Origin of the sequence: Lysobacter sp. 5GHs7-4 (assembly GCF_021284765.1) — a bacterium.
Lineage (GTDB): Bacteria > Pseudomonadota > Gammaproteobacteria > Xanthomonadales > Xanthomonadaceae > Lysobacter.
This window is the reverse complement of record NZ_CP089924.1, coordinates 3,188,284-3,410,335: the sequence shown is the minus strand read 5'-3', so window position 1 is coordinate 3,410,335 and position 222,052 is coordinate 3,188,284. Positions and strand designations below refer to the sequence as shown.

Genomic DNA, 222,052 nt, shown 5'->3' with positions numbered 1-222,052 from the left:
CTCAGCCAGGACGGCCGGGTCTGGCGCCGCCTGACCGAGGATTACGCGCAGATCGAGCAGGAGTTCGTGGTGGAAGTCGCCGGCGAACTCGGGCCTTACGGCCTCAAGCGCCTCGCGCACGGCTTGGAGTACCGCGGCCGGCCGCTGGCGCCGTGCAAGGTCAGCTGGCAGAACGAAACCCGGCTGCGCTTCGCGATCAAGAACGTGATGGGCGGGCAGCTGCGGCACATGTGCGCGCAGGTCGGGTTGGAACTCGTGTCCAGCCGGCGCCTGCGCATCGGCCGCATCCCGCTGAGCAAGATGCCGGTGGGCGAGTGGCGCTACCTGCCGGTCGGCGAACGCTTCTGACGGCGCACACGTTGGCGATGGCCCGCGCGCGTTCGCGGCCGTCGCAGCGCCGCGCATCGGGTTATTCGGCATCCACCGCGCGCGTCGCCGCGTAGCCGTCGCGGCCGTTTTCCTTGGCGCGGTAAAGCGCCGCGTCGGCGGCATCGAACAAGGTGCGCTCGCGCGTATGAATGCCGGGGACGCAGGTGTGCACGCCGATGCTGATGCTGACCTTGGCGCCGCCCAGGGCCTCGCCGTGGCGCAGGTTGAGCGCGCGCATGTCGGCGAGCAGGGCCTCGGCCACCAGCGCCGCGCCGTCGGCGGAGGTGTCGGGCAGGACGATGGCGAATTCGTCGCCGCCGAAGCGCGCGGCCAGATCGCGCGGACGGCGCGCGTGCGCGGCGATCAGGTGGGCGACCTGGCGCAGCACCTTGTCGCCGGCGCGGTGGCCCTCGCCGTCGTTGTAGGCCTTGAAGTGATCGACGTCGACCAGGGCCAGGGTGAGCGGCGCGCGCGTGCGGCGCGCACTGGCGAGCTCGCGTTCCAGCACAACGTCGAAGCGGCGGCGGTTGGCCAGCCGGGTCAGCGTGTCCAGGTGCGCCTGACGACGCCAGTGACGCAGATGGACGACGGTCCAGGCCAGGTACGACAGCGCGATCGCGACCACCGCGGTGGCCGGCGCGAACCACACGTTGCCCAGGCGCAGCAGGGCGATGCTGGCGGCGAGCGTGGCGATCGCGGCGGCCGAGGTCAGCAACAGCGGGCGCGGAAACCCGGGGATCAACACGCACAGCGTCACCGCCAGCACCATCACGCCGGTCAGCGCGGCCTGCCAGCGCGGCGCCAAGGGCACGATCGCGCGGCCGTGCAGCAGCATCTCCAGCACGTTGGCCTGGTACTCGGCGCCGGGCATGCGCAGTTCGTCGGACATCGGCGTCAGGAACGGCGGCGCCAGTCCGGCCGCTGTGACGCCGACCACCACCCAGCGCCCGCGCAGCAGTTCGGCCGGCACGCGGCCGGAGATCACGTCGGCGTAGGAGACCTGGGCGAAGCTGCCGGGCGGGCCGGCGTAACGGATGCGCACGTAGTGATCGCGCGTCCATTGGTAGGGCGAGCCGCCCAAGCCGGTGGGACGGCGCAGGCCCGGCAGCGGCAGGCGCGCGTACGCCGGGTCCAGTGCGATCGTGGCCAGGGCCAGCGCGGACCAGCGCGCTTCGCCCAGACCGGCGCGCAAGTACATGCCGCGCGCGGCGCCTTCGGCGTCGAGTTCGATATCGGTGTGTCCCAGCGTGGTCGCGGCCGAGGCCAGCACCGGCGTCGGCAGCACTTCCACCGGCGGTCCGTTCTGGCTGGGCGCGGCGGCGATCACCGGCAGGGCGACGCGGCCGTTGCGGCGCAGGGCCTCGGCGAGCCGCCGATCGTGCGATTCGCCGCTGCGGTCGGGTTCGGCGAACACCAGGTCCAGCGCCACGCCGCGCACGCCGGCTTGGCCCAAACGGTCGAGCAGCTGCGCATGCAGATCGCGCGGCCAGGGCCACTGGCCGAGTTCGGCCAGGCTCTGGTCGTCGACGGCGACCACGATGACGTCGTCGTCGGGCGGGTAGGTCCACGTCGCCAGATGCTGGTCGTAGAACGCGTCGTCCAGCCACCAGGACGCGCCGCTGACGCTGATCAGCGCCGCCAGGCCGGCGGCGGCCAGGGCCACCATCAGGCGCAGCGGCCACGACGGCGCGCGCAGGTTCATAAGGCCAGCAGCAGCAACGCCGCCGCCGCGCCACCGGCATAGCACAGCCGGCAAGGCAGACGGATTTCCTGGGTGGGGCCGAACGGCGCGGCGTAGCCGTCGTCGTCGATGGTCTGCACGCGCACGTACCAGCGGCCGCCGCGCGGACGGTCCAGGCTGAGCTGCGGTTGCTCGACTTCGCGGTCGATCAGCGGTTTGGCGAAATCGGCGCGGCGCGCGAGCTGCACGCGGAAGCGCTGCCCGGGCGCGGCGTCCTTCCAGCGCAGGGTCAGTTGCCCTTGCGCGGTCTGCGGCGCTTGCAGGCCCGGATCCACCGGCGCGTCGCTGACCTCGAACGGCAGCGCATCGCCGTAGGGGCCGCTGCGGCCGTCGCCGTCGCGCGACGCCACGCGCCAGTAGTAGCGGCCCGGGGGCAGGGCGTCGGCCACGCGGTAGCGCTGGCCGTCGATCTGGGCCTGCACGCGCGGGCGTTCGAAGCCGGGATCGTCGGCGAGTTCGAAGCGGGTGCCGGCGGCGTCCTGCGTGCGCGCCCATTCGAAGCGCGGACGCGGCGTGTGCACGGTCTGGCCGTCGCGCGGTTGCAGGGTCAGCGGCGGCAGCGGGTGTTCGCTGACCTCGAAGATGCGCTCGGCATCCTCGCCGCCCAGGCCGCTGTCCGCGACCGCGCGCAGTTGCAGCCGGTGACGGCCGGGCGGCAGATCGGCGATGCGCACGCGGGTATCGGCGGTGACGGTTTCGTACAGCAGCACGTCGGGCGCGTCGTCGCGCACCACCTCGACGCGGTAGGCGACCGCTTCGGGCTGGGCGCTCCAGCTCAGGCCGATCGGCAGCGAAAGCAACTGGCTGTGGGCGTCGTCCAGCGTGGGCGCCGGCAGCAGACGGGTCGGCGCGGACGTCGCCGCGCCGGCGGCGGCGACGGAGCCGTAGCCCGGGCGCACCAGCACGTCGGCACCTTGCGCGCCGCCGACCTGGACCTTGCCTTCCAGCACTTCGGTGGCACCGGGCGCCTGCGCATCGCCGGCGCTGACGCGGAAGCGGGTGCCACGCACGCTGGAGGTCGCCGACGGCGTTTCGATGATGTAGCGCGAGGCCGGGCCGCGCGCGGGAATCACGCGGTTGGTGGCGCGCCCGCGCTGCAGGCGCATGCGCGTGTCGACCATGCCGGTCTGGCCGTAGGCGCTGAGGCGGTCGAACACGATGCGGCTGTTGTCGGTCAGCATCAGGCGCGAACCGTCGGCGAATTCGAGCGTGGCGCTGGCGCCCGGCCCGGTCTCCAGCCAGCCGCCGATGCCCAGGCGCAGGCCCTCGCTGGCGGCCAGCACGCTCGCGCGCGAGGACACCTGCGCGCGCACGGCGCCGCGCAGCGCGACCAGGCGCGCCTTGGCCGGCTCGATGCGCAGCCACGACACCGGGAAGCGCAGCAGGGTGCCGGGCGGGAGACGGTGCGGATCGGCGACCTGGTTGAGCCGCTGCAAGCGCCGCCAGTCGACGTCGGCGCGCAGATGGCGCGCACTGAGTTCCCACAGGTTGTCGCCCGGCCGCACGCGATACGTCCATTCCTGGGCCGAGGCCGTGGCGGACAGTGCGAGCGCGATCAGGAGGGTGGCGAAGCGTTGGCCCAGCCGGCGCCAGCGCCTGGCATGGTGGGGCTGCACTGCAATGGCGAACATCCGTCTTCCGTGGCTGGCGATGGCTGGCTGGGGCCGGGGCTAAGCCCAAAATGTGACGGGCAACGCACTATTATGAGGCTTGCCGGTGCCGTGTGGCGATTTTTTCGCCGTTTTGGGGTGGGCGGGTGGCACGCCTGCTCGGCCCGACGGCTCCGAAGGGCCTCTCCAGACTAGGGGGCGGGGCGGCGCCGGCCGAGACCGGACAGGTGACGTGGCGGCGGCTGACGCCGAAGCGCGGCCGGGCGGCCGCAGGGGCTGCGCGCCTGAGCGGTGCGCCGGTCCGCTATCGATACGGGGCCCAGCGGACGCGTAGCGACCACGGAACGCGGTCGCACCGCCGCGTCCGGCGCGCGGTAGGGACGAATCGATCCGGGCCGGATATCGCCGCACCCGCTCGACCGAGCCACGGTCCGGACCGATCCCGCGCGCCCAGCCAAAGAAAAAGCCGGGCAAGCCCGGCTTTTTCTACGTCGCCCTGCGCGGCGATCAGCCCTTCTTGCTGGCGATCCAGCGGTCGATCTTCTGCTCCAGCACGTCCAGCGCCACCGAGCCGTCCTTCAGCACTTCGGCGTGGAACTCGCGCACGTCGAACTTCGTGCCCAGTTCCTTTTCGGCCTTGCGGCGCAGTTCCTGGATCTTCAGCTCGCCGATCTTGTACGCCAGCGCCTGACCCGGCCAGGCGATGTAGCGCTCGGCCTCGGCGGTGGACTGGGTTTCGCTTTCGGCGGAGTTGTCGAGCATGTACTTGATCACCTGCTCGCGGGTCCAGCCCTTGCTGTGCAGGCCGGTGTCGGTGACCAGACGGATCGCGCGCCACAGCTCGTTCTGCAGGTAGCCGAAGTAGTTGTAGGGATCGGTGTACACGCCCAGATCCTTACCCAGCGATTCGGCATACAGGCCCCAGCCTTCGATGAAGGCGGTTTCGCCACCGAAGCGGCGGAACGCCGGAATACCGGTCAGCTCCTGCTGCAACGCGAGCTGGAAGTGGTGGCCCGGAATCGCCTCGTGCAGGTACAGGTCCTCGGCGTCCCAGGTCTTGCGCGTGGGCAGGTCGTAGGTGTTGACGTAGAACACGCCCGGACGGCTGCCGTCCTCGCTGGGGCTGCGGTATTCGCCGCCGGCCGCGGACTGGGCGCGGAAAGGCTCGACCGCGCGGATCTCGAACGGCGCCTTGGGCACCAGCGAGAACTGCTGCGGGATCTTCTGGTTGATCTTGGCTTCCAGCGCGCGGTAGTGCGCCAGCAGCGCGTCCTCGCTCTTGAAGCCGAAGCGCGGATCGTTCTGCATGAACTTGAAGAAGTCCTGCAGCGAACCCTTGAAGCCGACCTGCGTCATCACCTTGCGGATTTCGCCGTGGATGCGCGCGACTTCGTCCAGGCCGATCTGATGGATCTGCGCCGGGCTGAGGTCGGTGGTGGTGCGCTGGCGCGCGTTGAACGCATACCAGGCCTGACCGTTGGGTAGCTTGTCGATGCCGACGCTGTCGCGGGTGGCGGGCAGGTACTCGTCGTTGATGAAGGTGCGCAGCTTCTTGTAGGCCGGCATCAGGCGCACGGCGATCATCTCGCGGTAGGCCGCGGTCAGGCGCTGCTTGTCGGCGTCGGAGAACTCCTTGGGCAGGCTGGTGATCGGACCCCAGAACAGCGTCTCTTCCGGCTTATCCTTGATCAGCGCGTCCAACTGCGGGATGACCTTGATCATCAGCGCCTTGGGCTGCACCACGCCGGCCTTCATGCCCTGGCGCATGTTGTCGATGGCGGTGTCGAACAGCACCGGCAGCTTGTTGCCGCGCGCCAGCCAGTTGTCGTAGTCCTGGACGGTCTTGAACGGCTGCGGGCCGGTGCCCGAGCCCATCTGCACGGCGAAGCTGGCCATGGAGCCCATCTGGTTGATCGGCATCATCCAGTCGGGGAACTGCTCGGAATCCAGCGAGCTCTTGGAGTCGCGCACGAAGGTTTCGTAGCTCAGCAGATCCTGGCCCTGCAGGCCGGCCGGGCCGATGTCCTGCACGGTCTTGAGCCAGCGCACGGTGAAGTCGTGCGATTCCTTGCGGTATTGCGCGGTGCCGAAGTCGGGCAGCTGGTCGTTGTAGCGGTTGTCGCCCTGGAACGTGGCCTGGACCGGGTTGAGCTTGAGCACTTCTTCCCAGTACTGCGCGTACAGGGCGGTGAGCTTGGCGGCCTTGGCGGTGTCGGCGACGGCGGCCTTGGGCGCTTCGGCGGCGTAGCCGGGGGCGGCGGTCGCGGCGGCGACCGTCAGGGCGAGTGCGAGAGCGAGCGGACGCAAGGTCATTACGGGTTCCCCGAAGCGATGAGTCCCCCAGCATGGCCGAGCGCCCGGGCGGCCGCCCCGGTCGGAAGTCACGGATGGTGGGGCTTGCGCTACAGATCGAGAGCATTCGCGCTGCGCGCTCATCCCCTCACGCCAACGCCTCTCCCGCAAGCGGGGGTGAGCGGCTAACAGCTGGCGTCATCACCGCCGACTTCAACCGGCGCCCCGGCCCGACCGCATAGCGGTCGGGCGTTCGGTGCAGCGCGAGCCAGTGGCTCGCAAGCGCTGCCCCTCACCCCGCCGCTTCATCCCGCAACTGCTGCGCGCGCGCCGCGCCCAGATAGCGCACGATCGCCGCGCGCACCAGGTAGATCAGCGGAATCATCGCGATCGCGGCCAGCATCTTGTAGGCGTAGTTGACCGTGCTGACCGCCAGGAACAGCGAGGTCGGCCACTGCTGCGGCCCCAGCACGAAGGCGATGTACAGCACCACGAAGCTGTCCACCAGCTGCGACACCGCGGTGGAGCCGGTCGCGCGCAGCCAGATGTGCTTCTCGCCGGTGGCGTTGCGGATGCGGTGGAACACCGCCACGTCGATCAGCTGGCCCAGCATGAAGGCCACCAGCGAACCGGCGATGGTCCACAGGCCCTGGCCGAACACCGCTGCGAACGCCGCCTGGTAATCGGCCACGCCCTGCGATTCGGCGGCCTTCACCCACCAGCCCGCCGGCGCCAGCGAGATCGCCGCGAACGCGAACACGAAGCCGTACACGATCAGCAGCGCGGCCAGCCAGGAGATGGTGCGCACGCCGCGGCGACCGAAGAACTCGTTGATGACGTCGGTCATCAGGAACACCACCGGCCACAGCAAGGTGCCGGCGGTGAAGCTCAGCGAGCCGCTCTGGCCGAACAGGTTCCACTGCAGCGGCGCGATGCCGAGCGTGTCCTCCAGCGCGAAGATCTTGACCCCGATGAACTCGGCCAGCACGGCGTTCACGCAGAAGAACGCCGACAAGACGATGAACAAGCGCAGCGCGCGATCTTCCAGCGTCTTGGTGATGATGCCGGCCGGAGCGGTGGTCATCGTTTCGGTCTCACGTAGTAGATGACGCCGTACTTGTCGTCGGTGAACAGGAACGCGTCGCGGCCCATGCGCAGCACGCCGCAGGGCCGTCCGTTGACCTTGCCGCCGTCGAGGAAACCGGTGATCAGGTCGCCGCCGTTGCTGCCGTCGGCGTTGACGCGCACCAGCTTGTAGCCGTGGCCGATCTTGGCGTTGGTCGAACCGTGCAGGGCGACCACGTATTGGCCGGACAGGATGGCGTCGCCGGCCGGGAACCAGTCCACGCCCAAGGCCGAGGCATGCGCGGGGAACCAGCCGAACGGGCGCGGCACCTTGGCGCAGCCGGCCGGACGCGGGAACTTCGGATCGGCGTAGACCTTGCCGCGGCTGTGGTAGCAGTGCGGCCAGCCGTAGTCGGCGCCGTCGGTGAGTTTGAAGAAGGTCTCGTCGGGCTTGTCCAGGCCCAGGTGATCGGAACCCTGGTTGGTCGCGATCAATCGGTCGTCATGGGCGATCAGGCCGACCGCGTTGCGCAGGCCGCGCGCGTACACGCGCGCGCCGCTGCCATCGGGGTTGTATTCCATCACCGTCGCGCGCACCGGCTCCTTCTCGATGCAGGCGTTGCAGCTGCTGCCGACGGACACGTACATCTTGCCGTTGTTGGCGAACGCGACCGTGCGGGTCAGGTGCCAGCCGCCGTACTTGTAGCTCAGGCCGTAGTCCGGGTAGGTCGCCAGCGTCTGCGGCGGCGAGCTGGGCGCGAGGTCGCCGGCGCGGTAGCGGTAGCGCACCAGCTTGTCGGTCAGCGCCAGGTACAGCCACTGCTGGCCCTGCTTGTCGGTGTAGAAGGCGAGGTTGTTGGGATTGCGCTGGTCGGTCAGGTAGGGCGTGATGCGCGCGAATTTGGCCTTCTTCTCGTCCCAGCCGTCCAGGATCAGCACACGGCCTTTGCGATTGTCGCTGAGATCGCGCATGTCGGTGAGGAAGATGCGGCCGTCGGGGCTGCGTGCGAAGAAGCGGATGCGCTTGTAGCCCTGCGCCACCGGCACGACTTCGAGATTGGCCGGCAGGGTGAGCTTGAAGCTGCGGCCGTCGTCGAGCTTGATCGTCTGCGGCAGCAGCGCGACCGATTCGGTCGCGGCGGCGGGCAGGGTCAAAGCCGCGGCGAACAGCGCCAGGGCGATGCGGCGAAACAGCGAAGCGGGCGTGCGTCCGTGCAGGGTCATGAGGTCAGTTCGCGGGCTGGGTGTCGTTGACGACGGGAACGGAGAAGGGAATCGTCTCGGGCGATACCGCGCCGCCGGAGATGATGAAGCTCATCGCCTGATCGACGCTCCAGTCGGTGGGCGTGATCTTCTCCACCGGCACGATTTCCAGATAGCCCGAGGTCGGGTTGGGCGTGGTCGGCACGTACACCGCCGCCAGTTCGCGGCCCGTGCCCTGTTCCTTGAGCACGCGGGTGACGAAGCCGATCGACTTCATCTCGGTGTGCGGGAAGTCGATCAGGACCACGCGCTGGGTGCCGTCGGGCTTGGTCTGCAGGATGTCGAGCAACTGCCGCGCGCTGGAGTAGATGGTGCTGGCCAGCGGGATGCGCTTGATCAGCGATTCGAAGCCGCGCAGCAAGGTCTGGCCGAACACGCGCCGCGCCATCACGCCCGACAACAGGATCACGCCCAGCGTCGCGGCCAGCGCCAGCGCGGTGGCGAACCAGCGCTCGGTCAGCCAGCCCAGCGCCTGCGGATTGGTCGCGGCCAGGTTGGCCAGCAGCGGGTCGATCAGCGGCCGGCTGGTGTCGGACAGCAGCACGAAGACGAACTTGACCACGACCCAGGTCAGCCAGATCGGCAGCAGGGTCAGCAGACCGGTGAGGAACAGGCGTTGCAGGTTGGACATGCGCATGGCGCCAGATTGTAGGCGAGCGCGGGGCCGGGCGGCGGAGGGACGATGGCGGCGGTCAGGCGGCGTGCGGTGACGCAGGCGGCCACGGGGTGCGGCGATGCGGTTCGGCTTCGGCTCACCGCATCCTACGGGAGGGTTGTAGGGTGCGGTGGAAACCGCACCTTCGTCATCCGTCGGGGCCGCGCGGCGATGCGCTTCGCCTTTGGCTCACCGCATCCTGCGGGCAGGTCGTAGTGTGCGGTGGCAGCCGTACCTAGTTTCGTTCGCGCGTCAGCGCTCGCGCACCAGGCGGAAGCCGACGTCGTCGTAGCCGCGGGCGGCGGACAGCGGGCGCTGGGTCTGGCTGCTGCGCCAGGAGGCGCCATTGGCCTTGCGCTGCTGGCAGTCGCGGCCGCAGTCGCGCAGCCACATCGACAGGGCGCGGCCGGGGGTGTCGTTGAGGTTCTCGGCTTCGGCGGCGCTGGGCAGGCGGTAGTGGCGGCCGGTCTGCTGGCTGTACCACTGCGCGTAGGCCTCGGCGTCGGCTTGCGATACGCAGACCACCGGTTCGCCGTCGGCCTGGGTGAAGCCCGGCGATTGCCAGTTGCGCGGCGACAGCACGCGCAGCAGCGAGGCGCGTTCGCGGCACAGGGCCGGGCTGCGGTTGCTGGCGCTGGCGAAGCGCGCGTACTCGGCGCGGCTGACCGGGCGCGGGCTCAGCGCCACGGTGACGCGGCTGTTGTCCTGGGTGACGCTGCCGACGGCGACGGTTTCGCCGGGGCGCAGGCCGCCGATCGCGCGGGCCTGGGCGATCAGGCGCGCGCTGGTGGCCTTGGGCAGGCCGAGTTCGGCCGCCAGCGCGGCCGAGCGCTGCGCGTCCTCGCGGTCGTTGCGCTTGGCGTCCAGTTCGATGCGCGCCTGCAGCGCGGTCGCGGCCTGCTCGCGCAACGCGCCCATCGCGGCCGAGTCGGCGCTGCCGGTCTGCTGCGCCAGGGTGGTCGCGTTGAGCAACTGTTCGCGCACGCGCTGATCGTTGCGCTCGCGCACTGCGGCGGCGATCTGGTCGCCGAGCGCGTGGGTGAGTTCGGTCACGCCCGCGCGCACGTCGGGGCTGGTGCTGTCGGCGTGCCAGGCGGTCAGCAGGCTGTTGTAGGCGTTGCCGTCGGCCGGCGCGGTCAGCTTGCCCTGGCGGATGTAGCGCCGCGCTTCTTCCAGCGAGCGTTGCAGCGGCGCTTCCGGCAGCGGCGCCAGCATGGCGTCGGTGGGGTCGTCGACCGCGGCGGCGGGCGCGGCGGTGGATGCCGCGGCGGCGCGTTCGACGCGGAAGAATTCGTCGTCCTGGGCGTTGCTGAGGCCGAAGCCGATCGCGACCACGGCCACCGCGGCCACGGCCAGGCCGGCCCACAGCGGCATCGCCCACTGGCGCAGGCGGCTCGCGCGCGGCACCAGCCGCTTGAGTTTGTGCACCATGCCATTGCGCTGCAGGTCGGCCAGCGCCTCGGTCATTTCGGCCGCGTCCTGGAAACGCTGGCCGGGTTGTTTGGCCAGCGCGCGGTTCATGAAGCGCTGCCAATGACGCAGGTGCTGCGGCAGTTTCGGAATCGGATCCTGCGCGTGCATCACCGCCATCGACAGCGCGTCGGCCGCTTCGAAGGGCAGGCGGCCGGTCAGCATTTCCCAGCCCAGCACGCCCAGGCTGTAGAGATCGGCGCGGCCGTCCACGTCTTCGCCGCGCGCCTGTTCCGGCGCCATATAGGCGGTGCTGCCCACGGCCAGTCCGGCCGCGGTCACGCGCGGGCCGAAGCCGCGGCGCAGGGCGATGCCGAAGTCGGCCAGCAGCGGGCGTTCGGCATCGTCGAACAGCACGTTCTCGGCCTTGACGTCGCGATGCACGACGCCGCGCGCGTGCGCGTAGTCCAGCGCCGACAACAGCGTTTCCATGATCGAGATCGCGCGCGGCTCGTCCTTGCTCAGATCGCGCTGGCCGAGGTGGCCGCGCGCCAGGTACGGCATGGCGTAGTAGGGCAGGCCTTCGCGGGTGCGGCCGACTTCGTGGATGACCACGACGTTGGGGTGTTCCAGGCGCGCGATGGTGCGCACTTCGTTTTCGAAACGGCGGCGGCTGACTTCGTCCGACAGCGCCAGCGGCAGCATGACCTTGATCGCGACTTCGCGCGCCAGCGCGATCTGCTCGCCCAGGTACACGGTCGACATGCCGCCGTGGTTGATCACGCGGCGCAGGCGATAGCCGGCGATCTCCGGCAGAGGCGCTGTGTTCTCGTGCGGATTTTGTGTAGTCCTGGACATCGCGGCCCCCTGTCGCGAGTGCCCAGCATACGCCGATGCGTGCCGGGACTTGCCACACTTACATCACGCAAACTGCGTGAAGACGCGCCATCCATTGTCGCGCACGCCTATTGTGCCTCGTTGCAGGCGCAAGGCGACAGGCGCGATCGGGTCGTGTGCCTGCACCGTGTCGAAAGTGTGTCGTAATTGGCCGCGTTGCGTCATAAACCGACCGTTGCCGGTCTTCACATCGACGTGATCGCCGCCGCGCGCGATGTGAAGACGTCAGTCGCGGCCGGGCTTGCGGCGCACATACAGCTGCTTGCGCACGCGTGCGACCACATCGCCGGCGGCATCGGTCACGTCGGTGTCGAACCAGTGCAGGGTCTTGTCGCCGCCGGCGGTGGCCGCGCGCAATTGCGCCAGCACCTGCTCGTCCAGCGCGAAGCGCGCGTGCACCGTGCCGCGTCCGGGCTTGACGAACTCGATCGTGCCGGCCTTGTCCCAGACGATGTAATCGCGCCCCAACGCGTTGAGCGTGAGCAGCATCCAGAACGGATCGGTCATCGAGAACAGGCTGCCGCCGAAGTGGGTGCCGACGTAGTTGCGGTTCCACGGGCGCATGCGCAGCTCGACCCGGGCATGGCGGTAGTCGGGCGCGATCTCGCGCACCCGGATGCCGCTGAACAGGAACGGCGGCCACAGGTTGAGGCCGAGTTGGAGGGTGCTGGCTTTCATGCGCGATCGCGGCGGGCGGGGTGCTCAGCCTGCCATACGCATGCGTATAGTCAAGGGCGGCGAGCGCGTGCATGCCCGCCGCCGTGCCTTGCGATGGGCTTAGAACAGCAGCGACGACATCTTGCGGCGGTAACGGCCGACCAGGTCCTCGTCCTCGACCACGCGGAAGGCGTCGATCAGGGTCTTGCGCGGCAGGCCGTCCTGGTAAGCGCGGTCGCGGCGTAGCATTTCGATGAACTGCTCCAGTGCGGCCTCCGAATCGCCGGCGACCAGGCGGTGCGCGCCCAGCAGGTGGCGTGCGCGCAGATCGCCCTCGTCGGCGGCGATCGCCGCGCTCAGCACTTCCGGTGCGGGCGCGTCCTTGAGCAGGGCGGCGAAGCCCAGGCGCGCGCGGGCGCGCAGGGTGCGGTCGTCGGTGGCCAGGTTGGCGGGCAGCGCGTCCAGCAGTTGTTCGGCTTCGTGCGCGGCGCCGGTGCGAAGCAGGGCCAGCGCGAGTTCCAGCTTGCGCTCGTCCTGTTCGGGCTCGGCGGCGACTTCGGCGCGCAGGCGCAGCACTTCGGCGTGCGGGTCCAGCGCGGGCGCGGCCTCTTCGGTCGCGGGCTCTTCCGCGGCGGCGGCCGGTTGGATGCCGTGGTGGCTGAGGAATTCGCGCAACTGGCCTTCCGGCAGCGCACCCGGGAAGCCGTCCACGATCTGCCCGTCCTTGACCAGGTAGACGGTGGGGATCGAACGGATCTGGAACATGCCGGCCAGTTGCTGCTCGGCCTCCACGTCGACCTTGGCCAGCACGAAGGCGCCGTTGTACTCGGCGGCCAGCTTTTCCAGTACTGGGCCCAGGGTCTTGCAGGGCTCGCACCACTCGGCCCAGAAGTCGATCAGCATCGGCGTCTGCAGCGAGCGCTGCAGCACCTCGGTCTCGAAACGGTCGGTGGTGGCGTCGAAGACGTGCGGCTGCGGGGCGGAAGCGGGCATGGGCGGTCCTGCGTAAACGATCAGCCGGACATGGTACCGGCGGGTGGGGAATCCAAGTCATGTAAAAAATACTTGACATGCCCGAATCGCAATGTAACGTGCAGCGTACATATTGTCTGGCGGGGAAGACACCATGATGACGCGAGGTTGGGGCTTGGCCGGTTTGCTGGCGGTGGCGGGACTGTCGTTGTGGCTGCTGATCGCCAGCCCGTCGGCGCTGCTGGGGTTCGACGGCGGCAAGGTCGGTGTGGCCCTGCTGGTCACCACCGCCTGGGTGTCGCTGTGGACGCTGCAGCGGGTGCCGCGTTCCGAGTTCGAGGGCCGCGCCGCGCTGGGCGAGTGGCGGGCCTGGATCGGGCTGGGCTTCATGGCGGTCGCGGTGGCGTATTACCTGGCCAAGGTGCAGGTGTTCCAGGGCGCCGAGGTCTGGCGCAATCCCGAGGCCGGCGCGGTCGGGCGCAAGCTGGTGCTGCTGCTGATCGCCTGGGCGGTGCTGTCGCAGCTGTTGCGTTCGCGCTGGAAGGGCGCGGTGGAAGAGGACGAGCGCGACCGCGAGATCGCGCGCCACGCCGCCGACTGGGGCCATGGCGCGCTGATGTTCGGCACGATCGGCCTGGCGGTGACGCTGGGTTTCAGCCCGGCCTCGCGCCTGGACTGGGCGACGCCGGCGATGATCTCCAGCCTGCTGGTGGCCGCGCTGATGGCGTGCTGGCTGTGCGAGTACGCGGCCAGTGCGGTCTACTACTGGCGCGACCGGCACTGAGCGCGCGCATGGTCGCCACCCCGATCCAGAACCGCATCCGCCGCCTGCGTTTCGAGCGCGACGAGATGACCCAGCAGGCGTTGGCCGATGCCTGCGGCGTGACCCGCCAGACCATCATCGCGTTGGAGGCCGGACGCTACGCGCCGTCGCTGGAACTGGCGTTCCGGATCGCGCGCGCGTTCGGCGTCGGCGTGGAGGACGTATTCGTATGGGAGTCGCTGTGAAGTCCTGGAAATTCATCGCCGCGGCCGCGGCCCTGCTGTCGTTCGTGCTGGCCGTGGCCTGTTACGGCGCCGCGCTCGACGGCTACACGCACACGCGCCATCCGGTGGCGTGGCTGGGCGGCGCAGGCGCGCCGCATGCGCTGTGGTTCAACCTGTTCGCCTTCGTGCTGCCGGGCCTGCTCGCCGCCGCGGTGGCGCTGGGCTTGCGCGAAGCGCTGGCCGGCACGCGCTGGAGCGTGCGCGTGGGCGCGCAGCTGGTGCTGCTGTCGGCGCTGGCGTTCGCCGCGCAGGGACTGCTGCCGTTGGACACGCAGGACTTCGATGCCGCGGCCAGCCGCCTGCATGCGACCGTATGGCTGCTGTGGTGGCTGGCCTTCGCCGCCGGCGCGCTGGCGATCTCGGTGGGCAGCCGCAACCGCGCGCGACCGGAGCTGCGCACGCTCAGTCAGGCCAGCCTGATCGCGGCGGTGGCGGTGCTGCTGCTGGCGCTGGTGCTGCCGTCGCTGATGCCGGCAGGCCTGGCGCAGCGTGCGGCGTTCGTGGCGTGGCTGGGCTGGTGGCTAATCGCGGCGCGCGCGCGGGCGGCGGTGCGCTGATCGGAGCGTGCCGACCGAGGCGTGCGCGCCTCAGCCGTGCTTGATCTTCAGCACCAGGATGGTCGCCGCCAACGCGAAGGTGATGGTGTTGGACACGATCATCGGCCACGAGCGCAAGGCCAGGCCGTAGCCGAACCAGAAGCCCACGCCGATGGTGAACACCACGTACATGCCCAGCGAAATGCCGCGGGTGTCGCGGCTGCGGATGGTCTTCACCGCCTGCGGCACGAACGACAGCGTGGTCAGGGTCGCGGCCACGTAGCCCATCCATTCCAGATCCATCGCGGCGCTCCTGCATGGCCGGCTGCTGCGGACGCGGCATCGGCGATGCCGCGGCGGATTCGCGCCGCGCCGGCGGCGCGCATGCCGCCACCGGCGTCATCGGGCGCAAGGCTCAGTTCGTGGCGCCCGGCTGGCGGTAGACCTTGCCGTCCTTCATCACGAAGTCGACCTTCATCACCGCATTGATGTCGGCGATCGGGTCGCCCGGCACGGCGACGATGTCGGCGCGCTTGCCGGCTTCGATCACGCCCTGGTCGTCCACGCCCAGCACCTCGGCGGCGCGGATGGTCGCGGCCTGCAGCGCGGTCGCGGCCGGGATGCCGGCTTCGACCATGTAGAGGAACTCGCGCGCGTTGTCGCCGTGCGGGCCCACGCCCATGTCGGTGCCGAACGCGATCTTGACCCCGCCGCGGTAGGCGCGGCCGGCGGTGTCCTGGATCTGCGCGCCGATGCGCGCGGCCTTGGGGCGCACCACTTCGGGGAAGTAGCCGTCGATCTTGGCCTTGTCGGCGACGAAGCGGCCGGCGTAAATGGTCGGTACGTACCAGGTGCCCTTCTGCTTCATCAGCGACATCACTTCCGGGCTCATGTAGGTGCCGTGTTCGATGCTGGTGACGCCGCCCAGCACCGCGCGCTTCATGCCTTCCTCGCCGTGCGCGTGCGCGGCCACGCGATAGCCGTAGTCCTTGGCGGTGTCGACGATGGCCTTCACTTCCTCGACGGTGAACTGCGGTGCGTCGCCGGACTTGGCGTAGGACAGCACGCCGCCGGTGGCGGTGATCTTGATCACGTCGCTGCCTTCCTTGTAGCGCTGGCGCACGGCCTGGCGCGCGTCCTCGATCGAATTGATCACGCCCTCGGTGGGGCCGGGCGGGCCGATCAGGTGCGACAGCGCGTCGTTGTAGCCATTGGTGGGATCGGCGTGGCCGCCGGTGGTCGCGATCGACTTGCCCGCGGCCCAGATCCGTGGTCCGTCGACCAGACCCTGGTTGATCGCATCGCGCAGGTGCGGACTGACTTCGCCGCCGAGGTCGCGCACGCTGGTGAAGCCGGCCAGCAGGGTCTTCTTGGCGAAACCGACCGAGCGGAACGCGAAATCGACGTCGTCGAGGCGGAAGCCTTCGGAATAGCTCTGCGGGCTGGACTGCGAAGCCAGATGCACGTGCAGGTCGGTCCAGCCCGGCGTGCAGGTGTGGCCGCTGAGATCGATCGCCTGCGCGCCGGCCACGTCGGCGCGGCCCGGCAGCACCTCGGCCACCTTGCCTTCTCGCACCACCACCGTACGGGCATCGAGCAACTGGCCGCTGCGCGCATCGAACAGCTTGCCGCAGTGCAGCGCGGTCGGCGCTTCGGCGGCCAGGGCGGGCGGAGCGAGCAGGGCGGCGAGGACGAACGATACGGCGGCGGACGGACGAGTCATGATGGATTCCGGCTGTGCACGTGAAGTAATCGGTGCGCCATACGCTGGCGCACCGGCAAAAAATGCGACTGACTTCGCACATGTCGGTCCGAATGCGGCGACAATCGCCCGCGCGGTCCGGGAATGGGCCGCCGCAGCATGCAAGCGAACCTTTGCGGAAATCAACAGGAGTTCGTCCATGAAACTGACGTTCTGTCTGCTCCTCGCCTTCATCGCCCTGTCGTCGGTGCCGACCCCGGTCGACGCAGCCACCCAGCCGTTGCTGCTGTGCCCGATCGGGCAGAAGGCGACGCCGGTGCGCGACGCCGAGGGCAAGGTGGTCGGTTGGGTATGCACCAAGCGCTGAGCCCTTAAGTCGGCTTGAACGCGCGCCGCGGCCGTCACGGCCGGTCGCGGCGCGCGCAGCGTTGCCACGCGCGCGAGGCCCGTGCACCGCGCCCCGAACGGGGGCGCGGACGGGCCTGGCGCCGCTGCCGAGCACCCAGGCTTGCCCCTGGGAAGGCCGCGCGACGGCGTCGAACGCCCGTAAACAGCGGCTTCCGGCGCGTATTCACCGTAACGGGGCCGCCGCCATGGCGGCCTTTTGTGCACTGCGGTAGGCTTTCCGGTCTTCCTTAGCCCTGCCAGCCGCCTGTGTCCAGCGACGCCGCCCAAGCCCCCATCGACAGCAACGCCTTCGACCCCAAGTCCGTGGAGGTCGCCGCCCAGCGCTTTTGGGACGGCACCCGCGCCTTCGAGGTCGGCGAGCATTCCGACAAGCCCAAGTACTACTGCCTGTCGATGCTGCCGTATCCCTCCGGCGCGCTGCACATGGGCCACGTGCGCAACTACACCATCGGCGACGTGATCAGCCGCTACAAGCGCATGACCGGCTACAACGTGTTGCAGCCGATGGGCTGGGACGCGTTCGGCCTGCCGGCCGAGAACGCCGCGATCAAGAACAAGACCGCGCCGGCCAAGTGGACCTACGCCAACATCGAACACATGAAGGCGCAGCTCAAGACCATGGGCTACGCGATCGACTGGTCGCGCGAGTTCGCGACCTGCCGTCCGGACTACTACGTGCACGAGCAGCGCATGTTCGTGCGCCTGATGAAGCAGGGCCTGGCCTACCGCAAGAACTCGGTGGTCAACTGGGACCCGGTCGATCAGACCGTGCTGGCCAACGAGCAGGTGATCGACGGCCGCGGCTGGCGCACCGGCGCGCTGGTGGAAAAGCGCGAGATCCCGCAGTGGTTCCTCAAGATCACCGCCTACGCGCAGGAACTGCTGGACGGCCTGGACGCGCTGCCGGGCTGGCCGGAAGCGGTCAAGACCATGCAGCGCAACTGGATCGGCCGCAGCGAAGGCCTGGAAATCCGCTTCGACGTGCGCGACGAGGCCGGGCATGCGGTCGAGCCGCTGACCGTGTTCACCACCCGTCCCGACACCCTGATGGGCGTGACCTTCGTGTCGATCGCCGGCGAGCATCCGCTGGCGCTGCAGGCCGCCGAAACCGATCCCGACCTGGCCGCGTTCCTGGCCGACCTCAAGCGCGGCGGCGTCACCGAGGCCGAGCTGGAGACGCAGGAAAAGCGCGGCATGGACACCGGCCTGCGCGCGCTGCATCCGGTCACCGGCGAGGAACTGCCGGTGTACGTGGCCAACTTCGTGCTGATGAACTACGGCACCGGCGCGGTGATGGCGGTGCCCGGCCACGATCAGCGCGATCACGAGTTCGCCCTGCGCTACCAGCTGCCGATCAAGATGGTGATCGTGCCCGACGAAGTGCGCGACGCGCTGGACGAGATCGGCCGCCACGTCGCCCGCCACGACGACCCGATGCGCAGCGCGCTGGGCGAGGCCGGCGCGGTCGACGTCTACGACACCGGCGCCGCGGTGCAGGTGGTGGAGGAATTCCAGCGCCGCATCTTCGAGGAGGCCGCCTACAACGAGCGCGGCTGGCTGGTGAATTCGGGCGAGTTCGACGGCCTGGATTTCCAGCAGGCGCTGGACGCGATTGCGGCCCAGTACGGTGCCGACGGCCGGGTGGTGCGCCGGGTCAATTACCGCTTGCGCGATTGGGGCGTGAGCCGCCAGCGCTATTGGGGCTGCCCGATTCCGGTGATCCTGTGCCCCAGTTGCGGCGACGTGCCGGTGCCGGAGGACCAACTGCCGGTGGTGCTGCCCGAGGACGTCGCGTTCAGCGGCGTGCAGTCGCCGATCAAGGCCGATCCCGAGTGGCGCAAGACCGTGTGCCCGAGCTGCGGCGGCGCGGCCGAGCGCGAGACCGACACCTTCGACACCTTCATGGAGTCGAGCTGGTACTACGCGCGCTACACCTCGCCGGGCGCCGCCCAGCAGGTCGACGAGCGCGCCAAGTACTGGACCCCGGTGGACCAGTACATCGGCGGTATCGAGCACGCGATCCTGCACCTGATGTACTTCCGCTTCTATCACAAGCTCATGCGCGATCAGGGCCTGGTGACCAGCGACGAGCCGGCGACCAACCTGATGACTCAGGGCATGGTGATCGCCGAGACCTTCTATCGCGACCTGGAAGATGGCGGCAAGGACTGGATCAATCCCGCCGACGTCGAAGTCGCACGCGACGAGCGCGGCCGCATCGTCGGCGCGACGCTGAAATCGGACGGCGCGCCGGTGCATATCGGCGGCACCGAGAAGATGTCGAAGTCGAAGAACAACGGCGTCGATCCGCAGCTGATGGTGGGCAAGTTCGGCGCCGACACCGTGCGCCTGTTCTCGATGTTCGCCGCGCCGCCGGAACAGTCGCTGGAATGGAACGAGGCCGGCGTCGAAGGCATGGCGCGCTTCCTGCGCCGCCTGTGGGCGATGGTGCACAAGCACGCCGCCGACGGCCCTGCGCCGGCGCTGGACCTGGCCACGCTGGACGCCGCGCAGAAGACCCTGCGCCGGCAGCTGCACGAGACCATCCAGAAGGTCGGCGACGACTACGGCCGCCGCCACAGCTTCAACACCGCGATCGCCGCGGTGATGGAACTGCTGAACCATCTGTCCAAGTTCGACGACGCCAGCGGCAACGGCCGCGCCCTGCGCCAGGAAGCGCTGGAAGCGGCGGTGCTGCTGCTCAATCCGATCACCCCGCACGCCAGCCACGCCCTGTGGCAGGCGCTGGGCCACGCCGAAACCCTGCTGGAAGACTTGAGCTTCCCGCAGGCCGACGGCTCGGCCCTGCAGCGCGACGCGGTGACGCTGGCGGTGCAGGTCAACGGCAAGCTGCGCGGCACCATCGAGGTCGCGGTCAACGTCGCCAAGGAAGAAGCCGAACGCCTGGCCCTGGCCGAACCGAACGTGCTCAAGTACCTGGAAGGCCTGAGCGTGCGCAAGGTGATCGTGGTGCCGGGCAAGATCGTCAACATCGTCGCGGCCTGAGGCCGCGACAAATCCCCCTCGATCCCCCTTTTCCAAAGGGGGAAGACCCGCGGGTTCGACGCGCCTCCTCCTACTCGAAAAAGAGGAGAGCAGCGGATGCGACGCGCGCGGCCACTTCAGCGCCATGCGCCTCCCCCTTTGGAAAAGGGGGATTGAGGGGGATTCGCTTTTCGCTGCCACCGCCGTTCAGCCCCAGCTATTGCTGCCCGCCGCCGCCTCGTCCAGACTTCGCGCATGACCCGTCGTCCGTTCATCGCCGCCGCTGCGGCTGCCCTCGTGCTGGCCTTGTCGGCTTGCGGTTTCCAATTGCGCAGCGCGCTGACGCTGCCGCCGGACCTCGGCCCGGTGCGCGTGGTGTCGGTGGACCGCTACAGTCCGCTGGCCGAATCGCTGGCCATGGCCTTGAGCCGCGCGGGTGCGGTACCGGCCACGCCGGAAACCGAATCGGCGGCAGTGCTGGACCTGCTGTCCGAGCGCTGGGGCGACACCCCGGTCGCGCTGGACGAACTCGGCCGCACCCAGGAATACAGCCTGCGCTACGCGGTGATCTTCGAGCTGCGTCGCGCCGACGGCACCGCCATGGTGCCGCGCCAGACCGTCGAGCTCGCGCGCGATTACGTCTCCAACCCGGTCAACTCGCTGGGTACCGAAGGCGAGCGCGAAGTGCTGCAGCGCGAAATGCGCCGTGAGATGACCGCCTCGGTGCTGCGACGCATCGACGCGGTGGTGAAGAAGATCGACGGCGGCACCGCCGCGGCATCCACCGAGCGCGCGATCGCGCCGGATGCCGCGCAGGCGGCGATGGAGGCGGCCGAATCGGTCGCGCCGGCCAAGGCCGAACCGGCGCCGCCCACGCCGCGCTGACGATGGAACTCAAGCCGGAACAGCTGGCGGCCCAGGCCGCATCCGAGCCGCTGCGTCCCGCTTACCTGATCGCCGGCCCCGAGCCGCTGCGCGTGCTCGAAGCCGCCGATGCCGTGCGCGCCGCCGCGCGCCAGCAGGGCATCGCCGAACGCGAAGTGTTCGAAGCCGAAGGCAATCAGCGCGAACCGGACTGGAACGCGCTGGAAGCCAGTTTCCGCGCGCCCAGCCTGTTCGCCAGCCGGCGCCTGGTCGAGCTGCGCCTGCCCACGGGCAAGCCCGGCAAGGACGGCGCCGAGGTGATCTCCGGCTTCTGCGCCGATCCGCCGCAGGACGTGACCCTGCTGGTGACCTGCGGCGAGTGGAGCAAGCAGCACGGCGGCAAATGGAGCGAGGCCATCGGCCGCATCGGCCGCGTCGCCATCGCCTGGCAGATCAAGCCGCACGAACTGCCCGAATGGATCGAACGGCGCTTGCGCGCGCGCAATCTGCGCGCCGACCGCGACGCCGTGCAAAGCCTGGCCGACCGCGTCGAGGGCAACCTGCTGGCGGCCGCGCAGGAAGTCGACAAGCTCGCGCTGTTGTCCGACGGCGAGGCCATCGATCTGGCGCGCATGGAATCGCTGGTCGCCGACGCCGCGCGTTACGACGTGTTCCGCGTGGTCGATGCGGCCATGAACGGGCAGGGCGCGCAGGTGTCGCGCATGCTCGCCGGCCTGCGCGCCGAAGGCGAAGCGGTGCCGGCGCTGCTGGGCATGGTGGTGATCGAGCTGCAACGCGGCGCCGCGCTGGCGCGGGTCAACGCGCGCGGCGGCAATCTGTCGGCGGAGTTCAAGGCGCAGCGCGTGTGGGATTCCAAGCAGCCGATGTACCGGCGCGCGCTGCAGCGTCACGACGCGCGGCGCTGGGACGCCTTCGTCGCCCAGGCCGGCCGCGTCGACCGCATGGCCAAGGGCCGCGAAGCCGGCGATGCCTGGGTCGCGCTGGAGCGCCTGTTGCTGGCGGTGGCCGAGCCGCGCGCGGCGCGCCTGCTGGCGTCGGGCGGCGCGTGAACGCCTGCGCTCTACGCGATCGCCGCGGCTTCCTGCAAACGCCGCCGCGATGAGTTTGCTGGTTTTCTACGGCGGCACCTTCGATCCGGTCCACGACGGCCATCTGGCGATCGCGCGCGCCGCGCGCGACGCGCTGGACGAGACCGTGCGCCTGATGCCCGCGGCCGATCCGCCGCATCGTGCGCCGCCGGGCGCCAACGCCGCGCAGCGCGCGCGCATGCTCGATCTGGCCGTGGCCGGCGAGCCGCGCCTGGTCGTGGACACGCGCGAGCTCGCGCGCGCCGGCCGCTCCTACACCGTCGAAACCTTGCGCGAGCTGCGCGCGCAGATCGGCGCCGACGCGCCGGTCGCGCTGCTGGTCGGCGCCGACAGTTTCCTGGGCCTGCCGCAGTGGCACGAATGGGAAGCCCTGTTCGATCTGGCGCATTTCGTGGTCGCGCAACGGCCCGGCAGCCCGCTGGAGCAGGGCCTGCCCGCGGAGCTGAACGTCCGCATCGCCGGCCGCGAAACCGACGACGCGGCCGCGCTGCGGACCGCGCCGGCGGGCCGGGTGCTGCGCCTGAACCAGCCCCTGCAGGCCGAATCGGCCAGTCAGGTCCGCCAGCGCATCGCGACCGGCCAGCCCTGGCAGGACCTGGTTCCGGCGCCGGTGGCGGCCTATATCGAGCGCCATGGCCTGTACGCGGGCCGGGCCGGGGCCGGCGCTCCGCTATAATCTCCGGGCAAACCCCGCGAGCCGCCCCAGAGTCCCCTCCTTGACCAGCCAAGCCCACGTCATCAAGACCCGCATGCCGACCCCGCCGCCGTCGACCGACGCTCTGTTGAGCACGGTGCGCGCCGCGGTCGAGGAACTCAAAGCCAAGGACGTCGTCGAGATCGATGTGCGCGGCAAGAGCAGCGTCACCGACTACATGGTGGTCGCCTCGGGCACGTCCACCCGCCACGTCAAGTCGATCGCCGACGAAGTGGTCAAGTTCGCCAAGAACCTCGACGTCATGCCGTTGGGCGTGGAAGGCGAGCGCGAGGCCGAATGGGTGCTGGTCGACCTGGGCGACGTGGTCGTGCACGTGATGCTGCCGCGCGTGCGCGAGTTCTACGCGCTGGAGCGCCTGTGGACGGTCGGCGACCAGCCGCCCAGCTACGACGACGAGTTGGAGACGGATGGGGAGGATCGGCTGTAAGGCCGCTCTTCATTCGCAAGGAAACGGCGCCGATGGGCGCCGTTTTTTTTGCGCTACCGCAAAGCAAATCCCCCTCAATCCCCCTTTTCCAAAGGGGGAAGACCAGCGGCCGCGACGGCTGCCGCATGGCGGTTCCCCTCTTTGGAAAAGGGGGGGGATTTGCTTTCGATCGCGGCGGAACTACAGCGGCCCACACTCCCGCAAGGAAACGGCGCCGATGGGCGCCGTTTTTTTTTGCGCTACCGCAAAGCAAATCCCCCTCAATCCCCCTTTTCCAAAGGGGGAAGACCAGCGGCCGCGACGGCTGCCGCATGCGGTTCCCCCTTTGGAAAAGGGGGGTAGGGGGGATTTGCTTTTGATCGCGGCGGAACTACAACGGCCCACGCTCCCACGGCCCCGTGATCGCCACCGTGATCCCCGGCGTCTGCATGTTCACGAACAGGGTGCGCGCGAACGGATCCCAGCAGGCGCCGCAGAACTCGGTGTCGCGGTAATCGCCCTCGGGCACCGACTTGCCGGCGTCGGCGATCTGCTGCGAGGTCAGGGCGACGTTGTTCTTGGCGAAGTAGAACGATTCGCCGGCGCGGGTCAGGCCGATCAGGCGCGCGCCGGGGCCGTATTCGTCCGGGCTTTCGCCGCCGTCCTCGCACAGGATCACGCCGCCGCGCGCGCTCACGCTGATGTTGTCGGGATTGTGCGCGGCCAGTTGGTTGCCGCTGACGAACAACGCGCGCAGGCGCTGGCTGCCCAGGTCCAGTACCCACACCGCGCCGTTGCCGCGGCCCTTGCGGCCCTGGCTGTCGACGCCGGTGCTGGTGTCGACGATGAACATCTTGCCGTAGCTGTACCAGATGCCTTCGCCGCGGCTCATGCGCAGCGCGCCGTCGGCCCAGGCCTGGGCGAAGGTGCCGCTGAGCGTTTCGCCGGCCGAGATGTCGGGGAAACCGGCCGGCGCCGCGATCGAGTCCAGATCCGGATCGGGCACGTCCACCCATTCCAGCGCGTACTCGGTACCGATGCTGGCCACGGTCAGATCGGCGTTGCGGCGTCCGCGCACGCGCGCGGCCTGCAGGCGCCCGCCGTGCTCCAGCGAGCCGTTGCGGCCGGCGCGGTCGTTGGGAATGAAGCGGTACAGGCCGGCCTTGTTGCGGTCGTCCTCGGTGAGATAAACGATGCCGGTGCGCGGATCGATCGCCACCGCCTCGTGACTGAAACGGCCCAGGCCGATCAGCGGACGGCCGCTGGTGCGTTCGCTGCGCGGATCGACCTCGAACACGTAGCCGTGCTTGCGGCCGGTGCTGGAGACCGCGTCGCTTTTGATCTCCTCGCAACTCAGCCAGGTGCCCCACGGCGTCGGACCGCCGGCGCAGTTGACCAGGGTGCCGCCCAGGCTGGGTTCCAAACTGCACCATTCGCCGTTGCGGTAGCTCAGCGTGGTGGTGCCGCCGCCGGCGCGCGCGCCGCCGCCGAGGTCGCCGGTGTCGTACATGCCCGAGGCCTGGATCGGCGCGGCGGCGCCGCGTTCGTGATTGCGGATCAGCACGTATTCGGGCCCGTGCGGACGCCAGCGGCCGGCGCCGATCTCGTGCGGACGGCGCCCGCCCGGACGCACGCCGACCACGGCCATGCCGTCGTGGCGGTCGGGGCAGGGCTGGCCGTCGTCCATGCGGTCGCCGCTCCAACCGAAGGAGCGGTAACTGAAACCGCGCGGCAGCTGCAGCAAGGGCAGGCCGGTGCTGCGGTCGGCCACCGGGGCGAGCGGGCCGTAGCGGCTGGGGACGGGGGCAAGCCGGGTCGGGTCGTGGGCGGCGAGCGCCTGGCGCGAGTACAACGCGCCTAGCGTGCCCATGGCGCCGACCGCCATCGCGGCGGCGCTGCCCTTGAGGACCTGGCGGCGGGAGGGATCGAAAGCATCCACGGTGCGGCTCCTGCTGGCTGGGGGAACCTGCACGCTAGGTCGGCGCGATAACCGTTCGATGACATCCGCGCGTCATCGTCCGTGAATGCGACGCAGGCGCGGTTTGCGCCGTGCATGCGTCGCGTACCGCTACCATGTCGGCATGAAAGCGAAACTGATCGCCGTCGGCGAACGCGCGCCGCGCTGGGTCGCCGAAGGCTTCGGCGAATACCAGAAGCGGCTCTCGCACTGGCTGCCGCTGGAGCTGAACGAGATCGAGCCCGGCCTGCGCGGCAAGGGCCGCGACGCCGCGCGCGCGACCCAGGACGAAGGCGCGCGCGTGATCGCGGCGCTGCCCAAGAACGCCTGCGTGGTCGCGCTGGAAGGGCGCGGACGGCTGTGGACATCGGAACAACTGGCGCAGCGGCTGGAGCATTGGCGCGGGCAGGGCCGCGACCTGGCGTTCTTGATCGGCGGGCCGGAAGGCCACGCGCCCGACGTGCTCGCGCGCGCCGACGAGCAGTGGTCGCTGGGGCCGCTGACGTTGCCGCACATGCTGGTGCGCCTGGTCGCGGCCGAACAGCTGTATCGCGCGGCGGCGTTGCTGGCCAATCATCCGTATCACCGGGCTTGAGGGAACGCAAAAGCAAATCCCCCTGCCCCCCCTTTTTCAAAGGGGGGAACACATACGGTGCTTCCGACGCAGCTGCGCTCTTGCCTGGCTCCCCTCTTTGAGAAAGAGGGGTTGGGGGAGATTCGCTTTTAAGCTCTTTCAGCGAAAAAAAACGGCCCGGCCGTACCGGCCCGGGCCGCCCCTCGCCAAGGGACTCAACGTTCCAGAGTGAATTCGATCGGCACCCGGCCGCGCGCCTGCACCGCCTGACCGGCCTGCATCGCCGGCTCGAAGGTCCAGCGCTGCATCACCACGCGCTTGGCGGCCTGGTCGAGCACGCGGTGGCCGCTGCTTTTGACCACCGTCACCTCGATCGGCTTGCCGTCGATGCCGACCAGGATCTCTAGCATCACCGTGCCGGTGAGCTGGTTGCGCACCGCTTCGCCGGGGTAGGTGGGGGCCGGGTTGTTGATCACCTGCAGGCTCATGCCGGCGATCATTTCGCCGCGGCCCAGATCGGCGCGGGCGAAGGTCTCGGGCTGCGGCGGCGTGTCGGGCACGACGATGCTGTCGGTGGCGATCGGATCGACGATCGGCGGCGTCGGCGGAATTTCGATCGGTATCGGCTGCGGTGTGGACGTGCGCGGCCGGATCTGTTCGATCTTGACGGGCGGCGGCGGAGGAGGCGGATCGACCGGCTTGGGCTTGTCGAAAATCGGAATGACGGTCGTGATCGTTTCTTCGATCGTCTCCTGCGGCACCGACATCGGCACCATCAGCAGCATCAGCAAGGCGACGTTGACCGCGATCGCGCCGGCCGTGCCGACGATGCGGTTGCCGTCCAGTTGACGTTCGGGGTGTGGGATCGCGTGCGCCATGGAAGCTCTCCTGGAGTGGTCTGCACGAATCGAAACGGGCCGGGATCGCGGCCGGGGTTAAGCCCCGCGAAATTTTTTTTAGAGGGTGTTTTCTGGGCGCCGGTGCGACCCTATCGGCGGGCGAACCGGGTGCGCGCATCCGCGCGGGCGGGCCCGTGGCCGGCGGCGACCCTGGCCGGTAGAGCCCCGACACGGCCGCCGACGGACCAAACAGAAGGCCCGCTCGCGCGGGCCTTCTTCAGTGCAACGGATGCGACGCGTCAGTCTTCGTCGGCGGGGTCGGGGTCGGTGCGCGGTTCGCGCTCCAGACCGCCCTCGTCCGGATTCGGCGGCCGCTGGGGGTGCGGCTGGCGCGCGTCGTCCGGGTTGCGCGGCTGCGGCTCGGGGTAACCGGGCGCCGGCTTGCGCGGGTCGGGGGCGGTCATGGCGCTTACTTGCCCAGCTCGAACACCACGTCCAGGTTCACCGACAGCGCGCTTTCGCCGGGCGAAATCGAGGTGTCGGCGGCGGCGCCGGCCTTTTCCATGCGCGCCATCGCCATCATCGGCACCGGCGGGTTGAAGCGGCCGCCTTCGCTGATGCTGACGATGCGGCGCACCTTCATGCCCAGGGTCTTGGCGTACATCTCCGCGCGCGCCTGCGCCTTCTCGACCGCGCCGCGGCGCGCTTCGTCGTAGGCCACGGCCTTGACCTTGTCGTCGATGTCGAAGGTCGGGCCGTTGATCTGGTTGGCGCCGGTGGCGACCAGGGCGTCGAGGATCTTGCCGAGCTTGGCGATGTCGCGCACGGTCAGGTTGACCGTGTTGCTGGCCTGATAGCCGGTGATCACCGGCGGCTGGTTCTCGGCGTAACGGTATTGCGGGTTGAGGTTGACGCCGCTGGTCTGGATGTCGCGGTCGGCGATGCCGGCGGCCTTGATCGCGGCCACGACCTTGGCCATCTGGTCCGCATTGGCGCGCATGGCGCCGTTGGCGTCGGCGGCCTGGGTGACCACGCCGGTGGAGATCACGGCGATGTCGGGGACGCGCTTGACCTCCGACTCGGCCGACACCGAAAGCAGGGTGCCGTCGGTGGCCACGTAGGCCGGGGCGGTCTGGGCGTTGGCGGACATGGCGGTGACGGCTCCGAGAGCGAGGGTGGCGGCCAGCACCAGGGGGCGCAGGGCGAAGCGGGAGGTACGGGACAGCTGCCGGCTTGGCGAGGACGACATGTTCAACTCCTGTTGAGTATGGGAACTAGGGTGTTGCCGATCCAGTGAACGAATCGTGATCCAGGACGGGGTTGTGCGAACCCGTGTGGGGCGGCGCTCAGTCAGCGCGGGTTATGCTTCGCAGGATGCTCTATCTCGCCTCCAAATCGCCACGCCGCCACGAATTGCTAAGCCGCCTGGGCTTGCCGTTCGGGGTGCTGGACCTGGATATCCCCGAACACCGCCAGCCCGGCGAACCGGCCGAGGACTACGTGCGCCGGGTCGCGCGCGAGAAGGCCGGCGCCGGCCTGCTGAGCGTGGTCGGCAACCCCAGCGCGCTGGTGCTGGGCGCCGACACCGAGGTGGTGCTGGACGACGAAGTGTTCGGCAAGCCGCGCGACGGCGAGGACGCGGCGGCCATGCTGCGCCGCCTGTCCGGTCGCGGCCATCGGGTGATTTCGGCGGTGTCGCTGGTCTCGCCGGCGCGCGAATCGCAGGCGGTGTCGGTGTCGCAGGTCGAGTTCGAAGTACTGGACGAGGCGCGCATCGCCGCCTACGTCGCCAGCGGCGAGTGGCAGGGCAAGGCCGGCGCGTACGCGATCCAGGGCCGCGCCGAGGCCTTCGTGACCCGCCTGAGCGGCAGCTATTCCGGCGTGATGGGCCTGCCCCTGCACGACACCGTGCGCCTGCTGCGCGAGGCCGGCCTGGATGCGTGACCCGCGCGTCTCGGCCACCGCGCGGCCTTCCCCCACCGTTGACGAACCGCAGAGCGCCTCCACGCCATGACCGAAGAAATACTCGTCAACGTCACCCCGCGCGAAACCCGTGTCGCGGTGGTCGAAAACGGCATGCTGCAGGAGCTGCACATCGAGCGCGGCTGGCGCCGCGGCGTGGTCGGCAACATCTACAAGGGCAAGGTCCAGCGGGTGATGCCGGGCATGCAGGCGGCGTTCGTCGAGATCGGCCTGGAGCGCGCGGCGTTCCTGCACGCGGCCGACATCGTCAAGCCGGCGCAGGTCAGCGAGGGCGAGGGCGACGAAGCGCCGCTGCCGCCGACGCCGACCCGGCCGATCGCCGAGCTGCTGCGCGAGGGCCAGGAGATCATCGTGCAGGTGGTCAAGGACCCGATCGGCAGCAAGGGCGCGCGCCTGACCACCCAGCTCAGCATTCCCTCGCGCTACCTGGTGCTGCTGCCGCGCACGCGCGTGGTCGGCGTGTCGGCGCGCATCGAGGACGAGACCGAGCGCCAGCGCCTGAAGGCGCACGTGACCGCGCTGGCGCCGGCCGGCGAGAACCACGGTTACATCGTGCGCACCAACGCCGAAAGCCAGCCCGCCGAGGCCCTGGCCGAGGACGTGGCCTACCTGAGCCGCGCCTGGGCGCTGATCGCCGAGAAATCGCGCAGCTCGCGCGTGGGCGAGCGCGTGTACGAGGATCTGAGCCTGCCGCTGCGCGCGGTGCGCGACCTGATGCGGCGCGACGTGGAGAAGGTCAAGGTCGACTCGCGCGAGACCTGCGAGCGTTTGCGCGTGTTCGCCGCGCAGTACATGCCGGGCCTGGACGAAAAGATCGAGCACTACACCGGCGCGCGCCCGATCTTCGACCTGTACGGGGTCGAGGACGAAATCCAGCGCGCGCTGGACAAGCAGGTGCCGCTGAAGTCCGGCGGCTATCTGGTGATCGACCAGACCGAGGCCATGACCACGGTCGACATCAACACCGGCTCGTTCCTGGGGCAGCGCAACCTAGAGGAGACGGTCTACCGCACCAACCTGGAAGCGGCGCAGTCGGTGGCGCGCCAGCTGCGCCTGCGCAACCTGGGCGGCATCATCATCATCGACTTCATCGACATGACCGATGCCGAGCACAAGCGCCAGGTGCTGCGCCAGCTGGAGAAGTCGCTGGCGCGCGACCATGCCAAGACCACGGTGTACGAGTTCTCGCCGCTGGGCCTGGTGGAGATGACGCGCAAGCGCACCACCGAAAGCCTGGAGCGCCAGCTCAGCGAGCCCTGCCACGAATGCGGCGGCCGCGGCACGCTGAAAACGCCGGAAACGGTGACCTACGAAATCTTCCGCGACATCGTGCGCCAGGTGCGCCAGTTCGACGCGCCGCGGCTGCTGGTGATCGCATCGCCCAAGGTGGTCGCGCGCATCACCGACGAGGAATCGGCGGCGGTGGCCGAGCTGGAGGAGTTCCTGGGCAAGTCGATCCGGTTCCAGCCGGACGATCAGTACGCGCAGGAGCAGTTCGATGTCGTGCTGCTTTAAAAATATGCTTCTTGCAGCGCCCCTTCTCCCGCGAGCGGGAGAAGGTGGCCCGCCGGGCCGGATGAGGGCGCGCGCAACCGCACTGTCGCCGCACCGCTCCATTGCCTCGCACGCCCGCACGCGGGAGATGGGGATCTAATGCCCACCCCGTTGCGCCGCCGTTTGCGTTTCGCCCGCCGTAGCGTCGCCTACACGGGTGCGGTGCTGCTGGTGTTGCTGGCGGTGCTGCTGGGCGTGGCCAGCCAGATCCTGCCGATGGCCGAGCGCAATCCCGAGCGCATCGCGGCCTGGCTGAGTCAGCGCGCGGGCCGGCCGGTCGCCTTTGATCGGGTCGAGACCCAATGGACGCGGCGCGGTCCGCTGCTGCGCCTGGACGGTTTGCGCGTGGGCGAGGGCGCGCAGGCGTTCGTGGTCGGCGACACCGAGATGCTGGTGTCGATCTACGCCGGCCTGCTGCCCGGGCATTCGTTCTCCGAGCTGCGCTTGCGCGGACTGGACCTGACCCTGGAGCGCGCCGACGACGGCCGCTGGAAAGTGCGCGGCCTGCCCGGGCAGGAGCAGCCGAGCAAGGATCCGCTGGCGGCGCTGGAAGGCTTGGGCGAGCTGCAGGTGATCGACGGCAAGCTCGCCGTGATCGCGCCCAAGTTGGGCGTGAATGCGCGCATTCCCAAGATCAACCTGCGCCTGCGCGTGGACGGCGACCGCGTGCGCGCGGGCCTGCGCGCCTGGCCCAGTGTCGGCGTCGCCGGCGCGCCGGCGTCGCCGCTGGACGCCGCGCTGGAGTTCGATCGCAAGCGCGGCGATGGCCGCGCCTATGCCGGCGCGCGCCGCGCCGATCTCAGTGCCTGGACGGCCTTGCTGCAGGTCGCCGGCATCGGCGCGGAGAGCGGCCAGGGCCGCGCCGAGGCCTGGGCCGAGCTGCGCGGCCATCGCGTCGCCATGGTCACCGTCGATGCGGCGCTGGAACGCGTCGTGCTGCGCGGCGCGCCGCTGGGCGCAGGCGACGAAGCCGTGCCGCGCGTGCGCTTCGACAGCGTCGAGGCGCGTGCGCGCTGGCGCCTGGACCAGGGCGGCTGGCGCTTCGATGCGCCGCGCCTGCGGATCGGCGCGGCCCCCAAACAACAAGTGCTCGACGGTCTCGCGTTCGCCGGCGGCGAGCGTTACGCGCTGCTCGCCGACCGCATCGATGCCGGTCCGCTGCTGCAGGCCGCCGCGCTCAGCGATCGCGTGCCCGCGGGCCTGCGCCGCTGGTTGCACAACACGCGTCCGCAGGCGTCGTTGCAGCGCATCGCCGTGAGCGGCCGCCGCGACGGCCCGCTGCGCGCCAGCGCGCGCATCGATGGGTTGGGCTTCGCCACGGTCGGCACCGCGCCGGGCCTGAGCGGTTTGTCGGGCGACTTCGAAGGCGATGCCGACGGCTTCAGCCTGCGCCTGGACGCGAAGTCGCCGATGCGCTTCGACTGGCCGTCGGGCTTCGGCGTGGTCCACACCGTGAGCCTGGACGGCACCGTCGCCGGCTGGCGCGAGGGCGCGGGCTGGCGCATCGGCACGCATGCGCTGACGGTCAAGGGCGACGGGTTCGGCGCGCGCGCGCGCGGCGGCATGTGGTGGCAGGGCGACGGCACGCGGCCGTGGATCGACATCGCCGCCGACCTGGACGAAGCCGCGGTGCCGGTGGCCAAGGGCTTCTGGATCCGTCACAGCATGTCGCCGGCGCTGGTGCGCTGGCTGGACTCGGCGCTGGTCGGCGGCAGCGTGCGCAACGGCCGTGCGATCGTCTCCGGCGATCTCGACGACTGGCCGTTTCGCGACCGCAACGGGCGCTTCGAGGCGACGGCGAAGCTGCACCAGGCCGTGGTCAAGTTCCAGCCCGAATGGCCGGCGGCCGAGGGCCTGGATGCGGACGTGGCCTTCATCGCCGACGGCTTCAGCGTCGACGGCAGCGCCAAGCTCGCCGGCGTCGGCGTGCAGCACATCCAGGCCGGTATCGATCACTACAAGGACGGCGCGCTGACGGTAAACGCGCAGACCGCGTCCGACGCCGCGCAGCTGCTGAGCATGCTGCGGCTAAGCCCCTTGCAGAAGCAGCACGCCGATACCTTCGCCAACCTCACCGCCAGCGGACCGGCCCAGGTCGGTTTCGAGATGAAGCTGCCGCTGAAGCCAGGCAGCGTCACCGCGATTTCCGGCGCGGTCGAGCTGCAGGGCGCCAAGCTCGCCGACGCGCGCTGGAAACTCGCCTTCGACGAGGTGCGCGGGCGCGCGGAGTACGCGCGCGGCGGTTTCGGCGCCAACGATCTGACGGTGCGTCACGAGGGCCAGCCCGGCAAGCTGTCGCTGCGCGCGGGCGACTACGTGCGCGATCGCGGCAACGTGTTCGAGGCCGGACTGGACGCCAGCGTCGGCGCCGCGTCGCTGATCGAGCGCGCGCCGGAGGTGGCTTGGCTCAAGCCCTATCTGGACGGGCGTTCCAACTGGACCATCGGCATCGCGATTCCGAAGGCGCTGGACGGCGCCACGCCGCCGACCTTGCTGCAACTGCATTCGAATCTGGTCGGCACCGCGCTGGAACTGCCGGCGCCGTTGCGCAAGCCGGCCGCCAGTAGCCTGGCGACGACGGTGGAAACGCCGTTGCCCGTGGGCAGCGGCGATATCCGCGTGGGTTTCGGCAACGTGATGGCGCTGCGCGCGCGCACCGTCAACGGCCGCACCGGCGTGCGCGTCGCGCTGGGCGCCAACCGCGTCGACGAAGCGCCGCCCGCGCACGGTCTGATCGCGAGCGGCCGCACCGGCACGCTGGATGCGATCGAATGGATGGCGTTCGCCTACGGCGGCGGCAAGGGCGAAGGCGAGGGGCTGCCGCTGCAACGCGTCGACGTGACCGCGCAAAAACTGCAGCTGCTGGGCGGCGTGTTCGCCGACACCCGGCTGGTGGTGGCGCCGGCGCCGCGCGGGGCCACCGCGGTGCGCGTGGAAGGCCCCGCGCTGGAAGGCGCGGTGCTGGCCCAGGCCGACGGCGCCGCGCCCTTGGCGGGCAAGTTCGAGCGCGTGTACTGGCGCGCGCCGGCCGCAACCGCGAGCGCGGGCGCTGGCGCCGCGGTCGTCGCACCGGCAGCCACGACGACCGCACCGGCGGCCAACCCGATCGACGCCAGCTTCGACCCGGCCAAGGTGCCGCCGCTGACCATCGACATCGCCGACCTGCGCCTGGGCGATGCGCGCATGGGCAGCGCGCGTGTGCGCACGCGCCCGACGGCGACCGGCATGCGCCTGGAGCAGATCCAGACCCGCGGCGACAAGCAGGCCATCGACATCAGCGGCGATTGGAGCGGTCGCGGCGCGGCGGCGCGCACGCGCCTGAGCATGAACATCGACAGCGGCGACACCGGCGCCTTGCTGGGCAGCTTCGGATTCGGCGGTCTGGTCGCCGGCGGCAAGGCCAAGATCCGCTTCGACGCCGGCTGGCCCGGCAGTCCGGCCGCGTTCGCGTTGGGCTCGCTGGACGGCGGCCTGACCCTGGACGTGCGCGACGGCCGCCTGCTCGAGGTCGAGCCCGGCACCGGTCGCGTGATCGGCCTGCTCAGCATCGCCCAGCTGCCGCGGCGCCTGGGACTGGACTTCCGCGACCTGTTCTCCAAGGGCTTCGCCTTCAACCGCGTCGGTGGCCACATCGCCATCGGCGGCGGCAGCGCGCGCAGCGACGACCTGGTCATGGACGGGCCGGCTGCGACCGTGAACATCCGCGGCGCGACCAATCTGCGCGCGCAAAGCTACGACCAGACCATCGAAGTCCGGCCCAAGACCGGCAACCTGCTGACCGCGGTGGGCGCGATCGCGGCCGGCCCGGTCGGCGCCGCCATCGGTGCGGCCGCCGGTACCGTGCTGCAGAAGCCGCTGAGCGGCATCGGCGCCAAGACGTACCGGGTGACCGGGCCGTGGAAGGAGCCCAAGGTCGAGGTGATGACGCGCGAGCAGAGCCGCGCGGCCGATGCGGCCTCGGGCGGGACGGCGGGGCGCTCGGCGCTGTAGGGCGCTTCGGAAAGCGCGGTGGCCTCGAGTCGTGGGAGGGGCTTCAATCCGATTCAGCGATAGTCTGATTCAGCGACCTCTCCACGCTCCCCAAAAGCTCAACAACCGTCATTCAGGCGAAAGCCGGAACCCATTTTGGTCGGCTCTTTCGGCGGCAATCGCGGACTTATTGGAGCCAAAGTCAAAATGGGTTCCGGCTTTCGCCGGAATGACGGGGTGGGAGGCGCGCTGTTGGCCAGCACGGCTGGGCCGCGGCCGACTTCGCATTGCACGGAGAGGCGTAAAAGCGGCCTTGCAGCCCGGCGCCGGCTTGAATCGCAGTCGCGCCGGTGCCATCTAGTGGAATACCCCTCACCGCCGCCCCAGAACGCCGCCGGCCGGCGCCGGTTAGCATGTTCCTGAGCCCTTACCCGGACGCCCCATGACGCTGCCCCTGCAACTCGCCGAAACCCGCCTGCTGCTGCCCTCCGGCCTGGACGCCAGCGGCCTGGAACGCACCTTCGGCACCCTGCTGGGGCCGGGCGTGGATTTCGGCGACCTGTATTTCCAGCACGGGCGGCGCGAGAGCTGGACGGTCGAGGACGGCATCGTCAAGGACGGCTCGCACTCGATCGAGCAGGGCGTGGGCGTGCGCGCGATCAGCGGCGAGAAAACCGGCTTCGCCTATTCCGACGAGATCAACAGCGAGGCGCTGCTGGCCGCGTCCAAATCGGCACGGGCGATCGCACGCGACGGCGCGGCGCACAGCGCGCGCGCGCTGGTGCGCGGCGGCGGCCGTGCGCTGTATCCGGCGCAGGATCCGATCGACGGCATCGGCAACGAGGACAAGGTCGAACAGCTGCGCAAGCTCGACCAATGGGTGCGCGCGGCCGACCCGCGCGTGCAGCAGGTCACCGTCAGCCTGTCCGGCGGCGTCGACACCATCCTGGTCGCGCGCAGCGACGGCGTTCTCGCCGCCGACGTGCGTCCGCTGGTGCGGCTCAACGTGCAGGTGATCGTCGAACACAACGGCCGTCGCGAGAGCGGCTACGCCGGCGGCGGCGGACGCTACGGTTACGCCGAGCTGTTCGCCGGCGGCAAGCCCGAGTCGCTGGCGCGCGAAGCGCTGCGTCAGGCGCTGGTCAACCTGGAGGCGATCGACGCGCCGGCCGGGGTGATGCCGGTGGTGCTGGGCAGCGGCTGGCCGGGCGTGTTGCTGCATGAAGCGGTGGGCCACGGCCTGGAAGGCGATTTCAACCGCAAGGGCACCTCGACCTATGCCGGCCGCATGGGCCAGCGCGTGGCCTCGCCCGGCGTGACCATCGTCGACGACGGCACTCTGCCGGGCCGGCGCGGATCGCTCAACATCGACGACGAAGGCACGCCGACCAACTGCACGACCCTGATCGAGGACGGCGTCCTGGTCGGTTACATGCAGGACACCCTCAACGCGCGCCTGATGGGTATGGCGCCGACCGGCAACGGCCGCCGCGAGTCGTTCGCGCATCTGCCGATGCCGCGCATGACCAACACCTACATGCTCGCCGGCCAGCACGATCCGGAAGAGATGATCCGCTCGGTCAAGAAGGGCCTGTACGCGGTCAATTTCGGCGGCGGTCAGGTCGACATCACCAGCGGCAAATACGTGTTCTCGGCCACCGAGGCCTATCTGATCGAGGACGGCAAGATCACCGCGCCGGTCAAGGGCGCGACTCTGATCGGCAACGGTCCGGAGACCATGCAGAAGGTGCGCATGATCGGCCACGATCTGGCGCTGGACGAAGGCGTGGGCGTGTGCGGCAAGGACGGGCAGAGCGTACCGGTGGGCGTGGGCCAGCCGTCGCTGCTGATCGATGGGCTGACGGTGGGTGGCACCAGCGCGTGATATCCGCATCGGCATGCTCCAAAACGGAGCAGGCATTCGCGAGCCGTCCGTTCTCCCGCGTGCGGGAGAAGGTGATGAGGGGCGCGGGCGAGGTTGGAGTGGCGCGCTCGCGTCGCGCCCTCAGCCCAACCCCGCTCGCGGGAGAGGGGCTTAAGAGCGTTGGCTCAGGTTTCGTCGTCGCTGGCGAGTTCGTCGGCTTCGTTGGCGCCCAGCACCAGGCTGCGCAGCTCGCGGTACAGCTCGCGGAACGAGTGCGGCGGTTTGTTGCGCTTGCGCTCCTCCAGCGTGTTGCGCACCAGTTGGCGCAGACGCTGGCGGTCGGCTCCGGGGTACTCGTCCAGCAGCGTCGCCAGCGCGGTATCGCCGCCTTCGAGCAGGCGCTCGCGCCAGGCCTCGACCCGGTGCATGGCCGCGACTTCGCGCCGGCCGGCCTCGCCGTTGACGTCCAGCGCGTCGCGGATCGCTTCCAGGGTGGCGTCGTCCTCGCGCCGCATCTGCTTGGCCAGGTAGGCCAGCTGGCGCTTGTGGGCGATGTGCGCGGTGATGCGCCGGCATTCGCGGATATGCGGCAGCAGGCCCTCGGGGATCGGCAGCCGCCCCAGCTGGGCATCGGTCAGCTTGGACAGCTGTTCGCCCAGGGCCAGCACCTCCAGCGCCTCGCGCCGGTTCTGGCTGCGGCTGGGGCTGAAAAATTCACCGGTTTCCTCGTCTCTGCCGCGCATCGCACTCCACCTCGCTTACCGTCAAACTGAATCGAATTCCCGCGGCGCACGGCGCCGCGGCAGACAAGGATAAGACATTGAACGCAGTCGCCCTCCGCCCGTCCGCTCCGGCCCACGTCATCGCCGACCCCGAAGCGCGCCTGGACGCCCTGTCCGAGCTGTCCCAGCGCCTGCTCGCCTCGGCGCGCGCGCGCGGCGCCAGCCAGGCCGAAGTCTCCTGTTCGGAGGAGACCGGCCTGAACGTCAACGTGCGCATGGGCGAGGTCGAGACGGTCGAGGCCACCCGCGACCGCGGCATCGCCATCACCGTCTACTTCGGCCGCCGCAAGGGCAGCGCCAGCACCGCCGACCTGCGCGACGACAGCCTGGAGGCCACCGTCGAGCAGGCCTGCGCGATCGCGCGCTACACCGAGGACGATCCGGCCGCGGGCCTGGCCGACGCCGAACTGATGGCCCCGGCCCAGGCCGAGGGCGGCTGGCGCGCGTTCGACAGCTGGCACCCCTGGATGATCGAGGCCGACCGCGCGGTCGACCTGGCCCTGGCCTGCGAGAGCGCCGGCCGCGAATTCGACGCACGCGTGGAGAACTCCGACGGCGCCTCGCTCGGCACCGGCGCCAGCCTGGGCGTGTACGCCAATTCCCACGGTTTCATCGGCCGCGAAGGCAGCACCCAGCACAGCCTGAGCTGCGCGCTGATCGCCGGCCGCGGCGAGGCCATGCAGCGCGACGGCTGGTACAGCATCGCCTTGGCCGAGGGCGACCTGGAGGCGACCGCGGCGATCGGCCGCCAGGCCGCGCAGCGCGCGGTCTCGCGGCTGGCGCCGCGGCAGATCGCGACCGGCGAGTACCCGGTGTTGTACGCGGCCGAATCGGCGCGCTCGCTGATCGGCCACCTGCTGGGCGCGGTGTCCGGCGGCGCGCTGTACCGGCGCGCGAGCTTCCTGCTGGACTCCGCCGGCACGCGCTTGTTCCCCGAGTGGTTCTCGATCCAGGAGCGCCCGTTCCTGCAGCGCGGCTTCCGCTCCAGCGCGTTCGACGCCGAGGGCGTGGCCACGCGCGAGTCGGAGCTGGTCCGCGACGGCGTCCTGCAGCGCTACATTCTGGGCAGCTACTCGGCACGCAAGCTCGGCCTGGCCACCACCGCCAACGCCGGCGGCGTGCACAACCTGCAGGTCGCGGCCAACGCCGGCGACTTCCAGGCCATGCTGCGCGGCATGGGGCGCGGCCTGCTGGTCACCGAGCTGATGGGGCAGGGCGTGAACACCGTTACCGGCGACTATTCGCGCGGCGCGGCCGGTTACTGGGTCGAGCACGGCGAAATCCAGCACCCGGTCGACGGCATCACCATCGCCGGCAATCTCAGGCGCATGTTTGAGGCCGTCGAGGCGGTCGGCAGCGACGTCGACCCGCGCTCGCACCTGCACACCGGCTCGATCCTGATCGGGCGCATGACCGTGGCTGGCGACACCGGCGAGGACTGAGGCGCGGGCCGACGCCGGCTTGTCATCCGGACCGGTCATGCTGCGCGGCCGCACCGGCCTTGGCCGTCGCCGGGCCGGGACCGCGTTGCTTCGAGGGACGCGCCGCGCGGACTGTGCGTCGCCGTCCTTGACAGCGATGGCGACGCGGCTGAGAGTGGGCCGGCTGGGGCGGCCGCAATGGTCGCTGCCAAGGCCATCCAAACTGGAACTGGAAAGGGGAAACAAGGAATGAGCGACATCAACGAATCGTCGGTCGACGGCAACTCCGAAGACCGGACCCTGGCGCTGATCACCCATCTGTCGGGGATCGTGCTGGGCTTCATCGTTCCGCTGATCATCTGGCTGATCAACAAGGACAAGCCGGAGAAGGGCTTCCTGATCGATCAGTCGAAGGAAGCGCTGAACTTCACGATCACTCTGCTGATCGTCTATGTGATCCTCACGGTGCTCGCGCCCTTCACCTTCGGCCTCACCGGCCTGGTGTCGATGCTGGTGTGGGTGGTGTCGGTGATCTTCTTCATCCTCGCTGGCCTCGCGGCCAACAAGGGCACGCGTTACCGTTATCCGTTCGCGCTGCGCCTGATCAAGTAATCGGACGCGCGTTTCGGTTTGCCCGACGGGCCCGGCATTGCCGGGCCCGTTGCGTTTTTGAGTGGCATTTCGTGGGTGGGCGAGCGAGGGTGTTGCCGCTGCGCCATTCTTTCGCGCGGCTCCTGTAGGAGCGGCGTGAGCCGCGACCGCGAACTCCAGCGATCGCGCCTGTCCTATTCTGATTGCCCTTCAGAAACCGATGCTGTGCTCTTGGCTCCCTCCTTTGACAAAGGAGGGTTGGGGAGGATTTGCTTTTGTTCTTGCTCTGCTTCTTCTGACCGAAGGTCAACGGCTTCCGCCTGCTGCGCATGCGGGTCACTTTCTCTTGCATGCACTCTCTGTAGGAGCGGCGTGAGCCGCGACCGCGAACTCCGGCTATTGCGCCTACCCGGCTCCGATGGCCGCCAAACTCCGGCGTCGCGCTCTTAGCTCCCTCCTTTGGAAAAGGAGGGTTGGGGAGGATTTGCTGTTGCTGTTGTCTTCGCTTCTTCTGACAGAAGGTCAAAGGCTTCCGCCTGCTGCGCATGCGGGTCACTTTCTCTTGCTAGCCCAAGAGAAAGTAACCAAAGAGAAGGGCTTGAGCCAGAAGCTCCCGTGTGGCTTCGGAACTTGCGCCGGGATTTTTCGATAAGACATCCCTGTCTTATCGAAAAACGGCGCGCGTCCTGCGCGCCGCCCTCCGGGTCTGGGGATGGTCGTGTGGCTTCGTATCAATGGACTTCAATGCCGGAGCAAACTCAACGGCAACGGCAACGGCAACGGCAACGGCAACGGCAACGGCCTCCGCAGCCGCCGCAGCAGGGCCTGTCGTGATGGCGGCTACCGCCTTCTGTGGGAGCGGCGTAAGCCGCGATTTCGCCATTGCGCGCGGCCGCGTTGCGATCCGTAGGCGGTGCCGATCAAGCCCGCCGTAGGATGCGGTGAGCCTTAGGCGAACCGCATCGTCGGGGGATCGGATTCGCTGCGCGTGTTGCGCAGCCGCGGCTTCAGTGATTTCGCTGTGCCGCGAACTCGCCCAGCTCGGTCAGGGCCGTGGCCTTGTCGCCGAACGGCGCCAGCGCTTCGTGCATGGTGCGCACCAGCGTTTGCAGTCGCGCGCGCGAGCCGTCCAGGCCGATCAGGGCCGGGAAGGTGGCCTTGTCCTGGGCCGCGTCCTTGCCGGCGGTCTTGCCCAGGGTGGCGCTGCTGCCTTCGACGTCGAGGATGTCGTCGCGCACCTGGAAGGCCAGGCCCAGCGCTTGCGCGTAGCGGTCCAGCGCGTCCAGGGACGCCGCATCGGCGCCGCCGCAGAGCGCGCCCATGCGCACCGCGGCGCGGATCAGGGCGCCGGTCTTGAGCGCGTGCAGGCGCTCCAGTGCGGCCAGGTCCAGCGCGGCGCCGTTGCCGGTGGCGGCGATGTCCAAGGCCTGGCCGCCGCACATGCCGGCCGCACCCGCGGCTTCGGCCAGGGTGCGCAGCAGCGCCACGCGCACGCCGTCGCCGGTGGGGGTGTCGGCCAGCACGCTGAAGGCCAGCGACTGCAGCGCGTCGCCGGCCAGGATCGCGGTGGCTTCGTCGAAGGCGACGTGCACGGTCGGCTGGCCGCGGCGCAGGGCGTCGTCGTCCATCGCCGGCAGGTCGTCGTGGACCAGCGAGTAGGCGTGGATCAGTTCGACCGCGCTGGCGGGCGCGTCCAGGGCGGACTCGTCGGCGTCGAACAATGCGCCGGCGGCGTAGACCAGCAAGGGGCGCAAGCGCTTGCCGCCCAGCAGCACGGCATGGCGCATGGCCGCGTGCAGCGCCTGCGGCGCGGCGTTCGGATCGGGCAGGGCGCGCGCTAGCGCGGCGTCGGCGCGATCGCGCCAGACGGCCAGGCGCGGATCACGCATCGGAGGCGTTGGACGGGCCGGAATAGGGTTCGGCGCTGGCCGGGTCCTGCGGGTCGCTGAGCAGGCGCACGCGCAGTTCGGCCTGCTCCAGCGCGCTCTGGCAACGGCGGTACAGGCCCACGCCGCGCTCGTAGGCGGCGAGCGAGTCTTCCAGGCTCATCTCGCCGTGTTCCATTTTTTCGACCAGTTGTTCGAGCGCGTCCAGCGACTGCTCGAAATCGGTCACCGGCGAGGCTTCGTTGGCGGCTTTGCGTGGCATGCGACAAGTGTGGGCCGCGGGCTGCGCGGGGTCAACGCGTGTGCCGTCGTGGCTGCGCTCAGGGGCGCCAGACGAGGCGCGCGCCGCGTTCGCGCAGCCAGGGCTCGAAATCGGCGGAGTAGGCCAGGTCGGCCACCGCCAGCAGCACGCCGTCGCACGACAGCAGCGGCAGGCGCCGGCGCTCCCAGGGCGGCACGCCCAGCGTTTGCAGGGTGTGCTTGAGGCTGTGGCGATGCGCGCGGCCCGGCAGCGCGATGCGCTCGCCGCCGGCGCGCGCGTGCACGACGCAGGCGCCGTCCAGCGCGTTTGCGCCTTCCAGCCGGAGTTCGCCGCCGCCCGGCAGCGCCAGCGGCGCGCGGCCGTCCCAGGGGCTGTGCCAGTGCGACGGCAGCGCCGGCGACTGCGCCTGCGCATGCAGCAGGTCGCGCCAGGCGCGCACGACCGCGCCGCTCCAGGCGAATTCGGCTTCGGCGTCGTCGCGCGCGTCCAGCAGTTCGGCGTCGATGCGGGCCACGCCCTGGGCCGGCAGCGGCGGCAGACCGAGTTCGGCGATCCAGTGACGCAGCACGCGTGCGCGCCGCGCGGGCGCGAGCGCGCGCAGGTCCGCGCGTGACAGCGCCTGCGGATCGGCGCTGCGCACGGACGCCAGCGCCAGCGCATCGTCTTGTTGCAGCAGCGTGGCGGCTTGCGCGTTCAACGCGGCGGAGGCGGCCAGCGCGGCATCGGCCTGCGGCCAGCGTTCGCGCAGCAGCGGCAGCACCCGCGTGCGCAGGAAATTGCGGTCGTAGGCGTCGTCGGCATTGCTGGGGTCTTCGATCCACTGCAACGCGTGCTCGCGTGCGTACGCCTCCAGCGCGGCGCGCGGCAGATCCAGCAGGGGGCGCCACAGACGGCCATGGCCGCAGTCGCGCCAGCGCCGCATCGCCGCCAGACCGTCCGGGCCGGACGCGCGCAGCGCGCGCAGCAGGAAGGTCTCGGCCTGGTCGTCGCGGTGATGCGCCAGGGCCAGGGTTTCGTCCGCGGCCAATCCGGCCTCGAACGCCGCGTGGCGCGCGCGCCGTGCCGCGGCTTCGGGACCGTCGCCGCTACCGAGTGCGACCTGTACCTGCGACACCGTCAGCGGAACGCTGAGTGCCGCGCAGGTCCGGGCGCAGTGCGCGGCCCAGTCGTCGGCCCGCGGATGCAGGCCGTGGTGCACGTGCCAGGCGCGCAGGCCGCGCTCGCGCACCTGCGGCGACGCCGCCAGCAGATGCAGCAGCGCGCTGGAATCCAGGCCGCCGCTGTAGCCCACGCACAGCGGCCCCTGCGGCAGGTCGCGCAGGGCGTCGGCGAGCAGAGCGGGGCGTTGCGGCGGCATCCGTGGATGGTGCCACGGCGGTGGGACGGAGCAACCCATCGATGGCGCTGTATCCGCCGCGGGGCGGGCTTACTGTCTGCTCATCCCCTATCGAGACGCTGCATTGGCCCGCCTGTTCGACCCGTACACGCAACGCTCCGTGACCCTGCGCAACCGCATCGCGGTATCGCCGATGTGCCAGTACTCGGCGATCGACGGCATGCCCGAGAACTGGCACCTGGTGCATCTGGGCAGCCGCGCGGTCGGCGGCGCGGGCGTGGTGCTGACCGAGGCCACCGCAGTCTCGCCGGAGGGCCGGATTTCGCCCAGCGACACGGGCCTTTGGAACGACCGTCAGGGCGAGGCCTGGTCGGAAATCGCCTGCTTCATCCGCGCCAACGGCGCGGTGCCGGGCATGCAGCTTGCGCACGCCGGCCGCAAGGCCAGCGTCGAGCCGCCGTGGCTGGGCGGCCGTGCGGTGCTGCCGGGTTACGGCGGCTGGACGCCGGTGGCGCCGTCGGCATTGGCGTTCAGCGACGCGCACGCAGTGCCGCGCGCGCTCGACGGTTGCGGCTTGAAGAATGTGGTCGACGATTTCGCCGCGGCCGCGCACCGCGCGCTCGCGGCCGGTTTCCAACTGATCGAGCTGCATGCGGCGCACGGCTATCTGCTGCACGAGTTCCTGTCGCCGTTGAGCAACCGCCGCGACGACGGTTACGGCGGCGATTTCGACAGTCGCACGCGCCTGCTGCGCGAGGTGCTGACGGCGGTGCGCGAGGTCTGGCCCGAGCGCCTGCCGCTATGGCTGCGCGTGTCGGCCACCGACTGGGTCGAGGGTGGTTGGGACATCGAGCAGAGCATCGAACTGGCGCGCATGGTCAAAGGCCTGGGCGTCGATCTGATCGACGTGTCCAGCGGCGGATTGATGCCCGGCGTGCGCATCCCGGACGGTCCCGGCTATCAGGTGCCGTTCGCCGCGCGCATCCGTCGCGAGGCCGGCATCGCCACCGGCGCCGTCGGCCAGATCACCGACGCGGCGCAGGCCGAGGGCATCGTCGAGCACGGCGAGGCCGACGTGGTGCTGCTGGCGCGCGAGCTGCTGCGCGACCCGTATTTCCCGCGCCGCGCGGCGGCGGAGCTGGGCGCGCAGCTGCATGGCCCGGATCAGTATTTGCGGGCTTGGTGACGACGCTGTAGGACGCGTTCGAGTCCTTATCCGACCCGTGGCCGATTCGAGTTCGAGTACTTGAGCACCCAGTCTTCTTGCTCCTGGGTATCGGGTATCGGAACCCGTCGCGCTGCGCTGAGAATGGCGAAGGCTTCGGCATGGCCCAATCCGAGCTCGCTTAGCACGCAAGCTGCGACCAGGCCGGTGCGCCCGATGCCTGCTCGGCAATGCAGCGCGACGCCAGTTGCGGAGCGAAGGCGCTCGACGAGGTCTGTGACTAGCTTACGAGTCGCATCCACCGACGCGGGGGTGTGGCGGTCCGCGATCGGAAACGACAGGTAGTCGATATCGCAAGCCTTGCAGGCGCTCGCTTCGCCGGCAAGGCCCAGTTCGCGCGCCTCGTGAGGTTCGAGCAGGGAGACGATCGTATCGATGCCGGCGCTTTTCCAGCCGGCAAGTTCGTCCTGCAGCCAGTCGCCAGCACGCGGTCGTGCAGCCAGGGCCAGGCGCAAGGGTGCGATATCGCGTACCCAATAGAGGTCGGGAGTCATCGAGTAGGTTTTTGGTTGTTGAGTCGTGGATGCGACCTGCGACGCATTCAGCCGCGATTTCAGCGCGTGGCCGTGTCGAAAGCCGGACGAGCAGCGCGGCTAGCGTCCGGCCGCCGGAGGTTTGAGCCGCGCGAGATCGCGATGCGGGTCGATATGCGCCGGGTCGATTCCCAGTTCGCGTGCGAGATATGCGTAGCGTTCGTCGAATCGCTCGCGGTTGCGGGTCGGGTCGTAGTACGACGGCCCTTTCATCAGCGCCACTAGCGCGATCGTTTCGGCGCGGGTCAGCCGATCCGCCGACACGCCGAAGTAGGCCGGGGCGGCGGCACGCAAGCCGTGAGCCTCACGACCGAACCAGGCGCGATCCAGGCTGTAGTCGGCGATCTGCTCCGGCGACCATTCGTTGCTGAGCCGGATCATCGCCGCGATTTCCGCGGCCAACCGATTCGCAGAACGCGCCGGCTTATCCGATTCGAACGCGATCATGCGTGCCGCGCTGCTCAACATGGTGGATGAGCCTCTGGGACGGCCTATGCTGTCGTCGCGGCTGGCCTCCTGATAGAACGCCCAACACCATTTAAGCGGATCCAGCCGCTCGACGCGCATGGGGCCGCGCGCTCCCAGCGACACCCAGTAGACCGCGTGCACGTCTTCCGGATAGTGGTGTTCGATGCGCGGCAGGTCGCGCGGCAGTTCGCTCGCGCCTTGCCAATAGACGCCATAGATCAGCGACACGAACATCGCGATCAGCAGCAATCCCGCGCCGACGATCCGTTTCGGCCAGTCGCTCATGTCGTGGGCCGCGCGCTTACGCGGCCTCGTACGCCCCGTACCCGCGCAAACGCTCGTAACGGCGCTGCAGCAGTTCCGGAGTCGGAATCTTTTCCAGCGCGTCGAGCTCGTTCAGCAGCACGGCCTTGAGCCGGGTCGCCATCTGCTTGGGGTTGCGGTGGGCGCCGCCGATGGGCTCGCGCACGATCTTGTCGATCAGGCCCAGCTCGAACAGGCGCTTGGCGGTCAGGCCCAGTTGCTCGGCGGCGTCCTTGGCCTTCTCCGCGGTCTTCCACAGGATCGAGGCGCAGCCTTCGGGCGTGATCACCGAGTAGGTGCTGTATTCCAGCATCAGGGTGCGGTCGCCGACGCCGATCGCCAACGCGCCGCCGGAGCCGCCTTCGCCGATCACGGTGCAGATCACCGGAATCTTGAGTTCGGCCATTTCCAGCAGGTTGCGCGCGATCGCCTCGGACTGGCCGCGCTCCTCGGCGTCGATGCCGGGCCAGGCGCCGGCGGTGTCGATGAAGGTCAGCAGCGGCAGCTTGAAGCGTTCGGCCATCTTCATCAGGCGCAGGGCCTTGCGGTAGCCCTCCGGACGCGGCATGCCGAAGTTGCGCTTGATCTTGCTCTTGGTGTCGCGGCCCTTCTGGTGGCCGATGATGACCACCGAGCGGCCGTCGATGCGGCCCAGGCCGCCGACGATGGCGGCGTCGTCGGCGAAGGCGCGGTCGCCGGCCAGCTCCTGGAACTCGTCGCAGAACACGCGGATGTAATCCAGCGTGTAGGGCCGCGCCGGATGGCGCGCCAGCTGCGAGATCTGCCAGGGGCTGAGGTCGCGGAAAATCTGCGCGGTGCGCAAACGCAGCTTGTCCTGCAGGGCGTGGATCTCGGAATCGATGTCCACCGCCGGGCCGCTGTTGGCGTGGCGCAGTTCCTGGATCTTGGCTTCCAGGTCGGCGATGGGCTGCTCGAAGTCGAGGTAGTTCGGATTCATGCTCGGGCCGGGGCCGGAAAGGGGCACAGTCTAGCCCAGGGGCCCGGACCGTACCGAGAGGTTGGGTAGCGTATCGCGATGGCGCGATAAGCCCGTTCGGGTTTCTGTTGCGGAAAAAACGCGGCGATCAGTTCGCCCAGGGCTTGGTCAGGGTCAGCTTGACCGCGCGCACGCCCGGTTGGGCGCGCAGCGTGCCGACCAGGTCGGCATCCACGCGCACCGACTGGTTGCCGTTGAGGTCGAGCATGCCGGCCGCGCCCGCGCGCAGCAGGTCCAGGCGGATCGGGGTCTGGCCGGGACGGTTCTTGGCCAGCAGCGCATCCACGCGCTGCCAGGTGCCGGGCACGCGCAGATCCAGGCGCATCGACAAGCGCTGCGCGTGCTTGGCGCAGACCTGCGAATAATCCCAGCAGCGTTGCGCGCGCAGCGCGAAGCCGCCGCTGAAGGCGTCCTCGCGCAGGCCGCCCTGCACGACCAGCAGGCGGTCGCGCGCGAGCAGGGAGGCGAACTCGGCGTAGGTCTCGGCGAAGAAGGCGCATTCGAGGCGGCCGCGGCCGTCCTCGATCTGCACGAACATCTGGCTGTCGCCCTTCTTGCGCAGGCCCACGACCTGGCCGGCGACCACCACTTCCAGTTCCGGACGCCAGCCGCCGCGCGCGCTTTCGGGGCGGTTTTCCCAGATGCGGTCGAGTTCGCCCAGGTCGTTGCCGACCAGGCCGCGCAGCTCGTCGCGGTAGGGATCGAAGGGATGGCCGCTGAGGTAGTGGCCCAGGGTTTCGCGCTCGCCGGCCAGCAGCTGCGCCAGCGGCCACTCGTCGGCCTCGGACAGGTCCAGGTGCAACGCCGGCGCGGCGGCCTCGAAGCCGCCGAACAGCGACACCTGGCCGGCGTCGCGCTCGCGCGCGAGCTGATCGGTGGCCTTGAGCACCTCCGGCAGCTGCAGCATCAGGCTTGCGCGGTTCTTGCCCAGCCGGTCCAGCGCGCCGGCCTGGGTCAGCGCTTCCAGCGCGCGCCGGTTGAGCTTGCCGCTGTCGACGCGTTTGCAGAAATCCAGCAGATCGTCGAAGGGTCCGGCGCGGCGCGCGTCGACGATCGCCTCGCAGGCGCCGCGGCCGACGCCCTTCACCGCGCCCAGGCCGTAGCGGATGGTGCGCGCGTCCTTGGCCTCGAACATGTACGCCGACGCGTCCACGTCCGGCGGCAGCACGTCCAGGCCCATCACGCGCGCTTCGTCGAGGAAGCCGACGATCTTGTCGGTGTTGTCCATGTCCGAGGACAGCACCGCGGCCATGAATTCGGACGGGTAGTGCACCTTCAGCCAGGCGGTTTGATAGGCGACCAGCGCGTAGGCGGCCGAGTGCGACTTGTTGAAGCCGTACTCGGCGAACTTCTCCATCAGGTCGAAGATCGGGCTGGCCAGCTTGGCCGGAATGCCGCGTTCGGCGCAGCCGGTCTCGAACTTGGCGCGTTCCTTCGCCATCTCTTCGGGCTTTTTCTTGCCCATCGCGCGGCGCAGCATGTCGGCGCCGCCGAGCGTGTAGCCCGCCAGCACCTGCGCGATCTGCATCACCTGTTCCTGGTACACGATGACGCCGTAGGTCGGCGACAGCACCGGTTCCAGCGAATCGTGCGGGTAGGTGACTTCGGTATTGCCGTGCTTGCGGTCGACCCATTCGCGATCCATTCCCGAGCCCAGCGGGCCGGGGCGGAACAGCGCGGCGAGCGCGATGATGTCTTCGAAGGTGTCGGGCTTGGCGCGCTTGAGCAGCTCGCGCATGCCGCGCGATTCGAACTGGAACACCGCCACCGTGTCGCCGCGCGCGAACAGCTCGTAGCTGAGCTTGTCGTCCAGCTCCAGCGCGGTGATGTCCAACGGCGCTTCGCCGGCGGCGGCGCGGCGCTCGTTGATCGCCTTGACCGCCCAGTCGATGATGGTGAGCGTGCGCAGGCCGAGGAAGTCGAACTTGACCAGGCCGACCGCTTCGACGTCGTCCTTGTCGAACTGGGTGACGGGATTGCGGCCGCGGCCCTCGCCGTCGTGTTCGGCGAACAGCGGGCAGAAATCGCTGAGCGGCGACGGCGCGATCACCACGCCGCCGGCGTGCTTGCCGGCGTTGCGGGTCAGATCCTCCAGGCTCAGCGCCAGGTCCAGCAGGTCGCGCACTTCGTCTTCGGTGCGGTAGCGCTGGATCAGGTCGGCCGAGGCCAGCATCGGGTTCTGCTTGGCTTCGTCGCTGTTGCCCAGCGCGTCGTCCAGGCTGATGCCCAGCGTGTTCGGAATCAGCTTGGCGATGCCGTCGACGAAACCGTAGGGATGGCCCAGCACGCGTCCGGAGTCGCGCACCACCGCCTTGGCCGCCATGGTGCCGTAGGTGATGATCTGGCTGACGCGGTCGCGGCCGTACTTGGCGGCGACGTAGTCGATGACTTCGTCGCGACGGTCCATGCAGAAGTCGATGTCGAAGTCGGGCATCGACACGCGTTCGGGATTCAGGAATCGCTCGAACAGCAGGTCGTAGGGCAGCGGATCCAGGTCGGTGATGCCCAGCGCCCAGGCCACCAGCGAGCCGGCGCCGGAACCGCGGCCCGGACCGACCGGGATGCCGTGGTCCTTGGCCCAGTTGATGAAGTCCGCGACGATCAGGAAGTAGCCCGGGAACCCCATCTTGATGATGACGTCGAGCTCGACTTCGAGGCGGTCGTCGTAATCCTGGCGGCTCTTGCCCTCGGCCAGCGGCGCCTTTTCCAGGCGTTTTTCCAGGCCCTCGCGCGAGGAATTGCGCAGCCAGCTTTCGATGGTGTGTTCGCTGGGCACCGGGAACGCCGGCAAGGCGTACTCGCCCAGCTTGAGTTCGACGTTGCAGCGCGTCGCCAGCGCCAGCGCGTTGTCGATCGCGTCGGGCACGTCGGCGAACAGCTCGGCCATTTCCTCGCTGGACTTGAGGTACTGCTCGGCGCTGTAGTCGCGCGGCCGCTTGGGGTCGTCGAGCACGCGGCCGGAGGCGATGCACACGCGCGCTTCGTGCGCTTCGTAGCCGTCGCGGTCGAGGAAGCGCGCATCGTTGCTGGCGACCACGGCCAGGCCGCGCTTGCCGGAGGCGTGCAGCGCGAACGCGTTGAACGCGTCCTCGCCGTCGCGGCGGCTGCGGGTGAGTTCCAGGTGCAGGCGGTCGTCTAGCACGCTCTGCCAGTCGGCGATCCAGGCCTCGGCCAGTTCGTGGCGGCCGCCGGTCGCCAATCTGCCGCCCAGGCTGTGGCGCCCGGCCAGGGCGAACAGGCCGCCGTTGTCCTCGCGCAGCCACTCCGGGCGCAGCACCACGCCGTCGACGCGATGGCCTTCCAGCCAGGCGCGGCTGAGCAGGCGCGACAAGGTCAGATAGCCGCCGCGGTCGCGGCACAGCAGGGTCATGCGCGACGGCGTTTCGTTGCCGTCGGCCAGGCCGACGTCGGCGCCGATGATGGGCTTGATGCCGGCGCCTTCGGCGGCCTTGTAGAACTTGACCGCCGCGAACAGGTTGTCGAGATCGGTCAGGGCGACCGCGGGCTGACCCAGGGCCGCGCAGCGTTTGACCAGCTCGCCGATGCGGATCGTCGAGTCGGCCAGCGAGTACTCGCTGTGCAGGTGGAGATGAACGAAGCGTGCGGACATGCGACAACCGGCGTGACAGCGGGCAGGGTATCAGCCCGGCCGCCGGGTACAAGGCTTGACATCGCCGCGCGCGCGCCTGGGCCGCGCAGGCGGCCGAGGATCGGCGCCGTTGCGCGCCGATCGGCATGATTTGACGCGCGTTGGCGGATCCGTCGCCGGCGCAGGCGCGCCGTCTCAGGTGACCCGGAACGGCGATTCCGCGGCATGGAAGACGGGCGCGTAGTGATGCTCGTGGATGCGCACGCGCTGCTGCAGCAGGGCGATTTCGTCCAGGCGCTCGCGCACCCAGGCCGCACGCAGTTCGGCGCCGTTGCCGGCCGGCGCGCGGACCTCGCGATAGGCGCAGAAGTCGCGGTAGTCCTCGGCCTCCTCGGCGAAGGCCGGCCAGGCCAGTTCGATCAGCAGCACGTCGTCGAGCAGGCCCAGCAGCGGGATCCGGTCCGGGATCAGATCCTCGCCCTGGTCGACGTAGGCCAGCAGCTTGTCCAGGCGCGCGCGCACGGGCGGGTCGCAGTCCCAGTCGGGGTCGGCCAGCATCGCGCGCAGTTCCTGCAGGCGTTGCAGACGTTGGTCGACCACGGTGCGCGCCTGTTCGCGGGGCATGGCGCTGAGCCACGCGGCCAGGCGCTGCAGGCGGGTCGCGTCCACGCGCGCGGCATCGGGGTGCAGTTCGTGCACCAGCGCGTCGAAGGCGGCGATCGCCGCGGGTGTCATCGCCATCGCCGGCTCCAGCGGCAGGTCCGGCGGCGGCACGGGCGCGCGGTCGGATTCGAACGGCAGGGGCTGCGAAGTCGGGGTCGGATGGGGCATGCGCATGGAGCACCTCCGGAACCGGCCATGGGGGCGGGGCGTCGGGCACGGCCGGTGTGCGTCGACCCTCATCCTTAGGGATGCCGCGGCAGCATGCGTGGTTGCCTAGCCTGAGCGCGCCTGCGGGAAGTCGCTGTGACGTAGGGCACGTCGGGGCTGTTCAGCCGATGGGCGGTCGCCTTGGATGCGAACCGCAGCGGCGCGGCCTGGACGTAGGGTGTGGTGAGCGTAAGCGAACCGCACCGTCGCGCGACTCGGGTGGAGGGCGATGGTGCGGTTGTCACCGCACCCTACGGCGTGGGTTCAGCCGATCGCGACCGCTTCGGCGACCGGCGCCTGGCCCAGCGCCGCGCGCACCGGTGCGAAGCTGCGGCGGTGTTGCGGGCAGGGGCCGTGCGCGGCCAGCGCGGCCAGGTGCGCGGGCGTGCCGTAGCCCTTGTGTTCGTCGAAACCGTAGTGCGGCCACTGCGCGTGCAGCTCGCGCATATGGCGGTCGCGCGAGACCTTGGCCAGGATCGAGGCGGCCATGATCGCGCGGTCGCGGCCGTCGCCGCCGATCAGCGCCTCGGCCGGGCAGGGCAGGCCGCGCGGCAAGGCATTGCCGTCGATGCGCGCCAGCTCGGTCGCGTGCGCCACGGCTTCGACCGCGCGCCGCATGCCGGCCATGGTGGCCTGGAAGATGTTGATGCGGTCGATCTCCTCCACTTCGACGTAGACCACGCTCCAGGCCAGCGCGCGCTCGACGATGCGCGCGTACAGCGCCTCGCGGCGCTCGGCGCCGAGTTGCTTGGAGTCGTCCAGGCCGTTGACCGGCGTGCGTCCGGGGCCCAGTACCACCGCGGCCACCACCACCGGGCCGGCGAGCGGGCCGCGGCCGGCCTCGTCCACGCCGGCGATGCGCTGCGCGCCGCGCGCCACGCTCAGGTCCAGTGCGAGTTGGCCGATCGCCTTAGCCATGCCCGGTCGGCAGCAGGTCGGCGATGGCGTCGGCGGCCTGCGCGGACGCGTCGCGGCGCAGGCTGAGGTGGATGCGCTCGAAGCGCGCCGGCAGCGCCGCCGCGCGCGCGCTGTCGCGCAGCAGCGCCAGCGTGGTGTCGGCGAGCTTCTCGGGCGTGCAGTCGGCCTGCATCAGCTCGGGCACCACGCGCTCGCCGGCGAGCACGTTGGGCAGCGAGTAGGTGTCGGTCTTGAGCAGGCCGAAGGTCTTGACCAGGGTGTAGGTCAGCGGGGCGATCTTGTAGGCCACCACCATCGGCCGCTTGGCCAACATCGCCTCCAGGGTGGCGGTGCCCGAGGCCAGCAGGACCACATCGCTGGCGATCATCACGGTGCGCGCGCCGCCGTCGGTCACGTGCAGGGCCGGTCGCACGGTGGCGGCGTCCGGATGCGCGGCCAGCACGCGCTCGAACGCGGCACGCGCCTGCGCATTGGCCATGGGCGCGACGATGCTCAGGCGCGGCTCGGCCTTGCGCAGGCGCGCGGCGGCGGCGATGAAGTCGCCGCTCAGGCGCTCGACCTCGCCGACCCGCGACCCGGGCAGCAGCGCCAGCACCGGCGCCTCGTCGTCCAGGCCCAGGCACATGCGCGCGTCGTCGCGGTCGGGATGCAGCGGCATTTCGTCGGCCAGCGGATGGCCGACGAAGCGCGCATCGACGCCGTGGCGTTCGTAGATCGCCGGCTCCATCGGGAACAGGCACAGCACGCGGTCGGCCGACTGGCCGATCTTCTCCGCGCGTTTCTCGCGCCAGGCCCAGACCGAGGGGCTGACGTAATGCACGGTCTTGACCCCGCGCTGCTTGAGCCAGCGCTCCATGCCCAGGTTGAAGTCGGGCGCGTCGATGCCGATGAACAGGTCCGGCTTCCAGTCCAGTACGCGCTTGCGCAGTTCGCCGCGCAGGCGCAGCAGGCGCGGCAGGTGCTTGAGCACCTCGACCAGGCCCATCACCGCCAGTTCGGAGGCGTCGTACCACGCGTCCAGGCCGGCTTCCTGCATCTGTTCGCCGCCGATGCCTACGAACAGCGCGCCCGGGTGGCGGCGCTTGAGTTCGGCGATCAGGCCGGCGCCAAGCAGGTCGCCAGAGGCCTCGCCCGCGACCAGGGCGATGCGCAGCGGCGGCGGAGGCGGGGCGGGAAAGATGTCGTCGATGGCGTCGGCGGGGGCGGCGGTGGCATTCATCGGGTGGAAGGGCGCTCCAGTTCGGGTCCGTGGCGTGCGCGGTCGAAAGCGACGCGCGCCACGGGCGTCAGCTCGGGGGCTGAGCTGTCGCCGGCATTGTGCCCTGCCCAGGGGCGAACGTCGTCCATTCGGGTCACATGCTGCCAAAGCATGTGATGGGCGTCCGGTTCCATGGGGCTGAGTGCGCACGTGGCGTGCGGTGAGCGCCTGCGAACCGCGCCGTCGCGCAGTTCGGGGGATGGCGATGGTGCGGTTGTCACCGCACCCTACGGCGCTGGTCGTTGCGGTGTGCGTGGAGTGCCGACCGCCATCGCCACTCGTCATTCCGGCTTTCGCCGGAATGACGGGATCGGAATGACGGAATTAGGGCGGGCGGATCGGGCCGAGCCCGATCGCGGACGGCCGTCAGCGCAGCAGCGGCCTTTCGCCAGCGTCGATGAAGGCCAGCAGCGCGCGCACGTCGTCGCTGTCGCCGGCCAGTTCGGCCAGCTTGACGCGCGCCTCTTCCAGCGAGGTGCCCGACACGTACAAGGCGCGGTAGGCGCGCTTGATCGCGGCGATGCGCTCGGCGTCGAAACCGCGGCGCTTGAGGCCTTCGCTGTTGATGCCGCGCGGGCGGCCGTAGCCGTCCTGGGCCACCATCAGGAACGGCGGCACGTCGCCGTTGACGAACGCGCCCATGCCGATGAACGCATGCGCGCCGATGCGGCAGAACTGGTGGATGCCGGCGAAGCCGCTGAGGATCACGTGGTCGCCGACCTCGACATGGCCGGCCAGGGTCGCGTTGTTGGAGAACACGCACTGGTTGCCGACCACGCAGTCGTGGGCGACGTGGACGTAGGCCAGCAGCCAGTTGTCGTCGCCGATGCGGGTCACGCCGCCGCCGTTGCCGGTGCCGCGGTTGACGGTGACGAATTCGCGGAAGGTGTTGCGGTCGCCGATGACCAGCTCGGTGCGCTCGCCGGCGAACTTCTTGTCCTGCGGCTCGCCGCCGATCGCGCACTGGCCGATGAAACGATTGTCGCGGCCGATCCGGGTCGGCCCGCGGATCACGCAATGCGGGCCGATCGTGGTGCCTTCGCCGATCTCGACGTCGTCGCCGATGTAGCTGAAGGCGCCCACGCGCACGTTGGCGCCGAGCTTGGCGCCCGGCTCGATCACCGCGCTGGAATGGATCAGGTCGCTCATGCGGTCGCTCAGGCCTTGGCCTCGGCGCAGACGATCTCGGCGCAGGCCACCTGCTCGCCGTCGACGCGGGCGATGCCGGTGTAGATGGCGACGTTGCGGATCACGCGCTTGACCGTCACGTCCAGCTCCAGGCGGTCGCCGGGCACCACCATCTTGACGAACTTGGCGCCGTCGATCTTGACCAGGTAGAACAGGCGGCCGTCGGCGCTGGACTGGGTCGACAGCTGGGTCAGGATGCCGCCGGCCTGGGCCAGGGCCTCGACCACCAGCACGCCCGGCATCACCGGGTGGCCGGGGAAGTGGCCGTTGAAGAAGGGCTCGTTCGCGGTCACGTTCTTGTAGGCGAGCACGCGCTTGAAGGGCTCGAACTCGACCACGCGGTCGACCAGCAGGAACGGGTAACGGTGCGGCAGCAGGTTCTGGATCGCGGGCACGTCGATCGGGAGTTGCACGGTAGGGCTCATTTCGGTTCCTTGTCGGCAGCCGCCACCCGCCTTGCGAGCGCGTCGAGCTGCTTGAAGCGGGCGGCGTTCTTGCGCCAGGAGCGATTGTCCATCAACGGGGTGCCCGAGGAATACTCGCCGGGCTCGCGGATCGAGCTGGTCACCAGGCTCATGGCGGTGACTGTGACCCGGTCGCAGATCTCCAGGTGGCCCAGCACGCCGGCGGCGCCGCCGATCATGCAGTAGCGGCCGATGCGGGCGCTGCCGGCCACCGCCGAGCAGCCGGCCATGGCGCTGTGGGCGCCGATATGGACGTTGTGGCCGATCTGGATCTGGTTGTCGAGGCGGACGTCGTCCTCGAGCACGGTGTCCTCGATCGCGCCGCGGTCGACGGTGGTGTTGGCGCCGATCTCGCAATCGTCGCCGACCTGCACGCCGCCCAGCTGCGGCACCTTGATCCAGTGCGGCTCGGCGTCGGGCAGGCGCTCGAAGGCCAGGCCGAAGCCGTCCGCGCCCAGCACCGCGCCGGGGTGAATCAGCACGCGCCGGCCCAGGCGCACGCGCGTGACCAGGGTGACGCGCGCGACCAGTTCGCTGCCCGCGCCGACCACGCAGTCGTCGCCGATCACGCAGCCCGGACCGATGCTGGCGCCGGATTCGATGCGGCTGCGCGCGCCGATGCTGACGAAGGCACCGATGTGGGCGTCGTCGGCGATCTGGGCGCTGGGGTCGATCGCGGCCGAGGGATGGATGCCGGCCTCGCGCAGCGGGCGCGGCTCGAACAGGGCGGCCAGGTGGGCGAAGGCGACGTAGGGATCGCGCGCGATCAGGGCGGTGCCGGCGTAGCCGTCGGCGTCGTCCTCGCGCATCACCACCACGCCGGCGCCGCTGGCGGCCAGCTGGCCGCGGTACTTGGGATTGGCCAGGAACGCGAGCTGGTCGCCGCCGGCGCGCGCGAGCGTGCCGACGCCGCGCACCCGCGCCTCGCCGTCCCCGCGCAGGCCGAGCGCGAAACGCTCGGCCAGCTCGCGGGCGGTGTAGTCAGGCGTCAACACGGGGCGCCCGGCGCGACCGCCGCCGTCAGAACGTGCCGCCGAAGGTGAACTGCAGGCGCTCGAGCTCGTCGCCTTCCTGGATCTTGACGCCGGACGCGTTGTACACGGCGTCCTGCTTCTTGATCGGGAACGCGTAGCTGATCGAGATCGGGCCCATCGGCGAACGCCACATCAGCGAGATGCCGGTGGACGCGCGCAGCTCGCCGGCGTCGAAGGCGTCGTAGTCCTTGTAGACGTTGCCGACGTCGATGAACGCCGACACGCGCGCCTGCGGCGTGTCCAGCAGGGTCGGGAAGTACATTTCCAGCGAGCCCACGGTCTTGAACGAACCGCCGATCGGCTGGGTGAAGGTGCTGCCCGGCGCCACGCCCTGGCGCGGGCCGAGGGTGTTGTCGGTGAAGCCGCGCACCGAGCGCACGCCGCCGGCGTAGAAGTTCTCGAAGAACGGCAGGCCGTCGGCGGTGACGGTGCGGCCGGTCAGCGGGCCGGCGCCGTCCGGGTCGGGGATCACGCGCGTGACCGCGTCGCCGTAGCTGTCGCCGTAGCCGAGTTCGGCGCGGGTGTTGAGCACGAAGTGGCGCGAGATCGGCCAGAACTTGGAGATGTTGTAGTTGAGCTTGTAGTACTCGACGGTCGAGCCGGGCAGGGTCATTTCCAGCCACACACGCTGCTGCAGGCCGCGGGTCGGGGTCAGCAGGTTGTCCAGCGAGTTGCGCGACCAGCCGAACTCGGCGCGCCAGGCGTGGAAGGTGCGCGTGTCCAGGGCGTCGATGTAGTCGACCAGGCTGTAGGCGGTGAGGCCGCGCGTGGTCAGGATCTCGTTGCTGTCGATGCCGAACATCGCCGAGACGGTGTCGGTCTCGGTGATCGGCAGGCCCAGCACGACCTGCGCCGCGCCGCTGGTGGTCGAGTACTGGGCGGTGTTGTAGTCGGAGTTGTCGAACTCGCGCCACCACAGGTTGTAGCCCAGCGACATGCCGTCGTCGGTGAAGTAGGGGTTGGTGTAGGAGAAGTCGTAACGCTGCAGGTAGTCGTTGCGGCTGGCCTGCACGGACACGCGGTTGCCGCTGCCCAGGAAGTTGCTCTGCGACAGCTGGATCTGCGTGGTCAGGCCGGTCAGCTGCGAGAAGCCCAGGCCGAACACGAAGCTGCCCGAGGTGGTTTCCTTGACGTTGTAGACCACGTCGACTTCGTCGTTGGTGCCCGGCACCGGTTGGGTCTCGACGTCGACGGTCTCGAAGTAGCCCAGGCCCTGCAGACGGATCTTGGAGCGGTCGATCGCGGCCTGCGAGTACCAGCTGCCTTCGAACTGGCGCATCTCGCGGCGCATGACCTCGTCGCCGGTGCGGGTGTTGCCCTTGAACACCACGCGGCGCACGTTGACGCGCGGGCCCGGCACAACCTGCATGTTGATGGCCACGGTCTTGCCTTCGCGGTCCACGTCCGGAATCGGATTGACCTGCGCGAACGCATAACCGACGTTGCCCAGGGTGGCCACGATCGCGTCGGAGCTGATTTCCAGCAGGCGGCGCGAGAAGATCTGGTCGGGCTTGACGATCACCAGCCGCTCGATCTGGTCCTTCGGCAGCACGGTGTCGCCGGTGACCTCGACCTTGCTGACCTTGTACTGGTCGCCCTCGTTGACGCCGGCGGTGATGAACATGTCCTGGCGGTCGGGGCTGATCGCGACCTGGGTCGATTCGATGTTGAAATCGACGTAGCCACGGTCGAGGTAGTAGTTGTTGAGCTTTTCCAGGTCGCCCGACAGCTTCTCGCGCGAGTACTGGTCGTCGCGGCGGTACCAGCTGAGCCAGTTGTGTTCGCGCGATTCCCAACCGCCGACGATGTCCTCTTGCAGGAACTTCTCGTTGCCGATCAGGTTGATGTGGCGGATCTTGGCGGCCTTGCCTTCCTTGACCGTGATGGTCAGGTCGACGCGGTTGCGGTCCAGGCGCGCCACCGTCGGGGTGATCTCGACGTTGTACTTGCCGCGGTTGTTGTACTGCTTGGTGAGCTCCTGGGTGACCTTGTCCAGGGCCAGGCGGTCGAAGGTGTCGCCTTCGGCCAGGCCGGCTTCCTTGAGGCCGCGCAGCAGGTCTTCGCTCTTGATGTCCTTGTTGCCGGTCAGGGTCAGCTTGTTGATCGCCGGACGCTCGGTCACGGTGACCACGACGATGCTGCCCTGACGGCCGATCTGCACGTCCTCGAAGAAGCCGGTCTTGTACAGCGCGCGGATCGCGTCGCCGGCCTTGGCGCCGTCCATGGTGTCGCCGCGCTCGATCGGCAGGTAGGTGAACACCGTACCGGCGGAGATGCGCTGCAGGCCGTCGACGCGGATGTCGCTGACGGTGAACGAACCCGGTGCCGGGGCCGGCGCGCCGGGCAGCGCGAACGGGTCGGCCGACTGCGCCAACGCAGGAGCTGCCGCGGCCGAGGTCAGCGCCGTGGCGAGGGCGAGGGCGAGCATGCGGCGAGGAGGGGTTCGCGTCATCATTACGTCCGGTTGGGGTTCGTTGACGCCCGCAACGGGGCGCCGGTTCGAGGCTTCGGGGGCGTGCGGTCGGGAACCGAACAGTTCACGAACGCGCGATCGAGGCATCGGGTCGTCAGGCAGGGCCGGCATCAGCGCACCAGGTTGTTCACGATGTCGTTGTAGAACGCCAGACCCATGAGGCTGACGATCAGCGCCAGGCCGACATACTGGCCGGCGGCCATAACGCGCTCGCTGACCGGGCTGCCCTTGACCAGCTCGATAAGGTAATACAGCAGGTGACCGCCGTCCAAGATCGGGATCGGGAGCAGGTTCAGGATTCCCAGGCTCAGCGACAACAGCGCCAGCATCTGCAGATACCACGCCGGGCCGTGCTGGGCGTGGTCGTTGGCGGCCCGGGCGATGGTGATCGGGCCGGCGACGGTGTTCTCGACAGATAGCCGGCCGCTGAACGCGCGTCCGATCATCGCCACCATGTCGCGGGTCTGCTGGCCCATTTCGCGGAACGCGGCGGGGATGGCGTCGATCGGGCCGTAGCGCAGCACGGCGTCGGGTTGCGGCTTGCTGCGGGCCGGCTCCAGGCCCAGCACCCACTGGTACTTGCCGGTCTCTTCGATCTTGATCCGTTGTGGCGTCATCGGCAGCGCCAGGCGGTCGCCGCCGCGCTGCACTTCCACCATGGCTTCGCCGCCGCGCTGTCCCAGCGCGTCGACCAGGGGCGCGATGTCGTTCCAAGAGGCCACCGGCTCGCCGTCGATCGCGGTCACGCGATCGCCTTCGGCCAGCACCGCCCAGGCCGGCCGGCCGGGCAGCACGCGGCCGACGATCGCCGGCATCAGCTGCTGCCGCCAGATCAAGCCGGTGTTGTTCAACAGTTCGCGGTCGTCGATGCCGGCCGGCAGCTTCGACAGGCGCAGGGTGCGGGTGGCTTCGCGGCCGTCTTCGCCGCGCACGCGCAGCGCCACGTCGCTGCGGTCCAGCGCCGCCGACAGCAGGGCCAGGCCGGCCTCGCTGGTGGTGGGGGTGGCGCGCTCGCCCACCGCCAGCACGGTGTCGCCGCGCAGCAGGCCCGATTGCGCGGCCAGGCCCTCGACCTTGCCCACGGTGGGCGTGAAGTCGGGGCGGCCGATCACGAACATCAGCCAGAACAGCGCCACGCACAGGATCAGATTGGCGATCGGGCCGGCGGCGACGATCGCGATGCGCTTGAACACGTGCTGGCGGTTGAAGGCCTGCGGCGCCTCGGCCGGATCGACTTCGCCCTCGCGCTCGTCGAGCATCTTGACGTAGCCGCCCAGCGGGATCGCGGCGATCGCGAACTCGGTGCCGTTGCGGTTGCGGCGCATCCACAGCGGCTTGCCGAAGCCGACCGAGAAGCGCAGCACCTTGACGCCGCTGCGGCGCGCGACCCAGTAGTGGCCGAACTCGTGGAAAGTCACGAGCACGCCCAGGCTGACCAGCAGCCACCAGACCGAACCGAGGAATTCGCTCATGGCTGGGGTGCTCGCTGCAATCGTGCTTGTGGAAGCCGCGCCGCTGGTATCAGGCCCATGCGCTACGCCTTTGGTCGATGGCCTGTGCGGCATGCCTGCGGGCCTGCGCATCGGCATCGCGCAGCACCGCCAGCGAGGTCGCCGGGGTGGAGGGGAGCGCGGCGAGGGTGTCCTCGACCAGCGCGGGTATGGCTAGGAAACCGATACGCCGCTGAAGAAACGCTGAAACCGCCACTTCGTTGGCGGCGTTCAACACCGCCGGGGCGGTGCCGCCGGCGTCCAGCGCGGCGAAGGCCAGGCGCAGGCAGGGGAAGGCGTCCAGATCCGGCGGTTCGAAGTCGAGCCGGCCGTGCGCCAGCAGGTCCAGGCCGGCCACGCCCGAGGCGATACGCTCCGGCCAGCCGAAGCCCACCGCCAGCGCGGTGCGCATGTCCGGCAGGCCGAGCTGGGCCAGGGTCGAGCCGTCGACGAATTCGACCAGCGAATGGACCAGGCTCTGCGGGTGCACCAGCACCTGGATGCGCGGCCCGGCCACGCCGAACAGATGGTGGGCCTCGATCACCTCCAGGCCCTTGTTCATCAGCGTGGCCGAGTCGACCGAGATTTTCGGGCCCATCGACCACTTCGGATGCGCGACCGCCTGCTCCGGGGTGACCTGCGCCAGCGCGGCGCGGTCACGGCCGCGGAACGGGCCGCCCGACGCGGTCAGCAGGATGCGCGCCAGTCCGGCGTGCGCATGCGCGTCGGGCAGGCACTGGAAGATCGCGTTGTGCTCGCTGTCGATCGGCACGATGGTGGTGCCGGCTTCGTGCGCGGTGCGCATCAGCAGCTCGCCGGCCAGCACCAGCGATTCCTTGTTGGCCAGCAGCAGGCGCTTGCCCGCGCTCGCCGCGGCGAGCGTGGAATCCAGCCCCGCGGCGCCGACGATGGCGGCCACCACGGTGGTGCAGGCGTCGCCGGAGACCAGCGCCACCAGCGCCTCGTCGCCGCAATGCGCCTGCGTGTCCAGGCCGCGCGCGCGCAGGCCCTCGCGCAGCGCCGCGTAGCCGTTGGGGTCGGCGATCACCGCATGCGCGGGCCGGTGGCGTTCGCACAGGGCCAGCAATTGTTCGACGCGGCCGCCGGCGGCGAGCACGCTGGCGCGCAGGCGGTCGGGATGGCGCGCGATCACGTCCAGGGCCGAAGTGCCGATGGAGCCGGTCGCGCCGAGGACGGCGATGTGCTGCATGTTCAGAAGTCCAGCACGGCCTTGCCGAGCGCGAAGACCGGCAGCGCCGCCAGCACGCCGTCGACGCGGTCGAGGATGCCGCCGTGGCCGGGGATGAGGTGGCCGGAATCCTTGACCCCGGCATGGCGCTTGAGCAGGCTCTCGAACAGGTCGCCGACCACCGAGAACAGCACCGCCACGAACGCGACCAGGGCCACCGCCGGCAACTGCGCGGGCTGGACGCCGGCGAAGCTGGCGAAGGCCAGGCCGACCGCGACGCCGGCCAGCACGCCGCCGACCAGGCCTTCCACGGTCTTGTTGGGGCTGACCCGCGGCGCCAGCTTGAGGCGGCCGAAGGTGCGGCCGGCGAAATAGGCGCCGCTGTCGGCGGCCCAGACCACGGCCAGCGCGGTCAGCAGCCAGCGGTGGCCGTTGGGCTGCTCGGCGTGCAGCCAGGCCAGCGCGCACCAGGCCGGGATCACGCTCAGCGCGCCGGCGGCCAGCTTGAACGCGCGCGCATACGACTCGTGGTTGCTCGCGAATTGGTAACGCTGCAGCCAAAGCAGGGCCAGCAGCCACCAGATCACGCCGACCAGGGACGCGATCTTGAACAGCACCATCGACGGCGCCCCGGCAATCTCCGGTGCGCCCGAGCGCGAGGCCCAGACGATCGCCACCATCAGCGCCAGGTTGGCCGCCAGCAGCACGGTGCGCGACAGGGTGTCCTCGATTTCGGCCAGGTCGAACCACTCCCACAAGCCCGCCAGGAACAGCACCGCCGCCGCCGCCATCATCCAGGGCGTGGACAGCAGCAGGATCGCGGCGATCGCGACCGGGGCCATCACCAACGCGGCGATCAGGCGGATTCGGGTCATTCAGCGGTCTCGTCGGTGTCGGAGGAGCGCGCGGCGATCTGCGCGCCGGTCAGGCCGTAGCGGCGTTCCCGGCCGGCGAAATCGTCCAGGGCGCGCTGGAGTGTGGCCGCATCCAGTTCCGGCCACAACGCATCGGTGAACCACAACTCGGTGTAGGCCAGCTGCCAGAGCAGGAAATTGCTGATCCGGGTGTCGCCGCCGGTGCGGATGAACAGGTCCGGCGCCGGCAGGTCCGCCAGGGCCATGCGCGCGCCCAGCGCGGCCTCGTCGATGGCTTCGGGGGCCAGCCGGCCGGCGGCCACGTCCTGGGCCAGCGAACGCGCGGCCTGGGCGATGTCCCAGCGCCCGCCGTAGCTGGCGGCGATGGTCAGGTGCAGCACGTCGTTGCCGCGGGTCTGCTGCTCGGCCGCATCCATGCGCTGGCGGATCGGCGCGGCGAAGCGCTCGCGTTCGCCGATGAAACGCACCCGCACACCGCGCCGGTCGAGTTCGTCGACCTCGCGCTCCAGGGCGTTGAGGAACAGCTTCATCAGCGCGCCGACCTCGTCCTCGGGCCGGCCCCAGTTCTCGCTGGAGAAGGCGAACAGGGTCAGGGCGCGGATGCCGCGGGCGATGCAGAAATCGATGCAGACGTCGACCGCGCGCGCGCCGGCGCGGTGGCCGATCATGCGCGGCCGGCGGCGGCGCTCGGCCCAACGGCCGTTGCCGTCCATGATGACGGCGAGGTGGCGCGGGACGCGCGGCGCGGCGGGGGCGGAATCGGAAGGCATGGAGCCGGCGGCGGGACCTGGAAGCGGGTGGGGCGGACGGTGCGGGTCGGCGGAAGCCTCAGGGCCGCGGCGCGGGGCGCCGCCGTGGGCCCGGCGCGCCGGGCCTGCCCGGGCAGGTCAGTAGCGGACCGGCGCCGCCGGCGAAAGTTCGATCGCGGCCGCTGCGTCTGCGCGTGGAGCGAATCGCAACGGCCGGTACGGACTCAGACCGCCATCAGCTCCTGTTCCTTGGCCTTGATCACCTCGTCCACGTCCTTGATCGCGCTGTCGGTGATCTTCTGGATGTCGGTTTCGCTGCGGCCGGCATCGTCCTCGGTGATCTGCTTGTCCTTCAGCAGCTCCTTGACCTGGTGGTTGGCGTCGCGGCGGATGTTGCGGATCGCGACCTTGGCGTTCTCACCCTCGCTGTGCACGTGCTTGCTCAGCTCCTTGCGGCGCTCCTCGGTGAGGGCGGGCAGGTTGATGCGGATCACGGTGCCGGCGGTGTTCGGGGTCAGGCCCAGGTCCGAGGCCAGGATCGCCTTCTCCACCGGGCCGACCATCTGCTTTTCCCAGGGCGTGATCATCAGCGTGCGCGCATCGGAAATGGCGACGCTGGCGACCTGCGACAGCGGCATGTCGGAACCGTAGTAGTTGACCTTGAGGTGGTCGACCAGCGCGGTCGAGGCGCGGCCGGTGCGGACCCGGGTCAGGTCGTGGCGAAACGCTTCGACGCTTTTGGCCATGCGGGTCTGGGCGTCTTTCTTGATGTCGTTGAGCATCGCCGGCTCCGGTCCTTATGAACGGTAATCGCGGGATTATATAGGCCCGGGCCGCTTTTGCGGCCCGGCGGCGGCTCCGGCGGCCCGCCGCGGGCCGGGTTGCACGCCCATCGCGCGCCCAGCGCGGGCCCGCGCTCAATGATCGTGGGCGTGCTCGCCGTGCGGCGCGCGGTCGTGGCGATCGTGCTCGCAGGCGCGGCCGTGCTCCACCTGCAGGGTCGGGTGGTTGATGCCGTAGCGGTGGTCGAGCTCGTGGTTGAGGCGGTCGATGAAGGCGTCGTGGTCGGCGTCGTCGGGACGCACCAGATGCGCGGTCATCGCGATCTCGCCCGCGCCCAGCGACCAGATGTGCAGATGGTGCACCGCGGTCACGCCCGGCTGCCCGGCCAGGAACGCCGCCACCTCGGTCTGGTCGATGCTGCTGGGCACCGCGTCCATCGCCGCGTTGAAGCTCTCGCGCAGCAGGCCGAACGCGCCCACCGCGACCACCACGCCGATCAGCAGCGCGATCGCCGGATCCAGCCAGGTCCAGCCCAGCCACCACATGCCGACGCCGGCCAGCACCGCGGCCAACGACACCGCCGCGTCGGCGACCAGGTGCAGGAAGGCGCCGCGACGGTTGAGATCCTGCGCATGGCCGTCGCGCACGAACCAGGCCGCGCCCAGGTTGACCACGATGCCGAGCGCGGCGACCACCATCACCGGCAGCGCCGGGATCTCCGGCGGCGCGCTGAAGCGGCGGATCGCCTCCCAGGCCAGCGCGCCGGAAAACGCCACCAGCAGCAGCGCATTGGCCAGCGGCGAGAGCAGGGTGGCGCGGCGCCAGCCGTAGGTGTGGCGGTCGGTGGGCGCGCGTTTGGCCAGCACCGCCGCGCCCCAGGCCAGGGCCAGGCCGAGCACGTCGCCCAGGTTGTGCAGCGCGTCCGACAACAGCGCCAGCGAATTGGTGGCGAAGCCGTAACCGGCCTCGATGGCCGTGTAGGCCAGATTGATCAGGGTGATGGCGGCGAAGGCGCGGGTGCCGTTCGCGGGGCCGTGGCTGTGCGAGTGCATGGCCGCGATGCTGTCACGGTGGGGGCGGGGACACTATTACACCGGGTGGCGTCAGCCGGCGAGTCGTTCCACGCTGCGCGCCCAGAAGCGGATGCCCGGGCCGTGCTCGAAGCAGTCCACGCAGATGCGCGCGTGCTCCCAGCCGAAACCCGACACGTCCACGATTTCCAGGCCCGCGTAGGCGTGAGGAAAGCCCGGGGCGATTTCCAGTTCGTGCACGCCGTCGAAGCGCAGTAAGACGCGCGCACCGTCCTTCTCCAGCGTCAGATCCAGCGTGCCCCACGGCGGCGGGCCGGCGACGTAGCGGTACTCCACCACGTCGTAGGTGTCCGGTCGGGTCAATATCGGATGGTTGGGCGCGCCTGCCAGATTCGCCGCTTTAAGTGTGGGCATGGGCGGGTTCGTCACAGGCTTAAACGAGAGGGGGTCTTACCGCGCAGCCGTAGGATGCGGTGGCAACCGCATCGTCGCCAGAGGGCGTGGTGCGAAGGAGCGGTTCGCCCAAGACTCGCCGCGCCCTACGGTGGGCGCTTGGACGATACGAAAGAACGGCGTCGCTGGTTCTTTCGTTTTCCGTGGAGACTTAGCCGCGCCCCTGCACCAGCGTGCCGATATGTTCGCCGCGCAAAATGCGCAGCAGCACGCCGGGCTGGCTCATGTCGAAGATGCGCAGCGGCAGGTCGCTGTCGCGGCACAGCGCGAACGCGGCGGTGTCCATGACCTGCAGGTCGCGCGCGATCACCTGGTCGTAGCTGAGCTTGTCGTAGCGGACCGCGTCGCTGTGCTTCTTGGGGTCTTTGTCGTAGACGCCGTCGACCTTGGTCGCCTTCAGCAGCAGGTCGGCGCCGATCTCGATCGCGCGCAGCGCGGCGCCGGAGTCGGTGGTGAAGAAGGGGTTGCCGGTGCCGGCGGCGAAGATCACCAGACGGCCTTTTTCCAGGTGGCGGATCGCGCGCCGGCGGATGTAGTCCTCGCAGACGTCGTTGATCTTGATCGCGCTCATCACCCGCGCCTTGGCGCCGAGTTTCTCCAGCGCGTCCTGCATCGCCAGGGCGTTGATCACCGTGGCCAGCATGCCCATCTGATCGCCGGTGACCCGGTCCATGCCGCCGGCGGCCAGGCCGGCGCCGCGGAAGATGTTGCCGCCGCCGATCACCAGCGCGACCTCGGCCCCGGCCTGCTGGGCCTCGACCACTTCGCGCGCCAGACGGCCGATCACCTTGGGGTCGATGCCGTAATCCTCGTCCCCCATCAGCGCCTCGCCGGACAACTTGAGCAGGACACGGCGACAGGCGAGCTGGGACATAAGGACCTCGGGGTGAGCAAACCCAGCGATTCTAGCCGAGTGGGCCGGGTTCCACGAGTCGGGCCGCAACTCGGGATTGCGATCGGCGTCGCGGTCCGCCCGCTTGCGCATAGGCTAGCGCCAGCCTTTGAGGTAGCGAATTCCGTGTTACAAAGCTAGCGCAGCCGGTGCGGCGCTTCAGCCGCCGTTCCAGCGCGACCAAGCAACCCGCCACAGGGGCCAGGTGCAGATGAACGAACAGGTTTACAGCCCGGCAATGGACGCCGCATACCACGGTCCGCCGTGCCCGCGCCGTTCGGCGACGGTGGTTTAGGCCTTGGCCCGCCCCGTGCACGCCCAGATGGACGTCTACCCGGATCCGCCGCTGCCGGAGGAGCGCCCCGCGCCGTATCCGCGCGGCGACGACGGCTTCGAGCGTTTCGTGCTCGAACACCGCGACGCGCTGGTCCGCTTCCTGTGCAAGCGCACCGGCGAGGAAGACGCCAAGGACATCGCCCAGGAAAGCCTGGTCCGGCTGATGCGCTACCGCGGCCAGCCGGCCGAGCAGCTCAAGCTGCTGATGTACCGGATCGCGATGAACGAACTCAACGACCGCGGCCGCCGCCAGCAGAGCCAGCACGCGTCCGCGCACGTGAGTTTCGACCAACATTTCCACGGCCTGCCGTCGGCTGATCTCGCCCACGAGCAGCGCGTGGCCAACCAACAGGAGCTGGCACGCGTGCGCGAGGCGATCCTGCGGCTGCCGACCAAGTGCCGGCAGGTCTATCTGCTCAACCGCATCGAAGGCATGAGCTATACCGAGATCGCTCGCCATTGTGGGATCTCGGTCAAGGCTGTGGAGAAACATATCGGTCGCGCACTGGTGCTGTTGCGCTTGCGTCTGAGGGAAAATCTGTCAGAGACGGCAGGTGACGCATGAACACGGCAAGCGCGAACTCGAATCGGTACGACGAAACGGATCTGGACGAAACCGGCCCGGCCGAGGCCTGGGTCGCGCGCCTCAACGCCCCCGACAGCGACGGCCAGGACCGCGAGGCCTTCGAGCGCTGGCTCAGCGCCTCGCCGGCCAATACCCGCGATTACCGCGAAGTCGAGCGCATCCACCAACTGTCGGCCGAGCTGGGCGACGACGAGTTGCTGCGCGCGGCCGCGCGCGTGGCGCGCCGCGACAGCGCGGCCAGCCGGCATCGCGTCCACCCCTGGCTGGCGCCGGGGGCGGCGATCGCCGCCACCCTGGCGGTCGCGATCGGCGTGGCGGCCTGGATGCAGCGGCCGGCACCGGCGCAGATCGACCGCTACGTCACCGCCATCGGCGAGCAGCGCACCATCGCCCTCAGCGACGGCACCACCTTGCTGCTGGACACCCATAGCGCGGTGACCACGCGTTTCGACCGCGACAGCCGCACCGTCGAGGTCGCGCGCGGGCGGGTCCAGTTCGCGGTCGGCCGCGACAGCGGCCAGCGCAGCGGGCCGCGCCCGTTCCTGGTCAAGGCCGGCGACGGCACCATTCGCGACATCGGCACCACCTTCCAGGTCAGTCGCGACGGCAGCGCCGTCGATGTCGGCCTGATCGAGGGCGAGGTCGAGGTCGCCGTAGGCGCCGGCCAGACCCGCGCCACCAGCACCCTGGCCCCGGGCGAGCAGGTACGCATCGAGGGCGGCGGCACGCTGGCGCCCAAGCGTCCGCTGGACCTGACCGTGGCCCAGGCCTGGCCGCGCGGCGACCTGATCTTCAAGAACCGCCGCCTCGACCAGCTGCTGGACGAGATGAACCGCTATTCCAAGACCCAGCTGCGCCTGGAGCAGCCGTCGCTGGGCGCGCTCAAGGTCAGCGGCGTGTTCCACATCGACGACCAGGAGGCCTTGCTGGCGGCGCTGCAGCGCGGCTGGTCGCTGCAGGCGCGCAAGGTCGGCGAGCACGAGATCCTGCTGCACGCCGCACGTCAGTGAAATCCCGCGCGCCGGCAAGTGCAACCAATAGTGGCGCCGCGTTGCAGGCCTACCCGGGCTTCCGTATCGTGATCGCTCGGGGGATTAGACGCACCGGATGAATGGCCAGAGTTAGGCACACGTTAGCCATCTCGAGTGCGTTCTTGTTGTGCCTGGCAGCGCAGGGCACGCAGACCGCTGCGGCCGCGTCTCCGACGGTTACGCGATTCTCGATCCGCCCCGGCGCGCTCGACGACGCGCTGCAGGCCCTGGCCACCCAGAGCCGCGTCCAGATCCTGTACAGCCCGGCCCTGGTCGCGCGCAAACGCAGCGCCGGCCTGCGCGGCGAGCTCGCGCCGGCGCAGGCGCTGGAGCGCCTGCTGCAGGGCCAGGGTTTGCGCGTGGTCCGGGTCAACGACGACACCTTCCTGCTGCAGGCCGCGCCCAAGCCCGCGCCCGTGGCCAAGCCGGCACCGCCGCCGCGGCCGCCGCCGCCGGTGCCGCGCATCGAGGAACCGACCAACCTGGGCCCGGTCCACGTCACCGGCAGCCATATCCCGCGCAGCGACCTGGAATCGGTGCCGGTCTCGCCGATGACCCTGATCGGCCGCGACGAAATCGAGGCCAGCGGCCACCAGACCCTGTTCGAGCTGCTGCGCTTCCAGCCCGGCATGGTCGGCCACCACCCGGTCGCGGTCGCGGCCGAGGGCGGCGAACCCTACCAGCAGCCGTTCGCGGCCGCCGCCACCACCAGCCTCAACGCGCTGGGCCCGCGCGCCACCTTGTTCCTGGTCGACGGCCAGCGCATCGCCAATTACGGCCTGATCTCGGCCGACCTGGGCGGCCTGACCGACCTGGACGGCATTCCGCTCAGCATCGTCGAACGCATCGAGATCATCCGCGGCGGCGCCTCGGCCATCTACGGCGCCGACGCCATGGCCGGCGTGGTCAACATCATCCTCAAGAAGGACCAGCAGGGTTCGGAAGCGGTGGCGCGCCTGGGCGTGTCCGACCGCAACGACGCCAAGCAGCGCCGGCTGTCGGTCAGCACCGGCGTGGACCTCAAGCGCGGCGGCAACCTGTTCCTGAGCGCCGACTATTTCCAGCAGGACGGCCTGTCCGGCGCGCAACGCTCCTGGCGCAGCATGGACCGCAGCGGCGACGAACTCGGCGACTGGCGCATCGGCCTGGGCTATCACGACTACAACACCGGCATCACCTGGTCCTCGTGCCCGCGCCGTTACCAGGACGCCCAGCGCCTGTGCTACCTGGACACGGCCAAGCACGTGAGCCTGCAGCCGGAGTCCGAGCGCACTTCGTTCTACGCGCATTGGCGGCAGCCGATCGGCGCCGACACCGAGGTCTACGCCGACCTGCGTTTGGGCGAGGTCTCGCAGCAATTGCGCGGCGCGCCGTTCTACGCCGAAGTGACCATGTCCGGCGAGCATCCGGACGCGCTGTTTCCCGACGACATCAACTTCCTGCGCTACGCCTTCTACGACGTCGGCCAGATCCGCACGCGCAGCTCGGCGCGCACCTCGGACCTGAGCGCCGGCATCAAGCGCTACCGCGGCGACTGGGAATGGAGCGCGTCCTATGCCCACCACGAAAACTCGGTGGTCAACCGCATCGACGGCCTGGTCAGCCTGAGCGCGTTCAACGAATTGGCCAACGACCTGCGCTACCGCTTCAACGGCGCCAACAGCCGCGAGGTGCTGACGGCGCTGTCGCCGCGCCTGACCGCGCGCGGCAAGGCCGAGCTGGATCAGGCCACGCTGGGGGTGAACGGCCCCTGGTTCTCGCTGCCGGCCGGGCGCACGCGCGTGGCCGCGGGCCTGGAACTCGGACGCGACGCCCTGGAAAACCGCCCCGACCCGCGCATGGTCGAGCACGACGTCGCGCTCAGCCCGCCCAAGGTGCGCGTCGACGACAGCCAGATGAACGCCGCGCTGTACGCCGAGCTCAGCGCACCGCTGGCGCCGCGCCTGCAGGGCGAATTCGCGCTGCGCGCCGACTACCGCGAACGCTACCGCCACAAGCTGTCGCCGAAGATGGGCCTGAAGTGGAGCGCGCTGGACACGCTGACCTTCCGCGGCACCTGGGCGACCGGCTACCGCGCGCCGTCGCTGTACGAGCTGCGGCGCCCCAACGTCTCCGATCAGATCGCGGTGGTGCAGGACCACCAGGGTTTCGGCCCCTGCGACAATCCCATCGTCGGCCCCAACGGCGAGACCCAGTGCGTGGTCACGCGCAGCGCGTTCGAGAACACCGACCTCAAGCCGGAAACCTCGCGCAGCTACACCCTGGGCCTGGTGTGGGCGCCGAACCCCAGCTTCAGCCTGGCCCTGGACCACTTCGACATCCGCCGCCGCAACGAGATCCTGGCGGTGAGCGGCTTGAACACCATGACCACGCGTTCGTTCAAGCGCGACGACGAGGGCGAACTGGTCGGCGTGCAGGACTACTACGACAACATCGGCGAGACCCACGTGCGCGGCTGGGAGTTCGAGGCCGAGTACCGTCTGCAGACGCAGCGCTGGGGCCGCTTCTCGATGCGTCTGGCCGGCAATTACCTCGAACAACTGTCGCGGCGCATCGACGCCGAGAGCGAGGTGCTGGACTACGCCGGTTACGGCGCGCCGGACCGCACCGCGCTGGCGGGCCTGCAATGGGCCTACGGCAACTGGAGCACGACCTTGAACGCGCGCATGCTGGGTTCGTCGCGGATCGGGCTGCCCGACCAGGATTGTCCGAAGCGCAACGTGCTCGCCGGCCACTGCCGCAATCCGGGCGCGACCACGCTGGATCTGAACTTCGACTACAACGTCGAGCGCTGGCGCTTCTCGCTCAACGTGCACGATCTCGGCGATCGCACGCCGGTCAACTACGACACCAGCAAGGGCGGCTACGACATCGCCTACGACGACCCGCGCGGCCGCTACTACCTGCTGAGCGCGGCCTACCGCTTCTGAAGAAACCGTGCCTGTGAGCGCAGGTGTTGGCATCTTTTTGGCGCATTTATCGTTGAGTACTTCGGAGGCGGCGATTTCGCTGCGGGGAGCACGGCGCACGCGCGGGTAGGGGAGTGCGGCGCTACTGCGTTATTTGATGACAGGGGTCGCGCTGGCGACGGTCCGCATCCACCGGCGATCAGGGGAGCGGCTCGCGTCGCACCGCACCCCTCCTCATCCCCACGCGATCCCGTCGCGCCGCCCATCGAAGGAGCATCGGCAGCATGCAAAGCAGTGCAAGCGCAACACGTACCCGTCGTCAGAATCGGCAGCACGCCCGTTCGGCGCTGTCGTCGGCGATTCTGGCCGGCCTGCTGCTCGGCGCGGTGGCGCCGGCGATGGCGCAGGATGCGTACCAGGAAGGCGGCGTCATCGGCGACGCGGCGAGCTGGCGCAGCGGCGAGTTCAAGGCCGACTGGGGCCTGGGCGCGATCGGCGCGGAGTACGCCTACGCGCGCGGCCTCAGCGGTCGCGGCGTGCGCCTGGGCATCTTCGACAGCGGTTCGGCGTTGGCGCACTCGGAGTTCGGCGGGCGCGATCATCGCAGCATCCGCATCAGCGATCCCGACTGCCTGGCCAGCAGCGCCATCACCGGGCCCAACGCCTGCTTCTTCTCCGACGGCGATACCGCCGAGATCGACGCCTACTATCTCGGCGACACCATCCCGCCGGAGCTGTCGTTCGGCGGCAGCGGCATCCGCCTGATCCTGGAGTACGGCGATCACGGCACCCACGTCGCCGGCACCATGGTCGCCAACCGCGACGGCAACGGCATGCACGGCGTCGCCACCGGCGCCTCGCTGACCGCGTCCAAGCTGTTCTTCAACCGTATCTACGAGTACTACACCGGCGACGACGGGATCGCGCGGCGCACCCTGACCCAGGGCCCCGGCGAGGACGCGCTCAACAGCATGTTCGACCAGATGGCCGCGCAGGGCGTGCGCGCGATCAACCACAGCTGGGGCAACGGCACCGAGCCGACCACGCCGGAAGACATGGACCTGGAGTACGCCGCCTATCCGGAGTACTACCGCATCTTCGCCGACGCCTCGCTGCGCAGCGGCATCATCAACGTCTGGGCCGCCGGCAACGACTACGGCAACATCGCCGGCGCCTACGCCACCTTGCCGCGCTTCGCGCCGGAGATCGAGAAGTACTGGCTGAGCGTGGTCAACGTCGGCCGCGACCTCAACCTCGACGTCAGCTCCAGCATCTGCGGCCTGAGCAAGGACTGGTGCGTGGCCGCGCCGGGTACCGACATCCACTCCACCATCATCGGCGGCGAGATCGACGGCCGCGTGGTGAAGAATCCGGACGGCTCCTACAACCTGGAGATCGACGGCGCCGACACGCAGTACGGCTACGGCGACAACACCGGCACCTCGATGGCGTCGCCGCACGTCACCGGCTCGCTGGCGCTGCTGATGGAGCGCTATCCCTATCTCGACAATCCGCAGATCCGCGACGTGCTGCTGACCACCGCCACCGACCTGGGCGACGAGGGCGTGGACGAGGTGTACGGCTGGGGTCTGATCGACCTCAAGAAGGCCATCGACGGTCCGGGTCAGTTCCGCGTCGACACCGAGGTGGCGATGAACCAGCGCGCCGGCGGCGCCAAGGTCTGGGAAGGCGATGCCTGGGACGATTGGAGCAACGACATTTCCGGCCCCGGCCGGCTGACCAAGTCCGGCATCGGCTGGCTGCGCCTGAGCGGCGACAACAGCTTCGCCGGCGCCAGCGTGCGCCAAGGCCGGCTGGAACTGGCCGGCGGCAACAAGCTGTCCGGCTCGCTCGATGTCGACGGCGGCGATCTGCTGCTGACCGGCCAGCTCACCAGCACCGACCTCAACGTCGCCTCCGGCGTCGCCCGCATCGAGGGCGGGCTCCACGACCTGGCCTTCAACGTCAATGGCGGCTGGGGCCTGGTCGCGGCCGGCGGCGTGCTGGAAAACGTGACGTTCGCGGTCAACGGCGGCAAGGTCGCCTTCAACGGCGAACAGCGCGGCGGCAGCACGCTGATCGGCGTCGGCGGCGTGCTCGGCGGCACCGGCACGCTGGGCACGACCCGCGTCGAAGGCACCATCGCGCCGGGCAACTCGATCGGCACCCTGACCATCGACGGCGACTACACCCAGGCCGCCGGTTCGTTCTATCAGGTCGAACTGGCCGCGCCGTCGGCCTCGGACCTGCTGCGCGTCAACGGCCACGCGAGCTTGCTGGGCGGCACCGTGCGCGTGTTCCAGGGCCCGGGCACTTATCTGCTGGGCCAGCGCTACGACATCCTCTCGGCGACCTCCGGCATCGACGGCCGCTTCGCCGGCATCGACCACAGCGCGTTCTCGCCGTTCCTGAAGTTCGACCTGGCCTACAGCGCCGACAAGGTGACGGTGGACGTGGTGCGCGGCGCCAGCGTGGCCAGCGTCGCCAATACCTACAACCAGCGTTCGGCGGCCGGCGCGGTGGATGCGCTGGCGATCGGGCAGGGCCTGGTGCAGCCGCTGACGCAGCTGTTCCCGGCGCAGGCCCTGGACGCGCTGGACGACCTGAGCGGCGAACTGCACGCCAGCACGCGTTCGGTGTTGATCGACAGCAGCCGCCACGTGCGCGAGGCCGCCTTGGCGCGCGCGCAGGCCGGCCAAGGCGCGTTCGACGCCGCGGCCAAGGGCGAGGCCGAATCTGCGGCCTGGATCCAGTTGCTCAAGAACGGCGGCACCCTGCACGCCGACGGCAACGCCGGCGAAGTCGGCTACAACGGCGACGCCAGCCTGCTGGGCTACGACTACCGCTTCGGTAACGGCTGGCGCGTGGGCGTGCTCGGCGGCGTCGGCCGCAGCGACGCCAAGCTCGGCGAGCGCGGTTCGCGCGGCGAGATCCGTTCGCGTCACCTGGGCCTGTACCTGGGGCAGAACTGGGGCGGTTTCGGTCTGCGCGCCGGTGCCAGCTACGCCCGCCACGAGATCGAGATCGAGCGCAGCGTGAGCTTCCCCGGCTTCAGCGACCGCGCCCGCGCCGACTACGACGGCGACACCCGTCAAGTCTTCGTCGAGGGCGGCTACCGCATCGCCACCGGCGCCTGGGAGTGGGAGCCGTACGCGCAGTACGCGCAGGTGCGCGTGGGCAGCGACGGTTTCCAGGAAAGCGGCGGCGCGGCCGCGCTCAGCGGCGCCAGCGCCGACCAGCGCCTGGATCTGTCGACCGTGGGCCTGCGATTCAACGTCGGCCTCAAGGGCGCGCAGCAGGAGCAAAGCTGGTTGAACCTGCGCGGCGGTCTCGGCCGGCGCCATGCCGGCGGCGCGGAAACGCCGGCGGCCACGGTGGCCTGGCGCAACGGCGGCGCGTTCGACGTACACGGCGCGCCGATCGCCGAGGATGCGACCGTGTTCGAGGCCGGCCTGGCGGCACGGCTGGGCGACAACGGCCTGCTCGAGTTCACCTACAGCGGCCAGTGGGCCGACGAGGCGCGCGACCACGCGGTCAACGCGCGTTACTCGCTGCAGTTCTGAACCATCGCGCTGCGCGGCGCAGGATCGCCGCCAGCGCGGATGCGTATGTGCGGGTCGCAAGATCGGGATCTCTCCCAGCACCTCAGGCCGCCTCCGGGCGGCCTTTTTTTGTCATGCCGGCGCGCGCGCGGTCGCTTATGCTTCCGCTTCCACTAGCGCAGGACCGCACATGAGCATCAAGAACCTCAAGGATTTCGTCGAAGCCAGCAGCCAGAAGGACCTCAGCCCGGAGACCTTCGAGCTGGAGAGTTCGCATCTGTTGGAAGTCAAACTCAACGGTCGCGTCTGGGCCAAGGCCGGCTCGATGGTCGCCTACCGCGGCGGCGTGAAGTTCATCCGCCAGGGCATGCTGGAACAGGGCCTGGGCAACCTGCTGAAGAAGGCCATCAGCGGCGAAGGCACGCAGATGATGAAGATGGAAGGCCAGGGCCGGGTCTACATCGCCGACGCCGGCAAGAAGGTGACCCTGCTGCGCCTGGCCGGCGAATCGATCTTCGTCAACGGCAACGACGTGCTCGCCTACGAGGACGGCGTGGCGTCCGAGATCAAGATGATGCGCAAGGTGTCGGGCATGATGTCCGGCGGCTTGTTCAACATGAAGCTTTCCGGCAGCGGCGTGGTCGCGATCACCTCGCATTACGAGCCGCTGACCCTGGCGGTGACGCCGGAGCAGCCGGTGTTCACCGATCCCAACGCCACCGTGGCCTGGTCCGGCAACCTCAGCCCCGACATCGTCACCGACATCTCGCTGGGCACCTTGTTCGGCCGCGGCTCGGGCGAGAGCATCCAGCTCAAGTTCTCCGGCAACGGCTGGGTGGTGGTGCAGCCGTACGAAGAGGTGTACTTCCAGCAGCAGGGCTGAGCCTGGCGCATCGGCTCCCACGACGGGCGGCGTCCTGCGTCGCCTGTCCGGTGCCGGTGGTGTGGCTTAGATGAACAGTTCCGGCATGCGACCGGCTTCGGCCAGCCGTTGCGGGCCGCCGGACTCCGTTAAAATCGCGGCTGATTCCCCCGACAGGTCCGTACATGAGTCTGTGGCTCGATTTCCTCACCAATCAGGATCTGCTGATCCACAAGTGGAAGCACTACTTCCCGATCTATGAGCAGCACATGCGGCGCTTCCAGGGCCAGGACGTGCTGATGTTCGAGATCGGCGTCAGCCAGGGCGGCAGCCTGCGGATGTGGAAGCGTTTCCTGGGCCCGCACGCGCGCATCGTCGGCATCGACATCGATCCGCGCTCGGCGCCGGCCGCGGAAGATCAGGTGGAGGTGCGCATCGGCGACCAGTCCGATCCGGCCTTCCTGCAGTCGCTGATCGACGAATTCGGCGTGCCCGACGTGGTCCTGGACGACGGCAGCCATCGCATGGACCACGTCAACGCCAGTTTCGATTTCCTGTACCCGTTGCTGCCCAAGAACGGCGTGTACATGGTCGAGGACATGCACACGGCGTATTGGGAAGAGTACGGCGGCGGTGTCGGCGTGCCCGGCAGCTTCATCGAACGCTGCAAGGGCCTGATCGATAGCCTCAACGCCGATCACGCGCGCGGCGCGTTGCCGTCGGACGAATTCACCCGCAGCACGCGCTCGATGCACTTCTACGATTCGTTCGTCGTGTTCGAGAAGGGCGCCACCACCGGCAAGCATGCGCCGCGGGTGGGCAAGCCCTTGTTCGAGTAAGGGCGCCGGCGATCGCCGCGGGAGCAAAGAAAAAGGCCGCGGAATCCGCGGCCTTTTTCGTGTCGCTGGAAACTGCGGCGGCTTACGCCAGACCGGCCTGCTTCATGACTTCGGCGGCGAAGTCGTCGGTCTGCTTCTCGATGCCTTCGCCCACGGCCAGACGCTGCGAGGTCACGACCTCGGCGCCAGCGGCCTTCAGGACCTGCTCGACGGTCTGGTTGGTGTCCAGCACGTAGGGCTGACCGTACAGGGTGACTTCGTTGACGATCTTGGCGATCTTGCCGCCGATGATCTTCTCCAGGATGTCGGCCGGCTTGGCCTTGTCCTTGTCGCTCATCTTGGCCAGCTCGATTTCCTTTTCCTTCTCCACGAACTCGGCCGGGACGTCGCTGGCCTTGATGTGGGGCGGGTTCATCGCCGCGACGTGCATGGCCAGGCCGCGGGCCAGGTCCATGTCGCCGCCCTTGACCTCGATCAGCACGCCGATGCGGCCGCCGTGCACGTAGGCGGCGACGTTGTTCGGGCTGTCGATGCGGACCAGGCGGCGCAGCTGCACGTTCTCGCCGACCTTGGCGATGACGGCGGCGCGGGTTTCCTCGATGGTCTCGCCCGAGGCGACCTTGGCGGCCTTCAGCGCCTCGGCGTCGGCGGCGCCCGAGCTCAGCGCGACCTGGGCCACGGTCTCGGTGAAGCCGAGGAAGTTGGCGTCCTTGGCGACGAAGTCGGTCTCGGAGTTGATTTCGACCAGCACGGCCTTGCCGCCGTCCTGGGCGACCGCGATGCGGCCTTCGGCGGCGATGCGGCCGGCCTTCTTGTCGGCCTTGGCCAGACCCGACTTGCGCAGCCACTCGGCGGCGGCGTCGATGTCGCCGTTGTTTTCGGTCAGGGCCTTCTTGCACTCCATCATGCCGGCGCCGGTGCGCTCGCGGAGTTCCTTGACCAGGGAAGCGGTGATTTCAGCCATGGGGTTACCTCAGGTGTTCGTGTTGCCATGCAGGAGCGGCGGCACGCGCGACGGCGGCCCGCTCCCATCGGGGTGATCTAACAGCGTCGGATGCGGGTGGACGCAGCCGCGCAGTGTCGCGCGGCTGCGTGACACTGCGCTTACTCGGCCGCCGGAGCGTCCTTCTTGGCGCCGGCCGGGGCCGGGCCCTTCTTGGCCGGGGCGCGACCGCGCGGAGCGGCCTTGCGGTCTTCCTTCACGACCGGGTTGCCTTCGGCGTCCAGCTCGACGAACTCGTCCTCGCGCACGCCGGCGGCCGGCGCGGCGGCCTTGCCTTCCAGCACGGAGTCGGCGGCGGCGCGGGCGTACAGCTGCACGGCGCGGATGGCGTCGTCGTTGCCCGGGATGGCGTAGTCGACCAGGGCCGGATCGTAGTTGGTGTCGACCACGGCGATGACCGGGATGCCGAGCTTCTTGGCTTCCTTGATCGCGATGTCTTCATGACCGATGTCGATCACGAACAGCGCGTCGGGCAGACGGTTCATTTCCTTGATGCCGCCCAGCGAGGCCAGCAGCTTGTCGCGCTCGCGGCGCAGGCCCAGCACTTCGTGCTTGACCAGCTTCTGGAAGGTGCCGTCGGTTTCGCCGGCTTCCAGTTCCTTCAGGCGCGACACCGACTGCTTGACGGTGCGGAAGTTGGTCAGGGTGCCGCCCAGCCAGCGCTGGGTCATGTACGGCATGCCGCAACGCTCGGCCTCTTCCTTGATCGACTCGCGCGCCGAGCGCTTGGTGCCGATGAACAGGATGGTGCCGCGCTTCTGGGCGATGCTCGAGATGAAGTTCATCGCGTCGTTGAACAGCGGAACGGTCTTCTCGAGGTTGATGATGTGGATCTTGCCGCGGGCGCCGAAGATGTACGGGCCCATCTTGGGGTTCCAGTAGCGCGTCTGGTGGCCGAAATGGACGCCGGCTTCCAGCATCTGGCGCATGGTGATCTGGGGCATTGCATGACTCCGATAGGCAGTGGAACCGGCCGCCACGAAGAATGAGGGCGGTGCGCCGCAGGCGGGGCCGGCGGTGCGTGGTTCCGGGGTTGGGCCTCCCCGCTGCTTCCGTGTCCGAACCGCGTACGTCTAGCTGTACGAGGCACCCCGGCACGGGCTGTGGCAGCAGGTGTGTATTCGCCGGTGACGCCCGGCGTGGGCGGCGCGGAAGGTCGAAACCCTCCGCTGAGCCGGCAAAGTGTAGCCCGGACGGGGGCTTGGGGCAAATGGGGGCGGGTGGGCCTGCCGGCGCGGTGTTTCGGCGCCGGACCCCGTCGCCCCCCATATTCCGTCATTCCGGCGAAAGCCGGAACCCATTTCGCTCTGCAGGTTTGCTCTGCAGGGCACGAAAGCGGGTGGCGTGCTCAAGATCAAGATGGGTTCCGGCTTTCGCCGGAATGACGCATGGGGACACTGCGTCCCCTCGCTCCAGCCAGCCCCCTGGACCGGCGCCGCAGCGGCCTCAAGGCAGCGAGTCGTACACCGAGCCCACGATCTGCGCCGGCTTGACCCAGCCCTGGCCCCAGCGCGGGTCCAGGTCGGCGGTGGGCGCGGCCGCCAGCACCTGTTCGCGGGTCTGACCGGCGGCCTTGAGGCGGGCGACGCGGGCGCGGACCTCGGCCAGCATGTCTCGCGCGGCCTTGAGATCGGCCTTGCCGCCGACCGGGCCGTGGCCGGCGACGATGCGGGTGCGCTCGTCGGCCAGGCCCAGGCCCACGTCCAGCGCCGCGATCAGGCCGTCGACGGTGCCGCCGGTGCCGGTGTCGATGATCGGGTAGAGCCCGTTGAAGTAGCAGTCGCCCAGGTGCAGCACGTTGGCGTCCGGCAGGAAGGCCAGCAGGTCGCCGTCGGTATGCGCGCGCGGGACGTGGATCAGGCGCAGCTCCAGCCCACGCAGGCGGATCCGGCCGTCGCCGGCCAGGGTCAGGCCGGGCAGGGCGGCCGCGGGCCGGGCCGGCATGACCCGGTCGTGGTGCTTGAGGTAGGTGTCGGCGGCCATGCGCGCACGCGCGTTTTCGTGCGCGACCACGACCGCGCCGCGCTCGCTCAAGGCTTGGTTGGCGCCGACGTGGTCCAGGTGCCAGTGGGTGTTGATGGCGTAGCGCAGGGGCAGGCGGGTGCGCGCGTCCAGCGCCGCCAGCAGATCCGGCGTCGCCTTGGGCAGGTCGGTGTCGACCAGCACCGCGCCGTCCTCGCCGGCCGCCAGCAGCACCGCGCCGCCGGCGCCCTGGTAGACCCATGCGCCGGGCGCGAGCTCGGTGAAGGCGGGCGCCAGCGTGAGGGGCGCGACGGGCGCGACCGGCGGCGGCCTGGCGAGCGAGCGGGCCTGCGCGGCCGGGCCGGTCATGAACAGGCCGCACAGCGCGGCAGGCAGCAGCAATCGGTACAGCGGCATGGTCCTGGCTCCTGTCGGGTAAGAGACGGCGTTCCGGGGCGGTGGATGCACCGTCCCAGGCCCGCCCTGAATGGGCGCGGCGCAAATGAGCGATAATGCCCGCATGCCCATCACCATCAAAACTCCGGACGAGATCGAGAAGATGCGCGTCGCCGGCCGCCTGGCCGCCGAAGTGCTGCAGATGATCGCGCCGCACGTGAAGCCCGGCGTCAGCACCGAGGCCCTGGACAAGCTCTGCCACGACCACATCGTGAACGTGCAGCAGGCGATCCCGGCCAACGTCGGCTACAAGGGTTTCCCCAAGACCGTCTGCACCTCGGTCAACAACGTCATCTGCCACGGCATCCCGAGCGAGTCGAAGATCCTCAAGGAAGGCGACATCGTCAATATCGATGTCACCGTCATCAAGGACGGCTGGCACGGCGATACCAGCCGCATGTACATCGTCGGCGCGCCCTCGGTCATGGCCAAGCGCCTGGTCGACGTGACCCGCGAAGCCATGTTCCGCGGCATCCGCACGGTCAAGCCGGGTTCGACCCTGGGCGACATCGGCGCGGCGATCCAGCAGTACGCCGAATCCGAACGCTTCAGCGTGGTGCGCGAGTACTGCGGCCACGGCATCGGCCGCATCTACCACGAAGACCCGCAGGTGCTGCATTACGGCCGCGCCGGCGAGGGTCTGGTGCTGAAGCCGGGCATGACCTTCACCATCGAGCCGATGATCAACGAAGGCGCGCGCCACACCAAGCTGCTGCCCGACGGTTGGACCGTGGTCACCAAGGACCGCAAGCTCTCGGCGCAGTGGGAGCACACCGTCGCGGTAACCGACGACGGCGTCGAGATCCTGACCCGGCTGCCCGGCGACGACAACGACCTATGACCGGTAGCGCCGCCGCCGGGTCGGGTCCGGCGGAGCCGGGCGCAACGGCGCACAGCGCCGACCGGGCGGCGTCGATCCGTGCCGCATTGGCCGCGGTGGACGCGGCGCTGGCGCAACGCTTCGACGCCGGCGCCGAAGTCGACATCGACCGCCTGCTGCGCGTGCGCGCCGACACCGTCGACGCCGAAGTGCGCGCGGCCTGGCGCGACAGCGTGCCTGCGGACGCGCCGCTGGCGCTGTTCGCGGTCGGCGGCTACGGCCGCGGCGAGCTGTTCCCGCAATCCGACATCGACCTGCTGGTGCTGGCCGAACCGCCGGCGCAGGCCCAACACGCCGAGGCGCTGGGGCGCTTCTTCACCCTGCTGTGGGACGCCGGCCTGCCGGTGGGGCACGCCGTGCGTTCGGCCGCGCAATGCACCGAGGCGGCCGCCGACATCACCGTGCTGACGGCCATGCTGGAGGCGCGTCCGCTCGCCGCCGATCATCACGCCGGCGCCACCTTGCAGGCGGCGATCGCGCCGCTGTACGTGTGGCCGGCACGCGAGTTCTTCCTGGCCAAGCGCGAGGAACTGCGCCAGCGCCACGCCCGCTACGGCGACACCGCCGACAACCTCGAGCCCAACCTCAAGGAAGGCCCGGGCGGTTTGCGCGACGTGCAGACCCTGCACTGGATGGCGCTGCGCATCATCGGCACCGCCGACCTGGAATCCCTGGTCGCGATCGGCCAGCTCGGCGTCGACGAGCTGGGCACGCTGGAGCGCGAACGCCGCGCCCTGTCGCGGCTGCGCTTCGGCCTGCACCTGGTCGCGCGCAAGCGCGAGGAGCGCCTGCGCTTCGACTACCAGAAGCTGCTGGCCGAACGCCTGGGCCATGTCGACAACGCCGACACCCTCGCCGTCGAGCAGATGATGCAGGGCTTCTACCGCAGCGCCGCGCTGGTGCTTCGCATCGGCGAGCGCCTGCTGCAACGCTACGAGGAACAGATCGAGGGCGAGCCCACGCCGGTGCCGATGCGCGGCGCGTTCGAGGCCTTCGAGCTGCGCCGCGACTACATCGCCGCGCGCTCGCCGCAGTGGCCGCGCGACGCCGGCGACATCTTCGCCCTGTTCGCGGCCTGGGCCGAGCACGACGGCGTGCGCGGCCTGCATTCGCGCACCGCGCGCGCGCTGGCCGAATCGTTGTCGCGCATCCCCAGTTTCGACGCCGCCGACCCGGCCTTGCGCGAACGTTTCCTGGCGATCCTGCGCGGCCCGCATCCGGTGCATGCGCTGGAGCGCATGGCGCGCCTGGGCGTGCTGGGGCGCTGGATACCGGCGTTCTCGAAAGTCTCCGGGCGCATGCAGTTCGACCTGTTCCACGTCTACACGGTCGATCAGCACACCCTGGCGGTGCTGCGCAATCTGGCGCGCTTCGCCTCCGGCGTGGCCGACGAGCGCTTCAGCATCGCCCACGAAGTCTGGCCGCGTTTGCGCAAGCCCGAACTGCTGCTGCTGGCCGGCCTGTTCCACGACATCGCCAAGGGCCGCGGCGGCGACCATTCCGAACTCGGCGGCGACGACGCGCGCGTGTTCGGCACCGTGATGGGCCTGAGCGAGGCCGACACCGCGCTGATCGAATGGCTGGTGCGCCAGCACCTGCTGATGTCGGTGACCGCGCAGAAGCAGGACATCGCCGACCCGGAAGTGATCCACCGTTTCGCCGGCAAGGTCGCCGACCGCGAACGCCTGGACCATCTGTATCTGCTGACCTGCGCCGACATCGCCGGCACCTCGCCCAAGCTGTGGAATGCGTGGAAAGACCGGCTCATGGCCGACCTGTACACCGCCACCCGCCTGGCGCTGCGACGCGGCCTGGAGCATCCGGTCGCCGGCGCCGAGCGCGCCGCCGAAACCCGCGCCGCCGCGCACGCCATGCTGGCCGCGTTCGGCAGCGGCGACGACGAAATCGCGGCCTTGTTCGCGCGCATGCCGGAGATCGGTTTCCAGCGCGGCCGCCCCGACCAGATCGCCTGGCAGGCGGCGTCGCTGCGCGGCGTGCTGGTCGGCGACACCTGCGTGCGCGCGCGCCCGGTCAGCGCGCATGCCGGCGCGCTGGAAGTGTTCGTGCATTCGCCCGATCGCGACGGCCTGTTCGCCGCGATCGTCGCCACGCTCGATCGCCTGGGCCTGGCGATCCAGCAGGCACGCGTGCTCGACGGCCCGCAGGGCACCATCTTCGACACCTTCGAGGTCGTGCCCACCGATCCGCGCCATCCGCCCTCGGCCGAGGACGTGGAGCGGCGTCTTGCGACCACGCTGGCCGCGCCGCTGGACCGCATCCGCCCGGCGCGCCGCGCGCAGCCGCGCCACCTCAAGCATTTCCGCATCGCGCCGCAGATCGGGTTCAATACCGTCGATAAGTCCGGCAGCGACAGCGCCGGCGGCGCCGCCGAGCGCACCTTGCTCAGCCTGGTCTGCACCGACCGGCCGGGCCTGCTCGCCGACGTCGCCATGACCCTGCGCAACCAGGCGCTGCGCGTGCACGATGCGCGCATCGCCACCTTCGGCGAACGCGCCGAGGACATGTTCCAAATCACCCGCCCCGACACCGACGGGCGCGATCGCGCGCTCGACGAAACGCAACAGCAGGCGCTGCGCGACGCGCTGCTCGCCTGCCTGGAAGGAGACCACCGATGAGCCCCGCCAAGACCGCCAGCAAGAAGACCGTCCGCAAGAAGGCCGCGCCCAAGGCGCCGGGCGTGGACGAGCTGAAGTTCATGATCGACAGCGCGTTCGAGCGCCGCACCATGCTGACCCCGGACGAGATCGAGGGCTCGACCCGTCCGACCGTGGAACGCGTGATCGCGGGGCTGGAGCAGGGCGAGTTCCGCGTCGCCGAGCCGGACGGCAAGGGCGGCTGGACCGTCAACGAATGGCTGAAGAAGGCGGTGCTGCTGTACTTCCGCGTCAACGAGATGCAGCTGGTCGAAGCCGATCCGGCGCCGTTCTGGGACAAGGTGCCGGCGCGCTTCGAAGGCTATGGCGAGAGCGACTTCCGCAAGCTGGGCGCGCGCGTCGTGCCGGGCGCGATCGCGCGCCGCGGCGCGCACATCGGCAAGGACGTGGTGCTGATGCCCAGCTTCGTCAACATCGGCGCCCACGTCGGCGAAGGCACCATGGTCGACACCTGGGCCACGGTCGGTTCCTGCGCGCAGATCGGCAAGCACTGCCACCTGTCCGGCGGCGCCGGCATCGGCGGCGTGCTGGAGCCGCTGCAGGCCTCGCCGACCATCATCGAGGACCACTGCTTCATCGGCGCGCGCTCGGAAGTGGTCGAGGGCGTGGTGGTCGGCCACCACAGCGTGATCGGCATGGGCGTGTTCCTGGGCCAGAGCACGCGCATCTACAACCGCGCCACCGGCGAGATCAGCTACGGCTACGTGCCGCCGTACAGCGTGGTCGTGTCCGGCCAGCTGCCGGCCAAGGACGGATCGCATTCGCTGTACTGCGCGGTGATCGTGAAGCAGGTCGACGCCAAGACGCGCTCCAAGACCAGCATCAACGATTTGCTGCGCGGCTTGGCGGATTGAGTCAGCGAATCATTCGATGCCGGTGCGCTCGCTAGGTGCCCGGGGCTGTCATTCCCGCGAAAGCGGGAATCCAGTGACTTTAGACCGAATCCGCCGCATGGGTCGGGACTCCAACGAGGCGGCTGTCGCTAGCTCTTTCGCTGACTATCGCCATATGTGCCCCCACGCTGAAGTCACTGGATTCCCGCTTTCGCGGGAATGACGGCGTCGGCAGAACGGGAGACATCCGACCATGCGCCGCATCTCGTCGTCGATGTCCTACCACTTCAAGCGCACGATACCGGTCCTGGGCTTTGGCGCGTTCTGCGCAGCACTGGTGGCCGCGTTGCTCCAGCGCCCTGTACCTGTCGAGACGGTAGGGATTTTCGCGGTCGCCATCGTGGTTGGCGTGATCGTGACCTACCGCTACATGCGCGACGTGCTGGACGAGGTCTACGACGACGGCGACCGCTTGCTGGTCCGCAGCGGCGGCGTCGAGGACGCGGTGGCGCTGCGCGACGTGGTCGCCGTCAGTTCGACCCGCTGGCGCACCCTGGTGCGCTTGACGCTGACGCTATCCGCTCCCGGGAAATTCGGGGATAAGATCGTCTTTCTGCTGCGCGACACCTTCCTGGACGGGATGCCGTACGGACCGCCCGCGCAGATCAAGCAACTGGAAGACCGCATCGCGGCACTCAAACGCAATTCGACGGAGCAGCAATGACCACGCTTTATGGCTTGAACAACTGCGACACCTGCAAGAAGGCCCGCAAGTGGCTGGACCGCTTCGGCGTCGCCCATAGCTTCGTCGATTACCGCGATAACCGGCAGGCGCCGGAAACCCTGATCGGCTGGCGCGACCAGCTCGGCGGCTGGGAGGCGATGATCAACAAGTCCTCGACCACCTGGCGCACGTTGCCGCCCAACCGCAAGGAACCGGCCTCGGATGCGGAATGGAAATTGTTGCTCAAGGAATACCCGCAGCTGATCCGCCGGCCGGTGGTGGTCACCGACGACGGCACGGTCAGCCAGGGCTTCAGCGACAACGGGTTCAAGCAGCGTTTCGGGATCGGCTCGTGAGCGCCACGCCGACCGGCGATGCGGCACCCAGCGCGGTGCTCGCGCTGACCTGCGATCTGATCGCGCGTCCCTCGGTCACGCCCGACGATCTGGGCTGCCAACGCCTGATCGCCGAACGCCTGACCCAGGCCGGTTTCGCCTGCGAGCACCTGCGCTACGGCGAGGTCGACAATCTTTGGGCCGTGCACGGCAGTGGCGACGAGCCGACGTTGGTGCTGCTGGGCCACACCGACGTGGTGCCGTCCGGTCCCGTCGACGCCTGGGCCAGCGACCCCTACCTGCCGCAGGTCCGCGACGGCGTGCTCTACGGCCGCGGCGCGGCCGACATGAAAGGCAGCGTGGCCGCGTTCGTGATCGCGCTGGAGCGTTTCGTCGCCGCGCATCCGCAGCACGCCGGCCGCGTCGCGTTGCTGCTGACCTCGGACGAGGAGGGCGACGCGATCGACGGCGTGCGCCGCGTCGCCGAGACCTTCCGTGCGCGCGGCGAGCGCATCGACTGGTGCGTGACCGGCGAGCCCTCATCGACGGTCAAGCTCGGCGATCTGCTGCGCGTGGGCCGGCGCGGCACCTTGTCGGCGACCTTGAACGTGATCGGCGTGCAGGGCCATGTCGCGTATCCGGACAAGGCGCGCAATCCGATCCACCAGGCGATGCCGGCGCTGTCGGCGCTGGCCGCGCGGCGTTGGGACGAGGGCTACGAGACCTTTCCGCCTACCAGCTTCCAGATCAGCAACGTGCATGCCGGCACCGGCGCCAACAACGTGATTCCCGGCGAGCTGCAGGTGCTGTTCAACCTGCGCTACAACCCGAGCTGGAACGCCGAAGGCCTGGAGCGCGAGTGCGAGCAGGTGCTGCAAGCGCACGGACTGGAGTACGAGATCCGCTGGTTCCGCGGCGGCGAGCCGTTCTACACGCCCGAGGGTCCGCTGCGCGCGGCCGCGCGCGAGGTGTTGGCCCGTTTCGCCGGATCGGCGCCGGAGGAAAGCACCGGCGGTGGCACCTCCGACGCGCGCTTCATCGCGCCGCTGGGCGCGCAGTGCATCGAGATCGGGCCGGTCAACGCCAGCATCCACAAGGTCGACGAGAACGTGTCGGTGGCCGACCTGGAAGCGTTGCCCGATCTGTATCTGGCTTTGATCGAGCGCTTGCTGGTGCGGTGAGCGGGGCGCTGCGGTAAAAAGCAAATCCCCCTCAATCCCCCTTTTTCAAAGGGGGAAGCAAGTCAGGTCGGCAGGCTGCGCCTGCTGGCCGGGCGGGCGGGGGAGGAATGGCTCTTCGCGTTTCTGCGAGTAGCCGTCGCAGCTCACTGCGGCTTCAAGGTCATCCGATATTGGGTCTCGCCCGGCAGGAACGGCGACGGCCGGCCCTGCACCCAATCGTCGTGGCCCGCGCCCCAGTACGGCGACAACGGATGCCCGCTCTGGCCGCCCGGCATCTGGATGATGCCCTGCGCTTCGCGTCCGGGCGCCACCACCATGCGTTCGGACGCGCCGAAATCCTGGCGCTGCACGCGCGGCATGGCGACGTCGCCGGGCAGCTCGTCGGCCGGCATGCACAGCGCGGATTTGGCGAACCCGGGCAGGGCCCGCGCCAGCGGATGGCAGATCGCGGCGGTGTTGCGCTCGCCCCAGCGGCGCTGCGCCAGCGGACCTTGTTGGGCCAGATCGTCGCGGACCTGGCGCGCCGCATCCTCGAGCAAGGCATCCCACGACGGGTAGCGGCGCGGCAACAGGTGCGGCGGGCGCTGGCTGACCAGCGGCCAGGCCACGCCCTCGAACTGCGGCAGTTCCGGCAGCTCGAAGTCGCGGCCCTGGCGCGCGCGCGCCGGCGCGGTCAGTCCGTCGATCAGGCGGTCGTGTACGGCCAGTCGCCAGGCACGCACCACGCGGTAGCTCACCGACTCCGGCGTGGCGCGGCCTTCCCAGCGCGCGGAGGCGGCCGACAGCTCGGCCAGTGCCGGCGAGCCCTTGGCACGCGCCGCTTCCTCGCGCAGCAGCTTCCACCAACGCGCGAGGAAGATCGCGCGATCGTCGAGCTGCACGCGCAGCAGGTCGCGTTCGTCGAAGCGCTGCTTGCTCATCAGATCGTCGCGGATCTGCTGTGCGCGTGCGCCCAGCACCAGGCCGCCGTCGCCGATGCGCGCGAGCTCCGCGCCCTCCAGCGTGCGCGAGTTCGCCGTCCACAGACGCCCGCCCGGCGGATCGATCAGCTGCGGTGCGGCATCGGTGCGCAAGCTCCAGGGCGGGCAGTTCGCAGCCGCATCGGCGGCCAGCGGCACGGCGCCGTTGCAGCCCGCCGCGCGCTGCGGGATCGGCCCAAGCAGGCGCCAGCCGATGCGTCCGGTGCTGTCGCCGACCACCAGGTTCTGCACCGGCAAGGCGACGTCCTGCGCGTAGCGCATCGCCTCGTCCAGCGATTGCGCGCGTACCAGCTTGGCCAGGCCCAGGTTGAGCCCGCCGGGCAGATGCGCGGACCAGCGCAGCGCCAGCGCGCTGCCGTCCGGGTTGTCGTGCATCAGCGGGCCCCAGGCGGTTTCGCGCACGCGCAACACGCGCGCGGCCTCGCCCTTGACCGCGATTTTTTCTTCGAAGACGCGCAAGCCGGCGCAGGCTTTGGGCGCCTCGCCGGCGCAGCCGGGTGCGACCGCCCAGTCCAGCCAGTCGCCGTAGCTGTTGGTGAAGCCCCAGGCGATGTGGCCGTTGCTGCCCACCACCAGCGCCGGCAGGCCGGGCAGGGTGAAGCCGCTGGCGTCGATGCGGCCGCCCGGCACGCGCGCGTCGGCGTAGCGCAGGCGCGCGCGGAACCACAGGTTGGGCGCGCGCAATCCCAGGTGCATGTCGTCGGCGACGATCGCGCGACCGTCGCCGGTGCGGCTGCCGGCGACGGCGAAGTTGTTGCTGCCGACCTCGTTGCGGCGCGGCACCTCCACCGGCTTCACGGCGTCGGGCGCGGGCAGGGCGCGCAGGTCCAGCGTGGCCGCGTCCGGCAGCGCGGCGTCGCCGCGCGCATTGCCGAACAGCGGGGCGTCCCAGCTGCTGCCGTCGTGGGTGAGCAGGGCGTACAGCGCCGGCGGCAGGTTCGGGCGCAGCTTCCACAAGGCGCGTTCGCGCGTGTTGTCGGCGTCCTGCAGGTCGAAGTACATCGCATAGCCGACCAGCGCCGAGTCGGCCAATTGCCAGCGCTCGGGTTCGGTGCGCAGCAGCAGGTAGGGCCAGGGCCGCGCGCGCAAATCGCCCAGGCCCGCGTTGACGCCGTCGGTGTACGCCTGCAACAGCGCGCGCTGGTCGACGGCGAAACTGCCCAGGTGCTGTTCGGTGCGCGCGCGCAGGCGGTGCATGCGCCGGCGCTGGTCGACCTCGACCGCGATCGGGCCGAACAGGGCCGACAGTTCGCCCGCGGCGGTGCGCCGCAGCAGGTCCATCTCGAAGTAGCGTTCCTGGGCGTGGACGTAGCCCAGCGCCCGGATCGCATCGACCTCGCTGGCGGCGTCGATGGTCACCACGCCGTGCGCGTCGCGTTGCACGGTCGCCGGCGCCGACAGGCCGCGCAGGGCCAGTTCGCCCTCCAGCTGCGGCAGGCTGCCACGCAACAGCCACCAGGCGCCCGCGGCCGCGACCAACGCCACCACCAACAGCGCGAGCAGGCCGCGCTTGATCCAATGTGCCATGAGGTCCCCTCCGTGGCGCAGCTTATCCGATTGGCCGGTCGGTCCAGGCGGCCGCGTTGGCTGCCGGGCAGGCGGACCCTGGCGGCCGGGCCGGGGCGCTTGCAAACCGTCCCGACCTCAAGCAGGATCGAGCCATGAGCCGCCCCTTCGCCACCGTCCTGATCCGCAGCGCCGCCCTTCGCGGCCGCGCGGTCGTGGCCGCGGCGAACAATAACAATCGCAATAACGCCAGCCTCCCGCGGGCCGGCGATTAGCGCGCGCAACACACGCTCAATCGCTCAAGCAGCCCGCGCCGAAAAGCGCGGGCTTTTTGTTTTTAAGTCGTTCGTCCTTGAACAAGAGCCCGGCCATCCCTGGCCGGGGATTCAAAGAAAAGCGGTTCCCCCTCACGTGGAGACTTCCCGATGTGCTCGATCCTCGGCTTGTTCGACCTCCGCCCCGGCGCCGACCTGAGACCGCTCAGGCCGCTGGCCCTGTCGCTGTCGGCGCGCCAGCGCCATCGCGGCCCCGACTGGTCCGGGGTAAGCGTGGATCCGCGCGCGTTGCTGGTGCACGAGCGGTTGGCCATCGTCGATCCCACCGGCGGCTCGCAGCCGCTGCGTTCGCAGGACGGCGAACTGGCGCTGGCGGTCAACGGCGAGATCTACAACCATCGCGAACTCGAACAGCAGCTGGGCGCGCCTTACGCCTTCCAGACCAAGTCCGACTGCGAGGTCATCAACGCCCTGTACCGCGAGGGCGGCGATCCGGGCGCGATGCTCAACCGCCTCAACGGCATTTTCGCCTTCGCCCTGTGGGACGCGGCGCGCGGCCGTTACCTGATCGCGCGCGACCCGATGGGCGTGTGCCCGCTGTACTGGGGCCACGACGCCGACGGCCGCTTGTGGGTGGCCTCGGAAATGAAGGTGCTGGCGCGGCTGTGCGACGACGTCGCCGCGTTCCCGCCCGGCCACTACTACGACAGCGAAGTCGGCGTGCCGGTGAAGTACTACCAGCGTCCCTGGCGCGATTACGAGGCCACGCGCGGCGTCGAGGTCAGCAAGGAGGAGCTGCGCAACGCCTTCGAGCGCGCGGTGCACCGGCAGATGATGAGCGACGTGCCCTACGGCGTGCTGCTGTCGGGCGGGTTGGACTCGTCGCTGGTGGCGGCCTGCGCGGCGCGGTTCGCGCGCCGCCGCATCGAGGAGGACGACCAGGCCGAGGCCTGGTGGCCGCGCCTGCATTCGTTCGCGATCGGCCTGGAGGGTTCGCCCGACCTGGCCGCGGCCGAAATCGCCGCGCAGGCGCTGGGCACCGTGCATCACGGCTTCACCTACACCTTCGAGGAAGGCCTGGACGTGTTGCCCGATGTGATCCAGCACATCGAGACCTACGACGTCACCACCATCCGCGCGTCCACGCCGATGTTCCTGCTGGCGCGGCGGATCAAGGCGATGGGGGTGAAGATGGTGCTGTCGGGCGAGGGCAGCGACGAGATCTTCGGCGGCTATCTGTACTTCCACAAGGCGCCCAACGCGCGCGAGTTCCACGAGGAGCTGGTGCGCAAGCTCGACGCGCTGCACAGCTACGACTGCCTGCGCGCCAACAAGTCGATGATGGCCTGGGGCGTGGAGCCGCGCGTGCCGTTCCTGGACGTGGAGTTCCTGGACGTGGCGATGCGCATGGACGCGCAGGCCAAGATGGCGGGTAACGGCCGCATCGAGAAGGCGGTGCTGCGCGAGGCCTTTGAGGGCTATCTGCCCGATTCCATCCTGTGGCGGCAGAAGGAGCAGTTCAGCGACGGCGTCGGCTACGGCTGGATCGACGGCCTCAAGGCGCACGCCGAAGCCCAGGTCAGCGACCGCGACCTGGCCGCGGCGCCCGGACGTTTCCCGATCAACCCGCCGCAGACCAAGGAGGCCTATTACTACCGCTCGATCTTCGAACGCCATTTCCCCGGCACCGCCTGCGCCGAGACCGTGCCGGGCGGCAAGTCCATCGCCTGTTCGTCGCCGGCGGCCATCGCCTGGGACGCGGCGTTCGCCAACGCCGCCGACCCTTCCGGGCGCGCGGTCGCGGGCGTGCACCAGGCGGCGTTGGCCTAAGTCTGTCGCCTCAGGTAAACGGGCGCCGCGAACGCGGCGCCCGTCTCGTTAGCCGCCGCGCCGTTAGAACCCGCAGCCGACCCAGGTGCGGGTCAGGGTCTTGCTCTCGCTGCTGCCGCCGGGGCAGCCGACATTGACCGTGGCGGTGCCCTTGAGCTCGCAACCGGCGTCGATCCACATCCGGTAGCTGGCGTAGGCCGGCTGGGACGGAAAGCCGCCGTTGCCGCTGGTGGTATCGCTGTGGCTGTCCCAGGCCGGATGAGCGGTGTCGCGGTGCGCGGCGACCACGTAGGCCGAGTACCAGCGCGGAGGATCGGGCGGCGCCGGACCGAAGCCGGTCGGCGACAGATCGGCCGTGGCGACGACGCTGACGTCCGAGCCGCCTTCGCCGAAGTCCAGGTTGAGATCGACGTAGTAGGCGCCGCCGCAGACCAGCACGCCGGTATTCGCGTCCGGCGGTGGCGTGGCGTTGACGACCAGGGGCAGCGCGAACAGCGCGGCCGTCGCCAGCGCGACGGAAAGGGCGGTGCGGTGATTCTTCATGGGGCTGATCCTTAGCTTGAGTGGAAGAGTCGGCGACAGCGATCTTCTCGATCCGGCATTCCTATGCCGGAGGCCGTCGCCGGCCGTGGCGACGCGGACTTCAGGGTCCGCGCCGCGTGCGAGTTTAGCGTTCGCGTGTGGCGCGACACCGTCGCCGCATGCATCGGCGTGCGCTTCGCAACCGCGTCGCGTCATCGTCGGCGACGCCCGGTTGCGGGCGCGGCATGCGCGCCGGGCCGGTGCGCGGTATGGGTGCAGCGCTCGGTTATGATCGATGCCCCATCAGGCCCGGTTGCGCGCATGGACAGACGCCGATTTCTCGCCGTGAGCGGAGCGATGGCGGTCGCGCCCGCGCTGGCCCAGGCGCCAACGGCGGCCGTCGCCGGGGCAAACGCCGACGAGGCCTTGTTCAAGGCCGTCAACTTCTACGACGACGGGCTGGGCCTGAGTTCGCGCGAGTACGCGGTGCTGTTGGAGCGCATGAGCTCGACGGGCACGGGCATCGCGGCGGACAACTACTCCAACGGCGGCCTCATCGCCGAGTTGGAAAGCCGCTTCGCTCAGAAGCTAGGCAAGGCGGCGGCGATGTTCGTGCCCACCGGCACCCTTGCCAATCACCTGGCCCTGCGCAAGCTGGCCGGCGCCGACCGGCGCGTGCTGGTGCAGGCCGAAAGCCACTTCTACAACGACAGCGGCGACTGCGGCGACATTCTCAGCGGACTGAACCTGGTGCCGCTGGCGGAAGGGCGGACCATGTTCACCGTCGATGAGGCCGCCGCCTGGGTCGATCGTTCGGCGGGCGGACGCGTGCCGATCAAGGTCGGCGCGATCTCGGTCGAGTCGCCGGTGCGCCGCCGCGATCACGAGATGGCCGACTACGACGAACTGGTGCGCCTGAGCCGCTACGCACGCGGCGCCGGCATCCGCCTGCACCTGGACGGCGCGCGCCTGTTCAATCTGCCCTACCACTCCGGGCGCAGCCTGCAGGACTACGCGTCGCTGTTCGACACCGTGTTCGTCTCGCTGTGGAAACACTTCAACGGCGCGTCCGGCGCCATCCTCGCCGGCGACAAGGACTTCATCGACGGCCTGTACCACACGCGGCGCATGTTCGGCGGTTCGCTGCCGCAGGCCTGGCCGGCGGTCGCGGTGGCGGCGCAGTTCGTGGACGGTTACGAGGCCGACTACGCGCGTGCCTGGCAGGCGACCGACCGCCTTATCGCCTTGCTCGGGCGCGACCGCCGTTTCAAGTTGCGCAAGCTGCCGGCGGGCACCAGCCGCTACTTCATGGCGGTGACGGGCGATGCGGCGGCGTTTCGCGACCGCGCACGCGCGCAGGGCTTGCTGTTGTCGCGCCCGCATCCGCAGACCGGCGAGTTCGCGATGCAGGTCAATCCCAGCGTGTTGCGCACCAGTCCCGAAACGATCGCGCAGGGGCTGTCGGCGGCGCTCGGGGCTTGATTCGCCGCGCCGATGCGAAACGGGCGCCGCGATGGCGGCGCCCGTTGTGGCGAACTTGCGACGCCGGCGTCTTGCCGCGACGTCGGCGGCCGGCCGCTTACAGCCCGCAGCCTACCCAGGTGCGTTCCAGCGTCTTGTACTCCCAGTTGCCGCCGGGGCAATGCACGCTGACCACGGCGTTGCCGGCCAGCTCGCAGGTCGCGGAGCGGAAGGCCATCTTGGTCGCGCTGGCCGGCGAGGACGGATACGAGCCGTAGCCTTCCAGGTTCTGATCGTTGGTGGTCCAGGCCGAGGCCGCGTCCGGACGATGCGAGGCGGCGGCGTAGACCGCGTAGTACGGCGGCGCCGGCGGGAACGGACTGAAGGGGGTGCTGACCACCTTGGCCTTGGCGACCACCGTGGCGGTGGTGCCGGTGTTGCCGAAGTCCAGCGACATTTCGACGAAGTAGCCGCTGCCGCAGATCGGGATGCGCGCGGTGGCGTCCGGCGGCGGCGAGGCCGCGGCGATCGAGGGCAGGCACAGCAGAGCCGCCGCCAACAGGGCGACGCGATGGTTCGAGTGCTTCATGGACGCAGATCCTTGCGTTCTTGGGTTGGATACGCCGGTTGCGCGCGGCCGACGCGGTCGCGTCGGCGACCGCCGCCGGTGGCTGCGACGGCAGGTGCGGCCGTCGCAGCCAGTGTGCGGCTTCTCCATGAAGCCGTCACCCGCATTCGTCGGCGTATTCCGTGTTTCGTCGCATCGCAGCCGCAACGGGGACTGTGCCGCCATCGCGGGTTGCGCGGCGCGGTTCGATGCGTGGTATCAGCGTCGCTCTAACGCGTACACGATCGTTTCCAGCGCGCTCACGCCTTCGGCGACGAAGCTGGGTTGCTGGGCCAGGATGTCGCGGCGTTCCAGCGTGTTCACGCCCCAATCGCGCGCGTAGAGCGCGCGCACTTCCTGCTCGCCCACGCAGAACGGCGGGCCTTGCTTCTCGTGCTGCGGGTATTCCAGCGTGATCAGCAGGCCGCGGCAGCCTTGCGGCAGGCGCGGATAGAGTTCGCCCGCGTAGCGCCGCCGCAGCGGCGGCGGCAGCGCGATCAGGGCGGCGCGGTCGAACACCGCCGCGCAGTCGGCCAGTAACTCGGCGTCCAGCGCGAAGGCGTCGCCGCAGATCAGTTCGATCGCGCCGGCGCGGTAGTGCAGGCCGTAGCGCGACTCGGCGATCTCCGGCCGCAGGCCGTGCTCGGCGAAGAAGTCCTCGACCGCGATCCGCGACAGCTCGACGCCGAGTACGCGATGGCCCTGAGCCGCGAACCACAGCATGTCCAGGGTCTTGCCGGCCAGGGGCACGAACACGCGGCTGTCCACCGCCAGAGCCAGTGACGGCCAGTGCTTGAGCAACAGCGGCGAGGGCCGGTCCTGATGGAAGCCGATCTGGTTGTCTTGCCAGCGTTGTCGCCAGAATTCGGCTTCCATCGCGCGCTTACTCGACCGCCAAGCCTTCGACCTTCTGCCAGCCGCGCGGCAGCAGCCCGCCGCGGGTCGCGCGCGCGCCGACGTAGGCGTCCAGATCCTTCCACGACAGGCTCATGGTGCGCGCGCCGGAGCGCACGCTGAGCGTGGTGCCCGGCGCGACCACCGCCACCGCGACCACGCGCTCGGTGCCGAGCTTGGCCTTGGGGATGTCGATGATCTTGTTGCCTTTGCCCTTGTCCAGCTCGGGCAGTTCCGACACCGGGAACGCGAGCAGGTGGCCGACGTTGGTCACCGCGACCACGCGGTCCTGTTCGACCGCGCCGACCGCCGCCGGCTGCAGCACCTTGGCGTTCGGCGTCAGCGACAGCATCGCCTTGCCGGCCTTGTTGCGGCCGGTGAGGTTTTCGAAGCGGGTCACGAAACCGTAGCCGTGGCTGGACGCCAGCACGAAGCGGCTGTCGTTGTCGCCGCTGGCCAGGGCCTGGAACGAGGCGCCGGGCGCGGGCGAGAAGCGGCCGGTCAGCGGTTCGCCGTTGCCGCGCGCCGAGGGCAGGCCGTGCACCACGGTGGAGTAGGCGCGTCCGGTCGAATCCAGGAACGCGACCTGCTGCGTGCTGCGGCTCTTGACCGCGCCGAGCAGGCCGTCGCCTTCGCGATAGCTCAGGGTCGAGGCGTCGATGTCGTGGCCCTTGGCCGCGCGCACCCAGCCCTTTTCGCTGAGCACCACGGTCATCGGTTCGCTGGCGACCAGCTCGGTTTCCGACAAGGCCTGCGCGGCGTCGCGCGCGACCAGCGGCGAGCGGCGGGCGTCGCCGAACTTCTTGGCGTCGGCCAGCAGCTCGTCCTTGACCAGCTTCTTGAGCTTGGCCTTGCTGCCCAGGGTGGCGATCAGCGTCTCGCGCTCCTTGGTCAGTTCGGCCTGCTCGCCGCGGATCTTCATTTCCTCCAGGCGTGCGAGCTGGCGCAGCTTGGTTTCCAGGATGTAGTCGGTCTGTTCCTCGCTGAGGCCGAAGCGCGCCATCAGCACCGCGCGCGGGTCGTCCTCGGTGCGGATGATGCGGATCACCTCGTCCAGGTTGAGGAACGCGACCAGCAAACCTTCCAACAGGTGCAGGCGGCGCTCGACCTTTTCCAGACGATGGGTCAGGCGACGGGTCACCGTGTCGGTGCGGAAGGTCAGCCACTCGCTCAGCAGCGCCTTCAGGCCCTTGACCTGCGGACGGCCGTCCAGGCCGATCACGTTGACGTTGACGCGGTAGCTCTTTTCCAGATCGGTGGTCGCGAACAGATGGCCCATCAGCTGTTCGGCGTCGACGCGGTTGGAGCGCGGCACCAGCACGATGCGGGTCGGGTTGGCGTGATCGGATTCGTCGCGCAGGTCTTCCAGCCAGGGCAGCTTCTTGGCGCGCATCTGCTGGGCGATCTGCTCGATGATCTTGCCCGGCGATGCCTGGTAGGGCAGCGCGGTGATCACGAAGTTCTGCGCTTCCTTCACCCAGGTGGCGCGCGCACGCACGCTGCCCAGGCCGGTTTCGTACATCGCGATCAGGTCGGCGCGCGGGGTGATAATCTCGGCCGTGGTCGGATAGTCCGGGCCCAGCACGTGCTCGCACAGATCGCGCGTGGTCGCGTCCGGATCGTCGAGCAGGCGCACGCAGGCGCTGACGACTTCGTTGAGGTTGTGCGGCGGCACGTCGGTGGCCATGCCCACGGCGATGCCGGTGGTGCCGTTGAGCAGCAGGTGCGGCAGGCGCGCCGGCATCCAGGTCGGCTCTTCCAGGGTGCCGTCGAAATTGGGCACCCAATCGACCGTGCCGTGGCCGAGCTCGCCCAGCAGCACTTCGGCGATCGGGGTCAGCTTGGACTCGGTGTAGCGCATGGCCGCGAACGACTTGGGATCGTCGCTGGAGCCGAAGTTGCCCTGGCCCTCGACCAGCGGGTAGCGGTACGAGAACGGCTGCGCCATGAGGACCATGGCCTCATAGCAGGCGCTGTCGCCGTGCGGGTGGTACTTGCCGATCACGTCGCCGACGGTGCGGGCGGACTTCTTGGGTTTGGCGCCGGCGTTGAGGCCGAGCTCGCTCATCGAGTAGATGATGCGGCGCTGCACCGGCTTGAGGCCGTCGCCGAGGAAGGGCAGGGCGCGGTCCAGCACCACGTACATCGAGTAGTCGAGGTAGGCGCGCTCGGCGTACTCGCGCAGCGGGATCTGTTCGAAGCCGTGGAACACCGGTCGTACGGAATCAGTCATGGAACGCAATCAACTCGCTAAGGCGTGACCTCGCGATTCTACCCGGCGCGGTACGGCGCCGGAGCCGCGATCTGCGCCCGCGTGCGTGCGCCGGCATTGCGCGCGGTCGGCGGCTATGGCGGGCGCCGCCCCGATTCCTGCGCGCCGCGGGGGCGGTCCGGCCTTGCCGAATTCGGCGTTGAACCGGCGTTGTGACAAAACCGTTGACAGCGGCCTCACCGCACCGCAACATACGCCTCCCGCAGCGCCCCACAGCGTCGCGGCAGGCCCAGGTGGCGGAATTGGTAGACGCACTAGTTTCAGGTACTAGCGGGTAAAACCGTGGAGGTTCGAGTCCTCTCCTGGGCACCATTATTAAAGAAAAACCCCTGAGAAATCAGGGGTTTTTTGTTTTCCGCGCCGACGCCGGCAATGCAGTCGGGCTCGATTTCGTCGATCCCGGGAACGCAGCGCGGCTGCGTTCAAGCTCGCCACCCGAGCGCGGTGCCGCACGCGGCGATCCGACGCATTCGCCTGCCGCGGCCGGTCGGCCGCTTCCCACGAACCGCATTCGCGCATACGCGCTTCGGTTCGCCGCAAGCACGGCGGCACGCCTGGCCCGTCCGCGATGGGCGGCGCTATCCTGCGGTTGAAGGACGGGGCGCTTGCGGCCCACGCTGAGCGGTACATCCACAAGGAGAGCGGAATGTTCGAACGATCCGTCCGGCGCCAGGCCTGGACGATGCTGGGTCTGGCCTTGCTGACCTTGTCCGGCGGCGCCTGTTCGGCGCAAGCCGCGAGGCCGACGGCCGCGGCAACGCAGGAAGCCGATCCTTTCGCGGGCGACTGGAGTTTCAGCACGCGCTGTTACAAGGGGCACTACGTCGGCATCACGCTGCAGCGCGACGGCGAACGCTACACCGGTACTTGGAGCGACGGCACCGACATCTGGGGTTCGGACGGCTCCTTTCGCGGCGTGCGCAAGGACGGCAAGTTGGAAGTGGATGCGTGCACCACGACCGAGCAGCGCGGCGGATACGCGCGTTGCCCTGCTTACACCGACGACGCCGGTTACTTCGTCCGGCGCGGCGAGCAACTGGTGTGGTATCGCCAGTACGGCGATGTCATCAACGAATACCTCACGCTCGACCGCCAGCCCGCCGATCAGGGCGCCCGCGTCGATACGGAAGAAGTCTGCGAAGAATGAGCCCAGGAGGGGCCGCAATGACCGATACCCCCGATCCGCGTCCGGCAGCCAGGCCGGGCCTCAGCGATGCCGAACTGCGCGCGACGATCTATTTCGCGGTCGGCGTCACCTCCGAAAGCGGCGAGAACGCGTACCGCCTTGCGGTGGCGGGCGACAACCCGCGTACCGCGCGGATCGAGACCGCCGACAGCAGCGGCTACACCATCGGCACCATTCAGACCGACCTGGGACAGCACTACCAACCGGGCGTGCGCAACGGCGAGAACGTGCCGGCGGATCTGGTGAACGCTTACCAGGCCTGGGCGCGCGTGCAGCATCCGGATTGGGTGTTGAACAACGCGCAGGTGGCGCGCACGGTCGCGGACCTGGGACGCGACGGCCAGGAGATCGACGCCGCGCAGGGCCGCGATGTCGATGCCACCGTGCGCACGCGCCTGGACAGCTTCCTGGCATCCGATGCCGGCGTGACCTGGGTGCACGACCGCGACGTGGCCCAAGTCGACAAGCTCATGGATCGCGCGATCGCGCCCATGCAGCGCAGCCAGCTGTACCGCGACGCGTCCGGCGACGACCAGGTCAGGCTGACCGCCATGGTGGCCAAGGTCTACAACCAGAACGAAAGCCAGGCGCGCCCGATACTGAGCGCGTTGGAGCGTGGCCAGTACCGCAGCGTGGACGCCGTCAGCGACGCGATCGGCGCGCTCAATCCCAGCGCCACCGATTACTTCCAGACCGGTCGCGACAAGGCCCTGCACGGCGCCGACGTCGTCAATGCCTTGCGCAACTCGCACCCCAACAGTCCCCTGCATCCGGTCTGGGATCACGTCACCGCCAACCCCCTGATCAATCCCACGCGCCTGGACCAGGACCGCGCGCATCCCAACCTGCCCGGCGAGTACGCGACGGTGCGCCGCCTGTTCGTGAACTACGAGCAGGCCGAACCCTTCATCCACGCATTGGACCGCGGCGGCGCCTATCAGCAGGCGCGTACCAGCCAGACCCAGCCCGGCCGCTTCAACGACAACGGCGTGTACGCGGCCGGCAACGACTTCGTGACCTGGGACCGGCAGGGCAATGGTCATGCCTTCGTGCGCGGCGCCTGGAGCGAGGTCGACCGCGACGACCTGTCGCGCGTCAATCAGGCCAATCGCGTGGTCGACCTCAACATCGATCGCAACGGCGCCTCCGAGCGGCTGCTGCGGGTGGATCGCAACGCGCCGCCGCTGCGGCTGGAGCAGGGCGCGCCGGTGACCGCGCAACCGGCGCCCGTGACGGCGCCGCCGATCGCGAATCCGGCCGCTCCCGCGCACCCGGCACCGCATCGGCCGACGCCGGCGGAGATGGACCGCCGCGGCAACGAGATCGGGCCGATACCGGCGCCGGGCGGGCCGCGTCCGCCCGGCGAACCGCTGGGTGCCAACGACGCACGCGACCGCCACCATCCCGACCATGCCGCGTTCGGCAACATCCGCGGCGTGGTCGCCGCCGACGGGCGCTGGAACGCCGAGCAGTGCGACAACATCTCCGCCCAACTGCTGTGCCGGCATCGGGCCGATCCGCTCAGCCACGGCATCGACCGCGTCGCGATCGGCCGGCCGACCGCGAACGGCGAGGTGCACGTGTTCGCGATGTATTCGCCCAACGGCGAACGCGGCCCGCATTTCCACGCCCAGGTCGAGGCCCAGCAGGCCGCGCGCGTGCCCGCCAGCCAGAGCTTCGATCAACTGGCGCAGGTCAGCGCGCAGCAGACCCTGCAACAGACCCAGGGCATGGGTGGGCAGGACGCGCCGACACGTGGCGCGCAACGCATGAGCTAAGCGCGCCCCCGCCGGAACGGGGCCGTGTGGGTGTCGTCGGGAGCCGCCCGACGACGCCGCGTTCATGGCGATGTGCGACCATGCCGCGATGAGCAAGAAGACCCCGGCCGGGGGCAAGCCCGGCAAATCCACCCGCGCCTCCGGCGCGAAGGCCGGCGCCAAGCCGGCGAGCGGTAAGCAAGGCGCCGGCAAGTCCGGCGGCGGCAAGAAAAGCGCCGCACCGCGACCGGCCTGGCTGCCGGAAAATCTCCAACACGGCCCGCCCGCCAAGGGCGGCAAGCGCGGCAAGGCCGATGCGGCCGCATCGCCTGCGCCGCGCGCGCGCAGCGCGCCGCCGGCTTACAACGACCCCTACGCCGAGCGCGAGGCGCGCCGCTACGAGCAGCCCATCGCCAGCCGCGAAGCGATCCTGCAGCTGTTGGCCGCGGCCGACGGCCCGATGCGCGCCGAAGCCCTGGCCGAAACGCTGGATCTGAGCGCGCCGGACCGTTTCGATGCCCTGGGCAAGCGCCTGGCGGCGATGCTGCGTGAAGGCCAGCTGCTGCAGAACCGCAAGGGCGAGTTCGCGCCCGCAGCGCGCATGGACCTGATCGCCGGCGTGGTGATCGCCAATCCCGACGGCTTCGGATTCCTGCGTCCGGAAGCCGGTGGCGGCGACGATTTGTTCCTGCCGCCGTTCGAGATGCGCAAGGCCATGCACGGCGACCGCGTGCTGGCCAGTGTCACCGGCGTCGACCGCCGCGGCCGCCGCGAGGGCGCCATCGTCGAAGTGCTGGAGCGCCGCCTCAATCGGTTGATCGGCCGTTTCACGGTCGAGTCGGGCATCAGCTACGTCGTGCCCGACGACCGCCGCATCCAGCGCAATGTGCAGATCCCGCCGGACGCGCGCCTGGACGCGCAGAACGGCCAGCTGGTGGTCTGCGAGCTGGTGCAGGCGCCCGATGCCAAGCGTCCGCCGATCGGCCGCGTGCTGACGGTGCTGGGCGAGCGCCTGACCGCCTCGCTGGCGGTGCAGGCCGCGATCCACGGTCACGAGCTGCCGCACGAATTTCCGCAGGCGGTGTTGGACGAAGCCGCCGGCGTGGCGCTGACCGTGCCGCCGGAAGTGGCCGCGCAGCGCGTCGACCTGCGTACGACGCCGCTGGTCACCATCGACGGCGAGGACGCCAAGGACTTCGACGACGCCGTCTATTGCGAACCCAACCGCGACGGTTTCCGCCTGGTGGTCGCGATCGCCGACGTGTCCCATTACGTGCGCCCGGGCACGCCGCTGAACGAGGAAGCGACGCGGCGCGCGACCTCGGTGTATTTCCCGGGCTTCGTGGTGCCGATGCTGCCGGAGACCCTGTCCAACGGCATCTGTTCGCTCAAGCCCAAGGTCGACCGGCTGTGCTTCGTCTGCGACATGCAGATCGACCGCGAGGGTTTGGTGGTCGAGTCGAAGTTCTACGAAGCGGTGATGAACTCGCACGCGCGGCTGACCTACACCCAGGTCTGGAACGCGGTCGGCGAGGGCATCGAGGACGCCGCGCGCGAAGACGCGCTGGCCCAGATCGGCTCGCTGCTGCCGAACGTGCAACGCCTGCATCAGCTGTATCGGGTGCTGTCCAAGGCGCGTCAGCGCCGCGGCGCGATCGAGTTCGAATCCAGCGAAGTGCGTTTCGTGCTGGATCAGCGCGGCGAAGTGGTGCAGGCCGGCATGCTCCAGCGCAACGACGCGCACAAGCTGATCGAGGAATGCATGATCGCGGCCAACGTGGAGGCGGCGAAGTACCTGATCGCCGCGCACGTGCCCGCGCCGTACCGCAACCACGAGCGTCCGCCGGAGCAGAAGTACGCCGATCTGCAGGAGTTCCTCAAGGAGTTCAAGCTGCGCATGCCGCCGTGGCCGCAGGTGCAGCCGCGCGACTTCACCGAGCTGTTGAAGAAGGTGCGCGAGCGCCCGGATGCGGCCTTGATCGAATCGGTGCTGCTGCGCAGCCAGAGCCTGGCGGTGTACGCGCCGGGCAACGTCGGCCACTTCGGCCTCGCGCTGGAGGCGTATGCGCACTTCACCTCGCCGATCCGCCGCTATCCCGACCTGCTGGTGCACCGCGCGATCAAGTACGCGTTGGGCGGCGGACGTCCGGATCAGTTCCTATACTCGCCCAGCGGCATGGCCGCGCTGGCTCTGCAGTGCTCCGAGCGCGAGCGCCGCGCCGACGAAGCCGAGCGCGAGGTCGACGAGCGCTACCGCGCCGCGTGGATGGAGCAGCACGTCGGCGGCGAGTTCGAGGGCACCATCAGCGGCGTGACCAGCTTCGGCCTGTTCGTCGAGCTGGACGAGTCCAAGGTCAACGGCCTGGTCCACGTCACCCAGTTGCCGCACGACTATTACCACTTCGACCCGATCCGCAAAACCCTGCAGGGCGAGCGCAGCGGGCGCGAGTTCCGGCTTGGCGACCGGGTCTCGATCGTGGTGATGAAGGCCAGCGTCGAGGACCGCAAGATCGACTTCAAGCTGGTCGAGGATCGCGGCGCCAAACCGCTGCCGCCGCGCGGGCAGCCGGCCAAGCGGACCAAGCAGAAGTATTGAGCCGGTCGCTGAACCGCCCTCTTTGAATTCGTCGCCCCCTTTGCAAAGGGGGGCCGCGCCCGCGCCGGCATGGATTCGCGACATGGAACCGGAGCGCGGGGGATTTGCTTTTCGCGTTTGAGCTGGAGCAAGAGCAAATCCCCCCTAGCCCCCCTTTTTCAAAGGGGGGAACGCTGGCGGGGCCTCGTTTGAGCATGTAACGGGCTTGCGAGCCGCTGCTGGCTTAGAATCTCCCCCCTGTTCTCCCACCGCCCCGGCCCAGGCCGGCCGGCGGTCGCCCCCGTCTACGGAACCCCCATGAGCCAGAAACAATGGATCGCCGGCATCAACGCAGTCGCGTCGGCGATCGAGCACGATGCCGATAACGTGCGCGAGGTGCTGATCGAAGCCGGCGCCAAGAACCCGCGTCTGGCCGAGATCGAGGCCAACGCGCGCCGTGTCGGCATCGACGTGCGCAAGGTCGCCAGCCAGGCCGTGGACGGCGTCGCCGGCGGGCTGCGCCATCAGGGCGTGGTCGCGCGTTACGCCGCGGCCAAGACCTGGGGCGAAAACGAGCTGCAGGGCCTGATCGAGGCCGCCGAGGGCCGCGCGCTGGTGCTGGTGCTGGACGGCGTGCAGGATCCGCACAACCTCGGCGCCTGCCTGCGCAGCGCGGCCGCGGCCGGCGTCACCGTGGTGATCATTCCCAAGGACCGCGCGGTGCAGATCAACGCCACCGTGCGCAAGACCTCCGCGGGCGCGGCCGACAACGTGCCGATCATTCCGGTGACCAACCTGGCGCGCTCGCTGCGCGAACTGCAGGAGCTGGGCGTGTGGCTGTACGGTCTGGCCGGCGAGGCCGACGCCTCGTTCTACGATCTGGATCTGCGCGGCAACGTCGGCCTGGTGCTGGGCGGCGAATCCGACGGCATGCGCCGGCTCACCCGCGAGAACTGCGACCAACTGGTCAAGATTCCCATGCCCGGCGGTGCCGACGGTTCCTCGGTCGAGAGCCTGAACGTTTCCGTAGCCACGGGCGTCACCTTGTTCGAAGCGGTGCGCCAGCGCCTGGCTCCCGTGAAATAATCCACGGGCTGCAGGAAGCGGGGACGACCCCGCCTCTCCAATCGCCCGGGGACGGCCCCTTCGCGACAGGAGACCTGCCATGCCTTGGATCATTCTCGTACTCGCCGGCCTGTTCGAGGTCGGTTGGGCCATCGGCCTCAAATACACCGACGGTTTCAGCAAGCTGTGGCCCACCGTGGGCACGGTGACCGCCATGGCGATCAGCCTGGGCCTGCTCGGCATCGCGATGAAATCGCTGCCGGTCGGCACCGCCTACGCGATCTGGGTGGGCGTGGGCGCGGTCGGCACCGTCATCCTGGGCATCGTGCTGTTCAACGAGCCGGTCAACCCGCTGCGCATCATCAGCGTGGCCTTGATCATCGCCGGCCTGATCGGCTTGAAACTGGCCTGATCGCGGCAGGCGCTTAGCGGCGTTCCGGCGCGATGCCTCATCGCGCCGGAGACGCTGGAATCGCCTGCGGCATCTCATGAAGGACCAGCGAATGACCTTGCGCGCACGCACCCCCGACGATCACCCGCGCCTGCTGCAGGTCTGGGAGCGCTCGGTGCGCGCGACTCACGACTTCCTGGCCGAGGCGGACATCGCCGAGCTGCTGCCGCAGGTGCGCGACGTCTACCTGGACGCGGTCGAGATCTGGGTCGACGAAGACGCCGACGGCGTCGTGACCGGCTTCATCGGCCTGTCCGGCGCGCAGGTCGAGATGCTGTTCCTGGATCCGCGTTGGCGCGGGCAGGGCATAGGCACGCGCCTGCTCGATCACGCGCGGCAGTTGCGCGGCGCGCTCACGGTCGATGTCAACGAACAGAACCCGGCCGCACACGGGTTCTATCGCCGCTACGGTTTCGTCGACACCGGCCGCTCCGAAACCGACGGTCAAGGGCGGCGTTTTCCGTTGCTGCACATGGCGCTGCGCGATCCTATTTGACGGTGAAGCCCGTGCTGAGCGGCACCTCGACGCCGCGCAGCCGGTCTTTGAGCGTGACGCGCAAAGTCCAACGGCCCAGCGGATCGCCAGGTTCGGCGATGAATTCCAGGTTGGTCGCCGACAGGTAGATGTGGGTCGGATCGCCTTTCAGCTCGACCTTGAAGCAGGGCAGGTCCTTGGCGCCGGTGCTGGCGCTGCCATCGGGGCGCAGGATCAGCACGTCGCAGGCGACGTCGGTCATGCCGTCGTCGCCGACCTTGGGATTGGCCAGGAAGGTGAGCATGGTCAGGCGGCCGCCGATGCACACTTCGTCGGTTTCGTCGAAGCGCGGCGTGTGTTCGGCGGGCGTGTTCCACTTCTGCTCCCAGTCGCGGTCGGCGGTGAGCAGCAGGCGGCCGGCGAAGCCCTGCACCGAGCGCATGGCGTCGGTGTCGGGGACCGGCTCGCCGCTCTGGCTGCGCCAGCCGCCCGTCTCCGGTTCCGCGGCCATGCCGGGCAGGGCCAGCGCCAGTGCGAGCACGGCGGTGCAGTAGCGTTTCATGCGTTGCGCGATCCTTGCGGGCGGTGGCGGACTCAGCCGCCGGCCAGCGGCGACGGCCAGGCGTTGACGACCTTGCAGAACAGTTGCGCGGTGCGTTCGGCGTCGTAGACGGCCGAGTGCGCTTCCTCGGCGTTCCATTCGAAGCCTGCGGCCTGGACCGCGCGCGCCAGCACGGTCTGGCCGTAGGCCAGGCCGCCCAGGGTCACGGTGTCGAACACGCTGAAGGGGTGGAAGGGATTGCGCTTGTGACCGCTGCGCGCGACGGCGGCGTTGAGGAAGTTGAGATCGAAGTGGGCGTTGTGTCCGACCAGGATCGCGCGCTGGCAGCCGTGGCGCTTGATCGCCTCGCGCACCGGTGCGAACACCGCTTCCAGCGCGACGCGTTCGGGCTTGGCGTCGCGGAACGGGTGATCGATGTCGATGCCGGTGACTTCCAGCGATTTGGGGTCGATCTCCATGCCCAGCGCCGGCACCACGTGGGCGCTGGCGGTGGTGCCGGGAAACAGCAGGCCCTGGTCGTCGATCTCCAGCGGCACCACGGCGATCTCGAGCAGGGCGTGGCGGTTCCAGTCGAAGCCGCCGGTTTCTACGTCGACCACCACCGGCAGAAAGCCGCGGAAGCGGTTGCACAGGCGGGGCGGGGCGGTGGCGGTTTTGGGGGCGGGGCCGGCATCGATCATCCGGAAAGCCTAGCAGACGGCGATGGCGCGGCCCGCCGCGCCAGCCGGGTGCCCGCGTCCCCGCCGCCGCTCGCAAGCGTGAAGCGACGGCGGGGCGGGGCGTTGACGGTCAGGCGGACAGGCGGCGCGGCCGCAGGCGGCTCGCCGTCAGCAGCGTCAGGCCGCCCGCGGCCAGGACCAGGCCCGGCAGCGGCAGCAGCATCGCCGCGACGACGCCGAACAGCAGCAGGGCGACGCCCCAGCCGGTGGCGTCGTTGCGCGCCTGCGGCGCCGGCGGGCCGAAGCCGCGTTCGATCAAGGCGTCCACGCTGAGCCGGCCCGGACCGCGCAGGATCAGCGGCCACAGCATCACCAGGAACAGCAGCGGCAGCTTGTAATTGCCCGCGCCCTGGTCGGTGATCGCATAGCCCTGCGCCAGCTGGCTCCATCCCATCCAGTCCTGCGGCCAGTGCACCGCGGCGATCGCGACCACGGTCAGCACGAACAGCGCGGCGGCGAAGAAGCGCGTGCCCAGGCCGATCAGCAGGGCGATGCCGCCGATCAATTCGAACCAGGTCGCCATGCCCCAGCTCAGGTCGGCCGGCACGCGATCGAACGGGAACGGGAAGGTGGCCATGACGTCGGCGAACCAGTTTTCGCCCAACAGCTTCTCGCGGCCGGATTCGTAGAATTCCCAGGCCAGCACCAGGCGCAGGCCCAAGGGCGCGGTCCAGGCGCCCAGGCCTTCGAGACGGTCGCGCAGCGCGCAGGCGCAGCGAATCGGGGACGGCATAACGTGCTCCGGCAGGAAACGCGCTGGTACCGCCAGCGCTTTCCCTTACAGAGGCGCCTACGGGGCCAAACGGTTCGCGCGCACGCCGGGCACGACGCCGCTGGCGCGCATCTGCTCCAGCAGGGCGCGGCCGTGGCGGAGGAAGTCCTCGACATCCTCGCTGCCGGCCTCGGCGGCCAGCGCGCGCAATTGCTCGCGGCCGCTGAGCTCGGGGAACTCGCCCAGGCGTTCGATCAGGCGATACGCGAGCGGGCTGAGTTCGGAAAAGCGCACGTCGCCGTCGGGCTCGCGCCGCAGCAGCAACAGGGTCGGCTGCGGCGGCGGCGCGTCGGGCTGGAAGTCGGGGCCGATGCGGTGCACCGGCCAGGCATAGGCCAGCGGCCAGGCCAGCGGCGACAGCAGCGGCACGCCGTCGAGCAGATCGGCATCGGTATCGAGCGTGGACGGGTCCAGTGCGGCGTCCGACAGCTGCAGCGCCAGCTCGACCCATTCGTAGTGCGCCAGTTCGATCAGAAACGCCGGTTCCACGCGCTCCCGGTCTTCCAGATAACGCAGGAATTCGCGCGCGAGTTCGGGGAACAGCGGCGTGCGGCAGCGGTGATCGCGAAAAAAGCCGCGCACCAGCGCGGTCCAGCGCGCATCGCCCAGCAGGTCGCTGACGACCGGGAAGTTGCCGGCCAGCAGGCCTTCGACGTTGTTGAACAGCAGGTCGCGATAGACCGCCAGGCGGCGTTCCTCGATGCCGGCGGGGGCGGGGCTGGCCTGTGGATCGCGCAGGTGCCGGGTCAGTTCGAACTGCTGCGCGCGCAGTCGCGCGGGCGCCTGACCGCGCGGCTCAGCCATGGGCCTGGCGCGCCGCGGCGGGGGCGTGGTCGCGCAGCACCGCGCGCACGGTGTCCAGCTCGGCGACCAGTTCGGCGTACGGCGGGAAATTGAAGTCGCGCTCCAGCAGGGTCGGGCGCGCGCCGAAGCGGCGGTAGGCCTCGCCCAGCAACGACCACACCGCGTCCTTGACCGGGGCGCCGTGGGTGTCGATCTTGAGGTCGTCGGCTTCGTCGTAATGGCCGGCGACGTGGATATAGGCGATGCGCTCGCCGGGCAACGCGGCCAGAAACGCGCTGGCGTCGTAGCGGTGGTTGATCGAGTTGACGTAGACGTTGTTGACGTCCAGCAACAGGTCGCAGTCGGCCTCGGCCAGGACCGCGTTGGTGAAATCGATCTCGCTCATTTCCTGGTGCGGCGCGGCGTAGGTCGAGGTGTTCTCGACTGCGATGCGGCGGCCGACGATGTCCTGGGTCTGGCGGATGCGCGCGGCGACGTGGTGCACGGCTTCCTCGGTGAACGGGATCGGCAGCAGGTCGTAGAGGTGGCCGTCGTCGCTGCAGTAGCTCAGGTGCTCGCTGTACAGGCGCACGTGATGCTGGTCCAGAAAGCGGCGCACGCGGGTCAGGAAGGTTTCGTCCAAGGGGTCGGTGCCGCCCAGCGACAGCGACAGACCGTGGCAGACCAACGGGTGGCGCGCGGCCAGTTCGGCCAACGCCTCGCCATAGCGTCCGCCGACGCCGATCCAGTTCTCGGGCGCGAGCTCGAGGAAGTCGAAATCGCCGGACGCGGCCGATCGCAGCGGGCCCAGCAGGGCCCGCCGCAAACCGAGGCCGACGGCGTCCGCGCTCAGCGGACGCACGCCGTCCATGCCGCGTGGCTCAGACCGAGCCACCGCACTTGCCTTCGCCGCACTTGCCTTCGCCAGCCTTCTTCTCGCCGGTCTTCTTGTCCTTGTCGGCGCCGCACTTGCCTTCGCCACACTTGCCTTCGCCGGCCTTCTTCTTGTCGGCGCCGCACTTGCCTTCGCCGCACTTGCCCTCGGCGGCCTTCTTGTCCTTGTCGGCGCCGCAGCTGCCTTCGGCATGCTTCTTGTCGGCGCCGCACTTGCCTTCGGCGGCCTTGGCGTCGGTGGCCTTGGCATCGGCGGCCTTCTCGGCCGTCTGCGCCTGCTGGGCGCCGAGCAGGTAGCCCTGGCTGAGGTCGCTCATGGCGAAGGCCGAGGCGGACAGGGTCAGACCGCCGACCAGGGCGGCGCCGAGCGCGAGGGCGACGGGTTTCTTGATCTGCTTGGACATGCGCTTGCTCTCCATTACGTTGGCGATGATGACGGGGTGGGCCCGCCGGGGAAAAACACGGGGCGGAAGCGGGCGCAGTGTGCCCGGTTCCATGTTCGAAAACTGTTCATGAATCCAGATATTCGCGCGCCAGCAGACGCGCGCGGTGCAGGCGCGCCTTGACCGCCTCTCGCGTCAGCGACAGCTGTTCGGCCATTTCGGCGATGGTCAGGCCTTCCAGGTCGCGCAGCAGCACGACCTGGCGGTAGTGCTCGGGCAGCGACTCCAGGGCCGCGGCCACGTCGTGGCGCCATTCGGCCGGCTCGGGCAGCACGATGGGCAGGATGTTCTCGGTGATGGCGTCGCCGCTCAGCATGCGCATGCCGCGCTTGAGGCGGTTGCATTCGCGCTTGACGATGCGGAAGGTCCAGGAGACGAAGCACTCCAGCGAGCGCAGATCGCGCAGCTTGCGCGAGACCGTGATCAGGGTTTCCTGGACCGCGTCCTCGACGTCGTTGATGACGCAGTGGAACTCGGCGTAGCGGCGCAGGTCCTGGCGCGAGCGCAGCAGCACGCGCTCCAGCGCGACGCGATCGCCCGCGCGGGCCGCTTCCAAGTCGCCATGGGCCAACAAACCGCTCATGCCCTTCGTATCCCTCCGAATCCTTGCCACATAAACCGTAGCGGGGCGCTACGGACATGTACCAAGAGTTAGGGATTACGGCAAACGGTTCGCGGCGGAGGCGCGAAGGGCGGTTTTGTTGGGTTGGCGTTCAGCTGATCGGCGCTGGAAACGTTTGCAGATTTGCTGCGCTGCAGCGCAAGGTGGTGGCGGCTGCGAGGTTTTGGTTACGTGGCGCGGACTTGCGCGGGGCGAGGGGTTTGGCTTGGCGCGCGAAGGGCAAAAGCAAATCCCCCCTAGCCCCCTTTTTCAAAGGGGGGGGGAACAAGCGCGGGCTGGGGTGCGTCGCTCAGAGCGCGCCGGTGGTGTTGGTGTCGTCGCGCTTCTCGCGCGGCGGCAGCAGTTCCTCGCCCTTGACCAGGAACCAGACGTTCTCGGCGATGTTGGTGGCGTGGTCGCCGATGCGCTCGATGTTCTTGGCCATGAACAGCAGGTGCGTGCAGGGGGTGATGCTGCGCGCGTCCTCCATCATATAGGTCAGCAGCTCGCGGAACAGGCCGGTATAGGCCGTGTCGATCTCGGCGTCGCGCGCGCGCACGCGCTGGGCCAGTTCGACGTCGTTTTCGCGATAGGCGGCCAGCACGTCGCGCAGCTGCTTGACGGCCAGGGTGCCCAGCGCGTGCAGGCCGGCGATGTGCGGCAGCGGCGGCGACAGGTTGAGCGCGGTGGAGCGCTTGGCGACGTTGGCGGCGTAGTCGCCGACGCGCTCGATGTCGGAGGCGATGCGGATAGCGGCCAGGATCTCGCGCAGGTCGCGCGCCATCGGCCCGCGCAGCGCCAGCTTCATCACGTCGTGGCTGATTTCCTGCTCCAGCGCGTCGATCGCCTCGTCGTTGGCGATGATGCGCTCGGCGGCCTTGTCGTCGCGGCGTTCGACCACGTCCAGCGCGGCTTCCAGCTGCGACGCGGCCATCTCGCCCATGCGCAGGGTTTCGTCGAGCAGGCGGCGCTGCTCGTCGTCGTAGCTCTTGACGATGTGGTCGTGCATGTGGGTGCTCATGGGTGTGTCCGAAATTGATGCTTATTCTGGGTTGGACTGCGTTGCCATCCATGGCGAGACATTGGGTCTCCGGATGGTCCTGCCCGGCCATCCCTGGCCGGGCGTTCGGGACCGCGGCCGATGCCGATAGGGCATCGGCCGCGGTCCCTCACCCGAAACGACCGGTGATGTAGTCCTCGGTCTGCTGCTTGCTCGGCTTGGAGAAGATGATCTCGGTCGGCGCGTGCTCGATCAGGTCGCCCAGGTACATGAAGGCGGTGAAGTCCGACACGCGCGCGGCCTGCTGCATGTTGTGGGTCACGATCGCGATCGTGTAGTCCTTCTTCAGTTCCTCGACCAGCTGCTCGATGCGGCTGGTGGAGATCGGATCCAGCGCCGAGGTCGGCTCGTCCAGCAGCAGCACGTCCGGACGCAGCGCGACCGCGCGCGCGATGCACAGGCGCTGTTGCTGGCCGCCCGACAGGCCCAGCGCGCTCTGGCCCAGCTTGTCCTTGACCTCGTCCCACAGCGCGCCCTGGCGCAGCGCCTGTTCGACGCGATCGTTCATCTCCGACTTCGACAGCTTCTCGTGATGACGGATGCCGTAGGCCACGTTCTCGAAGATGGTCATCGGGAACGGCACCGGCTTCTGGAACACCATGCCGACCTTGCTGCGCAGGCGGTTCATCGGGTACTTCGGGTCGAGGATGTTCTCGCCGTCCAGCAGCACCTCGCCGCGCGCTTCCAGCTTCGGGTACAGCGCGTAGATGCGGTTGAAGATGCGCAGCAGGGTCGACTTGCCGCAACCGGAGGGACCGATCAGGGCGGTGACCTGCTTTTCCGGAATCTCCAGGTTGATGCTCTTGAGCGCGTGGAACTTGTCGTAATAGAAGTCCAGCCCGCGCGCGGCGAGCTTGACCGGCGCCGGTGCGGCGGCGGTGCTGTCCCGCTCGGGCGTGGCGAGATTGAGGCGGGCGTCGTTCATGGCCGGAGTCCGGTCTAGGTTGCGAAGAGAGAGGTCGGGGGTGCGCAGGTCAGTCATGGGACACCCGCTTGCGCAGGATCACGGTGCGCGCGAACAGGCTGACGAACAGCACGAAGCAGGTCAGCACCAGGGCGCCGGCCCAGGCGATGGTGTTCCAGTTGGCGTCGGGGTTGTTGGCGAAGTTGTTCATCGTCACCGGCACGCTGGCCATCTCGCGGAAGATGTCGGTGCTCCAGTACTGATTGCTCAGGGCGGTGAACAGCAGCGGCGCGGTTTCGCCGGAGATGCGCGCCAGGGCGAGCAGGATGCCGGTGACGATGCCGGCCGAGGCGCTGCGGTACAGCACCTGCACGATCACCTTCCATTGCGGCACGCCCAGCGACAGCGCGGCCTCGCGCATCTGGCTGGGCACCAGCCGCAGCATCTCGTCGGTGGTGCGCACCACCACCGGCAGCACGATGAAGGCCAGCGCCAGCGCGCCGGCCACGGCCGAGAAGCGGCCCATCTGCGCCACCACCAGCGAGTACACGAACAGGCCCAGCACGATCGACGGCGCCGACAGCAGGATGTCGTTGACGAAGCGCACCACGGTGCCGAACTTGCGCGCGTTGCCGTACTCGGCCAGCCAGGTGCCGGCGGCGATGCCCAGCGGGGTGCCGATCAGCAGCGCGATCACGCACATCACGGCGCTGCCGAAGAAGGCGTTGACCAGGCCGCCTTCCTGCTGCGGCGGCGGCGTCATCTGGGTGAACAGCGCCCAGTTGATGCCGCCCAGGCCCTTGGCGACCAGGGTCCACAGGATCCAGCCCAGGAAGAACAGGCCGAATACGGCGGCGGCGCAGGCGGCGACGATCGCGATCGCGTTGCCGATCTTGCGACGGCGATACAGCGCGTCGGCGGTGCGCAGTTCCTTGGCGGTGACGGCGGCCATCAGTTGCCCTCCTTGCGCGACAGCTGCATCAGCATCAGACGCGCCGCGGCGAGCACCACGAAGGTCACGATGAACAACACGAAGCCCAGCAGCAGCAGGGCCGAGCGGTAGGTTTCGGTGGCTTCGCCGAAGTCGTTGGCGATGACGGCGGCGATGGTGGTGCCGGGTTCGAGCAGCGAGGCGGAGAAGTTGACGCTGTTGCCGATCACGTAAGCCACCGCCATGGTCTCGCCCAGCGCGCGGCCCAGGCCCAGGAAAACGCCGCCGATCACCGCCGAGCGGGTGTAGGGCAGCACGATGTCCCAGCTGACTTCCCACTTGGTCGAACCCAGCGCATACGCCGACTCCTTGAGCCGGGTCGGCACGGTCAGGAACACCTCGCGCATGACCGAGGAAATGAAGGGGATGACCATGATCGCCAGCACGATGCCGGCGGTGAGCATGCCGATGCCCAGCGGCGGGCCCTGGAACAGCGGGCCGATCACCGGCCAGGTGCCGAGGTGGTCGTTGAGCCACGGGGTCACGTACTCGGTCATCACCGGCACCAGCACGAACAGGCCCCACATGCCGTAGATGATCGAGGGGATGCCGGCCAGCAGTTCGATCGCGGTGCCGATCGGGCCGCGCGCCCAGCGCGGCGCGACCTCGGTCAGGAAGAAGGCGATGCCGAAGCTGACCGGCACGGCGATGATCATGGCGATGATCGCGGTGACGATGGTGCCGTAAATCGGCACCAGCGCGCCGTACTGGTCTTCCACCGGATTCCATTCGGCGGTGATGAAGAAGTCGATGCCTTCCTTGGCGAGCACGGCGCGCCCGCCCCACAGCATCGACAGCGCCGCGCCGGCCAGCGCGATCAGCACGAAGACGACGGTGGCGGTGAGGACGTAGCGGAACAGACGATCGTTGCGCGCGTCGGCATGATCGCGCGCGAGCGGTACGGCGGGGAGGGCGGTCGCGTTCATTGCGGGGCGGGATCCGTCTGGGCCTGCGGTCGGGGGTGGTGCGGTGGTGCGTCTGTTGCTTGCGCGCTTGCTGTGTTTTTCGCTGTCGCTATTGCTGTTGCTCTGCTCGTCATTTCCGCGTAGGCGGGAATCCAGAGCTTCATCGCGACGGATCTTTCATGGAGCTTCGTGCTGAAGGCACTGGATCCTCCCTTTCGCGGGGACGACGCATCGGCAAAGCCGTGCCCGCAGAGCGGGCACGGGCCGATGCGTCACTTAAACTCCGCCGCCCAGTACGCCTCGACCTGCTTCACCAGCTCCGGCGGCAGCGGCACGTAATCCAGCGAGGCGGCCTGGGCCTGGCCGTTCTCGAAGGCCCACTTGAAGAACGCCAGCGTGTCGGCGCTGTGCTTGGCGTCCTTGGGCTGCTTGTACATCAGAATGAAATTGGTCGCGGTGATCGGCCAGGCGTCGGCGCCGCTGGCATTGGTGATCACCAGGTTGAAGTCCTTGGCGCCGGCCCAGTCGGCGCCCGCGGCGGCGGCCTGGAAGCTCTGCGCGTTGGGCTGGACGAAGTTGCCGGCCGCGTTCTGCAGCTGGGTGTAGCCCATCTTGTTCTGCAGCGCGTACGACAGCTCGACGTAGCCGATCGAACCCTTGATCTGCTTCACGTACGACGCCACGCCCTCGTTGCCCTTGCCGCCGACGCCGCCCGGCCACTGCACCGAGGTGCCTTCGCCGACCTTGCTCTTCCACGACGGGCTGACCTTGGACAGGTAATTGACGAAGTTGAAGGTGGTGCCCGAACCGTCGGAACGGTGGACGATGTTGATCTTGGTCGCCGGCAGCGCCGTGCCCGGATTGAGCGCGGCGATCGCCGGGTCGTTCCAGGTCTTGACGTCGCCGAGGAAGATGTCGGCCAGCAGCGCGCCGGTCAGGCGCAGCTTGCCGGGCTCGATGCCGTCGATGTTGACCACCGGCACCACGCCGCCGATCGCCGACGGGAACTGGCCCAGGCCCGCGGCGGCGAGTTCGTCGGCCGCCAGCGGCTTGTCGGAGGAGCCGAAGTCGACGGTACCGGCCTTGATCTGGGCGATGCCGCCGCCGGAGCCGATCGACTGGTAGTTGACCTTGGCGCCGGTGGCCTTGTGGTAGTCGTCCGACCACTTCGACAGCAGCGGATAGATGAAGGTCGCGCCGGCGCCGGTGATCAGCGCGGTGCTCTTGTCGCCGGCCGCCGGGGCGGCGGTCGTGGCGGCCTGATCGGCGCCTGCCTTGGGAGCGTCGGCGCCGGGCTTGCACGCGGCCACGGCCAGGGTCAGGGCGAGGGACAGGGCGGCGATACGGGCCGGCGAGGATTTCATGCGCAACTCCAAGAAGGTGCCGACGAGACTCGCCGGCGGGGCTGCGCCATTTGATGATCTTTTTGTTACAGCGCTATGACATCGTTCGGTAACGAATTTGTAGTGAAAGGCTGGGTGGGGCGGCGAGTGGGGTGGGACGGTCCAGGGACGCCTCAGGCACCAAGCTCGCAGCTGGCCCCTCTCCCGCTCGCGGGAGAGGGGGGGGGAGGGCCGAAGGCCGCCCCCAAAACGCAGAACGGGCCCGAAGGCCCGTCCCGTGCAACCCGATCCGCAAAGGATCAGTAGTTCATGTTCGCCGTCCAGTACGCCTCGATCTGCTGCACCAGTGCCGGCGGCAGCGGCACGTAATCCAGCGCCTTGGCCTGAGCGTCGCCATTGGCGTAGGCCCAGCGGAAGAATTCCTTGGCGTTCTTGGCGCCAGCGGCGTTCTTGGGCTGCTTGTACATCAGGATGAAGTTGGTGGCGGTGATCGGCCAGGACTTCTCGCCCGGGGCGTTGGTCATCACCAGGTAGAAGTCCTTGGCGTTGGCCCAGTCGGCGCTGGCGGCGGCGGCCGAGAAGGTCTCGTCGCTGGGCAGCACGTAGTTGCCGGCGGCGTTCTTCAGGCGCGAGTAGGCCATCTTGTTCTGCAGCGCATAGGACAGCTCGACGTAGCCGATGCCGCCCTGGATCTGCTTGACGTAGGCGGCCACGCCTTCGTTGCCCTTACCGCCGATGCCGACCGGCCACTTGACCGCGGTGCCTTCGCCGACCGAGCTCTTCCACTCCGGGCTGACCTTGGACAGGTAGTTGACGAAGTTGAAGGTGGTGCCCGAACCGTCCGAACGATGCACGACGGTGATCTTCTTGGCCGGCAGCTGCACGCCGCCGTTGAGGGCGACGATGGCCGGATCGTTCCACATCGTGATCTTGCCGAGGAAGATGTTGGCCAGGGTGGCGCCGTCGAGCTTCATCGCGCCCGAGGCCACGCCCGGGACGTTGATCACCGGCACTACGCCGCCGATCACCGACGGGAACTGCGCCAGGCCGAACTTGGCCAGCTCGTCGGGCTTGAGCGGGGCGTCGGAGGAACCGAAGTCCACCGTCGCGGCCTTGATCTGGGCGATACCGCCGCCGGAACCGATCGACTGGTAGTTGACCTTCTTCTGGGTGGCCTTGGCGTAATCGGCCGACCACTTGGACATGATGGGAAACACGAACGACGCGCCGGCGCCGGTGACGTCGGCGGCCTGAGCGTTGACGACGAACGCAGACGCGAGCGCGAGTGCGGCCAGGCGGAAGCGGATGGACTTGAACACGGAGGGCTCCTGGAGAGAGACGACGGGCATTGGCCCGCTCGGGGCGCATTTCATAACGGTTCGATGACAGCGCTAGGTCGGTTGTGTGACAGGTCGGTTACATCCGACATCTGGCCGACACGAGAGGCGCGGATCGACGGGGTGCGCGGGCGGCGAGCGGTCCTGCGGCTGAGGGCGCGCAAGCAAAAAGGGGCGCGGCAAAGCCGCGCCCCGAAGCGATTTGCAAACGTACAGCCAGAGAGGGGGAGAGAGTAGCGCTACCGCTTACCAGTAGAACTGCATGCGGACTTCGGTGATGTTCGGGTTGTCGTCGACGTAGCGACGGGTGGTGCCGCCGACCCACTTGCTGCTGTCGACCTTGACGTAGTTCAGCATGAACTTGAAGTTCGAACGCCAGTACCAGTTCACGCCCAGGGTCCACGCGTCCTGCTCGCCGCCGAGCACGCCGGTGGTCGCGCCGGTGGTGACGTTGCCGCTGCCGTCGTTGAGGTCGATGGTGTCGTAGCGCAGGCCCAGCTGCCACATGCCCGAGGCGGGGTTGTCCGGCAGGCCGGTGACCGGGGCGCCGGACTTGTAGGTCCAGGTTTCGCCGGTGATGTTCCACAGGCCGCTGATGTAGCCGCCGTCGAAGTCCACGTCCTGCGCCGTGCCGTAGCGCTTGACGCTGGTCTTCATGTACTCGCCCTGCAGCTTGAACGGGCCGCGCACCCACAGGCCTTCGACGCCGGTGGTGGCGACGCGGTCGGAGCGGGTGATGTTGCCGGTGCTGACCAGGGTCTGCGAGATGTCGGCCAGCGGACGCGCGCTGAAGGACACGGTGTCGCCGGTGTTGAGCGCCGCGGTGCCGCCCAGGTCGGCGTCGTAGTCCACGTGCGACAGGCCGAAGTGCAGGATGTTGCCGGCGTCGAGGATCGGCGCCCAGGTGCCGCGCAGGCCGAAGCCGTTGCCGTGCTTGCGGTTGCGGGTCAGCTCGCGGCTGAAGTAGGTGGCGTTGACGCCCCAGTTGACGTCGCCGTAGTAGTAGCCGACGCCGACGCGGCGGGCGATGCCGAAGGTGTTGGTGATCGAACCCTTGGCGACGAAGTCGTTGTTCTTCGTCGACGACAGCTCTTCCATGCTGTTGGGCTGCTTGAACTGGCCGACCTGGATGAAGTGGTTGGCGTTGTTGCCGAACTTGTACTTGACGTTGGCGTCGAGGAACTTGTCGTCCTTGGCGTCGTAACCCAGCACCCACTCGAAGTTGCCCGGGCCCTTGCCCTTCAGCACCAGCTCGGCGCGGCGCAGCTCGTTGTCCGAATCGGAGCCGTCCGGGGCGTCGACGTTGAGGTTCTTCAGGTCGTTGCCGTAGCTGTAGTAGTCGGCCTGGAGCAGGCCTTCGAAGCTGACTTCGGAGTTACCGATGACATCGAGGGCGACTTCAGCATGCGCGGCCGGCGCGACGAGCGCGGCGAGCAGCGCGACGGACAGGGTGCTGCGGGAGAGTTTCATGGCTAAGCCCTAGGGCGTGGTTGGATGCCGCGCAGGCTAGGGTGTGAAAGTTGCGTAAATATGACAGGACTGACTTATTTCGCTGCCATGACCGATGGATGACGGCCCGGAACGGGATCCCGCCAAGGCCGGCAACCCCCGCAAATCAAGCGGCGACGGGCTCCGGCTCGCCTGGGGTCTTGCCCGGATAGCGGCACAGATCGCGGATCGCGCAGTGCGGGCAGTCGGGTTTGCGTGCCTTGCAGACGTAACGTCCGTGCAGGATCAGCCAGTGATGGGCATCCTGCAGGTAGTCGGCCGGCACGGCCTTGAGCAGGCCGTCCTCGACCGCGCGCACGGTCTTGCCGGGCGCCAGGCCGGTGCGGTTGGCGACGCGGAAGATGTGCGTGTCCACCGCCATGGTCGGCTCGCCGAAGGCGGTGTTGAGGACCACGTTGGCGGTCTTGCGGCCCACCCCGGGCAGCGCCTCCAGCGCGGCGCGATCGCGCGGCACCTCGCCGCCGTGCTCGTCCAGCAAGCGCTGCGACAGCGCGACCACGTTGGCGGCCTTGGTGTTGTACAGCCCGATCGTGGCGATGTAGGGCTTGAGTCCCTCGACGCCGAGCGCGGCGATCGCCTGCGGCGTGTTGGCGACCGGGAACAGCTTGCGCGTGGCCTTGTTGACGCCGACGTCGGTGGCCTGCGCCGACAGCGCCACTGCCACCAGCAACTCGAACGGGCTGCTGTATTCGAGCTCGGTCTTCGGATGCGGATTGAGCGCCTTGAGCCGCGCGAACATCTCCTCGGCCTCGGTCGGACCGAGGCGGGCGGTTCGTCTGGCCGTTTTCGTCTTGGGCTTGGCGGCCGGCTTGGCGGTTGCGCTGGGCTTCTTGCCGGCGCCGCGCGTCGCAGCCGCTGGCTTGCGTTTGTCCGAGGGCGTCACGGCTTGCTGCGCTCCGCGGCCTTGGCTTTGGCGCGCGCCAGCGCGGCGGCCGCGGCGGAAGGCAGCGCCGGACGCGTCGTCGGTACCGCGCCGGCTTGCGCGACCGCTTCGGTCGCCGGGCGTGCGCCCGTGCGCTGCGCCGCGCGTTCCTGCGCGCGTTGCGCCAGCCGCGCATTGCGCGCGCGATAACGCGCACGTGCGGCCAGCGCATCGCGCCGCGCATCGCGCGCGGCGATCAGCATCGCCGTGCATTCCGGCGTGCAGCTTGCACAGGAGGGGCTGTCGAGCAGGCCCAGCGCGAGCGCGCTGTCCACGTCGTCGTCCGCCAATGCGGCGACGATCGTGTGGACCGCGCTCGCTTGCGCGCAACCGCAGCGGCAGGGCGCCGCCGCGCTCACGTGCCGGAGAACACCGGCTTGCGGCGTTCCAGGAACGCGCCGGTGCCTTCGCGCATGTCGTCGGTGGCGAACATCAGGCCGAACTGCGCGGTCTCGTATTCCAGGCCTTCCTCGATGCCGCATTCGCCGCCGACCGCGATGCAGTCGAGCACGCCGCGCAACGCCAGCGGCGCGGACGCGGCCAGCTGATCGGCGAGCTTGAAGGTTTCCGCTTCCAGTTCGGCCGCGGGCACCACGCGATTGACGATGCCCAGCTGACGCGCGCGCTCGGCGTCGATCGGCGTGCCGACCAGGCACAGCTCCAAGGTCGCGGCGCGGCCGGCCAGGCGCAGCAGGCGCTGGGTGCCGCCGAAGCCGGGGATCAGGCCGAGGTTGATTTCCGGCTGGCCGACCTTGGCGCTGTCGGCGGCGATGCGCAGGTGGCAGCCCATCGCCAGTTCCAGGCCACCGCCGAGGGCGAAGCCGTTGACCATCGCGATCACCGGCTTGGGCATTTTCTCGATCCGGCGCATCAGCTTCTGCCCGCGCAGCGAGAAATCGCGGCCCTGGACCGGGGTCAGGCCGTTCATTTCGGAGATGTCGGCGCCCGCCACGAAGGCCTTGGGGCCGCTGCCGGTCAGGACCACGCAGCGCACCGCCGGGTCGGCGGCGGCGGCCTCGAAGGCCTGCAGCAGCGCGTCCAGGGTGTCGGCGTTCAGGGCGTTCAGCTTGTCGGGGCGGTTGACGGCGATCACGCGTACGGCGCCGCGATCGCTGGTCAGCAGGGGAGATGAGGACATATGAATGGGTGGCCGGGCAGGGAATGGGGCGGGCAGGGCCGCCGCGGCGACGGAACTCCGGCGCGTTCGCGGGGTCATAGCCCGGGATGTCAGTGGCGGTTAAGCCTTGCGGCCGCTATCCTACCCCGTCCATCTGGGCGCTTACGACCCGATGGACCTTATCGTCGGGGCGGTCTTATCCGCCCCGTGTCATTACCGGAGATTCCAACGAATGAAGTTGCGTTTGATTGCTGCCGCCGTCGCGGCCCTGGCTCTGACCGCCGGCAACGCCGTCGCGCAGGACACTTCGTCCGAGAAAGGCAAGCTGAGCTATGCGCTGGGCTACGACCTGGGCCGCAACGCCGTCGAAAGCGGCGAGCAGGTCGATGTGAACACCATCATCAAGGGTCTGCAGGACGGTTACGGCAAGAAGGAGCCGGCGGTCGCCGTCGACCAGCTGCGCACCGCCGTGCAGAACATGCAGCAGCGCCAGCAGGCCAAGGCCAAGGCCGAGTGGGACAAGGCCGCCGCCGCCAACAAGACCAAGAGCGACGGTTACCTGGCCCAGAACAAGGCCAAGGCCGGCGTCAAGACCCTGCCCAGCGGCGTGCAGTACCGCGTGATCGAAGCGGGCACCGGCGCCAAGCCGACCCAGGCCAACACCGTGCAGCTGGAAGTCGCCGGGCCCTACGCCTGGGGCGAGCGTCCGGCGCAGGCGCGTCCGGCGCAGGCGATCCCGGCCATCAAGGTCAGCGAGATCGAGATGGCGGCGATGCGCGAAGTGCTGCTGCAGATGCCGACCGGCTCGAAGTGGGAAGTGACGCTGCCGCCGGCCCAGGCCTACGGCGCCGACCCGCGCACGCCGTTCCCGCCGAACGTGGCGGTGCAGTTCGAAATCAAGCTGATCAGCACCAAGTAAGCGGTTCGGGTTGTAAAGGTTGCGCCGGCCCTGCCGGCGCAACTTTTTTTTAGCGATCCGCCGGCCCGGCCGGGATAGCCTTACGAATCACCCGCCGGCTCCGCCGTCGGGCGTGGAACCCGGCTCCGGCCGGTGCGTTGCGGCCCGCGGGCCGCGTTGACGGCCGCGCGTGGACGCGCGGCTTGGTGGTGCGGTGAAATGACTTTCCAATTCCGGGCGGTGCTCAGTCCCTGCATCGGCGTTTGCTCGCTGGACGAGCAAGGCCTGTGCGAAGGCTGCCATCGCACCACGTCCGAGATCGCGCGCTGGTCGCAGATGAACGACGACGAACGTTTACGCCTGATGGAACACGTGCTGCCCGAGCGCGAGTCGCGGCGCCGGTGAGCGCGCTGTCCGACTATCCCCGCGATTATCCGCGCATCGGCGAGGCGCTGTATCCGCTGACACGCGAGCCCACGGGCGACGCCTGGAACCTGGACGAACTGCAGGGCCTGCTGCCCGAGGCCGCCGAACCGGCGCGCGCCGCGGTGCTGGTGGGCCTGGTGCCGCGCGCGGACGGCACCCGCGTGCTGCTCACGCGGCGCACCGATGCCTTGCGCCAGCATGGCGGCCAGGTGAGCTTCCCTGGCGGCCGCATCGAAACCACCGATAGCGACGCGGTCGCCGCGGCCATTCGCGAGACCGGCGAGGAGATCGGCCTGGCGCCGGCGCAGATCGCGCCGCTGGGCTACCTGGATCCCTTGGCCACCATCACCGGTTACCGCGTGCTGCCGGTGGTGGCGACGATCGACCGCGATTACGTGGCGCGGCCGGACCCGAACGAAGTCGCGGACGTGTTCGAGGTGTCGCTGGCCTATCTGATGGATCCGGCCAACCTGGCCACGCACACGCTGGACTACCGCGGCCGCGCGCGTCAGGTGCTGGAGTTCCGCTATCCGGACCAGCGCATCTGGGGCGCGACCGCGTCGATGCTGTTGAACCTGCGGCAACGCCTGGAGGCGATCGTATGAGCGACTGGACCACGTTGGTGTCGGCCGAGGATCTGGCCGCGCAGCTGGGGCGCGAGGATCTGATCGTGATCGACGCGCGCGCCGGTCTTGCCGATCCGGACGCGGGCGAGGCGGCGTATGCGCAGGCGCATATTCCCGGCGCGCGCTACGCCCACCTGGATCGCGATCTGTCCGATCACCGCAAGCGCAACGCCGGCCGCCATCCGTGGCCGGACGCGGCCGATTTCACCGCGGTGCTGCAGCGCTGGGGCGTCACGCCCGAGCATCAGGTCGTGGCTTACGACCATGGCGACGGCGCGCTGGCGGCGGCGCGCGTGTGGGCTTTGCTGCGTCTGCTCGGCCACCGCCGCGTGGCCGTGCTCGACGGCGGTTGGCAGCGCTGGAGCGCGCTGGGGCTGCCCAGCGATGCCGAACGGCCCGTGCCGACGCCCAGCCAATATCCGGGCAGTTTCGACCAGCGTCGCCTGCTCGATGCCGACGCCGTGCGCGCGCATCTGGACGCCGGCAAGCTGCTGATCGACGCACGCGCGGCGGAACGATTCCGCGGCGAGGTCGAACCGCTGGACCGCGTCGCCGGCCATGTCCCGGGCGCGCGCAATCTTCCGTATGCGCAGAACCTGCGCGACGGCCGCTTCAAGCCCAGCGACGAGCTCGCGCAGGGTTTCGCCGCGGTGATGGGCGACTACGCGCCGGAACATACGGCGGTGATGTGCGGCTCCGGCGTGACCGCCTGCCATCACCTGCTGGCGATGGAACACGCGGGCCTGCAGGGCGCGGGTTTGTTCATGGGCTCGTGGAGCGGCTGGATCGACGATCCCTCGCGCCCGATCGCAACCGGCGAAGCCTGAAACCCAGCCCCAGCCTCTGCTTCGCCCTTGCTTGTCTTCCCCCTTGGAAAATGGGGATTGAGGGGGATTTGCTTTGCATTGAGGGGGATTTGCTTTGCAGCGTCTACGCAAGCGGTCCGACAGGTTCTCCGCCAACGGATCCTGAAGCTACCCAGCGTCGTAGTTCGGTAGGGTGCGGTGAGCGAACGCGAACCGCGCCATCGCACCCTCCGGACCCACGCGCCGGTGCGGTTATCACCGCACCCTACGAGCTCTGCTTCGCCCCTTGATTGTCTTCCCCCTTTGAAAAAGGGGGATTGAGGGGGATTTGCTTTGTCGTAGCCACGCAGGCGATCTGGCAAACATCTCGAGCGTAGGGTGCGGTGAGCGAAGGCGAACCGCACCATCGCACCCTCCAGCCCACGCGCCGGTGCGGTTATCACCGCCCCCTACGAATTTACTTCGCGCTGCATCCAGCCGTTGCGGCGCGCTCGGCGCGCACGTAATACGCGGTATTGCCGGTGCGTTCGTCGTACAGCGACAGCCGCTCGTCTTGCGGCGCGAACGAGGGCGTCAGCGTGATCGGTACCAGCCGGCCGCCCGTTTGCACGAGCACAGACACTTTGCCGTCGCTCAGGGTATAGACGAACGCGACCTCGCTCTGATCGCGTATCACCTTGCCCGACCCGTCGTCGCCGAAGCGCAATTGGTCCGAAGGCGATCCGTCCGGGTCTTCGCACAGCACCCAGTCGCCGATCAGACGGGCGTCGCCGTCGGGCGCGGCGGGCGCGGCAGTTGCTGTGCCGGCAACACTCAGCAGCAACGCGGCGAGCGCGCGCCTCACTTGCCCAGCCGCGCGATCAGCGCCTTAAGTGCGTCCTGCGTCGACGGCTGATACCACGCCTCGATGAAGTGCTGCAGACGAATGTGCTCGGGCTGCAGCGCCTCGATGATGTCGGCGCGCGCGATAGCGCGCGTCTGCAGCACCGCCTGGCGCGGCAGCGCCAGCAGCTGTTCCAGCCACACGCGGGCGCGGGTGGCGACGTTGTCGATCTCGGTCAGCTCGTCGACCAGGCCCGCCTGCAGCGCCTGTTCGGCGTCCAGCATCTCGCCCGCGACCAGCAAACGCTCGGCGCGGTAGGCGCCGACCACGCGCCGCATCAGGCGCTGGATGCCTTCCGGCGCGACCAGGCCGACCTGGGTTTCGTTGAGGCCGATGCGGAACGGGCCCGACGCCATGACGCGGTAGTCGCAGCACAGCGCCAGCACGCAGCCGCCGGCCGGGGCGTGACCGGCCAGCGCGGCGACCACCGGGATCGGGCTGGCGGCCAACGCCAGCGCGGTGTCGAAGAAGGCCTGCCAGGCCGCCATCAGGGCATGGCGGTCCTCGCCCAGCGACAGCAGGTGCGGCACGTCCAGGCCGGCCGAAAACACTTTGGGGCCGCCCGACAGGACGACGCCCTGGGCGCCGTCGGCGATCGCCCGGCCCAGCGCGTCGCGCAGGTCCGTGCACAGGCTGGGATTGAGCGCGTTGACCGGCGCGCGCGCCAGTTGCAGTTCGACGATCTCGCCGTGGGTGGTGGCGGTGACTAGGCTCATGGGCGCTCCTGCGCGGCGGCGTTGATACGGCGATTCGGGGCGGAAACTTCAGGCGCTATCATAGGCCGATGAAGCCGCTCCGTTACCGCACCGCCGTCCACGTTCTGGCCCCGCTCCTGGTTCTCGCCGCGGCGCTCGGCGCCGCGCCGACGGCGCAGGCGCGCGGCTGCACCGCGCGCATCGTCGAGGGCTGGGTACGGCTGCCGCCGGCGCAGATGCCGATGATGGCCGGCTTCGGCCGCATCGAGAACCGCTGTCCCACCCCGATCACCATCGTCGGCGTGAGCAGCCCCGCGTTCGGCGACACCTCGTTGCACGAGACCCGCATCGTCGACGGCATCAGTCGCATGCGCGCGCTGCCGGAACTGCGCATCGCGCCCGACGGCAACGCCACGCTCAAGCCCGGCGGCATGCACCTGATGCTGATGCAGCCGCACGCGCCGCTGAAGCCGGGCAGCAAGGTCGTGGTCGAATTCAAGCTCAAGGACGGCGGCGTGCTGCGCGGCGAACTGGAAGCGCGCAAGCCCTGAGCGTGTGCTTCTTCCCCCCTTTGGAAAGGGGGGGATTTGCTTTTCGGCCGCGTCTGCGGCTCGCCACGATTCGCCGCGCCTCAGCGCGCGATCGCCTCCAACACCGCCGCCGGCAACGGCACCGGCCGCCCGCTGGCGCGGTCGATCCACACCACCACCACGTGGCCGTCGCAGTACAGCGCCTGGCCGTCCTCGGACACGATGCGGTGACCGATGGTCATGCTGGTGCTGCCCACGCGCTGCGCGTACAGCTCCACCGCGACCTTGGACGGATACGGAATCGGTAGCCGGTAGTTCAGCTGCACCGCCGCCAGCAGCGGCGCGATCGCGTCGCTGACCCATTCGCCGCCCCAGCTGTCGAACCAGCGGATGCGGCTTTCCTCCAGGTAGGTGAGGAAGTTGGAGTTGTTGACGTGGTTGAACGCGTCCAGATCGCGCCAGCGCAGTTCCAGCGGCATGCGGAACAGCAGCGGAGATTCGGTGGCGGCGGTGTCGGTGCTCATGCGGCGGATTTCTTCTTGCCCTTGGCGGTGGCTGTTTTGCTGGCAACGGTCTTGGCCGTGTCGGACTTGGCGGCGGCCTTGCGCGCCGGCTTGGCTTCCGTGCGCGTGGCCGGGCCCATGCCCAACAGCGGCGCCAGGAAGTGGCCGGTGTGCGAATGCGGCAGCGCGGCGATCTGCTCCGGCGTACCGGTGGCCAGGATGCTGCCGCCACGATGGCCGCCTTCCGGGCCCAGGTCGATGACCCAGTCGGCGGTCTTGATCACGTCCAGGTTGTGCTCGATCACGACCACGGTGTTGCCGTCGTCGCGCAGGCGGTGCAGCACCGCCAGCAGGTGCTCGATGTCGTGGAAGTGCAGGCCGGTGGTGGGCTCGTCGAGGATGTACAGCGTGCGTCCGGTGTCGCGGCGCGACAGTTCCTTGGACAGCTTGACGCGCTGCGCCTCGCCGCCAGACAGGGTGGTCGCGCTCTGGCCGAGCTTGATGTAGCTCAGGCCCACGTCCATCAGCGTTTCCAGCTTGCGCGAGATCGCCGGGATCGCCTCGAACAGACCCAGCGCATCCTCGACCGTCATTTCCAGCACGTCGTTGATGTTGTAGCCCTTGTAGAGGATCTCCAGCGTCTCGCGGTTGTAGCGCTTGCCGCCGCAGACGTCGCAGGGCACGTACACGTCCGGCAGGAAGTGCATCTCGACCTTGATCAGGCCGTCGCCCTGGCAGGCTTCGCAGCGGCCGCCGCGCACGTTGAAGCTGAAGCGGCCCGGCGAGTAGCCGCGCGAGCGCGCCTCGGGCACCTGCGCGTACAGCTCGCGCAGCGGCGTGAACAGGCCGGTGTAGGTGGCCGGATTGGAACGCGGCGTGCGTCCGATCGGCGACTGGTCGATGTCGACCACCTTGTCGAACAGCTCGATGTTCTCCACCGCCTTGTACGGCGCCGGCGTGTGCGAGGCGCCGTTGAGCTCGTTGGCCGCGATCGCGAACAGGGTGTCGTTGATCAGGGTCGACTTGCCCGAACCCGACACGCCGGTGACGGCGGTGAACAAGCCCGATGGGATCGCCAGATCGACGTCCTTGAGGTTGTTGCCGCTGGCGCCGCGCAGGTGCAGGGTGGTCTTGGGATTGGGCTTGTGGCGCTGCTTGGGAATTTCGATCCGGCGCTTGCCGCTGAGGTACTGGCCGGTCAGCGAACGCGGTGCCTTGAGGATGTCGGGGAACAGGCCCTGCGCCACCACCTCGCCGCCGTGCACGCCGGCGCCGGGGCCGATGTCGACGATGTAGTCGGCCAGGCGGATCGCGTCCTCGTCGTGCTCGACCACGATCACCGTGTTGCCCAGGTCGCGCAGGCGGGTGAGGGTGCCCAACAGGCGTTCGTTGTCGCGCTGGTGCAGGCCGATCGAGGGCTCGTCCAGCACGTACATCACGCCGACCAGGCCGGCGCCGATCTGGCTGGCCAGACGGATGCGCTGGGCTTCGCCGCCGGACAGCGAATCGGCCTTGCGCTCCAGGGTCAGGTAGTCGAGGCCGACGTCGACCAGGAAGCGCAGGCGGTCGGCGATTTCCTTGACGATCTTGACCGCGATCTCGCCGCGCCAGCCGGGCAGGTTGAGCGACTTGAAGAAGCTCAGCGCCTCATCCACCGGCAGCACCACCAGCTCCGGCAGCGGGCGCTCGGCCACGAACACGTTGCGCGCGGCGCGGTTGAGGCGCGCGCCGCCGCATTCGGTGCAGGCGCGTTCGCTGATGTACTTGGCCAGCTCCTCGCGCACCGCCGCCGATTCGGTTTCGCGGTAGCGGCGCTCCAGGTTGGGCACGATGCCCTCGAAGCGGTGCTTACGCTGGCTGCGGCCGCCGTTCTCGGTGATGTAGCTGAAATTGATCAGCTCGTCGCCGCTGCCGTACAGCACGGCGTTGCGCGCCTTTTCCGACAGCGATTGCCAGGGCGAGTCGACGTCGAACTTGTAGTGCTTGGCCAGCGACTGGATCAGCTGGAAGTAGTAGGCGTTGCGGCGGTCCCAGCCGCGCACCGCGCCGGCCGACAGCGACAGCTCCGGGTGCACGACCACGCGCGAGGGATCGAAGAACTGCGCCACGCCCAGGCCGTCGCAGGTCGGGCAGGCGCCGACCGGCGAGTTGAACGAGAACAAGCGCGGTTCCAGCTCCGGCAGCGAGTAGTCGCAGACCGGGCAGCTGTACTTGGACGAGAACAGCAAGGGCGCGGCGTCGGCGTGGTCCAGCGACATGACCTGGGCCATGCCGTCGCCGAGCTTGAGCGCGGTCTCGAAGGATTCGGCCAGGCGCTGCTTGATGTCCTCGCGCGGCTTGAAGCGGTCGATCACCGCCTCGATGGTGTGTTTGACCCGCAGCGCTAGCGGCGGCACCGCGTCGATCTCGTACAGCGTGCCGTCCACGCGCACGCGCACGTAGCCCTGCGCGCGCAGCTGCTCGAAGATCTGCGCGTGCTCGCCCTTGCGCTCGCGCACCACCGGCGCCAGCAGCATGTAGCGCTGCTCCGGATCCAGGCCGACCACCTGGTCGACCATCTGGCTGACCGTCTGCGCTTCCAGCGGGTAGTGGTGGTCCGGGCAGCGCGGCGAGCCCACGCGTGCGTACAGCAGGCGCAGGTAGTCGTAGATCTCGGTGATCGTGCCGACCGTCGAACGCGGATTGTGCGAGGTCGACTTCTGCTCGATCGAGATCGCCGGCGACAGGCCTTCGATGTGGTCGACATCGGGCTTTTCCATCACGCTGAGGAACTGCCGCGCATAGGCCGACAGCGACTCCACGTAACGGCGTTGGCCTTCGGCGTAGATCGTGTCGAACGCCAGCGACGACTTGCCGGAGCCGGACAGGCCGGTGATCACGATCAGCTTGTCGCGGGGGAGGTCGAGATCGATGTTCTTGAGGTTGTGCGTCCGCGCGCCGCGGATGCGGATGAAATCCAGCGCCATCGTTTGCCTGCAAAGGGGGAGGGCGGCCGACGCACGGGGCGACGGCGAACAGAAGAGCGTATCGAGTGCCGAACATGGGGGCAAATCTGCGGAACGGAAGGGCCGCGGAGAGGGTTCGTCGCAGCTGCGAGCGCGACATGGGGCGTTGCCGGGTGTCTGGGTGAGAGCGTCCTGAACGGAGAAGCAAATCCCCCTCGATCCCCCTTTTCCAAAGGGGGAAGACCAGCCGATTCCACAGGGGGAGGACCGGCAGGCGGTTTCTTCCCCTGAAGCCGCGGGCGCAACTGCTTCCTACCAAACAGGCCGCACCGTTCCCCCCTTTGAAAAAGGGGGGGCTAGGGGGGATTTGCTTTTGCCTCGCAAAACCACCCGCCCAAAAAAATCGCCGACGCAAACCGCGCGTCGGCGAGGGCCTGGAGAGAGGCCGTTGACCGGGTCCGGTCGGCCGGCGCGAGCGCCGGCCGCCGCCCTATTTGACGAGTTTGAAACTGATGCCGCGGCCGCTATCGGCGCCGGCCGCCTTGGTCTCGATCGCGCCCGGACTGACGCCGTTCACCACCAGCAGCACCTTGACCGCCTCGGCGCGCTGTTTGGACAAGGCCAGATCGTCCTCGCTGACGCCACTGCCGCCGGCCGGGCCATAGATCTCGACCCGGGTTTGTGCGGGCGCGGCCTGGATGGCCTTGGCCGCGTCGCCCAGGGCGTCGAGGCTGGACGCGGCGATGCGCGCGCTGTCGCCTTCGAACGCGATCGGGGTCTGGTTCAGCGCCTTGACCACGTCGGCCGCGCTGGCTTTGTCGCCCAGCGTGGCCAGGGCGCTGTTGGCGGGGGCCGCGCCCACGCCCTCGAACAGGCCGGTGTAGGCGTAGCCGGGGTAGAGCGTGCGCGCCTGTTCCAACAGCGCGGCGCGGTCAGCCTCGGCGACCTGACCGCTGAGTTCGATGCGCTGGCCCTGGAAACTGACCGCCGCACCGGGCTGTTTGAACGCGGCGGCGAACTGGGGCAGGTTGGCCGCCCAGTCGGCCGGGCGCGCGTAGCGGTCCACGGCGAGGTCGCCGGACACTTTCTCGGCGCCGTAGGCGTGGGACAGCGCGGCGATCACCGCCTGCTTGGCGGCGTCGCTGTCGACGTTGCCGTCGTAGCGCAGGCTGCCGTTGTTGTTGACCAGGCTGAGCTTGGCGTCGTAGCGCGGTACCGGCGCGGCCTCGGCGGTCTTGGCCGGTTCGGCGTCGCCGGCGGCGGGACCGCGGTTGCAGGCCGCCAGTCCGGCCACGCAGGCCAGCGTCAGCAGCACGGCGCCGGCGCGATGCCGGCGCGAAAGGATGGGGTGGGAATGCATGCAGGCTCCAGAACGGTACTAGGTGAGCGTTGGACCGGACGCAGGCCGCGCGGCGCGGCGCTCCGGTAGCGGAGGGCCCGGCGTACCGGGCCCTCCGTGTTGCATGCCGCGATCAGCGCTTGGAGGAGGCGTACTCGATCTCCACCGGGTCGGCGCATTCCTGCGTACCGTTGTTGCACAGCTTGTAGCTCATGGTGCCGGTGCCGATGATCCGGAAGGTATCGGTGGCGGCGCCGTTGTTGCGCACGGTCTTGAGGATCGCGCCGTTACGGTAGATGTCGATGTTGCGCTTGCCGGCGCCCCAGGTCAGATCGACGCGGGTGCGGTGGTTGGTCAGCGGAGTCGCCTCGGCCTCGACCGCGCGCGGCCAGTTGGCGTCGGTGAAGCTGGGGTACAAGGACACGCCAGCGGAGTTGCTGAAGCCCTTGATCGTCACGTACCAGATGCCGCCCTGCGGCGCCGGGAAGAAGCAGTTCTCGTTGTTGCCGGAACTGAACGGACGGCAGTCGTAGGAGGTGTTGGTCGGAGCGCTGCCGCGCTTGACGTAGATGTCCGCGTCGCCGGTGCCGCCGTACATGGCGAACAACAGGTTGGACGCGCCGTTGGGCACCAGCAGCTGATAACGCACGGTACCGCCGGCCAGCACTTCGATGCCGGTGACGGTGACGCCGTTGGTCAGCGGGGTGGCCGGTTCCGGCGCCGGCGGCGGCGGCGGATCGGCCGGCAGCGCTTCGGCGCCGGAGGCCACGGCCACCGCATAGCGGGCGTCGATGATGCCGGTGCCGCAGGGCTTGTCGTAGTTGCAGCCGCTCGGGAAGCCGCCGGAGGCGTAGGCGGTGTTCTCGAGGATCTTCTTGATCTGCGCCGGAGTCTTCGGCGTCGGTGCGGCGGCCTGCATCAGCGCGACCACGCCGGCGACGTGCGGGGACGCCATCGAGGTGCCCGCCATCCAGGCGTAGCCGTCGCCTTCCTGGCCCTGCAGGCCCAGGTTCAGGGTCGAGAGGATGTTGTCGGCCGCCGGATTGGCGCCCGAACCGCCGGGCGCGGCCACGTCGACCACGCTGCCGAAGTTCGAGTAGCCGGCCAGCGCGCCGGTCGGGCCGACCGCGGACACGGTGATCACGTCGTTACAGCTCGCCGGCGAGTAGCCGGCCGCATCGGCCGAGGAATTGCCCGCCGCCACCACCACCGTGGTGCCGCGCGCGGCCGCCGCGGTGAAGGCTGCCTGCTCGGCGACCGAACACGCACCGCCGCCGCCGAGGCTGAGGTTGATGACTTCCGCCGGCGTGGCGTTGGCCGGCACGCCGGTCACGGTGCCGCCGGACGCCCAGGTCACCGCGTCGATGATGTCCGACTCGTAGCCGCCGCACTTGCCCAGCACGCGCACCGGCTGGACCTTGGCGCCGAACGCGACACCGGCCACGCCGACGCCGTTGTTGGTCGAGGCGGCGACCGTGCCGGCCACGTGCGTGCCGTGCCAGCTGCTGTCCTCGGGGATGCCGAAGATGTTGCACTCGCCGTCGTGCCAGTCGCCCGGATCGTTCGGGTCGGCGTCGCGGCCGTCGCCGTCGACGCTGACGTCGGTGTCGATGATGAAGTCGTAACCGGCCACCAGGTTGCCGACCAGATCGGCGTGCGGGGTGATGCCGGTGTCGAGCACGGCGACCACCACACCGTCGCCGGTGCTCAGGTCCCAGGCCGGTTCGGCGTTGATGCCGCCGGGGCCGTTCTTGTAATGCCACTGCTGCGCGTAGCCCGGATCGTTCGGGACCAGCAGCTTCTGGCGCAGGCGATCGGGCTCGACCGCCAGCACGTTGGGATCCTTCATCAGCTCGATCATCAGCGCCTTGCTGGCGGCGCTGTCGAGCTTCTTGTCGGTGCGGATCAGCGCGCTGCCCGTGGCCAGCGTGCGCATCGGCGAGATGCCCAGGCCCAGGGCCTTGGAGGCGCTGGCGAGCTGGGTGCCGACCTTGGCCGCGGCGATGCCCTTGGCATTGGCCGAGCCCTTGTAGGTGATGATGAAGCGGTCTTGCAGGACCGGCTGTTCCTTAGCCGCCTTCGCCGCTTGCGGGGACAAGGTCGAAACCTTGGTCTTGTTGGCCGTCGGCAGCTTGCCGCCGGAGTAGGCCGCCGGAGCGACCACGATCGCGGTGGCGATGGCCAGTGCGGTCCATTTCATTGAACGTACTTTGCGAGTCATGACAAACATCCTTGATTTCGTAGCTCATGATCCCCGACGCATCCCCTGATAGCGTCGGGCGCTGGTCCGCGGCTATGACATCTTTCCTCGCCGCGGGACTTCGGTACGCAAGCTGCGCGCGTGCGCCCGTCCGGGGCATCGCGCAGTCGCGGTAATGGGGGTGACAACGTGTCGGAAGGACGAGGGCGCTTCCGAGCGGGATGCAGGATCGCGCAGGCGCGTCGCTGTGGTTGCGACGGTCGCGAACAGTGCGTTGGCGGAGAGAGTGGGGTTCGAGCTGCGCGAGCGCGCAACGTCGCCACGCGCGGATGCGCATTCGATTCGGGAAGCGTTGGCGCGCGCACTGCGCTCGCCGCCGCGGAAAGACGTGGGAAGGCTGGATGAATCCAGTCGCATGCAGAGGCCCCCTGTGTGTAGAACCGACGCGGTCCGCCGCGGTCGCGCGCACAGCGCAGCGACTCAGCATCCGTGCTGGTTCGATCCCGACGCGACCCCCTGCAGGCGCGTCCATTGCAAGCTAATTCAAGCTTTGCGAGCTGCGCAAGTGGCACGCTCTACGACTAAAGCATGCGTCGACGAGGCATGCGTATGTAACGCCGCATGTAACGTGGATGCGTTCGCAATGCACAAATGCGCGACGACTCTGAATTCGCAGCGAAAAACGTCGTTCTTCACAAACGCGAACAGGCGAGCGGTGCGTGCATGCGGCATTCGCGCTCGCGTGCGAACGCCATGTCGATAGTGTGAACTGCGTCGCGCCGCGATTGCGGCTTAAGTCGCGCGCATGCGGCGTGCGACGCGTTCAAACGCGCAGCCACCAGGCCAGCGCCGACAGGAACGCGAACAACAACAGCCACGGCCACAGCCGGCGCGCGAACGACAGCAGCGGCGAGGGCGGCGGCGGATCGTCGTCGGCGCGATACAGCGGCGCGGGTTCCGACGAAAGCGGGCCGGGTGCGACGTCGCGGATCGGATGAAGGCCGCCCGGATCGGTCGTTGATGCTGCGCCGGGCGCGGGCGCGGCGAAGGGATCGGTTGCGTGCGGGTGAGGATCTGGACTGGCGATGTGCGGATGGTCGGGATCGTGCGCATGAGCGTCGCGCCAACCCGCCTCGGGCCGATGAGCGTCGCTGCGATCAAATTCACGCCGATCAGGATCTGACCGATGAGGGCCGGCTCCGCCGCCATGCCAGCGCCCGTCCTCGCCCAGCGTGTCCACGGCCTCGGGCAGGATCGCCGCCGAGGCGCTGGCCACGGCGGCCGCGGGCAGCGCCAGGGCACGGGCGAGGGCGGCGATCTCGCCCTCGCCGAAGACCCGCTCCAGCTGGTCGGCGGTCAGCGGCCGGTTCGGGCCCGGGGCGATCCAGGATTCGGCCAGCTCGGCCAGGCCCTGCTCGCGGAAGGCCTGCACGAAGCCGGCGGTGCCGCCGCGGGCGGGGTCGAAAATGCGCTCCAGCCAGGCGGCCAGCAGGCGCCGGCCCTGGTCCGGGCTGAGGCCGTGGCGGCTGGCGACCTGGTCCAGCAGGTGCTCGAACATGGGCGGTCCCCGGGCGGAATGGGCGGCCACGGGGTCCTTCGCAGCATGCTCACTACAGCATGAGACGCGTTAAGGCCGCGCTACCCGGCGCCGGCCGGCCGGGCCCGTCGCCGGCACTGGGGGATAGTTGCTCTAACTCGCTGAACCGCCTACAATTCCGCTTCTGTCCGCCCGCATTGGGCGCGGCAGCGACCAAAATAACTACAGAGGAATACCGGTCATGTACGCAGTACTGGTCACCGGCGGTAAGCAATACCGCGTGATGCAAGGCGAGACGCTCCGCGTCGAGCTGCTCGATGTCGAAGCCGGCAGCGAGATCAAGTTTGACACCGTCCTGATGCTGGGCGACGGCGAAGGTGTGAAGCTCGGCGACGCGCTCAAGGGCGCCAGCGTCACCGCCAAGGTCGTCGGCCACGGCCGCGCCGACAAGGTGCGCATCGTCAAGTTCCGCCGCCGTAAGCACCATCGCAAGCAGATGGGCCACCGTCAGCACTACACCGAAATCGAGATCACCGGCATCGCCGGTGGCGACAACAAGTAAGGAGCAGCAGCCATGGCACATAAAAAGGGCGTAGGTTCTACCCGCAACGGCCGCGACTCCAACCCGAAGTACCTGGGCGTCAAGATCTACGGCGGCCAGGCCATCGAGGCCGGCAACATCATCGTGCGTCAGCGCGGCACCCAGTTCCACCCGGGCGCCGGCGTCGGTCTCGGCCGCGACCACACCCTGTTCGCGCTGGTCGACGGCAAGGTCGAGTTCTCGACCAAGGGCCCGAAGAAGCGCCGCACCGTCAGCGTCGTCGCCTAATCGCGACGCGCGGTACGCGAAGGGCCCCGCTTCGGCGGGGCTTTTCGTTTTTAGGTCGGCGCTGGGCGGGCGGGGCGGCAGCCGATTCCCGCTTGCTGTGCGGCCCTGCACGCGGGCGGCGCTAAAATGCCGTCGTAACGCTGCACCGATTCACTTACTCCTTATCGAAACCCAGCGCTCATGAAACTCGTCGACGAAGCGGAAATCCAGGTCATCGCCGGCAACGGCGGCAACGGCTGCATCGGCTTCCGTCGCGAGAAGTTCATCCCGCTGGGCGGGCCGGACGGCGGCGACGGCGGTGCCGGCGGCAGCGTCTGGCTGGTGTCGGACGAGAACGTCAACACCCTGGTCGATTTCCGCCACCAGAAGCAGTTCCGCGCCCAGCGCGGCGAGAACGGCATGGGCCGCCAGGCCTACGGCAAGGGCGGCGACGACCTGATCATCGTGGTGCCGGTGGGCACCGTGGTGACCAACGTCGAGACCGACGAGGTCATCGGCGACCTGACCGCGCACGGCGACCGTCTGCTGGTCGCGCGCGGCGGCAAGGGCGGCCTGGGCAACATGCATTTCAAGAGCTCGACCAACCGCACGCCGCGCAAGGCGCTGCCGGGTCTGCCGGGCGAACAGCGCGAGCTCAAGCTGGAGCTCAAGCTGCTGGCCGACGTCGGCCTGCTGGGCTTCCCCAACGCCGGCAAGAGCACCCTGATCCGCGCGGTCTCGGCGGCGACGCCGAAGGTGGCCGACTATCCGTTCACCACGCTGTACCCCAACCTGGGCGTGGTCAGCGTCGAGGCGCACCGCAGTTTCGTGATCGCCGACATTCCCGGCCTGATCGAAGGTGCGGCCGACGGCGCCGGCCTGGGCGCGCAGTTCCTGCGCCATCTGCAGCGCACGCGCCTGCTGCTGCACCTGGTGGACATCGCGCCCATGGAAGGCGGCGTCGAGGGCGTAACGCCGGCCGAGCAGGTGCGCGCGATCGAGCGCGAGCTGGCCAAGCACGATCCCGAATTGCTGGCCAAGCCGCGCTGGCTGGTGCTCAACAAGGCCGACCTGCTGCTGGAAGAAGAGCAGAAGGCCGCGGCGCAGGCGATCGTCGACGAGCTGGGCTGGAAGGACCGTTGGTACCTGGTGTCGGCGATCGGCCGCGAAGGCACCTGGCCGATCATGCTCGACGTGATGGCCTTCTTCGATCGTCAGCGCGAAGACGCCCTGGAAGCCGCGAACGCCGCCGGCGACCATGCGCCCTGAGCCGCGGGCTCGGCGTTCAATCTCTTTCGTTCGCGGCGCCGCATCGGCGTCGCCCATCGCAGCGCGCAGGCGCGGGATCGCTGCGCTTGCCGTCGCGGCGGGCGAGGGCGCGCGCGACTTCGTGCTGACTTCACCGGCGGCGCCGACGATGCGCCGCATGCCGACCGCTCATGCCCGCGCTTCGCTCGCTACGCTGCAGGTCGGCGGCGCGCGTTCGTTCGCGGTGCGTGCGCTGGTGGCGCGCGCAGGCGACCGTAAAAACAAAAACCCGGCCGAAGCCGGGTTTTCGCTGGCTGCCGCGGCGCAGGCCGCGGCGGCGTCGGCATCAGGCGGCGGACAGCGCCTTGATGCGGGCCGACAGGCGGCTCTTATGGCGCGCGGCCTTGTTCTTGTGGATCAGACCACGGGAGCTGAAACGGTCGAGGATCGGCTGAGCGACGTCGAACGCGGACTTGGCACCGGCGGCGTCGTTCTCGCCGAGGGCCTTCAGCACCTTCTTCACGGCGGTACGCAGCATCGAACGCTGGCTGGCGTTACGGGCATTGCGCACGACCGTCTGCTTGGCGCGCTTCTTGGCGGACTTGATGTTTGCCACGGGTGGTTTCCTGGAGAAAATTTAGTTGGAAGCTGGATGGAACTGACTGCAAAAATGCAATCGCGGAAAATCAGACCCAAAAGTATGGCCGATTCAGTGACTTGCGTCAACTGGGCCGTCCTGGCGCCGGGAACGGCCGGAGGCGGGCGATGAGCAAGGGCGGTTTGCTGCGTTCGTCGGTGGTTTTCAGCGCCATGACCTTCGTTTCGCGGGTCTCCGGCCTGGTCCGCGATCAGGTCTACGCCTGGCAGTTCGGCGCCAGCCCGGCCATGGACGCGTTCTTCATCGCGTTCCGGATCCCCAATTTCCTGCGCCGGCTCTCGGCCGAGGGCTCGTTCTCGATGGCCTTCGTGCCGGTCCTGGCCGAGTACAAGGAGAAGCAGGACCACGCCGCGGTCAAGGCACTGGTGGACCGGGTCACCGGCACCCTGGCCGCCGCCCTGCTGGTGCTGACCGCGGCGGTGGTGCTGGCCGCGCCCTGGGTGATGCAGCTGTTCGCGCCGGGCTTCGAGCCGGGCAGCGAGCAGTACCGGTTGGCCACCCAGATGCTGCAGATCACCTTCCCCTACGCCTTGTTCATCTCGCTGGCCTCGCTGGTCGGTGGCGTGCTCAACAGCTACGGCCGCTTCGCGATCCCGGCGTTGTCGCCGGTGCTGCTGAACCTGTCGATGATCGCCGCGGCCGTCTGCGCGGTGCCGCTGATGCGGCCGCTGGGCCTGGAGCCGGTGCTGGCGCTGGCCTGGGGCGTGTTCCTGGCCGGCATCCTGCAGCTGGCGTTCCAGTTGCCGGCGCTGGCCAAGCTGGGCCTGCTGCCGCGCCCGCGCTGGGGCGGGGCGCATGCGGGCGTGCGCAAGATCATGCGGCTGATGGTGCCGACCCTGTTCGGTTCCTCGGTGGCCCAGCTCAATCTGCTGCTGAACACCGCCCTGGCCTCGTTCCTGATCGCCGGCAGCGTGACCTGGCTGTACCTCACCGACCGCCTGCTGGAGTTCCCGCTGGGCATGTTCGGCGTCGCCATCGGCACGGTGATCCTGCCGCATTTGTCCAAGCGCCACGCCGCCACCGACCCCGCGGGCTTTTCCAAGGGCCTGGACTGGGGTTTCCGGCTGTGTCTGCTGATCGGCATCCCCGCCTGCTTGGGCCTGGTGCTGTGCGCCGAGGCGCTGATCGCGACGCTGTTCCAGTACGGCCGCTTGAGTCCGACCGATACCGCGATGATCCGCCTGAGCCTGATGGCGCAGTCCACCGCGGTGCCGGCGTTCCTGCTGGTGAAGGTGCTGGCGCCGGCGTTCTACTCGCGTCAGGACACCAAGACGCCGGTCAAGGCGGCGGTGGTGTCGGTGATCGTGAACCTGGCCACCACCGTGGCGCTGCTGCTGGGCGCGCTGTACTTCACCGAGATCGGCCAGGACGCGCTGGCGCGCAGCGGCGGCCACCTGCGCGAGGCGCTGGGCCTGGTGCCGGGCGCGCATGCCTGCCTGGCGCTGGCGATCGCGATCGCCGGCTGGGTCAACGCGCTGCAGCTGGCCTGGTACCTGCGCCGCGCCCGCGTCTATGCGCGGCAGCCGGGCTGGGGCCGTTTCCTGCGCCAGATCGCGGTGGCCGCGCTGGTGATGAGCGCGGTGGTGCTGGCCCTGCTGTGGCTGTGGCAGGGCTGGACCGGCTGGCCGTGGTGGGAGCGCGGCTGGAAGCTGGCCGTGGTGGTCGGCGGCGGCGGCGCGGCCTATGCCGCGACCCTGTGGCTGCAGGGCATCCGCCCGCGCGATCTGCGCGGGCATTGACGGCGCGGTCGGAGCGGGGCGGCTTGAGAGTCGCCCGCGACGGCTATACTTCCTGATTCATCCTTTTGAACGCTCCTTTCGAGCCGGTCCCCCGCGCAATCCAATGAGCAGGCTGTTTCGTGACGTCGAGGGCGGGCCCCGCTGCCCGCACGGCAGTGTGGTCTGCATCGGCGCCTTCGATGGCCTGCACCTCGGGCATCGTGCGCTGGTGCGCCACACGGTCGCGCGTGCGCATGCCTTGGGCGTGCCGGCGGTGGCGTTGAGCTTCGAGCCGCTGCCGCGCGAGTTCTTCGCACCGGCCGCGCCGCCGCCGCGTCTGCTGCTGCCGCGCGCCAAGGCCGAAGGCCTGCTCGCGCTGGACGCCGATCAGGTCGGCCTGCTGCGCTTCAATGCGCGCCTGAGCGGACTGGACGCGGAAGCGTTCGTGCGTCGCGTGCTGGTCGATCGCTTGAACGCGCGCGAGGTCTGGGTCGGCCCGGAGTTCCGTTTCGGCAAGGCCCGCGGCGGCGATATCGAACTGCTGCGCCGGCTCGGCCAGGACTGCGGCTTCGAAGCGCACGAGATCGAACCGGTGCACCACGACGGCGAGCGCGTCTCCAGCACGCGCATCCGCGCCGCCCTGCTGGCCGGCGATTTCGCCGCCGCCGCCGGGCTGCTCGGCCGCCCCTATGCGATCGGCGGGCGCGTGGTGCGCGGGCAGCAGCTCGGCCGCACGCTGGGGTTTCCCACCGCCAACCTGCGCTTCGGCGGCAAGACCCCGGCCTTGTCGGGCATCTACGCCACCTGGGTGCACGGCGTCGGCGATCGGCCGCGCGCGTCGGTGTCCAGCCTGGGCACGCGGCCCACGGTGGACGGCGTGGAGCCGCTGCTGGAAGCGCATTTGTTCGATTTCGACGGCGACCTCTACGGGCGCCGCATCGAAGTCGAGTTCGTCGCCCATCTGCGCGCCGAGCTCAAGTTCCCCGACCTGGCGTCGTTGACGCAGCAGATGCACCGCGACGCCGCGCAGGCGCGCGAACTGTTGCGGCTGGACGCGCAACGCCGCGCGCTGCCGGCCAACGACGAACACGAACTTTCGCAACACGACACTCGACGTGCGTCTACGTCGCCAGCCCGTACCGCCGACGCGGCCGGGAACACTGCCTGAGACCCGCTGTGACCAACGACCCCAGCCAATCCGCCCCCGGCAACGCCTACAAGGCCACCTTGTTGCTGCCGGCGACCGATTTCCCGATGCGAGGCGATCTGCCCAAGCGCGAGCCGGAAACCCTGGCGCGCTGGGAGAGCGAAGGTCTGTACCAGCGAATTCGCGAAAAGACCGGCGGCCGCGAGCGCAGCTTCGTGCTGCACGACGGTCCGCCGTATGCCAACGGCGAGATCCACGTCGGCCACGCGGTCAACAAGGTGCTCAAGGACATCGTGGTCAAGTCCAAGCTGCTGGCCGGCTACGACGCGCCCTACGTGCCGGGCTGGGACTGTCACGGCCTGCCGATCGAACACAAGGTCGAGAAGGAGTTCGGCAAGGTCGGCAGCACCGTCGACGGCGCCGTGCTCGACGCCGCGACCTTCCGCGCCAAGTGCCGCGAGTACGCCACCACCCAGATCGACCTGCAGCGCCGCGGCTTCAAGCGCCTGGGCGTGACCGGCGATTGGGATAACCCTTATCGCACCATGGATTTCCGCTACGAGGCGGACATCATGCGGTCGCTGGCCAAGATCGTCGATCGCGGCCACCTGGTGCGCGGGTCCAAGCCGGTGCACTGGTGCTTCGACTGCGGCTCGGCGCTGGCCGAGGCCGAGATCGAATACCAGGACAAGGAATCCACCGAAATCTACGTGCGCTATCCGGTGCTGGACCGCAAGCGCGTGTTCGACGCCTTCGGCATCGCCGACGACGGCGCGCCGCTGTCGGTGCCGATCTGGACCACCACGCCGTGGACCTTGCCGGCCAGCCTGGCGGTGACGCTGGGCGCGGAACTGAACTATGTGCTGGTGCGCGTCGAGCCGGGCAGCGAAGGGCTGTTCCGCGAGGACGGCGCGCGTCCGGAATACCTGCTGGTCGCGCACGATCTGACCGCCGGCTTCCTCGGCACGCTCGCCAACCGCGACGCACTGAAGGCCGGCGCCAGCGTGGAAACGCGCGAGTGGGGCCCGCGCCAGGGCGCCGAATTCGAAGGCCTGCGCCTGCAGCACCCGTTCTACGAGCGCGAAATCCCGGTGCTGCTGGGCGACCACGTCACCGTCGACGCCGGCACCGGCGCGGTGCACACCGCGCCCGGCCACGGCCAGGAGGACTATGCGGTCGGCCTGAAGTACGGCCTGGTCGAGCGTTACAGCGCGGCGCAAATCAATCCCGTGGACGGACGCGGCCTGTACCTGCCGTCGACGCCGCCGGCCGACGGCCACGAACTGGCCGGCCAGCACATCTTCAAGATCGATCCGGTGATCGTCGACGTGCTGCGCGCGCGCGGCGCGCTGCTCGCCGCCGGCCGCATCAAGCACAGCTACCCGCACTGCTGGCGCCACAAGACGCCGGTGGTGTTCCGCGCCACGCCGCAGTGGTTCATCTCGATGGAGCAGGCCGGTCTGCGCCGCGACGCGCTGGCCGCGATCCCGGGCGTGTCCTGGGTGCCGGGCTGGGGCGAGGCGCGCATCTACAACATGATCGAAGGCCGTCCGGACTGGACCATCTCGCGCCAGCGCTACTGGGGCGTGCCGATCGCGCTGTTCTATCACCGCGAAACCGGCCTGCCGCATCCGCGCACCGGCCAGATCATGCGTCAGGTCGCCGACGCCGTAGAACAGCAGGGCGTGGACGCCTGGTATGCGATGACCGCCGAGCAGCTGCTCGGCGCCGAGGCCGCCGACTATGAGAAGGTCAACGACATCCTCGACGTCTGGTTCGATTCTGGCACCAGCCACGAGTGCGTGCTCGCGCAGCGTCCGCAGGACGGCCTGCACAAGCCCGCCGATCTCTACCTGGAAGGCTCCGACCAGCATCGCGGCTGGTTCCACAGCGCGCTGCTCAGCGGCGTGGCGATGGACGGCGTGGCGCCGTACCGGCAGGTGCTGACCCACGGCTTCACCGTCGACGAACACGGCAAGAAGATGTCGAAGTCGATGTTCAACGCGCTGGCGCCGGAGAAGGTCACCGACACCCTGGGCGCCGACGTGCTGCGCCTGTGGGTGGCGTCGACCGAGTTCCGCAACGAGATGACGGTCTCCGACAAGATCCTCAAGCAGAACGCCGACGTCTACCGCCGCATCCGCAACACCGCGCGCTTCCTGCTGGGCAACCTCAGCGGTTTCGACCCGGCGCAGCACCTGGTCGGTCTGGATGAGATGGTCGCGCTGGACCGCTGGATCGTGCACCGCGCCGCCGAACTGCAGGACCGCATCGCCTCGGCCTACGAGCGCTACGACTTCGCCGAGATCGTGCAGGCGCTGTCGAACTTCTGCAGCGTCGACCTGGGCTCGCTGTACCTGGACGTCACCAAGGACCGTCTGTACACCATGCGCGAGGACTCGCGCGGCCGCCGTTCGGCGCAGAGCGCGATGTACCGCATCGCCGAGGCGTTCGTGCGCTGGATTGCGCCGATCCTGGCTTACACCGCCGACGAAATGTGGCGCCACCTGCCGGCCACCACCGCGCACGGCGCGCGCGAAGGCAACGTGCTGTTCACCACCTGGTACGACGGCCTGGCCCTGCTGCCCGACGACGCCGCGCTGTCGGCCGAGGACTTCGCCCGCCTGCTGGCGCTGCGCGACGACGTCAGCAAGACCCTGGAACCGATCCGCGCCGAAGGCAAGATCGGCGCCGCGCTGGAGGCCGAGATCGCCTTGCGCTGCGGCGTGGCCGATCAGAACTGGCTGGCGCCGTTCGCCGACGAGCTGCGGTTCCTGTTCATCAGCGGTGATGTAGAAATCGTCGCCGACGATGCCATCCAGGACATCGCCGTCACCGCCGTGCCGACCGCCAAGACCAAGTGCGTGCGCTGCTGGCAGTATCGCGCCGACGTCGGCGTGGACGCCGCGCATCCGGAGCTGTGCGGCCGCTGCGTGAGCAACGTCGACGGCGAAGGCGAGGATCGTCGCTGGTTCTGAGTAGCCGGTTTGATTGGTTAGGTCCGACCCGTCTGCGCCCGACCGGCGCGGGCGGGGTGCATTCCCCTCAGGCCCGCCGCGCGCGGGCCACCGTCCGGATTCCGGCCCGCCGGAACCAGGAGCGCAACACGATGTCGCAACCGCATAGCAAGAACGCCCTGCCATGGCTGATCGTTTCGGCCCTGGTGATCGTGCTAGACCAGCTGACCAAGGCCTGGGTGCTGGCCTCGCTGCCCGAGTACACCGCCATCCCGGTGGTCGAAGGGTTCTGGAACTGGTACCGCACCTACAACACCGGCGCCGCCTTCAGCTTCCTCAGCGACGCCGGCGGCTGGCAGAAGTACTTCTTCGTGGTCCTGGCCATCGCCATCAGCGGCCTGCTGGCCAGCTGGCTGCGCCGCACCGCGCGCGGCGACTGGAAAACCGCGCTGCCGTACGCGCTGGTGATCGGCGGTGCCGTGGGCAACGTGATCGACCGCCTGCTGCACGGCCACGTGGTGGATTTCATCCAGTGGCACTGGCGCGACCATTACTGGCCGGCCTTCAACCTGGCCGACGCGGCCATCGTGGCCGGCGCCGTCGGCATCGCCCTGGTCGGCCTGTTCGCGACACCCCCGGCCAAGCCCAAGGCCTGAGCCAGGAGTACAATCGGCCCATGGACGTCCTGCTCGCCAATCCCCGCGGTTTCTGCGCCGGCGTCGACCGCGCCATCGAAATCGTCAAGCGCGCGATCGAGACCCTGGGCGCGCCGATCTACGTGCGCCACGAAGTCGTGCACAACCGCTTCGTCGTCGACGACCTCAAGCACCGCGGCGCGGTGTTCGTCGAGGAACTGGACGAAGTGCCCGACGGCGCGACCGTGATCTTCAGCGCCCACGGCGTGTCCAAGGCCGTGCGCGAGGAAGCCGAGCGGCGCGGTCTGAAAGTGTTCGACGCGACCTGCCCGCTGGTCACCAAAGTGCACCTGGAAGTCTCGCGCCACTGCCGCGCCGGCCGCGACGTGATCCTGATCGGCCACGAAGGCCATCCGGAAGTCGAAGGCACCATGGGCCAGTGGCGGCGCGAGGCCGGGTCCGGCCGCATCTACCTGGTCGAGGACGCCGCCGACGTCGCCGCGCTGGAAGTCGACCAGCCCGAGAACCTGGCCTACACCACCCAGACCACGCTGTCGGTGGACGACACCCGCAGCGTGATCGAGGCCATGCGCGCCAAGTTCCCGGCCATCCAGGGTCCGCGCCACGACGACATCTGCTACGCCACCCAGAACCGCCAGGACGCCGTGCGCGAACTGGCCGCCGAATGCGACCTGGTGCTGGTGGTCGGCTCGCCCAACAGCTCCAACTCCAACCGCCTGCGCGAGCTGTCCGAGCGCGAGGGCGTGGAGGCCTACCTGATCGACGGCGCGGTCGAGATCGACCCGGAGTGGGTCAAAGGCCGCAAGCGTATCGGCATCACCGCCGGCGCTTCCGCCCCGGAAGTGTTGGTGCGCGGCGTGATCGAGCGCCTGCGCGAGCTGGGCGCCCAGCGCGTGAACGAACTCGACGGCGAGCCCGAGGACATGGTCTTCGCCCTGCCCAAGGAACTGCGCCTGCGCCTGGTCAGCTGAGCCCGGATTGACCCGCCTCGGCCGCAACCCTACAATTTGCAGCCCCGCGGCCCGCCCGCCGGGACCGCAGCACCGCCGGAATAGCTCAGTTGGTAGAGCGGCGCATTCGTAATGCGTAGGTCGTAGGTTCGATTCCTATTTCCGGCACCATTGCACAGAATCCGGCAGCTACGGCATTGCCCGGATTCGATCTCAAACGCCCGCCCCGTAACGGTTTCGGGCGTTTTCTTTTTCCGCCCCTGCCCGCGTTCGCCCGGGTTCGGACGTACCAACTCCCCAGTATTTCCCCATACCATGGGCCATGGCGAGCATCCGTCCCTCTGGTTCGAAGTGGCGTGTACAGGTCTATGTGGCCGGTGTGCGCGACTCGCAGATTTTCGCGACTCGGAAAGAAGCGGCGACGTGGGGCCTCGAGCGCGAGGCAGAGCTGCGCGGAGCTAAGCTGCCCGACAAGACCTTCGGCGACGCGATGAAGCGCTACCAGCACGACGAGGCACCGAAGCGCGGAGGGGCGCACTGGGAAGCGATCAGGCTGAAGGCGTTCCGCGAAACCCCGATCGCGAATCGCCGACTGGCCAGTCTCGATGGCAATGATTTCGCCGACTGGCGCGATCGCCGGTTGGCTCAGGTGAAGCCCGGCACCGTGGCGCGGGAGATGAACCTGCTACGTGCGGTCCTGGAAGTGGCGCGCCGCGATTGGCGGTGGATCCGAGCCAACCCGATGAAGGACGTGCGGTGGCCGACGACTCCGAAAGGCAGGGCGAGAAGGCTTTCCCTCGAAGAGATCGAGGACCTGGCAATCGGATTCGGAGTGTGGGACAAGCTGCGGGCGAAGACGGCGACCCAGCGAGTGGGGCTCGCATTTCTCCTGGCCATCGAGACCGGCATGCGCTCGGGCGAGATACTGTCCCTGACCTCGCCGAACGTTCATCTCGACGAGCAATACGTCAGCCTGCCAAAGACCAAGAACGGTGACGCGCGCGACGTGCCGCTATCGAAGCGCGCCGTGGAGATCCTGCGAGCCTTGCCTCTCCGGTTTGGTCCGATCTTCGACATGGATGCCAGCATGCGAGACACGCTATTTCGCAAGGTTCGGGACAAGACTAACCACCGCGCGGTCCACTTCCACGACAGTCGGTCGGAGGCGATCTGGCGCCTCTCCAAGAAGCTCGACGTGCTGCAGCTGGCTCGCGTAGTCGGCCACCGTGACATCAAGAGCCTGATGATCTACTACAACGAGCCCGCGTCTGAGCTGGCTAAGCAGCTCGGTTGATCTTTCGCTCGTCCTCGGCCCACTGGTCGACCTCTGACTTCTTCCATTTCTTCTCGTTGCCGATCACCAGCGGTACCGGGAAGCTGGGGCGACACGCAACTCGCTCAAGAAATCCGCGGCGGTTGATCTCACCCTTGGGGTTGAACATGCCCAAGTGAGCGGCGGCAGCGTCCGCAGAGAGCCAGCGATCGCCGGCGACGAGTGCGGTAATGACCGCCAAGGTTTGATCGAATTCAGGCATTGCTCGCGCCCTCGGAGGGAGATGGCAGCAGCCTCTGCGCCTCGATGTGCTCGATTACGGACACGCCGCTGGGCAGCATGATGTGCGACAGGAAGGCAGCTTCGAAGGACAGCATGCCGATCTCGATTGCGGTCACCTGGCCTTTGACCCAGTCGCGCAGGATCGAGTAGACGGCGATTCCGCCGATCTTCAGTGCCCTGGCCTGGTGCTCGGCCTTCGACCCCTTGGTGCGGGGGCCAAAGGGATGCTCCTTGAGCCACGCTGCCGCGTAGCCGCGTGCGCTGGCCTTCAGGAAAACCTGCCTGCCGCGATGCTCGAACTGGACGAACAGTTCGCCTGTTTCGAAGTCCTCGCCGGTGCCGAACTTCGTGCAGCCAAAGCCGCGCAGCATCTTCTGGATCTCGGTGATCGCGTTATTGCCACTGGAGCTATTCTCGTAGGGAAGTCCCATCACTTCACCTTCTGGGTGATCGCGTTGATCACGTCAGTCGGCGTATCAACCTGCAACAGTTGAGGCTGCAGCGGTTGGCCGAAAGTCAGGACGCTGTGCCAGAGGCGTCCGGTTAACAGCAGCCGCAGCCGTTCCCGCCACGTCAGGTGCCAGCAGCAAATGATCTCGCCCTCTTGGCTGTTGAGGCGAAGGGCCGGCAGCGGCAGGTACTCGGGCTGATTCTCGGCAAAGACGACGTTGTGGCCCTCGAACTTGATGAGCTTCATTGCGATTCCCCTTCCGCCGGCGAGACGGTGCGCACCGCGCGCACGAAGGCGAAGTTCCCTTCCTTGCGGTAGTTGCCGGTGGAGCCGCTGAAGAAGTCCACGATCCACACGTCGCGATCGCTCATGGCCGCGAGCGGCTGGCTGGTCCAGTAGGCGCCGCTCTGGGTCTCGGGGAAGAGGTCCGTGTCGATGGCAGGGCCGGAGCGGTCGTAGCGGACTAGGCTAAGCAGCTCGGTCAGCGTCGGCACGCGCCAGCCCGGCCCGAGGTCGGCACAGGCCTGCACCGCAGTGGCATGGTCGACGGGGGCGCCGTCCAGGAGCGTCAGCGCGCTCCATTCGAGCGCCGGCAGTTGTACGTTGGCGCCCGCGACGGTGGCGACGGAAGAGTTAGGCATGGGGTTGCTCCTTAGGCCCGCGAGCGATCGGCAGCCTGACGGGCCGATCCTCCAGGCGGTGGTGGAAGCGGCGCGGCCGCGTGGCGGTCCGCAACCAGGGGAACTGCCGGTGCAGCCGCCGCTGCATGCGGTGGGTGTCGGCGTGCCGGAAGTGGCCGGCATAGCTCGCCGCAGTGCTCTGCACAGCGCGCAGGGCCGCCGGCGTGGCCTGGATGGCGTCGCCACTCACGTGCGCCCGCTGCCAGGCCGCCAGCGCCTCCCTGGCGTGCGCCAGAACGCGAGGACGCACCAGGGTGTGGGTGGGGCGGACGACGTAGCCCAGGAAGTCGATGCCGTCGGCGAGCGGCCGCAGCTTTTGATCCGCCTTCAGGGACAGGCGCAGGCGCTTGGCCAGGAACGCTTCAATCTGATCACGCCACGCCGCCAGCTGGTGCCGGTCATGGTGGACGATCACGAAGTCGTCGACATAGCGCAGATAGCGCTTTGCCTTCAGCTCGTGCTTTACGAACTGATCCAGGGCGTCCAGATATACGTTGGCGAAGAACTGGCTGCTGAGGTTGCCGATGGGGAGCCCGCAGCCCGTAGGAGCATTGGCCAGCCGCTTGTGGGCGGGAACCTGGGCGGCTTCCTCGTCCGTCGCGCGCAGCACGACACCGGCGGCGCGCGGCGGCCGGCGAAGCAGGGCATGGGTAGCGCGGCGGGCTACCAGCGGCAATTGCGCGCGCTCCATGACAGGCTTGAGCAGCCCGTACAGCGTTGCCCGGTGGATCGAGTTGAAGAAGTTGTGGATATCGAGCTGCAGGTAGTAGCCACCGCCCTGGCCGGTTTGGATCTCGCGCACGAACTGCTGGAGGCGGCGCACCGCGGCGTGGCTGCCCTTGCCGCGGCGGTTGGCGTAGCTGTCGTGGATGAACCTGCGCTCCCAGATGGCCTCCAGCTGCGGCACCAGCCAGTGGTGCACGACCCGGTCGGCGAAGTGGGGAGCGTGGATCTCGCGGGCCTTCGGCCGCGTCGCGATAAAGCAGGTGCTGCGCCGCGGCCGCCAGCCGCCTGCGTTCAACTCCCTCTGCAGCTGCAGCAGCCCATCCGCCCAACGCGCATCGAACGCGAGTTGGTTGCGACTGGGCTTCTTCCCCCGGCGCGCATCGCGCCAGGCGTCATACAGGGCGCGCAGGGGCAGTTCCCTTGCGCCCGCACCCTGATACTCACCGGCCGGCACCGACCGCACCGCGCGCACGCGCGCGTTGTTGTTGTCGCGGTGGTTGTAGTTGCAGTTGCCGTTGTTGAAATTGACGATCCAGGCGTAGGACGGATCCGACGCATCCCTGCGCACTTGCGACCCGGCCCTACAGTCCTTGTTGGAGTAGCGAGGCTTCGTCATGGATTGGCCCCCGTGGAGGCGGCGCAGGTACTCAGTATCTGGGCGCACTCCGGTGCGGCACTGCGCGCCGGATTCTGGCCCTTGGGGTGCTTCTGCTGCTGGCGCTTCCAGCCGCCAGCCTGCTTGCCCACGTCGTCGGCCAGACGGATGAGCGCTTCGAACTGCCGAAAGCTCTGGTACGCATGGACCTGCTTCGCAATCTGGAGCAGTACCTTCAGCTCATCGATCGCCCAGACCAGGCCATCCAGCCACCTGAGCTGCTGGTCGCGATCGCGCCAGGCCCGGTTGCACAGCTTCACGACCTCCATCGCCTGCTCGCGCAGCTGCGTGCCCACGGTGTACTTGTGGTAGCGCGGAAAGGCCCTGACCGCCCGCTCGATATCCACGAGCAGGCGTTCGGCCAACTTGGCGATGGGAGGGAGGTCGTAGGCCATGATGGTCTAGGTCAAAAAGGCCGAGTTACTGACCGGCCGGCACCGACCGCACCGCGCGCACGCGCGCGAGGTCGCTGCCGCGGTGGCCGCAGAGGCAGCTGCCGTAGCTGAAAAGGACGATCCAGGCGAGGGACGGATCCGACGCCAGCGGGGTGCTGGCCCAGTACCAGTCGGACGCGGTGTCGGGGAAAGCATCGGTGTCGATCGCCGGCTTGTAGCGCGCGCGATCCACGAGACTCAGCAGCTCGTGGTCGGTGGGCAGGCGCCAGTCGGTATAGCCGGCCAAGTCCAGCTCGGTGCAGATCTTCTCAGCCTTGGCGTGAGTGACGTCCTTCGCCGACAGCGTGGCTTTGGACCACATCAGACCGGTTATGGAATCGGTGACAGTACCGTCGCCGGTGTCGACAAATCGGGCGGGCTGCGCTTCGTTGCTTACTGCGTTCATTGATTGCTCCTTAGAAGCTCAGAGAGGCAAAAACTACTGACCGGCCGGCACCGACCGCACCGCGCGCACGCGCGCGAGGTGGTAGTCGCGGTGGTCGTAGAAGCAGTAGCCGTCGTTGAAACCGACGAACCAGGCGTAGGACGGATCCGACGCCAGCGGGGTTCTGGTCCAGTACGCAGCGCACTGCGTGTCCGGGAAGCGATCGGTGTCGATAGCGGGGTCGCTGCGGGTGTCGTCCACGAGGCTCAGCAGCTCGACACGGGTCGGCAGGCGGCCACCCCACGAGGCTGCAGCTTTCTCGGCGTCGGCGTGATTGACGCGCTCACCGCCGCAGAGCGTCTCGCTCCACTCCAGCACCGAGGGCGCCTGTTCGACGATGCGGGCGGACAGCAGATTGATGGAGCCCAGATTGACCGCGTCGTTCGCGGCGCTGTTAATCTCGATGGTCTGGTCGGACCCGCTGTTGTGGTCCTGGATGCGGAGGGTCAGGTTCACGAGGATTCCTTCGGTTGGCGCCTGAGGCGCAGAGAGAGGCGTCGCCACCAGGGCGTGCGCAGGTGATCGATCAGCGCGCCGCGGCGTTCGAGTTCGGCGGCCGCGTCCGCCAGCTGCTCGCGCAGTTGGCCCTTGGTCGGCTGTTTCATTCGCCGCGGCGGCTTGGGGAACAGTTCGGGCACGTCGACCTCGGTGTGATGGGGGCCCGGCTGCGGATCGGGCGGTAGAGCGTTCAGACGTCCGGGGGAGACGCCTGGGCGCCGCAGCTCGCCGGGGGAGGGTCAGTGGCGGTCGGTCGGCGTGATGGCGTGGCGCCGCTTCGAGACCGGGATGTAGGCGCCGGTGCGCTCGCGCAGCGACGGGAGGTCGGCGGGATCGAGCGCTGTCGTCTCCAGAGCGTCCAGGTGGCCCTGCCACTCGTCCGCGCGCCGGCGGTAGATGTCGGCGTTCTCGTGGTTGTTGAGTGCCGCTTCCTGGTCCGCTACCGCGCGCAGGAAGTCGGGGCCGGTCATGTAGTCGTGGTCACGTCGCATAGTCAGAACTTCACGGTGTGAGTGGAGAGGGAGTGCGCGGCTTCGTGTCGGCCTGCGCGGAGGTAGTAGTTGGCGATCCGGAAGCTGTTCGACATGGAGCGAGGCTCCCTGGTGATCGGCGCACGAAGGCCTCGGGCCGCGTAATGCCGCGCCCACGCACGATCCCGCGCAACCTGGTCACGGAACTCAGGCTTGCAGCGGCGGATGGGCTCCAAGACTCGCCGGAACACCAGCTCCAGTTGCTTCGTGGCGGGCGCGAGCATTACGCGGCCTCCGGACCGGGCCGGAGGGCGACAGGGACGCGCTCAGGGCGCATGTCCTGATTGCCCATGCAGATGGCGACGGCGGTGGAGCGACCCTCGCGCAAGGCACCAAGGGCGACGCCCAAGGCGTGACGGCGCGATTCGTCGCTGGCGCTGATGTTCCTGGCGCGTTCGTTCACCGCGGCGCGCACGACATTGAACAGCCGCAGGTCGCGAGTGGTAGAAGCGAGTTGGATGACCTGTCCCATGGTTAGACTCCCGTGGATTCGGTATCGCGGGTGAAGTTGCTGCGGTCGTCCGGCACGTCCTTGGTCGGCCACAGCGGTTTGGGAAGCACGGGCTTAGGGATCTCGCCGAGCACTCGTGCGAAGTCCGTATCGAGTTGCTGGAAGAAGGCGTTCACGCCTTGGCGCTCCAGCCGAGGATCGCGTCCAAATCCTTCTCGGCCTGCTGGTGCAAATTGCCCCAGCGATTGAGGTCGTCCCGCATGCCCGCGGTCTTGTTCCGGTACTTGCCGATGCGGCGGATCTCGTCGGTTGCCTTTCCGCGGAGGCGCCAAGCCTCTTTGGCGCGCGCCAGCAGGTCGGCGGCGTCGGATGCGGGCTGGGTGGCCAAGCTGCTCACGACGTCACCCCGCAGCGGGCGAGAGCGGCGCGGCGCTCGTGGAAGCGCGTGGTGCCTTCACCGTCGAGCCCGGCAGCGATTACTTTCTGTTCGAATTTGCGCTTGGCCCCAGGCGGTAGCGCATTGAGCGCGACAAGGATGATCTGATGAGCTTTCTCAAGCTCAGCGATCAGCTCTGCCACGGCGGCGCGGGCCGCGATGCTCAAACCCTTGTTGTGGTCGGCCACGACTTGAGCATCACCCAAGTGGCTGGACTTGATCGATACCCGATAGTGGTGCGCGGCTTCCGCGTCCCTATCGAACACTGCGAGAACATCCACTCGCTCAGTCATGGTGCACCGCCCGCGCATTCAGGGCGCTAGCGACAGCGATCGCGCGTTCCTTCGCCTGGTCCGGTGAGTCGCCAAACACACGGGCGAGGATCACGTCGCGATCCGGCCCGATGCGCAGCTGCACCCACCAGTCCCCGAGTCCCGGATACTCGGACTGGTTCATGGTCGGGAGACGACCGACAGAAACGGGAGCCAGTTCGCATGCCGCGGGAGATGCGGCCAGGCTGTCGCTCAGAGGCGCAGGGGCTTCCTCCCCATTTACGTGGAACAGGGCTTGCCGGACTGCATCGAAGTCCTCCTCGCGCACCAGCAGGCCATACGGCGTATTGGTGAGGGGAAGGCTGCCCACAGCACGCGCGAGCCGCTCAAAAGCCGAGTGCGCGACGCGGGCGCGGTCCAGTTGGTGAACGGTGAATTCGACGGTGCGCTCGGCGGCATCCGCAGCCTCTGGGCGGCGCTCCTTCCAGCGGCGCGCCTTGCGGATCTTCCGCCGGGCTTTGCGCTCCAGCAGCTCGATCAGGCCGAGGAACCATGCATCGACATCGAACGGGGCTGGCGCGCTCATTTCGCCACCTGCTGGCCGATCTCGGCCACACGCGAGTTGACCGCTTCCTGCCGCCGCTCGTCGACGCGAAGGTCTGCGCCGATCGCTGCCCACTCCTCGTCATCGCCGCGGCGGGTGAGGATGCCGTGCCACATGCCGCGCAGCTCGTCGTCGCTGACGGCTTCGAACGGGATGGGCGTGATGTCTTGCCCGGCGTCGTCGGTGACCTTGTGGGCCTCGCCGGTTTCAGCGGCCCAGGCGTTGGCGGTCTCGACCGCAGCGTCATAGCCGGCACGGTTGGCGACGTGCTTCCAGACGCCGTCGTGCTTGCGCCAGACCTGGAAGGTGAGGTCGATAGGGGAGGCGATCACAGCGCCTCCCCGCGCGGCATGCGCTCGATCTGGATCGAAGGGGACGAGAGCCGATAGACGAGGTCGTCGGGCACCGGCATCGGCAGCGCCTGCTCGGCGGTGCACTCGGTGACCACCCAGATCACCTGGGGCGCGGGCTCGGCAGAGGCCCACTCGGGGATCGGTATGGGCTCCATGGCGATCTGGTCGCCGCCGAGCGGCAACCACGCCCGCACCGCCATGGCGAGGAGAATGCCCGCCACAGTGCTGATGCTGACGAACGCCGCCCGCCGGCGCGCGACGCTAGCGCTACTAGCCAGCCAGCCGGCGAACAGAGTGGGGGCAGCGGATGCCCAAAGCGCTAGCGTCACTAGCGCGTGGAACGACGCGTATGCGGTGTCCATAGCGGCCTCCTCAGAAGCGCAAAAAGGCCGAGTTACTGACCGGCCGGCACCGACCGCACCGCGCGCACGCGCGCGAGGCTGTTGCCGCGGTGGAGGATGTCGCAGCTGCCGTAGTAGAAAACGACGATCCAGGCGTAGGACGGAACCGACGCATCGCCGGTGCTGGACCAGTAGTAGCCGCTGGCGGTGTCGGGGAAGAACGCGGTGTCGATCGCCGGGCTGTAGCGGCTACGGTCCGCGAGGCAGAACAACTCCTCGACGGTGGCCAGGCGCCAGTCGGCGTGGTCGCCGAGGGTGAGGGCCGCGCAGGTCTTCTCCGCCTCGGCGAAGGTGACGCGCTCGCCGCCGTGCAGCGTGTCCTTGGACCACATCAGGCCCGCGGCGGCGTCCGTGACCGTGCCGTCGCCGTTGTCGATGAAGCGGGGGGAGGTGGCCGCGGAGGCCGAGGTGTTGCCGGTGGATCCGTTCATGCCCGTCTGTCCTGTGGACGGCCCCGGAGTGGGGCGACGGGATGAACATTAGCGCCACTTATTGCTCAAGTCAATAGGGGCGCTTATATTTGTATCCGTTACGGATGAAGGGTCACTTATCCACAGGCGATTTACATCTTCAACCTCCAGCTCACGGGGGTTCCTTGGGGCCTTCGTGCGCAAGCGGATGCGCCGGGCTCTTCGACCGCGGCGCCTCGCAAGATCGAGCGGTAGACTGCCGAGCAACATGCCGAGATCGCAACTTGCTCATCGGAGTCGGCGCTCATGAAGAGGGTCCCCTCTGAGATCATGAATGGCCGCACTCCGGTGTAGCCACCAAAGGCATTCCTAGCATTGACTAAGCCACATGCGACACGGCTTTCTGCTTCGCCTGCTACGTGCACGTTCCCAGTGGAAAAGTCAGCGCTGGCTGGATCCTTCAGGTGCGCTCGCACTATGTCCTTGGCGGCCCTTTCGTCTGATGCGCATCCCGTCACAATGGTCAATGCAGCCGCGAGAGCTAATCTTCCCAGCTTCCAATCCATCGGACTCTCCCGATTATTTCGAAGTCGTCGCCTTCCTTCACTAGGATAGGCTTTCGCCACTGCGGGTCGTCGCGGTTATCGCTGACAATGAAAGTGAACTCGCTGTGGACCTGTAGGCGCTTGACGAAAAAATGCCCGTCAAAACGAATGAAATAGATGCGGTCGTCCACCAGGCGGGTGTCGCCGCGGTCGACCAGAATTGCATCTCCGTCCTTGATTCTCGGCTCCATTGAGTCGCCCGAGCCATAGTAAATTTCGAGCGCCCCTGGTCTTAGACCCTTGCGGCGCAGGCTCGACCTTTTGAACTTCAGGCTGTGTGCCTCGGCATACTCATCCGGCGCTACGCCCGCGCCTAAAGCGACACCTTGGGTGGACGCCTGCACGTCTTCGAAGTCGTCTTCAGGTTCAAGTTCCCGGGGTAGGGCATCCAGATCAGGCCGGATCTCCGATGGCGCCACATCCAAGAATCGAGCGAACTTAAGTGTCGCCCCATAGCCCAGCGGAATAGCCCCCGCAAGGTACTGGCTGACCGCCCCTTGCGTTATGCCGCCCATCTCAGCCCCGGCGCTCTCCTGGGTAAACGACGTGCCAGCGGCTTTGGACTGTGCCTTCTTGGCGTCCCAGAGCAGGCGCAGGCGTTCAGCAGCGGCTATGTCAGACGGGGTTGGTTTCGCCTTTCTGTTCATATCAGGGACGCTAATTGTTAGGCCGACAGCTATCCATGAGCGGCGCTATTGCAATTCTTCAATAGTGGCGCTAATGTTTTGCCATGGACATCCAGACGTACCGCCGCACCCACAAGCTTTCGCAGGCCGCGTTCGCCAGTCTGCTCACCGCTGCTGGATGTCCAGCGACCCAGGGCCTGATCTCGCAGTGGGAATCGGGCTCGGTCTCGGTGCCGGCCGAACGTTGTCGCCGAATCGAGTCCGCGACTGGCGGGGCCATCCGTCCGATCGATCTGCGACCGGACGTCTTCGGACCGACCCCACCCGCCGACTCGGAGGCCGCCTGACATGACCACTCTCCGGAACTGGCTCCGCCGCTGGCTGGGCGTCGAATCGATCGAGACCCGGGTAGGCGTGGTTGAAGCGATTGCAGAGCACGGGGTGGACCGAGCGGCGGTCGCGGGGGAGTACGCGACCACCGCCCAGCAGAACGCTACGTGCGCTGGGAAAGCCGCGCGACGAGCCCTCGCTCGAATATCGAGCAATCCACGCGCGCAAAGCGCATCTGGGGAGTGAGTTCGTCCATGGGCAACTCGTCCTCGCAGTCCTCCTTTCGCAGGCGCTGGAACTCTTCCAGGAGCGCCGCGGGTGCGGGGTGTGTCTGTGCGACCGCCAGGGCAAAGGTGGTGAGCAAGCTCACGCGCTCGCGGAGCAACTGGACGGCCACGGCCGTCATGAATTCGACGTCGTCGTACAGGGCCATGTGCTCTTCGGTGACTTCCATTTTCGGCTCCGTTGTGGGTGCGGTTGGGTTGCACCTCCAGGCCTACAACGGAGCCCCTACCGGTGCGGAGGCAGCCTGATATGGAGTCGCTGCCGTTCTCGGTCAGTTCGTCGGCCCTGGGGGAGACGACATCCCGGCACTTTCCACCGTATCTGCCGCCCGGAGCATGGCGTGTGCCAGCTCGCGCAGCTGTGCTGTGTGAAAGAGGTAATTGGGGGATGGATGAGCGCCCGTTGGGGCCTCCATCGGACTCACGAGGTAGCGAATCGTGAGGGCCACGCCCCCTAGGTGGTTGATAGCAAGCAGGTCCCAGCCGGCGGCGGGGCGCAATTCGATCTGTTCGTCCATGGCGGTCTCCGGCGTTGCGTTGGTCTTGGCTCCCCAAGCATACGCCGGTGCCCGCCACCTCCATTTGATCTAGCTCCATACGGCTATTCCACCGTCAGCGATACGAGGTCGCAATGACGTACATCCTTCAGGAGCGCGAACCGCGCTCCCGCACCGTCCTCCGCCATACCCGTACTGCGATCCGAGACGGCCGCCTGAAGCCGCTGCCGTTCTCCGAGCGTGTGGCCGACCGCTACCTGGCAGAGGTCGACCCGGAAGACCGGACCGTCAATCTGCGAGAGCAGGGCAGTACGGTGGAAACGGCCCTCAAGGCCAAACGGCACAACCATCAGGTCATCGACCGCTTGATCCAAGGCGTGGTGAAGGGCTTCCCGATGGACCTGGAAGAGGCCTGGATTGCTGAGTTGCCGCAACCGTACCAGGCGCAGTGCGTCAGGGATCTGGCGGCACGCCGCGGCCATGTGGCGATCGTGGACCCGCGCGCCAACACGGCGCCGGCGCAGCAGGCCGGCGAGCTGTCTGACCTGGCCCGCGAGTTCGGCGAGTGCATGGTCAAGCTGGCGCCGATCTACGCCGACGGCAAGGTGGACGCGGACGACATCCCGCACATCGCGGCGGCGGTGACAGAGCTTGGAGACCTGATCACGACCACAGTGCAGGTGCATGTGCGCCTGGTGCGCGTGCTGGCCGAGGGGCAGCCCCAGGCCGGCAACGTCACCAACCTGCAGCGGAGGGCATGACCATGGCCCTCCGCTGCGTTGCTATCGCACAAGGCTCAATCGGCCGTGCCGACGCTCGGACGCCGCACAACCTCGTAGACGTGCCTGTAGGCCTCGCTGATGGCCTTGGCATAGAGGGAAGCGCGCCCGTCGGCGGCTATGTCGATCTGCAGGTGCAAGGACCCGCGGCAAAGGGCAATGCCGGCTCGTTCGAGCAGGCGCTGCGCTTCGCGTGGTGGGCGCACCAGCTGCACAAGTTCCCCAACGTGCAGCAGGTGATAGAACACTTCGACGTCTGTCGCGCCACGGCGTACCGCTGGCGCAACGCCCTCGCGGCCGCGCACGGCATCGAATGCCCGCGGGACGACAGCCCCGACGGGACGATGGGGGAGGTGCCCCGTGATTGACCTTGACTCCTACGAGCGATTCCTACGCGCTAAGGTCGCGATCGCGCCGCGCGTAGGCTCGTCGGTCGCCACGGCAGACGTTAGCCCAGTCCTGAAGGCGCACCAGCGCGCCGCGGTGCAGTGGATGGTCGACGGCGGCCGGCGGGCCTGTTTCGCGGCATTCGGGCTCGGCAAGAGCGTGATGCAGCTGGAGTCGGTTCGGATCGCGCGTGAGCGCGCCGGCGGTCGCGGGCTGATCATCCTGCCCCTCGGCGTGCGCCAGGAGTTCGTTCGCGACGCCGCAATGCTGGGTGTGCCGGTCCAATTCATCCGGACCATCGAAGAGGCCAGCAGCTACGAACCTATCTACCTGACCAACTACGAGACGGTCCGGGACGGGAAGCTCGACCCGCGGGATTTCGCCGCGGTTTCGCTGGATGAGGCAAAGATCCTTGCGGGCTTCGGCGGGAGCAAGACGTTCCGCGAGTTCATGGCCACCATCGCCGGCGACGACCGGAAGAGCGGCGTTAAGACGCCCGGCATCCCTTATCGCTTCGTAGCGACGGCCACGCCCAGTCCCAACGAGTACATCGAAATGCTGGCGTACGCCGCGTTCCTGGGCGTGATGGACGTCGGCCAGGCCAAGACCCGCTTCTTCAAACGCAACAGCGAGAAGGCCGACCAACTGACGCTCCACCCCCACAAGGAGCGCGAATTCTGGCTCTGGGTCGCGTCCTGGGCCCTGTTCATGCAGAAGCCTTCCGACCTGGACCCGAGCTTCAGCGACGACGGCTACGACCTCCCGCCGCTCGACCTGCGCTGGCACGAACTGCCGACTGACCATGGCACCGCCGGTGCCGAGAAGGACGGCCAGGGCCGCCTGTTCCGAAACTCAGCGATCGGCGTGCAGGATGCGGCGCGTGAGAAGCGCGAGAGCCTACCCGCACGCGTGGCCAAGGTGATGGAGCTGCGCGCGGAGGATCCGGCGGCGCACAGGTTGCTGTGGCACGACCTGGAGGACGAGCGGCGCGCGCTTGAGGATGCAATTCCAGGCTTGGCCACGGTTTACGGGTCCCAGGATTTGGACGCGCGCGAGAAGACCGTGATCGCCTTCAGCGACGGTGAGATCCAGGAGTTAGCCGGCAAGCCCGTGATGCTCGGCAGCGGTTGCAACTTCCAGCGGCACTGCCACTGGGCAATCTTCATGGGGATCGGGTTCAAGTTCGCCGACTTCATCCAGGCGATCTATCGCTTGCTCCGATTCCTGCAGGACCACGAGGTCCGGATCGATTTGATCTACACGGAGGCCGAGCGCGAAGTGCGGCGGACCCTCGAGCGCAAATGGCGCCAACACGAAGACATGGTGCAGAAGATGACGGAAATCATCAGGACCTACGGACTCTCGCACGCAGCCTTAGACGGCATGCTGGAACGGTCGCTGGGTGTGGAGCGGGTCCAGGTGTCAGGTGACGGCTACACGGTCGTGAACAACGACTGCGTGCTGGAAACGAGCGCCATGGAGGCGAACAGCGTCGACCTGGTCGTGACCTCGATCCCCTTCGCGACGCAGTACGAATACACGCCCAGCTACAACGACTTCGGCCACACCGACGACAACGCCCATTTCTGGGAGCAGATGGACTTCCTGATCCCCAGCTTGCTGCGGATCTTGAAGCCCGGCCGCGTGGCGTGCATTCACGTCAAAGATCGAATCACGCCTGGCGGGTTGAATGGCCTGAGCTTCCAGACGGTGACGCCCTTCAGCGACGAGTGCGTGGCGGCCTTCACCCGGCATGGCTTCGCGTTCCTCTCCCGGGTCACCGTGGTCACCGACGTGGTCAGGGAGAACAACCAGACCTACCGCCTGGGCTGGACGGAGCAGTGCAAGGACGGCTCGCGCATGGGCAATGGCATGCCGGAGTACGTGCTGAAGTTCCGGAAGCCGCCAACCGACACCGGCAACGGCTACGCCGATATCCCAGTGCGCAAGGACAAGGCCACCTACACCCGTCCGCGGTGGCAGTACGACGCCCATGGCTTGTGGCGCAGCAGCGGCGACCGACCGCTTATGCCCGAGGACCTGGACGGCCTAGACCAATCCGCCGTGTTCCAGCTGTTCCGCAAGCACTCGCTTCGGGAGGTCTACGACTTCCGGCACGAGGTCCGTATCGCGGAGCACGTCGACCACGCCGGCTGGCTCCCCACCACGTTCATGCTCCTGCAGCCCCAGTCCTGGCATCCCGAGGTGTGGACAGACATCACCCGCATGCGGACGCTCAACAGCACGCAGGCGGCGAAGGGCAAGGAGATGCACCTTTGCCCGCTGCAGTTCGACATCGTCGACCGTGTGATCGAGCAGCACAGCATGCCGGGCGAGACCGTCCTTGACCCGTTCGGTGGGCTGGGGACCGTCCCGTACTGCGCACTGAAGCTCAAGCGAGTCGGCTACGGCATCGAGCTCAACCCGGGCTATTTCCTGGACATGGCCGCCTACTGTGCCGCGGCCGCGCGTGAGCGCTCCATGCCTGGCCTGTTCGACGCTTTGGACGCATCAGCCTTGGATAAGGCCGCATGACCGACCCCCTCGTGCCCGCCGCGGTGGACCTGCGCGACTTCCCGTACATGCCGGTGGAGTTCGGTCGCCTGTTCGCGAGCGAGACTTGGGTGCTGTCGAGCGACGCCGAGAAGGTGGCCGCCCTGACGCTCTGGGGCCGCTCCTGGATGGAGGAGCCCGCAGGCTCCCTGCCGAGCGAGGAGCGGATGCTGGCGCACCTCAGCGGCGCGGGGAAGGGCTGGAAGAAGGTGCGGGAGATGGCCCTGCGCAACTGGGTCGCCGCCAGCGACGGGCGCCTCTATCACCCCTACGTGTGCGAGAAGGCCCTGGAAGCCTGGATGGAGAAGCTGGCGCAGCGCCTGAGCAGCGGCGCCGGCAACGCCAAGCGCTGGGGCACCGAGTTCGACGCTAGCGCGCTGGAAGCGGCCATAGTCGAGGCACGCGCCTTCCTGTCGGCACTCAATCCGCAGTCCCGGGTGTTGGGCAAACGCAAGTCGCCGGGAGTCCCGTCGGGATCAAATGACAGTCCCGACGGGAATCGCATCGGCATCCCGTCGGGAGTCCCGTCGGGATCGCAAGGGAAGGGAAGGGAAGAGAAGAGATCTAAGAGCAAACCCCCCATACCCCCCTCCGGGGGGCTCAATCCGGGGCACGACGAGACGGCAGGGGATGCTGGCGATACGCCTGCGGTTGTGCCGACGGGAAAAATAACCTTCGGCACGTTCGTTGAGGCGTGCCGCGCCGCTGGCGAGAAGGCGATCCCCAAGAACCACTCCGTGTTCGACTTCGCCGAGTCGGCGGCGATCCCCCGGCTGTACGTCCGCCTAGCCTGGACCGAGTTCGCGCGAAACTACTCCGACAGCCAGAAGAAGCAGGCCGGCGTGCGCGGCTGGCGGCTGAAGTTCGAGAACTGCGTTCGGCTGAACTGGTATCGCCTCTGGTTCTTCCCGGAAGAGGGCAAGTGCGAGCTGACCACGGCCGGGGTAGGCGCCAAGCGCGACTTCCAGAGCCAGGCCCAGGCGGCTGACGACGACATGCCGGAGGCCGCATGAAGGCTAAGCGCGCCGATGCCGCGGTCCAGAAACTGCGCGTGCCGCCGCAGTCAGTGGAGGCAGAGCAGGCGGTGCTGGGCGGCCTGATGCTGTCGCCGGACGCCCTGACCAGCGTTGCCGACCTGCTCCAGCCGGAGGACTTCTACCGCCGCGACCACCAACTGATCTTCCAGGCCGTCAAGGAGCTGGACGAGAAGAAGCGCCCCTTCGACGCGGTGACCCTAGGCGAGTGGTTCGACTCGATGGGCCTGTCCGAGCAGGTCGCCGGCGGCGCTTATTTGATCGAGCTGGCCAGCACCACGCCGTCGGCGGCGAACATCCGCGCCTACGCCGAGATCGTCGCCGACAAGAAGGGTCTCCGGGATCTGATCGAGTTCGGCACGGGGGTCGTCAACGACGGCTTCGACTCCGCCGGCCGGGACAGCAGCGAGATTGCCGCGGCCGCCGCCGCGCAGTCGGCGCGCCTGGCGAGCAAGAACACCGGCAACGGCGGCCTCCGGCTGGTCCGCGGTGCCATGAAGGCGACCTGGACAGAGATCCGCGGCCGCAACGACGGCTCGCTGTCGCCGGGCCTGCCGCTGCCGCACGCCAATGCTCGAAAGCTGATCCCGGGACTCGAAGACACGGACCTGATGGTGATCGCCGCCAGGCCCGCCATGGGAAAGACCGTCATCGCGCTGGAAGTCGCGGACTACGCAGCCGAGCTGGGGCGCAACGTCGCGGTCTTCTCCCTGGAGATGGGCGAGAACCAGCTGACCCAGCGCCTGCTGTCGCGCCGGAGCGGCGTGAACGGGCAGCGCATGCGCGAGGAGGGTGGATTGCAGGACGAGGACTGGAGCCTGCTGCAGGTCGCCACCGAGGAGCTGCTACAGCTGCCGCTGGCGATCGACGCCACCGCCTCGCTGACCGTCGAAGCTATCCGCGCGCGGTGCTTCCGGATGCACAACCAGGTCGCCGGTGGCCTCGGGCTAGTGGTCATCGACTACCTCCAGCTGATCACCGGCAGCAACCCCAAGGACAAGCGCCACGACCAGGTCGCCCATATCTCCCGCAGTCTGAAGCTGCTGGCCAAGGACCTGAGTTGCCCGGTCGTGGCCGTGTCGCAGTTGAACCGCGGTTCGGAGACCCGCAACGACAAGCGCCCAACCATGGCCGACCTGCGCGAGTCGGGCGCGATCGAGCAGGACGCCGACATCATCGTGTTCGTGTTCCGAGACGACTACTACACGAAGGAGGAATGCAGTGCGCCGGGCATCGCCGAGTTCATCGTGGCCAAGAACCGCACTGGCGGCACAGGCACAATTTTCCTGCGGCATGAGCTGGAGTGCAGCCGCTTCCGGGACTACTTCGGGCCGCGACCGGTCTACAAGAAGAAGGCTGTGGACGGCGGCGGTGGCGGCGATGACGAAGACGGCTTCGATGAGCCACCGCGTCGCCGTCGTCGCAGAGGGCGAGACGCAGCTGCCGGCGGTGACGCATGAAGCGCGGCCGTTCCACGGGAAACCCCACGAAGGCGCAAGTCGCGCGCTGGGACTTCATCCGAGAGATTGGCTGCGTGTGCTGCCGGATCAACGGCATCGTGCGCCTGCCCGAGATCCATCACATGACGGTCGGCGGCAAGCACGGCCAGAAGCGGCTGGGCCACGACTTCACCTTCGGGTTGTGTGCTTGGCACCACCGCGGCGTCAACGCCTGGGGCCGCGAGGGGTGCGGCCGCTTCGCCTACGGCCCCAGCTTCGCCCTGGAGCCGACCGCGTTCCGCAAGATCTTCGGCACCCAAGAGGAGCTGCTGGAGTTCCAAAACCTGCTGCTGGCTGGCTTCGAAAAGGTCCGCACGACCGGGAGGGCTGCTTGAGCCGGAGAGCTTCCAAGGACGCAAACCACGACGAGATCGTGGAGCACTTCGAGCTGCTGGGCTGCTCGGTGGCCGAGCTGCATAACGCCGGACTCCCGGGCTGGCCCGACACCGTGGTGGGCTGCATCGGTGTGAATCACCTGGTCGAGATCAAGAACCCGGCCACGGCCTATGGCCGCCGCGGCCTCAACCCGAACCAGCAGCACTTCAGCCGGGACTGGCGCGGCGAGAAAGTGTGGGCCGTATGCAGCACCGACGAAGCCACGGCTCTAGTCCAGAACTGGCGCAGCAACGCAGCCAACAAGAGAGGATCGGAATGAACGAGAAGAAGCGCCCGATCGAAGAGCGCGTCGCCGCCATGCTCGGCCGCAGCGCCTATGCCGATCTCAGGGAGGGCACCGGTGGTACTTGCCCGCTGCAGATTCGGGACCAGGACATTGCCGCAGCACTGGGCTGGGTCTCCCAGAAGGTGGGCAAGCTGGCGCCGCTGGCGCTGGAGACCTACTACGGTTCGACGCTCGTCCACCAGAACACCCTGATGCGGGCTTGGGAGGAGAAGGAGGGCGGCCAGACGAGGGAGCAGCTGTCCCTCACGCGGCTCAGCGGCGCGCTGGCCGTGCGCGAATTAGCAGGCGCCAAGCACTGCACCACCGCCTACGCCGAGTACGCGTACCTGATCGTGTCCCGTCGAGAGGTCCTGCAACAGCGGGTGCGCGCGGCCGGAGCCTGGCTGGAAGACCTGAAGTCGACGGGCCTTCGGGAGCTCAGGGCGAAGCTTCGGGACATCTGGGAGGAGCAGGCGAAGGAGCGCGCCAAGGAGCTGGCCAAGCGCGCGGCGGCGTGAAACTGCACGCGGCACTTGACGGGACAGAAAAGACCCCATAAATTCCCAGCATCCATACAAGCCCCTGGCGAAAGCCGGGGGCTTTTTCTTTGCGGGCCTGGCCGACTGGTTAGGCAACAGCCTTCCAAGCTGATGAAGCGGGTTCGATCCCCGCGGCCCGCTCCAGCCATGCCCGGCCTCGGCATCCTCGTCAGCCGCAGCAGCGCCCGAAAGGGTCGCCGGGCACCTATAGAGGCCAGACCATGAAGGCGATCACCGCCGACTTGCTCGTGCGCGCTGTTGGCTGCACACGGGCGATGGCTGCTGTCTATGCGCCTCACCTCGCCGAGGGCTGCAGGCGCTTCGAGATCAACACGTCCGCTCGGCTGGCGGCGTTCCTGGCGCAGATTGGACACGAGTCCGGCAGCTTCGGCCGGGTGGTCGAGAACCTCAACTACGGCGCCGAAGGACTGCTCGGCACGTGGCCCAGCCGCTTCACCCGGGTGCAGGCGGCGGCGATGGCGCGTAAGCCGGAGCAGATCGCCAACTACGTCTACGCAGGCCGGCTGGGCAACACGGCGCCGGGCGACGGGTGGCGGTACCGCGGCCGAGGCCTGATCCAGAACACGGGGAAGGCGAACTACGAGGGGATCGGTGAACTGCTTCGCCAGTCAGTCGGCGGCACCCCTGACTTCGTGGCGCATCCCGAACAGTTGGAGCAGCCGCGGTGGGCGGCGCTCGCCGCATGCGCTTACTGGGCCGACCACCACCTCAGCCAACTGGCCGACAAGGGCGAGTTCGACAAGATCACTACGCGGATCAACGGCGGACAGATCGGCCGCGCCGACCGGCGCGCGCGCTACGAACAGGCCAAGAAGGCGCTCGTGTGATGGATCTGCAGCGGAGGGGAAATGGCCTGCTCCACTTCTCGCTCGGCCCCGTTGAGAAATGGGTGGCTGGAATCGTCGCCTCAGCTTTCGTGGCCGGGTGCTGGTGGTTTGTCAGCAACGTGACGGAGCAGTTGGAAAAGCTGAACTCCGCTCAGGTGACCCAGAGCACGCAGCTGCAACTACTGAACCAGCAGCTTCAGACCCTGAACCTGCAGCTCGCCGACATGCCGACGCTTCGCCAGAGCATGGTGGAGCTGAAGGTGAGGGTCGAGAAGCATGACGAGGAAATCAAGGAGCTTCGCTCCGTGAGGAACCTGAAATGAAGTTCACCACCGATGCGAAGAAGTGGCACCGGAAGTGGTCGACGTGGCTGGCACTCGCCGCGGCGTCGTCCGCCGGCGGCCTCGGCGCTTACGCAGTAGCCCCTACCCGTGCGCAGGACATGGTCCCGGACTGGGCGCTGGGCGCGCTTATCACTATCGCGATCGTCACGGCGATCCTCGTCCCGGTGGCGACCAGCCTATCTCAGGCGAAGCTTGAGGATGCCCCGTGACCAGGCTCGATCCTATCCGCCCCTATTTGGCCCTGATCAAGGTTGCCGCCGCGCTCACGATCGCGTTGGTCATGTTCGTCACTGGATGCAACCACGGCAAGCGAGAGCAGGCGGCCGATGACCGCGCGCTACTCGACGAGAAGGACCATGCCCTGCTGGAGGCGCACACCGCGCTCGGCACGGCCGCGGCGAAGTTCCGCGAGATCAGCGCCAACACCCAGGTGCAGGCGGTTGCGGCGAAGGCGCGGGCCCAGTTGGCCGATGCAGCGGTGCAGGCTGCCAAGGTCCGCGCCGATACGCTGCAGTCTCAGCTCAAAGCCGCGCAGCACGAGCTGGACGAGGCCATGACCGACCCGGACTGCCGGAAGCTACTGGAGACGCCGTCATGCGCTGCATTTCGCTGATCGCCATTGCGGCGCTTCTGTCCAGCGGCTGGACGTCCTGCTCGCGCCGCCCCGAGGCGCCGGAGCTGCCGAAGGTGGTGTATGTGCCGGTCGAGAAGATCGTCGACGTGCCCGCCGAACTGACCGCGGACTGCGAGAAGGTGCCGAAGCGTAACAACAGCCTCGCCGAGGCGGTGCGCCTGGCCAACGCACGCGACTTGGCGAACGACGAATGCACCTCCCGCATGCGCCAGATCAGGGGTCTGAAGCAGAAGCCAGCCGCCGATGGGATGTAAGTGCAATGAGCGCAGAGAAGCAATCCGCAGAAGGTCAGAGCGAGCATGGGACGCTGCCGCCGAGCGCTTTGGCTGGAAGCTCCCCAACCCCTTCCGAGTACCAGAGCCTGGCTCAGGCCGTGCAGGCTCAGGCCAGAGCGATAGAACTCCTGGTGGCGCAGAACACGATGCTCCTGGCGCTGGTGACCCAGGCCGGTGAGCAGGATCAGGATGAGGTAGATGATGCAGGCACTGGCGGCTTCGATCTCTCAGGCAATCGGATCAAGGTGACCTGATGCCCAGGTCTGCACCACGGCACAGACCCCTGCCGGCGTTAGCCAGGGTGCATCAGGCCCAGGAGTGCAAGGGGGCCTACGGTCAGGGAAGAGGCGGCCGGCCTTGGCGTCGCAAGCGCGCGCAGATCTTGCGGCGCGATTGCTACCTGTGCGTGCCATGCAAGGCTGCCGGACGCCTGACCGTGGCTACGCAAGTCGACCATGTCACGCCCAAGGCAGAAGGCGGGACGGATCAGGATAGCAACCTGCAGGCGATCTGCGACGGTTGCCACGCGACCAAGTCGCAGGCCGAGGCGGCCCGGGGGGCGGGTCGAAAGTCAGGGCAGTGATCGCCGGACACCGCCCGCCCAGTCATTTATTCACACCGTCAATTCGAAAGTCTCAGATTTTGAGAAGGTCATGTCTCGAAGCAAAAGGCCCCACAACCTGAAAGTGGTGGCCGGAACAGCCCGACCCGACCGCGGCGGTCCGCCCCTAGTGGAGTTGCCGCTAGTCCCGGATATTCCCGGGCCGCCGGACTGGTTGCCGAACGGGCATGCGATCAAAGAATGGGAGCGGCTGGCGCCGATCCTGCACGCGAACAAACTGCTGACCGAGGCGGGGCTGTCGACCCTGGGGATGCTCTGTGCCCTGCACGGGAAGATCGTGCAGCTCTACGCCGCGGGCGAGGCGCCAGTCGCGTCGATGGTCGCCCAGCACCGGGCACTGTCCAACGACTTCGGCCTGACCCCAGTAGCGCAGGGCAAGGTGAGGCCCAATGGCGACACGGAAAAGCCGAGCAACCCGTTCGGCGCGCTCGGCAAGCCCGCCAGCAAGACCAAGTGACTACGTCGATGTTGCGATCGCGTACGCGCGCGATGCTCAGGCAAACAGAGGAGGAAAACATGGCCGGCTCATCCAGCTCGCGGCCAAGCGTTTTCTGGACGACCTGACACGTGCAAAGAAGCGGGGCGGCCCCTTCTGGTTCTCCTCCGAACACGCGAATCATGCGTGCCAATGGATAGAGCTTCTGCCGCACGTCGAGGGCAAGTGGAAGAACGCTGACGGAACGGATCAGCCGCACATCCGTCTGCACCCGTCCCACGTGTGGTTCGTGGTGCAGCTATTCGGATTCCGGAAGGCGGACGGGACCCGTCGCTTCACTTCCGCGCTCTTTGCTGTAGCGCGAAAGAACGCGAAGTCGACGCTGTCAGCGGCGATCCTGCTTTACTGCGAGTGCTGCGAGGAGGAGGAGGGGGCGCAGGTCATCTCCGCAGCAACGACCGGCAGCCAAGCGCGCATCATCTTCAACGTCGCCAAGCGGATGGCGGAGAAGACAAGGGACCTTCGGGAAGCGTACGGCCTGGAGTGCTGGGCCAACTCGATCACGCGGTTCAGCACCGGCGCCAGCTTCAAGCCGATCAATGCCAAGGCTTCGACACAGGACGGTCTGAACCCGTCGCATGTGGGGCTTGACGAGATCCACGCCCACAAGACGGCGGATCTGCTGAACGTCCTGCAGTCGGCCGCGGGCGCGCGGAGCAATCCGCTCTGGCTGTTCACAACGACTGAGGGGTACGCCAACCCCGGGCCGTGGTCCGAACTTAGGCAATTCGCGAAGCAGCTCCTGGAGGGGGTGTTCGGCGATGCCGCTGACCACTTCCTGGTGCTGTTCTTCGCGGTGGACGACGCAGACGGCGACTTTGACGAGAACGCCTGGGCAAAGGCCAACCCGCTCGGTGACGCCAACCCGCACCTGCTGGCGGCGATACGAAAGGAAGCTGTAGAGGCGAAGGCGATGCCTTCGAGGCTCGCCGAGTTCCAGATCAAGCGTTTGAATCGCCCGGCGGCGGCGGCGAACGGGTGGATCCTGCTGCCGAAGTGGCGGAAGTGCGACGGGTCGGTCGACCTGCGAGCGCTCCGCGATGTTCCCTGTTGGGCTGGGTTAGACCTGGCCAGCACGCGCGACCTTACTGCACTGCGCCTCGTCTGGCGGGTTGACGAATTTCTGTTTACCTGGGGCCGGCGCTGGGTGCCGGAGGCAGCCGTGGCGCAGAGAACCGAGCGCGGCACGGTCCCATACGCGGGCTGGGTCGCGGCCGGTTTGCTGGAGCAGACCGAAGGTGACGTGACCGACAACCGGGCGATCGAGCAAGCGGTTCTGCAGGTTCGCAACGAGTTCAACCTGCAATCCGTGGCATTCGACCGGTGGAACGCTTCCGAGCTGGTCACCCGGCTTATTGAGGCGGAGGTTCCCATGGTCGAGTTCGTCCAGGGACCGAAGTCCTACCACCCGGCCATGCAAGAGCTGGAACGTAAGTACATCGCCGGAAAGCTGGCACACGGCGGCGATCCGATCCTGACCTGGTGCGCCGCTAACCTTGTTCCGCGCCGGGACGTGAATTTGAACATGGCGCCAGACAAGAGGCGCTCTGCCGAGAAGATCGACGACATGACCGCACTCCTGATGGCTGTTGGCGTGAGCCTGGCCGCGCCGCAGGAGCCTGACCTGCGTGACTTCCTCGGGAGCCCGGTGATCGGATGAAGACTGCAAAAATGAGCGGTCGCGGCTTCATCCAGGCGGCCATCCGCGGCTGTGCGCGTTGGGCAGGTATTCCGGTCGATGCTGGCGACGGCTTCGCCTACAACGCAGACAACCCGCTTCGGCCGGATCGGCCGTGTGTCTCTGCTGGCTCAGTGCTCCAGCTTTCCGCGGCGTGGGCGTGCGTGAGTCTTCTTTCGGACACGATCAGCACCCTGCCGATCGGGTTTTACGAGCGGACCAAGGACGGCCGCCGGCCGGCCGAGAATCACCCGCTGTTCTACGCATTGCGTCGTCAGCCCAATCGGGACATGACGAGTACCCAGTTCATAGGGGCGACGGTCGCTAGCCTGCTGCTCTGGGGCAACAGCTACTCGGAGAAGCTTTACCTTGGGCAGACCCTGGTCGGGCTTCGGCCGCTGGTTCCCGCCAGGACCACTAAGAAGCGTAAGCAGACCGGTGCCTGGGAATACCAGTACCGTGATCGCGACGGCAAGGTCAGGACGCTGCCTGCGTCGCGGGTGATGCACATCCCGGCGTTCTCGATCGACGGAGAGTGCGGACTCAGCCCGATCCAACATGGAGCCGGCGTTTTCAGTGCCGCCCAAGCCGCCCAGGACGCTGCCAACGCCACCTTCTCCAACGGCCTTCAGCCGACGGTGGCTTTCAAGTTTCCCCAGGTCATGCGCCAAGACCAGCGCGATGACGCGCGCGAGGCGATCAAGAAGCTGAGCGGCGCAATCAACGCCGGCAATCCGGTGATTCTGGAAGCCGGCACGGAAGCTATGGAGATCGGAATCAATCCGCAGGACGCGCAGTTGCTGGAGTCGCGGGCGTTCTCGACCGAAGAAGTGTGCAGCTGGTTCCGGGTCCAGCCCTTCATGATCGGCCGCGCCTCAAAGGGCCAGACCAATTGGGGCACCGGCATCGAACAACAGATGATCGGCTTCGTGACGTTCACTCTGGGGCCATGGCTGCGACGCATCGAGCAGGCCATCGCGAAAGACTGCCTCACGCCGGAGGAGCAGGGGCGCTACTACGCCGAGTTCGCAATTGAGGGCCTGCTGCGCGGCGACAGCGCTGCGCGCCAGGCCTTCTATGCATCCGCGCTGCAGAACGGCTGGATGAGCCGGAACGATGTGCGCCGCCTAGAGAACCTGCCACCCATCGAGGGCGGCGACATCTACACCGTCCAGTCGGCGTTGGTGCCGCTGGATCAACTCGGCCTCGCCGACTCTGCCGAGGCCCGGGCCGCTGCTGCGTTGCGCGACTGGCTTCGCTTCGATGAATCCGACCAGAGGAACTCTTAATGAGCGTCAAATCCTTGCCCGCTGCCCCCGAGGGCAGGATGCAGGCCGCGATCACCACGCCGATCCAACCCAGGGCCCTGGATCGATGGAATCCCGGCATCTGCGCGGCGGAAAAAACGGCCGACGAAGACCGAAGCATCAGCGTCTACGACGTCATCGGCTATGACTACTGGACAGGCGAAGGAGTTACCGCGAAGCGTGTGGCTTCTGCACTTCGCTCCATCGGCGAAGGCCCCGTCACCGTCAACATCAACTCGCCGGGCGGCGACATGTTCGAAGGCCTGGCGATCTACAACCTCCTGCGCGAACACAAGGGCGAAGTGACCATCAAGGTTCTGGGTCTCGCTGCCTCTGCGGCTTCGGTCATCGCCATGGCCGGCGACAACGTGCAAATCGCCCGTGCCGGATTCCTGATGGTCCACAACGCGTGGGCGGTGGCCATCGGCAACCGACACGACTTCCGGGCGTATGCCGACTACCTGGAACCGTTCGATAGGGCCATGGCGGACATCTATTCCGCCCGGACAGGCCTGGATGCCAAGGCGATCGCCAAGCTCATGGACAAAGAGTCGTGGATCGGCGGCGCCGATGCGATCGAAGACGGATTCGCCGACGAGCTGCTGCCGTCCGATCAGGTCGCGAAGAAGGACTCGAAGGCCAGCGCGTCCGCCGTGCGGCGTGTCGAATGCGCCTTGCGCGCGGCCGGCATGCCGAAATCCGACGCCATGCGGCTTATTTCCGAACTGAAGTCCAGCGCGGGTGATCCCGCTGGCAGCGGTGAGGGTGATCCCACCGAACGCGGCCGCACGGCCGTAGCAGGACAGGAGGCCCTTCTGGCCGCCCTGAAATCCCTCACCAGCTAGAGAGAATCCACCATGGAACTGAAAGACCAGATCAAGGCCGAGCTCGACAAAATCAGCGACTCGGTCAAGGAACACGCCGAGAAGGCCCTCGCCGAAGCGAAGTCCGGCCGCGTCATGGCCGAGTCCACCAAGGAGCAGGTTGATCTGCTGATGACGCAGCAGGGCGAGGTGCGCAACCGACTGCAGAACTTGGAGCAGACCGTCGCCGACACCAGCCGCGGCGGTGGCGAGCCGACCAACGAACTCCGGGCCGCGCTCGATGGCGGCCACGAGAGCATCCAGAACTTCATCAAGGCCCGGAACCAGAGCGCCCAGATCAATATCCCGGTGCCCCGCGCCGCGCTGACCAACACCGGCCCCACCGGCAACGCCCTCAACTACCCGGGTCAGCAGATCCTGTCGGCGCCGCTGCAGCCGCTGCTGCGGCGCCTGACGATCCGCGATCTGATCGCTCCGGGCCGGACCAGCAAGGCGGTCCTCTTCTACCAGCGCGAGACCGGCTTCACCAACGCGGCGGCTCCGGTGTCGGAGGGAAGCCTGAAGCCGAAGTCGGAGATCACCTTCGAGCTGATCACCGAGCCGGTTCGGACCATCGCGCACCTGATGGACATCTCGCTGCAGATGCTGGACGACGTGGAGTTCATCCAGAGCTACGTCGAGACCCGAATGCGCTACGGATTGGCGCTGGTCGAGGAGGCCCAGTTGCTCAACGGCTCCGGCACCGGCCAGAACCTGGAGGGCATCTACACGGCCGCAACGGCGTACAGCCAGCCCGCGGGCTCCGAGGTCACCGCCGAACAGGACCTGGACAAGCTGCGCTTGGCGCTGCTGCAGGTCGAGCTGGCCGAGGCATTCGCCACCGGCATCGTGCTGCACCCGACCAACTGGGCCAACATCGAGCTGCTCAAGGACGCGAACTTCCAGTACCTGTTCACCAACCCGCAGAACACGACCACCGGCCGCATCTGGGGCCGCGACGTGGTATCGACCCAGGCCATGACCCTGGGTCGCTTCCTGGCTGGCGACTTCGCGATGCACGCGCAGATCTTCGACCGTCAGGACGCCAACTTGGCCATCTCGTTCGAGAACAAGGACAACTTCGAACGCAACATGGCCACGCTGCGCGTGGAAGAGCGGCTGGCGCTGGCGATCTACCGGCCCGAGGCCTTCGTGAAGGGCACTCTGGAGTCGGCCAGCTAAGGGGCCGGTAACGCCACCGTAGGGCTGGGCGGTTGAGGCCGCCCAGCCCGGGAGCATGCGATGAGCAAAGTCAGAGTCACGGCGATCGAGCCGTTCAACAGCTACAAGCCGGGTGAGTCGTTCGAACTGCCCGAGCGCGAAGCAGAGCAGGCGCTGGCCAAGGGCTTGGTAAGGGTCGGCGGCGTAGCGACCAGCAAGGCGGCGAAGGTATCGGCCGAAGGCGTCAACCCTTCTCTGGCCGCTGGAGGGGGCAGGCGGTCGTCTGCATCGCCAGCGGCCCGAGCCTCTGCGCGGAAGACTGCCGGGCAGTCGGCCAATGGCGGACCGGAGGCGAAGGACGGCGCGTAATCGCCGTCAACAACAGCTGGCGACTGGCGCCGTTTGCGGATCTGCTGTTCGCCATGGATCGGGCTTGGTGGAACGAGTGCGGGGATCAAGTCGAAGGTGACTTCGAGTTGTGGACCAGCAGTCAGAGCGCCGCCTCGATGTGGGGATTGAACTGGGTTCGATCTGAGCCTGGAGGCGGCATGGGCCGTCGCCCAGATCGCATTCGGCAGGGCGGCAACAGCGGGTTCCAGGCGGTCAGCTTGGCACTGCATTTCGGGGCGTCGCGCGTAGTACTGCTGGGCTACGACATGCAGTTCACTGGCGGACGGAAGCATTGGCACGGCGACCACCCCGACAAGATGGGTAATCCGCTGCCGAAGCGGTTCCTGGACTGGCGGCAGCGCTTTGCGGAACTAGCGCAGCAGTCTACGGTGCCGATCATCAACGCAAGCCGGGAAACAGGCTTGAGCTGCTTCCCGAGGATGGACCTGGATGCGTGCTTGGCTGAATCTGCGACATGCGGTGCCCGCGCGACGTGAGGCTTTCGCGCGAGGCTTGGGGCGTCTCGGATACACCGTAATCGACGGGTTGACCTTCAGGCCCGGCGCCAGCGACATCCTGGTCACCTGGAATCGCATCCGCGACGGGCACACCGCGGCCTGCGCCTTCGAGTCGCGAGGCCTGCCGGTGCTGGTTGCGGAGAACGCGAGCTGGGGCAACGATTTCCAGGGCGGTCATTGGTACACGCTGGCGCGCGGATTCCACAACAAGGCCGGCGCCTTCCCGGTGGAGGGTCCCGAGCGGTGGGACGCGCTCACGGTGGAACTGGCGCCGTGGCGAAGGAGTGGCGAGACCGTGGTCTTGCCGCAAAGGGGCATTGGCCCGCCGGGCATCGCAATGCCGCTCAGTTGGACGGAGCGTGTACACCGCGAGGTCGGCGGCCGCATTCGGAAGCACCCCGGCCAGAGCGCGGCACGGCCACTTTGCGAGGACCTGGCCCAGGCGGGACGGGTGGTGACCTGGGGTAGCGGCGCCGCGATCCGGGCGCTGATGTGGGGCATTCCGGTGCGTTCGGATATGCCGGGCTGGATCGGAGAACAGGACAACACCGGCGCCGGGCGCTTGGCAATGCTCCGGCGTCTGGCTTGGGCGCAGTGGCAGCTGCACGAGATCGCAACCGGAGAGCCGATGCGGAGGCTGCTGTCGTGAATCTGCTGGTGACCGGAAAGGGTGGTGCAGGCAGTTGGACCGTCCGCGGGGAGCAGCTCGGAACTGCGCTCGGTGCCACGGTCCGCCCGAACGCCAGCCGGCAGGACATTGAGCAGTGCGACTTGGCCGTGGTGGTCAAGCGCACACCAGAGCCGCTCATTGCCGCGCTGCGCGCCGCGCGCCGGCCGTGGGTACTGGACGTGGTCGACTTCTATCCGCAGCCCCTGGCGAGCCAGTGGAGGCGGGCCGAGGCCATTCGGTGGGTTCGGCGCCGGATAGCAGATCTGGCGCCGACCGCGCTGATATGGCCGAACCAGCAGATGGCGGACGACTGCGGGATCGATCTTCCGTCGGTGGTGCTGTACCACCACCACCGGCCAGGCATCGACCCCAATCCGATTCGCGCTCAGGTTGGAACGGTCGGTTATGAGGGCGCGCCGGCATATCTGGCCGAGTGGCAGCCGGTACTGGAAGCCGAGTGCCGGCGGCGCGGTTGGCGGTTTCTGGTGAATCCGCCTCGGCTGGCGGACTTGGACATTGTGATCGCGCTCCGCGGTGGCCAGTGGTCTGGATACGTGCCGGCGCACTGGAAGTCGAACGTGAAGCTGGCGAATGCCCACGGCAGCAGTACGCCCTTCATCGGACAAGCCGAGTGCGGCTACCGGGAGACGGCGGTCGGCGGCGAGCGATTCGTGTCGACGCCGGCGGACTTGCGTGAGGCGCTGGATGCGTTGACGCCGCATGCCGCGCGCTTAGCGGCGCATCGGCGGTTCGCGACCGGCCGATACCAGGTTGAGGACGCTGCGGCAGATCTGCGGCGGTTCCTGCATGCGCTGTGAGCTGCTGCTGTCGGACGAAGCGATGGCCGATCGCGGCCGGAAGATGCTGGAGGCGATGGCCGCGGCTGCGCCGGCCGCCGGCATCGATCTCGTAGTGTCCAAGAAGTGGAGCCGCGCGGCGCCGGTGCTTATGACCTACGGCCTCGGGCACCCCGCGCGCCGCGAGTGGACCCGGAAACATGTCGCCGCCGGCGGCCGGCTCATCGGCTGGGACCTGGGCTACTGGGACCGGGATACTCCATTGCGCTTCCACATGCGGCTGACCCTAGACGCCGAGCACCCTCACCGCTGGATCCAGCCCGAGCCAGCCGAACGGTTCGATGCAAGCGGGATTGTGCTGCGCGAGGACGCCGATCCGTCGGGTCCGATCGTCCTGTGCGGGCTGGGCGCGAAGCAGCGGAAGCACAAGGGATACACCGGTCAGGCTTGGGAGTTGCGGACCCTGGCGCGGCTGCGCAAGCGGTTCGGTCGGGGGCGAATCGTCTATAGACCCAAGCGCCCGGAGCAGGGGCTGCCGGGCTGCCCGGTCTGGAATGGGCAGCTAGAGGACGTGCTGCGCGGCGCGGCACTGCTGGTGTGCAGTCATTCAAATACCGCGGTGGACGCGTGCATTGCTGGCGTGCCGGTGGAGTGCGAGGACGGTGCCGCGCTGGCGCTGTACTGCGGCAACCCCTACCCGAGCCGTGAGCAACGGCTGGAATTTCTCAGGAGCTTGGCCTGGTGGCAGTGGAAACCAACGGAGGCAGCAGCAGCTTGGGCGTTCATTCGGCAGAAGCTGTGCGCCTGAATCTTGGCGCCGGCCACAAGAAGATCCAGGGCTGGACCTCGGTCGACCTAACCGGGGAACCGGACGTGCGCGCGGACGTGCTGCACCTGCCGTTCCCGGATAACTACGCCGACGCCGTGATGGCGATCCATCTGCTGGAACACCTCTTCCGCTGGGATGCACCTGCCGCGCTGCGGGAGTGGCGCCGCGTACTGAAGCCCGGTGGTCTGCTGATTCTGGAACTGCCGGACCTGATCAAGTCCTGCCAGAACGTGATCGCCGAGGCCGGCCAGCGCATGGGCGTGTGGGGCCTTTACGGTGATCCGGGCTACCGGGAGCCGCTGATGGTTCACCGCTGGGGCTGGACGGCCGAGGAGCTGGCCGGCGAGCTGCGCGCGGCGGGGTTTGTCAAGGTGAAGCGGCGCGAGCCGGAGTTCCACAAGAAGGGGCGCGACATGCGTCTGGAGGCGAGGGCGTGATCCACCTGTTCTGCGGCTACGAGGCGCGCGAGGCGCTCGGGTTCCATGCCTTCGTGGCCAGCGTGCTGTCGCAAGCCAGCCAGCCCGTCAGCATCGTTCCGCTTGCCGAGATGGGGCTGCCGCGAGGGAGCAACGCGTTCACGCTGTCGCGCTTCCTGGTGCCATTCCTGACGGGTTACCGCGGCCATGCGATCTTCGCCGATGCCAGCGACATGCTGGTGACGGCCGACATCGCCGAACTCGACGCCTTGTTCGACCCTCGCTTCGCAGTGCAGGTTGTGCAGCATCCGAACTACCGGACCCGCCACCAAATTAAGTACCGCGGCACGGCTCTGGAGACCATCAACACCGAGTACGCCCGCAAGAACTGGGCGAGCGTGATGCTGATCAACTGCGAACATCCGGCATGGAGCGGAATCACACCGGACAGCCTTGCCGGCGCCAAGGTCCTGGACTTGCTCCAGCTGGTGCACTGCGATGGTGCCGTCGGCGCGCTGCCGGATTGCTGGAACCGTCTGGTGGACGAAGGCCACCCGGTGGAGGGGGCGAAGCTGATGCATTGGACCGCAGGCATCCCCGGATTCCCCGCCTACCAAGACGCGCCGGGGGCGGAACAGTGGTTCTCGGCGATGCGCTCAACCGACTTGAGGGCTGCGGCATGAGCGTCGTGACGGTTGCCCAGGTAAAGAAGCACCTGCGCCAGTTCCACGACATGGACGACAACTTGCTGCAGATGCTGTTGGACGGTGCCGAGGACGAGCTGAAGCGCTACCTCGACCGCGACGAACTGCCGCGGCGCGACGACGGCTGCGCCGGATGCGAGTCCGATAGCACCCTAGACCCAGCTTCCGACTCGGACGACCTGGCGCCTTCCGTTCGCATGGCGGTTTTCTGCTACGTGCAGGCCATGTACGACGGCACCAGTCCCGAAGACCAGATCAAGCTGCGGGAGGCGGGCCGATCGATGTGTGTCTCCTACCGCTGCCAGTTGGGGGCCTGATGCTCACCCAGCGGCTGCGCCACCGGATCGACATTGAACAGCTGGTCGACCTGGAAGACTCCAACGGCTTCGCCCAGCAAGGCCCGCAGGGCGAACCCCTGCGGCAGTGGGTCGCTGTTCTGGAAGGCGTGCCGGCCGAAGTGGCGCCAAAGTCGGCGCGCGAGTTCGTTGAGTCAGCTGCACCGCAAACCGAGACCGCCGGTCGAATGACCATCCGCACACCCTCTGTGCCGATCACCAGCGACATGCGGGTGGTGTGGCAGGGGAAGACCTACAAGCTGCTGGGCGTCTTGCCTGACCCCAGCGACCGCCGATGGCTGACCCTGATCTATAGCTTGGGATTGAACGATGGGGAGTGAGTCGTTCATCAAGGGCGCAGCGGAGGTAGAGCGGAAGCTCCGTGCCCTGTCGCCCCAGCTACAGCGCAAGGCGCTGAACCAGGCAATGCGCAAGGGCATGGCGCCGGTAAAGCGAGCTGCAGTGACGCGCGCGCGCGCCTTCGACGATCCGGCAACGGCGCAGAGCATCGCGAAGGAGATCGTGATCCGCTCGAACCGCCGGAAGGGGCGGCAGCTGGGAGGCTTCGTGGTCCAGGTGGGCGTCCGCGGTGGCGCTAGGGCCTACGTCAGCAACAAAGGCAACCGGCGCGCCGGACGCGTAGGCAAGTCCTACGAGGGCGGTGGCAACGTATTCCACTGGCGATTCCTTGAGTTTGGTACGGCCAAGATGCGGGCCCAGCCTTTCATGCGGCCGGCTTTGTCCGAGAACGTCGATGCCGTCACCAACATCACAGTGAGCGAACTGAGCGCGGCAATCGACAAGATCATCGCCAAGGGGGGCTTCTGATGTACCCGCCGCTGTTCGATACGTGTGAGGCGAGCCCGGAGGTTCGTGCGCGCCTTGGATTCGCGCCCGTTCGGATCTATCCGCACGGTGCAGCGCCTCAGGGCGTCGCCAGGCCGTACGCGGTGTATCAGATCGTGACCGGCCTCCCGGCCAACTACCTCGGCGACCTGCCGGACTGCGATTCCTACACGACCCAGGTCGACGTCTATGGAAGCGATCCCGAGTCCACCGCCGCGGCCGCGCGGTCGATGCGCGACGCGTTAGAGCCAGTTGCCTACGTCGGCGCCTGGCGCGGTCAGTTCAAAGACCCCGACACGACCCTTTACCGGTACAGCTTCGACGTCGACTGGCAGGTCCTTAGACTCTGAATCCCCACCCCCGGCACGCGCGCCGGGACCAAGGAAAGCAAGCCCGCCTCGTGCGGGTTTTTTGTTGCGCATGACACAAACCCTACCGAGGAACACACCATGGCCAAGCTGACCAAGGGGACGGTGCTCTACGTCATCGACCCCGCCGACGATTCCATCCTGATCGTGGGTTGCGCCACGAACATCGACGGGATCGACACCACCCTGGAGCAGGTGGAAACGACCTGCCTGGAGGACTCGGCTCGCACCTACGTCGCCGGCATGGCGACGCCGGGCGCCGCGACCTTTACCATCAACTTCGACCCCGACGACGCCTCCCACGTGCGCCTGCACCAGATGAAGGTCGCCGGCCTTACGCTGAAGTGGGCCGTCGGCATCGGCATCGGCGATCCGCCCACCGCCGTGGACAGCAACGGCGAGTTCGAACTCCCTGGCACCCGGCCGTGGATCGAGTTCGAAGGCTTCATGAACAGCTATCCCTTCAGCTTCCCCCTGGCCGGCCTGGTCACGTCCAACGTCGGGATCCAGGTCTCGGGCGAGCCGACGATCACGCCGCGCTCCAATCCGTAACGGCAGCTTTCCCCTGGGGTGTCCGGCACTGCGCCTGCCGTCGCATCCGGCCCCCGCCTAACGGCAGACCATCATGGACCTGAAACAGCTTCAGGCGATGGGCGCGTTCGTGCCCAGGACCCTGTTCAAATGCGATATCGCAGTCAGGTATCGCCCGCTGAAGCCCACAGAGGAATGGGCAGACCCGGGCGAGCCGGAGCGCCAGGAGGAGATCGTTGAGGAGACGATCACGACCTGGGTGCGCAAAAAGTCTTCGGCCGACTCCATCGAGATATTCCAGGCCGACGAGCGAGAGCGCCCCCTGGTGGCGGTCTACCGCTGCATCTGCAATGCCGACGGTTCGCCGCTATTCGAGAGCCTGGACCAGGTCCACCAACTCGAAGATTGGCTGATCCTGCCTCTGATCATCGAGGTCAACAAAGTCAATCACTTCGCCGCAAAAAAATCAGTGCCGAAGACGAGTTCTGGTGTGAGTTCGCGCTCGCCTTCGGCGGCCGGTCGATTGCGGAATGGCAAGAAGCGATAAGCGATGAAGAGCGAGCCGTGTGGCTCGCGTACCGCGCCAAGCGCGGGCCGCTGAATCCCATGCTCCGGACGGATGCGGCCTTCGGCCGCCTCTCCGTCTTGCTGAGCCAGGTCCACCAGTTGAAGCACCAGAGCGGCCGCCCCTTGGGCATGGCCGACTTTGTCCCGTACGCGAGCGATGAGGAAGAAGAGGCATCGATGGAAGAGCTGGCCGCACTACTGACGGGGCCCCAGCATGGCTAGTCGCAGCCTCGGTACCCTGACCCTGGACCTGGTGACTCGCATTGGCGGGTTCTCGGATGGGCTCAGCAAGGCTGCCCGGACCATGGACTCGCGCTCGAAGGAAATCGAGCGGCGCGCCAAGGCAATGGGCAAGGCAATGGGCGCGGCGATCGCCACCGGCGCCGGCGTGGCCGCGACCGCCCTGGGCATCTACATCAACAACACGATTGAGGCCGAGAAGGTCCAGGCGCAGCTCGCCGCGCGCATTAAGGACACGTACGGCGCCGCCGGCCGCTCCATCGAGCAGCTCAACGCGCAGGCGGAGAAGCTGCAGAACACGACCATCTTCGACGACGAGTCGATCGGTCAGGTGCAGGCCATGCTCCTGACGTTCAAGAAGATCGAGGGAACCAACTTCGACGACGCCACGGCCGCGGTGCTGGACCTGTCGACGGCGATGGGCACGGACCTGAACTCTGCCGCTTTGCAGCTCGGTAAGGCGCTGAATGATCCGGTGAAGGGCCTGGCCGCGCTGTCTAAGGCCGGTGTGCAATTCAGCGCCGATCAGAAGCAAATGATCAAGGACATGGTTGCAGCTGGCGACGTCGCCGGCGCGCAGCGCGTGATTCTGAAGGAACTTGAGGGGCAGATGGGATCTGCGGCCGAGACCGCGCGGGACACGCTCGGTGGCGCGCTCAAGGCGCTGCAGAACAGCTTCAACAACCTCCTGGAAGGTGACTCCGGTTCTGATGGAGTTCGGGGTACTCGGGACGCCATCGAGGAACTTATCAAGACCCTGAATGATCCCGACGTAAAGTCTGGAGTAGACAGGATGGTAGGTGGTCTGGTTCGGATCACAAGCGCTGCCGCAGAACTGATCGCCAAGGTGGTGGACGCCGGCGACGCATTATCCGAGTTCTTCTCTGCAAACGAGGGCAAGAGCACCATTGCGCTGGAGAACCAGCGTGAGGAGCTTGATCGTCAGTTCTCAATCCAGTCGCGCGTCGCTAGGAGGTTCGCCTTCGTTCCTGGCCTGGGAGCGTTGAGCCAATATGACCTGAAGAACACGAAGGAAGCGATTGCTGACCTAGATCGTCAGATTAGCGAGCGCTACAGGCGGGGGATGTTTTCCGACATCGTTTCCACGGTGGATGGAACATGGATGAAGCCCAAGCCAGAGCAAGCCGATGCAGGCGGGGGGGGCACTAAGGGCGGAGGCGGGAAGCGTCGATCTGCTAAAGCAAACGAGGCAAAGCCGGAGCCCGAGTACGACTTCGACGCTGCACTGCGCGAATCCCAGGCCAAGATGAAGAAGCAACTAGATGAGGTGCTCGAGTCGCAGAACGAATCCATCGGCAAGTGGGCGGAGCTTCGCGCCGAGCTTGCCGGACCGCTGGCAAAGGCCGAGTTCGAGCACATCCAGCGCCTGGAGGAGATCGACCAGCTGGGCAAGCGCGCCGGCGCGACGGCGGAAGAGATCGCCGCGGCGAAGGCCAAGGAGACGGCCGCGCACGAGAAAAACACGGAGGCGATGAAAAAGCAGATCGAGGTCGCGAAAAACCCGGATCTCGTCGAGGCTTTGGACAACTTCCGGCAGATCGGGTACGACTTCCTCGTTGACCTCCCCCGTGAAGGGCTGGGCTCGTGGAAGAACATGCTCCGCGATCTGGAATCGATGATCACGCAATGGGCGGCGAAGGGGATCATCGACAAGCTCTTCGGGCCGGCCGGCGACACCGGTCAAGGCACCGCGGGTGGAGACCTTCTCAATCGCTTTGGTGGTTGGCTATCCGGCCTCTTCGGCGGCGGCATGGCCAGCGGCGGCACCACCTTCCCCGGCACCTTGTACCAGGTCAACGAACGCGGACCGGAGCTGCTGAGCGTCAGCGGCAGGGACTACCTGATGATGGGTGCCGGCGCCGGCCGAATCACGCCGAACCACGCACTAGCCCGCGGCGGCACCGGACGGATCATCCAGCAGACCTTCAACCAGGTCATCAATGGCCCCATGACGCGCCGCACTTCCGAGCAGGCTGCGCGCGAGAACGGTCGCAACGCCCGCCGCGGACTCGCTAGGACCGGCTAATGAGCTTCGTCAATGTGAGGATGCCCACCTGCGTGGCCTACGGCTTCACGGGTGGTCCGGCGTATTCAACGCTTGTGGTTCCGCTGGAGAACGGCCGGGAACAACGCAACCGCCAGTGGTTTTACCCCCGGCATCAGTACTCCGCCCAGTATCTCAATCTCGACCTTGAAGCTCAGCGGCTGGTGCTGGAGATCTTCCACGCACTGGTCGGGCAATTGCACTGCTGCCGGTTCAAGGACCACAACGACTACCAGGCCTTCGACGAACCTCTGGCGCCAGCTATCGGCACGTCTACCGCAGTCCAGCTGATCAAGACCTATTCCATGGGGCCGCAGGCCACCACCAGGCTGATCCAGGCGCCGGTTGCTGGAGCGGTGATCAAGCGTAACGGCGTGGCCGTCGCTGGAACCCTGGACGTGGAAACGGGCCTCTTCACTCCTGACGCGCCGTGGGCCAGCGGAACCTACACCTGGACTGGCGAGTTCGATGTCTGGGTGCGGTTCGCCTCGGACTACAACGCCTTCCAGATCGGAAACGTGGATGCCCACACCGCTGATATCGAGCTGATCGAGGTGCGCCGATGAAAAGCATCCCGATCGCGCTTAAGAACCACTTGGCGCTCTCGGCCACCACCTGGTGCTTCCTGCTGTTGGTGATCTGCAAGGACGGCACGCAGCTCGGCTTCACGAACCTCGACGCCAATCTGACATATGACGCCGGCGGCGGCGATGTGGTGTACCAGGCCAGCAACGGTTTCACACCATCGCGCCTGCAGATGTCGGCCGACATGTCGGTGGACAACGCCGAGTTCGAGGGCTGGGTCATGGACTCGGGCATCACCGAGGCTCAGATCCGGGCAGGCTTGTTCAGCTTCGCTCGTGTGCGCGGTTACCGCGTCAACTTCATGGACCTATCGCAAGGCCATGAGGTGCTGCTGCGCGGCACGCTGGGTGAGACCACTTTCACCGAGACCAGTTGGGTCACGGAGTTTCGCAGCCTCACCCAGCAGCTGATGCAGGCAACGAATGCCCGGTACTCGCTGACCTGCCGCGCGCGGTTCGGCTCTCAGGTGGGCGATGAGCGCTACCCCTGCACCAAGCCATTCACCTGGCTATCCGGCAGCGTCACGGCGGTGGACGGCCCGGAGCCGCAGCGCGTCTTCACCGACTCAGCGCTGTCCCAGCCGGATCACCACTTCCGTCCTGGCGTCGTGCACTGGCTGACCGGTTCCAACGCCGGCGCCGAAGTTGAGGTGGACGACAGCGACACGGGCGTAATCGAGTTGACCTTCGATCTGCCGTATCCCATCGAGATCGGCGATGAGTTCGAAATTCGCCAGGACTGCGACAAAACCTTCGAGATGTGCCGCGACGTGCACGACAACGTGCTGTTCTTCCGCGGTGAGCACCTGATCCGGATCGCCGACGCCGACAAGGTGATGGTCCCCGGGGCACAGATTCCCCGCGTCGGCGCATGAACCACGTCAAGGCGGCACGCGAGCTGGTGGGAACCCCCTGGGTCCACCAGGGAAGGGGAGCGGACGGAGTGGACTGCATAGGCCTCCTGGTGCGCGCGTTGCACGCGGCCGGCGTGAACCTTGGCGACGTGACCGACTACGGGCGAAACCCGCATGGTGGGCTCCTGGAGGGCCACCTCACGCGCGAGTTTGGACCCCCGATCCTGAGCGGCAGCGGTATCTGCGCGGCCAGCCTGCTGGTGGGCGACTTGGTGGTGATCGCCTTCAAGCGCGCCCCTCGGCACGTCGCCATCGTTGGGGATCACTGCCAGGGCGGCTTTTCCCTGATCCACACCTACCAATCGACCGCTGTCAATCGCGTGACCGAGCACCGTCTTGATCATCGCTGGCTCCGCCGCCTGACTGGCGTTTGGCGCGTTCCATCTGAGAGGTTCGCCTAATGTCCGGCTCTACCATTGGTGGTGTTGTCGGCGCTGTGGTCGGCAGCTTCATTCCCGGCGTAGGCACGCAAATCGGCTGGATGGTCGGCTCCGCAATCGGCGGCTACGTTGATCCAGACGTCATTAAGGGGCCGCGCCTCACCGACGCTACGGTTCAGACCTCGACCGTGGGCGGCATCATCACAGACGGCGACGGTGCGTTCCCGACGACCGGAAACCTGATCTGGTGGACGGACCTGAAGGAGACGAAGAAGAAGGAGCGTAGCGGTAAGGGCGGTCCGGTCCAGGTCACCTACCACTACTCCCGAAGCTATGCGATCGGCATCTGCCTCGGCCCAATCGCCGGCATCAAGACCATCAAGCGCAACGGCAAGGTGGTCTACGAATCTGGGACCAACACCGAGAACGAGTACGTTGACGGGAACGGCAGTCCGATCTCCGAAGCCGTCGCCACGGCCATCCGTGCGAACAACGCCAAGTTCCTGGACAAGTGCACCATCTACCTCGGCACCGATGACCAGATGCCGGACCCGACCATCGAGGCGGTCGAGGGGGTAGGCAACGTCTCCCCATTCCGCGGCCTGGCCTACGTCGTCATCCACGACGACGACTTGACCGACTTAGGCGGTGCTGTTCCGCAGTACGAGTTCGTGGTGGTCACCGAGGGCGCCGCGGTCGAGCACGACTGCGAGCGCAATGTCTTCTTCGCCGCGCCGGCGCCCGATGGCGAGCTGTACACCACGCAGGATCCGAACAATTGGTCGAACGCGAACAAGATCGACACAGGTCTGGATTCCGTCGACATGGCCTATGCCAAGGAAGGGCTGATCTTTGCCTTCGGCACTCTCGACGGTGTTGGATCCGGCCGCGTCAGCAACAACTCTGGCTTCAGCTGGAACGACGTCGGCAACATGCCCAACGACACGGTCAATTCGATGCTGTGGGTTAGCGACGCGAATCGCTACCTGCTGAGCACGCAGGTCTCTGGGCTCTTTGCGGTGACGTCCGGCGGCGCATTGACGTCGCTCCCCGCGGAGATGCCGCGGTCCTACTACGGCCTCGCGGCCATCGGGCTGACCGTCATCGCAGCCAGAACCGGTGGTGTGGAGCGATCCATCGATGGCGGGTCTACCTGGTCTGCTGTCTCGCTCCCGGCCGGTGTCGATGTTCACTACGTCTGTGCGAGCGGATCTGCATTCGTGGCGTTCTATGCCACCGGAGGGATCAGTTCAAGTCCTACCGGTGCGCCGGGAACGTGGACGGACCGAACGAATCCTGCTGGGTTTGAAACAGCATCTGGCTTGGCCTTCGGTAACAACACCTTTGTTGCTGTCGTCGGCGCTGGCACTGTCATTCGAAGTGGCGACAACGGCGCTACTTGGGTTATCAGTGCGGATGCCGTCAGCGACGGCGGGTTCGGCATGACTCAAAACCTCTATTACGACGCCGTGAGTGAGGTTTTCGTCTGGCTGGGCAGCACCGCGGCCGCGTTCACGTCCTACGACGCGGACATCTGGACCGAGACCGCAACGACGGGCGTCGGCGGTATCGAGTATGTCACCTCGCTTAGCGATGGCCTGCCCCCGGGCGTGGAGATTCCGGACGCACCAGGGTTCTACGTGATGCCCGACGGCACGATCCGCACCAACTGCACCGGGGGCACCATTGCTCGCGACCGCATCGTTCTTGGAACTGTGGTGGCCAAGCTCTGCCGCAGTGTCGGGCTGCAGGACGAAGATTTTGATGTCAGTGAACTTACCGACCTATTGGACGGGCACAAGCGAGCCGCCGACTCGACCCCGGGCGGCTACATCAGCCAGCTGTCGCAGACGCACTTCTTCGACCCGAGCGAATGGGATGGCCAGCTGCGGTTCAAGAAGCGCGGTGGCAATCCCGCGTTCGTCCTGGATCTCAACGACCTGGCTGAGCGCGACGGCGCGGCGATTGAGGAACGGACGATCCAGGAGCCCGAGCTCCCGCGCAAGATCACGGTGGGCTACATCGATCCTGGCGCGGGATTCGCAGTGAACACCCAAGCCTGGGAGCGCCGCGCCGGTACGGTTGAGGCTAAGGCCGAGACCAGCTTCGAGGCCGCGATTTGCATCACTGCGGACGAGGCCGCGGGCATAGCCGAGAAGCGCGGCAAGGTGGCGTGGTCGGAGGGCGACGAGTTCAAGTTCCACTTGCCGTACGCATGGAGTCACCTGACGCCCACCGACGTCGGCACGATCACAGACCGCCGCAACGCCACCCATCGAATCCGCCTCATGCAAGTCGAGGAGGAGGGCGGGGTGCTCATGGTGCAGGCGTCCAAGGACCGGGCCCGGAACTACGTATCGACGGCCATCGGCGTACTGCCGCGACCGCCAGTGATCAACACGCCCGGCTTGATCGGCAGCACGATCCTGGAAGTCCTGAACATCCCGATCTGGAATGACGCCGACGACGAGCTGGGCGTCTACGTTGCGGCGCGCGGCGCGCTCCCGGGCTGGACCGGTGCAGAGCTGCAGCTGAGCAGCAACGGCGGCGCGACCGGAGACCCCGTCGCCCAGCTCACTGAGGCCGCCACCATTGGCTACACCCTGACGGGCCTGGCCGCGGCCTTCGCTGAAGCGCCCAGCCTACAGACGGTGGACGTATGGCTGCCGGATCCGCCGGAGAGCGTGGATTACGCGACGCTGCTGCGCTACTACAACCGCGCTGTCATCGGCGACGAGGTGATCCAGTACCAGACGGTGGCCTCGCTGGGGAATGGGCAATACCGCCTCAGCGGGCTGCTGCGCGGCCGCTACGCGACGGAACCCGTCCAGCAAGCCGCCGGCGTGCGCTTTGTCTTGCTGGACTCCGCCGTGAAGTTCCTGCCGATGCAGCGATGGATGCTTGGGCAGCCGCTGCAGGTGCGGGCGGTGTCCTACAACACCAGCCCGGACGCCTACGCCTGGATTCCGCTGCAGATCGACACCGCACAGTCCCAGACCGAGTGGGCTCCGTTCATGGTACGTGCGAACGTGGTTGGTGCGGATCTAGTCGTGACCTGGGTTGGCCGCGGTCGCCTGGGCGTGGACAGCAACGCCTACCACTCCAAGTACTTCGCGGGCTACCGGATCACCTACGACGACGGCAGCGGCCCCGTCAGCTACGACATCACCGGCACCACGCACACGCTCGCCGGCGGCGCCTCAGGCGGGCCGCGGGCGATCACGGTGGCCGCGCTCAACTCCATCACGGGCGCAGGCCCGGCAAGCGAAGAGATCACCGCATGAGCATCCCCTACACGGAATGGCCCAGCGGCGCGCTGCAGGGCAGCGCTCCGGTCAACGACACGTTCCAGATCCTTGGGTGCCTGGTGCAGTGCGCCGTCGAGACCGAGACGGCGACGCCGCCGACTCCAGGCCCAGAGGACGACGTGGGCAAGGCCTGGATCGTCGGCGCCAGCGCCACCGGTGCCTGGGCCAGCCACGACACCGCCATTGCCCTATACACGGGCATCACCGACGCGCCGTGGCGCTTCCTGGCCGCGCGAGAGGGTTGGCTGGCCAGGGACAAGACGGCGAACCGGCACAAGGTCTTCGACGGCTCTGCGTGGGCCCCGTTCACTACCGGCGAGCTGAACTTCGCCGCGGTCACCGACATCAGCGGAACCAGCCATGACCTAGCCCTGGCCGAAGCCGGCTCCTACCTGCGTTTCAGCAACGCCAGCACCAAGACGCTGACGGTGCGCGACAATGCAGATATCGCAATCCCGGTGGGCTACGAGTTCCACGGCCGCAACGCCGGCGCTGGTCTGCTGACCATCATTGAAGACACCGCCGTCGATATCGCGCTGCCGTCAGGCGGAACGCTGGAAGTGCCCGAGGGCGGTACCTTCACGCTCAAGAAGGTCGCGACGGACACCTGGGACCTGTTCGGCGTCACGGTGGCAGCGTGATCCCCGGGATCGTCGCCGGCGCCGCGATCGACAGCGGCAGCTTGGCCACGCTCTACAGCGAGACGATTGCGGATTCTCCCGCGCTCTACCTGCGCTTCGGCGATCCTTCCGGCACAACCGCCACGAACGAGGTGGGGGCGAGCGGCACGTACTCGGCGGGCATTGCATTAGCCCAGACCGCGCTCTATCCCGGTGGTCTAACGTGCGCGCTGTTCACCGGCGGCACCCAGGCGGTCACGATTCCTGCGTCGACTCTGACCGCCGCGACCAACATGACTCTGCGCTACATCGTCAAGCCGACTTCGGTGTCGGGTTTCCAGATGCTGCTGTGCCGGGACAACTTGGCGTCGCCCCGCAAGTTCCAGTCCCGCATGAACGGCGCCAGCCTGGAGTTCGTGAAGATTTCCGGTGGGGTGGAAACGATCTCAAAGGCCAGCGTGTTCGCGGCCAATGTGACGACGATGATCCACATCGTCATCAACGGCGGGGCGGGGACCATCAAGTTCTACCAAGACGGGACCGAGATCCACAGCACCACGATCGGGGCGACCGACTACGGAGACGCCGTGCAGGATCTGCGCTTCGGCTACAACGCCGGCGGCGCCGCGGGCTACAACGGCTATGCCTCAGAAGTGGCGGCCTTCCCCAGTGCGCTGAGCGCTGCTCGCGTCTTAGTTCATGCCCAGATGGGTGGGTTTGCCTGACCATCGGTCGCAGCCCTTGAGACGCCCGGCGCTATCCTGGCCCGGTGATCGACCCCGCTGACCCTTTGCTGCCTCCGCTGCCTGCCGGATTCACCTGGGTCCAGCCCAAGGCGGTTGGACCCATGACAGATCGCATTGCCGCCTGCCTGGGCGACATCGAAGTGGGCACGGTCTTCGAGCGCCTCCAGGAAGGCTATTTCAGCCAGGTGGGGCGGCATCGCGACATGCAGACGCTGCAGACGCAAGGGTTCCATGAATTCGAGCCTGCCTGCCGCTGGGTGGCCAGATGGGTTGAGCTGCGCGAGCCTATGATTCGCGCGGAGGTGCAAGCTCGGCTGGATCGCAGGCGTGGCTTCGGGCAGGGGAACTAGTACGTGGGATCACACGTCTTGCGCGCAAGCGCTGGGGACTTAGCAGAATTTCCCCAACGTGTCCCGGAAACCCCGCTGTGACGGCCTCTCCGGGTCCTATTTCCGGCACCAATACCGCAAAGGCCCGCTCACGCGGGCCTTTGTTTTTGGAGCAGCCGGTGCGGACGCGCCGTCCGTCACCGCTTGCGAACCGATACGTCGAATGCGTCCGCTCAGTAGGGCACGTAGGCCTGGAAACCCTTCTTGTTGGCGATGTACTGGAAGCTGCCCGACGCGATCTCCTTGCCGTTGGCTCTCGCGGTCCACTGGTACGTGCCCGGGTGCATGCCCGCATCGGTGAAGTCGTCCGGATAGGTCACACGGCCCGCGCGGTCTCCGTTGTTGACGGGGGTTGCGGTCGCTTTGGACACCTTGCCGCTGGGTTGGGTCACCTCGTAATAGACGACCGGTTCGCGGTCCGCGAACTTCAGACCTGCACTGAGCGAAACCGAGGCGTGGACGCTGAGCAGCACTGCATCCTTTTCTTTAGCAGCGCTGGCTGTCGAAGCGAACAGGCAAGCCGATAGGAACGTGGCGGCGAGAACGTGTGCTTTCATCCTGCAGCTCCCTTGAGATTATGCGGCTTCAATCGCGGCCGGCCCCGGAAACACGCGCGCATCCGCATCGGAGGTGTCCCACAAAACCCGGGGGGCAGATGCAGATTGCCACCGAGTCACGAAGGCTGGCCGACTGCCAGCTGAAGCCCTCTGGCGTTGATTCGCCGGCAATTTGTGCGGTTTCTGCGCGTAAAACGTGCGCGTAGTCGTTCGACGCCAGACAGACACGGATCGCATCCTCTCTCGGCGGCAGAGCGTTCGCTGGGCGCGCCGGAACGTGTGCTCACGGGTGATCGGCCGGGGCGCCGACTGCTAACCTGATGGCAGGGGGCCGCAACGCGCGGCAGCAGGGATAGAGACAAATGGCATCGTACGGTTTGCGCTGCGAAATGTTTGCGGGTTTGGGGCTGGCGCTTTGCCTGCTGTTCGCGCCCGCGCCGGTCGGCGCCCAGACACCGTCGCCGGCAACCGGTGCCACGCCGGAATCGGACACCGCCAGGTTCGTACGCTACACGCGCGCGCTGGAGGTTTCGCCCGATCGCGCCGACGCGCGCGAACTTCGCCAATGGCTGCTGAAGTGGGCCGTCGAAAGTCCCGACTACACCGTCACCGTCTGCGACCTGCTCGACCTGGACAACGTCGACGAGAGAGCCACGCCGCATGCCGGCGAGGTGCTGCTGCAGACGATGTACGGCAATGCCGCGTTTCAGATCGAACACGGCGCCGACGCCGACGAACTGTCCAAACAGGTGGCCGCGGTCGAAAGCGCGCTGCGCGTCTACACCGCGTACGTCGCCCAGAACGCGAAAACCCGCATGCCGCATCTGGATGCCTTGATCGCCAAGCGGGACGCGGGCGCGCTGCGCGCCTACCTGTCGCCGATGGTGCAGGCCAAGTGCAAGTCCGCGACGGCGGGCGCGGCGGCTGAAGCGGCGAAGCCGTCGTCGCCACCGTTCCTGGGCGGCTTCCTGCGCGAATCGCACGTGGTCTATCCGCTCAAGCTCGACGGCTGGGAGATGCTGGGCGAGCAGCGTTACGACTCCCAGGAAGCCGGCGCGTCCGTGCGCTTTCAGCATGCCAAGGACCAGGCCGGCTGGATCGACGTGTTCTTCTATCCGGTCGGCGTGCTGTCCGAGGCCGAGATCGCGACGATGGCCGGCACCGAACGGCAGAGCCTGATCGACGCCTGGGGCAAGGCGATGCCGGATCCGCAGGGCATGCCGAGCGTGGCGGCCTTGCGCGTGCCGGCCGGTGCACGCCCGCCATCCGACGCTAGCCGGACTGATGGGATCGCCGCTTATGCGGTCGATTTCGCCTATACCCGCGACGGCAAGGCGCTCAGTTCGGCGATGGTGTTCGCGGTCCACCGCATGTACGCGATCAAGTTCCGCTACAGCACGGAGGCGGCGAAGATGTCGCGCGCCCAGGTGCGGCAGGCGTTGGAGCGATTCGCACGGCAGCTGCTGCCGCGCCTGGAGATCACCAGCACCGGCGGCTGCTGGTCGTCCCCGAAAAAGAGCCTGGCCAAGGGCGGCCAAGACGCGCAAGCGCCTCAGTACGATGGATGCGCCGGTGCCGAGCCGATGCATCCCGACGTCAAGGACGGCATGCGCGAGTTGCGCTTCGAGTACCGGGCCGCAGACCCGGCTCCGGCGAACCGTCCGTTAAGGGCCGGGCGTTCGGGAGCAGGTTGATGCCCGAGCGGCCCGCAATGCGCCAGGACGGTGCCTGAAACGCCCCGTCCGATGGACAGAAGCTGCCAGCCCGGCACTAGAATCGCGCACCAGCTCAGGGGCGAAGGGAAGCTAGGCGATGGGGATACGCTTGATGGCCACGGCCGTGGCATTGGGGTTGAGCAGCTTGGCCGGCCTGTACTGGCTTGCATCGCAACCCGAGGCGCAGCGGCCTTCGCCGCAGCGCGAGCGGCTGCGTACGGCGCCGTCTGCGCCACGCGTGCAGCCACCGCTGGCGTATGCGCCACGCGCACCCTCGACGGCCAGCCTGCCGGCGCAGGCGACCGCCGATCCGGCGGCCGCCCTGCAGCGTTTGGCTGTGCTGTCGCTGGGCAGTCCCGTCGATGCCGTGTCCATCGGCGACGTCACCGGCGACGGCCGCAACGATGTCGTGGTGTCCACGCACCAGAACGCGGCTGGATCGGGCAATTCCCACGACGGCGATTTCAAGGTCTCGGTGTTCGTCCAGCAAGCCGACGGCACCCTGGCGGCCCCATTGACGGCTCCGTTCCCCGGCTTCCTGATGCACTTGGAGAACAAAAGCCTGGCCCTGGTCGATCTGAACAAGGACGGCCTGCGCGACATCGTGCTGGCCTACGGCGACGGCCTGTACGTGTTCGAAGGCGCCGCCGCCGGCCAGCTCAGCGGGCGCGCCGTGCCGGGTTTTAGCAGCGAGGTGTCCGCGCTGGCCACCATGGACGTCAACCGCGACGGCAACGCCGATATCGCCGCCTTCGACGGTTTCCGGGTCCGCATGTTCCTGGGCGACGGCCAAGGTGGGCTCAGCCTTGGCTACACCTTCTCGACCACGCCGGTGGGCGTGACCAACCTCAACTCGCATATGGCGGCGGGCGATCTCAATGGCGACGGTCTGGTCGATCTCGCCTTTTACGACGGCAACAATCAGGGCGCCATCTACTTGCAGACCTGGGCCGGCCTGTTCGAGCTCTGGCCCTACATGTTCAATCCGTACCCGGCGGTGTATTTCACCGCGATGGCGGTGGCCGACTTCGACGCCGACGGCGATCAGGACTTCCTGCTCGCCACGCGCCAAACCGACCGTACTCGCCCTACCTCCAAACTCGACTTGTACCCGCAATCCCATGGGCAGTTGCAGGCGCCCGTGCGTTGGGGCCAATACCACGTAGCCGCTTCGATGATCGGCGCCGACATCGGCGGCGATGGGCGTCAGGACTTGATCGCGGTGCGCAGCCTGCCCAACGAGAACGCAGTGATCGGCTACTCGCGGCAAAAGCCCGAGGGCGGCTTCGACACCGAAGTCTGGTTTCCGCTGACGCGCTTCATGTACAGCACCAGCCCACGCGGACTGGCGGCAGGCGATTTCACAGGAGACGGTTGCACTGACATTGCCGTCGGCAGCGGCAGCGATCTGGTCCTGTTCAAGGCGCAATGCGAACCGCCGATGACGACCGGAGGCCGGTTGCCGCCCGAACTGCTGGTGGCGCCTGGCGGCGCTTCCGCCGGCGCGGTTTCGTTGCAGGCTCCAGTGGTCAGCCAGGGCAGGGCCAACCGGGCGTGGCGTACGTCGAGCTCCCGCACCGAGTCGCATCGAACGCAGCTGCGCTGAAGCCCATGGGGCACGCGATTCTGGCTTTCATCAAATGGTTCGCCGCCGCGGCGGTCGTCGGCTTGATCGCCGGTGGCGTGGTCGGCGGCATGATGGGGCACGACGTCGAGTCGTCGCGGCAGGCCGGCCGTGCGCTGGGCATGCTGATCTGGCCGCTGGTGCTGGCTGTCGCGTTGCTGGGTACGGTGTTCAGCGTGTCGCGCGAGAAGAAGCGTCGTGCGAAGGAGCTGGCTGGGCCGCGTATCAGCGAGCAGTTTCGCTCGGGTAGTAACGGCGCACCCTGATCGCGGCAGCGAGACGTCTGAAATGGACCCTAGCACCTTCCAGCTTCGCAGCTACGTCTGCAGAAGCGGCTGCGGCTACTTCGTGTCGAAGCGCCTGGACGAAGTGCCGTTGACGCCGGTGGTGCCGCCGCCCCCGAAGTCTTGGCGGGGCAATTGCCGGTCAGGTCGGCCCAAATAATGGGTAACCTAATCTTCCGTCGCGTTGAAGGGCGATTCAGGCGCAAGTTCAGGGGAACCGTATGAATTCATCTTACGCGTTAGCTTGGAACGACTATCGACGGCGTGTTCGCTGGTTCCTGGGTGTCTGGTTGGGCGGCTTCGTGATCGCGGCAGCGGTGGGTATGGTGCTCGATCATCTGTCGACCGGAGAGTGGGCGATGATCGCGGTAGGCGGGATCTGGCTATCTTCGTTTGCGATCGCGGGTTTCCGCCTTCAGGCCTTCCGCTGTCCCCGTTGCCAACAACCGTTTTTCAACCAGCGGTGGAGCTACTGGCCGTTTGCTGGAGCATGCTTGCACTGTGGCCTGCCTCGGACGCAGGGCATCGAAAAATCTTAGGACGAGAGGTGTTCATGAGCGTTCGATGGCTACCGCTTTTGCTGCTACTGGTGCTGCCATGCGCAGCGCGCAGCGCGGACTCGCGGCCCGACATCGTAGGGGCCTGGACCTGCGGTCCGTACGAGACGCAGGGCCCGGAACTCGCGATTTCGGCACTGGATCGCCGCGTCTACTCCGACGACGGCCACTACACCCAGCACGATTTCGCCACCTACACCCGCGCGGATATCAAAATCCACACCGAAGCCCGGCACACCGGCACTTGGTCGCTGCAGGGCGACATGATCGAGGTCCGGTTCACCTCGTCGGAATTTCTGTCGTCCGATCATCCTGCGGTCACGGTCGCCAAAGGGCAGGCCACGCTGGACGCCATGCGCGCGCATAAGAACTCCGAGGCCAAGCGCATCCTCAAGTTCGACCGGCAAAGCATGACCACAATCGCGGTGGACCCGACAGACAAGCAGGCCGCGGTAGAGGTGTCCTGCCTCAAGGGTTAGCGGAGGGGGCGACGCAGGCCGAACCGGCGTGCCCGGCTGGTAGGGGCCGGCAAACCGCCCTAAGACCTGCGGCCGCCGCTACCTGCTTTCGGGGATTCATGCCCAGTCGGGCCGTCCGTACCTTGTGAGCGATCAACACGCATCGCCGTGTCCATCGCGCATACAAGGAGGCATCCGATGGGGAACGTCACCAAGGGGCAATCCACGACCGGGAAAACGGCCGTGCAGAAAGGTACCGAACAGATCGTTCGTGACGCCTGCCAATACTCGGGCCACTACCAGACTCCCTGCGCCGACAACATCAGCTATGCAGGGCTGAGCGCGTACCTGAATCTGGAAGCAGGCAAAGCCATGTCCTGGCGCCCTGTTACCTCCGACGAACGGATCGCCCATTACCGTGCAGTCGAGAAACTGTCCAGCGAACTCGGCATGAGCGACGGCCATCGCCTGGACGTGCTGAAGGAAGGTTATGGTGCGCTCAACGGCAGCGGCCGGACCAAACACCTGGAGAACGCACACATCCCCGCACCCTCGCTGGCGCGGCCGACCGACGCGGCCCAGGCCAGCAGCAGTGCGCCCGCCGCCAGCAGCAGCGCACCCGCGCAGCCCGAGCACGCGCCCAAGACGGTGGAAGACCTGGACACGCTGTTGGCCAATCCGCGCAGCTACGTATCGCTCAGCGGGCAAAAGCGCGAGCACCTGTTGACGCTGCAAACCAATCGTCTGGCGGAGGTCGTCAACGCGGATTCGGACTTCGTCGCCAAATCGGGTCCGTACTGGAACCTGGAGCCATCAAAGCAGCAAGCCACGGCCGACCACGTATCAGACAACTTCAACGCGGAGCTATGCCACAAGGTGGGCGCGGCCTTTGCCACCAATGCGCTCCCCTCCGCGGCGTTTGTGGCCGGCAAGGACGCAGCGATGAACGCGGTCCACCTGGGCTACAACCTGTATGGCCAGGATGCGTCAGGCGCGCCGGCGGCGCTCAAGCTGTTCGGTCAAGCCGCCGTGGCCATCAATCTGGCGGCCAACCCGCAGACCACGATGGCCGGGCGCGGCGTGGACAGCATCCAGGAACTCAGCATGGGGTTCAGTCCGGATGGCCATAGCAATGCGCCGATGCGCAGGCACTGAAGCTGCGAGCAAGATAGCGCGCTCGGCTTGCTCCTCGGTCAGCGACGAAGCAGGGGCGAAGTAAGCAAGGGAAAAGTCGACTTTCCAAAAGCCACTCTGTCCGTGTTTCGTACTGACGATGCGCGTGGGATAACGCGCGCCCGGACCTAGTTGTGCGAGCGTTCGACCTTGAGCCGCGCACGCGACTTCTCATCGCCCAGCGCCGCGCCGCGTTCGAGCAGCGCGAGTGCGGCTGCACGGTCTGCTTCGCTCCTACGTTCCAGTCGCATGAGCGCGGCGTTGTACGCGGCGATGGCGCTGCCTTTTGCCGCGGCGTGCTCGAAGCCGGCGAGCGCTTTGTCCGGGCACAGGAAAAAGACGTCCCAGCCTGCGGCGGCGCGCGTCAGCATGTCGGCATCGTCTTCAGCGACCTGGTCTTGAACGTAGGCGGGCCAGCCGGCGGCCAACGGAACGAGCACCTCGGAGCCCTTAGGCACGAAGTAGCTGCCAGCTCCCTCGCGGACGGTGAACGCCTGGCGCGTGGTGCGCCGCGTCCCATCCTTGGCCAGCCACAGGAAGCCGTCCTCGCCCTTGACCGGAAAGCCGTTGAGGGCTTTCGAGACCTGATCGGCCAATGACGGCACGCCTGGTTCCGGCGACACGCCGCTCCACGACGCGATAAGTTCGACGCGCTCCACCTTGCCGTCGAGCTTGGGTCTCACCGCGTCCGCTATCTCGTCGATGGTGAGGATGCGCATATCTCCGTCGTACAAACGCCAGGGGCTCGCCTGCAGGCCGATCGTGAAGAGCGCGTCGCTGTCCGGTACCGCCTCCATGTATTCGTACACCGCTTGGCTGGCGTAAACGCAGTCGGTTGCGTCCTGTTTAGGGGAGCAAGTCGTCACGCTGATCGAGCCCGACAAAGGCAGGTGCGATGTATCGCAGGCCAGCGTGGCGGGACTGAGCAGGCAGAGGGCGAGCAGGGCAAGTTTCTTCATGTGGGAATCATGAAAAAGTGGTGGATAAGCGCTGCGGCCAGAGTGCGCCATCCATACCGTCTCGGCAACTCGATCTGAGGCCTGCCCGTGGCGAGACCTGCTCTGCAAGATGCGGCTCTGCAGCAGATGACGGCCGCCGCAGGTGCCGTGCTCGCGCCCGAGCAGCTCAACTGGGCCCGGATCCCGGCCGCCTCGATCATGCCTGGTCAAACCCTGCCGGCAGCTTTGTTAGCTGCGTCCTACGCGCATCGTCCCGTGCTGGCGCTGTGTCGGCAGTCGTCGTCGATCGCGCCCCGTGCGGTTCACGGCGCAAAGACGGTGGCGTTTATCCCTTCAGCACCGGAGCGAAACCAGCGGGTTCGGCGTGCGCGAATGCTGCGCGCCGTGTCCTGGCGGCAGTACCTGCGCCCGCGCGATTCGCGGAGCCGTACATCGGCGCGCCAGGGCTCGCCGCAGTTTGCGAGCGGTCCCGGCGCGCCCATCCACCACCAACAGGAGCGTGCCATGGGATGGGAAAACGTTTATCCGAGTAAAACCGACATCAAGAAGCCCTTGCAGCAGCAGAGCATCTACGCGCTGGTGTATGAGCACCTGCAAACGGTGCCGGCGACTCCGAAGGCCGAGTGGGACAAGCAGATCCGGGCCTTGCCGGGCAGCCTCCAGCAGCCTTACATCGACAACCTGCGCAAGTGCGCCGTCTGCGTGGCGCAGGTGTGGGGCGTGTTCGCGCAGATGAGGGAGGCGCTGGAGTCGATGGGGCCGATGGTGAGGGCGCTGACGGCCTTCGTGCCCTCCAGTGGACCCGCCAGTTGGAGCGATCTGGTCTCGATCGCGGCCGATGTGGCCAGCGACTACCTCGGCAGCTATCGCAATGCGGTCACCACCAAGATCCAGCCCGACGCGCTGTCGCAGGAGCAGCTGGCGATCCTGGCCCTGCTCAATCCGGCCAACTGGAAGCCGAACCAGACCGTGGGCCAGTGGGCGACGGAGCTGCTGGACATCGGCGAGTATGGGATCCGGCTGGTGGAGTCGGCGAAGGATCCCAGCCGCATCCATAAGGTCAACGTCGATGCGATGGCGGAGTACATGCGCGTGGTGCGGCCGTTGCTGTATTGCTATGTGCGCGATCGCGGCAACCTGCCGTTGACCAGCGTGCACTGACGGATCTGCAGCCACGCGGCGGCGTTCGTCTGGGCGAACGCCGCCTGCAGGGCCTGGCCGCCGCTTATTTCACCGGCTTGCAGCTCAGGGACGTGCCGAAGAAATCCAGCGTCGCCGTGCCCTGATGTTCGCTGAAGTCCACGCCCTCGACCGCGTAGTGGGTGCCGCTGGCGCTGGGCTGTTGCAGCGCGATGGCGCGGTCGCCGGCCCAGGTCAGCACGACGGCCTTGGGTTCGAAGTCGTTGTAGTACACGGCGCTGAGGCGGCTGTCCTGATCGCCGCAGTCGTAGCTCACCGCAGGCGGCGTCGTCACGTCGGGGCGCAGGAGGTTCAGCTCGACGATGCGCACTTGGTAAGACTCCCGCACGCAGCGGTGCTTGTCTTCCGCTTTCCAGCACTCGTCGCGGCCCTTCACCCAGCCGCGTTGTTTGGCGGTCTCGCTGGCGGGCGCGTTCGGGCGGGCCTGCGTGTCGGCCCAGAGCTTGGCCAGTTGCCTGTCCAGCGCGGCCAGTTCGGCGTCGTTGCAGACCAGGGTTTCGGCCTCGCTTTGCGCCTTGGCGCAATCGAACGAGGGCGGGGACAGCGCAGGTGGCGCGGCTTTGTCGATGGTGACGGCCGTGGTCGCGTTGTTGGCTGACGAGGCGGCGGGTGCGGTGGTCGCGGTTGCGGCAGGCGTCGTCGGTTCGGCGGCCGGTTTCGGCTGGCAGGCGGTCAACAAGACTGCGGTGGCTGCGAGGCAGGCGATGCGGTGCATGGTGCGGTTCTCCAAAGGCCGTGACGCCGAATTATAGAAACGCGACCGCGTGTGTCTGCCGGGTTATTCGGAGGCTGGCCGGCTGCGGTTCATTCCCAGGCGACAGATGCACAAAACAAGCGCTTTCGGACTGGACTCTATGCGCGCTTGGCATCGCTCGCTGCCTGGGCTCAGCGCCTGCCCGATCCCGCAGTGCGGATCGTGTACCCAAGCAAGCCCAGCCACACGCCCAGCGCCACCACGGTGGGCACCTGGAACTGGCTGGAGCTGCCGAGGGTGAAGCTGCGGGCGGTGAAGAAGATCATCGCCCATAGCGCGAGGTTCACGCCCACGACGGTCCAGCGCGCCTTGTGGCGGGTGAGCAGGGCGATGATGGTCGGCATCAACGCCACGGGTGCGGTGGCGCAGAAGAACAGCAGGAACAGGGTGTGGGTCATGGCGGCGGGCGTCCGGGCTGCGGGCGCGATGCGCGTCGCGTTGGGCTTGTGCGGCGCCAGGATACCGGGGGACGGCCGGGCTTGCGAACCGCAACCGCGCTCAGCGTTGCGAGCGCGCGGCCCAGCGGAACAGCAGCGCCGAGCCCGTCCACAGCGCGATGAAGACGCCGGTCAACAGCGCTTCGTAGCCGTAGCCCAGGGCCACGGCGATGCCGGCCGTGGCGGCCTGCGCGGCGGCGGTGGCGGCCAGCGCCCAGGCCATGCCGCGCGGGCGGAAACGCGCGGCCAGCGCGCCCAACACCGGCACCAGCAGCACGCCGTCGAACATCCAATTGGCGGGGTTGTGTTCGCTGCCGATGATGCCGACCGCCAGATTGACCCAGATCACCATGAAGCCGGTGGCCGCCGCCACCGCGATGCCGGCGCGATAGGCGAGGTGGTCGTTCATGCGCGCGCCCAGCTCCATCACGCCGCAGGCGCACAGCACGATGGCGGTGAAAACGATGAAATCGCCCAGGCCCCAGGCGACCTCGGCGGTGAGCTCCATGGCCAGCCAGGGCAGCAGCATCACCGTCACGGCGGCGCCCCACATCGCCACGCGCCAGGGGCTGCGCGGCCAGTCGTTGCGGACGGTCTCGGTCATGTTCGGGCCCCTGTCTGCGTGTGCAGGCAGGTTCGGGCCGGCGTGTGCGAGCACGATGGCGGTTGTGTGAAGTCAGGGCGAAGTGGCGGCCGCCTGCGCCAGCCAGGCCTGCGTCAGCGCCGGGACGCGTTCGGTAGCCTTGCCGCGTTGGAAATCGAAACCGTCGGGCACGCTGTCCATCTCCAGCGACACCAGCACCTTCTCGGCGGTGGCGTGGGCGGCCCAGACCAGCGAGGCGGCCGGGTGCACGCTCAGCGAGGTGCCCACCACCAGCACCTTGGCCGCGTCGGCGACGTGCGCGCGAGCCTCGTCCATGTACTGGGTCTGCTCGCCGAACCAAACGATGTCCGGGCGCAGTTGGGTGCCGTCGTCGGCCAACTGGCCCAGTGCGATCGGCGCATCGTCGATGCGATAGCGCTTGGGCTGGGCGGCGGTGCTGCGCGCGTAGGCGAGTTCGCCGTGCAGGTGGATGACCTGGGTGGAGCCGGCGCGCTCGTGCAGGGCATCGACGTTCTGGGTGATCACGATCACCTCGTACGCGGCCTCTAGCGCGGCGATGGCGGCATGCGCTGCATTGGGCTGCGCGTGCCACGCCTTGTGCCGGCGTTCGTTGTAGAACGCCAGTACCGCCTCAGGGCGCGCGCGCCAGCCTTCGGGGCTGGCGACTTCGTGCCAGGCGTACTGGTTCCACAAGCCGTTGCTGTCGCGGAAGGTGGGCAGGCCGCTTTCGGCGCTGAGGCCGGAGCCGGAGAGGACGACGATCTTGTTGGCTTGCACGGCTGTGGGCATGGGCGGTCCGGATCGGGAACTAGAGGGCGTACACCGTCGGCTCAGGTCGCGCGCGCGTCGTCGGCTTCCTGGCGCAACCAGCGACAGAAGGCCGCCACGGCCGGCGACGCGACGCCGGGCTTGCGCACCATCCAGAACGCGTAGGCGTTGGGCAGGATTTGATCGAAGGGCCGAATCAGACGTCCTAGGCGCAGATCTTCCGCCACCAGCGGCGCCACGCCCAATGCGATGCCGTGGCCGGCGATGGCGGCTTCCTGCGCCAGGTAGATGCTGGAGAACACCGGGCCGCGTTCGGCCTCGATGGGGTCGACGCCGGCGGCGCGCAGCCAGGCCGGCCAGTCCGGCACGCCGCTGCGACCGGCCGCGCTTTCGTCGTGCAGCAAGGTGTGGCGGCGCAGGTCGTCGGCTTGCGTGAGCGGACGCTCGCTGTCGTGCAGCAAGGCCGGTGCGCAGACGGGAAACGCCGGTGCGTCCATGAGTTTCTCGGCCTCGACGTACCCGCCGGCGCCGTAGCGGATGGCCACGTCGACGCCGTCGCGCGCGAAATCGCTGTGTTCGTTGCCGGTGTCGATGCGCAACTTGAGTTCGGGATGATCGCGGTGGAAGCGGTGCAGCCGCGGCGCCAGCCATTTGGCGGCGAAGGATTCGACCGTGCTCACGCGCAGGTGCGCGGCGGTGGGCGCGGTGGCGCGGTCCAGGGCCAGGTCGAGCAGACCGAAGGCCTCGGCCAGCGAGTCGGCCAGCGCCGCGCCCTGCGCGGTCAGCTCAACCGCACGATGGCCGCGATGGAACAGTTTGACGCCCAGGTGTTCCTCCAGGTGCTTGACCTGGTGGCTGACCGCGGCCGGGGTGACGAACAGCTGCGCGGCGGCGGTCTGGAAGCTGAGGCTGCGCGCGGCCGCCTCGAAGGCCCGCAGGGCGTTGAGCGGAGCGGGGCGGCGCGGCTTCACGGGCGTCTGAGCCTGCGGTGACGGGGCTTCATCCTATCAAGTTAGTTTTGCTAACGCGGTGGCGAAAATTGATCGTTTGTCGCGCGCGCAGGCGCTGGCAAAGATGGCGTCCTCGACCTGGAGGACGGCGACGATGCGGGTGCAACCGGTAGCGGAGCAGGTGTGGATGTTCGTCGGCGACGACCACGAATCGGTGGCCACCGCCTTCATCGACGGCGACGACGCCTTGCTGGTGGACGCGCTGGGCAGAACCGACGACGCGCTGCGTCTGCGCCAGCTGCTGTGCGAGGAGCGCGGCAAGACCGTGCGCGCGATCGTCGCGACGCACTGCATGAGCGACCACATGGCCGCGCTGCCGCTGTTTCCGCAGGCCCTGCGCATCGCCCAGCGCCATTACCGGCATACCTTCCTGCACCAGAACCGGCGCGAGGACGCGTACTACCTGGAGCCGCAACTGGTGTTCGACCATGCCATGAGCCTGCGTTGGGGCGCGCACGAGCTGCGCCTGCTGCACAACCCCGGCAAGACCCTGGACCACATCAGCGTGGACGTGCCCAGCGCCGATCTGGTTTGCGCCGGCGACAACATCGTCGGCCGCATCGTCTACCTGTCGCGCGCCGATCCCATGGCCTTGCGCGCGGCGATCCTGCGCTTGCGCGAGTTCGGACGCGGCAGCGTGATCGGCGGGCATATCGGCTGCTTCCCTGCGGTGGTATTGGACCAGGCCTTGCACTACCTCGACCGCTTGCGCGACACGGTGGTGGGCATCCGCGCCAGCGCCACGTCGCGGCAGGCCGATGCGCGCATCGCCGCGATTCCGATCGAAGCCTGCCTGGCGCCGCAGGTGCAGGCGCTGGCGTTCGAGCGCGACTGGCACGCGCGCAACCTGGAGGCGATCGTGGCGCAATCGGTGTTCGCGCTGGATGCGGCGATGGCGCTGCGCGAGGCGCGGGCATGAGCGTGCACGATCGCGGCGGCGGTACGCGTTGCAGCCGCCGTCAGTTCATCGGCGCGGCGGCGGGACTGACGGCGCTGGCGCTGCTGCCCGGCGGACGCGCGCGCGCGGCTGCGGGCGGCGCGGGCTTGCGCATCCAGCGCCTGGCCTGGGCCGGCGTCCGTCTGCAGCTGCCGCAGGCAAGCTTGTTCATCGATCCGCTGATCGATCCCGATGCCTGGGGCGCCGCTCTGAAGGACAGGCTGATACCGGTGAACGATGCCTCCGCCGAGGCCTACGTGGCCGTCACTCACACCCACCCCGATCACTTCGATGCCAAGGCGGTGGCGCAGGCCCTGGCCCAGGGCGGCACGCTCGCCTATCCCGCGGGCACGAGTCCGCTGCCGCTGCCGCCGCGCGCACGCGTACGGCCCAGCGCCTTGTGGGAACCGCAGTTGCTGGGCGACTACACCGCCACGCCGGTGCCGGCGTCCGACGGTTACGGCGACACCCAGGTGTCGTGGGTGGTGTCGGCCGGCGGGCGGCGCATCTTCCATGGCGGCGACACTCTGTGGCATGGCTATTGGTGGCGCATCGGCCGCCAGTTCGGTCCGTTCGATGCGGCCTTCCTGCCGGTCAACGGCGCGCGCTTCGGCTGGCGCAAGCCGGTCAGCGGGCAGCCGGGCGTGCTCACGCCGGAGCAGGCGGTCGCGGCGGCGACGATCCTGGGCGCACGGCGGGTGGTGCCGATCCACTACGGCGTGTCGAGGTCGGAGGAGTATGTGGAAGTGGACGATCCGATCGGCCGCCTGCGCGCGGCCGCGCGCGATCGCGAAGTGCGCATCCACGCGCTCGCGCCCGGCGAATGGTTGGACTGGGACGATTGAACGCGGCGCGCGCATGCCGCGGCGCCGCCCGGGCTCAATAGCGGTAACGCAGCGTCAGGCGCGGCGAGCGCGGTTCGAACGCGTGATAGTGGATGTCGTCGACGCCTGCATCGGGTTCGCCGGGCAGGCGCGAGGCGAAGTAGTACTCGATGTCGCGGCCCTTGCTGCCCAAGGCGTTGAACAGATCCAGGTGCAGGCTCCAGCGCTGCCATTGCCGGCCCAGGCGCAAGTTCAACAGGGTTGCCGCGCGCGATTCCACCGAGCCGTCCTCGATCAGCGGCGTGGCGCCGAAGTGGCGCAGGTGGGCGCTGAACTGCCAGTCGCGCTCGCCACCGACGCTGACGCCCGCGCCGATCACCCACGGCACGGCACCGGGCACTTCGCGTCCGGCCGGGTCGCGGTCGCGGAAGCGGGCGTGGGTGTAGGCCAGTTCCAGTTCGGCGCTGACGCGCTCGCTGCCGAACCAGTACAGGCCGGCCTCGATGCCGTCGCGGCGGCTGGGGCGGCTGGCTTCGGTGTTGCCGGCGTCGCCGACGAACAGCAGTTCCGAATCCAGCCGCAGCGTCCACAGCGCGACGGTGCTCTGCAGGCGGTCGCTCAGGTGCAGGCGCGCACCCAGTTCGGCGCCGCGTGACCCGACCAGCGGGTCGACGCGGTCGGCGGGCTCGCCGCTGACCGGATCGATGCGCAGCACCGCGCCGCGCGCGTCGTTGGAGTGGAAGCCGGTGCCGTAGCTGGCGTATAGATCGACCGCGTCGCCGGGGCGGTAGGCCAGGCTGGCCTTGACCGAACTGCGGCCGGCGCTGCGCACGCCGGAATTCGCCGTCAGATCGCTGTCGACCTCGAAGCGATAGCGGTCGTGGCGCAGGCCGAGGTAGCTGCGCAGGTCGGGACTGAAATGGAACTCGTGCAGGGCGTACAGGCCCAGGCTGCGTTCGTCGACGCGGTCGTCACGCACGCTGGACAAGGTGCGGCGCTGGCGGGTGCGGAACAGGCCGACGCGGTCGATGTCGTCGTAGCGGCCCTGCGCGCCGATGCGCCAGCGGCTGCGACCCGGCTGCCATTGCTGGGCGAGGTCGAAGCCATAGAGGCGGCGGTCGTCGAGCTGACGGAACTGATCGCCGTTCACCGGGTCGTCGAGGAAGTAGGTGAAGTTGGACCACAGGCTCATGCGGTAGGCGATGGCGTAGGCGCTGGCTTCCAGTTCGCCGCCCCAGGCCGGGCCGTGCCAGCCGCCGGAGAGGCTGTAGCGCGAGCTATCGCCGCCGTCGCTGGGATCGATCTGGCCGTAGCGCGAGATCAGTCCGCTGACGACCGCGCGCTGCGGAATCTGGTCCGGCGAATTCCATCGGTTGCGGTAAGCCATGACGTTGAGGTGCGCGCGACCGCCGCCGACATCGGCGCTGTAGCGCAGCAGCAGATTGCGCTTGCGCACGTCCTCGTCCAGGTCGGTCCAGGGGCCGTCGTAGCGCTGCAGTTCTACCGCGTAAAGCAAGTCGCCGCCGGCCGCGGACGCGGAGTCCATCAGCAGCGCGCGCTGGTGGCCGTAGCGGCCCAGTTCCAGCTGGGCGACACCGCGCGGTACGCGGTCGGCCAGGCCGAAGCGCGCCGAACCGGCCGAGGAGAAGTCGCCGACGTCGGCGTGGTACGGGCCTTTGCGGTACGACAATTCCTGCACGGTTTCCGGGATCAGGAAATTGAGGTCGGTGTAGCCCTGGCCGTGGCCGTGGCTGCGCAGGTTGGCCGGCATGTCGTCGACGAAGCTGGCGAAATCGGTGCCGTGATCCAGATTGAATCCGCGCAGGAAGTACTGGTTGGCCTTGCCGCTGCCCGAGTGCTGGGTGGCGACCAGGCCCGGCACGAATTCGAGCAGATCGCCGGGCCGCAGGCGCGGGCGCTCGTCGATCTCGTCCGGGCCGACCACCCCCTCGGAGGCGCTGATGGCGGCGCCGACGAGATTGGCGCGGCGCCCGGATACGGTGAGGGTGTCCAGGGTGGTGGCGTCGTCGTCGGTTTCGGCGGCGATCGCCGGCAGCGACAGCGGCAGGCATAGGCTCAAGGCGAACAAGCTGCGGTGCATGCTCACTTCTCCACGAACGCGCGTTCGTAGACGTAGTGCCCGGGCACGCCGATGCGCGGCGCGGCGACGAAGCCGCGCGCGTCGAGGATGCGGCGCAGGTCTTCGAGCATGGCCGGGCCGCCGCAGATCATGGCGCGATCGCACTGCGGGTCCAGCGGTTCCAGGCCGAGGTCGGCGGCCATGCGGCCGCTGTCCAGCAGTTCGGTGAGGCGCCCGCGATGCGGATGCGCCTCGCGCGTGACCGCCGGGTAGTACAGCAGCTGCCGCGAAATCGTTTCGCCCAAGTGCTCGTGACGCGGCAGCTCTTCGCGGATGCGGTCCTGATAGGCCAGGTCCTGGGCGTGGCGCACGCCGTGGGCCAGGATCACGCGCTCGAAGCGTTCGTAGGTGGCCGGGTCTTTTATCACCGCCAGAAACGGCGCCAGACCGGTGCCGGTCGCGAGCAGGTAGAGATTGCGGCCCGGCAGCAGATCGTCGACCAGCAGGGTGCCGGTGGGCTTGCGCCGGATCAGCACTTCGTCGCCGACCTGCAGGCGCTGCAGGCGCGAGGTCAGCGGACCTTGCGGGGCCTTGATGCTGAAGAACTCCAGTTCCTCCTCCCAATGCGCCGAGGCGATGGAGTACGCGCGCAGCAGCGGCTTGCCGTCGACGGGCAGCCCGATCATCACGAACTGGCCGCTGAGGAAGCGCAGCCCGGCATCGCGCGTGGTGGTGAAGCTGAAGTAGTTGGGCGTCCAGTGACGCACGCTCAACACGCGTTCGGTTTCGAGCAGGGACATGGGGAACACCTGGGATTAAGGGGCGATTTCGACGCGCTCGACCGGCACGGCGGCGCGCTGGGAGGCTCGCGGCGCGACGGTGTCGGTCCATTCGGCATAGGCGGGCGTGGTGACCAGGACCTTGCCGTCGCCGGGCAGAGCGGCCACGGCGATGGCGTCGGCGATGGCGTGCATGGGATAGCGGTGCGCGACCGGCAGCTGCAGACGGCCGGCGCGCATGCAGTCGCCCAGTTCGCGGTACAGCGGCACCAGCTGTTCGTAGTCGCTCTCGGCCAGCGTGCGGGTCAGCCAGAAGCCGTGCACGCGGATGTCGCGGAACACCAGGTCGCGCACGTCGATCGCGCAGGGCTGGCCCTGCAGGCCGCCGTAGCAGACCAGGCTGCCGCGATCGTCCAGGCAGGCCAGCAGACGCGCGGTGGCGCTGCCGCCGACCGCGTCCGCCGCCAGCGGCAGGCGCGCATCGCCCACGGCCGCACGCACCGCGGCTGGCGCCTCTTCGTCGTCGAGCAGGGCCAGGTCGGCGCCGTGCGTGCGCAGCGCCGGCAGCAGCTCCGCGCGCCGCGCCAGCGCCGCGGTGCGCACGCCCAGCAGGCGCGCAAGCTGGATCAGGCTGCGGCCGACGCCGGAATTTGCGGCGTTGAACACGATCCAATCGCCGTGATCGAGGGCGACGAAACGCGTCAGCAGCATCGCGGCGGTGGCGGGATTGACCTTCAGCATCGCCAGTTGCAGCGGATCCACCGAGGACGGCACCGGCATCGCCTGCGACCAGTGCACCTGACGCAGCTCCGACCAGTTGCGCTGGCCGAGCAGGATCGCCAGTTCGCCCACGCGCAGGCGATCGACCTGCGCGCCGACCGAGATCACCCGGCCCACCGCCTCCAGGCCCAGCGTGGCCGGCTCCGTCGCGGCGCCGGCGTAGCGCCCTTGCAGCGTCAGCAGGTCGGCCTGGTTGATCGGAAACGCCAGCACCTGCACCCGCACCTCGTCGGGCTGCAGCGGCGCGGGCGGGTCGGCATCGACGCAGCGCACCACCTCGTGCGCCGCGCCTTCGCCCTGTAATCGGATCTGTTTCATTGCGGCGACCTCCGTGTCGTCGTGTTGCGTATCGTCAGAACGCGCGCTGCACGAACCACACCGCGCCAGCGCAGGCCGTGGCCAGCGACGCGACCGCGGTGACGCGCTGACGCAGCCATGGCGAGCGGCGCAGGCCCAGCTGCGAAATCGCGCCCAACGCCGCCAGCGCCAGCACGACCACCACCAACTGTCCGAGTTCGACGCCGATGTTGAAGCCGGCCAGCGCGGTGACCCGGTGCGTGGTCGACAGCAGCAGGTCGCTGAGCAGGGCAGCGAAGCCCAGCCCGTGCAGCAGCCCGAAGCCGAACACCAGTGCCGCTTCCCAGCGCGGCCGTAGGAACGGCACCAGGTTGTTGGCGGCGGTGACCACGATGGAGGCGGCGATGCCGGCCTCGATCAGGCGCGAGGGCAGACTCACCCATTGCAGCGCCGCCAGCACCAGGGTCAGCGAATGCGCGAGGGTGAACAGGGTGATCAGTTTCAGCAGGCCCCAGGCGCGGCTGCGCACCGCGACCATCGCGCCGTCCTGTTCGCGCGCGCGCATCGCCGACAGCACCAGCGCCAGCACGAACAGCACATGGTCCCAGCCTTCCAGGATGTGCTGGAAGCCGTACTTCACGAAGCCCGCGAATGCGCTCCAGGCCGAGCTGCGGCCGAGCTCCAGCTGCAGCATGCCGCCATCGGGCGCCGCCACCGAGGTGCGCGCCTCGCCCTGCGCGGAACGCACGGTCACGATCGCGCGGTGCTGGGCGTCGCGCCGCGCCTGGAAGCCGTAGCGCAGCTGCAGCGCGTCCAGGCCGACGTGGCAGCGGTAGCGCAGGTCGAGCACGGCGTAGGGCTCGCCCTGATGGCTGTCGACGCGCAGGCCCGGCGCGCCGGTCGCGAGGCAGGCGTGACCGGCCTGCTCCAGTTGCACCTCGCGCGCGAACACGGCGGCGATCGGCGCCGCGTTGGCGCGCAGCTCGCCCCAGGTGATGGCGCGGTCGCCGTCGCGGTCCAGTTCCAGGTCGGCGACTTCGTTGAGATCGGTCAGCGCGACCGACCATTGCAGCCGCAGATCCTCGCCCTGCGCCTGCAGGTCCAGGTAGGCCAGGCTGTTGGTATGCGCATAGCCGGGCGCGATCTGCGCGCACAGCACCAGCAGCAGGCAGGCGAAGACACGCTTAGCCGCGCGCATGGGCGACCCCGCTGACGTGCGCCTGCGAGGCCGCGCCGGGATTGCGGCGCAGCCATTCGTTCAGCTGCGCCAGGGTGACGCCGTCGGCGGCGGCGGCCGCCGCTTCGCGCAGCTGACGCGCCGCCAGCGGCGATTTGATCAGGCGCCATTGCGCGTGCGCCAAGGCTAGCGCGGCGGGTGGGTCGTCGAACAACAGCAGCTGCGCGCGGATCTCTTCGGGGTAGTAGGGCGAGTCGCCGAGCAGGACGCGCTGGCGCAGGCGTGCGGCCAGATCGCGCCGCGCGGCGAGGGCGCGCGCGTCCTTGAGCGCATGCAAGGCGAGCGCGCGGCGGGTGGCGACGGCGACGGTGTCGGGCGCGGCGGCCAGCAGTTGCAGCGCTTCGCGCGGGCGCGCGCGTTCGAGCAGGAAGTCGCTGTAGGCCATCAGCGTGTCGTGGGCGGCCGGCGCCAGCGGCAGGGCACGGCGGTAGGCCGCTTCGGCCTGGTCGGGCCGGCCCAGTCGCGCCGAGGCGTCGGCTGCGGCCAGCCAAGCCCAGCGGCGCAACCCGGCGCGGGTGTCGGGGATGCGTGCGGCGAGGTGGTTCAAGCGACGCTCGCCGGCGGCGAGGTCGCGGCCGTTGGCGTCGAGGTAAGCCAGACACAGTTCGGCTTCTACGGCATCGAGGCCGGCGATCGCCTCGCATGCGCGCGCGGCGGCGGCGCTGTCGCCGTCGCCCAGGCGCAGCAGCGCGAGTTCGAACCAGGCGCGGCTGTCGTCGGGTGCCGCCGCGAGCAGCTGGCGCAGATCGGATTGGGCGCCGGCGAACTCGTGGTAGTACTGACGCACCGCGATGCGGCTGCGCAACAGCGACGGCGGCAGACGGCCGGCGCTCAGCCAGGGGCGCAACGCCGATTTGGCATAGCCGTAGTAGCGCGCGTCGTCGGTACGCGCAGCCAGGCCCAGATAGAGTTCGGCTAGCTCCGCCGCCACCGCGGCATCGCGCGGCTGGCGCTCCAGTTTCGCGGCCAGCAGGCGCAGGCGCGTGTCGGCCTGGCCGCGTGCCGGCGGCAGGCGCAACAGGACTTCGTCGTCGCGCGCGGGCGTGCGCGGGCCGGCTTGCGATACCGTGGCTAGCGTCGCCAGTAACAGCGCGGCGGCGATGCGCGCTGCGTGGCGGCGCAGCGCGGCGAGGCATGCGGCGCGCGCATGCGTGGGGCGTTCCATGCGGGGGGTGTCCTCGTTTGCGGTGATGCGGCCGGCGGGCACCGGACCTGGACTCAGCCGGCGGCGTCGCCCATGGCCCGGTGCAGCCATTCCCTTAGCAGCTCCGGCTCCTCGATCACGTCGGCCGGCACTTCGTAGTAGCGCTTCACCTCGACTCGGCCCTTGCGGGTGGCGTAAGAGAACGGCCCCATGCCCCGCGCCTCGAAGTGCCGGCGGTTGCCGGCACTGACACAGAAGTACAGGGCATCCTTCATGACCATGCCGAACTGCTGGCCGTGAGCCAGCAGACCGGTGCCGCCGAAGAAGCGTTTGGAGCGCACCTCGCCATGCGGCGCGAGCAGTTCCAATACGTAGTCGAGGTAAGGCGATTCGGAGCTCATGCGTGCCTGATCGGAGAGACGGTGGGCGCGGTCACTCGGCCAGCACGTGCGGCGGCGCGAGGTACGGGAAGCGCGTGCTGTTGGGCACGTCGTTGCGGCGCACGCCGTCGAGATCGCCGGGCGCGTAGGCGATCGGGGCCTGCAGGTTGAACCAGAACATCAGGTCCAGATCGTCGTCCAGGGCGCGGCCGTTGGGCGAGCGCGTCGGCTGGCGCGGGTCCAGGGTCAGGGTGTCTGGCACCAGGATCCGGGTGAGCTGGCCTACGGTCGCTTCGTCCAGGCGGAACAGCGTGCGCGCGCTGTTCTGGATGGTGCTCTTGAACAGGCGCGCGTCCTGATGCGGCGACGTGGCGTTGAACAGCGCGGTCATGGTGTCGGGCACGTAGACGCCCTTGACCGCCGGATTGCCGACGCGTTGCACCTGCCGCCAACGGCCGTCCAGGCCGCGCTCGTCCACCGTCGCCCACAGGCGCAGCGGGCGGCCGCGGTAGACCGAGGCCAGCGGGATCTCGACCACGATCGCCGATACGTTGTAACCGGCGAAGCGGTCCTTGCCGGAACGGAACTTGGGCTGCACGCCGGCGAAGGTACGGTCGGAATCGACCACGTCGAAGAAGAACGGATCGTCGCGGGTGCCGGCGAACACACGCGCGCCGCCGCCTTCGACGATCACCGGCGGAAACGCCCGGTCGAACACCGGGCTGGCCGGGGTGGTCATGCCCGACAGCAGGCGCTGCGGACCCATCGAGAAGCCGGCGAAGAACTTCTGCGACTTGTAGTCGGTTTCGCTGGTGAAGGTCGCGTATTCCTCGCGGCTGAAGCGCATCGACACCAAGTGATCGGTGCGTGCATCCCCGTCGTTGTCGATGTGGAACTTGTAACGGCCGCGGTCGGAGAACAGATAGGTGTGCGCCGGCGGGCCCAGGGCGAAGCCGTTGACGGTCATCACCATCACCAGCTTGCCCGGATCGGAGGGGCTGATGAAGCTGTAGAAATCCTGGACGTCCAGGGTGGGCTGGTCGGCGATGCGCGGGGCTTCGCGGTGGTCGCCGGCGTGGGCCAGGCCGGCGACTAGCGCAAGCAGGCCCAAGGCCCAACCGATCGCGCGTCGGGATCGGTGAGTCGTGTGATTCATGGCACGGGCTCCGGTAAGGATGCGGTCAAAGTGGGTCGCGCCCGCCGCGCGGCGGGCGCGTTGCGGTCAGTACATCGGCGCGGTATGCGGCGGCGCCAGATAGGGGAAGAACCAGCTGTTGGGCACGTCGTTGGCCGCGACGCCGTCGAGCTGGCCCGGGGCGTAGGCGATCGAGCGATTGAGGTTGAACCAGAACAGCGGATCGATGTCGTCGTCCGGGCCGCGGCCGTTGGGCAGGCGGATCGGCTTGGTCGGATCCAGCCGCAGCACGTCCGGCGATACGATCGCCAGCAACTTGGCCAAGTCCTCGTCGTTGACCTGGAACAGGTAGCGCGCCGAACCGGCGATCAGCTGCGAGAAGTTGGCCGGGTCGTCGACCGGCTCGGAGGCGTTGAACAGATCCTTGTACGGCGCGGTGATGTAGACCGCCTTGATCGCCGGATTGCCGTCGCGCTGGATCTGCTTCCACCGGTAGCGCCCGCCGCTGAACTCCGGCTTCTCGGTGCTGCACCAGATGTGCAGCGGCCGGCCGCGGTAGTACATGTTCAGCGGCAGCTCGATCACGATCGCCGAGACGTTGAAGCCGGCGTTGCGGTCGATGGCGGCGCTGAACTTGGGTTGGCGGCCGTTGAGTACGCGGAACGAGCCGGTGCTGTCGAAGAAGAAGGGATCGTCGCGTTGGCCGGCGAACACCTGGATGCCGCGCTGGCCGGTGCTCACGATCGGCGCCAGCGGGATCGGCAGCACCTGCGAGGACGGCGTGACCGGTCCGCGGATCGGCCGCACGCGGTCGCTGAAGCTGGTGACGAACTGCTGGCTGGGCATCAGCGTGCCGGTGGCGTTGAACTGCGGGAACTGTTCGTCGCTGAAGCGCACTTCGATCTCATGATCGGCGAGGTAGTCGCCGTCGTTGTCGACCTTGAACAGATAACGCGCGGTCGAAGAGAACTGGTAGGTGCGCGACATCTCCGGCGCGGTCGAGGGGCCGACGGTCATGCTGAGCACCAGGCGGCTGTGGTCGCGCGGATTGAGGAAGGCGTACAGGTCGGCGATGTCGGTGGACGGATCGGCGGCCACCGACGGCGCTTCCTTGTGGTCGGACGCCAGGGCATTGCCCGCGCACAGCAAGGCTGCCAGCGCGATGGCGGTGTAGAGCTTCATAGGGATCTCCGTTAGGCCGTGGCCGCCAGCGGCGGGTCCACGGTGGCCGGGTTGGTGAGGCCGAGGGCGTCGGTGTAGGCCTGACGGTCGAAGTAGGCGCGGATGGCGTGGATGCGGCCGTCGCGGATCTCCAGCACGTCCACGCCGGGCAGGGCGACGCTGCGGCCGGTGGCCGGATGGGCGTCGCTGTCGCCGGTGTTGCGGCCGTGCATCACCCACTCGAACAGGGCGAAGTCGCCGCCGTCGCGGATGCGCTCGACTTCGAAGCGCAGGTCCGGGAACGCGGCGATCAGCTGGCCCACGTAGTCCGACATGGCCGGCAGCGGGATCGGCGTCGGGCCGACGATGGGGTCGAGGTAGCTGATGTCGGCGCCGAAGATTTCGCCGAACGCGGCGAAGTCGCGTTCGTTCCAGGCGTGGATGTAGCGCTGCGCGAGTTCGACGGCGGTCATGCGGTGGCTTCCAGCGCCGAGTCGGCGTGCTGGCGCAGCAGTTGGCAGACCGCCTGCGCGACGCCCGCGGCGGAGGCCGGGTTCTGCCCGGTCACCAGGCGGCCGTCGCTGACCACGTGCTCGCCCCAGGCCGGGCCGCTGCGGTAGTCGGCGCCGCGCTCGACCAGCTTGTCCTGCAGCAGGAACGGCACCACGCCGGTCAGGCCGACGATGCCTTCTTCCTCGTTGCTGAAGGACGTCACGCGGCGGCCGTCGAGCAGGTAGCTGCCGTCGGCGCGGCGCACGTTCACCAGGCCGGACTGGCCGTGGCAGACCGCGGCGATGACCTTGCCGTTGGCGTCGGCGTCGCTGAGCAACTGCTGCAGGTGGCTGTTGCCGGGCAGGTCGAACATGGTGCCGTGGCCGCCGACCAGGTACACCGCGTCGTACTCGGCGACGTTGACGTCGGCCAGGCGCAGGGTGTTCGAGGCCAGCGAGACGCGTGCCTTGATCGCTTCGTCGCCGAGGCTGTTGGGATCCACCGGCGCATCGCCGCCGGCCGGCGAGGCGACATCGACCTGGTAGCCCTGTGCCTGGAACACGTCGTAGGGATGGCTGAGCTCGGACAGGAACAGGCCGGTGGCGTTGCCGGTGTTGCCGAGGCGTGCGTGGCTGGTGACGATCATCAGTGCTTTCATCGGTGGAGCTCCGGTTCGGTTGGGGGTCAGGTTTCGGCGGTGGCGGTGGCGGGGGCGCGGTTGCGCCCCATCCAGTGGCGGGCGGTCACGGATAGGGCACGCGCGAACGTCCCAGGGGAGAGGAGTTCGCGCGTGCCCGTGGTGCCCGCGAGGAAGCGTTGGACGATGCCGGCCATGGCGTCGTCGCGCGTGGCGGCGCTGAACAGCAGTTGCTGCGCGCGCGGCATGGGTTCGGCGCGGGCCATTTCGGCCATGATCTTGAAATGCGGCCAGACCTCGTTGCGGCGCGCGCGCTCGTAGGCGGCGACCTCGCGTTCGGTCGAGCGCCCGGCGAGCAGCGCCGGCGCGGTCTGCGCGACCAGTTCCGAGGCCGACAGCGCGGCCCAGGAAATCCCGAAGCCGTGCAGGGGATCGGTGGTCATCAGCGCGTCGCCGACCAAGGCCACGCCGGCCGGCGCGCGTTCGCGCAGCAGCATGGTGTTCTTGGTGTTGATCATGAATTCGCTGATGCGTTCGGCGCCGTTGAGATCGGGGCCGCTGGGCAACGCGTCGACGATGGCGCGGAAATGCCGCTCGCGATCGGCCTTGAAATCCTCGACACGGTCCTTGGTCGGCATCAGCGCGATCAGGGTGGTGTCGTCGTCGTTGGGGAACTGGTAGGCGATGTAGGGATCGAGCATCCACATCTTGGAGACGTCGCGGGCCTCGTTGCGGATGCCGCGGTAGAAGGCGAAACAGGAGAAGCGCTGGTTGGGCCACTCGCGCGTGGGCACGGCGGCGATCTCGGCCAGGGTGGATTCGCGGCCGTCGGCGCCGACCAGCAAGGCGCAGGGCAGTTCCCGCGTTTCGCCGGAACTGGTTTCAAAGCGCGCGCCCACCACCGTGCCGGCGGCGTTGCGCACGGTCTCGCGCAGGCTGTGGCCGTCGATGTAGGTCACGCCGGGCGTGGCCAGCATGGTCGCGCGCAGCAGGGGGTCCAGCGTCTGGCGGCGAAGGTTGGTCGCGTGCGCCTCGCCCAGCGCCGCGTTCGGGATCCAGCCCCAGCGGGTGTAGATGGCGATGGTGTTGCGCACCGCGCCGGCGTCGGCCAGCGCGTCGTAGATGCCCAGTTCCTGCCAGGCCGGCAGGCTGCAGGGTTGGATGTAGTGGGTGCAGATCGGCTTGTGGAAATCGGCGCTGCGGCGCTTGTCGACCACCGTCACCGGTATGCCGCGGCGCGCGTACAGGATCGCCGTCGCGCAACCGGCGATGCTGGCGCCGACCACGACCACTCCCTGGGCTTGCTGTTGCTTCATCGCACACTCCCTTGTTTTGCGATTCGTGCTTGCGGTTGGTATTTGCGATCGGCGCCGGCGCGAGGCCGGCGGCCGGGACGGCGGTGCCGTCGGGCTAGGCGATCTCCGGCGCGGGCTGCTCGGCGGGTTGGGGCGCGTCGCGCAACTTGTCCATGCGTCCGCGCGAGGTCTTCATGCCGCGCGCGGCCGGCACCAGGTCGAAGATCCGGCCCAGGCCGAACGGCGGCATGTTGAGATAGACCGATTCGTAATTGCCCGGCGCGATCCGGTACGCCTCGTGGTAGATGCCGACATCGCCCTTGAGCGCGATCGCCTTGAAGAACCAGCCCCACATCGGCTGGTGCGCGAGCTCGCGATTGGCGGCATAGGCCTCCAGCCGGTCGTAGGAACGCCAGTACTGCACGAACACGATCGGATTGCCGACGCTGCGGTACTCGCCGCCGAGATAGCCGGTGTCGCCGGGCATGGCGCCGAGTTGGCGCACCATGCGACGCATCGACCAGGCCACCGGCAACCACTTGTGGACCTTCCACCAGCGATTGATGCGCATGCCGATCAGCAGCACGACGAACTCCTCGCGCTCGTCGACCGTCATGCGCTCGTGCAGGATCTTCGCCATGCTCAGGCGACCCCGGCCAGGCGGCCTTCGCAATGCGCGAGCAGACCGGCGCGGATCGGCTCCGGCAGGGCGGCGGCCTCGCCGGAACCGGCGACCCACACGCAGTCGACCTCGCCGACCGCCAGCTTGGTCAGGCGGCCGTCGGCGGCGCGGTGGTGGTACTCGAAATGCAGGCGCAGCCCGTTCGCATACAGCTGCTTGAGCGCCATCGAGACTTCGATGTCGTCGAACGGCATGGCCTCGCGCAGGTGCTGCACCTTGCTGCGCATGCAGTGCAGGGAGCCGCCGGCGCTGTCGCGGAACAGCTCCGGCGCCAGCGCGTACAGACAGCGGTCGATCAGGCGGCTCTGCCAGTGGTAGTAGTTCGAGAAGTAGATGTTGCCGACCAGGTTGGACTCTTCCAGCGAGGTCGCGAACACGCGCCTGGCCAGTTCCGGTTCCACCCTCGGCGCCGCCGGCGCGGTGTACAGCGGCGCGCCCGCGAACGCCAGCGCGGCCAGCGGCTCGCTCATCGGCCGGCGCAGTTCGACCGGGGCGCTAGGCAACGTCGCCACCGGCAGGTAGCCGCGGGTGAAGTCGCGCAGGTAGTCGGGGAACGGCGCCAATTCGACCTGGCCATGGCCCTTGATCGCGACCCAGGTGGTGGCCATGTTGCTGTAGGCGATGCGGCTTTCGCTGCCGTCCTCGCCGATACGCACCCAGTCGAAATGCATGTCCACCGACGAGTCGAGCTTGCCGTAGACGCGGCTGATCCACAGCCGGCCCTCGACGCGGTCCAGGCAGGCGGCGTCGCCGACGATGGCGATGTCGGAGTGGTTGGTGACCATGCCCCAGGCGCCGGAGGTGAAATCCGGCACCAGCTCGCGTCCGATGCCGACGATGCTGAGTTCGCGCAGGTTGCCCATCCAGTCGGCGAACACCGGGAAGCTCAGGCCATGGCGGCGGCTGGTCACGTCCTTGAAAGGCACGCGGAAACGGCTGGCGGTGTAGGTTTCGCCGTAGCCGCCCTGGCCGGTGTACAGGCGCAGGCTGTCGTCGTCGCTGGCGCCGGGCGGCAGCGCTGCCGGCAGCGTCGCCGCTGCGGCGATGCGCGCGGTGGCGGTCGCCTCGTCCGCGCTTACGGTGGCGACGGTGAAGGCGAACATTTTCGGCCGCGGCCGGGTCGGCGTCATCGGGAAGGTGATCAGCGCCGCGCGCGCTTCGCCGATGGCGGCCGACCAGGCCACCGCATCGCCGTCGCGCGCGCCCAGTTCCAGCGCGATGGTGCCGGCGCCCAAGGCCTTGCGCGCGGTTTCCAGCGCGCACCACAGACGCGTGCCGGCGATATCGCGTTCGTCGCCTGCCGCCATCAGCGCGCGCATCAGCGGCATGCGCGCGTCGCCGAGCAGGGCGCGCCAGGTGTCCTGCTCGCGCGCGACCACGGGCTCGATGTCGCAACCCTGCGGTTCCGGTCCGCAGATCGCCAGGCAGTGGCTTTCGTCATGCGACAACGACAGGCCCAGGCGACGGTCCTGCAGGCCGGCCAGCAGCGGCTTGCCGCTGTCGTCCCAGTGCACTTCCAGCTCGCCGCTGAGCGCGCGCTCGCCGACCGGCAGCACGGTGTTGATCGCGTCCAGGAACAAGGGCAGTTCGCTGAGGCGGCGGCGCGCGCGGTCCATGCGCGACAGGTGCGGCGCGAACGCGAACGCCAGCTGCGGCGGCCGCGCGCCCAGCGCCGAACACGCGCGTTGCAGCGCGGCCTCGAGCAGGCGGCGGTCGCGCTGGCTGGGATCGCGCCAGTCTTCGGGCTGCGGCGAAGCCAGATCCAGGTGCATGCGCTTGAGCCGGTAGCCGAGCAGGCGCTCGACGATGCGGCCCTGGTCGTCGTAAGCGGTGACCTCGCATTCCAGCGTGTCGGCGCTGCGCGCGGTGATGCGGTTGTGCACGCGCAGGGCGCCGTCGATCGCGCCCGCGCGGTCGTGGACCTCGATCGCGGCGATGCCGACGGGCAGGAACTGGCCCTGTTCGGACAACTGCGCGGTCTGCAGCAACCCGTCGCGGAACGAGGGATCGCCGGCGGCCAGCGCGGCGGGCAGGCCGTCGCCGAAATAGCGCGCATCCAGATGGCGCGCGATGCGCGTCTGCGAGCCGTCGCGGTCCAGGTCGTAGACCGTGCGCAGGCGCTGGAACACCTCGCCCTGGAACAGCAGGCCGCCGTACAGGTCGACGGCCGGATCGAGCTGGTCCAGCGGCTCCAGCGGTTGCGGCAACTGCGTGTCCACGGCCGGTGCCAGCGGCTCCAGCACCAGCACGGCGGCGAAGTGGTCGCGCTTGAAGCCGCTTTGCTCGGTGCGGATGCCGACCTCGACGCGCAAGGGTTCGCTGGCGTCGGTGCGCGGACGCACCCAAGCGCGCAGTTCGATCTGCGTGCCGCGGCCGCCGTCGACCACGATCGGCCGTTCCAGCTGCACCGATTCGAAACGGTAGCTGGGACCGACCTCGCCGCCGGCCACCGCCAGTGCCGCCTGGGTCATGGCTTCCAGGCCGAACACGGTCGGGAACAGGTAGACGCCGCGGTAGTAGTGGTCGCGCAGGTAGAGATCGCTGCGTAGATCCAACTGCGCGCGCGCGATCAGTTCCACGCCCGGCTCGAACACGTCGACGCGTTCGAGGAAGCGTGCCGGACGCTGCAAGGCGCTGCGATCCGGCTGCCAGGTGTCCAGGCCGTGCAGGCGTCCGGCCACGATGACCTGACGCGACGGCGTTCGGTTTCCGACCAGGGCCAGGAACTGTTCGATGCCGGCCGCGCTGGATATCGCGCTGATGCCTTGCTGGGCCAGGCGCTGCACGCTGCCCAGGCGCGCGCCCATGCCGACCTCGGCCCAGACGCTGTAGGCCAGGGTCAGCACCGCGGTGCCGGCGTGGCGCGACTGGAAGTTCGCCAGCGCGGCGTCCAACGCCTGGTTGGAGAACGCGTACCAGGCGTTGCCCGGCATGCCGGTGACGCCGATGATCGAGCCCAGCGCGACGATGATCTTCGGCGGCTGCGATTCCAGCGCTTCGCACAGGTGCAGCAGGCCGCACAGCTTGGGCCGGATCTCGTCCAGCGCCTGCTGCGCCGTGGCCTGTTCGACGCGTCGCGGCTTGTTGTGGCCGGCGCCGTGCAGCACGCCGGTGATCGCGCCGTCGCGACGGTGGATTTCCTCGACCAGGGCCGCGACGGCGTCGCGGTTGCCCAGATCGCAAGCGTAGTAACGCGCGGGCAGGCCGGCGGCGGCGTAGCGGGCCAGGGTGGCTTCCACCTCGGCGCTGCCGGGGTCGCCGCTGCGCAGCGGCGTGCTGCCGACCAGCGCCATGCAGGCGCCGGTGCGTTGGGCGAAGGCGAATGCGAGCTCGGCGGTGATGCCCTTACCGCCGCCGGTCACCAGCACCAGGTCGTCGGCCGACCACTGGATCGGACGCGGCGGCAGCGCCGCGCTGTCGAGCACACGCGGCACGAAGCGCCAGCGCTGGCGTTCGGCGTCGATGTGCACCGCACGGTAGCCCGGCTCGCCGTCCAGCGCGGCATGCAGGTCGGCGGCGATGTCGGCGTCGCGCGCGAGTGCGTCGAAGTCGAGCACGCGCAGCGCCCAGTCTGTGCGTTCCAGGTGCACGCTGGCGGCGAAGGCCTGCGCGCAGGAACCGTCCAGCGAGACCGTGCCGGAGCGCGTTGCGTCGGACGCGCGCGCGCCGGACCGCTCGCGCAAATCGCTGCCTAGGCCGAATTGCACGAACGCCAGGCTGCGGCAGCGCAGCCGCAGGGCGGCGTCGGCGGCGCGGTGCAGCGGCGCGATCAGCGCCGGCACGTCTTCGGCCTGGGCGTGGCCGTGCAAGGCGCTGACCTGCGGCAGCAGCGCGACGTAATGATCCAGCGCCGCCTCGCCGAGTTCGGATTCTTCGCGCAGCACCTGCGCGCCGGCCTCGCTCAGGCGTGCGCTCAGGGCTTCGGCCAGGCGTGCGTCGTCCGCGTGCGCCTGCAGGAACACGCGCGCGCCCTGCAGTTCGGGCAGGGCCGTGACCGCGGCCGGTTCCGCCGCCAGCGTCAGGGTGTAGGCGCGCGCCCAGGTCGGCGCGTCGGCCTCGGCGCTCGCGTGCACCGGAGCGGGCGAGGGGATCGCGGCGGCGGTGGGCGTGGCCAGCGATTGCAGCCACTGCGCCAGCTCGCCGATGCTGGCGCCCGCGCGTTCGCTGGGGTCGACCGAGCCGGCCAGGCCGAGCGCGCCGGCGACTTCCGCCACCACCGCGCCTGCTTTGATCGAATCCAGGTTCAGATCGTCGACCATGCGCAGCTCCGGTGCGATCTGCGCCGGCGCGAAGCCGGTCAGTCGCGCCAGCGCCGCGGTCAGCAACGCCAAGGCGTTGCCGTTCGGCGTCGCTGCGGCGGTCGGTGCAGCGATTACGGGGCGCAGTTGCTCCAGGCGGGTGGCGATGGTGTCCAGATCGGCGCCGGCCAGTTCGCTGGCATCGAGCTGGCCGGCGACGCCGAGCTCGCGCGCGGCGTCGGCGATCAGGGCGCCGGCCTTGATCGAATCCAGATTGAGATCGTCGGTCAGGCGCAGGCCGTCGTGCACGCTGGCCTCGGCGAAGCCGGTGACCTGCGCGACCAGACGCCGCAACAGCGCGCGCACGTCGGCAGCGGTTTCCTGCGTTGCCGACGCAGCCGGCTCGCGCAAGACGTCGATCTGCGCGACCAGATCCGCCAGCGGGCGCTGGGCGAAGTCGGCTGGATCGAAGCGGCCGCCCAGGTCGTAACGCTGCGCGATACGGGCCACGACTTCGCCGGCCTTGATCGAGTCCAGATTGAGGTCGTTGCCCATGCTCATGGACAGCGACAGGGTGGAGGCGGCGAAGCCGGTCGCCTGCGCGACCTGTTCGAGCACGCTCGCGGCGGTGGATTGCGCCGGCTGAGTCATCACCGTCGCAACGGCCGTCGCTGCAGCGGGCGTGACGGCCAGCGCGATGGGCGCGGCGGTCTGCGCCACCAGCGGCGCCATCACCGCCGGCGCGATCGTTTCGGGCGCGCGCGGCGCCAGGCCGCGCAGATCGGCGCGGATCACGTCGGCGAGGAACTGGCCGCGTTGCGCCAAGTAGTCCTGGAAGTGCGCGATCGCGGTGTCGACCAGGACGCCGTTGGCGGCCAGCGGCGCGGCCGCGTCGGCGTTGGCCGCGCGCGGCAGGGCGAGGGCGTCGATGGGGTTGGCGGCGGCCAGGGCGCGGCTCGGGATCGCGGCGGGCACGTCCAGCGGGCGCTCGCAGGGATTGACGATGAAGCTACGTTGCGCGGCTGGCACGAACGGGCGCAGCACGCGTACCGAGTACAACGCATCCCAGGCGATGTCGGCGCCGTGCACGTGCGCGGCGGCGAGGGCGCGGTTGAGATCGGCATGGCCTTCGGCCTCGCCTTCCAGCGGCAGGCAGGCGATGCCGCCGGCGCCGGAGATGCGGCCCAGCAATTGGCTCAGCACGCGTCCGGGGCCGACTTCCAACAGTAGGTCGCAACGGCGCGCCAATTCGCTGGCGGCGGTGACGAACTCCACCGGCCGCAGGATCTGCTCGCCGAAGTGCGCGCGCAACGCGCAGTCGGCCGTGACCGCGCGGCCGTCGCAGCTCGACAGCAGCTCGCGCGTCAGCGCGAGCGGACGCTCCGGCAGCGGCGCGTGCTCGCGCAGGTGCGCGGCGGCGTCCTCGACCAGGCGCGAATGGAAGGCATTGCTGACCGCCAGGCGGTGCGTGCGCACGCCCTCGCGTTCGGCCAGCTCGATCACCGCTTCGATCGCCGCGGCTTCGCCGGAGACGATGGTCTGTTCGTCGCTGTTGATGTTGGCCAGCACCGCATAGCCGTGCGTGGCGCAGGCCTCCAGCAGTGCGCTGGCGCGTTCGCGCGCGCAGGCCAGGCTGGCCATGGCGCCGGCCGCGCCGTCGCGCGCGGCCATGCGCTGGCCGCGCAGCACCGCCAGCTGGATCAGCTCGCGCGCTTCGAAGGCGCCGGCGGCGTGGAAGGCGGTGAGTTCGCCCAGGCTGTGGCCGAGCACACAATCGGCCTGCAGGCCCAGGTGTTCGAGCTGGCGCAACCACAGCAGCGCGGCCAGGGTGATGGCGGGCTGCGCGAGTTCGGTCTGGCGCAACGCCAACATCAGCGGTTCGCGTTCGGCCGGCAGCGGATGGCGGTCGAGGTTGGGCCAGATCGCTTCGGCCAGGCCGGGCGTGCCGGCCTCTTCCGCCCAGCGCTGGGCCTGCGCGCACAGGTCGCGCGCCCAGCCGTAGCGTTCGATCAGGCCGCGCGCCATGCCCAACTGCTGCGAACCCTGGCCCGGGAACAGGAAGCCGATGCGCGGCACCTGCGCGCGCTGGCCGATCGCATAGCCCTGCGCCAGTTCCAGTCGCGGCTGCGCGGGCAGCGGCTGGCGCAAGGCCTGGGCGACGGCGTCCAGGCGTTCGAGCAACTCGGCCGGGGTCGCGGCCAGCACCGCCGCCCGGCAACGCAGCGCCGGCGCGGTCGTCGCGGCGCAGTGCGCCGCCAGGTCGGCCAGTTCGGCCTGGCTCATGCCCAGGGCCTGCTCGCGCAAGGCGGCGACGCGCGCGCTCAGGTCGGCCTGGTCGCGGCCGGCCAGCACGAACAGCTCGTTGTTCTGCACCGACGCCATGCTGGCGCGCGCGTCCAGCGCGCCGCTGAGCGTGGCTTGCGGCGGCGTCTGCGGCGAGGCCAGGGTGACGTGCACGTTGATGCCGCCGAAGCCCATCGCCGACACGCCCGCGCGCAGGCGCGACTGCGCCGGCCGCGCTTCGCCGCGCAGCAGCGGATACATCGTGCGGCCCTCGCCGGCGAAGACCGGATGCGGTTGCTCGCAGCCGGCGGTCGGCGGCAGCACGCGCTGGTTCACCGCCATCACGCCCTTGATGAAGGCGCCGATACCGGCCGCGGCCTTGGTATGGCCGACGATGGACTTGAACGAGGTGACGCCGCAGTGGCGATCGCCGCCGCTGCCGCCGCCCAAGGTCTTGGCGATCGCCAGCAACTCGGTCTTGTCGCCCAGGCTGGTGCCGGTGCCGTGACCTTCGATGAAATCCAGCGCGCCCGGATCGGTGTCGGCCTGCCGGTACGCGCGCGCCAGCGACAGGTGCTGGCCGTCGACGCTGGGGGCGGTGATGCCGCCGCGGCCGTCGGAGGACATGCCCCAGCCGTCGAGCACGGCGTAGATCTTGTCGCCGTCGCGTTCGGCGTCGGCCAGGCGCTTGAGGCCGACGAATCCGCAGCCTTCGCCGGGAATGAAGCCGTTGCCGCGCGCGTCGTACACGCGCATCGCGGTCGGCGTGAGCGCGCCGGTCTTGGCGAAGCCGACCAGCTCGAACGGGTCCAGGCTGATGTCGACGCCGCCGGCGATCACGAAATCGCTCTGGCCGGCGGCAAGGCTGGCCGCGCCGGTATACACCGCGATCAGCGAGGCGCAGCACGCGCCGTCGACGGTGTAGCCGCCGCCGTTGACGTTGAGGTAGTTGCTGATGCGTCCGGCGATGGTGTTGGCCAGGCCGCCGGCCAGGGTGTCCTCGGTGACCGGCGCGAACGGCGACTTGAACACCGATTCCATCTGCCGTTCCAGCAGCTCCAGCATGTCGGCCGGCATGCCCGCGGCGGGCGCGGCCGCGCGCAGGGTCTTGCGCACGAACGGCCAGCGTCCGCGCAGCGTGTTGGAGCGGGTGAACTCGCCGGTGAGGGTGTTGCCGACGATGACCTGGGTGCCTTCGCGCGGCAGGCGCGCGGCGTCGTAGCCGGCGTCTTCCAGCATCTGCAGCGCGGTGTCCAGCGCCAGCCAATGCGCCAGGTCGGTGGCGTCGGCGGTGCCCTTGGGAATGCGGCGGCCGGCCCAGTCGAACTCATAACCGTCGATCACCGCGGCCAGGCGGCCGTAGGTGGTGTCGGGGTGGCGCGGATCGTCGTGCTGATAGTCGGCCATCGGCAGGCGCACGTCCGGCATCGGCCGGAATTGCTGCCTGCGGGCCAGGATGTTCTGCCACAGCTGGGTAGGGGATTCGGCGCCGGGATACCGGCAACCCAGGCCGACGACGGCGATCGCCGGAACATTGCCCACACTCGTACGGCCGGCGGATGCCGGCGCGCGCTTTTGCCTTGCCATGTTGATGCCCTTCCTTAGGTTAGAACTCCGGATACTCCACGCGTCCTGGCGCGTCCCCTGGCTCCGGCGCTTGCGTACTTGAGCGTATGCTCAAACAATCTCCATGGGACCGATCTTATTTGAGCGTTCATACAAAATGCAAGTACAGCTAATCAGCGGAGGAATACAGGGCCATGACAAGAGGAAAAAGTTTCGATGTCGACGTCGCCCGGCGGGAGGTCAGTCAGCTGTTCCGCCGGCGCGGTTACGCCAGCACCTCGATGAAGGACATCGAGGCGGCGACCGGCCTGTTGCCGGGCAGCTTGTACAACGCGTTCGGCAACAAGCAGGACTTGTTCCTGAGCGCGATGGACTACTACCTGGCGGACGTGGTCGATCGCCGCATCGCCGCGCATCTGAGCGGCGACGATCCGGCCGCGGCGGTGCGCTCCTTGTTCACCTCGACCTATGACGTGGCGATGGGCGAGCACCGCGGCTGCCTGCTCACCAACACCGCCATCGAAGTCGGTCCCAGCGACGAAGAGATCCACCGCAAGGTCGCGCGCGGGATCCGCAAGTTCGAGGCGGCGTTCCTGCGTTTGATCCGTCGCGGGCAAAGCGCCGGGCGCATCCCGCGCGGCAAGGATCCGCGCGCGCTCGCGCAGCATCTGACCACCAGCTATCAAGGCATCCTGGTGCTGGTGAAGGTGATCCGCACGCCGCGCATCCTCGACCGTTACACCGAAAGCGCGATCCGCATGCTCAGCGCCTGAGCCCAGGCGACTCGCCCCACAGACCGGCCGCAGGGACGCGCCGGCCCAACGGCCAAGGCGGCCGACGGCGTTTGCGTCCGCAGTGCGTGCCGACGCGTCGCGAGGCGGCGCGCGTACGACCCGCCGGGCGCAGTGTCGCGGCCCTCTTCACGGACTTCACCGATTCGAGCCGCCAGCCCACACGCGGCGGACGATGCGTCGGCGCGAACGCAACCCAGGATGGGCGCCGACATCGCGCCGAACATGCGTATGACAGCGTGCCGGCACGGCCGCGACCGGCCGTGCTAGGCTCATGGCCGTCCGGACGCCTTCACTCCAGGGACGGTTCATGCGCAAGCCAGCGATCACCTTGGCGTTCCTATCCCGATGCGCGCCGCGCGCGCGGATCGGCGTCCTGCTCATTCCCTTCCTCTTGACGGCCTGCGCCATGCACGAGAACGCGAACTTCGATTCGGCTGCCTGGAAATCGCAACGCGGCGCCAAGCCGCTGGACAACCAACGCGGCGCGATGGTGCCGGCGCTGACCAAGGCGATCGCCGACGGCATGACGCGCGAGGAAGTGATCGGCGTGCTCGGCGAGCCGGACTCCAGCGACGGCGCGACCCACGTCGACATCTACGAACTCGGCGTCTCCGATGCCGGCATCGACGAAGAGTATTACGAGGTCCGCTACCAGGACGGGCGCGTGGCATCGCGCCGCTGGGCGCGCCGGTAAGGTTCCCGGCCGCGCGGCGCGCGGCGGCGTACGAACGCAAGCGAAAAGGAGAGCGCGATGTCGGACCCACGCCCCAACCTCAACGACATTCGGACCAACTATCAGGTCGCCGACGATGAAGTGATCACCTATCGTCCGCGCGCGTTCGGCGCGATCGATATACCGTTCACCGACGGCCGGCAGATGACCAAGACCGAGGGCGAGCTGCTCGACCGGCTCACCCGCGATCGCGGCCTGGTCGGCTTGAGCGGTTTCCGCGACATCGCGCGCGAGGCCTTCGCCGAAGGCGAGCGGCGTTTCCCCGACAACGCGGTGCCGGCCGGCGTTCCCGCCGACCGCGCGCGCGAGTGGCAGGGCAACGACGGCCACCGCGACGCGTTCCGCCATGCCTACTGGAGCGCGCGGCTCGCGCAGGAATACGGGCCGGAGTGGGGCAAGGCCTTCACCACCGCGCACGAAGGCCTGCCCGGCAACTGGGCCAATCGCGAGGCGATGGACCTGTACAACAATTCCATCGGCAACCAGATCGGCGCCGCCAACCGCAACGCCACGCCCGAGCAACTGGCCAACCTGATCGGCCAGCAACTGGATCAGGGCAAGCTGGTGGTGATGAACAGCAGCGGCAGCATGGAGTGGAGCGATCGCGTGCGCGTGGGCCAGCACGGCCTGTCGCCGGACGACGTGATCGGCCCCAAGCTGCCGACGCCGGGCGCGGTGTCCACCGACAGCCGCCAGGCCAGCCTGACGCCCGACGCGGCGCCCGGCGAGGCGCGCGCCGCGCTGGCCGCACTCGACCCCAACGTCGCGCGCATGCGCGAAGACCCGATGTACCAGCAGGTCGTCGCGGCGATGCGCACGCACGGCATGGCCGACGAACAGCTCGCGGCCAATCTGTATGCCGGCGCGAAGTTGAAGGGGTTCGAGGGCGTGACCGGCATCCAGCCCGGCAACGCCATCGTCGACGCCAGCGGCCAGCCGGATCGCAACATGTTCGTGTTCGACGGCAGCAAGGGGCCGACCGGGCCGAACTACGCCATGGTCAGCGAGAACCAGGCGCGCGGCGTGCGCGAACAGGACGCCGCCACGGTCGCGGTGCAGGCGCCCGTACCCGCGCAGGCGCAGGTTCAATTGGCGGCCGCGCAGACCGCCGAACAGCCCGAGCATCGCAAGGCGATGGGCTGAGCGGCGCATCGCGCCGCAGGGCCGGGCGGTCGCGCGATCGCCTGGCCATACACGCTTGCACGACGACGCGCCACCGCCTGGCAACGGCGGTGCGGCCGTGTCCGCTTGCGCGCGCGCGCCACGTTCGCAACGTGAGCTAGGCCTGAATCGAACCGTGCACGGTCGCGGAACCCGCGTGGGCCGCGCCGGTCAGATTTGCCAGCGCTAAGTGCCCGCCGCCGTTGCAGTGTCATCCGGTGAGACGCGCGCTGCCTAGCCTCGTTGCCCGCCGTCGCCGACGTGCCCTCACAGGAACCGCCGTCCATGCATTACACGTCCGCGCAGATCGAAGACGAAGTCCAGCGCCTGGATGCGACGCTCGCCCGCGTGAGCGCGCGTGCCGGGCGCGGGCTGGACTACGAACTCGAACGCCGTCTCGATGCGCACCGGCGCTCGCTCAGCGACATGGTCGGCGCCGACGGCGTGGTGCTGGTGCTGGACACCGTCAACGCCGCCAAGCACGCGATGGGGCAGGAGCGTCCCGGCGACTACCTGGCCGCGATGGAATCCTCGCGGCGGACGCTTGCGCTGGTGTTGCGGCGCCTGCTCAGCCGTCTCGAAGCCGCCTGAGTCGCGCCGACGCCTGCGCATGGCGCGAGAACGGATCGTTCTGCGATCCATCGCGCCGCAGGCCGCAGGATTCACCAATCGGCCATCTTTCTTTCACGAAATTTTTCTTTCGCGATCGCCACCATGGCGCGCCGTCGAGCGGTGGGACCGCTCGGGCGTAGGTTTGTGCAAGGAGTGATTCGATGCGTGTGGACGTGTTCGTGGTGGGCGACGAAGAAGGCTATGTGGTCGCACCCGCGGGGCGGCCCCTGCCGCTGGACGAGATGTTCGCCCTGGGCGCGCTGCGCTTCGGCTGGACCGTCGAAAGCGCGATGGCCGCGCCGCGCCTGGACTGGCGCAGCATCGCCGCCGATATCGACGCGCGCGGCTACGGCATCGTCGCGCGCGCCGACGTGTCCGGCCTGCTGGCGACGCCGCAGCGCTGGCTGCCGGCGCTGTACCCGGAGCATCACCGGCCGCTGGCGGCCTGAGTTTCGGCGTGGCCTAGGTATCGCTGGCGTCGGGCGTTCTTTGTTGCGATAGCGCCGGGTCGGGAAACTCCTACTCGCGCCCTCGGCCTCCGGCTACGCGCGTTCGGGCGCTTGCCGTCTCGCGCGTTGCGACGCCATCCCGGTACAGTGCTAGCCGGTTTCCGCACTTCGTCGCCATGTCCAAGCCCGCCAGTAAGCCCGCCGCCAAGGC

221 protein-coding genes and 3 tRNA genes (2 of these 224 running past the window's edge) are annotated in these 222,052 nt (G+C 68.6%); 112 read left to right on the top strand and 112 right to left on the bottom strand.

Translation table 11 applies throughout. The features are described 5' to 3' along the window. A protein-coding gene (locus LVB77_RS15440; protein ID WP_232906974.1) for an rRNA pseudouridine synthase crosses the window boundary here: on the top strand, nt 1-348 show its 3' portion. The gene continues 363 nt to the left of window position 1, outside the view; the window shows 348 of its 711 coding nt (coding positions 364-711); its start codon lies off the left edge, out of view; the stop codon is at nt 346-348. Nucleotides 349-409: 61 nt separating this feature from the next. Here LVB77_RS15440 and LVB77_RS15435 read toward each other — a convergent pair whose 3' ends face one another. The 9 genes from LVB77_RS15435 to LVB77_RS15395 form a co-directional block, all read right to left on the bottom strand. Beyond that, a complete protein-coding gene (locus tag LVB77_RS15435; RefSeq protein ID WP_232906973.1) occupies nt 410-2,071 on the bottom strand; it encodes a CHASE2 domain-containing protein in 1,662 nt (553 codons plus the stop codon). Further along, entirely contained in the window at nt 2,068-3,741 is a 1,674-nt protein-coding gene (locus LVB77_RS15430; RefSeq protein WP_232906972.1) for a FecR domain-containing protein, read from the bottom strand. Before LVB77_RS15430 ends, LVB77_RS15435 begins: the two co-directional genes overlap by 4 nt. A 486-nt stretch (nt 3,742-4,227) precedes the next feature. Continuing rightward, nucleotides 4,228-6,033 carry a DUF885 family protein gene (locus LVB77_RS15425; protein WP_232906971.1) on the bottom strand — a complete coding sequence of 602 codons (1,806 nt, stop codon included), beginning with the start codon at nt 6,031-6,033 and terminating at the stop codon, nt 4,228-4,230. A gap of 271 nt (nt 6,034-6,304) precedes the next feature. Next, nucleotides 6,305-7,096 (bottom strand): queuosine precursor transporter, encoded by a 792-nt coding sequence (locus LVB77_RS15420; RefSeq protein ID WP_232906970.1) that lies wholly within the window; start codon nt 7,094-7,096, stop codon nt 6,305-6,307. Beyond that, entirely contained in the window at nt 7,093-8,301 is a 1,209-nt protein-coding gene (locus LVB77_RS15415) for a PQQ-dependent sugar dehydrogenase (protein WP_232906969.1), read from the bottom strand. Before LVB77_RS15415 ends, LVB77_RS15420 begins: the two co-directional genes overlap by 4 nt. A gap of 4 nt (nt 8,302-8,305) precedes the next feature. After that, nucleotides 8,306-8,977 carry a DUF502 domain-containing protein gene (locus tag LVB77_RS15410; RefSeq protein WP_232906968.1) on the bottom strand — a complete coding sequence of 224 codons (672 nt, stop codon included), beginning with the start codon at nt 8,975-8,977 and terminating at the stop codon, nt 8,306-8,308. Nucleotides 8,978-9,247: 270 nt separating this feature from the next. Beyond that, nucleotides 9,248-11,263, bottom strand: coding sequence for a bifunctional serine/threonine-protein kinase/formylglycine-generating enzyme family protein (locus tag LVB77_RS15405; protein ID WP_232906967.1), 2,016 nt, complete (start codon nt 11,261-11,263; stop codon nt 9,248-9,250). A gap of 264 nt (nt 11,264-11,527) precedes the next feature. Next, a complete protein-coding gene (locus tag LVB77_RS15400; RefSeq protein WP_232906966.1) occupies nt 11,528-11,980 on the bottom strand; it encodes a DUF4442 domain-containing protein in 453 nt (150 codons plus the stop codon). 99 nt (nt 11,981-12,079) lie between these two features. Beyond that, nucleotides 12,080-12,952 carry a co-chaperone YbbN gene (locus tag LVB77_RS15395; protein ID WP_232906965.1) on the bottom strand — a complete coding sequence of 291 codons (873 nt, stop codon included), beginning with the start codon at nt 12,950-12,952 and terminating at the stop codon, nt 12,080-12,082. 133 nt (nt 12,953-13,085) lie between these two features. Between LVB77_RS15395 and LVB77_RS15390 the strand changes: the two genes are divergently transcribed. From LVB77_RS15390 to LVB77_RS15380, 3 genes are read left to right on the top strand one after another with little or no spacing between them, the layout of a single operon-like run. Continuing rightward, complete coding sequence (locus LVB77_RS15390; protein ID WP_232906964.1) at nt 13,086-13,715, top strand: hypothetical protein; 630 nt, start codon at nt 13,086-13,088, stop codon at nt 13,713-13,715. A 23-nt stretch (nt 13,716-13,738) separates the two neighbouring features. Continuing rightward, complete coding sequence (locus LVB77_RS15385) at nt 13,739-13,939, top strand: helix-turn-helix transcriptional regulator (RefSeq protein ID WP_232910313.1); 201 nt, start codon at nt 13,739-13,741, stop codon at nt 13,937-13,939. Then, nucleotides 13,936-14,535: a DUF998 domain-containing protein gene (locus tag LVB77_RS15380; RefSeq protein WP_232906963.1), complete on the top strand. Its 600-nt coding sequence runs from the start codon at nt 13,936-13,938 to the stop codon at nt 14,533-14,535. Before LVB77_RS15385 ends, LVB77_RS15380 begins: the two co-directional genes overlap by 4 nt. 30 nt (nt 14,536-14,565) lie before the next feature. Here the strand turns inward: LVB77_RS15380 and LVB77_RS15375 are convergent, their stop codons facing one another. Both LVB77_RS15375 and LVB77_RS15370 read right to left on the bottom strand, forming a co-directional pair. Further along, a complete protein-coding gene (locus LVB77_RS15375; RefSeq protein ID WP_232906962.1) occupies nt 14,566-14,817 on the bottom strand; it encodes a SemiSWEET transporter in 252 nt (83 codons plus the stop codon). A gap of 112 nt (nt 14,818-14,929) precedes the next feature. Then, nucleotides 14,930-16,237, bottom strand: coding sequence for an amidohydrolase family protein (locus tag LVB77_RS15370; RefSeq protein ID WP_232906961.1), 1,308 nt, complete (start codon nt 16,235-16,237; stop codon nt 14,930-14,932). 178 nt (nt 16,238-16,415) lie between these two features. On the opposite strand from LVB77_RS15370, the gene LVB77_RS15365 reads away from it, so the two are divergent. From LVB77_RS15365 to rsfS, 6 genes are all read left to right on the top strand, one after another. Next, nucleotides 16,416-16,583: a hypothetical protein gene (locus LVB77_RS15365; RefSeq protein WP_232906960.1), complete on the top strand. Its 168-nt coding sequence runs from the start codon at nt 16,416-16,418 to the stop codon at nt 16,581-16,583. A gap of 287 nt (nt 16,584-16,870) precedes the next feature. Next, entirely contained in the window at nt 16,871-19,630 is a 2,760-nt protein-coding gene (leuS, locus tag LVB77_RS15360; protein WP_232906959.1) for a leucine--tRNA ligase, read from the top strand. 234 nt (nt 19,631-19,864) lie between these two features. After that, nucleotides 19,865-20,494 (top strand): LPS assembly lipoprotein LptE, encoded by a 630-nt coding sequence (lptE, locus tag LVB77_RS15355; protein WP_232906958.1) that lies wholly within the window; start codon nt 19,865-19,867, stop codon nt 20,492-20,494. A 2-nt stretch (nt 20,495-20,496) separates the two neighbouring features. Continuing rightward, nucleotides 20,497-21,543 carry a DNA polymerase III subunit delta gene (gene holA / locus LVB77_RS15350; RefSeq protein ID WP_232906957.1) on the top strand — a complete coding sequence of 349 codons (1,047 nt, stop codon included), beginning with the start codon at nt 20,497-20,499 and terminating at the stop codon, nt 21,541-21,543. Nucleotides 21,544-21,592: 49 nt separating this feature from the next. Beyond that, entirely contained in the window at nt 21,593-22,258 is a 666-nt protein-coding gene (nadD, locus tag LVB77_RS15345) for a nicotinate-nucleotide adenylyltransferase (protein ID WP_232906956.1), read from the top strand. 40 nt (nt 22,259-22,298) lie between these two features. Continuing rightward, nucleotides 22,299-22,724, top strand: coding sequence for a ribosome silencing factor (gene rsfS, locus LVB77_RS15340; RefSeq protein WP_232906955.1), 426 nt, complete (start codon nt 22,299-22,301; stop codon nt 22,722-22,724). Between the two features lie 370 nt (nt 22,725-23,094). On the opposite strand, the gene LVB77_RS15335 is transcribed toward rsfS, so the two are convergent. Beyond that, on the bottom strand, nt 23,095-24,642 hold the full coding sequence (locus LVB77_RS15335) for an alkaline phosphatase PhoX (protein WP_232906954.1): 1,548 nt from the start codon (nt 24,640-24,642) through the stop codon (nt 23,095-23,097). A 142-nt stretch (nt 24,643-24,784) separates the two neighbouring features. On the opposite strand from LVB77_RS15335, the gene rlmH reads away from it, so the two are divergent. After that, entirely contained in the window at nt 24,785-25,255 is a 471-nt protein-coding gene (gene rlmH, locus LVB77_RS15330; protein WP_232906953.1) for a 23S rRNA (pseudouridine(1915)-N(3))-methyltransferase RlmH, read from the top strand. A gap of 194 nt (nt 25,256-25,449) precedes the next feature. Here rlmH and LVB77_RS15325 read toward each other — a convergent pair whose 3' ends face one another. From LVB77_RS15325 to LVB77_RS15315, 3 genes are all read right to left on the bottom strand, one after another. Continuing rightward, nucleotides 25,450-26,112, bottom strand: a complete 663-nt coding sequence (locus LVB77_RS15325) for an energy transducer TonB (RefSeq protein WP_232906952.1) — start codon at nt 26,110-26,112, stop codon at nt 25,450-25,452. A 260-nt stretch (nt 26,113-26,372) separates the two neighbouring features. Continuing rightward, the gene (locus LVB77_RS15320; RefSeq protein ID WP_232906951.1) at nt 26,373-26,537 is read right to left on the bottom strand and encodes a hypothetical protein; all 165 of its coding nucleotides are present in this window, start codon (nt 26,535-26,537) and stop codon (nt 26,373-26,375) included. 5 nt (nt 26,538-26,542) lie between these two features. Then, on the bottom strand, nt 26,543-27,322 hold the full coding sequence (locus LVB77_RS15315) for an SIMPL domain-containing protein (protein WP_232906950.1): 780 nt from the start codon (nt 27,320-27,322) through the stop codon (nt 26,543-26,545). A 125-nt stretch (nt 27,323-27,447) separates the two neighbouring features. Between LVB77_RS15315 and LVB77_RS15310 the strand changes: the two genes are divergently transcribed. The 4 genes from LVB77_RS15310 to tldD all read left to right on the top strand — a co-directional run bounded on the left by LVB77_RS15310 (nt 27,448) and on the right by tldD (nt 35,464). Further along, nucleotides 27,448-28,017: a Maf family protein gene (locus LVB77_RS15310; RefSeq protein WP_232906949.1), complete on the top strand. Its 570-nt coding sequence runs from the start codon at nt 27,448-27,450 to the stop codon at nt 28,015-28,017. 66 nt (nt 28,018-28,083) lie between these two features. Next, the gene (rng, locus tag LVB77_RS15305; protein ID WP_232906948.1) at nt 28,084-29,571 is read left to right on the top strand and encodes a ribonuclease G; all 1,488 of its coding nucleotides are present in this window, start codon (nt 28,084-28,086) and stop codon (nt 29,569-29,571) included. 138 nt (nt 29,572-29,709) lie between these two features. Continuing rightward, a complete protein-coding gene (locus LVB77_RS15300) occupies nt 29,710-33,600 on the top strand; it encodes a YhdP family protein (RefSeq protein ID WP_232906947.1) in 3,891 nt (1,296 codons plus the stop codon). Between the two features lie 421 nt (nt 33,601-34,021). Next, nucleotides 34,022-35,464 (top strand): metalloprotease TldD, encoded by a 1,443-nt coding sequence (tldD, locus tag LVB77_RS15295; RefSeq protein ID WP_232906946.1) that lies wholly within the window; start codon nt 34,022-34,024, stop codon nt 35,462-35,464. A gap of 164 nt (nt 35,465-35,628) precedes the next feature. On the opposite strand, the gene yjgA is transcribed toward tldD, so the two are convergent. Next, nucleotides 35,629-36,186, bottom strand: coding sequence for a ribosome biogenesis factor YjgA (yjgA, locus tag LVB77_RS15290; protein ID WP_232906945.1), 558 nt, complete (start codon nt 36,184-36,186; stop codon nt 35,629-35,631). 119 nt (nt 36,187-36,305) lie between these two features. On the opposite strand from yjgA, the gene pmbA reads away from it, so the two are divergent. Beyond that, on the top strand, nt 36,306-37,667 hold the full coding sequence (gene pmbA / locus LVB77_RS15285; protein ID WP_232910311.1) for a metalloprotease PmbA: 1,362 nt from the start codon (nt 36,306-36,308) through the stop codon (nt 37,665-37,667). A 228-nt stretch (nt 37,668-37,895) separates the two neighbouring features. Then, complete coding sequence (locus LVB77_RS15280; protein WP_232906944.1) at nt 37,896-38,258, top strand: DUF4870 domain-containing protein; 363 nt, start codon at nt 37,896-37,898, stop codon at nt 38,256-38,258. Between the two features lie 986 nt (nt 38,259-39,244). On the opposite strand, the gene LVB77_RS15275 is transcribed toward LVB77_RS15280, so the two are convergent. The 3 genes from LVB77_RS15275 to tilS are packed head-to-tail and all read right to left on the bottom strand — an operon-like array spanning nt 39,245 to nt 41,742. Next, nucleotides 39,245-40,126, bottom strand: a complete 882-nt coding sequence (locus tag LVB77_RS15275; protein ID WP_232906943.1) for a farnesyl diphosphate synthase — start codon at nt 40,124-40,126, stop codon at nt 39,245-39,247. Continuing rightward, nucleotides 40,119-40,385: an exodeoxyribonuclease VII small subunit gene (locus LVB77_RS15270; RefSeq protein ID WP_232906942.1), complete on the bottom strand. Its 267-nt coding sequence runs from the start codon at nt 40,383-40,385 to the stop codon at nt 40,119-40,121. Before LVB77_RS15270 ends, LVB77_RS15275 begins: the two co-directional genes overlap by 8 nt. Before the next feature lie 58 nt (nt 40,386-40,443). Beyond that, a complete protein-coding gene (gene tilS / locus LVB77_RS15265; protein ID WP_232906941.1) occupies nt 40,444-41,742 on the bottom strand; it encodes a tRNA lysidine(34) synthetase TilS in 1,299 nt (432 codons plus the stop codon). A gap of 82 nt (nt 41,743-41,824) precedes the next feature. On the opposite strand from tilS, the gene LVB77_RS15260 reads away from it, so the two are divergent. Next, nucleotides 41,825-42,907, top strand: coding sequence for an NADH:flavin oxidoreductase/NADH oxidase (locus LVB77_RS15260; protein WP_232910310.1), 1,083 nt, complete (start codon nt 41,825-41,827; stop codon nt 42,905-42,907). A 26-nt stretch (nt 42,908-42,933) separates the two neighbouring features. On the opposite strand, the gene LVB77_RS15255 is transcribed toward LVB77_RS15260, so the two are convergent. The 19 genes from LVB77_RS15255 to pyrH form a co-directional block, all read right to left on the bottom strand. Continuing rightward, nucleotides 42,934-43,440 (bottom strand): tyrosine-protein phosphatase, encoded by a 507-nt coding sequence (locus LVB77_RS15255; protein ID WP_232906940.1) that lies wholly within the window; start codon nt 43,438-43,440, stop codon nt 42,934-42,936. A gap of 99 nt (nt 43,441-43,539) precedes the next feature. Beyond that, entirely contained in the window at nt 43,540-44,232 is a 693-nt protein-coding gene (locus tag LVB77_RS15250; protein WP_232906939.1) for a transglycosylase domain-containing protein, read from the bottom strand. Between the two features lie 16 nt (nt 44,233-44,248). Then, entirely contained in the window at nt 44,249-45,208 is a 960-nt protein-coding gene (locus LVB77_RS15245; protein ID WP_232906938.1) for an acetyl-CoA carboxylase carboxyltransferase subunit alpha, read from the bottom strand. 127 nt (nt 45,209-45,335) lie between these two features. Then, nucleotides 45,336-48,857, bottom strand: a complete 3,522-nt coding sequence (dnaE, locus tag LVB77_RS15240; protein WP_232906937.1) for a DNA polymerase III subunit alpha — start codon at nt 48,855-48,857, stop codon at nt 45,336-45,338. 174 nt (nt 48,858-49,031) lie between these two features. After that, entirely contained in the window at nt 49,032-49,673 is a 642-nt protein-coding gene (locus LVB77_RS15235; RefSeq protein ID WP_232906936.1) for a DUF1232 domain-containing protein, read from the bottom strand. A gap of 297 nt (nt 49,674-49,970) precedes the next feature. Continuing rightward, the gene (locus LVB77_RS15230) at nt 49,971-50,624 is read right to left on the bottom strand and encodes a ribonuclease HII (protein WP_232906935.1); all 654 of its coding nucleotides are present in this window, start codon (nt 50,622-50,624) and stop codon (nt 49,971-49,973) included. Then, nucleotides 50,617-51,843: a lipid-A-disaccharide synthase gene (gene lpxB / locus LVB77_RS15225; protein WP_232906934.1), complete on the bottom strand. Its 1,227-nt coding sequence runs from the start codon at nt 51,841-51,843 to the stop codon at nt 50,617-50,619. Before lpxB ends, LVB77_RS15230 begins: the two co-directional genes overlap by 8 nt. Nucleotides 51,844-52,248: 405 nt before the next feature. After that, the gene (gene lpxA, locus LVB77_RS15220) at nt 52,249-53,043 is read right to left on the bottom strand and encodes an acyl-ACP--UDP-N-acetylglucosamine O-acyltransferase (RefSeq protein WP_232910308.1); all 795 of its coding nucleotides are present in this window, start codon (nt 53,041-53,043) and stop codon (nt 52,249-52,251) included. Beyond that, entirely contained in the window at nt 53,040-53,495 is a 456-nt protein-coding gene (gene fabZ, locus LVB77_RS15215) for a 3-hydroxyacyl-ACP dehydratase FabZ (protein WP_055902482.1), read from the bottom strand. The genes lpxA and fabZ overlap by 4 nt, the downstream gene beginning before the upstream one ends. Further along, complete coding sequence (gene lpxD, locus LVB77_RS15210) at nt 53,492-54,529, bottom strand: UDP-3-O-(3-hydroxymyristoyl)glucosamine N-acyltransferase (RefSeq protein ID WP_232906933.1); 1,038 nt, start codon at nt 54,527-54,529, stop codon at nt 53,492-53,494. The genes fabZ and lpxD overlap by 4 nt, the downstream gene beginning before the upstream one ends. A gap of 25 nt (nt 54,530-54,554) precedes the next feature. Next, nucleotides 54,555-57,020 carry an outer membrane protein assembly factor BamA gene (gene bamA, locus LVB77_RS15205; RefSeq protein ID WP_232906932.1) on the bottom strand — a complete coding sequence of 822 codons (2,466 nt, stop codon included), beginning with the start codon at nt 57,018-57,020 and terminating at the stop codon, nt 54,555-54,557. A gap of 131 nt (nt 57,021-57,151) precedes the next feature. Continuing rightward, entirely contained in the window at nt 57,152-58,513 is a 1,362-nt protein-coding gene (gene rseP / locus LVB77_RS15200; RefSeq protein ID WP_232906931.1) for an RIP metalloprotease RseP, read from the bottom strand. A gap of 49 nt (nt 58,514-58,562) precedes the next feature. Beyond that, a complete protein-coding gene (dxr, locus tag LVB77_RS15195; protein WP_232906930.1) occupies nt 58,563-59,741 on the bottom strand; it encodes a 1-deoxy-D-xylulose-5-phosphate reductoisomerase in 1,179 nt (392 codons plus the stop codon). A 2-nt stretch (nt 59,742-59,743) separates the two neighbouring features. Beyond that, nucleotides 59,744-60,595: a phosphatidate cytidylyltransferase gene (locus tag LVB77_RS15190; protein WP_232906929.1), complete on the bottom strand. Its 852-nt coding sequence runs from the start codon at nt 60,593-60,595 to the stop codon at nt 59,744-59,746. After that, the gene (gene uppS, locus LVB77_RS15185) at nt 60,592-61,365 is read right to left on the bottom strand and encodes a polyprenyl diphosphate synthase (RefSeq protein WP_232906928.1); all 774 of its coding nucleotides are present in this window, start codon (nt 61,363-61,365) and stop codon (nt 60,592-60,594) included. The genes LVB77_RS15190 and uppS overlap by 4 nt, the downstream gene beginning before the upstream one ends. 203 nt (nt 61,366-61,568) lie before the next feature. Then, entirely contained in the window at nt 61,569-62,126 is a 558-nt protein-coding gene (gene frr / locus LVB77_RS15180) for a ribosome recycling factor (protein WP_232906927.1), read from the bottom strand. A 135-nt stretch (nt 62,127-62,261) separates the two neighbouring features. Beyond that, complete coding sequence (locus tag LVB77_RS15175; protein ID WP_232906926.1) at nt 62,262-63,179, bottom strand: cation diffusion facilitator family transporter; 918 nt, start codon at nt 63,177-63,179, stop codon at nt 62,262-62,264. A 51-nt stretch (nt 63,180-63,230) separates the two neighbouring features. Continuing rightward, entirely contained in the window at nt 63,231-63,572 is a 342-nt protein-coding gene (locus LVB77_RS15170; RefSeq protein ID WP_232906925.1) for a hypothetical protein, read from the bottom strand. Between the two features lie 190 nt (nt 63,573-63,762). After that, a complete protein-coding gene (pyrH, locus tag LVB77_RS15165; RefSeq protein ID WP_232906924.1) occupies nt 63,763-64,485 on the bottom strand; it encodes a UMP kinase in 723 nt (240 codons plus the stop codon). A gap of 316 nt (nt 64,486-64,801) precedes the next feature. Between pyrH and LVB77_RS15160 the strand changes: the two genes are divergently transcribed. The 6 genes from LVB77_RS15160 (at nt 64,802) to LVB77_RS15135 (ending at nt 74,608) form a co-directional block, all read left to right on the top strand. Continuing rightward, nucleotides 64,802-65,404, top strand: coding sequence for an RNA polymerase sigma factor (locus tag LVB77_RS15160; RefSeq protein WP_232906923.1), 603 nt, complete (start codon nt 64,802-64,804; stop codon nt 65,402-65,404). Then, nucleotides 65,401-66,435 carry a FecR domain-containing protein gene (locus LVB77_RS15155; protein WP_232906922.1) on the top strand — a complete coding sequence of 345 codons (1,035 nt, stop codon included), beginning with the start codon at nt 65,401-65,403 and terminating at the stop codon, nt 66,433-66,435. Before LVB77_RS15160 ends, LVB77_RS15155 begins: the two co-directional genes overlap by 4 nt. 143 nt (nt 66,436-66,578) lie before the next feature. After that, on the top strand, nt 66,579-69,386 hold the full coding sequence (locus LVB77_RS15150) for a TonB-dependent receptor (protein WP_232906921.1): 2,808 nt from the start codon (nt 66,579-66,581) through the stop codon (nt 69,384-69,386). Nucleotides 69,387-69,649: 263 nt separating this feature from the next. Further along, a complete protein-coding gene (locus LVB77_RS15145; protein WP_232906920.1) occupies nt 69,650-72,928 on the top strand; it encodes an autotransporter serine protease in 3,279 nt (1,092 codons plus the stop codon). A gap of 169 nt (nt 72,929-73,097) precedes the next feature. Further along, nucleotides 73,098-73,790: an AIM24 family protein gene (locus tag LVB77_RS15140; protein WP_232906919.1), complete on the top strand. Its 693-nt coding sequence runs from the start codon at nt 73,098-73,100 to the stop codon at nt 73,788-73,790. 164 nt (nt 73,791-73,954) lie between these two features. Next, nucleotides 73,955-74,608, top strand: a complete 654-nt coding sequence (locus LVB77_RS15135; RefSeq protein ID WP_232906918.1) for a class I SAM-dependent methyltransferase — start codon at nt 73,955-73,957, stop codon at nt 74,606-74,608. A gap of 82 nt (nt 74,609-74,690) precedes the next feature. Here the strand turns inward: LVB77_RS15135 and tsf are convergent, their stop codons facing one another. The 3 genes from tsf to LVB77_RS15120 form a co-directional block, all read right to left on the bottom strand. Next, the gene (gene tsf, locus LVB77_RS15130) at nt 74,691-75,572 is read right to left on the bottom strand and encodes a translation elongation factor Ts (RefSeq protein ID WP_232906917.1); all 882 of its coding nucleotides are present in this window, start codon (nt 75,570-75,572) and stop codon (nt 74,691-74,693) included. A gap of 140 nt (nt 75,573-75,712) precedes the next feature. Beyond that, nucleotides 75,713-76,555 carry a 30S ribosomal protein S2 gene (rpsB, locus tag LVB77_RS15125; protein ID WP_232906916.1) on the bottom strand — a complete coding sequence of 281 codons (843 nt, stop codon included), beginning with the start codon at nt 76,553-76,555 and terminating at the stop codon, nt 75,713-75,715. A 502-nt stretch (nt 76,556-77,057) separates the two neighbouring features. Further along, nucleotides 77,058-77,990, bottom strand: coding sequence for an MBL fold metallo-hydrolase (locus LVB77_RS15120; protein WP_232906915.1), 933 nt, complete (start codon nt 77,988-77,990; stop codon nt 77,058-77,060). A gap of 103 nt (nt 77,991-78,093) precedes the next feature. Between LVB77_RS15120 and map the strand changes: the two genes are divergently transcribed. The 6 genes from map (at nt 78,094) to dapE (ending at nt 84,657) form a co-directional block, all read left to right on the top strand. Then, nucleotides 78,094-78,870 carry a type I methionyl aminopeptidase gene (gene map, locus LVB77_RS15115; protein WP_056176078.1) on the top strand — a complete coding sequence of 259 codons (777 nt, stop codon included), beginning with the start codon at nt 78,094-78,096 and terminating at the stop codon, nt 78,868-78,870. Continuing rightward, nucleotides 78,867-81,545: a [protein-PII] uridylyltransferase gene (glnD, locus tag LVB77_RS15110; RefSeq protein WP_232906914.1), complete on the top strand. Its 2,679-nt coding sequence runs from the start codon at nt 78,867-78,869 to the stop codon at nt 81,543-81,545. The genes map and glnD overlap by 4 nt, the downstream gene beginning before the upstream one ends. Beyond that, a complete protein-coding gene (dapD, locus tag LVB77_RS15105; protein ID WP_232906913.1) occupies nt 81,542-82,438 on the top strand; it encodes a 2,3,4,5-tetrahydropyridine-2,6-dicarboxylate N-succinyltransferase in 897 nt (298 codons plus the stop codon). Before glnD ends, dapD begins: the two co-directional genes overlap by 4 nt. A 232-nt stretch (nt 82,439-82,670) precedes the next feature. Beyond that, on the top strand, nt 82,671-83,141 hold the full coding sequence (locus LVB77_RS15100; protein WP_232906912.1) for a hypothetical protein: 471 nt from the start codon (nt 82,671-82,673) through the stop codon (nt 83,139-83,141). Further along, nucleotides 83,138-83,497 (top strand): Spx/MgsR family RNA polymerase-binding regulatory protein, encoded by a 360-nt coding sequence (locus tag LVB77_RS15095; RefSeq protein ID WP_232906911.1) that lies wholly within the window; start codon nt 83,138-83,140, stop codon nt 83,495-83,497. Before LVB77_RS15100 ends, LVB77_RS15095 begins: the two co-directional genes overlap by 4 nt. Next, nucleotides 83,494-84,657: a succinyl-diaminopimelate desuccinylase gene (dapE, locus tag LVB77_RS15090; protein WP_232906910.1), complete on the top strand. Its 1,164-nt coding sequence runs from the start codon at nt 83,494-83,496 to the stop codon at nt 84,655-84,657. The genes LVB77_RS15095 and dapE overlap by 4 nt, the downstream gene beginning before the upstream one ends. 143 nt (nt 84,658-84,800) lie before the next feature. On the opposite strand, the gene LVB77_RS15085 is transcribed toward dapE, so the two are convergent. Next, nucleotides 84,801-87,164: a penicillin acylase family protein gene (locus LVB77_RS15085; RefSeq protein WP_232906909.1), complete on the bottom strand. Its 2,364-nt coding sequence runs from the start codon at nt 87,162-87,164 to the stop codon at nt 84,801-84,803. Between the two features lie 404 nt (nt 87,165-87,568). Here LVB77_RS15085 and asnB point away from each other — a divergent pair, with 404 nt between their 5' ends. Beyond that, nucleotides 87,569-89,248 carry an asparagine synthase B gene (gene asnB, locus LVB77_RS15080; RefSeq protein ID WP_232906908.1) on the top strand — a complete coding sequence of 560 codons (1,680 nt, stop codon included), beginning with the start codon at nt 87,569-87,571 and terminating at the stop codon, nt 89,246-89,248. A 63-nt stretch (nt 89,249-89,311) separates the two neighbouring features. Here asnB and LVB77_RS15075 read toward each other — a convergent pair whose 3' ends face one another. Continuing rightward, a complete protein-coding gene (locus tag LVB77_RS15075; RefSeq protein WP_232906907.1) occupies nt 89,312-89,791 on the bottom strand; it encodes a hypothetical protein in 480 nt (159 codons plus the stop codon). Nucleotides 89,792-90,091: 300 nt separating this feature from the next. Between LVB77_RS15075 and LVB77_RS15070 the strand changes: the two genes are divergently transcribed. Then, on the top strand, nt 90,092-91,252 hold the full coding sequence (locus LVB77_RS15070; protein ID WP_232906906.1) for a beta-eliminating lyase-related protein: 1,161 nt from the start codon (nt 90,092-90,094) through the stop codon (nt 91,250-91,252). A 97-nt stretch (nt 91,253-91,349) separates the two neighbouring features. On the opposite strand, the gene LVB77_RS15065 is transcribed toward LVB77_RS15070, so the two are convergent. From LVB77_RS15065 to parC, 3 genes are all read right to left on the bottom strand, one after another. Continuing rightward, the gene (locus tag LVB77_RS15065; protein WP_232906905.1) at nt 91,350-91,820 is read right to left on the bottom strand and encodes a hypothetical protein; all 471 of its coding nucleotides are present in this window, start codon (nt 91,818-91,820) and stop codon (nt 91,350-91,352) included. Nucleotides 91,821-92,057: 237 nt separating this feature from the next. Further along, nucleotides 92,058-92,714 carry a thiopurine S-methyltransferase gene (locus tag LVB77_RS15060; protein WP_232906904.1) on the bottom strand — a complete coding sequence of 219 codons (657 nt, stop codon included), beginning with the start codon at nt 92,712-92,714 and terminating at the stop codon, nt 92,058-92,060. Nucleotides 92,715-92,721: 7 nt separating this feature from the next. Next, nucleotides 92,722-94,965, bottom strand: a complete 2,244-nt coding sequence (gene parC, locus LVB77_RS15055) for a DNA topoisomerase IV subunit A (RefSeq protein WP_232906903.1) — start codon at nt 94,963-94,965, stop codon at nt 92,722-92,724. Between the two features lie 266 nt (nt 94,966-95,231). Between parC and LVB77_RS15050 the strand changes: the two genes are divergently transcribed. The 7 genes from LVB77_RS15050 to LVB77_RS15020 all read left to right on the top strand — a co-directional run bounded on the left by LVB77_RS15050 (nt 95,232) and on the right by LVB77_RS15020 (nt 102,534). Further along, nucleotides 95,232-95,316, top strand: a tRNA-Leu gene (locus LVB77_RS15050). 334 nt (nt 95,317-95,650) lie between these two features. Then, on the top strand, nt 95,651-96,151 hold the full coding sequence (locus tag LVB77_RS15045) for a hypothetical protein (protein WP_232906902.1): 501 nt from the start codon (nt 95,651-95,653) through the stop codon (nt 96,149-96,151). A gap of 17 nt (nt 96,152-96,168) precedes the next feature. Further along, nucleotides 96,169-97,968 carry an XVIPCD domain-containing protein gene (locus tag LVB77_RS15040; protein ID WP_232906901.1) on the top strand — a complete coding sequence of 600 codons (1,800 nt, stop codon included), beginning with the start codon at nt 96,169-96,171 and terminating at the stop codon, nt 97,966-97,968. An 88-nt stretch (nt 97,969-98,056) separates the two neighbouring features. Continuing rightward, nucleotides 98,057-100,543: a ribonuclease R gene (gene rnr / locus LVB77_RS15035; RefSeq protein WP_232906900.1), complete on the top strand. Its 2,487-nt coding sequence runs from the start codon at nt 98,057-98,059 to the stop codon at nt 100,541-100,543. 297 nt (nt 100,544-100,840) lie between these two features. Further along, on the top strand, nt 100,841-101,608 hold the full coding sequence (rlmB, locus tag LVB77_RS15030; protein ID WP_232906899.1) for a 23S rRNA (guanosine(2251)-2'-O)-methyltransferase RlmB: 768 nt from the start codon (nt 100,841-100,843) through the stop codon (nt 101,606-101,608). Between the two features lie 79 nt (nt 101,609-101,687). Next, nucleotides 101,688-101,999, top strand: a complete 312-nt coding sequence (gene sugE / locus LVB77_RS15025; protein WP_232906898.1) for a quaternary ammonium compound efflux SMR transporter SugE — start codon at nt 101,688-101,690, stop codon at nt 101,997-101,999. 91 nt (nt 102,000-102,090) lie between these two features. Continuing rightward, complete coding sequence (locus LVB77_RS15020; RefSeq protein ID WP_232906897.1) at nt 102,091-102,534, top strand: acetyltransferase; 444 nt, start codon at nt 102,091-102,093, stop codon at nt 102,532-102,534. Here the strand turns inward: LVB77_RS15020 and LVB77_RS15015 are convergent. The 17 genes from LVB77_RS15015 to LVB77_RS14935 form a co-directional block, all read right to left on the bottom strand. Continuing rightward, complete coding sequence (locus tag LVB77_RS15015) at nt 102,527-103,075, bottom strand: hypothetical protein (protein WP_232906896.1); 549 nt, start codon at nt 103,073-103,075, stop codon at nt 102,527-102,529. The genes LVB77_RS15020 and LVB77_RS15015 overlap by 8 nt on opposite strands. A gap of 32 nt (nt 103,076-103,107) precedes the next feature. Then, nucleotides 103,108-103,755, bottom strand: coding sequence for a ribonuclease T (gene rnt, locus LVB77_RS15010; RefSeq protein ID WP_232906895.1), 648 nt, complete (start codon nt 103,753-103,755; stop codon nt 103,108-103,110). A gap of 109 nt (nt 103,756-103,864) precedes the next feature. After that, on the bottom strand, nt 103,865-104,527 hold the full coding sequence (locus LVB77_RS15005; protein ID WP_232906894.1) for a DoxX family protein: 663 nt from the start codon (nt 104,525-104,527) through the stop codon (nt 103,865-103,867). 57 nt (nt 104,528-104,584) lie between these two features. Then, the gene (locus tag LVB77_RS15000; protein ID WP_232906893.1) at nt 104,585-105,370 is read right to left on the bottom strand and encodes a putative DNA-binding domain-containing protein; all 786 of its coding nucleotides are present in this window, start codon (nt 105,368-105,370) and stop codon (nt 104,585-104,587) included. After that, complete coding sequence (locus tag LVB77_RS14995; protein ID WP_232906892.1) at nt 105,363-106,220, bottom strand: DUF692 domain-containing protein; 858 nt, start codon at nt 106,218-106,220, stop codon at nt 105,363-105,365. Before LVB77_RS14995 ends, LVB77_RS15000 begins: the two co-directional genes overlap by 8 nt. Nucleotides 106,221-106,230: 10 nt before the next feature. Then, on the bottom strand, nt 106,231-106,647 hold the full coding sequence (locus LVB77_RS14990; RefSeq protein WP_232906891.1) for a hypothetical protein: 417 nt from the start codon (nt 106,645-106,647) through the stop codon (nt 106,231-106,233). Between the two features lie 106 nt (nt 106,648-106,753). Next, nucleotides 106,754-107,269: a sigma-70 family RNA polymerase sigma factor gene (locus LVB77_RS14985; protein ID WP_232906890.1), complete on the bottom strand. Its 516-nt coding sequence runs from the start codon at nt 107,267-107,269 to the stop codon at nt 106,754-106,756. A 328-nt stretch (nt 107,270-107,597) separates the two neighbouring features. Further along, nucleotides 107,598-108,308, bottom strand: a complete 711-nt coding sequence (gene phoU / locus LVB77_RS14980; protein WP_232906889.1) for a phosphate signaling complex protein PhoU — start codon at nt 108,306-108,308, stop codon at nt 107,598-107,600. Between the two features lie 148 nt (nt 108,309-108,456). Beyond that, nucleotides 108,457-109,272, bottom strand: coding sequence for a phosphate ABC transporter ATP-binding protein PstB (pstB, locus tag LVB77_RS14975; RefSeq protein ID WP_232906888.1), 816 nt, complete (start codon nt 109,270-109,272; stop codon nt 108,457-108,459). A gap of 49 nt (nt 109,273-109,321) precedes the next feature. Further along, nucleotides 109,322-110,203, bottom strand: coding sequence for a phosphate ABC transporter permease PstA (gene pstA, locus LVB77_RS14970; RefSeq protein ID WP_232906887.1), 882 nt, complete (start codon nt 110,201-110,203; stop codon nt 109,322-109,324). Next, the gene (gene pstC / locus LVB77_RS14965) at nt 110,203-111,168 is read right to left on the bottom strand and encodes a phosphate ABC transporter permease subunit PstC (protein ID WP_232906886.1); all 966 of its coding nucleotides are present in this window, start codon (nt 111,166-111,168) and stop codon (nt 110,203-110,205) included. The genes pstA and pstC overlap by 1 nt, the downstream gene beginning before the upstream one ends. A 251-nt stretch (nt 111,169-111,419) precedes the next feature. Beyond that, on the bottom strand, nt 111,420-112,511 hold the full coding sequence (pstS, locus tag LVB77_RS14960; RefSeq protein ID WP_232906885.1) for a phosphate ABC transporter substrate-binding protein PstS: 1,092 nt from the start codon (nt 112,509-112,511) through the stop codon (nt 111,420-111,422). Between the two features lie 278 nt (nt 112,512-112,789). Then, a complete protein-coding gene (gene pstS, locus LVB77_RS14955) occupies nt 112,790-113,809 on the bottom strand; it encodes a phosphate ABC transporter substrate-binding protein PstS (RefSeq protein WP_232906884.1) in 1,020 nt (339 codons plus the stop codon). A 264-nt stretch (nt 113,810-114,073) separates the two neighbouring features. After that, nucleotides 114,074-115,297 carry an OprO/OprP family phosphate-selective porin gene (locus LVB77_RS14950; protein ID WP_232906883.1) on the bottom strand — a complete coding sequence of 408 codons (1,224 nt, stop codon included), beginning with the start codon at nt 115,295-115,297 and terminating at the stop codon, nt 114,074-114,076. A 145-nt stretch (nt 115,298-115,442) separates the two neighbouring features. Then, nucleotides 115,443-116,219: an endonuclease III gene (gene nth / locus LVB77_RS14945; protein WP_343226204.1), complete on the bottom strand. Its 777-nt coding sequence runs from the start codon at nt 116,217-116,219 to the stop codon at nt 115,443-115,445. Then, entirely contained in the window at nt 116,216-116,533 is a 318-nt protein-coding gene (locus tag LVB77_RS14940) for a hypothetical protein (protein ID WP_232906882.1), read from the bottom strand. Before LVB77_RS14940 ends, nth begins: the two co-directional genes overlap by 4 nt. A gap of 80 nt (nt 116,534-116,613) precedes the next feature. Then, complete coding sequence (locus tag LVB77_RS14935) at nt 116,614-117,396, bottom strand: enoyl-CoA hydratase-related protein (RefSeq protein ID WP_232906881.1); 783 nt, start codon at nt 117,394-117,396, stop codon at nt 116,614-116,616. Nucleotides 117,397-117,607: 211 nt separating this feature from the next. Between LVB77_RS14935 and LVB77_RS14930 the strand changes: the two genes are divergently transcribed. The 4 genes from LVB77_RS14930 (at nt 117,608) to LVB77_RS14915 (ending at nt 120,152) form a co-directional block, all read left to right on the top strand. Then, on the top strand, nt 117,608-118,294 hold the full coding sequence (locus LVB77_RS14930; protein WP_232906880.1) for an FKBP-type peptidyl-prolyl cis-trans isomerase N-terminal domain-containing protein: 687 nt from the start codon (nt 117,608-117,610) through the stop codon (nt 118,292-118,294). 198 nt (nt 118,295-118,492) lie between these two features. Then, complete coding sequence (locus tag LVB77_RS14925) at nt 118,493-118,678, top strand: DUF1289 domain-containing protein (RefSeq protein WP_232906879.1); 186 nt, start codon at nt 118,493-118,495, stop codon at nt 118,676-118,678. Beyond that, the gene (locus LVB77_RS14920; RefSeq protein ID WP_343226203.1) at nt 118,675-119,304 is read left to right on the top strand and encodes a CoA pyrophosphatase; all 630 of its coding nucleotides are present in this window, start codon (nt 118,675-118,677) and stop codon (nt 119,302-119,304) included. The genes LVB77_RS14925 and LVB77_RS14920 overlap by 4 nt, the downstream gene beginning before the upstream one ends. After that, nucleotides 119,301-120,152 (top strand): sulfurtransferase, encoded by an 852-nt coding sequence (locus LVB77_RS14915; RefSeq protein WP_232906878.1) that lies wholly within the window; start codon nt 119,301-119,303, stop codon nt 120,150-120,152. Before LVB77_RS14920 ends, LVB77_RS14915 begins: the two co-directional genes overlap by 4 nt. A 436-nt stretch (nt 120,153-120,588) precedes the next feature. Here the strand turns inward: LVB77_RS14915 and LVB77_RS14910 are convergent, their stop codons facing one another. Next, complete coding sequence (locus LVB77_RS14910) at nt 120,589-120,975, bottom strand: hypothetical protein (protein WP_232906877.1); 387 nt, start codon at nt 120,973-120,975, stop codon at nt 120,589-120,591. After that, nucleotides 120,972-121,730, bottom strand: coding sequence for an enoyl-CoA hydratase/isomerase family protein (locus LVB77_RS14905; protein WP_232906876.1), 759 nt, complete (start codon nt 121,728-121,730; stop codon nt 120,972-120,974). The genes LVB77_RS14910 and LVB77_RS14905 overlap by 4 nt, the downstream gene beginning before the upstream one ends. A gap of 68 nt (nt 121,731-121,798) precedes the next feature. On the opposite strand from LVB77_RS14905, the gene LVB77_RS14900 reads away from it, so the two are divergent. After that, nucleotides 121,799-122,260, top strand: coding sequence for a copper chaperone PCu(A)C (locus tag LVB77_RS14900; protein WP_232906875.1), 462 nt, complete (start codon nt 121,799-121,801; stop codon nt 122,258-122,260). An 80-nt stretch (nt 122,261-122,340) separates the two neighbouring features. On the opposite strand, the gene LVB77_RS14895 is transcribed toward LVB77_RS14900, so the two are convergent. The 5 genes from LVB77_RS14895 to LVB77_RS14875 form a co-directional block, all read right to left on the bottom strand. Continuing rightward, entirely contained in the window at nt 122,341-122,763 is a 423-nt protein-coding gene (locus LVB77_RS14895; protein ID WP_232906874.1) for a thioesterase family protein, read from the bottom strand. Further along, nucleotides 122,760-125,708 (bottom strand): excinuclease ABC subunit UvrA, encoded by a 2,949-nt coding sequence (gene uvrA / locus LVB77_RS14890; RefSeq protein ID WP_232906873.1) that lies wholly within the window; start codon nt 125,706-125,708, stop codon nt 122,760-122,762. The genes LVB77_RS14895 and uvrA overlap by 4 nt, the downstream gene beginning before the upstream one ends. A 469-nt stretch (nt 125,709-126,177) precedes the next feature. Continuing rightward, nucleotides 126,178-127,047, bottom strand: coding sequence for an OmpA family protein (locus tag LVB77_RS14885; RefSeq protein ID WP_232906872.1), 870 nt, complete (start codon nt 127,045-127,047; stop codon nt 126,178-126,180). Nucleotides 127,048-127,159: 112 nt separating this feature from the next. Continuing rightward, nucleotides 127,160-129,247, bottom strand: coding sequence for a S8 family peptidase (locus LVB77_RS14880; protein WP_232906871.1), 2,088 nt, complete (start codon nt 129,245-129,247; stop codon nt 127,160-127,162). 802 nt (nt 129,248-130,049) lie between these two features. Beyond that, nucleotides 130,050-130,784 (bottom strand): YidB family protein, encoded by a 735-nt coding sequence (locus LVB77_RS14875; RefSeq protein ID WP_232906870.1) that lies wholly within the window; start codon nt 130,782-130,784, stop codon nt 130,050-130,052. Between the two features lie 220 nt (nt 130,785-131,004). Here LVB77_RS14875 and rplU point away from each other — a divergent pair, with 220 nt between their 5' ends. The 3 genes from rplU (at nt 131,005) to cgtA (ending at nt 132,840) form a co-directional block, all read left to right on the top strand. Beyond that, nucleotides 131,005-131,325 (top strand): 50S ribosomal protein L21, encoded by a 321-nt coding sequence (gene rplU / locus LVB77_RS14870; RefSeq protein WP_036113830.1) that lies wholly within the window; start codon nt 131,005-131,007, stop codon nt 131,323-131,325. Nucleotides 131,326-131,337: 12 nt separating this feature from the next. Then, nucleotides 131,338-131,592, top strand: coding sequence for a 50S ribosomal protein L27 (rpmA, locus tag LVB77_RS14865; protein WP_056175940.1), 255 nt, complete (start codon nt 131,338-131,340; stop codon nt 131,590-131,592). A gap of 180 nt (nt 131,593-131,772) precedes the next feature. Further along, nucleotides 131,773-132,840 carry an Obg family GTPase CgtA gene (gene cgtA / locus LVB77_RS14860; protein WP_232906869.1) on the top strand — a complete coding sequence of 356 codons (1,068 nt, stop codon included), beginning with the start codon at nt 131,773-131,775 and terminating at the stop codon, nt 132,838-132,840. Between the two features lie 325 nt (nt 132,841-133,165). On the opposite strand, the gene rpsT is transcribed toward cgtA, so the two are convergent. Then, complete coding sequence (gene rpsT, locus LVB77_RS14855) at nt 133,166-133,435, bottom strand: 30S ribosomal protein S20 (protein ID WP_056175933.1); 270 nt, start codon at nt 133,433-133,435, stop codon at nt 133,166-133,168. A gap of 149 nt (nt 133,436-133,584) precedes the next feature. On the opposite strand from rpsT, the gene murJ reads away from it, so the two are divergent. The 7 genes from murJ to LVB77_RS14820 all read left to right on the top strand — a co-directional run bounded on the left by murJ (nt 133,585) and on the right by LVB77_RS14820 (nt 142,199). Further along, the gene (gene murJ, locus LVB77_RS14850; RefSeq protein ID WP_232906868.1) at nt 133,585-135,216 is read left to right on the top strand and encodes a murein biosynthesis integral membrane protein MurJ; all 1,632 of its coding nucleotides are present in this window, start codon (nt 133,585-133,587) and stop codon (nt 135,214-135,216) included. 103 nt (nt 135,217-135,319) lie between these two features. Continuing rightward, complete coding sequence (locus LVB77_RS14845) at nt 135,320-136,363, top strand: bifunctional riboflavin kinase/FAD synthetase (protein WP_232906867.1); 1,044 nt, start codon at nt 135,320-135,322, stop codon at nt 136,361-136,363. An 86-nt stretch (nt 136,364-136,449) separates the two neighbouring features. Continuing rightward, nucleotides 136,450-139,320: an isoleucine--tRNA ligase gene (gene ileS, locus LVB77_RS14840; protein WP_232910302.1), complete on the top strand. Its 2,871-nt coding sequence runs from the start codon at nt 136,450-136,452 to the stop codon at nt 139,318-139,320. Between the two features lie 131 nt (nt 139,321-139,451). Beyond that, the gene (gene lspA, locus LVB77_RS14835; RefSeq protein WP_232906866.1) at nt 139,452-139,955 is read left to right on the top strand and encodes a signal peptidase II; all 504 of its coding nucleotides are present in this window, start codon (nt 139,452-139,454) and stop codon (nt 139,953-139,955) included. A 20-nt stretch (nt 139,956-139,975) separates the two neighbouring features. After that, complete coding sequence (ispH, locus tag LVB77_RS14830; RefSeq protein WP_232906865.1) at nt 139,976-140,926, top strand: 4-hydroxy-3-methylbut-2-enyl diphosphate reductase; 951 nt, start codon at nt 139,976-139,978, stop codon at nt 140,924-140,926. 74 nt (nt 140,927-141,000) lie between these two features. After that, a tRNA-Thr gene (locus LVB77_RS14825) sits at nt 141,001-141,076 on the top strand. A 151-nt stretch (nt 141,077-141,227) separates the two neighbouring features. Beyond that, complete coding sequence (locus LVB77_RS14820; protein WP_232906864.1) at nt 141,228-142,199, top strand: site-specific integrase; 972 nt, start codon at nt 141,228-141,230, stop codon at nt 142,197-142,199. Here LVB77_RS14820 and LVB77_RS14815 read toward each other — a convergent pair. From LVB77_RS14815 to LVB77_RS14725, 19 genes are all read right to left on the bottom strand, one after another. Continuing rightward, entirely contained in the window at nt 142,183-142,440 is a 258-nt protein-coding gene (locus LVB77_RS14815) for a hypothetical protein (RefSeq protein ID WP_232906863.1), read from the bottom strand. The two genes, LVB77_RS14820 and LVB77_RS14815, sit on opposite strands and share 17 nt — an antisense overlap. Continuing rightward, complete coding sequence (locus LVB77_RS14810; RefSeq protein ID WP_232906862.1) at nt 142,433-142,891, bottom strand: hypothetical protein; 459 nt, start codon at nt 142,889-142,891, stop codon at nt 142,433-142,435. The genes LVB77_RS14815 and LVB77_RS14810 overlap by 8 nt, the downstream gene beginning before the upstream one ends. Beyond that, a complete protein-coding gene (locus LVB77_RS14805) occupies nt 142,891-143,157 on the bottom strand; it encodes a hypothetical protein (protein WP_232906861.1) in 267 nt (88 codons plus the stop codon). The genes LVB77_RS14810 and LVB77_RS14805 overlap by 1 nt, the downstream gene beginning before the upstream one ends. After that, nucleotides 143,154-143,552 carry a DUF1566 domain-containing protein gene (locus tag LVB77_RS14800; RefSeq protein ID WP_232906860.1) on the bottom strand — a complete coding sequence of 133 codons (399 nt, stop codon included), beginning with the start codon at nt 143,550-143,552 and terminating at the stop codon, nt 143,154-143,156. Before LVB77_RS14800 ends, LVB77_RS14805 begins: the two co-directional genes overlap by 4 nt. Next, complete coding sequence (locus LVB77_RS14795; RefSeq protein WP_232906859.1) at nt 143,545-144,933, bottom strand: reverse transcriptase domain-containing protein; 1,389 nt, start codon at nt 144,931-144,933, stop codon at nt 143,545-143,547. The genes LVB77_RS14800 and LVB77_RS14795 overlap by 8 nt, the downstream gene beginning before the upstream one ends. Continuing rightward, nucleotides 144,930-145,367 (bottom strand): four helix bundle protein, encoded by a 438-nt coding sequence (locus tag LVB77_RS14790; RefSeq protein WP_232906858.1) that lies wholly within the window; start codon nt 145,365-145,367, stop codon nt 144,930-144,932. Before LVB77_RS14790 ends, LVB77_RS14795 begins: the two co-directional genes overlap by 4 nt. A gap of 25 nt (nt 145,368-145,392) precedes the next feature. Then, nucleotides 145,393-145,812 carry a DUF1566 domain-containing protein gene (locus LVB77_RS14785; protein WP_232906857.1) on the bottom strand — a complete coding sequence of 140 codons (420 nt, stop codon included), beginning with the start codon at nt 145,810-145,812 and terminating at the stop codon, nt 145,393-145,395. A 33-nt stretch (nt 145,813-145,845) separates the two neighbouring features. Next, a complete protein-coding gene (locus tag LVB77_RS14780) occupies nt 145,846-146,307 on the bottom strand; it encodes a DUF1566 domain-containing protein (RefSeq protein WP_232906856.1) in 462 nt (153 codons plus the stop codon). Further along, nucleotides 146,304-146,489 (bottom strand): hypothetical protein, encoded by a 186-nt coding sequence (locus LVB77_RS14775; protein ID WP_232906855.1) that lies wholly within the window; start codon nt 146,487-146,489, stop codon nt 146,304-146,306. The genes LVB77_RS14780 and LVB77_RS14775 overlap by 4 nt, the downstream gene beginning before the upstream one ends. A 99-nt stretch (nt 146,490-146,588) precedes the next feature. Continuing rightward, nucleotides 146,589-146,819, bottom strand: a complete 231-nt coding sequence (locus LVB77_RS14770; protein WP_232906854.1) for a hypothetical protein — start codon at nt 146,817-146,819, stop codon at nt 146,589-146,591. Between the two features lie 283 nt (nt 146,820-147,102). Continuing rightward, nucleotides 147,103-147,351, bottom strand: coding sequence for a hypothetical protein (locus tag LVB77_RS14765; protein WP_232906853.1), 249 nt, complete (start codon nt 147,349-147,351; stop codon nt 147,103-147,105). Nucleotides 147,352-147,353: 2 nt separating this feature from the next. Next, entirely contained in the window at nt 147,354-147,506 is a 153-nt protein-coding gene (locus LVB77_RS14760; RefSeq protein ID WP_232906852.1) for a hypothetical protein, read from the bottom strand. Then, entirely contained in the window at nt 147,503-147,727 is a 225-nt protein-coding gene (locus LVB77_RS14755; protein WP_232906851.1) for a hypothetical protein, read from the bottom strand. The genes LVB77_RS14760 and LVB77_RS14755 overlap by 4 nt, the downstream gene beginning before the upstream one ends. Beyond that, complete coding sequence (locus tag LVB77_RS14750) at nt 147,724-148,059, bottom strand: hypothetical protein (RefSeq protein WP_232906850.1); 336 nt, start codon at nt 148,057-148,059, stop codon at nt 147,724-147,726. Before LVB77_RS14750 ends, LVB77_RS14755 begins: the two co-directional genes overlap by 4 nt. Further along, a complete protein-coding gene (locus tag LVB77_RS14745) occupies nt 148,052-148,624 on the bottom strand; it encodes a hypothetical protein (RefSeq protein ID WP_232906849.1) in 573 nt (190 codons plus the stop codon). The genes LVB77_RS14750 and LVB77_RS14745 overlap by 8 nt, the downstream gene beginning before the upstream one ends. Then, nucleotides 148,621-148,974 (bottom strand): hypothetical protein, encoded by a 354-nt coding sequence (locus tag LVB77_RS14740; RefSeq protein ID WP_232906848.1) that lies wholly within the window; start codon nt 148,972-148,974, stop codon nt 148,621-148,623. Before LVB77_RS14740 ends, LVB77_RS14745 begins: the two co-directional genes overlap by 4 nt. Further along, nucleotides 148,971-149,357, bottom strand: coding sequence for a hypothetical protein (locus tag LVB77_RS14735; protein ID WP_232906847.1), 387 nt, complete (start codon nt 149,355-149,357; stop codon nt 148,971-148,973). The genes LVB77_RS14740 and LVB77_RS14735 overlap by 4 nt, the downstream gene beginning before the upstream one ends. Before the next feature lie 32 nt (nt 149,358-149,389). Continuing rightward, nucleotides 149,390-149,827 (bottom strand): DUF1566 domain-containing protein, encoded by a 438-nt coding sequence (locus LVB77_RS14730; RefSeq protein WP_232906846.1) that lies wholly within the window; start codon nt 149,825-149,827, stop codon nt 149,390-149,392. 520 nt (nt 149,828-150,347) lie between these two features. Further along, entirely contained in the window at nt 150,348-151,058 is a 711-nt protein-coding gene (locus LVB77_RS14725; protein WP_232906845.1) for a S24 family peptidase, read from the bottom strand. A gap of 83 nt (nt 151,059-151,141) precedes the next feature. Between LVB77_RS14725 and LVB77_RS14720 the strand changes: the two genes are divergently transcribed. Then, nucleotides 151,142-151,384 (top strand): YdaS family helix-turn-helix protein, encoded by a 243-nt coding sequence (locus tag LVB77_RS14720; protein WP_232906844.1) that lies wholly within the window; start codon nt 151,142-151,144, stop codon nt 151,382-151,384. Nucleotides 151,385-151,530: 146 nt separating this feature from the next. Here LVB77_RS14720 and LVB77_RS14715 read toward each other — a convergent pair whose 3' ends face one another. Together LVB77_RS14715 and LVB77_RS14710 are read right to left on the bottom strand one after the other, a co-directional pair. Further along, entirely contained in the window at nt 151,531-151,821 is a 291-nt protein-coding gene (locus LVB77_RS14715) for a hypothetical protein (RefSeq protein ID WP_232906843.1), read from the bottom strand. 102 nt (nt 151,822-151,923) lie between these two features. Further along, on the bottom strand, nt 151,924-152,169 hold the full coding sequence (locus LVB77_RS14710) for a hypothetical protein (protein ID WP_232906842.1): 246 nt from the start codon (nt 152,167-152,169) through the stop codon (nt 151,924-151,926). Between the two features lie 113 nt (nt 152,170-152,282). On the opposite strand from LVB77_RS14710, the gene LVB77_RS14705 reads away from it, so the two are divergent. From LVB77_RS14705 to LVB77_RS14500, 42 genes are all read left to right on the top strand, one after another. Further along, on the top strand, nt 152,283-152,909 hold the full coding sequence (locus LVB77_RS14705; RefSeq protein WP_232906841.1) for a hypothetical protein: 627 nt from the start codon (nt 152,283-152,285) through the stop codon (nt 152,907-152,909). After that, entirely contained in the window at nt 152,906-153,295 is a 390-nt protein-coding gene (locus LVB77_RS14700; RefSeq protein WP_232906840.1) for a hypothetical protein, read from the top strand. The genes LVB77_RS14705 and LVB77_RS14700 overlap by 4 nt, the downstream gene beginning before the upstream one ends. Then, on the top strand, nt 153,288-155,849 hold the full coding sequence (locus LVB77_RS14695) for a DNA methyltransferase (protein ID WP_232906839.1): 2,562 nt from the start codon (nt 153,288-153,290) through the stop codon (nt 155,847-155,849). Before LVB77_RS14700 ends, LVB77_RS14695 begins: the two co-directional genes overlap by 8 nt. Next, on the top strand, nt 155,846-156,880 hold the full coding sequence (locus tag LVB77_RS14690) for a DUF1376 domain-containing protein (RefSeq protein ID WP_232906838.1): 1,035 nt from the start codon (nt 155,846-155,848) through the stop codon (nt 156,878-156,880). Before LVB77_RS14695 ends, LVB77_RS14690 begins: the two co-directional genes overlap by 4 nt. Next, a complete protein-coding gene (gene dnaB, locus LVB77_RS14685; protein ID WP_232906837.1) occupies nt 156,877-158,361 on the top strand; it encodes a replicative DNA helicase in 1,485 nt (494 codons plus the stop codon). The genes LVB77_RS14690 and dnaB overlap by 4 nt, the downstream gene beginning before the upstream one ends. Beyond that, nucleotides 158,358-158,735, top strand: coding sequence for a Ref family recombination enhancement nuclease (locus tag LVB77_RS14680; protein WP_232906836.1), 378 nt, complete (start codon nt 158,358-158,360; stop codon nt 158,733-158,735). The genes dnaB and LVB77_RS14680 overlap by 4 nt, the downstream gene beginning before the upstream one ends. Then, a complete protein-coding gene (locus LVB77_RS14675) occupies nt 158,732-159,055 on the top strand; it encodes a hypothetical protein (RefSeq protein ID WP_232906835.1) in 324 nt (107 codons plus the stop codon). Before LVB77_RS14680 ends, LVB77_RS14675 begins: the two co-directional genes overlap by 4 nt. Continuing rightward, nucleotides 159,052-159,579, top strand: a complete 528-nt coding sequence (locus tag LVB77_RS14670; protein ID WP_232906834.1) for a hypothetical protein — start codon at nt 159,052-159,054, stop codon at nt 159,577-159,579. Before LVB77_RS14675 ends, LVB77_RS14670 begins: the two co-directional genes overlap by 4 nt. Nucleotides 159,580-159,670: 91 nt before the next feature. Next, nucleotides 159,671-159,744 (top strand) — tRNA-Gly (locus tag LVB77_RS14665). 77 nt (nt 159,745-159,821) lie between these two features. Next, nucleotides 159,822-160,448: a glycoside hydrolase family 19 protein gene (locus LVB77_RS14660; RefSeq protein WP_232906833.1), complete on the top strand. Its 627-nt coding sequence runs from the start codon at nt 159,822-159,824 to the stop codon at nt 160,446-160,448. Further along, entirely contained in the window at nt 160,448-160,771 is a 324-nt protein-coding gene (locus tag LVB77_RS14655) for a hypothetical protein (protein ID WP_232906832.1), read from the top strand. Before LVB77_RS14660 ends, LVB77_RS14655 begins: the two co-directional genes overlap by 1 nt. Then, nucleotides 160,768-161,001 (top strand): hypothetical protein, encoded by a 234-nt coding sequence (locus LVB77_RS14650; RefSeq protein WP_232906831.1) that lies wholly within the window; start codon nt 160,768-160,770, stop codon nt 160,999-161,001. The genes LVB77_RS14655 and LVB77_RS14650 overlap by 4 nt, the downstream gene beginning before the upstream one ends. After that, nucleotides 160,998-161,405 carry a hypothetical protein gene (locus LVB77_RS14645; protein ID WP_232906830.1) on the top strand — a complete coding sequence of 136 codons (408 nt, stop codon included), beginning with the start codon at nt 160,998-161,000 and terminating at the stop codon, nt 161,403-161,405. The genes LVB77_RS14650 and LVB77_RS14645 overlap by 4 nt, the downstream gene beginning before the upstream one ends. After that, the gene (locus LVB77_RS14640) at nt 161,387-161,680 is read left to right on the top strand and encodes a hypothetical protein (protein ID WP_232906829.1); all 294 of its coding nucleotides are present in this window, start codon (nt 161,387-161,389) and stop codon (nt 161,678-161,680) included. The genes LVB77_RS14645 and LVB77_RS14640 overlap by 19 nt, the downstream gene beginning before the upstream one ends. Before the next feature lie 5 nt (nt 161,681-161,685). After that, a complete protein-coding gene (locus tag LVB77_RS14635; protein WP_232906828.1) occupies nt 161,686-161,955 on the top strand; it encodes a hypothetical protein in 270 nt (89 codons plus the stop codon). 399 nt (nt 161,956-162,354) lie between these two features. Further along, the gene (locus LVB77_RS14630; protein WP_232906827.1) at nt 162,355-162,780 is read left to right on the top strand and encodes a hypothetical protein; all 426 of its coding nucleotides are present in this window, start codon (nt 162,355-162,357) and stop codon (nt 162,778-162,780) included. Then, a complete protein-coding gene (locus LVB77_RS14625) occupies nt 162,713-164,479 on the top strand; it encodes a terminase TerL endonuclease subunit (protein WP_232906826.1) in 1,767 nt (588 codons plus the stop codon). The genes LVB77_RS14630 and LVB77_RS14625 overlap by 68 nt, the downstream gene beginning before the upstream one ends. Continuing rightward, nucleotides 164,476-165,786, top strand: a complete 1,311-nt coding sequence (locus tag LVB77_RS14620) for a phage portal protein (RefSeq protein ID WP_232906825.1) — start codon at nt 164,476-164,478, stop codon at nt 165,784-165,786. Before LVB77_RS14625 ends, LVB77_RS14620 begins: the two co-directional genes overlap by 4 nt. Next, on the top strand, nt 165,786-166,649 hold the full coding sequence (locus LVB77_RS14615; RefSeq protein ID WP_232906824.1) for a head maturation protease, ClpP-related: 864 nt from the start codon (nt 165,786-165,788) through the stop codon (nt 166,647-166,649). The genes LVB77_RS14620 and LVB77_RS14615 overlap by 1 nt, the downstream gene beginning before the upstream one ends. A 12-nt stretch (nt 166,650-166,661) precedes the next feature. Beyond that, the gene (locus LVB77_RS14610; protein ID WP_232906823.1) at nt 166,662-167,849 is read left to right on the top strand and encodes a phage major capsid protein; all 1,188 of its coding nucleotides are present in this window, start codon (nt 166,662-166,664) and stop codon (nt 167,847-167,849) included. 60 nt (nt 167,850-167,909) lie between these two features. Beyond that, nucleotides 167,910-168,197: a hypothetical protein gene (locus LVB77_RS14605; RefSeq protein WP_232906822.1), complete on the top strand. Its 288-nt coding sequence runs from the start codon at nt 167,910-167,912 to the stop codon at nt 168,195-168,197. 179 nt (nt 168,198-168,376) lie between these two features. Then, nucleotides 168,377-168,715, top strand: coding sequence for a hypothetical protein (locus LVB77_RS14600; protein WP_232906821.1), 339 nt, complete (start codon nt 168,377-168,379; stop codon nt 168,713-168,715). Continuing rightward, a complete protein-coding gene (locus LVB77_RS14595; protein WP_232906820.1) occupies nt 168,669-169,385 on the top strand; it encodes a hypothetical protein in 717 nt (238 codons plus the stop codon). The genes LVB77_RS14600 and LVB77_RS14595 overlap by 47 nt, the downstream gene beginning before the upstream one ends. Next, nucleotides 169,382-170,224, top strand: a complete 843-nt coding sequence (locus LVB77_RS14590) for a hypothetical protein (protein ID WP_232906819.1) — start codon at nt 169,382-169,384, stop codon at nt 170,222-170,224. The genes LVB77_RS14595 and LVB77_RS14590 overlap by 4 nt, the downstream gene beginning before the upstream one ends. Then, nucleotides 170,214-171,011: a hypothetical protein gene (locus tag LVB77_RS14585; RefSeq protein WP_232906818.1), complete on the top strand. Its 798-nt coding sequence runs from the start codon at nt 170,214-170,216 to the stop codon at nt 171,009-171,011. The genes LVB77_RS14590 and LVB77_RS14585 overlap by 11 nt, the downstream gene beginning before the upstream one ends. Continuing rightward, complete coding sequence (locus tag LVB77_RS14580) at nt 171,002-171,469, top strand: class I SAM-dependent methyltransferase (protein WP_232906817.1); 468 nt, start codon at nt 171,002-171,004, stop codon at nt 171,467-171,469. Before LVB77_RS14585 ends, LVB77_RS14580 begins: the two co-directional genes overlap by 10 nt. Then, nucleotides 171,466-172,131, top strand: coding sequence for a hypothetical protein (locus tag LVB77_RS14575; RefSeq protein WP_232906816.1), 666 nt, complete (start codon nt 171,466-171,468; stop codon nt 172,129-172,131). The genes LVB77_RS14580 and LVB77_RS14575 overlap by 4 nt, the downstream gene beginning before the upstream one ends. Continuing rightward, entirely contained in the window at nt 172,128-172,469 is a 342-nt protein-coding gene (locus tag LVB77_RS14570) for a head-tail connector protein (protein ID WP_232906815.1), read from the top strand. The genes LVB77_RS14575 and LVB77_RS14570 overlap by 4 nt, the downstream gene beginning before the upstream one ends. Further along, a complete protein-coding gene (locus LVB77_RS14565) occupies nt 172,469-172,828 on the top strand; it encodes a head-tail adaptor protein (RefSeq protein ID WP_232906814.1) in 360 nt (119 codons plus the stop codon). Before LVB77_RS14570 ends, LVB77_RS14565 begins: the two co-directional genes overlap by 1 nt. Further along, a complete protein-coding gene (locus LVB77_RS14560; RefSeq protein ID WP_232906813.1) occupies nt 172,818-173,315 on the top strand; it encodes an HK97-gp10 family putative phage morphogenesis protein in 498 nt (165 codons plus the stop codon). Before LVB77_RS14565 ends, LVB77_RS14560 begins: the two co-directional genes overlap by 11 nt. Beyond that, nucleotides 173,315-173,683, top strand: a complete 369-nt coding sequence (locus tag LVB77_RS14555) for a DUF3168 domain-containing protein (protein ID WP_232906812.1) — start codon at nt 173,315-173,317, stop codon at nt 173,681-173,683. Before LVB77_RS14560 ends, LVB77_RS14555 begins: the two co-directional genes overlap by 1 nt. A gap of 99 nt (nt 173,684-173,782) precedes the next feature. Beyond that, on the top strand, nt 173,783-174,253 hold the full coding sequence (locus tag LVB77_RS14550) for a phage tail tube protein (protein ID WP_232906811.1): 471 nt from the start codon (nt 173,783-173,785) through the stop codon (nt 174,251-174,253). Between the two features lie 73 nt (nt 174,254-174,326). After that, complete coding sequence (locus tag LVB77_RS14545) at nt 174,327-174,779, top strand: phage tail assembly chaperone family protein, TAC (RefSeq protein WP_232906810.1); 453 nt, start codon at nt 174,327-174,329, stop codon at nt 174,777-174,779. 17 nt (nt 174,780-174,796) lie between these two features. Beyond that, a complete protein-coding gene (locus tag LVB77_RS14540) occupies nt 174,797-175,021 on the top strand; it encodes a hypothetical protein (protein WP_232906809.1) in 225 nt (74 codons plus the stop codon). Further along, entirely contained in the window at nt 175,014-177,086 is a 2,073-nt protein-coding gene (locus tag LVB77_RS14535) for a hypothetical protein (RefSeq protein ID WP_232906808.1), read from the top strand. Before LVB77_RS14540 ends, LVB77_RS14535 begins: the two co-directional genes overlap by 8 nt. Continuing rightward, nucleotides 177,086-177,670, top strand: a complete 585-nt coding sequence (locus LVB77_RS14530) for a DUF2460 domain-containing protein (protein ID WP_232906807.1) — start codon at nt 177,086-177,088, stop codon at nt 177,668-177,670. The genes LVB77_RS14535 and LVB77_RS14530 overlap by 1 nt, the downstream gene beginning before the upstream one ends. Then, a complete protein-coding gene (locus tag LVB77_RS14525) occupies nt 177,667-178,563 on the top strand; it encodes a DUF2163 domain-containing protein (protein WP_232906806.1) in 897 nt (298 codons plus the stop codon). Before LVB77_RS14530 ends, LVB77_RS14525 begins: the two co-directional genes overlap by 4 nt. Continuing rightward, nucleotides 178,560-179,003: an NlpC/P60 family protein gene (locus LVB77_RS14520; RefSeq protein WP_232906805.1), complete on the top strand. Its 444-nt coding sequence runs from the start codon at nt 178,560-178,562 to the stop codon at nt 179,001-179,003. The genes LVB77_RS14525 and LVB77_RS14520 overlap by 4 nt, the downstream gene beginning before the upstream one ends. Further along, entirely contained in the window at nt 179,003-182,266 is a 3,264-nt protein-coding gene (locus LVB77_RS14515) for a phage tail protein (protein WP_232906804.1), read from the top strand. The genes LVB77_RS14520 and LVB77_RS14515 overlap by 1 nt, the downstream gene beginning before the upstream one ends. Then, entirely contained in the window at nt 182,263-182,931 is a 669-nt protein-coding gene (locus LVB77_RS14510) for a DUF2793 domain-containing protein (RefSeq protein WP_232906803.1), read from the top strand. The genes LVB77_RS14515 and LVB77_RS14510 overlap by 4 nt, the downstream gene beginning before the upstream one ends. Beyond that, complete coding sequence (locus tag LVB77_RS14505; RefSeq protein WP_232906802.1) at nt 182,928-183,635, top strand: LamG domain-containing protein; 708 nt, start codon at nt 182,928-182,930, stop codon at nt 183,633-183,635. Before LVB77_RS14510 ends, LVB77_RS14505 begins: the two co-directional genes overlap by 4 nt. Before the next feature lie 122 nt (nt 183,636-183,757). Continuing rightward, the gene (locus LVB77_RS14500) at nt 183,758-184,006 is read left to right on the top strand and encodes a hypothetical protein (RefSeq protein WP_232906801.1); all 249 of its coding nucleotides are present in this window, start codon (nt 183,758-183,760) and stop codon (nt 184,004-184,006) included. 212 nt (nt 184,007-184,218) lie between these two features. Here LVB77_RS14500 and LVB77_RS14495 read toward each other — a convergent pair whose 3' ends face one another. Continuing rightward, a complete protein-coding gene (locus LVB77_RS14495; protein ID WP_232906800.1) occupies nt 184,219-184,602 on the bottom strand; it encodes a hypothetical protein in 384 nt (127 codons plus the stop codon). Nucleotides 184,603-184,964: 362 nt separating this feature from the next. Between LVB77_RS14495 and LVB77_RS14490 the strand changes: the two genes are divergently transcribed. The 6 genes from LVB77_RS14490 to LVB77_RS14465 all read left to right on the top strand — a co-directional run bounded on the left by LVB77_RS14490 (nt 184,965) and on the right by LVB77_RS14465 (nt 190,395). Further along, nucleotides 184,965-186,296: a hypothetical protein gene (locus LVB77_RS14490; protein ID WP_232906799.1), complete on the top strand. Its 1,332-nt coding sequence runs from the start codon at nt 184,965-184,967 to the stop codon at nt 186,294-186,296. Between the two features lie 133 nt (nt 186,297-186,429). After that, on the top strand, nt 186,430-187,923 hold the full coding sequence (locus LVB77_RS14485) for a VCBS repeat-containing protein (protein WP_232906798.1): 1,494 nt from the start codon (nt 186,430-186,432) through the stop codon (nt 187,921-187,923). Nucleotides 187,924-187,928: 5 nt separating this feature from the next. Beyond that, complete coding sequence (locus LVB77_RS14480) at nt 187,929-188,207, top strand: hypothetical protein (protein ID WP_232906797.1); 279 nt, start codon at nt 187,929-187,931, stop codon at nt 188,205-188,207. Between the two features lie 239 nt (nt 188,208-188,446). Beyond that, nucleotides 188,447-188,764 (top strand): hypothetical protein, encoded by a 318-nt coding sequence (locus tag LVB77_RS14475; protein WP_232906796.1) that lies wholly within the window; start codon nt 188,447-188,449, stop codon nt 188,762-188,764. A 14-nt stretch (nt 188,765-188,778) separates the two neighbouring features. Beyond that, the gene (locus LVB77_RS14470; RefSeq protein WP_232906795.1) at nt 188,779-189,261 is read left to right on the top strand and encodes a hypothetical protein; all 483 of its coding nucleotides are present in this window, start codon (nt 188,779-188,781) and stop codon (nt 189,259-189,261) included. Nucleotides 189,262-189,438: 177 nt separating this feature from the next. Continuing rightward, nucleotides 189,439-190,395, top strand: coding sequence for a hypothetical protein (locus LVB77_RS14465; RefSeq protein ID WP_232906794.1), 957 nt, complete (start codon nt 189,439-189,441; stop codon nt 190,393-190,395). A 146-nt stretch (nt 190,396-190,541) separates the two neighbouring features. Here LVB77_RS14465 and LVB77_RS14460 read toward each other — a convergent pair whose 3' ends face one another. Next, the gene (locus tag LVB77_RS14460) at nt 190,542-191,372 is read right to left on the bottom strand and encodes a hypothetical protein (protein WP_232906793.1); all 831 of its coding nucleotides are present in this window, start codon (nt 191,370-191,372) and stop codon (nt 190,542-190,544) included. A gap of 504 nt (nt 191,373-191,876) precedes the next feature. Between LVB77_RS14460 and LVB77_RS14455 the strand changes: the two genes are divergently transcribed. Beyond that, nucleotides 191,877-192,533 (top strand): hypothetical protein, encoded by a 657-nt coding sequence (locus tag LVB77_RS14455; protein ID WP_232906792.1) that lies wholly within the window; start codon nt 191,877-191,879, stop codon nt 192,531-192,533. Nucleotides 192,534-192,597: 64 nt separating this feature from the next. Here LVB77_RS14455 and LVB77_RS14450 read toward each other — a convergent pair whose 3' ends face one another. The 5 genes from LVB77_RS14450 to gcvA form a co-directional block, all read right to left on the bottom strand. Further along, nucleotides 192,598-193,287, bottom strand: coding sequence for an MliC family protein (locus tag LVB77_RS14450; RefSeq protein ID WP_232906791.1), 690 nt, complete (start codon nt 193,285-193,287; stop codon nt 192,598-192,600). Nucleotides 193,288-193,457: 170 nt separating this feature from the next. Next, a complete protein-coding gene (locus tag LVB77_RS14445) occupies nt 193,458-193,724 on the bottom strand; it encodes a hypothetical protein (RefSeq protein WP_232906790.1) in 267 nt (88 codons plus the stop codon). A gap of 100 nt (nt 193,725-193,824) precedes the next feature. Continuing rightward, entirely contained in the window at nt 193,825-194,367 is a 543-nt protein-coding gene (locus tag LVB77_RS14440; RefSeq protein WP_232906789.1) for a hypothetical protein, read from the bottom strand. 72 nt (nt 194,368-194,439) lie between these two features. Further along, nucleotides 194,440-195,156, bottom strand: a complete 717-nt coding sequence (locus LVB77_RS14435; protein ID WP_232906788.1) for a Sir2 family NAD-dependent protein deacetylase — start codon at nt 195,154-195,156, stop codon at nt 194,440-194,442. A gap of 41 nt (nt 195,157-195,197) precedes the next feature. Beyond that, on the bottom strand, nt 195,198-196,106 hold the full coding sequence (gene gcvA / locus LVB77_RS14430) for a transcriptional regulator GcvA (protein ID WP_232906787.1): 909 nt from the start codon (nt 196,104-196,106) through the stop codon (nt 195,198-195,200). 133 nt (nt 196,107-196,239) lie between these two features. Between gcvA and LVB77_RS14425 the strand changes: the two genes are divergently transcribed. Together LVB77_RS14425 and LVB77_RS14420 are read left to right on the top strand one after the other, a co-directional pair. Next, a complete protein-coding gene (locus LVB77_RS14425) occupies nt 196,240-197,064 on the top strand; it encodes an MBL fold metallo-hydrolase (protein ID WP_232906786.1) in 825 nt (274 codons plus the stop codon). Further along, nucleotides 197,061-197,927 (top strand): MBL fold metallo-hydrolase, encoded by an 867-nt coding sequence (locus LVB77_RS14420; protein ID WP_232906785.1) that lies wholly within the window; start codon nt 197,061-197,063, stop codon nt 197,925-197,927. Before LVB77_RS14425 ends, LVB77_RS14420 begins: the two co-directional genes overlap by 4 nt. A gap of 34 nt (nt 197,928-197,961) precedes the next feature. On the opposite strand, the gene LVB77_RS14415 is transcribed toward LVB77_RS14420, so the two are convergent. The 13 genes from LVB77_RS14415 to LVB77_RS14355 all read right to left on the bottom strand — a co-directional run bounded on the left by LVB77_RS14415 (nt 197,962) and on the right by LVB77_RS14355 (nt 218,113). Next, nucleotides 197,962-200,007: a TonB-dependent receptor gene (locus LVB77_RS14415; protein WP_232906784.1), complete on the bottom strand. Its 2,046-nt coding sequence runs from the start codon at nt 200,005-200,007 to the stop codon at nt 197,962-197,964. A gap of 2 nt (nt 200,008-200,009) precedes the next feature. Then, nucleotides 200,010-200,786, bottom strand: coding sequence for a ferredoxin--NADP reductase (locus LVB77_RS14410; protein WP_232906783.1), 777 nt, complete (start codon nt 200,784-200,786; stop codon nt 200,010-200,012). Nucleotides 200,787-200,801: 15 nt separating this feature from the next. Further along, a complete protein-coding gene (locus tag LVB77_RS14405; RefSeq protein ID WP_232906782.1) occupies nt 200,802-201,863 on the bottom strand; it encodes a 2-enoyl thioester reductase domain-containing protein in 1,062 nt (353 codons plus the stop codon). Nucleotides 201,864-201,897: 34 nt separating this feature from the next. Then, nucleotides 201,898-203,040 carry a HupE/UreJ family protein gene (locus LVB77_RS14400; protein ID WP_232906781.1) on the bottom strand — a complete coding sequence of 381 codons (1,143 nt, stop codon included), beginning with the start codon at nt 203,038-203,040 and terminating at the stop codon, nt 201,898-201,900. Next, nucleotides 203,027-204,244 (bottom strand): hypothetical protein, encoded by a 1,218-nt coding sequence (locus LVB77_RS14395; protein ID WP_232906780.1) that lies wholly within the window; start codon nt 204,242-204,244, stop codon nt 203,027-203,029. The genes LVB77_RS14400 and LVB77_RS14395 overlap by 14 nt, the downstream gene beginning before the upstream one ends. 53 nt (nt 204,245-204,297) lie before the next feature. Then, nucleotides 204,298-204,624, bottom strand: a complete 327-nt coding sequence (locus LVB77_RS14390; RefSeq protein ID WP_232906779.1) for a TfoX/Sxy family protein — start codon at nt 204,622-204,624, stop codon at nt 204,298-204,300. Nucleotides 204,625-204,655: 31 nt separating this feature from the next. Continuing rightward, nucleotides 204,656-205,759, bottom strand: a complete 1,104-nt coding sequence (locus LVB77_RS14385) for a DUF4331 family protein (RefSeq protein WP_232906778.1) — start codon at nt 205,757-205,759, stop codon at nt 204,656-204,658. 66 nt (nt 205,760-205,825) lie between these two features. Beyond that, nucleotides 205,826-206,920 (bottom strand): DUF4331 family protein, encoded by a 1,095-nt coding sequence (locus LVB77_RS14380; RefSeq protein WP_232906777.1) that lies wholly within the window; start codon nt 206,918-206,920, stop codon nt 205,826-205,828. A gap of 11 nt (nt 206,921-206,931) precedes the next feature. Continuing rightward, the gene (locus tag LVB77_RS14375) at nt 206,932-207,372 is read right to left on the bottom strand and encodes a nuclear transport factor 2 family protein (protein WP_232906776.1); all 441 of its coding nucleotides are present in this window, start codon (nt 207,370-207,372) and stop codon (nt 206,932-206,934) included. Continuing rightward, nucleotides 207,369-208,049 (bottom strand): type 1 glutamine amidotransferase domain-containing protein, encoded by a 681-nt coding sequence (locus LVB77_RS14370; RefSeq protein ID WP_232906775.1) that lies wholly within the window; start codon nt 208,047-208,049, stop codon nt 207,369-207,371. The genes LVB77_RS14375 and LVB77_RS14370 overlap by 4 nt, the downstream gene beginning before the upstream one ends. 26 nt (nt 208,050-208,075) lie before the next feature. Beyond that, the gene (locus LVB77_RS14365) at nt 208,076-209,344 is read right to left on the bottom strand and encodes an NAD(P)/FAD-dependent oxidoreductase (RefSeq protein WP_232906774.1); all 1,269 of its coding nucleotides are present in this window, start codon (nt 209,342-209,344) and stop codon (nt 208,076-208,078) included. 94 nt (nt 209,345-209,438) lie between these two features. Further along, nucleotides 209,439-209,963, bottom strand: a complete 525-nt coding sequence (locus LVB77_RS14360) for a DUF4188 domain-containing protein (RefSeq protein ID WP_232906773.1) — start codon at nt 209,961-209,963, stop codon at nt 209,439-209,441. Nucleotides 209,964-209,965: 2 nt separating this feature from the next. Beyond that, a complete protein-coding gene (locus LVB77_RS14355) occupies nt 209,966-218,113 on the bottom strand; it encodes a type I polyketide synthase (protein ID WP_232906772.1) in 8,148 nt (2,715 codons plus the stop codon). Between the two features lie 173 nt (nt 218,114-218,286). On the opposite strand from LVB77_RS14355, the gene LVB77_RS14350 reads away from it, so the two are divergent. From LVB77_RS14350 to radA, 6 genes are all read left to right on the top strand, one after another. Next, nucleotides 218,287-218,865 (top strand): TetR/AcrR family transcriptional regulator, encoded by a 579-nt coding sequence (locus tag LVB77_RS14350; RefSeq protein WP_232906771.1) that lies wholly within the window; start codon nt 218,287-218,289, stop codon nt 218,863-218,865. Nucleotides 218,866-219,292: 427 nt separating this feature from the next. Further along, a complete protein-coding gene (locus LVB77_RS14345) occupies nt 219,293-219,580 on the top strand; it encodes a hypothetical protein (protein ID WP_232906770.1) in 288 nt (95 codons plus the stop codon). Between the two features lie 57 nt (nt 219,581-219,637). Beyond that, a complete protein-coding gene (locus LVB77_RS14340) occupies nt 219,638-220,762 on the top strand; it encodes a hypothetical protein (RefSeq protein WP_232906769.1) in 1,125 nt (374 codons plus the stop codon). A 303-nt stretch (nt 220,763-221,065) separates the two neighbouring features. Further along, entirely contained in the window at nt 221,066-221,371 is a 306-nt protein-coding gene (locus tag LVB77_RS14335; RefSeq protein ID WP_232906768.1) for a hypothetical protein, read from the top strand. A gap of 182 nt (nt 221,372-221,553) precedes the next feature. Further along, complete coding sequence (locus tag LVB77_RS14330) at nt 221,554-221,841, top strand: hypothetical protein (protein WP_232906767.1); 288 nt, start codon at nt 221,554-221,556, stop codon at nt 221,839-221,841. Between the two features lie 176 nt (nt 221,842-222,017). Beyond that, a protein-coding gene (radA, locus tag LVB77_RS14325; RefSeq protein ID WP_232906766.1) for a DNA repair protein RadA crosses the window boundary here: on the top strand, nt 222,018-222,052 show its 5' portion. 1,375 nt of this gene lie beyond the right edge of the window; only the first 35 of its 1,410 coding nucleotides appear in the window; it begins with the start codon at nt 222,018-222,020; its stop codon lies beyond the right edge, outside the window.

Excerpts from the sequence above, each read along its gene's own strand:
- LVB77_RS15435 (WP_232906973.1), bottom strand. The coding sequence starts at position 2,071 with ATGAACCTGCGCGCGCCGTCGTGGCCGCTGCGCCTGATGGTGGCCCTG.
- LVB77_RS15430 (WP_232906972.1), bottom strand. The coding sequence starts at position 3,741 with ATGTTCGCCATTGCAGTGCAGCCCCACCATGCCAGGCGCTGGCGCCGG.
- LVB77_RS15425 (WP_232906971.1), bottom strand. The coding sequence starts at position 6,033 with ATGACCTTGCGTCCGCTCGCTCTCGCACTCGCCCTGACGGTCGCCGCC.
- LVB77_RS15420 (WP_232906970.1), bottom strand. The coding sequence starts at position 7,096 with ATGACCACCGCTCCGGCCGGCATCATCACCAAGACGCTGGAAGATCGC.
- LVB77_RS15415 (WP_232906969.1), bottom strand. The coding sequence starts at position 8,301 with ATGACCCTGCACGGACGCACGCCCGCTTCGCTGTTTCGCCGCATCGCC.
- LVB77_RS15410 (WP_232906968.1), bottom strand. The coding sequence starts at position 8,977 with ATGCGCATGTCCAACCTGCAACGCCTGTTCCTCACCGGTCTGCTGACC.
- LVB77_RS15405 (WP_232906967.1), bottom strand. The coding sequence starts at position 11,263 with ATGTCCAGGACTACACAAAATCCGCACGAGAACACAGCGCCTCTGCCG.
- LVB77_RS15400 (WP_232906966.1), bottom strand. The coding sequence starts at position 11,980 with ATGAAAGCCAGCACCCTCCAACTCGGCCTCAACCTGTGGCCGCCGTTC.
- LVB77_RS15395 (WP_232906965.1), bottom strand. The coding sequence starts at position 12,952 with ATGCCCGCTTCCGCCCCGCAGCCGCACGTCTTCGACGCCACCACCGAC.
- LVB77_RS15390 (WP_232906964.1), top strand. The coding sequence starts at position 13,086 with ATGATGACGCGAGGTTGGGGCTTGGCCGGTTTGCTGGCGGTGGCGGGA.
- LVB77_RS15375 (WP_232906962.1), bottom strand. The coding sequence starts at position 14,817 with ATGGATCTGGAATGGATGGGCTACGTGGCCGCGACCCTGACCACGCTG.
- LVB77_RS15370 (WP_232906961.1), bottom strand. The coding sequence starts at position 16,237 with ATGACTCGTCCGTCCGCCGCCGTATCGTTCGTCCTCGCCGCCCTGCTC.
- LVB77_RS15365 (WP_232906960.1), top strand. The coding sequence starts at position 16,416 with ATGAAACTGACGTTCTGTCTGCTCCTCGCCTTCATCGCCCTGTCGTCG.
- lptE (WP_232906958.1), top strand. The coding sequence starts at position 19,865 with ATGACCCGTCGTCCGTTCATCGCCGCCGCTGCGGCTGCCCTCGTGCTG.
- holA (WP_232906957.1), top strand. The coding sequence starts at position 20,497 with ATGGAACTCAAGCCGGAACAGCTGGCGGCCCAGGCCGCATCCGAGCCG.
- nadD (WP_232906956.1), top strand. The coding sequence starts at position 21,593 with ATGAGTTTGCTGGTTTTCTACGGCGGCACCTTCGATCCGGTCCACGAC.
- rlmH (WP_232906953.1), top strand. The coding sequence starts at position 24,785 with ATGAAAGCGAAACTGATCGCCGTCGGCGAACGCGCGCCGCGCTGGGTC.
- LVB77_RS15325 (WP_232906952.1), bottom strand. The coding sequence starts at position 26,112 with ATGGCGCACGCGATCCCACACCCCGAACGTCAACTGGACGGCAACCGC.
- LVB77_RS15320 (WP_232906951.1), bottom strand. The coding sequence starts at position 26,537 with ATGACCGCCCCCGACCCGCGCAAGCCGGCGCCCGGTTACCCCGAGCCG.
- LVB77_RS15315 (WP_232906950.1), bottom strand. The coding sequence starts at position 27,322 with ATGTCGTCCTCGCCAAGCCGGCAGCTGTCCCGTACCTCCCGCTTCGCC.
- LVB77_RS15310 (WP_232906949.1), top strand. The coding sequence starts at position 27,448 with ATGCTCTATCTCGCCTCCAAATCGCCACGCCGCCACGAATTGCTAAGC.
- rng (WP_232906948.1), top strand. The coding sequence starts at position 28,084 with ATGACCGAAGAAATACTCGTCAACGTCACCCCGCGCGAAACCCGTGTC.
- LVB77_RS15300 (WP_232906947.1), top strand. The coding sequence starts at position 29,710 with ATGCCCACCCCGTTGCGCCGCCGTTTGCGTTTCGCCCGCCGTAGCGTC.
- tldD (WP_232906946.1), top strand. The coding sequence starts at position 34,022 with ATGACGCTGCCCCTGCAACTCGCCGAAACCCGCCTGCTGCTGCCCTCC.
- yjgA (WP_232906945.1), bottom strand. The coding sequence starts at position 36,186 with ATGCGCGGCAGAGACGAGGAAACCGGTGAATTTTTCAGCCCCAGCCGC.
- LVB77_RS15280 (WP_232906944.1), top strand. The coding sequence starts at position 37,896 with ATGAGCGACATCAACGAATCGTCGGTCGACGGCAACTCCGAAGACCGG.
- LVB77_RS15275 (WP_232906943.1), bottom strand. The coding sequence starts at position 40,126 with ATGCGTGATCCGCGCCTGGCCGTCTGGCGCGATCGCGCCGACGCCGCG.
- LVB77_RS15270 (WP_232906942.1), bottom strand. The coding sequence starts at position 40,385 with ATGCCACGCAAAGCCGCCAACGAAGCCTCGCCGGTGACCGATTTCGAG.
- tilS (WP_232906941.1), bottom strand. The coding sequence starts at position 41,742 with ATGCCGCCGCAACGCCCCGCTCTGCTCGCCGACGCCCTGCGCGACCTG.
- LVB77_RS15255 (WP_232906940.1), bottom strand. The coding sequence starts at position 43,440 with ATGACTCCCGACCTCTATTGGGTACGCGATATCGCACCCTTGCGCCTG.
- LVB77_RS15250 (WP_232906939.1), bottom strand. The coding sequence starts at position 44,232 with ATGAGCGACTGGCCGAAACGGATCGTCGGCGCGGGATTGCTGCTGATC.
- LVB77_RS15245 (WP_232906938.1), bottom strand. The coding sequence starts at position 45,208 with ATGAATCCGAACTACCTCGACTTCGAGCAGCCCATCGCCGACCTGGAA.
- dnaE (WP_232906937.1), bottom strand. The coding sequence starts at position 48,857 with ATGTCCGCACGCTTCGTTCATCTCCACCTGCACAGCGAGTACTCGCTG.
- LVB77_RS15235 (WP_232906936.1), bottom strand. The coding sequence starts at position 49,673 with ATGCGCATGCCCCATCCGACCCCGACTTCGCAGCCCCTGCCGTTCGAA.
- LVB77_RS15230 (WP_232906935.1), bottom strand. The coding sequence starts at position 50,624 with ATGGCTAAGGCGATCGGCCAACTCGCACTGGACCTGAGCGTGGCGCGC.
- lpxB (WP_232906934.1), bottom strand. The coding sequence starts at position 51,843 with ATGAATGCCACCGCCGCCCCCGCCGACGCCATCGACGACATCTTTCCC.
- fabZ (WP_055902482.1), bottom strand. The coding sequence starts at position 53,495 with ATGAGCCCTACCGTGCAACTCCCGATCGACGTGCCCGCGATCCAGAAC.
- bamA (WP_232906932.1), bottom strand. The coding sequence starts at position 57,020 with ATGACGCGAACCCCTCCTCGCCGCATGCTCGCCCTCGCCCTCGCCACG.
- rseP (WP_232906931.1), bottom strand. The coding sequence starts at position 58,513 with ATGAGCGAATTCCTCGGTTCGGTCTGGTGGCTGCTGGTCAGCCTGGGC.
- dxr (WP_232906930.1), bottom strand. The coding sequence starts at position 59,741 with ATGCAGCACATCGCCGTCCTCGGCGCGACCGGCTCCATCGGCACTTCG.
- LVB77_RS15190 (WP_232906929.1), bottom strand. The coding sequence starts at position 60,595 with ATGACCCGAATCCGCCTGATCGCCGCGTTGGTGATGGCCCCGGTCGCG.
- uppS (WP_232906928.1), bottom strand. The coding sequence starts at position 61,365 with ATGCCTTCCGATTCCGCCCCCGCCGCGCCGCGCGTCCCGCGCCACCTC.
- frr (WP_232906927.1), bottom strand. The coding sequence starts at position 62,126 with ATGCTCAACGACATCAAGAAAGACGCCCAGACCCGCATGGCCAAAAGC.
- LVB77_RS15175 (WP_232906926.1), bottom strand. The coding sequence starts at position 63,179 with ATGCACTCGCACAGCCACGGCCCCGCGAACGGCACCCGCGCCTTCGCC.
- LVB77_RS15170 (WP_232906925.1), bottom strand. The coding sequence starts at position 63,572 with ATGCCCACACTTAAAGCGGCGAATCTGGCAGGCGCGCCCAACCATCCG.
- pyrH (WP_232906924.1), bottom strand. The coding sequence starts at position 64,485 with ATGTCCCAGCTCGCCTGTCGCCGTGTCCTGCTCAAGTTGTCCGGCGAG.
- LVB77_RS15155 (WP_232906922.1), top strand. The coding sequence starts at position 65,401 with ATGAACACGGCAAGCGCGAACTCGAATCGGTACGACGAAACGGATCTG.
- LVB77_RS15145 (WP_232906920.1), top strand. The coding sequence starts at position 69,650 with ATGCAAAGCAGTGCAAGCGCAACACGTACCCGTCGTCAGAATCGGCAG.
- LVB77_RS15140 (WP_232906919.1), top strand. The coding sequence starts at position 73,098 with ATGAGCATCAAGAACCTCAAGGATTTCGTCGAAGCCAGCAGCCAGAAG.
- LVB77_RS15135 (WP_232906918.1), top strand. The coding sequence starts at position 73,955 with ATGAGTCTGTGGCTCGATTTCCTCACCAATCAGGATCTGCTGATCCAC.
- tsf (WP_232906917.1), bottom strand. The coding sequence starts at position 75,572 with ATGGCTGAAATCACCGCTTCCCTGGTCAAGGAACTCCGCGAGCGCACC.
- rpsB (WP_232906916.1), bottom strand. The coding sequence starts at position 76,555 with ATGCCCCAGATCACCATGCGCCAGATGCTGGAAGCCGGCGTCCATTTC.
- LVB77_RS15120 (WP_232906915.1), bottom strand. The coding sequence starts at position 77,990 with ATGCCGCTGTACCGATTGCTGCTGCCTGCCGCGCTGTGCGGCCTGTTC.
- map (WP_056176078.1), top strand. The coding sequence starts at position 78,094 with ATGCCCATCACCATCAAAACTCCGGACGAGATCGAGAAGATGCGCGTC.
- glnD (WP_232906914.1), top strand. The coding sequence starts at position 78,867 with ATGACCGGTAGCGCCGCCGCCGGGTCGGGTCCGGCGGAGCCGGGCGCA.
- dapD (WP_232906913.1), top strand. The coding sequence starts at position 81,542 with ATGAGCCCCGCCAAGACCGCCAGCAAGAAGACCGTCCGCAAGAAGGCC.
- LVB77_RS15100 (WP_232906912.1), top strand. The coding sequence starts at position 82,671 with ATGCGCCGCATCTCGTCGTCGATGTCCTACCACTTCAAGCGCACGATA.
- LVB77_RS15095 (WP_232906911.1), top strand. The coding sequence starts at position 83,138 with ATGACCACGCTTTATGGCTTGAACAACTGCGACACCTGCAAGAAGGCC.
- LVB77_RS15085 (WP_232906909.1), bottom strand. The coding sequence starts at position 87,164 with ATGGCACATTGGATCAAGCGCGGCCTGCTCGCGCTGTTGGTGGTGGCG.
- asnB (WP_232906908.1), top strand. The coding sequence starts at position 87,569 with ATGTGCTCGATCCTCGGCTTGTTCGACCTCCGCCCCGGCGCCGACCTG.
- LVB77_RS15075 (WP_232906907.1), bottom strand. The coding sequence starts at position 89,791 with ATGAAGAATCACCGCACCGCCCTTTCCGTCGCGCTGGCGACGGCCGCG.
- LVB77_RS15070 (WP_232906906.1), top strand. The coding sequence starts at position 90,092 with ATGGACAGACGCCGATTTCTCGCCGTGAGCGGAGCGATGGCGGTCGCG.
- LVB77_RS15065 (WP_232906905.1), bottom strand. The coding sequence starts at position 91,820 with ATGAAGCACTCGAACCATCGCGTCGCCCTGTTGGCGGCGGCTCTGCTG.
- LVB77_RS15060 (WP_232906904.1), bottom strand. The coding sequence starts at position 92,714 with ATGGAAGCCGAATTCTGGCGACAACGCTGGCAAGACAACCAGATCGGC.
- parC (WP_232906903.1), bottom strand. The coding sequence starts at position 94,965 with ATGACTGATTCCGTACGACCGGTGTTCCACGGCTTCGAACAGATCCCG.
- LVB77_RS15045 (WP_232906902.1), top strand. The coding sequence starts at position 95,651 with ATGTTCGAACGATCCGTCCGGCGCCAGGCCTGGACGATGCTGGGTCTG.
- LVB77_RS15040 (WP_232906901.1), top strand. The coding sequence starts at position 96,169 with ATGACCGATACCCCCGATCCGCGTCCGGCAGCCAGGCCGGGCCTCAGC.
- rnr (WP_232906900.1), top strand. The coding sequence starts at position 98,057 with ATGAGCAAGAAGACCCCGGCCGGGGGCAAGCCCGGCAAATCCACCCGC.
- rlmB (WP_232906899.1), top strand. The coding sequence starts at position 100,841 with ATGAGCCAGAAACAATGGATCGCCGGCATCAACGCAGTCGCGTCGGCG.
- sugE (WP_232906898.1), top strand. The coding sequence starts at position 101,688 with ATGCCTTGGATCATTCTCGTACTCGCCGGCCTGTTCGAGGTCGGTTGG.
- LVB77_RS15020 (WP_232906897.1), top strand. The coding sequence starts at position 102,091 with ATGACCTTGCGCGCACGCACCCCCGACGATCACCCGCGCCTGCTGCAG.
- LVB77_RS15015 (WP_232906896.1), bottom strand. The coding sequence starts at position 103,075 with ATGAAACGCTACTGCACCGCCGTGCTCGCACTGGCGCTGGCCCTGCCC.
- rnt (WP_232906895.1), bottom strand. The coding sequence starts at position 103,755 with ATGATCGATGCCGGCCCCGCCCCCAAAACCGCCACCGCCCCGCCCCGC.
- LVB77_RS15005 (WP_232906894.1), bottom strand. The coding sequence starts at position 104,527 with ATGCCGTCCCCGATTCGCTGCGCCTGCGCGCTGCGCGACCGTCTCGAA.
- LVB77_RS15000 (WP_232906893.1), bottom strand. The coding sequence starts at position 105,370 with ATGGCTGAGCCGCGCGGTCAGGCGCCCGCGCGACTGCGCGCGCAGCAG.
- LVB77_RS14995 (WP_232906892.1), bottom strand. The coding sequence starts at position 106,220 with ATGGACGGCGTGCGTCCGCTGAGCGCGGACGCCGTCGGCCTCGGTTTG.
- LVB77_RS14990 (WP_232906891.1), bottom strand. The coding sequence starts at position 106,647 with ATGTCCAAGCAGATCAAGAAACCCGTCGCCCTCGCGCTCGGCGCCGCC.
- LVB77_RS14985 (WP_232906890.1), bottom strand. The coding sequence starts at position 107,269 with ATGAGCGGTTTGTTGGCCCATGGCGACTTGGAAGCGGCCCGCGCGGGC.
- phoU (WP_232906889.1), bottom strand. The coding sequence starts at position 108,308 with ATGAGCACCCACATGCACGACCACATCGTCAAGAGCTACGACGACGAG.
- pstB (WP_232906888.1), bottom strand. The coding sequence starts at position 109,272 with ATGAACGACGCCCGCCTCAATCTCGCCACGCCCGAGCGGGACAGCACC.
- pstA (WP_232906887.1), bottom strand. The coding sequence starts at position 110,203 with ATGGCCGCCGTCACCGCCAAGGAACTGCGCACCGCCGACGCGCTGTAT.
- pstC (WP_232906886.1), bottom strand. The coding sequence starts at position 111,168 with ATGAACGCGACCGCCCTCCCCGCCGTACCGCTCGCGCGCGATCATGCC.
- pstS (WP_232906885.1), bottom strand. The coding sequence starts at position 112,511 with ATGAAATCCTCGCCGGCCCGTATCGCCGCCCTGTCCCTCGCCCTGACC.
- LVB77_RS14950 (WP_232906883.1), bottom strand. The coding sequence starts at position 115,297 with ATGAAACTCTCCCGCAGCACCCTGTCCGTCGCGCTGCTCGCCGCGCTC.
- LVB77_RS14935 (WP_232906881.1), bottom strand. The coding sequence starts at position 117,396 with ATGTCCTCATCTCCCCTGCTGACCAGCGATCGCGGCGCCGTACGCGTG.
- LVB77_RS14930 (WP_232906880.1), top strand. The coding sequence starts at position 117,608 with ATGAAGTTGCGTTTGATTGCTGCCGCCGTCGCGGCCCTGGCTCTGACC.
- LVB77_RS14925 (WP_232906879.1), top strand. The coding sequence starts at position 118,493 with ATGACTTTCCAATTCCGGGCGGTGCTCAGTCCCTGCATCGGCGTTTGC.
- LVB77_RS14915 (WP_232906878.1), top strand. The coding sequence starts at position 119,301 with ATGAGCGACTGGACCACGTTGGTGTCGGCCGAGGATCTGGCCGCGCAG.
- LVB77_RS14905 (WP_232906876.1), bottom strand. The coding sequence starts at position 121,730 with ATGAGCCTAGTCACCGCCACCACCCACGGCGAGATCGTCGAACTGCAA.
- LVB77_RS14900 (WP_232906875.1), top strand. The coding sequence starts at position 121,799 with ATGAAGCCGCTCCGTTACCGCACCGCCGTCCACGTTCTGGCCCCGCTC.
- LVB77_RS14895 (WP_232906874.1), bottom strand. The coding sequence starts at position 122,763 with ATGAGCACCGACACCGCCGCCACCGAATCTCCGCTGCTGTTCCGCATG.
- uvrA (WP_232906873.1), bottom strand. The coding sequence starts at position 125,708 with ATGGCGCTGGATTTCATCCGCATCCGCGGCGCGCGGACGCACAACCTC.
- LVB77_RS14885 (WP_232906872.1), bottom strand. The coding sequence starts at position 127,047 with ATGCATTCCCACCCCATCCTTTCGCGCCGGCATCGCGCCGGCGCCGTG.
- LVB77_RS14880 (WP_232906871.1), bottom strand. The coding sequence starts at position 129,247 with ATGACTCGCAAAGTACGTTCAATGAAATGGACCGCACTGGCCATCGCC.
- LVB77_RS14875 (WP_232906870.1), bottom strand. The coding sequence starts at position 130,784 with ATGTTCGAGCACCTGCTGGACCAGGTCGCCAGCCGCCACGGCCTCAGC.
- rplU (WP_036113830.1), top strand. The coding sequence starts at position 131,005 with ATGTACGCAGTACTGGTCACCGGCGGTAAGCAATACCGCGTGATGCAA.
- rpmA (WP_056175940.1), top strand. The coding sequence starts at position 131,338 with ATGGCACATAAAAAGGGCGTAGGTTCTACCCGCAACGGCCGCGACTCC.
- cgtA (WP_232906869.1), top strand. The coding sequence starts at position 131,773 with ATGAAACTCGTCGACGAAGCGGAAATCCAGGTCATCGCCGGCAACGGC.
- murJ (WP_232906868.1), top strand. The coding sequence starts at position 133,585 with ATGAGCAAGGGCGGTTTGCTGCGTTCGTCGGTGGTTTTCAGCGCCATG.
- LVB77_RS14845 (WP_232906867.1), top strand. The coding sequence starts at position 135,320 with ATGAGCAGGCTGTTTCGTGACGTCGAGGGCGGGCCCCGCTGCCCGCAC.
- ileS (WP_232910302.1), top strand. The coding sequence starts at position 136,450 with ATGCGAGGCGATCTGCCCAAGCGCGAGCCGGAAACCCTGGCGCGCTGG.
- lspA (WP_232906866.1), top strand. The coding sequence starts at position 139,452 with ATGTCGCAACCGCATAGCAAGAACGCCCTGCCATGGCTGATCGTTTCG.
- ispH (WP_232906865.1), top strand. The coding sequence starts at position 139,976 with ATGGACGTCCTGCTCGCCAATCCCCGCGGTTTCTGCGCCGGCGTCGAC.
- LVB77_RS14820 (WP_232906864.1), top strand. The coding sequence starts at position 141,228 with ATGGCGAGCATCCGTCCCTCTGGTTCGAAGTGGCGTGTACAGGTCTAT.
- LVB77_RS14815 (WP_232906863.1), bottom strand. The coding sequence starts at position 142,440 with ATGCCTGAATTCGATCAAACCTTGGCGGTCATTACCGCACTCGTCGCC.
- LVB77_RS14810 (WP_232906862.1), bottom strand. The coding sequence starts at position 142,891 with ATGGGACTTCCCTACGAGAATAGCTCCAGTGGCAATAACGCGATCACC.
- LVB77_RS14805 (WP_232906861.1), bottom strand. The coding sequence starts at position 143,157 with ATGAAGCTCATCAAGTTCGAGGGCCACAACGTCGTCTTTGCCGAGAAT.
- LVB77_RS14800 (WP_232906860.1), bottom strand. The coding sequence starts at position 143,552 with ATGCCTAACTCTTCCGTCGCCACCGTCGCGGGCGCCAACGTACAACTG.
- LVB77_RS14795 (WP_232906859.1), bottom strand. The coding sequence starts at position 144,933 with ATGACGAAGCCTCGCTACTCCAACAAGGACTGTAGGGCCGGGTCGCAA.
- LVB77_RS14790 (WP_232906858.1), bottom strand. The coding sequence starts at position 145,367 with ATGGCCTACGACCTCCCTCCCATCGCCAAGTTGGCCGAACGCCTGCTC.
- LVB77_RS14785 (WP_232906857.1), bottom strand. The coding sequence starts at position 145,812 with ATGAACGCAGTAAGCAACGAAGCGCAGCCCGCCCGATTTGTCGACACC.
- LVB77_RS14770 (WP_232906854.1), bottom strand. The coding sequence starts at position 146,819 with ATGACCGGCCCCGACTTCCTGCGCGCGGTAGCGGACCAGGAAGCGGCA.
- LVB77_RS14765 (WP_232906853.1), bottom strand. The coding sequence starts at position 147,351 with ATGGGACAGGTCATCCAACTCGCTTCTACCACTCGCGACCTGCGGCTG.
- LVB77_RS14750 (WP_232906850.1), bottom strand. The coding sequence starts at position 148,059 with ATGACTGAGCGAGTGGATGTTCTCGCAGTGTTCGATAGGGACGCGGAA.
- LVB77_RS14745 (WP_232906849.1), bottom strand. The coding sequence starts at position 148,624 with ATGAGCGCGCCAGCCCCGTTCGATGTCGATGCATGGTTCCTCGGCCTG.
- LVB77_RS14735 (WP_232906847.1), bottom strand. The coding sequence starts at position 149,357 with ATGGACACCGCATACGCGTCGTTCCACGCGCTAGTGACGCTAGCGCTT.
- LVB77_RS14730 (WP_232906846.1), bottom strand. The coding sequence starts at position 149,827 with ATGAACGGATCCACCGGCAACACCTCGGCCTCCGCGGCCACCTCCCCC.
- LVB77_RS14725 (WP_232906845.1), bottom strand. The coding sequence starts at position 151,058 with ATGAACAGAAAGGCGAAACCAACCCCGTCTGACATAGCCGCTGCTGAA.
- LVB77_RS14720 (WP_232906844.1), top strand. The coding sequence starts at position 151,142 with ATGGACATCCAGACGTACCGCCGCACCCACAAGCTTTCGCAGGCCGCG.
- LVB77_RS14715 (WP_232906843.1), bottom strand. The coding sequence starts at position 151,821 with ATGGAAGTCACCGAAGAGCACATGGCCCTGTACGACGACGTCGAATTC.
- LVB77_RS14710 (WP_232906842.1), bottom strand. The coding sequence starts at position 152,169 with ATGGACGAACAGATCGAATTGCGCCCCGCCGCCGGCTGGGACCTGCTT.
- LVB77_RS14705 (WP_232906841.1), top strand. The coding sequence starts at position 152,283 with ATGACGTACATCCTTCAGGAGCGCGAACCGCGCTCCCGCACCGTCCTC.
- LVB77_RS14700 (WP_232906840.1), top strand. The coding sequence starts at position 152,906 with ATGACCATGGCCCTCCGCTGCGTTGCTATCGCACAAGGCTCAATCGGC.
- LVB77_RS14690 (WP_232906838.1), top strand. The coding sequence starts at position 155,846 with ATGACCGACCCCCTCGTGCCCGCCGCGGTGGACCTGCGCGACTTCCCG.
- dnaB (WP_232906837.1), top strand. The coding sequence starts at position 156,877 with ATGAAGGCTAAGCGCGCCGATGCCGCGGTCCAGAAACTGCGCGTGCCG.
- LVB77_RS14680 (WP_232906836.1), top strand. The coding sequence starts at position 158,358 with ATGAAGCGCGGCCGTTCCACGGGAAACCCCACGAAGGCGCAAGTCGCG.
- LVB77_RS14670 (WP_232906834.1), top strand. The coding sequence starts at position 159,052 with ATGAACGAGAAGAAGCGCCCGATCGAAGAGCGCGTCGCCGCCATGCTC.
- LVB77_RS14660 (WP_232906833.1), top strand. The coding sequence starts at position 159,822 with ATGAAGGCGATCACCGCCGACTTGCTCGTGCGCGCTGTTGGCTGCACA.
- LVB77_RS14655 (WP_232906832.1), top strand. The coding sequence starts at position 160,448 with ATGGATCTGCAGCGGAGGGGAAATGGCCTGCTCCACTTCTCGCTCGGC.
- LVB77_RS14650 (WP_232906831.1), top strand. The coding sequence starts at position 160,768 with ATGAAGTTCACCACCGATGCGAAGAAGTGGCACCGGAAGTGGTCGACG.
- LVB77_RS14640 (WP_232906829.1), top strand. The coding sequence starts at position 161,387 with ATGCGCTGCATTTCGCTGATCGCCATTGCGGCGCTTCTGTCCAGCGGC.
- LVB77_RS14635 (WP_232906828.1), top strand. The coding sequence starts at position 161,686 with ATGAGCGCAGAGAAGCAATCCGCAGAAGGTCAGAGCGAGCATGGGACG.
- LVB77_RS14630 (WP_232906827.1), top strand. The coding sequence starts at position 162,355 with ATGTCTCGAAGCAAAAGGCCCCACAACCTGAAAGTGGTGGCCGGAACA.
- LVB77_RS14625 (WP_232906826.1), top strand. The coding sequence starts at position 162,713 with ATGGCGACACGGAAAAGCCGAGCAACCCGTTCGGCGCGCTCGGCAAGC.
- LVB77_RS14620 (WP_232906825.1), top strand. The coding sequence starts at position 164,476 with ATGAAGACTGCAAAAATGAGCGGTCGCGGCTTCATCCAGGCGGCCATC.
- LVB77_RS14615 (WP_232906824.1), top strand. The coding sequence starts at position 165,786 with ATGAGCGTCAAATCCTTGCCCGCTGCCCCCGAGGGCAGGATGCAGGCC.
- LVB77_RS14610 (WP_232906823.1), top strand. The coding sequence starts at position 166,662 with ATGGAACTGAAAGACCAGATCAAGGCCGAGCTCGACAAAATCAGCGAC.
- LVB77_RS14605 (WP_232906822.1), top strand. The coding sequence starts at position 167,910 with ATGAGCAAAGTCAGAGTCACGGCGATCGAGCCGTTCAACAGCTACAAG.
- LVB77_RS14600 (WP_232906821.1), top strand. The coding sequence starts at position 168,377 with ATGGGCCGTCGCCCAGATCGCATTCGGCAGGGCGGCAACAGCGGGTTC.
- LVB77_RS14595 (WP_232906820.1), top strand. The coding sequence starts at position 168,669 with ATGCGTGCTTGGCTGAATCTGCGACATGCGGTGCCCGCGCGACGTGAG.
- LVB77_RS14585 (WP_232906818.1), top strand. The coding sequence starts at position 170,214 with ATGCGCTGTGAGCTGCTGCTGTCGGACGAAGCGATGGCCGATCGCGGC.
- LVB77_RS14570 (WP_232906815.1), top strand. The coding sequence starts at position 172,128 with ATGAGCGTCGTGACGGTTGCCCAGGTAAAGAAGCACCTGCGCCAGTTC.
- LVB77_RS14565 (WP_232906814.1), top strand. The coding sequence starts at position 172,469 with ATGCTCACCCAGCGGCTGCGCCACCGGATCGACATTGAACAGCTGGTC.
- LVB77_RS14560 (WP_232906813.1), top strand. The coding sequence starts at position 172,818 with ATGGGGAGTGAGTCGTTCATCAAGGGCGCAGCGGAGGTAGAGCGGAAG.
- LVB77_RS14555 (WP_232906812.1), top strand. The coding sequence starts at position 173,315 with ATGTACCCGCCGCTGTTCGATACGTGTGAGGCGAGCCCGGAGGTTCGT.
- LVB77_RS14550 (WP_232906811.1), top strand. The coding sequence starts at position 173,783 with ATGGCCAAGCTGACCAAGGGGACGGTGCTCTACGTCATCGACCCCGCC.
- LVB77_RS14545 (WP_232906810.1), top strand. The coding sequence starts at position 174,327 with ATGGACCTGAAACAGCTTCAGGCGATGGGCGCGTTCGTGCCCAGGACC.
- LVB77_RS14535 (WP_232906808.1), top strand. The coding sequence starts at position 175,014 with ATGGCTAGTCGCAGCCTCGGTACCCTGACCCTGGACCTGGTGACTCGC.
- LVB77_RS14530 (WP_232906807.1), top strand. The coding sequence starts at position 177,086 with ATGAGCTTCGTCAATGTGAGGATGCCCACCTGCGTGGCCTACGGCTTC.
- LVB77_RS14525 (WP_232906806.1), top strand. The coding sequence starts at position 177,667 with ATGAAAAGCATCCCGATCGCGCTTAAGAACCACTTGGCGCTCTCGGCC.
- LVB77_RS14520 (WP_232906805.1), top strand. The coding sequence starts at position 178,560 with ATGAACCACGTCAAGGCGGCACGCGAGCTGGTGGGAACCCCCTGGGTC.
- LVB77_RS14515 (WP_232906804.1), top strand. The coding sequence starts at position 179,003 with ATGTCCGGCTCTACCATTGGTGGTGTTGTCGGCGCTGTGGTCGGCAGC.
- LVB77_RS14510 (WP_232906803.1), top strand. The coding sequence starts at position 182,263 with ATGAGCATCCCCTACACGGAATGGCCCAGCGGCGCGCTGCAGGGCAGC.
- LVB77_RS14500 (WP_232906801.1), top strand. The coding sequence starts at position 183,758 with ATGACAGATCGCATTGCCGCCTGCCTGGGCGACATCGAAGTGGGCACG.
- LVB77_RS14495 (WP_232906800.1), bottom strand. The coding sequence starts at position 184,602 with ATGAAAGCACACGTTCTCGCCGCCACGTTCCTATCGGCTTGCCTGTTC.
- LVB77_RS14490 (WP_232906799.1), top strand. The coding sequence starts at position 184,965 with ATGGCATCGTACGGTTTGCGCTGCGAAATGTTTGCGGGTTTGGGGCTG.
- LVB77_RS14485 (WP_232906798.1), top strand. The coding sequence starts at position 186,430 with ATGGCCACGGCCGTGGCATTGGGGTTGAGCAGCTTGGCCGGCCTGTAC.
- LVB77_RS14480 (WP_232906797.1), top strand. The coding sequence starts at position 187,929 with ATGGGGCACGCGATTCTGGCTTTCATCAAATGGTTCGCCGCCGCGGCG.
- LVB77_RS14475 (WP_232906796.1), top strand. The coding sequence starts at position 188,447 with ATGAATTCATCTTACGCGTTAGCTTGGAACGACTATCGACGGCGTGTT.
- LVB77_RS14470 (WP_232906795.1), top strand. The coding sequence starts at position 188,779 with ATGAGCGTTCGATGGCTACCGCTTTTGCTGCTACTGGTGCTGCCATGC.
- LVB77_RS14465 (WP_232906794.1), top strand. The coding sequence starts at position 189,439 with ATGGGGAACGTCACCAAGGGGCAATCCACGACCGGGAAAACGGCCGTG.
- LVB77_RS14460 (WP_232906793.1), bottom strand. The coding sequence starts at position 191,372 with ATGAAGAAACTTGCCCTGCTCGCCCTCTGCCTGCTCAGTCCCGCCACG.
- LVB77_RS14455 (WP_232906792.1), top strand. The coding sequence starts at position 191,877 with ATGGGATGGGAAAACGTTTATCCGAGTAAAACCGACATCAAGAAGCCC.
- LVB77_RS14450 (WP_232906791.1), bottom strand. The coding sequence starts at position 193,287 with ATGCACCGCATCGCCTGCCTCGCAGCCACCGCAGTCTTGTTGACCGCC.
- LVB77_RS14445 (WP_232906790.1), bottom strand. The coding sequence starts at position 193,724 with ATGACCCACACCCTGTTCCTGCTGTTCTTCTGCGCCACCGCACCCGTG.
- LVB77_RS14440 (WP_232906789.1), bottom strand. The coding sequence starts at position 194,367 with ATGACCGAGACCGTCCGCAACGACTGGCCGCGCAGCCCCTGGCGCGTG.
- LVB77_RS14435 (WP_232906788.1), bottom strand. The coding sequence starts at position 195,156 with ATGCCCACAGCCGTGCAAGCCAACAAGATCGTCGTCCTCTCCGGCTCC.
- LVB77_RS14425 (WP_232906786.1), top strand. The coding sequence starts at position 196,240 with ATGCGGGTGCAACCGGTAGCGGAGCAGGTGTGGATGTTCGTCGGCGAC.
- LVB77_RS14420 (WP_232906785.1), top strand. The coding sequence starts at position 197,061 with ATGAGCGTGCACGATCGCGGCGGCGGTACGCGTTGCAGCCGCCGTCAG.
- LVB77_RS14415 (WP_232906784.1), bottom strand. The coding sequence starts at position 200,007 with ATGCACCGCAGCTTGTTCGCCTTGAGCCTATGCCTGCCGCTGTCGCTG.
- LVB77_RS14410 (WP_232906783.1), bottom strand. The coding sequence starts at position 200,786 with ATGTCCCTGCTCGAAACCGAACGCGTGTTGAGCGTGCGTCACTGGACG.
- LVB77_RS14405 (WP_232906782.1), bottom strand. The coding sequence starts at position 201,863 with ATGAAACAGATCCGATTACAGGGCGAAGGCGCGGCGCACGAGGTGGTG.
- LVB77_RS14400 (WP_232906781.1), bottom strand. The coding sequence starts at position 203,040 with ATGCGCGCGGCTAAGCGTGTCTTCGCCTGCCTGCTGCTGGTGCTGTGC.
- LVB77_RS14395 (WP_232906780.1), bottom strand. The coding sequence starts at position 204,244 with ATGGAACGCCCCACGCATGCGCGCGCCGCATGCCTCGCCGCGCTGCGC.
- LVB77_RS14390 (WP_232906779.1), bottom strand. The coding sequence starts at position 204,624 with ATGAGCTCCGAATCGCCTTACCTCGACTACGTATTGGAACTGCTCGCG.
- LVB77_RS14385 (WP_232906778.1), bottom strand. The coding sequence starts at position 205,759 with ATGAATCACACGACTCACCGATCCCGACGCGCGATCGGTTGGGCCTTG.
- LVB77_RS14380 (WP_232906777.1), bottom strand. The coding sequence starts at position 206,920 with ATGAAGCTCTACACCGCCATCGCGCTGGCAGCCTTGCTGTGCGCGGGC.
- LVB77_RS14375 (WP_232906776.1), bottom strand. The coding sequence starts at position 207,372 with ATGACCGCCGTCGAACTCGCGCAGCGCTACATCCACGCCTGGAACGAA.
- LVB77_RS14370 (WP_232906775.1), bottom strand. The coding sequence starts at position 208,049 with ATGAAAGCACTGATGATCGTCACCAGCCACGCACGCCTCGGCAACACC.
- LVB77_RS14365 (WP_232906774.1), bottom strand. The coding sequence starts at position 209,344 with ATGAAGCAACAGCAAGCCCAGGGAGTGGTCGTGGTCGGCGCCAGCATC.
- LVB77_RS14360 (WP_232906773.1), bottom strand. The coding sequence starts at position 209,963 with ATGGCGAAGATCCTGCACGAGCGCATGACGGTCGACGAGCGCGAGGAG.
- LVB77_RS14355 (WP_232906772.1), bottom strand. The coding sequence starts at position 218,113 with ATGGCAAGGCAAAAGCGCGCGCCGGCATCCGCCGGCCGTACGAGTGTG.
- LVB77_RS14350 (WP_232906771.1), top strand. The coding sequence starts at position 218,287 with ATGACAAGAGGAAAAAGTTTCGATGTCGACGTCGCCCGGCGGGAGGTC.
- LVB77_RS14345 (WP_232906770.1), top strand. The coding sequence starts at position 219,293 with ATGCACGAGAACGCGAACTTCGATTCGGCTGCCTGGAAATCGCAACGC.
- LVB77_RS14340 (WP_232906769.1), top strand. The coding sequence starts at position 219,638 with ATGTCGGACCCACGCCCCAACCTCAACGACATTCGGACCAACTATCAG.
- LVB77_RS14335 (WP_232906768.1), top strand. The coding sequence starts at position 221,066 with ATGCATTACACGTCCGCGCAGATCGAAGACGAAGTCCAGCGCCTGGAT.
- LVB77_RS14330 (WP_232906767.1), top strand. The coding sequence starts at position 221,554 with ATGCGTGTGGACGTGTTCGTGGTGGGCGACGAAGAAGGCTATGTGGTC.